The sequence below is a fragment of the Haloarchaeobius salinus genome (assembly GCF_024464185.1).
Lineage (GTDB): Archaea > Halobacteriota > Halobacteria > Halobacteriales > Natrialbaceae > Haloarchaeobius > Haloarchaeobius salinus.
In genome coordinates this window covers 386,790-607,110 of record NZ_JANHAU010000002.1, presented here as the reverse complement: position 1 = coordinate 607,110, position 220,321 = coordinate 386,790, and the positions used below count along the sequence as shown (strand labels likewise).

At 69.3% G+C, this 220,321-nt stretch carries 232 protein-coding genes (2 of these 232 only partly in view); 120 read left to right on the top strand and 112 right to left on the bottom strand.

Annotated elements, in window-relative coordinates; all coding sequences use genetic code 11:
* From NO345_RS09675 to NO345_RS09665, 3 genes are all read right to left on the bottom strand, one after another.
* Positions 1–471: the 5' portion of a trimeric intracellular cation channel family protein gene (locus NO345_RS09675; protein WP_256298697.1), read on the bottom strand. It extends 159 nt beyond the left edge of the window; 471 of the gene's 630 nt are visible here — the first part of the coding sequence; its start codon is at positions 469–471; its stop codon lies beyond the left edge, outside the window.
* Positions 465–1,262, bottom strand: a complete 798-nt coding sequence (locus tag NO345_RS09670; protein WP_256298695.1) for an SAM hydrolase/SAM-dependent halogenase family protein — start codon at positions 1,260–1,262, stop codon at positions 465–467. The genes NO345_RS09675 and NO345_RS09670 overlap by 7 nt, the downstream gene beginning before the upstream one ends.
* A gap of 73 nt (positions 1,263–1,335) precedes the next feature.
* Positions 1,336–1,854 (bottom strand): nicotinamide-nucleotide adenylyltransferase, encoded by a 519-nt coding sequence (locus tag NO345_RS09665; RefSeq protein WP_256298693.1) that lies wholly within the window; start codon positions 1,852–1,854, stop codon positions 1,336–1,338.
* Positions 1,855–2,020: 166 nt separating this feature from the next.
* Between NO345_RS09665 and lonB the strand changes: the two genes are divergently transcribed.
* On the top strand, positions 2,021–4,195 hold the full coding sequence (gene lonB, locus NO345_RS09660; protein ID WP_256298691.1) for an ATP-dependent protease LonB: 2,175 nt from the start codon (positions 2,021–2,023) through the stop codon (positions 4,193–4,195).
* A 6-nt stretch (positions 4,196–4,201) separates the two neighbouring features.
* Positions 4,202–5,152 (top strand): CPBP family intramembrane glutamic endopeptidase, encoded by a 951-nt coding sequence (locus NO345_RS09655; protein ID WP_256298689.1) that lies wholly within the window; start codon positions 4,202–4,204, stop codon positions 5,150–5,152.
* A gap of 67 nt (positions 5,153–5,219) precedes the next feature.
* Here the strand turns inward: NO345_RS09655 and NO345_RS09650 are convergent, their stop codons facing one another.
* The gene (locus NO345_RS09650) at positions 5,220–5,699 is read right to left on the bottom strand and encodes an MGMT family protein (RefSeq protein WP_256298687.1); all 480 of its coding nucleotides are present in this window, start codon (positions 5,697–5,699) and stop codon (positions 5,220–5,222) included.
* Between the two features lie 110 nt (positions 5,700–5,809).
* Between NO345_RS09650 and trpC the strand changes: the two genes are divergently transcribed.
* The 7 genes from trpC (at position 5,810) to NO345_RS09615 (ending at position 11,011) form a co-directional block, all read left to right on the top strand.
* Positions 5,810–6,562 (top strand): indole-3-glycerol phosphate synthase, encoded by a 753-nt coding sequence (trpC, locus tag NO345_RS09645; RefSeq protein ID WP_256299565.1) that lies wholly within the window; start codon positions 5,810–5,812, stop codon positions 6,560–6,562.
* Positions 6,563–6,660: 98 nt separating this feature from the next.
* Positions 6,661–7,860, top strand: a complete 1,200-nt coding sequence (gene trpB / locus NO345_RS09640; protein WP_438266768.1) for a tryptophan synthase subunit beta — start codon at positions 6,661–6,663, stop codon at positions 7,858–7,860.
* Positions 7,857–8,678 carry a tryptophan synthase subunit alpha gene (gene trpA / locus NO345_RS09635; RefSeq protein WP_256298685.1) on the top strand — a complete coding sequence of 274 codons (822 nt, stop codon included), beginning with the start codon at positions 7,857–7,859 and terminating at the stop codon, positions 8,676–8,678. The genes trpB and trpA overlap by 4 nt, the downstream gene beginning before the upstream one ends.
* A gap of 27 nt (positions 8,679–8,705) precedes the next feature.
* Entirely contained in the window at positions 8,706–9,503 is a 798-nt protein-coding gene (locus tag NO345_RS09630; protein ID WP_256298683.1) for a 2-amino-3,7-dideoxy-D-threo-hept-6-ulosonate synthase, read from the top strand.
* Positions 9,504–9,535: 32 nt separating this feature from the next.
* On the top strand, positions 9,536–10,105 hold the full coding sequence (locus tag NO345_RS09625) for a SprT family zinc-dependent metalloprotease (protein ID WP_256298681.1): 570 nt from the start codon (positions 9,536–9,538) through the stop codon (positions 10,103–10,105).
* A 39-nt stretch (positions 10,106–10,144) separates the two neighbouring features.
* Positions 10,145–10,648 (top strand): hypothetical protein, encoded by a 504-nt coding sequence (locus tag NO345_RS09620; protein ID WP_256298679.1) that lies wholly within the window; start codon positions 10,145–10,147, stop codon positions 10,646–10,648.
* A 60-nt stretch (positions 10,649–10,708) separates the two neighbouring features.
* A complete protein-coding gene (locus NO345_RS09615) occupies positions 10,709–11,011 on the top strand; it encodes a DUF7565 family protein (RefSeq protein WP_256298677.1) in 303 nt (100 codons plus the stop codon).
* 460 nt (positions 11,012–11,471) lie between these two features.
* Here the strand turns inward: NO345_RS09615 and NO345_RS09610 are convergent, their stop codons facing one another.
* The 5 genes from NO345_RS09610 to NO345_RS09590 all read right to left on the bottom strand — a co-directional run bounded on the left by NO345_RS09610 (position 11,472) and on the right by NO345_RS09590 (position 16,203).
* Positions 11,472–11,909 carry a transcription elongation factor Spt5 gene (locus tag NO345_RS09610; RefSeq protein WP_256298675.1) on the bottom strand — a complete coding sequence of 146 codons (438 nt, stop codon included), beginning with the start codon at positions 11,907–11,909 and terminating at the stop codon, positions 11,472–11,474.
* A 3-nt stretch (positions 11,910–11,912) separates the two neighbouring features.
* The gene (locus NO345_RS09605) at positions 11,913–12,080 is read right to left on the bottom strand and encodes a protein translocase SEC61 complex subunit gamma (RefSeq protein WP_089731485.1); all 168 of its coding nucleotides are present in this window, start codon (positions 12,078–12,080) and stop codon (positions 11,913–11,915) included.
* Between the two features lie 75 nt (positions 12,081–12,155).
* On the bottom strand, positions 12,156–13,310 hold the full coding sequence (gene ftsZ / locus NO345_RS09600) for a cell division protein FtsZ (protein WP_256298670.1): 1,155 nt from the start codon (positions 13,308–13,310) through the stop codon (positions 12,156–12,158).
* A gap of 118 nt (positions 13,311–13,428) precedes the next feature.
* Positions 13,429–14,748, bottom strand: a complete 1,320-nt coding sequence (locus tag NO345_RS09595; protein WP_256298668.1) for a D-aminoacyl-tRNA deacylase — start codon at positions 14,746–14,748, stop codon at positions 13,429–13,431.
* Positions 14,749–14,793: 45 nt separating this feature from the next.
* Positions 14,794–16,203 (bottom strand): sodium/calcium exchanger protein, encoded by a 1,410-nt coding sequence (locus NO345_RS09590; protein ID WP_438266762.1) that lies wholly within the window; start codon positions 16,201–16,203, stop codon positions 14,794–14,796.
* A 156-nt stretch (positions 16,204–16,359) separates the two neighbouring features.
* Here NO345_RS09590 and NO345_RS09585 point away from each other — a divergent pair, with 156 nt between their 5' ends.
* The 6 genes from NO345_RS09585 to NO345_RS09560 all read left to right on the top strand — a co-directional run bounded on the left by NO345_RS09585 (position 16,360) and on the right by NO345_RS09560 (position 21,654).
* Entirely contained in the window at positions 16,360–17,196 is an 837-nt protein-coding gene (locus NO345_RS09585; protein ID WP_256298666.1) for a universal stress protein, read from the top strand.
* Positions 17,197–17,269: 73 nt separating this feature from the next.
* A complete protein-coding gene (locus NO345_RS09580; protein ID WP_256298665.1) occupies positions 17,270–18,085 on the top strand; it encodes a shikimate dehydrogenase in 816 nt (271 codons plus the stop codon).
* A 35-nt stretch (positions 18,086–18,120) separates the two neighbouring features.
* Positions 18,121–18,564: a helix-hairpin-helix domain-containing protein gene (locus NO345_RS09575; RefSeq protein WP_256298663.1), complete on the top strand. Its 444-nt coding sequence runs from the start codon at positions 18,121–18,123 to the stop codon at positions 18,562–18,564.
* Positions 18,565–18,605: 41 nt separating this feature from the next.
* Positions 18,606–20,126, top strand: a complete 1,521-nt coding sequence (pabB, locus tag NO345_RS09570) for an aminodeoxychorismate synthase, component I (protein WP_256298662.1) — start codon at positions 18,606–18,608, stop codon at positions 20,124–20,126.
* The gene (locus NO345_RS09565; RefSeq protein WP_256298660.1) at positions 20,123–20,746 is read left to right on the top strand and encodes an anthranilate synthase component II; all 624 of its coding nucleotides are present in this window, start codon (positions 20,123–20,125) and stop codon (positions 20,744–20,746) included. The genes pabB and NO345_RS09565 overlap by 4 nt, the downstream gene beginning before the upstream one ends.
* Positions 20,731–21,654 (top strand): aminotransferase class IV, encoded by a 924-nt coding sequence (locus tag NO345_RS09560; RefSeq protein WP_256298658.1) that lies wholly within the window; start codon positions 20,731–20,733, stop codon positions 21,652–21,654. The genes NO345_RS09565 and NO345_RS09560 overlap by 16 nt, the downstream gene beginning before the upstream one ends.
* 106 nt (positions 21,655–21,760) lie before the next feature.
* On the opposite strand, the gene NO345_RS09555 is transcribed toward NO345_RS09560, so the two are convergent.
* Positions 21,761–22,816, bottom strand: coding sequence for a saccharopine dehydrogenase family protein (locus tag NO345_RS09555; RefSeq protein WP_256298656.1), 1,056 nt, complete (start codon positions 22,814–22,816; stop codon positions 21,761–21,763).
* A gap of 81 nt (positions 22,817–22,897) precedes the next feature.
* Here NO345_RS09555 and NO345_RS09550 point away from each other — a divergent pair, with 81 nt between their 5' ends.
* The gene (locus NO345_RS09550; RefSeq protein WP_256298654.1) at positions 22,898–23,320 is read left to right on the top strand and encodes a Rieske (2Fe-2S) protein; all 423 of its coding nucleotides are present in this window, start codon (positions 22,898–22,900) and stop codon (positions 23,318–23,320) included.
* Between the two features lie 141 nt (positions 23,321–23,461).
* Here NO345_RS09550 and NO345_RS09545 read toward each other — a convergent pair whose 3' ends face one another.
* Positions 23,462–23,752, bottom strand: coding sequence for a transcriptional regulator (locus NO345_RS09545; RefSeq protein WP_256298652.1), 291 nt, complete (start codon positions 23,750–23,752; stop codon positions 23,462–23,464).
* Positions 23,753–23,848: 96 nt separating this feature from the next.
* Between NO345_RS09545 and NO345_RS09540 the strand changes: the two genes are divergently transcribed.
* Positions 23,849–24,817: a nucleotidyltransferase family protein gene (locus NO345_RS09540; RefSeq protein ID WP_256298650.1), complete on the top strand. Its 969-nt coding sequence runs from the start codon at positions 23,849–23,851 to the stop codon at positions 24,815–24,817.
* A gap of 18 nt (positions 24,818–24,835) precedes the next feature.
* Here the strand turns inward: NO345_RS09540 and NO345_RS09535 are convergent, their stop codons facing one another.
* From NO345_RS09535 to NO345_RS09510, 6 genes are all read right to left on the bottom strand, one after another.
* Positions 24,836–25,159 (bottom strand): hypothetical protein, encoded by a 324-nt coding sequence (locus tag NO345_RS09535; RefSeq protein ID WP_256298648.1) that lies wholly within the window; start codon positions 25,157–25,159, stop codon positions 24,836–24,838.
* A 37-nt stretch (positions 25,160–25,196) separates the two neighbouring features.
* Entirely contained in the window at positions 25,197–25,919 is a 723-nt protein-coding gene (locus tag NO345_RS09530; protein ID WP_256298646.1) for a diphthine--ammonia ligase, read from the bottom strand.
* 31 nt (positions 25,920–25,950) lie between these two features.
* Positions 25,951–27,105 (bottom strand): DUF373 family protein, encoded by a 1,155-nt coding sequence (locus NO345_RS09525; protein WP_256298644.1) that lies wholly within the window; start codon positions 27,103–27,105, stop codon positions 25,951–25,953.
* Between the two features lie 42 nt (positions 27,106–27,147).
* On the bottom strand, positions 27,148–28,140 hold the full coding sequence (sppA, locus tag NO345_RS09520) for a signal peptide peptidase SppA (protein ID WP_256298642.1): 993 nt from the start codon (positions 28,138–28,140) through the stop codon (positions 27,148–27,150).
* Positions 28,141–28,393: 253 nt separating this feature from the next.
* Positions 28,394–29,284 carry a coiled-coil protein gene (locus NO345_RS09515; RefSeq protein WP_256298640.1) on the bottom strand — a complete coding sequence of 297 codons (891 nt, stop codon included), beginning with the start codon at positions 29,282–29,284 and terminating at the stop codon, positions 28,394–28,396.
* A 248-nt stretch (positions 29,285–29,532) separates the two neighbouring features.
* Positions 29,533–31,422, bottom strand: a complete 1,890-nt coding sequence (locus NO345_RS09510) for a glycosyl hydrolase 2 galactose-binding domain-containing protein (RefSeq protein WP_256298638.1) — start codon at positions 31,420–31,422, stop codon at positions 29,533–29,535.
* Positions 31,423–31,636: 214 nt separating this feature from the next.
* Between NO345_RS09510 and NO345_RS09505 the strand changes: the two genes are divergently transcribed.
* From NO345_RS09505 to NO345_RS09485, 5 genes are read left to right on the top strand one after another with little or no spacing between them, the layout of a single operon-like run.
* Positions 31,637–31,789 (top strand): hypothetical protein, encoded by a 153-nt coding sequence (locus NO345_RS09505; RefSeq protein WP_256298636.1) that lies wholly within the window; start codon positions 31,637–31,639, stop codon positions 31,787–31,789.
* Positions 31,790–31,814: 25 nt separating this feature from the next.
* Positions 31,815–32,228, top strand: coding sequence for a DUF371 domain-containing protein (locus NO345_RS09500; RefSeq protein WP_256298634.1), 414 nt, complete (start codon positions 31,815–31,817; stop codon positions 32,226–32,228).
* 50 nt (positions 32,229–32,278) lie between these two features.
* Positions 32,279–32,797: a zinc metalloprotease gene (locus tag NO345_RS09495; protein ID WP_256298632.1), complete on the top strand. Its 519-nt coding sequence runs from the start codon at positions 32,279–32,281 to the stop codon at positions 32,795–32,797.
* A gap of 60 nt (positions 32,798–32,857) precedes the next feature.
* Positions 32,858–33,670, top strand: coding sequence for an endonuclease III domain-containing protein (locus NO345_RS09490; protein WP_256298630.1), 813 nt, complete (start codon positions 32,858–32,860; stop codon positions 33,668–33,670).
* Positions 33,671–33,727: 57 nt separating this feature from the next.
* The gene (locus NO345_RS09485; protein ID WP_256298628.1) at positions 33,728–34,312 is read left to right on the top strand and encodes a GNAT family N-acetyltransferase; all 585 of its coding nucleotides are present in this window, start codon (positions 33,728–33,730) and stop codon (positions 34,310–34,312) included.
* Between the two features lie 12 nt (positions 34,313–34,324).
* Here the strand turns inward: NO345_RS09485 and NO345_RS09480 are convergent, their stop codons facing one another.
* The 3 genes from NO345_RS09480 to proS all read right to left on the bottom strand — a co-directional run bounded on the left by NO345_RS09480 (position 34,325) and on the right by proS (position 41,655).
* Positions 34,325–35,314, bottom strand: coding sequence for an NAD-dependent epimerase/dehydratase family protein (locus tag NO345_RS09480; protein WP_256298626.1), 990 nt, complete (start codon positions 35,312–35,314; stop codon positions 34,325–34,327).
* Between the two features lie 117 nt (positions 35,315–35,431).
* Entirely contained in the window at positions 35,432–39,979 is a 4,548-nt protein-coding gene (gene gltB, locus NO345_RS09475; protein ID WP_256298624.1) for a glutamate synthase large subunit, read from the bottom strand.
* A 185-nt stretch (positions 39,980–40,164) separates the two neighbouring features.
* On the bottom strand, positions 40,165–41,655 hold the full coding sequence (gene proS, locus NO345_RS09470) for a proline--tRNA ligase (RefSeq protein ID WP_256298622.1): 1,491 nt from the start codon (positions 41,653–41,655) through the stop codon (positions 40,165–40,167).
* Positions 41,656–42,172: 517 nt separating this feature from the next.
* Here proS and NO345_RS09465 point away from each other — a divergent pair.
* Entirely contained in the window at positions 42,173–42,862 is a 690-nt protein-coding gene (locus tag NO345_RS09465; protein ID WP_256298620.1) for a hypothetical protein, read from the top strand.
* A 2-nt stretch (positions 42,863–42,864) separates the two neighbouring features.
* Here NO345_RS09465 and NO345_RS09460 read toward each other — a convergent pair whose 3' ends face one another.
* The 4 genes from NO345_RS09460 to NO345_RS09445 are packed head-to-tail and all read right to left on the bottom strand — an operon-like array spanning position 42,865 to position 44,935.
* Positions 42,865–43,368, bottom strand: a complete 504-nt coding sequence (locus NO345_RS09460; protein ID WP_256298618.1) for an 8-oxo-dGTP diphosphatase — start codon at positions 43,366–43,368, stop codon at positions 42,865–42,867.
* A gap of 21 nt (positions 43,369–43,389) precedes the next feature.
* Positions 43,390–43,926, bottom strand: coding sequence for a hypothetical protein (locus NO345_RS09455; RefSeq protein ID WP_256298616.1), 537 nt, complete (start codon positions 43,924–43,926; stop codon positions 43,390–43,392).
* The gene (locus NO345_RS09450) at positions 43,923–44,408 is read right to left on the bottom strand and encodes an OB-like fold-containing membrane protein (RefSeq protein ID WP_256298614.1); all 486 of its coding nucleotides are present in this window, start codon (positions 44,406–44,408) and stop codon (positions 43,923–43,925) included. The genes NO345_RS09455 and NO345_RS09450 overlap by 4 nt, the downstream gene beginning before the upstream one ends.
* A 44-nt stretch (positions 44,409–44,452) precedes the next feature.
* The gene (locus tag NO345_RS09445; protein WP_256298612.1) at positions 44,453–44,935 is read right to left on the bottom strand and encodes a DUF7984 family protein; all 483 of its coding nucleotides are present in this window, start codon (positions 44,933–44,935) and stop codon (positions 44,453–44,455) included.
* Between the two features lie 308 nt (positions 44,936–45,243).
* Between NO345_RS09445 and NO345_RS09440 the strand changes: the two genes are divergently transcribed.
* From NO345_RS09440 to NO345_RS09420, 5 genes are all read left to right on the top strand, one after another.
* Entirely contained in the window at positions 45,244–47,172 is a 1,929-nt protein-coding gene (locus tag NO345_RS09440; protein ID WP_256298610.1) for a beta-CASP ribonuclease aCPSF1, read from the top strand.
* Between the two features lie 66 nt (positions 47,173–47,238).
* Positions 47,239–48,132 carry a DUF7979 domain-containing protein gene (locus NO345_RS09435; protein ID WP_256298608.1) on the top strand — a complete coding sequence of 298 codons (894 nt, stop codon included), beginning with the start codon at positions 47,239–47,241 and terminating at the stop codon, positions 48,130–48,132.
* Positions 48,133–48,318: 186 nt separating this feature from the next.
* Positions 48,319–48,957 (top strand): TVP38/TMEM64 family protein, encoded by a 639-nt coding sequence (locus NO345_RS09430; protein ID WP_256298606.1) that lies wholly within the window; start codon positions 48,319–48,321, stop codon positions 48,955–48,957.
* Between the two features lie 35 nt (positions 48,958–48,992).
* The gene (locus NO345_RS09425) at positions 48,993–49,913 is read left to right on the top strand and encodes a dihydrodipicolinate synthase family protein (RefSeq protein WP_256298604.1); all 921 of its coding nucleotides are present in this window, start codon (positions 48,993–48,995) and stop codon (positions 49,911–49,913) included.
* Between the two features lie 263 nt (positions 49,914–50,176).
* Positions 50,177–51,226, top strand: coding sequence for an NAD(P)-dependent glycerol-1-phosphate dehydrogenase (locus NO345_RS09420; RefSeq protein ID WP_256298602.1), 1,050 nt, complete (start codon positions 50,177–50,179; stop codon positions 51,224–51,226).
* Position 51,227: 1 nt separating this feature from the next.
* On the opposite strand, the gene NO345_RS09415 is transcribed toward NO345_RS09420, so the two are convergent.
* Positions 51,228–52,313 carry a lysylphosphatidylglycerol synthase transmembrane domain-containing protein gene (locus NO345_RS09415; protein WP_256298600.1) on the bottom strand — a complete coding sequence of 362 codons (1,086 nt, stop codon included), beginning with the start codon at positions 52,311–52,313 and terminating at the stop codon, positions 51,228–51,230.
* Positions 52,314–52,476: 163 nt separating this feature from the next.
* Between NO345_RS09415 and NO345_RS09410 the strand changes: the two genes are divergently transcribed.
* On the top strand, positions 52,477–52,701 hold the full coding sequence (locus NO345_RS09410) for a hypothetical protein (protein ID WP_256298598.1): 225 nt from the start codon (positions 52,477–52,479) through the stop codon (positions 52,699–52,701).
* A 69-nt stretch (positions 52,702–52,770) separates the two neighbouring features.
* Here NO345_RS09410 and NO345_RS09405 read toward each other — a convergent pair whose 3' ends face one another.
* The 3 genes from NO345_RS09405 to NO345_RS09395 form a co-directional block, all read right to left on the bottom strand.
* Entirely contained in the window at positions 52,771–53,361 is a 591-nt protein-coding gene (locus NO345_RS09405) for a hypothetical protein (RefSeq protein WP_256298597.1), read from the bottom strand.
* A 63-nt stretch (positions 53,362–53,424) separates the two neighbouring features.
* Positions 53,425–55,230: a S9 family peptidase gene (locus tag NO345_RS09400; RefSeq protein ID WP_256298595.1), complete on the bottom strand. Its 1,806-nt coding sequence runs from the start codon at positions 55,228–55,230 to the stop codon at positions 53,425–53,427.
* 195 nt (positions 55,231–55,425) lie between these two features.
* Entirely contained in the window at positions 55,426–55,899 is a 474-nt protein-coding gene (locus tag NO345_RS09395) for a hypothetical protein (protein ID WP_256298593.1), read from the bottom strand.
* Positions 55,900–56,059: 160 nt separating this feature from the next.
* Here NO345_RS09395 and NO345_RS09390 point away from each other — a divergent pair, with 160 nt between their 5' ends.
* On the top strand, positions 56,060–57,028 hold the full coding sequence (locus NO345_RS09390) for a phosphoadenosine phosphosulfate reductase family protein (protein ID WP_256298592.1): 969 nt from the start codon (positions 56,060–56,062) through the stop codon (positions 57,026–57,028).
* Positions 57,029–57,083: 55 nt separating this feature from the next.
* Here NO345_RS09390 and NO345_RS09385 read toward each other — a convergent pair whose 3' ends face one another.
* The 4 genes from NO345_RS09385 to NO345_RS09370 all read right to left on the bottom strand — a co-directional run bounded on the left by NO345_RS09385 (position 57,084) and on the right by NO345_RS09370 (position 61,704).
* Positions 57,084–58,076 (bottom strand): ribonucleotide-diphosphate reductase subunit beta, encoded by a 993-nt coding sequence (locus NO345_RS09385; RefSeq protein WP_256298590.1) that lies wholly within the window; start codon positions 58,074–58,076, stop codon positions 57,084–57,086.
* A gap of 24 nt (positions 58,077–58,100) precedes the next feature.
* Positions 58,101–60,569 (bottom strand): ribonucleoside-diphosphate reductase subunit alpha, encoded by a 2,469-nt coding sequence (locus NO345_RS09380; protein ID WP_256298588.1) that lies wholly within the window; start codon positions 60,567–60,569, stop codon positions 58,101–58,103.
* Positions 60,566–61,081 (bottom strand): transcriptional regulator NrdR, encoded by a 516-nt coding sequence (nrdR, locus tag NO345_RS09375; RefSeq protein ID WP_256299560.1) that lies wholly within the window; start codon positions 61,079–61,081, stop codon positions 60,566–60,568. Before nrdR ends, NO345_RS09380 begins: the two co-directional genes overlap by 4 nt.
* Before the next feature lie 110 nt (positions 61,082–61,191).
* Positions 61,192–61,704: an acyl-CoA thioesterase gene (locus NO345_RS09370; protein ID WP_256298587.1), complete on the bottom strand. Its 513-nt coding sequence runs from the start codon at positions 61,702–61,704 to the stop codon at positions 61,192–61,194.
* Between the two features lie 124 nt (positions 61,705–61,828).
* On the opposite strand from NO345_RS09370, the gene NO345_RS09365 reads away from it, so the two are divergent.
* Positions 61,829–62,032: a hypothetical protein gene (locus NO345_RS09365; protein WP_256298585.1), complete on the top strand. Its 204-nt coding sequence runs from the start codon at positions 61,829–61,831 to the stop codon at positions 62,030–62,032.
* Between the two features lie 33 nt (positions 62,033–62,065).
* On the opposite strand, the gene NO345_RS09360 is transcribed toward NO345_RS09365, so the two are convergent.
* The 3 genes from NO345_RS09360 to NO345_RS09350 all read right to left on the bottom strand — a co-directional run bounded on the left by NO345_RS09360 (position 62,066) and on the right by NO345_RS09350 (position 65,678).
* Positions 62,066–63,304 carry a mandelate racemase/muconate lactonizing enzyme family protein gene (locus NO345_RS09360; protein ID WP_256298583.1) on the bottom strand — a complete coding sequence of 413 codons (1,239 nt, stop codon included), beginning with the start codon at positions 63,302–63,304 and terminating at the stop codon, positions 62,066–62,068.
* A 194-nt stretch (positions 63,305–63,498) separates the two neighbouring features.
* Positions 63,499–63,753, bottom strand: a complete 255-nt coding sequence (locus tag NO345_RS09355; protein ID WP_256298581.1) for a hypothetical protein — start codon at positions 63,751–63,753, stop codon at positions 63,499–63,501.
* 674 nt (positions 63,754–64,427) lie between these two features.
* On the bottom strand, positions 64,428–65,678 hold the full coding sequence (locus tag NO345_RS09350; protein WP_256298579.1) for an HAD family hydrolase: 1,251 nt from the start codon (positions 65,676–65,678) through the stop codon (positions 64,428–64,430).
* Positions 65,679–65,885: 207 nt separating this feature from the next.
* On the opposite strand from NO345_RS09350, the gene NO345_RS09345 reads away from it, so the two are divergent.
* Positions 65,886–66,956: a glucose 1-dehydrogenase gene (locus tag NO345_RS09345; protein WP_256298577.1), complete on the top strand. Its 1,071-nt coding sequence runs from the start codon at positions 65,886–65,888 to the stop codon at positions 66,954–66,956.
* Positions 66,953–67,600 (top strand): transcriptional regulator GfcR, encoded by a 648-nt coding sequence (gene gfcR, locus NO345_RS09340; protein ID WP_256298575.1) that lies wholly within the window; start codon positions 66,953–66,955, stop codon positions 67,598–67,600. The genes NO345_RS09345 and gfcR overlap by 4 nt, the downstream gene beginning before the upstream one ends.
* A gap of 1 nt (position 67,601) precedes the next feature.
* On the opposite strand, the gene NO345_RS09335 is transcribed toward gfcR, so the two are convergent.
* Positions 67,602–68,534: an ArsA family ATPase gene (locus NO345_RS09335; protein WP_256298574.1), complete on the bottom strand. Its 933-nt coding sequence runs from the start codon at positions 68,532–68,534 to the stop codon at positions 67,602–67,604.
* Between the two features lie 252 nt (positions 68,535–68,786).
* Here NO345_RS09335 and NO345_RS09330 point away from each other — a divergent pair, with 252 nt between their 5' ends.
* From NO345_RS09330 to NO345_RS09305, 6 genes are all read left to right on the top strand, one after another.
* Positions 68,787–69,128 (top strand): glutaredoxin family protein, encoded by a 342-nt coding sequence (locus NO345_RS09330; RefSeq protein ID WP_256298572.1) that lies wholly within the window; start codon positions 68,787–68,789, stop codon positions 69,126–69,128.
* A 118-nt stretch (positions 69,129–69,246) separates the two neighbouring features.
* Entirely contained in the window at positions 69,247–69,834 is a 588-nt protein-coding gene (locus NO345_RS09325) for a DUF7110 family protein (RefSeq protein ID WP_256298571.1), read from the top strand.
* 143 nt (positions 69,835–69,977) lie between these two features.
* Positions 69,978–70,808 carry an aldo/keto reductase gene (locus tag NO345_RS09320; protein WP_368407860.1) on the top strand — a complete coding sequence of 277 codons (831 nt, stop codon included), beginning with the start codon at positions 69,978–69,980 and terminating at the stop codon, positions 70,806–70,808.
* Between the two features lie 63 nt (positions 70,809–70,871).
* A complete protein-coding gene (locus tag NO345_RS09315) occupies positions 70,872–71,594 on the top strand; it encodes a hypothetical protein (RefSeq protein WP_256298569.1) in 723 nt (240 codons plus the stop codon).
* A 227-nt stretch (positions 71,595–71,821) separates the two neighbouring features.
* Positions 71,822–72,013 carry a DUF7333 family protein gene (locus NO345_RS09310; RefSeq protein WP_256298568.1) on the top strand — a complete coding sequence of 64 codons (192 nt, stop codon included), beginning with the start codon at positions 71,822–71,824 and terminating at the stop codon, positions 72,011–72,013.
* Positions 72,014–72,083: 70 nt separating this feature from the next.
* Positions 72,084–72,473 (top strand): hypothetical protein, encoded by a 390-nt coding sequence (locus tag NO345_RS09305; RefSeq protein WP_256298567.1) that lies wholly within the window; start codon positions 72,084–72,086, stop codon positions 72,471–72,473.
* On the opposite strand, the gene NO345_RS09300 is transcribed toward NO345_RS09305, so the two are convergent.
* From NO345_RS09300 to NO345_RS09290, 3 genes are all read right to left on the bottom strand, one after another.
* The gene (locus NO345_RS09300) at positions 72,470–72,796 is read right to left on the bottom strand and encodes a transcription factor S (protein WP_256298566.1); all 327 of its coding nucleotides are present in this window, start codon (positions 72,794–72,796) and stop codon (positions 72,470–72,472) included. The genes NO345_RS09305 and NO345_RS09300 overlap by 4 nt on opposite strands.
* Before the next feature lie 70 nt (positions 72,797–72,866).
* Positions 72,867–73,499: a DsbA family oxidoreductase gene (locus NO345_RS09295; RefSeq protein ID WP_256298565.1), complete on the bottom strand. Its 633-nt coding sequence runs from the start codon at positions 73,497–73,499 to the stop codon at positions 72,867–72,869.
* Between the two features lie 110 nt (positions 73,500–73,609).
* Entirely contained in the window at positions 73,610–73,879 is a 270-nt protein-coding gene (locus NO345_RS09290) for a DUF5789 family protein (RefSeq protein ID WP_256298564.1), read from the bottom strand.
* Between the two features lie 91 nt (positions 73,880–73,970).
* Here NO345_RS09290 and NO345_RS09285 point away from each other — a divergent pair, with 91 nt between their 5' ends.
* Together NO345_RS09285 and NO345_RS09280 are read left to right on the top strand one after the other, a co-directional pair.
* Complete coding sequence (locus tag NO345_RS09285) at positions 73,971–74,477, top strand: DUF5797 family protein (RefSeq protein ID WP_256298563.1); 507 nt, start codon at positions 73,971–73,973, stop codon at positions 74,475–74,477.
* Positions 74,478–74,490: 13 nt separating this feature from the next.
* A complete protein-coding gene (locus NO345_RS09280; RefSeq protein WP_256298562.1) occupies positions 74,491–75,309 on the top strand; it encodes an Nmad3 family putative nucleotide modification protein in 819 nt (272 codons plus the stop codon).
* A gap of 1 nt (position 75,310) precedes the next feature.
* On the opposite strand, the gene NO345_RS09275 is transcribed toward NO345_RS09280, so the two are convergent.
* Positions 75,311–76,375: a DUF5787 family protein gene (locus tag NO345_RS09275; protein ID WP_256298561.1), complete on the bottom strand. Its 1,065-nt coding sequence runs from the start codon at positions 76,373–76,375 to the stop codon at positions 75,311–75,313.
* 101 nt (positions 76,376–76,476) lie between these two features.
* Here NO345_RS09275 and NO345_RS09270 point away from each other — a divergent pair, with 101 nt between their 5' ends.
* Positions 76,477–77,112, top strand: coding sequence for an HAD family hydrolase (locus NO345_RS09270; RefSeq protein ID WP_256298559.1), 636 nt, complete (start codon positions 76,477–76,479; stop codon positions 77,110–77,112).
* Positions 77,113–77,121: 9 nt separating this feature from the next.
* On the opposite strand, the gene NO345_RS09265 is transcribed toward NO345_RS09270, so the two are convergent.
* On the bottom strand, positions 77,122–77,778 hold the full coding sequence (locus tag NO345_RS09265; RefSeq protein ID WP_256298557.1) for a helix-turn-helix domain-containing protein: 657 nt from the start codon (positions 77,776–77,778) through the stop codon (positions 77,122–77,124).
* Between the two features lie 85 nt (positions 77,779–77,863).
* Here NO345_RS09265 and NO345_RS09260 point away from each other — a divergent pair, with 85 nt between their 5' ends.
* Positions 77,864–78,769, top strand: a complete 906-nt coding sequence (locus NO345_RS09260; protein WP_256298555.1) for an alpha/beta fold hydrolase — start codon at positions 77,864–77,866, stop codon at positions 78,767–78,769.
* A gap of 86 nt (positions 78,770–78,855) precedes the next feature.
* Here NO345_RS09260 and NO345_RS09255 read toward each other — a convergent pair whose 3' ends face one another.
* Complete coding sequence (locus tag NO345_RS09255; RefSeq protein WP_256298553.1) at positions 78,856–79,299, bottom strand: bis(5'-nucleosyl)-tetraphosphatase; 444 nt, start codon at positions 79,297–79,299, stop codon at positions 78,856–78,858.
* 102 nt (positions 79,300–79,401) lie between these two features.
* On the opposite strand from NO345_RS09255, the gene NO345_RS09250 reads away from it, so the two are divergent.
* The 4 genes from NO345_RS09250 (at position 79,402) to NO345_RS09235 (ending at position 82,281) form a co-directional block, all read left to right on the top strand.
* Entirely contained in the window at positions 79,402–79,734 is a 333-nt protein-coding gene (locus NO345_RS09250; RefSeq protein WP_256298552.1) for an uS10/mL48 family ribosomal protein, read from the top strand.
* Positions 79,735–79,993: 259 nt separating this feature from the next.
* Positions 79,994–81,265 carry an amidohydrolase gene (locus tag NO345_RS09245; protein ID WP_256298551.1) on the top strand — a complete coding sequence of 424 codons (1,272 nt, stop codon included), beginning with the start codon at positions 79,994–79,996 and terminating at the stop codon, positions 81,263–81,265.
* Between the two features lie 72 nt (positions 81,266–81,337).
* Positions 81,338–81,778, top strand: coding sequence for a hypothetical protein (locus tag NO345_RS09240; RefSeq protein WP_256298550.1), 441 nt, complete (start codon positions 81,338–81,340; stop codon positions 81,776–81,778).
* Between the two features lie 74 nt (positions 81,779–81,852).
* Positions 81,853–82,281 (top strand): hypothetical protein, encoded by a 429-nt coding sequence (locus NO345_RS09235; protein WP_256298548.1) that lies wholly within the window; start codon positions 81,853–81,855, stop codon positions 82,279–82,281.
* On the opposite strand, the gene NO345_RS09230 is transcribed toward NO345_RS09235, so the two are convergent.
* Positions 82,282–83,652, bottom strand: a complete 1,371-nt coding sequence (locus tag NO345_RS09230) for a geranylgeranyl reductase family protein (RefSeq protein ID WP_256298547.1) — start codon at positions 83,650–83,652, stop codon at positions 82,282–82,284.
* A gap of 110 nt (positions 83,653–83,762) precedes the next feature.
* Here NO345_RS09230 and NO345_RS09225 point away from each other — a divergent pair, with 110 nt between their 5' ends.
* The gene (locus tag NO345_RS09225) at positions 83,763–84,098 is read left to right on the top strand and encodes a 2Fe-2S iron-sulfur cluster-binding protein (protein WP_256298546.1); all 336 of its coding nucleotides are present in this window, start codon (positions 83,763–83,765) and stop codon (positions 84,096–84,098) included.
* Here the strand turns inward: NO345_RS09225 and NO345_RS09220 are convergent, their stop codons facing one another.
* A complete protein-coding gene (locus tag NO345_RS09220) occupies positions 84,099–84,953 on the bottom strand; it encodes an AAC(3) family N-acetyltransferase (protein ID WP_256298545.1) in 855 nt (284 codons plus the stop codon). It lies immediately after the preceding gene.
* A gap of 66 nt (positions 84,954–85,019) precedes the next feature.
* On the bottom strand, positions 85,020–86,180 hold the full coding sequence (locus NO345_RS09215) for an MBL fold metallo-hydrolase (RefSeq protein WP_256298544.1): 1,161 nt from the start codon (positions 86,178–86,180) through the stop codon (positions 85,020–85,022).
* Between the two features lie 110 nt (positions 86,181–86,290).
* Here NO345_RS09215 and NO345_RS09210 point away from each other — a divergent pair, with 110 nt between their 5' ends.
* Together NO345_RS09210 and NO345_RS09205 are read left to right on the top strand one after the other, a co-directional pair.
* Entirely contained in the window at positions 86,291–86,923 is a 633-nt protein-coding gene (locus NO345_RS09210; RefSeq protein WP_256298543.1) for a rubrerythrin family protein, read from the top strand.
* A 49-nt stretch (positions 86,924–86,972) separates the two neighbouring features.
* A complete protein-coding gene (locus tag NO345_RS09205) occupies positions 86,973–87,629 on the top strand; it encodes a DUF6517 family protein (RefSeq protein ID WP_256298542.1) in 657 nt (218 codons plus the stop codon).
* Between the two features lie 218 nt (positions 87,630–87,847).
* Here NO345_RS09205 and NO345_RS09200 read toward each other — a convergent pair whose 3' ends face one another.
* Positions 87,848–88,711, bottom strand: coding sequence for a 2-oxoacid:ferredoxin oxidoreductase subunit beta (locus NO345_RS09200; protein WP_256298540.1), 864 nt, complete (start codon positions 88,709–88,711; stop codon positions 87,848–87,850).
* Positions 88,708–90,462 (bottom strand): 2-oxoacid:acceptor oxidoreductase subunit alpha, encoded by a 1,755-nt coding sequence (locus NO345_RS09195; RefSeq protein ID WP_256298538.1) that lies wholly within the window; start codon positions 90,460–90,462, stop codon positions 88,708–88,710. The genes NO345_RS09200 and NO345_RS09195 overlap by 4 nt, the downstream gene beginning before the upstream one ends.
* 124 nt (positions 90,463–90,586) lie before the next feature.
* Between NO345_RS09195 and NO345_RS09190 the strand changes: the two genes are divergently transcribed.
* Positions 90,587–91,225 carry an FAD-dependent oxidoreductase gene (locus NO345_RS09190; RefSeq protein WP_256298536.1) on the top strand — a complete coding sequence of 213 codons (639 nt, stop codon included), beginning with the start codon at positions 90,587–90,589 and terminating at the stop codon, positions 91,223–91,225.
* 91 nt (positions 91,226–91,316) lie between these two features.
* Positions 91,317–91,901: an NUDIX domain-containing protein gene (locus NO345_RS09185; RefSeq protein WP_256298535.1), complete on the top strand. Its 585-nt coding sequence runs from the start codon at positions 91,317–91,319 to the stop codon at positions 91,899–91,901.
* 25 nt (positions 91,902–91,926) lie between these two features.
* Here NO345_RS09185 and mce read toward each other — a convergent pair whose 3' ends face one another.
* Entirely contained in the window at positions 91,927–92,313 is a 387-nt protein-coding gene (gene mce / locus NO345_RS09180; RefSeq protein WP_256298534.1) for a methylmalonyl-CoA epimerase, read from the bottom strand.
* Between the two features lie 117 nt (positions 92,314–92,430).
* Here mce and NO345_RS09175 point away from each other — a divergent pair, with 117 nt between their 5' ends.
* The 4 genes from NO345_RS09175 (at position 92,431) to NO345_RS09160 (ending at position 95,908) form a co-directional block, all read left to right on the top strand.
* Positions 92,431–92,670 (top strand): YgaP family membrane protein, encoded by a 240-nt coding sequence (locus NO345_RS09175; RefSeq protein ID WP_256298532.1) that lies wholly within the window; start codon positions 92,431–92,433, stop codon positions 92,668–92,670.
* A gap of 72 nt (positions 92,671–92,742) precedes the next feature.
* On the top strand, positions 92,743–93,855 hold the full coding sequence (locus tag NO345_RS09170) for an aminotransferase class V-fold PLP-dependent enzyme (protein ID WP_256298530.1): 1,113 nt from the start codon (positions 92,743–92,745) through the stop codon (positions 93,853–93,855).
* A gap of 89 nt (positions 93,856–93,944) precedes the next feature.
* Positions 93,945–94,910, top strand: coding sequence for a hypothetical protein (locus tag NO345_RS09165; RefSeq protein WP_256298528.1), 966 nt, complete (start codon positions 93,945–93,947; stop codon positions 94,908–94,910).
* Positions 94,911–94,990: 80 nt separating this feature from the next.
* Positions 94,991–95,908 carry a hypothetical protein gene (locus tag NO345_RS09160; RefSeq protein WP_256298526.1) on the top strand — a complete coding sequence of 306 codons (918 nt, stop codon included), beginning with the start codon at positions 94,991–94,993 and terminating at the stop codon, positions 95,906–95,908.
* A gap of 9 nt (positions 95,909–95,917) precedes the next feature.
* Here the strand turns inward: NO345_RS09160 and NO345_RS09155 are convergent, their stop codons facing one another.
* Positions 95,918–97,600: an acyl-CoA mutase large subunit family protein gene (locus NO345_RS09155; protein WP_256298524.1), complete on the bottom strand. Its 1,683-nt coding sequence runs from the start codon at positions 97,598–97,600 to the stop codon at positions 95,918–95,920.
* A gap of 67 nt (positions 97,601–97,667) precedes the next feature.
* Positions 97,668–97,976, bottom strand: coding sequence for a DUF7967 family protein (locus NO345_RS09150; protein ID WP_256298522.1), 309 nt, complete (start codon positions 97,974–97,976; stop codon positions 97,668–97,670).
* 86 nt (positions 97,977–98,062) lie between these two features.
* Between NO345_RS09150 and NO345_RS09145 the strand changes: the two genes are divergently transcribed.
* A complete protein-coding gene (locus tag NO345_RS09145) occupies positions 98,063–98,350 on the top strand; it encodes a DUF8142 family protein (RefSeq protein WP_256298521.1) in 288 nt (95 codons plus the stop codon).
* Between the two features lie 9 nt (positions 98,351–98,359).
* On the opposite strand, the gene NO345_RS09140 is transcribed toward NO345_RS09145, so the two are convergent.
* From NO345_RS09140 to NO345_RS09125, 4 genes are all read right to left on the bottom strand, one after another.
* Positions 98,360–98,977 (bottom strand): GNAT family N-acetyltransferase, encoded by a 618-nt coding sequence (locus tag NO345_RS09140; RefSeq protein ID WP_256298519.1) that lies wholly within the window; start codon positions 98,975–98,977, stop codon positions 98,360–98,362.
* Positions 98,978–99,053: 76 nt separating this feature from the next.
* Positions 99,054–99,374, bottom strand: coding sequence for a DUF7521 family protein (locus tag NO345_RS09135; protein WP_256298517.1), 321 nt, complete (start codon positions 99,372–99,374; stop codon positions 99,054–99,056).
* Positions 99,374–99,538 carry a hypothetical protein gene (locus NO345_RS09130; RefSeq protein WP_256298515.1) on the bottom strand — a complete coding sequence of 55 codons (165 nt, stop codon included), beginning with the start codon at positions 99,536–99,538 and terminating at the stop codon, positions 99,374–99,376. Before NO345_RS09130 ends, NO345_RS09135 begins: the two co-directional genes overlap by 1 nt.
* A complete protein-coding gene (locus NO345_RS09125; protein ID WP_256298514.1) occupies positions 99,535–99,681 on the bottom strand; it encodes a hypothetical protein in 147 nt (48 codons plus the stop codon). Before NO345_RS09125 ends, NO345_RS09130 begins: the two co-directional genes overlap by 4 nt.
* Before the next feature lie 124 nt (positions 99,682–99,805).
* Here NO345_RS09125 and NO345_RS09120 point away from each other — a divergent pair, with 124 nt between their 5' ends.
* The 3 genes from NO345_RS09120 (at position 99,806) to folP (ending at position 104,157) form a co-directional block, all read left to right on the top strand.
* Positions 99,806–100,237, top strand: coding sequence for a hypothetical protein (locus tag NO345_RS09120; RefSeq protein WP_256298513.1), 432 nt, complete (start codon positions 99,806–99,808; stop codon positions 100,235–100,237).
* Positions 100,238–100,363: 126 nt separating this feature from the next.
* Positions 100,364–101,230 carry a hypothetical protein gene (locus tag NO345_RS09115; RefSeq protein WP_256298511.1) on the top strand — a complete coding sequence of 289 codons (867 nt, stop codon included), beginning with the start codon at positions 100,364–100,366 and terminating at the stop codon, positions 101,228–101,230.
* 452 nt (positions 101,231–101,682) lie between these two features.
* Complete coding sequence (gene folP, locus NO345_RS09110) at positions 101,683–104,157, top strand: dihydropteroate synthase (protein WP_256298509.1); 2,475 nt, start codon at positions 101,683–101,685, stop codon at positions 104,155–104,157.
* Positions 104,158–104,160: 3 nt separating this feature from the next.
* Here the strand turns inward: folP and NO345_RS09105 are convergent, their stop codons facing one another.
* Positions 104,161–105,231, bottom strand: a complete 1,071-nt coding sequence (locus NO345_RS09105; protein ID WP_256298507.1) for a glycosyltransferase — start codon at positions 105,229–105,231, stop codon at positions 104,161–104,163.
* A gap of 288 nt (positions 105,232–105,519) precedes the next feature.
* On the opposite strand from NO345_RS09105, the gene NO345_RS09100 reads away from it, so the two are divergent.
* Positions 105,520–107,523 carry an AMP-binding protein gene (locus NO345_RS09100; protein ID WP_256298505.1) on the top strand — a complete coding sequence of 668 codons (2,004 nt, stop codon included), beginning with the start codon at positions 105,520–105,522 and terminating at the stop codon, positions 107,521–107,523.
* A 66-nt stretch (positions 107,524–107,589) separates the two neighbouring features.
* The gene (locus NO345_RS19795) at positions 107,590–108,309 is read left to right on the top strand and encodes a CPBP family intramembrane glutamic endopeptidase (RefSeq protein ID WP_256298503.1); all 720 of its coding nucleotides are present in this window, start codon (positions 107,590–107,592) and stop codon (positions 108,307–108,309) included.
* Between the two features lies 1 nt (position 108,310).
* Here the strand turns inward: NO345_RS19795 and NO345_RS09090 are convergent, their stop codons facing one another.
* The 5 genes from NO345_RS09090 to NO345_RS19790 form a co-directional block, all read right to left on the bottom strand.
* Positions 108,311–108,745 carry a spore germination protein GerW family protein gene (locus NO345_RS09090; RefSeq protein WP_256298501.1) on the bottom strand — a complete coding sequence of 145 codons (435 nt, stop codon included), beginning with the start codon at positions 108,743–108,745 and terminating at the stop codon, positions 108,311–108,313.
* A gap of 64 nt (positions 108,746–108,809) precedes the next feature.
* Positions 108,810–109,526: an acyl-CoA synthetase family protein gene (locus NO345_RS09085; protein WP_256298499.1), complete on the bottom strand. Its 717-nt coding sequence runs from the start codon at positions 109,524–109,526 to the stop codon at positions 108,810–108,812.
* 423 nt (positions 109,527–109,949) lie between these two features.
* Entirely contained in the window at positions 109,950–111,125 is a 1,176-nt protein-coding gene (dnaJ, locus tag NO345_RS09080) for a molecular chaperone DnaJ (RefSeq protein ID WP_256298497.1), read from the bottom strand.
* Between the two features lie 102 nt (positions 111,126–111,227).
* Entirely contained in the window at positions 111,228–113,132 is a 1,905-nt protein-coding gene (gene dnaK / locus NO345_RS09075; protein ID WP_256298495.1) for a molecular chaperone DnaK, read from the bottom strand.
* Between the two features lie 149 nt (positions 113,133–113,281).
* Positions 113,282–114,322, bottom strand: a complete 1,041-nt coding sequence (locus NO345_RS19790) for a nucleotide exchange factor GrpE (protein WP_368407858.1) — start codon at positions 114,320–114,322, stop codon at positions 113,282–113,284.
* A gap of 122 nt (positions 114,323–114,444) precedes the next feature.
* Here NO345_RS19790 and NO345_RS09065 point away from each other — a divergent pair, with 122 nt between their 5' ends.
* The gene (locus NO345_RS09065; RefSeq protein WP_256298493.1) at positions 114,445–115,824 is read left to right on the top strand and encodes a DEAD/DEAH box helicase family protein; all 1,380 of its coding nucleotides are present in this window, start codon (positions 114,445–114,447) and stop codon (positions 115,822–115,824) included.
* On the opposite strand, the gene NO345_RS09060 is transcribed toward NO345_RS09065, so the two are convergent.
* Positions 115,775–116,245, bottom strand: coding sequence for a hypothetical protein (locus NO345_RS09060; RefSeq protein ID WP_256298491.1), 471 nt, complete (start codon positions 116,243–116,245; stop codon positions 115,775–115,777). The genes NO345_RS09065 and NO345_RS09060 overlap by 50 nt on opposite strands.
* An 89-nt stretch (positions 116,246–116,334) precedes the next feature.
* Here NO345_RS09060 and NO345_RS09055 point away from each other — a divergent pair, with 89 nt between their 5' ends.
* Positions 116,335–117,858: a DUF790 family protein gene (locus NO345_RS09055; RefSeq protein ID WP_256298489.1), complete on the top strand. Its 1,524-nt coding sequence runs from the start codon at positions 116,335–116,337 to the stop codon at positions 117,856–117,858.
* Positions 117,859–118,020: 162 nt separating this feature from the next.
* Here NO345_RS09055 and NO345_RS09050 read toward each other — a convergent pair whose 3' ends face one another.
* Both NO345_RS09050 and NO345_RS09045 read right to left on the bottom strand, forming a co-directional pair.
* Positions 118,021–118,524: a DUF7122 family protein gene (locus tag NO345_RS09050; RefSeq protein WP_256298487.1), complete on the bottom strand. Its 504-nt coding sequence runs from the start codon at positions 118,522–118,524 to the stop codon at positions 118,021–118,023.
* A complete protein-coding gene (locus NO345_RS09045; protein ID WP_256298485.1) occupies positions 118,521–119,447 on the bottom strand; it encodes an RsmB/NOP family class I SAM-dependent RNA methyltransferase in 927 nt (308 codons plus the stop codon). The genes NO345_RS09050 and NO345_RS09045 overlap by 4 nt, the downstream gene beginning before the upstream one ends.
* Positions 119,448–119,541: 94 nt before the next feature.
* Here NO345_RS09045 and NO345_RS09040 point away from each other — a divergent pair, with 94 nt between their 5' ends.
* The 4 genes from NO345_RS09040 (at position 119,542) to NO345_RS09025 (ending at position 124,253) form a co-directional block, all read left to right on the top strand.
* The gene (locus NO345_RS09040) at positions 119,542–120,279 is read left to right on the top strand and encodes a proteasome assembly chaperone family protein (RefSeq protein WP_256298483.1); all 738 of its coding nucleotides are present in this window, start codon (positions 119,542–119,544) and stop codon (positions 120,277–120,279) included.
* A 75-nt stretch (positions 120,280–120,354) separates the two neighbouring features.
* Positions 120,355–121,476 carry a pyridoxal phosphate-dependent aminotransferase gene (locus NO345_RS09035; RefSeq protein WP_256298482.1) on the top strand — a complete coding sequence of 374 codons (1,122 nt, stop codon included), beginning with the start codon at positions 120,355–120,357 and terminating at the stop codon, positions 121,474–121,476.
* Positions 121,477–121,589: 113 nt separating this feature from the next.
* Positions 121,590–123,296, top strand: coding sequence for a bacterio-opsin activator domain-containing protein (locus NO345_RS09030; protein WP_256298480.1), 1,707 nt, complete (start codon positions 121,590–121,592; stop codon positions 123,294–123,296).
* A 105-nt stretch (positions 123,297–123,401) separates the two neighbouring features.
* Positions 123,402–124,253 carry a UbiA family prenyltransferase gene (locus NO345_RS09025; protein WP_256298478.1) on the top strand — a complete coding sequence of 284 codons (852 nt, stop codon included), beginning with the start codon at positions 123,402–123,404 and terminating at the stop codon, positions 124,251–124,253.
* A 1-nt stretch (position 124,254) separates the two neighbouring features.
* Here NO345_RS09025 and NO345_RS09020 read toward each other — a convergent pair whose 3' ends face one another.
* The 3 genes from NO345_RS09020 to NO345_RS09010 form a co-directional block, all read right to left on the bottom strand.
* Positions 124,255–124,911 carry a DUF7978 family protein gene (locus NO345_RS09020; RefSeq protein WP_256298476.1) on the bottom strand — a complete coding sequence of 219 codons (657 nt, stop codon included), beginning with the start codon at positions 124,909–124,911 and terminating at the stop codon, positions 124,255–124,257.
* 47 nt (positions 124,912–124,958) lie between these two features.
* A complete protein-coding gene (locus NO345_RS09015) occupies positions 124,959–125,345 on the bottom strand; it encodes a hypothetical protein (RefSeq protein ID WP_256298475.1) in 387 nt (128 codons plus the stop codon).
* A gap of 153 nt (positions 125,346–125,498) precedes the next feature.
* Positions 125,499–126,680, bottom strand: a complete 1,182-nt coding sequence (locus tag NO345_RS09010) for a redox-regulated ATPase YchF (protein WP_256298473.1) — start codon at positions 126,678–126,680, stop codon at positions 125,499–125,501.
* A gap of 189 nt (positions 126,681–126,869) precedes the next feature.
* Here NO345_RS09010 and NO345_RS09005 point away from each other — a divergent pair, with 189 nt between their 5' ends.
* A complete protein-coding gene (locus NO345_RS09005) occupies positions 126,870–127,400 on the top strand; it encodes a hypothetical protein (RefSeq protein WP_256298471.1) in 531 nt (176 codons plus the stop codon).
* 54 nt (positions 127,401–127,454) lie between these two features.
* Here NO345_RS09005 and NO345_RS09000 read toward each other — a convergent pair whose 3' ends face one another.
* Positions 127,455–128,309, bottom strand: coding sequence for a polymer-forming cytoskeletal protein (locus tag NO345_RS09000; RefSeq protein WP_368407857.1), 855 nt, complete (start codon positions 128,307–128,309; stop codon positions 127,455–127,457).
* 103 nt (positions 128,310–128,412) lie between these two features.
* On the opposite strand from NO345_RS09000, the gene NO345_RS08995 reads away from it, so the two are divergent.
* Both NO345_RS08995 and NO345_RS08990 read left to right on the top strand, forming a co-directional pair.
* On the top strand, positions 128,413–128,607 hold the full coding sequence (locus NO345_RS08995) for a DUF5800 family protein (protein WP_256298469.1): 195 nt from the start codon (positions 128,413–128,415) through the stop codon (positions 128,605–128,607).
* 104 nt (positions 128,608–128,711) lie between these two features.
* Positions 128,712–128,957 carry a UPF0058 family protein gene (locus NO345_RS08990; RefSeq protein ID WP_256298467.1) on the top strand — a complete coding sequence of 82 codons (246 nt, stop codon included), beginning with the start codon at positions 128,712–128,714 and terminating at the stop codon, positions 128,955–128,957.
* 68 nt (positions 128,958–129,025) lie between these two features.
* On the opposite strand, the gene NO345_RS08985 is transcribed toward NO345_RS08990, so the two are convergent.
* Positions 129,026–130,240 (bottom strand): glycosyltransferase family 87 protein, encoded by a 1,215-nt coding sequence (locus NO345_RS08985; RefSeq protein ID WP_256298465.1) that lies wholly within the window; start codon positions 130,238–130,240, stop codon positions 129,026–129,028.
* Between the two features lies 1 nt (position 130,241).
* A complete protein-coding gene (locus NO345_RS08980) occupies positions 130,242–130,784 on the bottom strand; it encodes a DUF7097 family protein (RefSeq protein ID WP_256298463.1) in 543 nt (180 codons plus the stop codon).
* A 106-nt stretch (positions 130,785–130,890) separates the two neighbouring features.
* On the opposite strand from NO345_RS08980, the gene NO345_RS08975 reads away from it, so the two are divergent.
* Positions 130,891–132,036, top strand: coding sequence for an XdhC family protein (locus tag NO345_RS08975; protein WP_256298461.1), 1,146 nt, complete (start codon positions 130,891–130,893; stop codon positions 132,034–132,036).
* 108 nt (positions 132,037–132,144) lie between these two features.
* Positions 132,145–133,146 (top strand): alcohol dehydrogenase catalytic domain-containing protein, encoded by a 1,002-nt coding sequence (locus tag NO345_RS08970; RefSeq protein WP_256299557.1) that lies wholly within the window; start codon positions 132,145–132,147, stop codon positions 133,144–133,146.
* Positions 133,147–133,151: 5 nt separating this feature from the next.
* Here the strand turns inward: NO345_RS08970 and NO345_RS08965 are convergent, their stop codons facing one another.
* Both NO345_RS08965 and NO345_RS08960 read right to left on the bottom strand, forming a co-directional pair.
* Complete coding sequence (locus NO345_RS08965) at positions 133,152–133,793, bottom strand: nucleotidyltransferase family protein (RefSeq protein ID WP_256298459.1); 642 nt, start codon at positions 133,791–133,793, stop codon at positions 133,152–133,154.
* A 6-nt stretch (positions 133,794–133,799) separates the two neighbouring features.
* Positions 133,800–135,224: a dihydroorotase gene (locus NO345_RS08960; protein WP_256298457.1), complete on the bottom strand. Its 1,425-nt coding sequence runs from the start codon at positions 135,222–135,224 to the stop codon at positions 133,800–133,802.
* A gap of 133 nt (positions 135,225–135,357) precedes the next feature.
* Here NO345_RS08960 and NO345_RS08955 point away from each other — a divergent pair, with 133 nt between their 5' ends.
* On the top strand, positions 135,358–135,915 hold the full coding sequence (locus NO345_RS08955; RefSeq protein ID WP_256298455.1) for a (2Fe-2S)-binding protein: 558 nt from the start codon (positions 135,358–135,360) through the stop codon (positions 135,913–135,915).
* Positions 135,916–138,366 carry a xanthine dehydrogenase family protein molybdopterin-binding subunit gene (locus NO345_RS08950; protein ID WP_256298453.1) on the top strand — a complete coding sequence of 817 codons (2,451 nt, stop codon included), beginning with the start codon at positions 135,916–135,918 and terminating at the stop codon, positions 138,364–138,366.
* Positions 138,367–138,391: 25 nt separating this feature from the next.
* Here NO345_RS08950 and NO345_RS08945 read toward each other — a convergent pair whose 3' ends face one another.
* Positions 138,392–139,744 carry an NAD(P)/FAD-dependent oxidoreductase gene (locus NO345_RS08945; RefSeq protein WP_256298452.1) on the bottom strand — a complete coding sequence of 451 codons (1,353 nt, stop codon included), beginning with the start codon at positions 139,742–139,744 and terminating at the stop codon, positions 138,392–138,394.
* A gap of 263 nt (positions 139,745–140,007) precedes the next feature.
* On the opposite strand from NO345_RS08945, the gene NO345_RS08940 reads away from it, so the two are divergent.
* Complete coding sequence (locus NO345_RS08940; protein WP_256298450.1) at positions 140,008–140,514, top strand: hypothetical protein; 507 nt, start codon at positions 140,008–140,010, stop codon at positions 140,512–140,514.
* 1 nt (position 140,515) lies between these two features.
* Here the strand turns inward: NO345_RS08940 and NO345_RS08935 are convergent, their stop codons facing one another.
* From NO345_RS08935 to NO345_RS08920, 4 genes are all read right to left on the bottom strand, one after another.
* Positions 140,516–141,232, bottom strand: a complete 717-nt coding sequence (locus NO345_RS08935; RefSeq protein ID WP_256298448.1) for a class I SAM-dependent methyltransferase — start codon at positions 141,230–141,232, stop codon at positions 140,516–140,518.
* Between the two features lie 54 nt (positions 141,233–141,286).
* Positions 141,287–141,934 carry a helix-turn-helix domain-containing protein gene (locus tag NO345_RS08930; RefSeq protein WP_256298447.1) on the bottom strand — a complete coding sequence of 216 codons (648 nt, stop codon included), beginning with the start codon at positions 141,932–141,934 and terminating at the stop codon, positions 141,287–141,289.
* 66 nt (positions 141,935–142,000) lie between these two features.
* A complete protein-coding gene (locus NO345_RS08925) occupies positions 142,001–142,516 on the bottom strand; it encodes an SRPBCC family protein (protein ID WP_256298446.1) in 516 nt (171 codons plus the stop codon).
* Positions 142,513–143,418 carry an FAD binding domain-containing protein gene (locus NO345_RS08920; protein WP_256298445.1) on the bottom strand — a complete coding sequence of 302 codons (906 nt, stop codon included), beginning with the start codon at positions 143,416–143,418 and terminating at the stop codon, positions 142,513–142,515. The genes NO345_RS08925 and NO345_RS08920 overlap by 4 nt, the downstream gene beginning before the upstream one ends.
* Positions 143,419–143,572: 154 nt before the next feature.
* Between NO345_RS08920 and NO345_RS08915 the strand changes: the two genes are divergently transcribed.
* Complete coding sequence (locus NO345_RS08915; protein WP_256298443.1) at positions 143,573–144,337, top strand: cyclase family protein; 765 nt, start codon at positions 143,573–143,575, stop codon at positions 144,335–144,337.
* 54 nt (positions 144,338–144,391) lie between these two features.
* Here NO345_RS08915 and NO345_RS08910 read toward each other — a convergent pair whose 3' ends face one another.
* Positions 144,392–145,810, bottom strand: a complete 1,419-nt coding sequence (locus NO345_RS08910; protein ID WP_256298441.1) for a uracil-xanthine permease family protein — start codon at positions 145,808–145,810, stop codon at positions 144,392–144,394.
* A gap of 115 nt (positions 145,811–145,925) precedes the next feature.
* Here NO345_RS08910 and NO345_RS08905 point away from each other — a divergent pair, with 115 nt between their 5' ends.
* The 4 genes from NO345_RS08905 (at position 145,926) to NO345_RS08890 (ending at position 151,567) form a co-directional block, all read left to right on the top strand.
* The gene (locus tag NO345_RS08905) at positions 145,926–146,969 is read left to right on the top strand and encodes an alcohol dehydrogenase catalytic domain-containing protein (RefSeq protein WP_256298439.1); all 1,044 of its coding nucleotides are present in this window, start codon (positions 145,926–145,928) and stop codon (positions 146,967–146,969) included.
* Between the two features lie 75 nt (positions 146,970–147,044).
* Entirely contained in the window at positions 147,045–147,539 is a 495-nt protein-coding gene (locus tag NO345_RS08900; protein WP_256298437.1) for a metallophosphoesterase family protein, read from the top strand.
* A 69-nt stretch (positions 147,540–147,608) separates the two neighbouring features.
* Entirely contained in the window at positions 147,609–148,808 is a 1,200-nt protein-coding gene (locus tag NO345_RS08895) for an MFS transporter (protein ID WP_256298435.1), read from the top strand.
* 68 nt (positions 148,809–148,876) lie between these two features.
* Entirely contained in the window at positions 148,877–151,567 is a 2,691-nt protein-coding gene (locus NO345_RS08890) for a cation-translocating P-type ATPase (protein ID WP_256298433.1), read from the top strand.
* Here the strand turns inward: NO345_RS08890 and NO345_RS08885 are convergent.
* The 3 genes from NO345_RS08885 to NO345_RS08875 form a co-directional block, all read right to left on the bottom strand.
* The gene (locus tag NO345_RS08885) at positions 151,545–152,126 is read right to left on the bottom strand and encodes a VIT1/CCC1 transporter family protein (protein ID WP_256298431.1); all 582 of its coding nucleotides are present in this window, start codon (positions 152,124–152,126) and stop codon (positions 151,545–151,547) included. The two genes, NO345_RS08890 and NO345_RS08885, sit on opposite strands and share 23 nt — an antisense overlap.
* A gap of 2 nt (positions 152,127–152,128) precedes the next feature.
* Positions 152,129–152,416, bottom strand: coding sequence for a DUF211 domain-containing protein (locus NO345_RS08880; RefSeq protein ID WP_256298429.1), 288 nt, complete (start codon positions 152,414–152,416; stop codon positions 152,129–152,131).
* Between the two features lie 92 nt (positions 152,417–152,508).
* Entirely contained in the window at positions 152,509–154,431 is a 1,923-nt protein-coding gene (locus tag NO345_RS08875; protein WP_256298427.1) for a CocE/NonD family hydrolase, read from the bottom strand.
* A gap of 277 nt (positions 154,432–154,708) precedes the next feature.
* Here NO345_RS08875 and NO345_RS08870 point away from each other — a divergent pair, with 277 nt between their 5' ends.
* From NO345_RS08870 to NO345_RS08860, 3 genes are all read left to right on the top strand, one after another.
* Positions 154,709–156,325 (top strand): uracil-xanthine permease family protein, encoded by a 1,617-nt coding sequence (locus NO345_RS08870; protein WP_438266761.1) that lies wholly within the window; start codon positions 154,709–154,711, stop codon positions 156,323–156,325.
* A 104-nt stretch (positions 156,326–156,429) separates the two neighbouring features.
* Positions 156,430–156,852, top strand: coding sequence for a hypothetical protein (locus NO345_RS08865; protein ID WP_256298425.1), 423 nt, complete (start codon positions 156,430–156,432; stop codon positions 156,850–156,852).
* A 53-nt stretch (positions 156,853–156,905) separates the two neighbouring features.
* Positions 156,906–158,147, top strand: a complete 1,242-nt coding sequence (locus tag NO345_RS08860) for a molybdopterin molybdotransferase MoeA (RefSeq protein WP_256298423.1) — start codon at positions 156,906–156,908, stop codon at positions 158,145–158,147.
* A gap of 35 nt (positions 158,148–158,182) precedes the next feature.
* Here the strand turns inward: NO345_RS08860 and NO345_RS08855 are convergent, their stop codons facing one another.
* On the bottom strand, positions 158,183–158,782 hold the full coding sequence (locus NO345_RS08855; RefSeq protein ID WP_256298421.1) for an NUDIX domain-containing protein: 600 nt from the start codon (positions 158,780–158,782) through the stop codon (positions 158,183–158,185).
* 119 nt (positions 158,783–158,901) lie between these two features.
* Between NO345_RS08855 and NO345_RS08850 the strand changes: the two genes are divergently transcribed.
* Positions 158,902–160,107 (top strand): CaiB/BaiF CoA transferase family protein, encoded by a 1,206-nt coding sequence (locus tag NO345_RS08850; protein ID WP_256298420.1) that lies wholly within the window; start codon positions 158,902–158,904, stop codon positions 160,105–160,107.
* 95 nt (positions 160,108–160,202) lie between these two features.
* On the top strand, positions 160,203–160,916 hold the full coding sequence (locus NO345_RS08845; protein ID WP_256298419.1) for a TIGR00266 family protein: 714 nt from the start codon (positions 160,203–160,205) through the stop codon (positions 160,914–160,916).
* A gap of 22 nt (positions 160,917–160,938) precedes the next feature.
* On the opposite strand, the gene NO345_RS08840 is transcribed toward NO345_RS08845, so the two are convergent.
* Positions 160,939–161,625, bottom strand: coding sequence for an alpha/beta hydrolase (locus NO345_RS08840; protein ID WP_256298417.1), 687 nt, complete (start codon positions 161,623–161,625; stop codon positions 160,939–160,941).
* 3 nt (positions 161,626–161,628) lie between these two features.
* A complete protein-coding gene (locus NO345_RS08835; RefSeq protein ID WP_256298415.1) occupies positions 161,629–162,582 on the bottom strand; it encodes a VOC family protein in 954 nt (317 codons plus the stop codon).
* A gap of 110 nt (positions 162,583–162,692) precedes the next feature.
* Between NO345_RS08835 and NO345_RS08830 the strand changes: the two genes are divergently transcribed.
* On the top strand, positions 162,693–163,286 hold the full coding sequence (locus NO345_RS08830) for a hypothetical protein (RefSeq protein ID WP_256298414.1): 594 nt from the start codon (positions 162,693–162,695) through the stop codon (positions 163,284–163,286).
* A 1-nt stretch (position 163,287) separates the two neighbouring features.
* Here the strand turns inward: NO345_RS08830 and NO345_RS08825 are convergent, their stop codons facing one another.
* From NO345_RS08825 to NO345_RS08790, 8 genes are all read right to left on the bottom strand, one after another.
* On the bottom strand, positions 163,288–164,514 hold the full coding sequence (locus NO345_RS08825) for an MFS transporter (protein ID WP_256298413.1): 1,227 nt from the start codon (positions 164,512–164,514) through the stop codon (positions 163,288–163,290).
* A 68-nt stretch (positions 164,515–164,582) separates the two neighbouring features.
* Positions 164,583–164,807, bottom strand: coding sequence for a DUF8119 family protein (locus NO345_RS08820; RefSeq protein WP_256298412.1), 225 nt, complete (start codon positions 164,805–164,807; stop codon positions 164,583–164,585).
* 1 nt (position 164,808) lies between these two features.
* Positions 164,809–165,273, bottom strand: coding sequence for a universal stress protein (locus NO345_RS08815; protein WP_256298410.1), 465 nt, complete (start codon positions 165,271–165,273; stop codon positions 164,809–164,811).
* A 2-nt stretch (positions 165,274–165,275) separates the two neighbouring features.
* Complete coding sequence (locus NO345_RS08810; RefSeq protein WP_438266767.1) at positions 165,276–166,958, bottom strand: VC_2705 family sodium/solute symporter; 1,683 nt, start codon at positions 166,956–166,958, stop codon at positions 165,276–165,278.
* A 107-nt stretch (positions 166,959–167,065) separates the two neighbouring features.
* Positions 167,066–167,488, bottom strand: coding sequence for a DUF4212 domain-containing protein (locus tag NO345_RS08805; RefSeq protein ID WP_256298407.1), 423 nt, complete (start codon positions 167,486–167,488; stop codon positions 167,066–167,068).
* 79 nt (positions 167,489–167,567) lie between these two features.
* A complete protein-coding gene (gene acs, locus NO345_RS08800) occupies positions 167,568–169,556 on the bottom strand; it encodes an acetate--CoA ligase (protein ID WP_256298405.1) in 1,989 nt (662 codons plus the stop codon).
* Between the two features lie 220 nt (positions 169,557–169,776).
* Positions 169,777–171,426, bottom strand: coding sequence for a bacterio-opsin activator domain-containing protein (locus NO345_RS08795; RefSeq protein ID WP_256298403.1), 1,650 nt, complete (start codon positions 171,424–171,426; stop codon positions 169,777–169,779).
* A 159-nt stretch (positions 171,427–171,585) separates the two neighbouring features.
* The gene (locus NO345_RS08790) at positions 171,586–173,520 is read right to left on the bottom strand and encodes an acetate--CoA ligase (protein ID WP_256298401.1); all 1,935 of its coding nucleotides are present in this window, start codon (positions 173,518–173,520) and stop codon (positions 171,586–171,588) included.
* 166 nt (positions 173,521–173,686) lie between these two features.
* Here NO345_RS08790 and NO345_RS08785 point away from each other — a divergent pair, with 166 nt between their 5' ends.
* From NO345_RS08785 to NO345_RS08760, 6 genes are all read left to right on the top strand, one after another.
* Positions 173,687–175,030, top strand: coding sequence for an ABC transporter substrate-binding protein (locus NO345_RS08785; RefSeq protein ID WP_256298399.1), 1,344 nt, complete (start codon positions 173,687–173,689; stop codon positions 175,028–175,030).
* A gap of 2 nt (positions 175,031–175,032) precedes the next feature.
* On the top strand, positions 175,033–175,896 hold the full coding sequence (locus NO345_RS08780) for a branched-chain amino acid ABC transporter permease (protein WP_256298398.1): 864 nt from the start codon (positions 175,033–175,035) through the stop codon (positions 175,894–175,896).
* On the top strand, positions 175,893–177,053 hold the full coding sequence (locus tag NO345_RS08775; RefSeq protein WP_256298396.1) for a branched-chain amino acid ABC transporter permease: 1,161 nt from the start codon (positions 175,893–175,895) through the stop codon (positions 177,051–177,053). Before NO345_RS08780 ends, NO345_RS08775 begins: the two co-directional genes overlap by 4 nt.
* Positions 177,050–177,862, top strand: a complete 813-nt coding sequence (locus NO345_RS08770) for an ABC transporter ATP-binding protein (RefSeq protein WP_256298394.1) — start codon at positions 177,050–177,052, stop codon at positions 177,860–177,862. The genes NO345_RS08775 and NO345_RS08770 overlap by 4 nt, the downstream gene beginning before the upstream one ends.
* On the top strand, positions 177,859–178,557 hold the full coding sequence (locus NO345_RS08765) for an ABC transporter ATP-binding protein (protein WP_256298393.1): 699 nt from the start codon (positions 177,859–177,861) through the stop codon (positions 178,555–178,557). The genes NO345_RS08770 and NO345_RS08765 overlap by 4 nt, the downstream gene beginning before the upstream one ends.
* Before the next feature lie 63 nt (positions 178,558–178,620).
* Entirely contained in the window at positions 178,621–179,760 is a 1,140-nt protein-coding gene (locus NO345_RS08760; protein ID WP_256298392.1) for an acyl-CoA dehydrogenase family protein, read from the top strand.
* 58 nt (positions 179,761–179,818) lie between these two features.
* On the opposite strand, the gene NO345_RS08755 is transcribed toward NO345_RS08760, so the two are convergent.
* Complete coding sequence (locus NO345_RS08755) at positions 179,819–180,943, bottom strand: murein hydrolase activator EnvC family protein (RefSeq protein WP_256298390.1); 1,125 nt, start codon at positions 180,941–180,943, stop codon at positions 179,819–179,821.
* A gap of 126 nt (positions 180,944–181,069) precedes the next feature.
* Here NO345_RS08755 and NO345_RS08750 point away from each other — a divergent pair, with 126 nt between their 5' ends.
* The gene (locus NO345_RS08750; protein ID WP_256298388.1) at positions 181,070–181,930 is read left to right on the top strand and encodes a DUF7351 domain-containing protein; all 861 of its coding nucleotides are present in this window, start codon (positions 181,070–181,072) and stop codon (positions 181,928–181,930) included.
* A gap of 44 nt (positions 181,931–181,974) precedes the next feature.
* Here NO345_RS08750 and NO345_RS08745 read toward each other — a convergent pair whose 3' ends face one another.
* Positions 181,975–183,405: a right-handed parallel beta-helix repeat-containing protein gene (locus NO345_RS08745; protein WP_256298386.1), complete on the bottom strand. Its 1,431-nt coding sequence runs from the start codon at positions 183,403–183,405 to the stop codon at positions 181,975–181,977.
* Positions 183,406–183,486: 81 nt separating this feature from the next.
* On the opposite strand from NO345_RS08745, the gene NO345_RS08740 reads away from it, so the two are divergent.
* The 4 genes from NO345_RS08740 (at position 183,487) to NO345_RS08725 (ending at position 184,957) form a co-directional block, all read left to right on the top strand.
* Positions 183,487–183,879, top strand: a complete 393-nt coding sequence (locus tag NO345_RS08740; RefSeq protein ID WP_256298384.1) for a methylglyoxal synthase — start codon at positions 183,487–183,489, stop codon at positions 183,877–183,879.
* A gap of 74 nt (positions 183,880–183,953) precedes the next feature.
* Positions 183,954–184,190 carry a hypothetical protein gene (locus NO345_RS08735; RefSeq protein WP_256298382.1) on the top strand — a complete coding sequence of 79 codons (237 nt, stop codon included), beginning with the start codon at positions 183,954–183,956 and terminating at the stop codon, positions 184,188–184,190.
* A 53-nt stretch (positions 184,191–184,243) separates the two neighbouring features.
* Positions 184,244–184,369, top strand: coding sequence for a hypothetical protein (locus NO345_RS08730; RefSeq protein ID WP_256298380.1), 126 nt, complete (start codon positions 184,244–184,246; stop codon positions 184,367–184,369).
* Between the two features lie 102 nt (positions 184,370–184,471).
* Positions 184,472–184,957 carry a cupin domain-containing protein gene (locus NO345_RS08725; protein WP_256298379.1) on the top strand — a complete coding sequence of 162 codons (486 nt, stop codon included), beginning with the start codon at positions 184,472–184,474 and terminating at the stop codon, positions 184,955–184,957.
* 161 nt (positions 184,958–185,118) lie between these two features.
* Here NO345_RS08725 and NO345_RS08720 read toward each other — a convergent pair whose 3' ends face one another.
* Positions 185,119–185,433, bottom strand: coding sequence for a DUF4234 domain-containing protein (locus tag NO345_RS08720; protein ID WP_256298377.1), 315 nt, complete (start codon positions 185,431–185,433; stop codon positions 185,119–185,121).
* Between the two features lie 147 nt (positions 185,434–185,580).
* Between NO345_RS08720 and NO345_RS08715 the strand changes: the two genes are divergently transcribed.
* From NO345_RS08715 to NO345_RS08685, 7 genes are all read left to right on the top strand, one after another.
* On the top strand, positions 185,581–185,862 hold the full coding sequence (locus tag NO345_RS08715; protein ID WP_256299554.1) for a winged helix-turn-helix domain-containing protein: 282 nt from the start codon (positions 185,581–185,583) through the stop codon (positions 185,860–185,862).
* A 54-nt stretch (positions 185,863–185,916) separates the two neighbouring features.
* Positions 185,917–186,219 carry a DUF8036 family membrane protein gene (locus tag NO345_RS08710; protein ID WP_256298375.1) on the top strand — a complete coding sequence of 101 codons (303 nt, stop codon included), beginning with the start codon at positions 185,917–185,919 and terminating at the stop codon, positions 186,217–186,219.
* Positions 186,220–186,317: 98 nt separating this feature from the next.
* On the top strand, positions 186,318–186,908 hold the full coding sequence (locus NO345_RS08705) for a COG4315 family predicted lipoprotein (RefSeq protein ID WP_256298373.1): 591 nt from the start codon (positions 186,318–186,320) through the stop codon (positions 186,906–186,908).
* Positions 186,909–187,057: 149 nt separating this feature from the next.
* Entirely contained in the window at positions 187,058–187,252 is a 195-nt protein-coding gene (locus NO345_RS08700; RefSeq protein WP_256298372.1) for a cold-shock protein, read from the top strand.
* 617 nt (positions 187,253–187,869) lie between these two features.
* Complete coding sequence (locus tag NO345_RS08695; protein WP_256298371.1) at positions 187,870–188,100, top strand: helix-turn-helix domain-containing protein; 231 nt, start codon at positions 187,870–187,872, stop codon at positions 188,098–188,100.
* An 89-nt stretch (positions 188,101–188,189) separates the two neighbouring features.
* Positions 188,190–188,720, top strand: coding sequence for a 50S ribosomal protein L16 (locus NO345_RS08690; protein WP_256298369.1), 531 nt, complete (start codon positions 188,190–188,192; stop codon positions 188,718–188,720).
* Between the two features lie 30 nt (positions 188,721–188,750).
* On the top strand, positions 188,751–189,626 hold the full coding sequence (locus NO345_RS08685; RefSeq protein ID WP_256298367.1) for an ATP-grasp domain-containing protein: 876 nt from the start codon (positions 188,751–188,753) through the stop codon (positions 189,624–189,626).
* Positions 189,627–189,665: 39 nt separating this feature from the next.
* Here the strand turns inward: NO345_RS08685 and NO345_RS08680 are convergent, their stop codons facing one another.
* Both NO345_RS08680 and NO345_RS08675 read right to left on the bottom strand, forming a co-directional pair.
* Positions 189,666–190,055, bottom strand: coding sequence for an Hsp20/alpha crystallin family protein (locus tag NO345_RS08680; RefSeq protein ID WP_089732030.1), 390 nt, complete (start codon positions 190,053–190,055; stop codon positions 189,666–189,668).
* Between the two features lie 105 nt (positions 190,056–190,160).
* Positions 190,161–191,174 (bottom strand): type II glyceraldehyde-3-phosphate dehydrogenase, encoded by a 1,014-nt coding sequence (locus NO345_RS08675; RefSeq protein WP_256298362.1) that lies wholly within the window; start codon positions 191,172–191,174, stop codon positions 190,161–190,163.
* Positions 191,175–191,391: 217 nt separating this feature from the next.
* Here NO345_RS08675 and NO345_RS08670 point away from each other — a divergent pair, with 217 nt between their 5' ends.
* From NO345_RS08670 to NO345_RS08660, 3 genes are all read left to right on the top strand, one after another.
* Positions 191,392–191,610 (top strand): hypothetical protein, encoded by a 219-nt coding sequence (locus tag NO345_RS08670; RefSeq protein ID WP_256298360.1) that lies wholly within the window; start codon positions 191,392–191,394, stop codon positions 191,608–191,610.
* 45 nt (positions 191,611–191,655) lie between these two features.
* The gene (locus NO345_RS08665; protein ID WP_256298358.1) at positions 191,656–192,606 is read left to right on the top strand and encodes an aminopeptidase; all 951 of its coding nucleotides are present in this window, start codon (positions 191,656–191,658) and stop codon (positions 192,604–192,606) included.
* A 631-nt stretch (positions 192,607–193,237) separates the two neighbouring features.
* A complete protein-coding gene (locus NO345_RS08660; RefSeq protein WP_256298356.1) occupies positions 193,238–194,614 on the top strand; it encodes an NAD-dependent succinate-semialdehyde dehydrogenase in 1,377 nt (458 codons plus the stop codon).
* 9 nt (positions 194,615–194,623) lie between these two features.
* On the opposite strand, the gene NO345_RS08655 is transcribed toward NO345_RS08660, so the two are convergent.
* Entirely contained in the window at positions 194,624–195,268 is a 645-nt protein-coding gene (locus NO345_RS08655; RefSeq protein WP_256298354.1) for a hypothetical protein, read from the bottom strand.
* 129 nt (positions 195,269–195,397) lie between these two features.
* On the opposite strand from NO345_RS08655, the gene NO345_RS08650 reads away from it, so the two are divergent.
* Genes NO345_RS08650 through NO345_RS08640 form a run of 3 tightly spaced genes read left to right on the top strand, consistent with a single transcriptional unit; the run spans position 195,398 to position 197,546 of the window.
* Positions 195,398–195,745 carry a hypothetical protein gene (locus NO345_RS08650; protein ID WP_256298352.1) on the top strand — a complete coding sequence of 116 codons (348 nt, stop codon included), beginning with the start codon at positions 195,398–195,400 and terminating at the stop codon, positions 195,743–195,745.
* 48 nt (positions 195,746–195,793) lie between these two features.
* Positions 195,794–196,705, top strand: a complete 912-nt coding sequence (locus tag NO345_RS08645; RefSeq protein WP_256298350.1) for a cobalamin-binding protein — start codon at positions 195,794–195,796, stop codon at positions 196,703–196,705.
* Positions 196,706–196,745: 40 nt separating this feature from the next.
* Entirely contained in the window at positions 196,746–197,546 is an 801-nt protein-coding gene (locus NO345_RS08640; protein WP_256298348.1) for an HAD-IIA family hydrolase, read from the top strand.
* A 1-nt stretch (position 197,547) separates the two neighbouring features.
* On the opposite strand, the gene NO345_RS08635 is transcribed toward NO345_RS08640, so the two are convergent.
* The 4 genes from NO345_RS08635 to NO345_RS08620 all read right to left on the bottom strand — a co-directional run bounded on the left by NO345_RS08635 (position 197,548) and on the right by NO345_RS08620 (position 200,007).
* Positions 197,548–197,781, bottom strand: coding sequence for a DUF7385 family protein (locus NO345_RS08635; protein ID WP_256298346.1), 234 nt, complete (start codon positions 197,779–197,781; stop codon positions 197,548–197,550).
* 65 nt (positions 197,782–197,846) lie between these two features.
* Complete coding sequence (locus NO345_RS08630; protein ID WP_256298344.1) at positions 197,847–198,500, bottom strand: lactate utilization protein; 654 nt, start codon at positions 198,498–198,500, stop codon at positions 197,847–197,849.
* 144 nt (positions 198,501–198,644) lie between these two features.
* A complete protein-coding gene (locus NO345_RS08625) occupies positions 198,645–198,992 on the bottom strand; it encodes a thioredoxin family protein (protein ID WP_256298342.1) in 348 nt (115 codons plus the stop codon).
* Between the two features lie 85 nt (positions 198,993–199,077).
* A complete protein-coding gene (locus NO345_RS08620; RefSeq protein WP_256298340.1) occupies positions 199,078–200,007 on the bottom strand; it encodes an alpha/beta hydrolase in 930 nt (309 codons plus the stop codon).
* Positions 200,008–200,271: 264 nt separating this feature from the next.
* Here NO345_RS08620 and pdhA point away from each other — a divergent pair, with 264 nt between their 5' ends.
* Positions 200,272–201,378 carry a pyruvate dehydrogenase (acetyl-transferring) E1 component subunit alpha gene (pdhA, locus tag NO345_RS08615; protein WP_256298339.1) on the top strand — a complete coding sequence of 369 codons (1,107 nt, stop codon included), beginning with the start codon at positions 200,272–200,274 and terminating at the stop codon, positions 201,376–201,378.
* 6 nt (positions 201,379–201,384) lie between these two features.
* On the opposite strand, the gene NO345_RS08610 is transcribed toward pdhA, so the two are convergent.
* Positions 201,385–202,410, bottom strand: a complete 1,026-nt coding sequence (locus NO345_RS08610) for a deoxyhypusine synthase (RefSeq protein ID WP_256298337.1) — start codon at positions 202,408–202,410, stop codon at positions 201,385–201,387.
* Between the two features lie 51 nt (positions 202,411–202,461).
* Between NO345_RS08610 and NO345_RS08605 the strand changes: the two genes are divergently transcribed.
* Entirely contained in the window at positions 202,462–203,040 is a 579-nt protein-coding gene (locus tag NO345_RS08605; RefSeq protein ID WP_256298335.1) for a DJ-1/PfpI family protein, read from the top strand.
* 27 nt (positions 203,041–203,067) lie between these two features.
* On the opposite strand, the gene NO345_RS08600 is transcribed toward NO345_RS08605, so the two are convergent.
* The 8 genes from NO345_RS08600 to NO345_RS08565 form a co-directional block, all read right to left on the bottom strand.
* A complete protein-coding gene (locus tag NO345_RS08600) occupies positions 203,068–204,354 on the bottom strand; it encodes an MFS transporter (RefSeq protein ID WP_256298333.1) in 1,287 nt (428 codons plus the stop codon).
* 39 nt (positions 204,355–204,393) lie between these two features.
* Positions 204,394–205,059 carry a helix-turn-helix domain-containing protein gene (locus tag NO345_RS08595; RefSeq protein ID WP_256298331.1) on the bottom strand — a complete coding sequence of 222 codons (666 nt, stop codon included), beginning with the start codon at positions 205,057–205,059 and terminating at the stop codon, positions 204,394–204,396.
* A gap of 125 nt (positions 205,060–205,184) precedes the next feature.
* Complete coding sequence (locus NO345_RS08590; protein ID WP_256298329.1) at positions 205,185–206,420, bottom strand: trans-sulfuration enzyme family protein; 1,236 nt, start codon at positions 206,418–206,420, stop codon at positions 205,185–205,187.
* Positions 206,421–206,510: 90 nt separating this feature from the next.
* Positions 206,511–206,837, bottom strand: a complete 327-nt coding sequence (locus tag NO345_RS08585; protein WP_368407856.1) for a DUF7521 family protein — start codon at positions 206,835–206,837, stop codon at positions 206,511–206,513.
* Positions 206,827–207,177, bottom strand: a complete 351-nt coding sequence (locus NO345_RS08580) for a winged helix-turn-helix domain-containing protein (protein ID WP_256298328.1) — start codon at positions 207,175–207,177, stop codon at positions 206,827–206,829. The genes NO345_RS08585 and NO345_RS08580 overlap by 11 nt, the downstream gene beginning before the upstream one ends.
* Before the next feature lie 81 nt (positions 207,178–207,258).
* The gene (locus NO345_RS08575) at positions 207,259–208,497 is read right to left on the bottom strand and encodes a hypothetical protein (protein ID WP_256298326.1); all 1,239 of its coding nucleotides are present in this window, start codon (positions 208,495–208,497) and stop codon (positions 207,259–207,261) included.
* A 277-nt stretch (positions 208,498–208,774) separates the two neighbouring features.
* Positions 208,775–209,683, bottom strand: coding sequence for a serine/threonine-protein kinase RIO2 (locus NO345_RS08570; RefSeq protein WP_256298324.1), 909 nt, complete (start codon positions 209,681–209,683; stop codon positions 208,775–208,777).
* 253 nt (positions 209,684–209,936) lie between these two features.
* Positions 209,937–210,689, bottom strand: a complete 753-nt coding sequence (locus NO345_RS08565; RefSeq protein WP_256298322.1) for a DUF2071 domain-containing protein — start codon at positions 210,687–210,689, stop codon at positions 209,937–209,939.
* Between the two features lie 124 nt (positions 210,690–210,813).
* On the opposite strand from NO345_RS08565, the gene NO345_RS08560 reads away from it, so the two are divergent.
* The 7 genes from NO345_RS08560 (at position 210,814) to NO345_RS08530 (ending at position 217,559) form a co-directional block, all read left to right on the top strand.
* A complete protein-coding gene (locus NO345_RS08560) occupies positions 210,814–211,017 on the top strand; it encodes a hypothetical protein (RefSeq protein WP_256298320.1) in 204 nt (67 codons plus the stop codon).
* Positions 211,018–211,081: 64 nt separating this feature from the next.
* Positions 211,082–211,897, top strand: a complete 816-nt coding sequence (locus NO345_RS08555; protein WP_256298318.1) for a lipoate--protein ligase family protein — start codon at positions 211,082–211,084, stop codon at positions 211,895–211,897.
* Positions 211,898–212,286: 389 nt separating this feature from the next.
* Positions 212,287–213,123 carry a deoxyribonuclease IV gene (locus NO345_RS08550; RefSeq protein WP_256298316.1) on the top strand — a complete coding sequence of 279 codons (837 nt, stop codon included), beginning with the start codon at positions 212,287–212,289 and terminating at the stop codon, positions 213,121–213,123.
* Between the two features lie 175 nt (positions 213,124–213,298).
* On the top strand, positions 213,299–214,102 hold the full coding sequence (locus NO345_RS08545; RefSeq protein WP_256298314.1) for a class I SAM-dependent methyltransferase: 804 nt from the start codon (positions 213,299–213,301) through the stop codon (positions 214,100–214,102).
* A gap of 65 nt (positions 214,103–214,167) precedes the next feature.
* Positions 214,168–215,058: an ArsR/SmtB family transcription factor gene (locus NO345_RS08540; protein WP_256298312.1), complete on the top strand. Its 891-nt coding sequence runs from the start codon at positions 214,168–214,170 to the stop codon at positions 215,056–215,058.
* A gap of 75 nt (positions 215,059–215,133) precedes the next feature.
* Positions 215,134–216,213 (top strand): aminopeptidase, encoded by a 1,080-nt coding sequence (locus NO345_RS08535; RefSeq protein WP_256298310.1) that lies wholly within the window; start codon positions 215,134–215,136, stop codon positions 216,211–216,213.
* Between the two features lie 245 nt (positions 216,214–216,458).
* Complete coding sequence (locus NO345_RS08530) at positions 216,459–217,559, top strand: aminopeptidase (protein ID WP_256298308.1); 1,101 nt, start codon at positions 216,459–216,461, stop codon at positions 217,557–217,559.
* 199 nt (positions 217,560–217,758) lie between these two features.
* On the opposite strand, the gene NO345_RS08525 is transcribed toward NO345_RS08530, so the two are convergent.
* Both NO345_RS08525 and NO345_RS08520 read right to left on the bottom strand, forming a co-directional pair.
* Positions 217,759–218,412, bottom strand: a complete 654-nt coding sequence (locus NO345_RS08525) for a DUF7095 family protein (protein ID WP_256298306.1) — start codon at positions 218,410–218,412, stop codon at positions 217,759–217,761.
* A gap of 8 nt (positions 218,413–218,420) precedes the next feature.
* Positions 218,421–220,321, bottom strand: the 3' portion of a protein-coding gene (locus NO345_RS08520) for a histidine kinase N-terminal 7TM domain-containing protein (RefSeq protein ID WP_256298304.1). 232 nt of this gene lie beyond the right edge of the window; 1,901 of the gene's 2,133 nt are visible here — the last part of the coding sequence; the start codon falls outside the window, past its right edge — the gene reads right to left on this strand; the stop codon is at positions 218,421–218,423.

Genomic DNA, 220,321 nt, shown 5'->3' with positions numbered 1-220,321 from the left:
GTCCTCGTGGAGGACGAACGGTACCTCCTGTGCGAGCACGTCCCGGATGGCACCGCCGCCGACCCCGGTCAGCGTCGCACAGACGACGACGCCGAACGGCGAGAGGCCGGCCTCGACGCCGACGATGGCCCCGGTGGCGGTGAACGCCGCCAGCCCGATGGCGTCCGGGATCGTCAGCAGCGGTGAGTCCGCGATGCTGCCCCGTTCGGCCCTGACGAGCGCGATGGCGAGCGCGACGCCCGCGAGCGCGAGCAGCACGTCCGTCTCGGCGGTCAGGGCCGACGGGACGCGCCCGACGAGCAGGTCGCGGGTGATGCCGCCGCCGAGCGCCGTCACGACGCCGAGGACGGTCACGCCGAGGTAGTCGAGGTCGGCGTCGACGCCCTTCGACGCGCCGGCGACGCCGAACGCGACCGTGCCGATGGCGTTCATCGCCGCGAAGGGGGTCAGCGCAGCGAGGGCGTTCAGCATCGCTCGATGGTCACCTCATCGCCCGGTGCCAGCCCGAACGCCTCGTCGCCGCGGCCCCGGTTCACGTCGCACTCGACGTTGCCGTGACTGCCGACCGTGACCAGCTGCTCGCCCTCGGGCACCGCCGCGAACGTCTCGCCGGCGGGAACGCGCTCGCCGTTCACCGTCACGGCGTCCGTGTCCGCGAGGAAGCCGCCCGGCACGTTCGTCACCGCGTTGCCGAAGTCGTCGACGACCAGCACCTCACCGACGGCACGGTCGCCATCGACGGACGCCGGCGGGAGCGTGCAGTCCACGAGGTCGGCCACGTCGGTCGCCTCGACGCCCTCCATGCCGCCGACGGCGGCGACGCCGACCTCGTGGACGCGCGCTGCGGCAGGTGCGAACACGTCCCGGCCGTGGAACGTGCTGGAGGCCGCGCTCTCGTCGTCGACGATGTACGCCGCGACCGTCTGGTGGGTCGCGTCGGCGAGCGGCTCACCCGGGTCGAGGCCGGCCAGCGCCCGCGCCACGGGAATGACGACCCCGTTGTCCGGCGCGACGAGCGCGTGCCGGCCCACCCGGACGACGACGGCGTCCCGGTCGGTGCCGACGCCCGGGTCGACGACGACGCAGTGGACCGCCGGCGGGAAGTAGGGCAGCGTCTCGCGCAGCCAGAACGCCGTCGCCCGCACGTCGTGCCGGGGGAACTCGTGGCTCACGTCGACCAGCCGCGCGTCGCAGCGGTCGAGGATGACGCCGCGCATCGCCGCGGGGTACGGCGAGCCGAAATCCGACGAGAGCGTTATCATGGGTGGGTACTGCCGGACGCGGGAGAATAACTGTGGTGGTGTCTGCGCCGTCGGCCCGACGCCCGACCGGGACTCACGCCCCGTTCGTGTCCGTATCGGCGACCATCTGGATGCGCTCGACGCCGTCGATCTCGCGGACGACCTCGGCGCAGGCGTCGGGAACCAGCGACTCCCAGTCACCACCCTCGACCATGCGCTCGCGGACCTCCGAGCCCTCCAGCACCTCGCGGTTGAACATCGGCGACTGCCGGACCTCGATGCCGGCCTCCTCGAACAGCCGGATGACGAGCGGGTTGTTCGAGTACGCCACGTCGAAGGTGGGGCACATGCTCTGGACGTGGCTCACCCAGACGGAGTTGCGGTCGAGGTCCTCGATGGGGACGGCGTAGGTGACGAGGTCGGAGTCGACGAGCGACTTCGTGAGCATCATGATGCGCTCGCCGGCGGTGAAGGGGTCGTGCTCGGAGTGGGAGTCGCCCGCGCTCCCGATACCGAGGACGAGTTCGTCGACCTCCTCCGCGATGGTCTCGACCATGCTGTGGTGGCCGTTGTGGTACGGCTGGAACCGGCCGATGTAGAATCCCCGCGTCATGGCGAACCCGTCGGCCCGTTCGTTTATAAGGATGGCGAGACGCCCGCATCGGCGTATCCGGGCGCTCCAGCACCTGAGTCTGCCGTTTTCGGTCGTGCGCCGGCGGCTTCAGAAGGGAGAAAGTATATCAGTACAAAACACCAGAATTCAGGTAGCAACCCGTTTCATGAGTAACGATAGTGACCCCAACGACGGCCCCCCGCCGACGGTCGAGGAGACGGTCGACGAGCGGGAGCCCGAAAGTGACGACACCCCCAACCCCGACCGCGAGGAGGGGTTCGAGCCGGTGATCCCCGAGGACGATGGGTCCCCGGACGACGGTGGCCTCCACGACGCGACCGTCGAGGAGGGTACCGACGACGAGGGCACCATCGACGACGAGGGGCCCGACATCGACCGCCTGGGCAGCGACGTCGAGGTGGACATCGGGGCCGAGATCGACGAGGAGATCGAGGAGGACGACCTCCTCGGCGGCCTGAAGGTCGACTCCACGTCGGAGATCGAGGTGCCAGACCGTCTCGTCGACCAGGTTATCGGGCAGGACGACGCCCGCGACATCGTCAAGAAGGCGGCCAAGCAGCGCCGCCACGTGATGATGATCGGCTCCCCGGGTACCGGGAAGTCGATGCTCGCGAAGGCCATGTCCCAGCTCCTCCCGAAGGAGGACCTCCAGGACATCCTCGTCTACCACAACCCGGACGACGGCAACGAGCCGAAGGTCCGCACGGTCCCCGCCGGCAAGGGCGACCAGATCATCGAGGCGTACAAGGACGAGGCCAGGAAGCGCAACCAGATGCGCTCGTTCCTGATGCTCATCATCATGGCCGTGGTCCTCGTCTACGCCGTGGTCACTCGCAGCCTGCTGCTGGGTATCCTCGCGGCCGGTGTCGTCTACCTCGCGTTCCGCTACTCCGGCCGCTCGACGGACTCGATGATCCCGAACCTCGTCGTGAACAACGCCGAACAGCAGACCGCGCCGTTCGAGGACGCGACGGGCGCACACGCCGGCGCGCTGCTGGGCGACGTCCGCCACGACCCGTTCCAGTCCGGCGGCATGGAGACGCCGAGCCACGACCGCGTCGAGCCCGGTGCCATCCACAAGGCCAACAAGGGCGTGCTGTTCGTCGACGAGATCAACACGCTCGACATCCGCAGCCAGCAGAAGCTGATGACGGCCATCCAGGAGGGCGAGTTCGGCATCACCGGCCAGTCCGAGCGCTCCTCGGGCGCGATGGTCCAGACCGAGCCCGTGCCCTGTGACTTCGTCATGGTCGCGGCCGGGAACCTCGACGCGATGGAGAACATGCACCCCGCGCTCCGCAGCCGTATCAAGGGCTACGGGTACGAGGTGTACATGGACGACACCATCGAGGACACCCCCGAGATGCGCCGGAAGTACGCCCGCTTCATCGCCCAGGAGGTCGAGAACGACGGGCGGCTCCCGCACTTCACCCGCGACGCCGCCGAGGAGGTCATCCTCGAGGCGAAGCGCCGCTCGGGCCGGAAGGGCCACCTGACGCTCGAACTGCGGAACCTGGGTGGACTTGTCCGCGTCGCCGGCGACATCGCCCGCGGCGAGGACCGCGACGAGACCACGCGCGACGACGTCATCCAGGCCAAGCGCCGCTCGCGTGGCATCGAACAGCAGCTCGCGGACAACTACATCGAGCGCCGCAAGGACTACGAGATGACGGTCTCCGAGGGCGACGTGGTCGGCCGCGTCAACGGCCTCGCGGTCATGGGCGAGGACTCCGGTATCGTCCTCCCCGTCATGGCCGAGGTCGCCCCCTCGCAGGGCCCCGGGAAGGTCATCGCCACCGGGAAGCTGCAGGAGATGGCCGAGGAGGCGGTGCAGAACGTCTCCGCCATCATCAAGAAGTTCTCCGACGAGGACATCTCGGAGAAGGACATCCACATCCAGTTCGTGCAGGCGGGCCAGCAGGGCGTCGACGGCGACTCCGCGTCCATCACGGTCGCGACCGCCGTCATCAGCGCGCTGGAGGACATGCCCGTCGCGCAGGACCTCGCCATGACCGGCTCCCTCTCCGTGCGGGGCGACGTGCTGCCCGTCGGCGGCGTGACCCACAAGATCGAGGCGGCCGCGAAGGCCGGGCTCGACCGGGTCATCATCCCGAAGGCGAACGAGCAGGACGTGATGATCGAGGACGAGTACAAGGACCAGATCGAGATCATCCCGGTCAGCCACATCAGCGAGGTGCTGGACGTGGCGCTCGCCGGCGAGCCCGACAAGGACTCGCTGGTCGACCGGCTGAAGTCCATCACGGGCTCCGCGCTGGAGCACGACATCGGCCGCAGCGGCGGCTCCCCGAGCCCGCAGTAAGCGGCGATGTCCGGGACGACGGCAGCCGCCGTCGGCCTTCTTCCGTTCTTCCAGTCCCCAGCCGTGGGCTCGTCGTTCGACGCGGTGTCGTTCGCGGCCGCCCTCGCGATCATCACGGCGCTGATGCTCGTGCTCTCGTACTCGACGACGCGGGCGGTGACCGGTTCATCGGGGGGGCACGACCCGAGCGGTCCCCGCGACGGCACCGGGCCCGACGGCTCCGGGGGGTCGACCGACCAGTTCGACACGCACGGGTCGGCACCGGAACCCGGTCCGTCGACGACGCCCGACCCGTCCGCCCCCGAGCCACCCGAGGACCCTCCGGCGTGGCTCGACGAACGCGAGACGGACCCGCTCGCCGCGATGTCGACCGGGATGCTGCTCGCGAACGTCGCCGTCACGCAGGGCGTGTTCCTCGTCGCCGTCGTCGCTGCGGCGTACTTCACCAGCGTCCCGGCGGCCGCGACGGGCCTGTCGCCGGCCGCGTTCGGGCCGATACCCCTGCTCGCCGGCGTGGGTCTCGGAATCGGGCTCTACGTCGCGAACGAGGTCGGCGCGGCCGTCGCCGAAGGTGCGGGCATCGAGTACGACGAGCACCTCCGCGAGAGCCTCGCGCCAGGGAGCGTCGGTGGCTGGGCGGTGCTGTTCGGATTCGTGCTCCCGCTCGTGGCCGTCTTCGAGGAGGTCCTCTTTCGGGCGGCGATGGTCGGCGTGCTCGCTGCGGGCTTCGGCGTCTCGCCGTGGCTGCTCGCCGTCGGCTCCTCGCTCCTGTTCGCGGCCGGCCACGGCCTCCAGGGACCGGCGGGCATCGTCGTCACCGGCGGGCTCGGGTTCGTGCTCGCCGCCGCGTTCGTGCTGACGGGCAGTCTCGCCACCGTCGTCGTCGCACACTACCTCGTGAACGCGCTGGAGTTCGGGGTACACGAGGGGCTGGGCGTGGAGTGGGCACCGGAGTAATCGACCGCGTCGTCCCGGGGTTCTCGGGCGAGCGAACCGAGCAGGGGAAGCCGGGCGTTTCGCCCGGCTAGAGCCCCTCTATCGACCTGAGTTTCTGTTCGACGTGCGGCTCGGCGGCGCTCGGACCGTCGCGTACCCGGTGGTCCGGAACGAGCAACGGCACCGGGTTGGCGTCGAGCGCGGTGCGGACGAGGATGAGGTCGTCGTCGTCCTCGGCGTCGAGGCCGGGGGTCATGCGAGCGAGCTGTGCCACGGAGACGTCCTCGCCGTAGGGAACCTGTTCGCGGAGCGTCTCGAGGACGGCGCGCTGGTCGGACGGCATCGTCAGCGCGACCTCCACGTCGTCGAAGTCGACCGCCTGGAGCCCGTCGAGATACTCGTCGATCCGGTCGAGGACGGGGTGGTCTGCACCGGCGTCGGCGTCGGCCTCCTGCGGGAACGAGACGGAGATGATCCGCCCGCTCGCGAATCCGATCTGTACGGCGCGCTCGAGGAACGGCGAGTGCCGCGCGTAGATTCCAGCGACGCCGTCGTCGTCAGCGTCCATACGGGCTTCAGGATGGAGACGGCCTTGAAGGTTCCCGTGACGATGGTGACCCGCGTCGGCCCGCCGATGACGCAAACCTTATGTACAGATTAGAACATTGATGTACGATGATGAACGCTACAGAGGAGTTCGCGCCCGCCGTCCGCTCCATCCTGGACGCCGCGGCGCGACGGACGGTGCCCGCCGACCGGGTCAGCGTCGACGGTGCGTCGCTCTCCGACGCCCTGACGACGGCCGACGCGGACGAACGGGTACCACTCATCGCGGAGGTGAAACCGACGAGCCCGACGACCGAGGGCACGCGGACCGAGGACCCGGTCGACCTCGCGCGGGCGATGGTCGACGGCGGCGCGGCCGCGCTCTCGGTGCTGACCGAGCCCGAGCACTTCGGCGGCAGCGTCGAGAACCTCGAACGGGTACGCGAGGCCGTCGACGTCCCAGTGCTGCGCAAGGACTTCCTGCTCGAACCGGGCCACCTCGACGCCGTCGAGGCCGACGCCGCGCTGGTCATCGCCCGCTTCGTCGACGACGTGGGCGAGATGGTGGCGGCGGCCCGCGAGCGTGGCTTCGAGCCGCTCGTCGAGGTCCACAGCGTGGCCGAACTGGAGACCGCGCTCGACGCCGACGCGACGCTCGTCGGCGTGAACAACCGCGACCTCGCCAGCCTGACGGTGGACCTGGGGACGTTCGAGCGCGTCGCGGCGGAGGCACCCGACGACGTGACGCTCGTCGCCGAATCCGGCATCTCGACGCCCGCGGACGTACGGCGGATGCGCGCGGCCGGTGCGGACGGCCTGCTGGTCGGCAGTGCGATTATGGCCGGCGAGCCCCGAGAGTCGACAGAGGAGCTGGTGTACGCGTGAGCCTGAACGACGAGACACGACGAGACGGACCCGACGAGAGCGGCGACCGCCCCGGCACGTTCGGCCGCTACGGCGGCCAGTACGTGCCGGAGGCGTTGATGCCCGCGGTACAGGAGCTCGAGGACGCCTACGAGCGCTACGTGCTCGGGAACGAGGACGGCTTCGTCGACGAGTTCCGTCGTCGCCTGCGTGACTTCGGCGGCCGGCCGACGCCGCTCCAGCGCGCGGACCGCCTGAGCGAACGACTCGGGTGCGAGGTGTACCTCAAGCGCGAGGACCTCGTCCACGGCGGCGCGCACAAGCTGAACAACGCGCTCGGGCAGGTGCTCCTCGCGAAGTACATGGGCAAGGAGCGCATCGTCGCCGAGACCGGCGCGGGCCAGCACGGCACCGCGACGGCGATGGCGGCCGCGCACCTCGACATGCCCTGCGAGGTGTACATGGGCACCCGCGACATCCAGCGCCAGCGGCCCAACGTCTTCCGGATGCGGCTGAACGGGAGCGAGGTCAACCCCGTCTCCGCGGGCCGCGGCACGCTGAAGGAGGCGATCAACGAGACGATGCGCGACTGGGCGACGAACGTCGAGGACACCCACTACGTCATCGGCAGCGTCGTCGGGCCGCACCCGTTCCCCGAGATGGTCCGCACCTTCCAATCGGTCATCAGCGAGGAGGCTCGCGAACAGGTACGGGAGAAGGCCGGCCGACTGCCGGACTCGGTCGTCGCCTGCGCCGGGGGCGGCTCGAACACCATGGGCGCGTTCCACGAGTTCGTCGGCGACGACGAGGTGTCGCTGTTCGCCGTCGAGGCGGGCGGCTCCTCGCTCGCGGTCGACGAGGAGATCGGGGTCGCGCCGAACTCCGCGAGCCTGTCGACGGGCACCGAGGGCGTGCTCCACGGCGCGCGGACGAAGCTGCTGCAGGACTCGGACGGCAACGTCGTCGAGAGCCACAGCGTCTCCTCCGGGCTGGACTACGCCGGCGTCGGGCCGGAGCTGGCCCACCTCGTCGACACCGCCCGGGTGACACCCGTGAACGTCGACGACGACGCGGCGCTTTCGGCGTTCCACCTGCTCTCCCAGGAGGAGGGCATCATCCCGGCGCTGGAGTCGGCCCACGCGGTCGCGTTCGCGCGGGCGAACCCGGAGCAGCTCGGCGAGCTGACGGTGATAAACGTCTCCGGGCGCGGGGACAAGGACCTCGAATCCGTCATCGAGGAGACGGAGAAGCGCGAGCTCGAAAACGCGCCCTCGATGGACGTGTTCGGGCGTGCAGCCGGCGACGGAGGTGGCATATGAGCCTCGAAGACGCCTTCGACGAGCCGGCGTTCGTCCCGTACCTCTGTGTCGGCGACCCGAGCGTCGAGCGCACCAGGGAGTACGTGGAGGCGCTCGTGCGCGGCGGCGCGGACGTGCTCGAACTCGGGCTGCCGTTCTCCGAACCCATCGCGGAGGGGCCGACCATCCAGGGCTCGGTCGTTCGCGCGCTGGAGGCGGGGGTCACGCCCGAGGTGTACCTCGACTTCGTGTCGTCGCTCGACGTGGACGTGCCAATCGTCTGCATGACCTACTACAACCTGCTGTACCAGTACGGGGACAGCGACGGGCCGGAGGCGTTCGTCGCACGCGCCGCCGAGGTCGGCATCTCCGGGTTCGTCATCCCGGACCTGCCCGCCGAGGAGGCCGGGCCGCTCCGGGATGCGTGCGACGAGCACGGGCTGGACCTCGTGTTCATCGTCGCGCCGACGACCGAGGGCGAGCGCCTCGAGCGCATGGTCGAGCTGTCCTCGGGCTACCTCTACGTGCAGGCGAGGATGGGCGTCACGGGTGCGAAGGCCGACGTGAGCGACCAGACCGGTGAGTCGCTGGCGAAGGTCAGTCAGTACGACATCCCTAAGGCGGTCGGCTTCGGCGTGTCGAGTGGTGACCAGGCGCGACGCATCGTCGAGGCCGGCGCGGACGGCGTCATCGTCGGCAGCGCGCTCGTCGACATCGTCGCCGAACACGGCGACGCCGACGGCGACGACGTCCCGGAGCGGCTCGAGGCGATGGCTCGCGAACTCAGCGAGGGCGTCGCGGCCGGCGCGGAAAATATGGCGAAACCGGAAGGCCAATAAATGCGATATGCTAACTACTGACAACCAATGACGACACCAGGAACACGTGCACGCCTCGGTCGCGTCGGGACAGACGGGAACTACCTCGTCGTCCCGATGGACCACGGCATCACACTCGGTGCGGTACAGGGACTGAAGGACATCGAATCGACCATCGACGCGGTCACGCGGGCCGGAGCCGACGCCGTCCTCACGCAGAAGGGCATCGCGCCGCGCGTCCACGACCACAGGAACGACGCGGGCTACATCGTCCACCTCAACGCGTCGACGACCATCGGCCCGGACACGAACGACAAACGGCTCACCGGCACCGTCGAGGAGGCCATCCGGGCCGGGGCCGACGCCGTCTCCTTCCACATCAACGTCGGCAGCGACCACGAGCCCGAGCAGATCGAGGACCTCGCGGGAATCACCGACACCGCCGCACGCTTCGGCATCCCCGTCCTCGCGATGGCGTACGCCCGCGGCCCCGGCGTCGACAGCACCGACCCGGAGTCGCTCGGGCACGCGGTCCGCCTCGCCGAGGAACTGGGCGCGGACCTCGTGAAGACCGGCTACTCCGGCGACGGCGCGTCCTTCGAACACGTCTGCGAGTCCACCCGGCTCCCCGTCCTCATCGCCGGCGGCGCGCGCGGCAGCGACCGCGACACCGTCGAGATGGTCCGCGGCGCGATGGACGGCGGCGCGGCCGGTGTCTCCATGGGCCGCTCCATCTTCCAGCACGAGGACCCGGCAGCCATCACGACGGCGGTCTCGGCCATCGTCCACGACGACGCGAGCGTCGACGAGGCGCTCGAACGCGGCGGCTTCGTCGTCGAAGCCTGAACGCTTTTGCACCCATCCCCCGAGCATCCACCGTGGCCAGCGACAGCATCGGCGCACCGGACCCCGACACACCCGAGGACCTGCTCGCGTGGGCCCGTACCTACGCCGGCACCGTCGACATCGACGTGGACCTCGACGCGGTCGACTGGGACATCTCGAAGCACGCGCGCCGCCGGGCCGGAGCCTGCCGGTACGACCCCGACCACGGTGTCACCATCGTCCTCTCCTGGCACTCGTACCGGACCCACGGCTGGGCCGAGGTCGCCGACACTGTCCGGCACGAGCTCGTCCACGCCTGGGAGTTCCAGCGCTTCGGCGAGTCGGGCCACGGGCCCCGCTTCAGGGAGCAGGCCGACGCGGTGGACGCACCGCGGCACTGCGAGCCGTTCGCCGACCCGCGGTACCTGCTGCACTGTCGGGACGACGACTGCGACTGGAGCGCCCGCCGGTACCGCGCCTCGAAGACCGTCACCGAGCCCGGGCGCTACCGCTGTGGCGACTGCGGGGACCGCTACGTCGTCGAGCACGCGGACTCCGGTCGGACGTGGAGCGACGGCGCGGGCTACGAGCAGGTCAGGGCCGCACTCGGCGACGACTGGTGACGTGACAACCGACAAGGTATCTGCATTCGTACACCAGGTATGCGCCGCAGAACGGTCCTCGCGGGCGGCAGTGTCGCCCTCACCTCCCTCCTCGGTGGCTGTTCCGCCGTCAGCACGGTCGTCGACGACTCGCCGTCGCTCCCGCCGGGGATGTCGGTGAGGGCGGAACACGTCGGACACGACGTGTTCGAATCACGTGAACGGGCACAGCCCGGATACAAAGAGATGGCCCATCGAGTGTTCACCGAGAGGGACGACGCGATGGCGTCGATTGCTTCGGGCGAACTTCCACCGAATTTCCTCGGCGACACCGACTTCGAGGCGTCGTTCCTCGTGGTCGTCCAGTACGGCAGACAGAGCGCGACGTGGCTCGACCTCGACCGCATCGAGCGCACCGACGGCGGCCTCCACGTCGTCGCCCGCGTCGAGGAGCCCTCGGGCGGGTACGGCGACGACCTCGCCATCCACTCGCTGCTGCTACGGATCACCGACTCACGGGACGGTGTCCCCGACAGGATCTCCGTCACCGTCGACGACCGATGAGCCAGCCCGGCCACCATGGACAACAGTGAAATAGCGGACTCGCGTACTTCCGCGCAACCGATGCCCTGGGAATGCGGAATCGACGGCTGCGGCGAGCGGTTCGGCACGCCCGAGGACCTCGTGGTCCACCAGAGCACCGACCACGAGCGCCGCGAGTGCAAGGTCTGTGGCGTCGTCGTCCCCGACGGCTACCTCGCCATCCGTCACGCCTTCAACGAGCACTCCCGCGCCGAGTACGTCCGCGCCTACGGCGCGAGCTCCGAGGAGGTGCGCGAACGCGAGGAGATCAAGGAGCTCGTCGAGGACGAGGCCGACCTCCAGACCGTCGTCGAACGCCTCGGCGGCGAGGCCGTCCAGTCCTGACGGCGGTTGCTCCGTGAGCGCCCTCCAGAGCGACAGCCCCGTGCCGAGCAGCACCCGGGCCTAACTAGTAGGGCATTCGGTCTTTTTCCGCCCGCGCGCTCCATCCCGGTACCTGAGTCGTGGTTGGGGGGAGACGCGACTCAGGAGGGTTCGGACCCTTTGCACTGCAGCGCCGCTTCGCGCGGCCCCCGACCAGTCCGTCACACCCGTACTGGGTACGCCATTCCCGTATCATCGCCACCGCGTCTCACGAGGACGTCGGCTCGGAGCGATGGCTCTCCCGGTCTCGTGTCGTCCTCCGGCAGAAGCATCATGAGCCCGTCAGCGCTCTTCGGCGTCTCGCGGGTCACTCCGTTCCCCGCTCGACTATCCGAGGAACGCTTCGCTGGCGCTCAGCGTTCCTCGCTGCTCACGGGTCGCAGGCTCCCCGTTCGCGTATCGAGGAGCGGTTCGCTGGCGCTCACCGCTCCTCGCTGTCCAGGACCCGGATCTGGTCGCCACGCACGGTGACGGGGATCGGAACCGTCGCTTCGTACAGCTCGACGGTGACCTGGTCCTTGCCCTCGTCGATGCGCTGGACCTGCGCCTTCTCGCCCTTGAACGGGCCGGCGATGAGCTCGACGATGTCGCCCTCCGCGATGCCCTCCACGTCCGGCTTCGGGGAGAGGAAGTGCTCGACCTCCGTGATGTCGGACTCCCCCGGGATGACGCTGCGGGCGTGCGGGATGTCCTCGAGCACGCGCTCGATGATGTTGTAGTCGTCCGCCTCGACCATCACGTAGCTCGTCAGCGAGTCGGGTGCGAGCGCGGCGTGGATGGTCTCCTCCTCGCGGTTCATGATCATGTCGGCGACCGTTCGCTCCTGGCTCGCGGTCGTCTTGACTGCGTAGATAGGCATGGTTCAGGCCGGGAGGAACCCCATGACGAGTGCGATGATGAAGCCCATGACGCCGACGAGCAGAATCCCTGCACCGGCGATCTTGGCGATCTGTGAGAACTCCTCGCGCGAGGGTGTGCTCGCCATCTTGAGCACACGCACGTAGGAGTTGAGGTCCTTTGGAACGTTCATGGGCGTCGCTTCGGTATCAGCGCTTTTCTATCTATTGATGCGAGCTAACCGACGGCGAGCGACGAGAACGGGAGATTACTCGACGAAATCGATGTCCTGCTGGACCGAGGGGTCGGGCTCGGCGGTGTCGTCGCCGGGCTGACCGTAGATCTGCGGCGAGTCCACACCGGTGACGACGATCATCGTGCGCATGCTGCCCTCCAGCGTCTCGTCGATGGACGTCCCCCAGATGATGCGGGCGTCGGGGTCGATGCGGTCGTATATCTCCTCGACGACGCCCTCTGCCTCCTCGATGCTCATGTCCGAGCCGCCGGTGACGTTCACCAGCGCCGAGGACGCACCGGAGATGTCCACGTCGAGCAGCGGCGACCGGAGTGCCGCCTTCACCGAGTCCGTGGACTTGGCATCCGAGTCGGACTCGCCGAGGCCGATCATCGCGACGCCGCCGCGCTCCATGACGGTGCGGACGTCGGCGAAGTCGAGGTTGACGAGGCCGGGCTTCGTGATGAGCTCGGTGATGCCCTTCACCGAGCGCATGAGCACCTCGTCGCTGACCTTGAACGCCTGCCGGACGGGGAGCTTGCCCACCGAATCGAGCAGCCGGTCGTTCGGGACGACGATGACCGTGTCGCTCACGTCGCGGAGCCGTTCGAGGCCGGCTTCGGCGTTCGTGCGACGGACCTCCCCCTCGGCGGTGAACGGCGTCGTGACGATGGCGATGGTGAGCGCGCCCGACTCGCGGGCGGCCTTCGCGACGACCGGCGCGGAGCCGGTGCCCGTGCCGCCGCCGAGCCCCGCCGTGACGAACACCATGTCCGAGCCCTCGATGGACTCGTAGATCTCTTCCTGGGACTCGAGGGCGGCCTCCTCGCCGACCTGCGGAAGCGAGCCAGCCCCGCGCCCGCCGGTCTTCTGCTCGCCCATCAGTATCTTCTCGTCGGACTCGATCTCGACGAGGTGCTGGACGTCGGTGTTCGCGGCGACGAGCTTCGCGCCGTGGATGCCCTCCTCGTGCATCCGGTTGATGGTGTTCCCGCCGGCACCACCACAGCCGACGACGGTGATGTTCGTCTGCAGGTCCTGCAGTACGTCCTCCAGCTCGTCGTCGGTCATCTTGCCGGTTCGGTGCGCCGGTTCGTCCTGCGGGGTGGTCCCCCGGCGACCACCCTCGTCGGGGTCCTCGGCCTCCCCCTCGGCCTCGTCGATAGCGTTTTCGACAATGGAGTCCATCCTTAGCCCTCTTTTATACTATGCAGGTTAATTACCTTTCCCCTGGTGTCTGACGACCGTCTGACGAAATTTGCGGGCTGTCTAACGAGCGATTAAGTGGGCGGAGAGTACGGTGGAATTATCCAAGCTCGAACCGGTCGGTCCGCTCGGTCCGGACCGACGCCGGGTCGACCGTCCGTCCCCCGACCTCGACCGGCTTTCCGCCGGCGAGCTTCCCGAACTTCGGGCCCTCGGGGACGCCGGCCTCGTGTGCGAGGTCGGGGTCGAACGCGCGCTCTACGGCGACGACCACGCCGTCCTCGCGGCGGACCGTCTCGTACCCCTCGGCCAGCAGGTCACAGATGTCGTCGACGAGCGCGTCGAACTCGCCGGGGACGAACGCCGCGCGGTCGCCGACCCGGCTGCCGGCGTTCTCCGTCTGGAGGGCGACCGCGTGTGCCTCGACGGCGTCGTAGGTCCGTTCGCGGTCGATGGCCTGCGTCGCCGCGAGCAGGTCGTCGGGGAGGCCGCGGACGACCCACTCGTCGGCGTCGAAGCGGTCCCCGAACCGGAGGCCGTCGTCGACGCTCGCGATGGCGTCCTCCAGCTCGGCGACGCGGTCGAGGTCCCGGCCGTCGACGGCCCGGAGCCACGTCTCGCTCACGACGCGGAATCCGAGCTCCTCGATGGTGTCGACGAGCGCCGGATGGTCGCCCTCGACGAGCGCGAGCGACGCGCCGCTGGCGTCGAAGCTCCGGGCGAGCACGTCGCGGTGCTCATCCGGGTGGCCCATCGCGTCGAGCGACCAGTCGCCCGCGACGTGCCCGACCGCCCAGTCGGTCTCGCGGCCGACGCGCTCGAACCGCGGGACGTAGTGGCCGCCGCCGAAGCCGACGACGGTGCGCTCGCGGTGGGGCTCGACGCCCTCGATGTCGAGAATCGCCCGCGCCACGGCGCGGGCCCCCTCGGGGTCGGCCCACTCGTCCTCGCCGCTGCCGAGCTCGACGAACATCGACGGCACGCCCACGTCGCTCGGCCCGTGGTGGGTGCACTCCATGCCGACCTCGTAGCCGTCGGGCGCGTGCCGGTCGAACGCCGACAGCAGTGCCGCCTGCGCGTTCGGACACGCGGCGGCGAGCGCGTCGTCCTCGCCGCCGTACTCCGCCGGACCGAAGTTGCCAGTGAAGTGCGCCGTCAGCAGCGGGCCGGTGTTCCCGGAGTGCCGCGATGCGAACAGCAACAGCTCCGCGTCGTCGAACGCCGTCGCGACGCCGTCGAGGTGGAGGTGCAGCTCGTCGAAGGTGCGGAGCTCGAACCCGTCGGTCCGATGGACCGTCCCGCCGCCGTCGGCGTCGGGGCGGCCCTCGTCGACCGTCGCCTCCCAGTCGGCGAGGTCGAGCAGGTGCTCACCGATGTGCTCCGAGGCCGAGTCCGCACGGCTGACGACGATTGCTATCACGGCTCGGCGTTGACGGGGCGAGAACAAGTCGGTGTCGGGTCGCGGTCAGTCCGAGTGCTCGGCCGCGCTCGTACCGGTCACCGACTCCCGGGCGGTGGCCGCCGTCGTCTGGAAGATGTCGACGAGGGCCTCGCGCCGCCGGAAGAACAGGACGATGGAGATGGCGACGTACAGCACCGTGTAGGCGTGGAGGACGAAGATGCTGAACTCCCCGGCCGCGCTGTCGGTCATCGTCACGATGGCACCGAACTCGATGATCACCTGCGAGGCGAACAGCGCGAGCAGCACCAGCGACTCACGCACCGAGATGTCGAAGTTCGTGATGATGGCGATGGCGAACAGGCTCTGGGCCGCCGTGATCCAGATCTCGGCGGTCTGCTTCTCGTCGAACGGGAGCGTGCCGACGCTGCCGAGTGCGAGGCTGTAGACGACCGCGAGCGTCCCGATGAGCAGCGTCCACTGGTTGAGCTTCGAGGAGATGAGCGCGTTGAAGCCGGCCGTCGAGCGCGCCTTGTTCACGAGGTAGGCGACGACGATCAGCTCGGGGCTCTCGGAGGCCAGCGGAGCGATCCACTGGATCATGAAGAACTCGGGGATGCCGAACGACAGGCCGATCTCCTCCAGCCCGTGTGCGAACGGGTGGACGGCGGTGTAGATCATGAGGCCGGAGTAGACGAACAGCGTGATCGAGGAGAGCGTACGGTAGGCGAAGGGGAGTCGCTGCAGGTACGCCGGCACACCGACCTGCTCCTCGTGCTCCTCGACGTCACCGCGGATGATGATGGCGATGTAGGCGATGTAGATGCCGACGAGGACGAGCGTGTCGGCGACGCCGATGCCACCGTTCAGCGGGACGAAGAACGCGACGAGCGTCGCCGCGAGCAGGAAGACGATCTCCAGTCCGAGGTCGCGGTCGAGGCTGACACTGCTACCGAGGAACCCGTCGCCGTCGTTGACGGACGGGTCGCTGGAGCTCCCGGCCCGGTAGACGGTGAACAGCGCGATGCCCGACCAGCCGAGTCCGATGAGGATGCGGTTCGCGCCGGTCATGTTCGCGACGGCGAGGTTCGCGTCGTGACAGGCGGCGGCGACGGTCCCGTCCGCGGCGTTCTCTATCTCCCGGGTCGTGAAATCCGCGCAAGCCTGGGCCGTCGCACCGCCGTCACCGGCACCGAAGGCGTACAGTGCGTCGACCGCGTACTCGGGTGCGACCGCGAGCACCGCGAGCACCGCGATGGCGAACGCCCGGGGGACGTCCTTCTCGGCGGTCTCGGCACCCCACGCGAGCATGAACGACGCACCGAGTACCGAGAGTCCACTCACCGCGACTGTGCCGATGTGCGAAAGTCCAACCGCCCCTGGCCCCCCGAGTAGCTCCACACCGACCCACGGAGCCGTGAGCAGAGCGGCGAAGACGAGGGCGGCCAGCGGGTGCTGGAGCCGGTCCTTCAACATACCCCAACCGTTCGCTATAGCGCAAGTAACGCTTGTGGTTTCGGGAGCGCGACACCCCTGTCAGGCAGTTTCACGCGCGACGGTCCCACGGTGGCCGACCGACGAGACGGCGACGCATCACTTTTGTACCGAGTCGACGAACCCCCGGCCAGAGACATGTTCGAGCGACTTCTCATCGCGGTCGACGGAAGCGACTGTGCCACACGAGCGGCCCGCGCGGGCGTGGCGATGGCGGCGACGTACGGGGCGACGGTCGACGCCGTCACCGCGGTGCACGACGAACTCGACGAGGACGACGCGGGTCGCGTCCTCGAGGACGTCGAATCCATCGCCGAGGAGGCCGGCGTCACGGTCACGTCCCACGTCGTGCACGGCCGTCCCGCCAGGTCGGTCGTCTCCCTCGCCGACGAGATCGACGCCGACGCCGTCGTGGTCGGCCGCCACGGGCGGAGCGGCTTCCGGGAACGGCTCCTCGGGAGCGTCACCGAGCGCGTGCTCCGCCGCACCGAGCGGCCCGTCCTGACCGTCCCCACCGGTGACGGCCCGGTCGACGACTACACCGACGTCCTCCTCCCGACCGACGGGAGCGAGGCCGCCGCCGCGGCCGGCGCACCTGCGACCGACCTCGCCGGGACGTACGACGCGACGCTGCACGTCCTCGGCGTCGTCGACGTGGTCCGCGAGTCCGGCCCGTTCAGTGCCGGCGGCGTCGACCAGGCGTACATCGACCGTCTCCTCGATGCCGAACGCGAGGGCGTCGACGCGCTCGCCGACGACTGTGCCGACCTCGCCGGAGACGACCTGCCCATCGAGCGCGCGACCGTGACTGGTACCCCGAGCAAGGCCATCGTCGAGTACGTCGAGGACGAGGGGGTCGACCTCGTCGTCATGAGCTCCAGCGGCGAGTCGAGCCTCGCCGGCCAGCTGCTCGGGAGCACGACCGACCGTGTCCTGCGGACCATCGACGAGCCCGTGCTCGTCGTCCGTCCCTGAGGCCGACGGGACCGAGACGCGAACGCTGCCGCCCCCGGACGACTTTTCACCCACCGCCGCCTCGCACCGACCAATGCAGGTGTTCGGACTCGTCGGCAACCCGGTCGGTCACTCGCTCTCCCCGCCGATGCACGAGGCCGCGTACGCTGCCCGCGACATCGACGCCCGGTACGTCACCTTCGAGCCCACGCCGGCCGACCTGCCAGCCGCCATCGAGGGCGCGCGGGCACTCGGCGTCAGCGGGCTGAACGTCACCGTCCCGTACAAGGAACGCGTCCACGACCTCGTCGCCGTCGACGACCTCGCCGCACGCATCGGCGCGGTCAACACCGTCGACCTCTCCGGCGACGAGCCGACCGGCCACAACACCGACGCGGCCGGTGCCCGTCGCGCACTCGAAGCACAGGGCGAGGCCGATCTCGACGGGGCCGACGCCGTCGTCGTCGGCGCGGGCGGTGCCGGGCGTGCCGTCGCCCACGGCCTCGCCGACGCGGGCGCGACAGTCGCCATCGCGAACCGGACCGAGGAACGGGCCGTCGATCTCGCGAGCGACGTGGCCCACGCGACGGGCCACGGGCTCGACGCCCTCCACGACCTGCTCGCCGACGCGGCCATTCTCGTGAACGCGACCAGCGTCGGCATGGAGGAAGACGAGACACCGGTCCCCGCAGCCGCGCTCCACGCCGACCTCGTCGTCCTCGACGCGGTGTACGCACCGCTCGAGACACGGCTCCTCCGTGACGCCGCCACTGCCGGCGCGACGACGGTCGACGGTGCGTGGATGCTCCTGTATCAGGGAGCAGAGGCGTTCGAGCTGTGGACGGGGATGGCGGCACCCGTTGCCGCCATGGACGACGCGCTGCGGACACACCTCCGAGACGACAGGTAGCGGGTTTAAGTGGCACCGACAGCTACGTACCGCCAATGCCACTGCTCAAGAAGTTGAAGTCGCTCTTCGGACTCGACGACGGGTCGCAGCCGGAGTCCTCCCGTGACGTCGGCGTCACGGTCGAGAAGGAACGGCAGGCCGGTGCCACAGCCGAGTCGACCTCCAACGGTGACGACGACGGTTCGACCACGGCGCACGCGACCGACGAGCCGTCGGCCGAAGTGGCCGACGAACCGACCGAGGAGACGACCGAGTCGGAACCCGAGTCCGACGCGGACGACGGCGAGGACGAGGAGGAGTCAGCGCCCGTCAAGGAGATCAAGGGTATCGGTCCGGCCTACGCCGACCGCCTCGGCAGCGTCGGTATCGAGACCATCGCCGACCTCGCCGACGCCGACCCCGAGTCGGTCGCCGCGGAGACCGAGATCTCCGAGACCCGCGTCACCGAGTGGGTCAAGCGCGCGAAGGCGCGCAGCTAGGGACCGGAAGACGATTAGGCCCCCGCCGCTATCCTCATCGCATGACCACGCCCCACGTCGTGACGGACCGGAGTTCGTTCGTCGCGACTGCCGCCGACGCACCCGCCGACGTTCGGGTGCCCGTCGAGGTGACCGTCACCGTGGCAGACCCGTTCGACGCCTACCGGCGGGCGCGGACGGGGGAGTGGGACGCCTACCTCGAGACCACCGGTGGGCAGTCCGGCTGGGGCCACTTCGCGGTCGAGCCGGTCGACCGACTCACCGTCGCTCCCGACGCCCACGCGCTCGACGGTCCGTCGCCGTCGCTCGCCGCACTCGACGGCCTGCTCGACGGTGAGTCGCTCCGCCGTGGCGACTGCGACGTGCCGTACCCGTGTGGTGCCGTCGGCTGGCTCTCCTACGACATCGCCCGGGAGCTCGAGTCGCTCCCCGGTGATGCCACCGACGACCGGGGGCTCCCGCGGCTCCAGGTCGGCGTCTACGACCGGCTCGTTTCCTGGCGCGAGCCAGGCGACGGCGAGGACGAGACCACGCTCCGGATCACCGCCTGCCCCCGAAGCGGCGACGACCCCGACGCCGCCTTCGAGCGCGGCCGCCAGCGAGCCCTCGAACTCGCCAGGCGCGCGACCGACGGGGAACCCGTGTTCCCGGACCCACCGGTCGACACCGACCACGTGACCTTCCAGAGCGACTGTGGCCGGGACGCCTACGCCGACCGCGTCAGGACCGTCCAGCGATACGTCCACGACGGCGACACCTTCCAGGCGAACATCTCCCAGCGCCTCGTCGCCCCCGCGGCGGTCCACCCCGTCAGGGCGTACGACGCGGTCCGTCGGGTGAACCCCGCGCCGTACTCCGGACTCGTCGAGTTCCCGGGCGTCGACCTCGTCAGTGCGAGCCCCGAGCTGCTACTGGAACGCGACGGCGACCACGTCAGGACCGAACCCATCGCCGGGACCCGACCGCGCGGTGCGACCGCCGACGAGGACGCCGACCTCGAAGCCGACCTGACCGCGGACGAGAAGGAGCGCGCCGAGCACGCGATGCTGGTCGACCTCGAACGGAACGACCTCGGGAAGGTGTGCCGCTACGGCAGCGTCGACGTCGCCGAGTACCGCCGCGTCGACCGCTACGCGGAGGTCATGCACCTCGTCTCGAACGTCGTGGGGGAGCTCCGGCCGGACGCATCGCTCGCCGACGCCGTCGCCGCCGTCTTCCCCGGCGGCACCATCACCGGCGCGCCGAAGCCACGGACGATGGCCATCATCGACGAACTCGAGTCGACCCGTCGCGGGCCGTACACTGGTAGCATGGGCCTCTTCGGCTTCGACGGCCGCGCGACGCTCAACATCGTCATCCGGACGCTCGTCCGCCACGGCGACGAGTACCACCTTCGAGTCGGGGCCGGCATCGTCCACGACTCCGTGCCGGAGCGCGAGTACGCCGAGACGCTCGACAAGGCACGGGCACTCGTGACCGCCGTCGACGACGCGCTCGGCGACCGGGCCGCGATGACCGTCGCAGGCGAAGAGACGGCTGTGGGCGAGGAGGTGGACAGATGACGAGAGTGCTCGTGGTCGACAACTACGACTCGTTCGCCTACAACCTCGTGCAGTACGTCGGCGAACTCGCCGACGACGTTGTCGTCCGTCGGAACGACGCGATCGACGTCGACGGAATCCGCGAACTCGACCCCGACGGTGTCGTCGTCTCGCCGGGGCCGGGAACGCCGGCCGAGGCGGGCGTCTCAATCCCGATCTTCGCGGAGCTCGCGTACCCGACGCTCGGCGTCTGTCTGGGTCACCAGGCGCTCTGTGCGGCCAACGGCGCTCCGGTGGTGAACGCACCCGATGTCGTCCACGGGAAACCGTCCGTCATCCAGCACGACGGGACCGGCATCTTCACCGACCTGCCGGAGCGAATCCGGGTGGGGCGCTACCACTCGCTGGCGGTCGAGCGGGACGACCTCCCCGACGGTCTGGTCGAGACGGCGGCCACCGACGACGAGCGCGACGTGCTGATGGCGGTCCGGCACCGCGAACGGCCACACGTCGGCGTGCAGTTCCACCCGGAGAGCATCCTCACCGGCGAGGCGACCGAACGCGAGACGGGGCAGGCGCTCTCGCTCCGGATCGGGAGACAGCTCGTTGCCAACTTCCTCGACAGATGCAGTACCACGTAGACGGCGACCTCGTACCGGCCGGATCGGCGACCGTGGACGTCCGCGACCGCGGCTTCCAGTACGGCGACGCCGCGTTCGAGACGATGCGGGCCTACGGCGGCTCCGTCTTCGAACTCGACGCACACCTCGACCGGCTGGAGACGACCTGCGACGCGCTCTCGCTGGACCACGGGCTCGGGGCGGACGACCTCCGCGAGCGGATCGACGAGACACTCGCGGCCAACGACCTCGACGACGCCTACGTCAAGCTCTCCGTGACGCGGGGCGTCCAGCCCGGGACCCTGACGGCCCAGTCGGAGGTGGACCCGACGGTGGTCATCATCGTCAAGCCGCTGCCGCGGGGCGGCGTCGGCAGCACCCCTGTCTGGGACGACCACGCCGTCGTCCAGACCACGAAGACGCGCAAGCCGCCGGCGAGCGCACTGCCACCGGGCGCGAAGACCCACAACTACCTCAACGGCATCCTCGCCCGGAACGAACTCCTCTCCGAGTCGGACGAGGCACTGCTCCGGGACAGCGACGGCTTCGTCGCGGAGGGCGCGGCGAGCAACCTGTTCTTCGTCACCGACAGCGGGCTGCACACGCCGACGGCGGAGCTGCCGCTGCTGCCGGGCATCACGCGCTCGGTCGTCGTCGATCTCGCACGGGAGGAGGGCATCCCGGTGCTGCAGGGCCGGTACGAACCGAGCGAGGTCCGTGAGGCCGACGAGGTGTTCCTCACGAACACGACGTGGGAGCTGCGGCCGGTCGCGACCGTCGACGGCATCGACGTGGGTAGCGGGCCGGTGACGACGCTGCTGGGGCGGCGGTTCGACGCGCTGGTCGAGCGTCGCCACTACGGCGACGAACGGCTCTCATCCGTGGAGGGCGAGGACGATGCGCCGTCCAGCGACTCGTCCGCGGAGTAGGGCAAGCAGGCGACGCGGTCGTTCGCGCGGCGGTGCGTCACGCACCCGCCTCGGCCGCCGCGCGTCGCGTGGTCAGGGCACGCCGCCACTGGCCCCGTCTTCGTACTTAAACACCGCCGACGTCGGTGCGCTCGACCCCCGATACCTCGAGGACGAGGTCCGCGCCGTAGGCGGTCGAGGGTGTCTGGAATCCCGCCGGCGCATCGCCGTCGAGTGCGCGTTTCGCGGTGAGCAGTGCCGTGTCGCGGGTCAGTGCGTACGGGTTCGGCGTCCGGAGTCGTGAGACGACACGGTCCGTGCCGTCGGTCGCCTCGCCCCAGATCTCGCCGGAACCCTGGTCGAGCTGCTGCTCGTCGGGACCGTCGACGCGGCGGTCGACGAGCCACTTGAGGAGTTTCTGGACGGGACCAGTCGCAAGGAGCGGGAGCAGTTTGCGGAACCGACGGAGGCGAGCGACCGTCTTCGGGTGCGTCTCGGAGTAGACCGTGACGTTCGGGATGCCCGTCGAGTGGTACGCGGTCACCACGTCGCCCCAGGGGATGGCCATCGCAGTGCGCTCGCCGTAGCTGAACGGTATCTCGCGGTCGTCGTGGGCGGTCGGTACGCGGACGAGCTCGCCGTCGTGGCGGACGACGCCGTCCTCGCCGATGTTCTCGACCATCGTCATCGCCGTCCCCCGGGAGGTCCCACCCATCCCCCCGAGGGCGAGCGATAGGTCCGTCGCCGATGGGAGCCGGTCGTGGAGGTGCGCGGCGAGGCAGTCGGAGGGGACCACGTCGAATCCGACGCCGGGGAGGAGCATGACCCCCGCGTCGGTCGCGTGTCCGTCGCGCTCGGCGATCTCACGGAACACCTGCCACTCGCCCGTGATGTCGAGGTAGTGGACCCCGGTCGTGAGACAGGCCTCGACGAACGGCTCGGCGGTGTGAACGAACGGGCCGGCGCAGTTCAACACCACGTCGACGCCCTCCAGGTAGTCCGCGACCGTCGCGGGGTTCTCGGCTTCGAAGACGCGCTCTCGGCAGTCGAGCGCCTCGGCCTGTTCCTCGACCCGCTCTCGCGACCGGCCGGCGAGAATCGGGTCCAGTCCCTCCGCGACCGCCGTCTCGGCGACGAGTGCGCCGGTGTAGCCGTACGAGCCGTAGACGAGGAGTTCGCTCATAGATACCACGGCGCGCGCCGGGAGCATAAAGTCCGGCGGAGACCGTGGCGTTCAAACCGGCCGCGGGGGAACTGAAGTGCGATGGACGAAGCACGCCGCATCGCGCCGGTCGAGGAGGTGCCGACCGAGTCGACACTGCTGTTCACCGTCAGAGCGCGGGACGACGGCGAGGAGCGCGAGGCCATCCTCCACCACCGCGACGACGGTGTCGTCGCCTGGCTCAACTACTGCCAGCACCTCACCCACATCAAGATCGACAAGGGCTCGGGTGCGCCGATGCGAGGCGACGAGCTCGTCTGTGCGAACCACGGCGCGATGTTCGAGTCGGACACCGGCCTGTGCACCTACGGACCGTGCGAGGGTGCGTACCTCAACGCGCTCGACGTGACCGTCGCCGACGGGGCGGTGTACCTCACCGATGGGGACCACGAACTCGTCGGCCTCGGCGGCGTCGAGGCGGACGGACCCGCCGACCTGACCTCGACCTCGAACGTCGAGTTCTGACCGGTCTGACCGCCGGTTCTCGTCGGTTCGGGGCGGCCACAAGAAACTTTACTGGTACCCGATACCGTACTGGTGCGGTCGTGGTCTCGACCATTCCAACTCCCCCCTTTCCCCCCTTTCTGACCGTTCCCGACCGATTCGCTAGCGGACGGTGAACGTCGGCTCTGCGACGGACTCGCTCTTGCACTCCGGGCAGCGCGACGGTCTGTTGAGCAGGTCGTCGAAGTCGGTGAACCCGCAGTCCCGACACTCCGGCGGCGCGACGAGCAGCTCCTCGTCGGTCGGCCCGAGCGACTGGGAGATGTGCTCGACGTGGCGGAGCGCCGCGCCCGCTGTCACGTCGAACTCCGTCGCCAGCACGCTCGGCGTGGCCGCGTCCGCACGGAGTCGGTCGGTGATGCGCTGTCGCGTCGTCTCGTCTGCTTCACGCATACCGTGCACTCGGCACCGCCCGGATAAACGTCTTTTCGGGCGCACCCCTCACCGAGAAAGACAAAGGACTTACTGCCGGCTACAGAAACCGGGGGTATGAAAGCAGTCGTCCTTGCTGGCGGGTACGCGACGCGTCTCTGGCCGATCACGAAGCATCGGCCGAAGATGTTCCTCCCGGTCGGTGACTCGACGGTCATCGACCAGATCTTCGAGGAGCTCGAACGGGACGACCGCGTCGACGAGGTGTTCGTCAGCACGAACGAGCGCTTCGCCGGCGAGTTCGAGACACACCTCGCCGAGAGCGAGTTCGAGAAGCCGACGCTCTCGGTCGAGGAGACCACGGAGGAGGACGAGAAGTTCGGCGTCATCGGCGCGCTCGCCCAGCTCGTCGACCGCGAGGGCGTCGACGACGACCTGCTCGTCATCGCCGGGGACAACCTCATCAGCTTCGACGTGAGCGAGTTCGTCGACTTCTTCCAGTCGAAGGACGCCCCGACCATCGCCGCCTACGACGTCGGCTCGAAGGAGCGCGCGAAGTCCTACGGCCTCGTCGACCTCGAGGGCGACCGCGTCGTCGACTTCCAGGAGAAACCCGACGACCCCAAGAGCACGCTCGTCTCCATCGCCTGCTACGGCTTCACCGCCGAGTCCGTCGGCCTGCTGGAGGAGTACCTGGCGGGGGACAACAACCCCGACGAGCCGGGCTGGTTCGTCCAGTGGCTCCAGGCCCGCCAGCCGACCTACGCCTTCACCTTCGAGGGCGCGTGGTTCGACATCGGCACACCGGAGTCGTACCTCGACGCCGTCGCGTGGTACCTCGACGGCGAGAACCACGTCGCCGAGTCCGCGACCCTCTCCGGTACCACCCTCGGCAAGAACGTCCACATCATGGGCGACGCCGAACTCGTCGACAGTCACGTCGACAGCTCCGTCGTCTTCCCGGATGCGACCATCGTCGAGTCGGACATCCGCAACTCCATTATCGACGAGGAGACCCACCTCGACAACCTCGACCTCGCCGGCGCGCTCATCGGCGCGCACACGAAGATCACGAACGGGCACTGAGTCGCGCCGGGCGAACGCCTATCCCCTGTCGGCCCCCTCGAGTTCGAAACCGAACGGTGGTTCGGGAACGTGCTCGAAGTCCGACCAGTCGTAATGGTTCGAGGTCTGTGTGATGACCGACGCGGTCGACCCGTCGACGTCGAAAATAATCACGACTCGTTTGAAATTCTCGGCCTGTCCGGACTGTACCGTCCGAAGGTAGTACTGGCCGTCGCTGTTTCGAAATAACTCTCCCTCGAGCGCGCTGAGCTTCGTCCGAATCGCGTCGACGCCGTAGTAACGGCCGACTTTCGACCGGGCCTGAAGCGATACTTCGACCTTCTCGATCACGACTGGGCCCACGTAACCAGGCCCGCCAGCGACAAAACCTCTTAGGCCACTACGCCAGCCGTGCGTCCGTAATCTCGATGTGCCCTCTCGTCCCCTCCCACACCGTCTCGTACGCCAGTTCGATGGCGCGGTCCATGTGCGGGCCGTCCGTCACGAACGTCTCGAACTCGCCACCTTCGCCGAGGACGTGCACGCCGTATTCGTCGTTGAGTTCCTGTAGCTCCGCGAACGCCTCGGCGTCGAGCGTACGCCCGAGCCAGGACTCGTCGAGCCCCCCCGCCGCGACCTGCAGGATGGTGATCTCGAAGCCGGCGTCGAGCATCGCCTCGGCGAGTTCGACGGGGGCCTCCTGCCAGAGCGGCGCGAACACGTCGCAGCCGAGCCGGTCGGCCATCGCCTGGATGCGCGAGGTCTGGAACTCGCTCTCGACCGCACCTGCGGTGACGCCGGCGAGGCCGCCGTCGAGGTCGTCGGCGAGGTCGGTCAGTGCGACCTCGAGCGGTTCGAGCTCGGCATCACCCTGCTCGCCGGCGTCCTCGGCACTGGCGGCGTCGAAGTCCTCGGGCGAGACGTTCACGTGCTCGATGCCGATGCTCTCGGCGGCCAGCGCGGTGAGCTCGGTCGCCGGGACGTGGTACATGTAGGAGTCGCCCTCGGGGTGGACCGTCAGCAGGTGCGAGACGGGCAGGTCCACCTCGAGCGCGCGGTAGACCGCCCACGAGGAGTCCTTCCCGCCGGAGAACAGCCCCACCCACGAGCCGGTGTCGGTCATACCCACCGTAGCGGCCGGGTGGGTAAACCAGCTACGAACCGTGTTCGAGCTCGGCCTCGGCCTCGTCGACGGCGTTGCTCGAAAGCACCGAGGCGACGCGCACGCCGACGAGCGCGAGGAGGACCGCGGCGACGACGTACACGGCGAGGCGCTCGCCCGCACTGAGGACGAACGGCCCCAGCGAACTCGCGCCGACAGCCAGTTCGGGGAGCCGGACGGAGCCGATGTACGCCGCGCGCTCGAGGAAGTACGCCGCGAAGCCGCGGACGACCAGCCCGACCGACACGAGGAGGAACGGGATGTTGATGGTCGCCCGCGGCACCTCCTCGGAGCCGATGGCCTCGTCGAGCAGCCGGCCGACGCTCGCGGTGACGCCCGCCCCCGCTAGCCACGGGACGGCGTCGAAGACGAACTGCATGGTCGGGATGACGACGCCCTCGGCGTTCTCCAGGTCCGAGACGGCGAGCGCGCCGACGAACAACCCGACCATCGTCAGTCCCGCCGCGACGACGTAGGTGACGACGGAGACGTTGCCGGAGTAGAGCGCGGTCTGGGTGCGCTGGGCGATGTCCTTCGTCACGTCGTCGACGGCGAACCCCTTGTACAGCAGGAACAGCCCGACGACGGCGGTGATGGTCGCCGCGCCGACGGCGGGCCCCCGCCAGAGCGCGAGCACCGGGAACGCGACGAGCGCGACGCCCAGCGGCACGAGCACGGTCTGTCTGAGCTCCTCGTCGGCGAGGAACTGCTTCAGCAGGTAGTACGTCGATTCGATGTCCCGGGCCTGCCTGACGACGACGCGGTCGACGCTGTCGACGCGGAGTCGCGACTCGACGACCGGGACGAGCCGTTCGTCCTCCGCGCTGTCGATGACGACGATCGCGGACTCGATGTCGTGGGTCTCCAGCAGTCCGTCGAGCTGCTGGCCGACGGCGCGGTCGGCACCGACGACCGACTCGCTCGCCCCCGAGACGACCGCCACGACCGTCTCCTCGTCGGCGTCACGGAGGTCACGGGCGACGCGGAGGGTCTCCAGCAGCGTGTTGACGCTCGAGTCCTCGGGGTCGGCGAGCCCGACGTCGGTGACCAGCGACCGAACGGCCTCCCAGCCAACGACCGGCGTCTTCAGCCCCGTCTTCCGCCCGATATCGTCGGTGCGGTCGACGCAGACGACCAGGGTAGCCACTACGTGTAGCGACACACGATGGGAATAAAAATCTGCCTCCCGTTACAGCTTCAGTTCGACCTCGTCGTCGCCGCCGAGGACGCTCGCGACGCCCGCGCCAGCGGCGTACGCGACCCGCGTGGCACCGAGCATCGTCCGGGCCCGGAGGCGGCGGTGCGGCCGGAACTCCTCGACGCTGACCGACTCTCCGAGCAGCGACTCGACGTGGGCCTCCACGTCGTCTCTCGTGCCGAGGTCGTCGACGAGCCCGAGTTCGTGTGCGTCCCTGCCGAGGTACACCCGCGCCTCGGTGTCCCGCACCAGCTCGTCGTCGAGGTCCCGACCCTCGGCGACCACGTCCACGAACTCGTCGTACCAGCTGTCGACGAGCCCCTGGAGGTACTCGCGGTCGTCGGCGGTGAACTCCTCGAACGGCGAGCCCGCGTTCTTGTACTCGCCGGCGGTCAGCTCGTTGTAGTCGACGCCGACCCGGTCGCCCAGCTCCTTGAGGTTCAGGTTGCCCATACGAACCCCGATGCTCCCGACGAGCGTCCCGTCGCGCGCCCACAGCTCGTCGCAGCCGCTCGCGATCCAGTAGCCGCCGCTGGCACAGAGGTCGTTCGAGTACGCCACGGTCGGCCCGTCGAAGCGCTCGGCCGCGAGCCGGATGTCGTCGCTCGGGATCACCTCGCCGCCGGGCGTGTTCAGCTTCACGAGCAGCGCGTCGACCGCGCTGTCGTCGTCCGCGCGGTCGATCTGCTCGACGATCTCGTCGGCGGTCGCCCCGCCCGGCGGGCTGACCAGCGAGCCGCCGCCGTCGCGGGTTATCGGTCCCTCGACGGCGACCTCGGCGACGTTGTACGCCGGGAACGCGTTCCGGGCGAAGCGCCCCGAGACGACCGCGAACGCCAGCGCCGTCGCCAGCGTCAGCAGTACCTCCACGGTCCCGAACCCCGTGTCCGGGAGGACCTGGAACAGGAACAGGCCGACCAGCACGCCGAACACCGTCCCGAGGACCGTCACGACCAGCCGTCCGAGCCGCGTCGTTGCACTCATGGGCCTCACTTGGGCCAATCGGGTCAAAGCCGTTGTGCCGTCTCCGGCCCGTCGGCTCCCGGCTGGCTTCCCACCACCGGTGACGGCGAGAACGCGGGAGCTTTCTGGGCGGTATCGGCTCCAGCGACCCCCACGACCGGCGGGGGTCCCTGGCTGTTCTCCTCCGTAGTCCCGTCGCTCGAAATAGAACGAAGCAGCAGCTACGGACTCGAAAAATAACGCGAAAGTAGACCGCAGAACTACGAAACCGACCTCAGAGACGGCCCGCCTTCTGCAGCTTCATGAGGTCCTCGGTGTCGAGGGTCTCGCCCTCCTTGAAGCGCTGGTAGATCTCCTCGGCCTCCTCCTCGGCCTCCTTGCGCTTCTGGTCGCGGCTGGACTGCTTCTGCTCTTCCTCCTGCTTGTCGAGCTCGCGCAGGCGCTTCTGGACGCGGACGAAGTCCTCGTGGTGGCGGTCGGCCGCCTCCTGGGCCTCGACGAACTTCTCGTGCATCTCGTCGGCCTCGTCACGGATGTCGTCGGCCTCGCGGTAGGCCTCGATCATCTGGTTGTGGTGCTCCTGGGCCTTGTCCGCGAGCTCCGTGACCTTCTGGTGATGGGTCGACGCCTCGGAGCGGACCTCCTCGGCCTCCTCGACGAGGTCGTCGAGGTCGTCGTTGTCGCCCATCTTCTCCTTGCGCGACTGGTACTCCTCGCGCTTGGCCTCGATCTTCTCGATGAGCTCCTTCTCCTCCTCGGACGAGAGCACCTCGGTCTGCTGCTTGAACTCGAGGTCCTCGATCTCGGACTCGAGCTGCTCAAGGTCCTTGCCGTCGTCGAGCTCGAGGTCGGACTTCATCTCCTCGACCTTGTCGAAGAGCTCGTTGGCCTCGGCGTTCAGCTCGTTGCGCTTCTGCTTGTGCTCCTGGACCAGCTCGTTGAGCTCGTCGCGCTTCTCGCGGTGCTCCTGTGCTTCGTCGACCTTCTCGCGAGTCTTCGCGTTGAGGTCGTCGCGCTCGGAGGCGCGCTCAGAAGCCATCTGGTTGAGGTCGTTACGTCGGTCCCGAAGCTGCCCTGCGAGCTTGATCAGCTGTCCTTTGGATTTGTTCTGCAGGTCGTCTTCGGTGAGTTCTACGTTCTTGGATGTCTCTATCGATTCTGCCATGGTTGTATTCGTACCTCGATTCCGTCCCGCACCGGAGGGTAGGCATCGCTGTCGACTGCTGACGTCGCGGTGATAAGGTTCCGTGTCATTCTGGTCGGCGTGCGATGCTACCGGAACACCGGTGGCGTTCTGGTATCAACTACTACCACCTTGTGTAATTTAAATCTGCCGATTGAGAGAACTGCCGAAATCGGGGGACGGAGCCGAGAACGACCGTGTAAACGACTACCAAACCAGTCGTTCACAGGTTATAAACGGTATCGATTTACTACGGCCGTAGTTCCAGTTTCGAGCGTCAGCTCGACGGCCGTCGCGTCGGCGGGCACTGCAACCTCGCCCGCACCGACGCTGTCGAACGCCGGTGCCGCGACCGACACCGCGTCACCTGCCTCGGACCCACCCGCCTCCAGGCCGTCGAACGACCAGCGGACGGTCCCCTCGACCTGCGCCGGCGCGTCGTTGAGCAGCCGAACCTCCACCCGACTCCCGGGGGCGGGAACCTCGCAGAGCACCGGCACCACCGGCCGGAGGGAGGTCGCCAGCGCGTCGAAGGCCGGCTTCGCCTCCCCGTCGACGCCCAGCACGCCCATCCCACCGCCGGCGTCGGTGTCGCGCAGGCAGAAGCCGGCGAGCACGTCGGCCCCCTGAAGCCGGAGCGTCTCGGCCACGCGCTTGAGAATCCGCGCCTGGGTCACCTGCGAGGCAGCTGTATCGGCGCTCCCGACGACGGTGTCGTGGACCCCGCGGTCGAGCCCCGCCGGCTCCGCTCCCGACGCCGTCAGGGAGCCAGCGCCGAACTCGGTGACAACGCGGGTCAGCTCGGGCACGGTCGCACAGAGCCAGTCCACCGCGTCCGCGTCGCCGAACGTCCACCCCGGGTAGAGGTGCGCCGCATCGGGACCGATGCCGGGCTGACCACACACCGGGAACACCGGCCGGTCGGCGGGCAGCGCGTGGGCGATCCCCTCGGCCGTCGGCCGTGCATCGGTCTCCCCGCCGACGCGCCGCCGGAACCGCAGGCGGTCCATGCGACCCCCGCCCATCCGGGCGTCGAACGGTGTCTCCGGGTCGTCGTGGACGCCGAACAGTGCCACCGACGGGTGGTGGTCCACCGTGCTCGCGAGCGTTCGCGCGACCGCCCGCCCACGCTCCGGGTCCACGCGCACGTCGCCGGACAGCGGGCAGTCCTGCCAGACCAGCACGCCCGCCTCGTCCGCCGCATCGTACAGCTCCGGCGGCGCGACGTGGGCGTGCAGCCGCGCGAGCGTGAACCCCGCCTCGTCGACCCGCTCGAAGTCCGCCAGCAGGTCGTCGCTCGGGAGCAGGTTCACCCCGCGTGCCCGCACCCGCTCGCCGTTCACGCGGAGGCCATCGTCGGTACCGAAATCCACCGTCCGAAGCGCCGTCGTCGTCGTGATCTCGTGGTCGCGGAACTTCGCCCGCACGACGTACCGGTGCTGGTCGCCGTGGTTCCGCGGCCACCACAGCGACGGCTCCCGGAGCGCCAGCGTCCGCGTCACCGTGATCCGCTCGCCGGCCCCGGCCGCGACCTGCTCGCGCTCCATCGCCCCGCCGCCGCGGAACCCCTCCGGCCGCAGCGACAGCGTCACCGGCTCCGCGACCGGCTCCGCCGCGTCCACCGACACCGCCACGTCGATGGCCCCGCCGTCGTCCGTGAGCCGCGGGTTCACCACGAGGTCGCGCAGGAACGCCGGCGGTCGCAGCCGCAGGTGGATGCCCCACCAGATGCCGGGCACCGCCAGCGCGTCGCGCACGTGGTCGGTCTCGTACACCCCGCCGAAGCCGTCCGCGGGTCGGTGACACTCCACCACGAGTTCGTTCTCCGCCGCCGGCTCGAACTCGAACCTGGCCGGGACGAAGTACTCGCGATGGCTCCCGAGCAGCTCGCCGTTCAACCACACGCGAGCGTGGCCGTACAGCCCTTGGAACTCGAGCAGCGCGCGCTGCGCCGCCGTCGACCGTGGATCCGCGAACGTGAGCCGGTAGGCGACCGCGTCCGCGCCCGCGAACCGCGCCGGCCGCCCCGGCATCGACACAGACTCCCACGACTGCACCTCGGGCGGCCCGTCGCCGACCGTGTCGGCGAGCACGCGACCGCCTTCCCACTGGCTCGACATACGAGCGCAATCACCGACCGCGACGAGGAAAGGTCTTCGGCCGGTTCCGTCGGCGTCCGGTGTGTTTCCACCTCCCTCGAACTGGAGCGGGAGCCGCAGCTCCGAGAGCAAACCTGAAACGACCCCACCCCGCTCCCGTCCGGCATCCGTTTCACTTTCACTTTCACCGAGGGGTTGGCTGCGGTTCATAAGGGATGCCGACGCAGTAGGAGGTATGCTCGACCAGCTCACGGCCGCCTGCGAAGGCTGCAACCGCCCGCTCGATGGAGACCGGTTGATGCTCACCATGCGGACCGACGCGGGCACCCGTCGCGCCTACGAGTGCGGCTGCGGGGCGGTCACCGTCACCGTCGTCCGCGAGGATTAAGGCCACCCGTCGGATACGGCGGCCCATGGAGGAGGTCATCCACGCCCGCGGCCACGCGAACGTCACCGCCGAGCACGCCAGCACGTTCGAGGTGACGACCGACGACTACCTCACGCCGGCGGGCGACTGCATCCTCGCCGTGGACGCCGACCGCGCCCCCGCCGACTTCGACGACGCGTTCGTCGCGGCCTGCCGCGAACCCGGCGCGACCATCACCTGCACCGTCGAGGCCGGTGGCCACGCGGACACCGCCATCGGCGTCGGCCACCCCGACCTCGCGTTCGACAGCGGGCGCAGCATGGTCGGACGCACCTCCGACTACGTCGACGACCGGACCGTCATGCTCGCGAGCAGCATCTCCGCGGCCGGCTTCGACCGCGATCTCGTCGCCGCGCTGGCAGCGGGTGCCGACGTGACCGTGACGCTGGCCGTGGAGTGACGCAGTCTCCCGACCGAACCTTTATTTCGAGGAGAGATACAGTAATATACATGCTCACGGGGTCGTCCGCCGTGCTCGTGGTGAACGTCCTCGCACTCGTCCTCTTCGGGCCGTTTCTGACGTTGGCGCACGAACTCGGGCACGCGATCACGGGCCTCCTCGTCACCGACCGGGGCTGGACGGCCGTGGTCGGCGACACCGCCGGGTACCGACTCTCCGTCGGCTCGCGGTTGACGGTCGTCTTCGCACCGGGCGCGTTCCGGACGCCGTGGTTCGGATTCGTCCGGTGTGACGGCGACACCGCGCTGTCCAGACGGGCGACCGTGGCGGTCAACCTCGCCGGGCCGCTGGTGAGCGCCGTCGCCGCCGTCGGACTGTTCGCCGCGGCGTCGGCCACCGACTGGTGGGTCGGGGACGCCGTGTTCGTCCCGCTGGTGCTGTGGCAGGCGTTCACCGTCGCCGCGACGCTCGCCCCCGTTCGCTACCCCGCCGGCTGGGGTGGCTACGGCGGGATGGAGAGCGACGGCCGCCGCATCGTCCGCGCCATCCGAAGGGAGCCCGGGGACTGAGGTCTCCGCTCTCGTTCCCGCGTCGAATCCTACTTGCCCCCGTCGTCCCAACGTCGAGCCATGTCAGACGACGAACCCGACGTCAACATCTCCGGCGGCGACGACGGCGGTGGCGTGGCCGCCGAGTTCACCCCCGGAGAGGCCGCGACCCGCGCCGAGACCGTGGTCGACCGCCTCGGCGAGCTGTACTGGCAGAAGACCTACGGCGGCAAGGACGGCTTCGAGTGCCTCGTCCGCACCATCCTCAGCCAGAACACGAGCGACGTCGCGAGCCAGCCCGCCCACGACGACCTGATGGCCAGCTACGGCCCGGTCGAGGACCTCGCGGCCAACCTCGCCGACGCGACCCACGACGAGCTCGCCGAGACCATCTCCTCGGCCGGCCTCTACAACCAGAAGAGCGAGGTCATCCGCGACGCCGCCGCGTGGGTGCTCTCGGAGTTCGGCTCCACCGAATCGTTCGACGAGTTCGTCGCGGCGGGCGACCCCGACGAGGTGCGCGAGACGCTGCTGTCGGTCTCCGGCGTCGGCCCGAAGACGGCGGACTGCGTGCTGCTGTTCGCGGGCGGACAGGGCGGCGTCTTTCCCGTCGACACGCACGTCCACCGCATCGCACGTCGGATGGGTCTCGCACCCGCCGACGCCGACCACGAGGGGGTCCGGGAGGCGCTGGAGGCCGCCGTCCCGGCCGAGAAGTGTGGATTCGGGCATACTGCGATGATCCAGTTCGGCCGCGAGTACTGCACTGCGCGCAAGCCGGCGTGTCTGGACGACCCCGAGGCCTGCCCGCTCGCGGACCAGTGCGAACAGGTCGGCGTGTATCCCGAGACGGGCGAGGTCGTCGACCCGGCGGACGCGGCCGAAGCCGACTGAACGGGCGCGAGCGTCGCTGGCACCAACAGTTTTCCCCATCCCCAGAGAAGCAGGGGCGTGAACGTCGAACCAGTCACGCTGGAGGGGGAGTACGTGCGGCTGGAGCCCCTGTCCGCCGACGAGCACCTCGACGACCTGATCGCCGCCGGGAACGACGAGGCCATCTTTCGGTGGTTCGGAACGCAACACGCCGGACCCGAGGTGATGCGGAAGTTCGTCGCCGACGCCGTGGAAGCGCAGGCGAAGGGCGACCAGCTCCCGTTCGCGACCGTGCGACAGGACACCGGCGAGGCCATCGGCTCGACCCGCTTCGGCAACATCCGGCACGAGAACCGCTCCGTCGAGATCGGCTGGACGTGGCTCACCCCCGACGAGCAGCGGACGCCGGCCAACACCGAGGCGAAGCTCCTGCAACTCCGGCACGCGTTCGAGCAGTGGGGCTGCGTCCGCGTCGAATTCGAGACGGCGGCCGCGAACGAACCGGCGCGAGCGGCGCTCGAACGAATCGGGGCCGTCGAGGAGGGCATCCTCCGCAAGCACATGCTCGTCCAGGGCGAGCCGCAGGACAGCGCCTTCTTCAGCATCGTCGATTCGGAGTGGCCCGACGTGGAGCGCGACCTGACGGCGAAGCTGGACCGGTGAGAGCCGCGGCTGCTACAGCGTGTCCAGCACGCCGAGCACGCGCTCCTCGTTCTCGCGCCCGGGGTCGTGCTCGCTGCCGTCGCGGTCCGACTCCAGGTGGTCGTCGACGGCGGCCTGCATCGCCTCGTCCACGGGCGTCGACTCCCAGCCCAGCGCGGCCAGCTTGTTCGTGTCGAGCACGTGCGGGTAGTCGCGGTAGAGGATGTAGTCGTCGAGCGAGAGGTCGCCGATTCCCAGCTCGCGCTCGGAGGCGTGGACGACCTCCACGTCGGTGTCGAGACTGTCCGCGATGAGCTCGACCATCTCCTCCAGCGTGACCATCCGGCGGTCGCCGACGTTGTACGCCTCGCCGGCCGCGCCCTCCTCGGCGACGACCCGGAGGGCACTCGCGACGTCCTCGACGTACGCCCGGTGCCAGACGTTCGTGCCGTCGCCGGGGACGACGACGCGGTCGTCGTTCCGCACGCGGTCGATCCAGAAGTCCAGGCGCTCCGTGTAGTCGTGCGGCCCGTAGACGATGCAGGGCCGGACGGCCATCGCGTTCACACCGTCCTCGGCAGCCGCGAACACCGCCCGGTCGCCCTCGGCCTTCCGCGGGCCGTAGCTCTCCTGGGAGTCGTCTTTCGCCTGCGCCTCGGTGCAGTCACAGAGCGCGGTCTCGTCCTCCCGCTTCGGCATGACCTCCGCACCGTAGGCCGAGCCCGAGGAGATGTAGACGTAGGCGTCCACGTCGTCGAAGATTCGACAGGCGGTGCGAACGTCGCGCGGGTGGTACGCCACGCAGTCGACGACGACGTCGGGCTCGACCTCGCGCGCCGCGCCGGCGAGCTCGGCGTCGTCGGTCCGGTCGCCCTGCACGTGGGCGACGCGGTCGTCGTCCGCGAACGGGTTCTCGTGGTTCCCGCGGTTGAAGGTCGTGACCTCGTAGCCGTGGTCGATGAACTCCTCGACCGCGTGGCGACCGATGAACCGCGTCCCGCCGATGATGAGTGCCGTCTCCATGTGCTGTGGGTGGGTCGGTCCGGGGATGAACGTGATGATTCCGGGTCCGAGTTACGGGGTGCTCCGCTGGTCGCGTCACGAACAGCACGAAGGGACGGAGACGAGTCGCCTCGACCGCTAGTCGTCGCTCGACGCGAACCCGGTCTGTCCCACACCCACGTCGACGGACGCGCTCTCGGGCAGCTCCTCGCGCACGTCGGCGGCGTCCTCCTCGGTGAGCACGCGCTCGTAGGCGTCGGGCATGACCTTCACGAACGAGTCGAGCGCGGCGTCCCAGTTCGCCAGGAGCTCGCGGCCGCGCTCGGAGTCGGTGTAGGCGACGTGGTTCTCGACGAGGCGGCGGAGCATCGCGCGGTCGCGCTCGTCGAGATCGCGCTCGAGGTGGACCATCCCGGTGTTCAGGTCGCCCTCGAGCGAGTCGTCCTCGTCGAGCACGTAGGCGATGCCGCCGGACATCCCGGCGGCGAAGTTCTTCCCGGTGCCGCCGAGGACGGCGACGACGCCGCCGGTCATGTACTCGCAGCCGTGGTCGCCGACGCCCTCGACGACGGCGGTCGCGCCGGAGTTGCGCACCGCGAAGCGCTCGCCGGCCATGCCGTTGACGTAGCACTCGCCGTCGGTCGAGCCGTACAGCGCGACGTTGCCGACCGCGACGTTCTCGGCGGGGTCGAAGCCGGCGTCTGCGGGCGTCTCGACGGCGATACGCCCGCCGGAGAGCCCCTTGCCGACGTGGTCGTTCGCGCCGCCGACGAGGTGGAGCGCGACGCCCGAGGCGAGGAACGCGCCGAAGGACTGCCCGGCGGTGCCCCGGAGCGAGACGTTGACCGTGCCGTCGGGCAGGCCGGCCTCGCCGTACTCGCTGGCGATGGCGTTCGAGAGGATGGCCCCGACGGTCCGGTCGGTGTTCGACACCTCGGTGGCGATGCCGACGGGCTGACCGCGGTCGAGCGCGGGTTCGGCCCCTTCGAGCAGCTCGTAGTCGAGGTGGCCGTCGAGCTCGTGGTCCTGCTCGCGGACCTTCCGGCGCGGGCCGTCGCCCACGTCGGCGAGGACGGCGGAGAGGTCGACCTTCCCGGCCTTCGGGTGGTCGGAGTCGCGCTGGCGCAGGCAGTCGACCCGGCCGACCATCTCGTCGACGGTCTCGAAGCCGAGCTCGGCCATGATCTCGCGGAGCTCCTGGACGACGAACGTGACGTAGTTGATGACGTGGTCGGGCGTGCCCGGGAACCGTGCTCGGAGGTCCTCGCGCTGGGTGGCGACGCCGACCGGGCAGGTGTTCTTGTGGCACTGGCGGGCCATCACGCAGCCGCCGGTGACGAGTGCCGCGGTGCCGAAGATGTACTCCTCGGCACCGAGGAGGGCGGCGACGGCGACGTCGCGACCCGTCTTCAGGCCGCCGTCGGCGGAGAGCCGGACGCGGTCGCGCAGGCCGGTCCGCCGGAGCGTCTGGTTCGCCTCGGCGAGCCCGAGCTCCCACGGCAGGCCGGCGTTCTTGATGGACGTGCGCGGCGACGCGCCGGTCCCGCCGGAGTGACCGGAGATGTGGACGACGTCGGCGTTCGCCTTGGCGACGCCGGCGGCGATGGTGCCGATGCCGGCCTCGGAGACGAGCTTGACGTTGATGTCCGCGTCGGGACTCGACGCCTTCAGGTCGTAGATGAGCTGCTTGAGGTCCTCGATGGAGTAGATGTCGTGCAGCGGCGGCGGCGAGATGAGCCCGACGCCGGCGGTCGACTTGCGGACGTGGGCGATCATCTCGTTGACCTTCTCGCCGGGGAGGTGCCCGCCCTCGCCCGGCTTCGAACCCTGGGCCATCTTGATCTGCAGCTCGTCGGCGCTGGCGAGGTACGTCGCGGTGACGCCGAAGCGCCCCGAGGCGACCTGCTTCACCGAGCACTCCTTCTCGGTGTCGAAGCGCTCCGGGGGCTCGCCGCCCTCGCCGGTGTTGGCCTTGCCGCCGATGCGGTTCATCGCGACGGCGTTGTTCTCGTGGGCTTCCGGGGAGAGGCTCCCGAGGCTCATCGCGGCCGTCGAGATGCGCCCGACGATGTCCGAGACCGGCTCCACGTCCTCGATGGGGATGGACTCGCGGTCGCTGTCGAACTCGAGCAGCCCGCGCAGGGTCTGGAGCTGCTCGTTCTGGTCGTTGATGAGCTCGGCGAACTCGCCGTAGTGCTCGTAGTCGCCGGCCCGCACCGACTGCTGGAGCGCGCCGACGGTGTTCGGGTTCCACTGGTGATGCAGCCCGCCCGAGCGGTTCTCGTACTCGCCGGAGCGTTCGAGATCGGGCGCGCCCTCGGCGTCGTAGGCGGTCGCGTGGCGGTCCCGCAGGTCGCTCTCGATGTCCGCGATGCCGATGCCCTCGGTGCGGTTCTCGGTGCCCTCGAAGTACTCGGCGACGAAGTCCGAGTCGAGGCCCACTGCCTCGAAGATCTGTGCGCCCTGGTAGCTCTCGACCGTCGAGATGCCCATCTTCGCCATCGTCTTCAGCAGCCCACCCTCCACGGCTTCGACGTAGGCGTCGATGGCCGCGGCGAGGTCAGCGCCGTCGGGACCCTTCGTCACGTCGGCGATGGTGCGGAACGCGAGGTACGGGTTGATGGCGTCCGCGCCGTAGCCGACGAGCGTCGCGGTGTGGTGGACGGTGCGGGGGTCGCCCGACTCGACGACGAGCCCGGCGTGGTTCCGCAGGCCGTTGCGCACGAGGTGGTGGTGGACCGCGCCCGTCGCGAGCAGGCTCGGGACCGGCAGGCGGCCGTCGCCCACGGCGCGGTCAGAGAGGACGACCACGTCCGCGCCGTCGCGGATGGCCCCGGCGGCGTCGGCCCGGACGCGCTCGACGGCCGACTCGAGGTCGCCGTCGAGCGGGAACGTGATGTCGACGACGCGGCTCTCGACGTTGCCGCTCCCGTCACCGCCGTCGAACCCCCGGATCGCGCCGAGCTCGGTGTCGGTGAGGACGGGCGAGTCGGCGACCAGCTGGCGGGCGTGAGCGGGCGACTCGCCGAGCAGGTTGCGCTGGTAGCCCATCCGCGTCTCCAGCGAGGTGACGAGCTCCTCGCGGATGTAGTCCAGCGGCGGGTTCGTCACCTGCGCGAACAGCTGCTTGAAGTACGAGAAGAGCGGTCGGTTGTAGTCCGACAGCACCGACAGCGGCGTGTCGTCGCCCATCGAGCCGACGGGGTCCTTCCCCTTCTTGCTCATCGGTTCGATGAGGTTGTCCAGCTCGTCGCGGGTGTAGCCGTAGACGGTCTGCCGGGCCCGCAGCTCGGTCGCGGCGTCGTCGTCGGGGGGCGTCGGGCGCGGGTCGTCGTCCGCGTGGTCGGCGAGGCTGACCTGCTCCTGGGCGACCCACTCGCCGTACTTCCCGTCGGCGAGCTCGTCGAACACCTCGTCGTCGGGGACGACGCGCCCCTGCTCGGGGTCGGCGAGGAACAGCTGGCCGGGCTGGAGGCGGCCCCGTTCAGCGACATCGTGCTCGTCGAGGGCGAGCGCGCCGGCCTCGCTGGCCATCACGAGCCGGTCGTCGGTCGTCACGTCGTATCGGCAGGGCCGGAGCCCGTTCCGGTCGAGCACCGCGCCGACGCGGTCGCCGTCGGTCGCACAGACCAGCGCGGGGCCGTCCCACGGCTCGACGAGGGAGGCGTGGTAGTCGTAGAAGTCCCTGCGGGCGGGGTCCATCGAGTCGTCGCCGCGCCACGCCTCGGGGACGAGCATCCGCAGCGCGTGGGGCAGGTCGCGCTCCTGCGTGAGCAGTTCGAGCGCGTTGTCGACGCTCGCGGTGTCGGACTGGTCGGGGTCCTGGATGATGGGTCGGACCGCGTCGAGGTCCAACTCGTCCGATTCGAGGTCCGTCTCCCGGGCCCGCATCCAGTTGACGTTGCCCTGGATGGTGTTGAACTCGCCGTTGTGGACGATGCCGCGGTACGGGTGTGCGAGGTGCCACGCCCCGAGCGTGTTCGTCGAGAAGCGCTCGTGGACCATGACGAACGTCGAGTCGACGCGCTCGTCGCGCAGGTCCGGGTAGTAGTTCGGGAGCTGTTCGCCCGTCAGGAGCCCCTTGTAGACGAGCGTCTTCCGGTCGAGCGAGCAGACGTAGAACCGCTCTGCACCCTCGAACTCGGCCTCGTCGACGGTCTTCTCGACGACGCGCCGGGCCTCGTACAGCGACCGGTCGAACGTCTCGGTGTCGACCCCGTCGTCCGCGGGGGCGACGACCGCGTGCCAGACGTCCGGCTCGGAGTCGAGCGCGGTCTGGCCGAGTCCGTCGTTGTCCGTCGGCACGTCGCGCCAGTGGATCACCTCGAGATCGCGGTCGTCGAGCGCGGACTCGACGAGCTCCTGCATCGGCTCGCGGTCGGCGGCGGCCTGCGGGAAGAAGAAGGAGCCGACGGCGTACGTCTCCGGCAGGTCGACCGGGAGCTCGTCGGCGAGGAACGCCTGCGGCGTCTGGAGCAGGATACCCGCCCCGTCGCCAGTGTTCGGCTCCGCGCCGGTCGTCCCGCGATGCTCGAGGTTCTCGAGGAGTTCGAGCCCGTCGGCGACGACCGAGTGGTCGCTGCCGCCGCCCAGATCCATCACCATCCCGACCCCGCAGTTGGACCGCTCGTCGTCCGCGTCCGCGAGCCCCCGGCTGGCAGGGGTGACCCGCTGTGGCTGATTCATGTGTACACGGCACACTGACTGGTATAAGAGGCTACTCCTGAATGGCTAAGTGTATTAATAACACATATAAGGACACATTGATTGTGGATATCTCGTCTCGGTGATGGGCCACAGAACGGACGAGTACGGGCCGGTGGGGCCTCGATTCGACTGCGGGCTGAAACGAGCCGGCGCGGTCCGGCCGGTCAGTACGTCTTCGCGAAGTACGCGACCTCCTCGGCCGGCTCGCCGCACATCGTGCACTCGTCGTGCTCGAGTTCGAGCGCCTCGCCGTCGTCGAGCTGGGCCTCCGGCACGTCCTCGTCGTCCATCGGCACGAGCACGATCTCGGCGTGGACCTTCTCCTTCACCGCCTCCTCGCAGGCCTCGTCACCGCACCACGGCGTCTTCACGTAGCCACCGTGCTGGCCGATGGTACCGAGGATCTCGTTGACGTCCTCGACCGCGCGGACGTTCTCGACGAGGTTCTCCTCCGCCGCGGCGTACAGCTTGTCGAACACCGCATCGAGGTGGTCGTCGACGGCCTCGGCGATGTCTGCACGGTCCTCGACGACCTCCTCGCCGTCCGGTCGGTGGACCACCGTCACCTCCTCGTCCTCGACCTCGTACCCGCCGATCTCGAACCGGACGGGCACGCCGTTGAGCTCCCACTCGTTGAACTTGAAGCCGGGGTTGCGCTCGTCCCGGTCGTCGAGGTGGACCCGGACGCCCGCCTCCTGCAGCTCCGCGGCGATCTCCGAGGAGTACTGCATGACCTCCTCCTCGTTGTCCTCGTTGTAGATGGGGACGATGACGACCTGCTCGGGGGCGAGTTTGGGCGGCAGCACGAGCCCCTGGTCGTCCGAGTGCGTCATGATGAGCGCGCCGAGCGCCCGCCACGACAGCCCCCACGAGGTCGTGTACGCGGTCTGCTCGTCCTCGTCCTCGTCGGTGAACGTCACGTCGTACGCCTTCGCGAACGACTGGCCGAGGTGGTGGCTGGTGCCGCCCTGCACCGACTTCCCGTCGGGCATCAGCGCCTCGACCGACGTGGTCGTGTCCGCGCCGGGGAACTTGTCGTGGTCGGGCTTGCAGCCACGCAGCACCGGAATCGCCAGCACGTCCTCGTACAGCTTCGCGTACTGGTCGAGACGGGTCATCACCTCGTCCCACGCACCCTCGTCCGTCGCGTGGGCGGTGTGGCCCTCCTGCCAGAGGAACTCCTTCGTCCGGAAGAACGGCTTCGTCTCCGTCGCCTCCCAGCGCACGACGCTCGCCCACTGGTTCAGCCGCATCGGCAGGTCGCGGTGGCTGCGCACCCAGTCACTGATGAAGGGCGTGATGATGGACTCGCTCGTCGGGCGGACGGCGAGGCGCTCCTCCAGCTCCTCGTGCCCGCCGTGGGTCACCCACGCGACCTCCGGGTCGAACCCCTCGACGATGTCCTTCTCCTGCTCCAGGTAGCTCTCCGGGATGAACAGCGGGAAGTAGGCGTTCGTGACGCCCGTCTCCTTGAACCAGCCGTCGAGGTGGTCCTGCAGCCGCTCCCACAGCTCGTAGCCCCGCGGTCGGGTGACGATGAAGCCGCCCATCGGCGCGTAGTCCGCCAGCTTCGCCTTCTGGACGACCTCCGCGTACCACTCGCCCGTGTTGTACTCCTTGGACTCGGTGATGCCGAGCTCCTGTTCTCCACTCATTGTCTGTACGGACTCCTGTCTGGATTATAAACCCCTTGAAGGTGTGCGACCGCGTCTGTGAGTGATTGTGGCTGTGAGTGCGGACACATGGAGAGACCCTGCAGGCGTGGGACTCGCTGGTGCCGACAACCGCCAGAAAGCCCCGAGGTTCTCGGCTCCCGAGCCTCGCTGCGCTCCTCGTCCCTGCGGTGCTTGCTTCGGCCGGGTTCGCCGAGAACCTCGCCCCTTTCAGCCCCACCCGACCGCCACCGCACCTCGTACCTCCCCAGCCGACTGCGCTCCTCGGTCGCTAGCGCTCCCTCCGGTGCTCATCCCTCGCGCGCTGGCGGCTCGACGTGCTCGCTGCGCTCGCACAGTCTCGCCAGCGCGCGCCGGTGGTGGGATGGCCAGCCGCGCGCCGCTTTCTGGCGTGGTAGGCTCACCTATCCGGCCCGTCCCGGTGACCATACCCAAGCCGGTTGCGGACGTGTAGGTGTACGATGACATCAGGGGGAACGATGACAGGGGAGGTATCGACATGAAGGTGCTCACCGGTGAGTGGCGCGTCCTCGGCACGCGCTCGGACGGGAGGACGATGCTCGTCCACCCGCTGTTCGAGACCGATATTCCGGCGGCTGTCCGCGTGGGGGAGGCCGTCGCAGTCTCGACAGGGAACTACGGCGGCGAGATGCAGGACGTTGTCGACGAGCTGGAGCCAGGAAACCGGGTGCAGGCGGGAGTCTACCCCGGCACGCCGGGACGGTTCACGACCGTCGAGCGCACCGACGACCAGCGCCTCGTCGTCGGCTTCCGGCCGACCCGAACACCCGACTTCGCGGCGACGCTCTGGAACGAGGCCGCCGCGGGCCACACCGGCGACGGTCCCATCGCGGCGAGCCGGTCGCTCGCGATTCCGGAGGGCATCGCCGAGGTGTACGTCGCGCAGTCGACCGCACGGAGCGAGGACGACCTCTGGTGGGCGTTCGTCGGCGGCGGCGGTGACGAGTCGTTCTTCGAGTCCTTCGACACCGCGCCCGGGCGACCGGCCGAGTTCGTCGCGGGAAACCCGCAGGGGTCACCGTACTTCTGGGTCGTGAAGTTCGCGGCGCACGACACGGAGACGGCCCGGCAGCTCGCCACCGCCGCCGGCCTGGTCGGGGGAGACGTCGACATCGACGCCGAGCTGACCGAACTGGCCGACGGACTCGGCGGGAGAATCGTCGCGTAGCCCTACGTCCCCTCGAACTCGACGTTCTCCGTGAGCTCGTGGTCCAGTAGCTCGTCGCCGTCGTCGTCGAAGTAGAACGTCGCGCGGACGGTACCACCGTCGAGGACCTGTGGGAGCCACAGCTCGTCGTCAGGCCACATCTCGTCGTAGGGCACCGACTCGCGGGGACGCCACTCGGGGATGGCTTCCGGCGTGGTCTGGGGCGTGCCGGCCACCTCGCGGGCGACGTAGACGTGACAGAGGAAGATGTGCTCCTCGCCGAAGAAGAAGTCGAACTCCGCGCGCTTCGTGAGGTCGCCGACGTCGAGTCCGGTCTCCTCGCGGGTCTCCCGGATGGCGCTCTCTCGCGGCGTCTCGCCGGGCTCGACCTTCCCGCCGGGGCCGTTGTAGCGGTCGGCCCCGAGCCCGCGTCGCTTGCGGATCATCAGGAGCTCGTCGTCGGGCGCGAGCGGGAGGTCGCTTCGGACGGGGTAGCAGACGGTCGCCTCGTCGCGGTCGTCGGCCATACCTGCCTGACGGCGCGTCGCTCAGTTAGCTCTGTCGCCGTCGGCACGTTCGGACGCCGTCGTGTCGGCCCCGGGAGCCAGCCCCCGGCGGTCCACGTACCAGACGAGCGCGGCGACGGGGAGAGCCACCAGCGACGGCCAGATGCTCGAACTCAGATAGACGTCGAGCGACGGGAGTCCCGCCCACGTCAGCGGGTAGAGGTACGGCGGGGCGACGCCGCCCGCACGGATCACGAGGGAGTCCATGGCGACGTGGAGGCACATCCCGCCGAGGAGCGCGGCCAGTGCGACCCGGCGCTCCGCGCGCTCGACCAGCATCACCCCCGCGACGACGAGACAGGTGACGACGCCGACGGTCTGGAGCGCGTCCCACGAGCCGGTGACCCCGGCAACCGTCACCAGCACGTCGCCGGTCACGAAGTGGCCCTTCGCCAGGTCGGGGGCGAGGGCACCCGCGGTCGCGAGCGGAACGTGTCGCCGGGCGAACCAGGGCAGGGACCACGACGCGACCGTGGCGACGACGAACGCCGCGAGCACGTGGGTCAGCAGGTCGCTCACGGCTCACCACCCCCGCCCGTTCTCGGCGTGAGCACGCCCCTCGCGACGTCGGGTCGCCAGTACAGCAGCAGGAACCCGAGCGCCCACACCGCCGCGAGCGCGGAGGCGACGAACATGTACATCCGGTTCTCGCCGTGGGAGACGACGACCCGGTCGGCGACGATGCGGTGGTCGGGCCGGGCGACGCCGTACACCTGCACCTGGTCGTTCGCCCCGACGTCGCCCCCGGCGTCAGCACCTGTCACGGTGACTGCGGTGTCGTCCGGCCCGAACGTGCCGACGAGGCCGTCGTCGGTCACCCTGGTCACGTCGAGCCAGAGGAACACCTGTTCACCGGTGTACGAATCGAAATCGGCCGCCAGCTCCCGGTCGCTCGGGTACGTGCCCCGGTCGTCGGCGTGGGCAGCGTAGTCGACGGCCAGCCCGCCGGCGGCGACGAGACAGCAGACGATCACGAGCAGTCGGACCACCGGACGTTCCATCTGTCGGACGCCTTCTCGACGGGAACTGGTAGGCCGTTCGGTTGTCACTCCACCGCGAACGGGCTCTCGCGCTCGTTCCAGCCCCAGCCCGGGATGCGCTCCTGCGTGCCGGCGGCGAGCGCGGCGTCCAGGTCGTCCGCCCCGGCCGCGTCGTCGGCGTCGCCGTGTGTCACGATGTCGGCGTAGTGGAACGTCGCCTCGCCGAGGGTCCGGAGCGGCTGGCTGCCGGCGATGGTCGCGGCCAGCTCCCGACCGAGCACCTCGTCGACGACGAAGCCCGGGTAGTCGTCCTCGACGTCGAGGTCCCGGAGGAGCCCGACCAGGGCGGCGACGTTCACCGCCCGGTCACCGTCGGCGAACGTCTCGTCGACGACCGCGACGTACTGCTGTTCGGTCACCGGGTCGACGTCGATACCGAACGTCTCGCCGAGGTCCGCGCGCACCCGGTTCGACAGCGGAACGACGACGTCGGCCCGGTCGCGGACCCACTCGTGCTCGCGCTCGACGACCGCCTTCGTCACCTGCATGGCAGTCGGTACGGACGGCCCTGCCCTCAGTATTGCGAAGGCTTTTATAACATCGGTGGCATACGACCGAGTAAGCGGGTTCTCCCCGAGACCTCCCGACGAGCAAGCGTCCGGGACGGGCTCGAACCGCAGTTTCCACCGACAATGTCTCGACACGACACGCGCGACAACGCACGTCACCAGTCCGACAGCAGTGCGGACGCTGGGGGGTGTGGCGGTCCCGTCCGGGACGGACGGAACGGGTCGCGCCGACGGTCGGCCGGAACGGGCGGAACACGCCGTCCGGACGCGACTGAATTTCTCGACATATGAGTTCCGTAGATCGACAACTCGAAGAACTGGAAGCAGAGATAAAGAGCGAGATACCGAGCGACATCTCGGTGTCCGCCGTCAAGTACGAGGGGCCCGAGCTGGTGGTGTACACACGCGACCCCAAGAAGTTCGCCCAGCAGGGCGACCTCATCCGCCGGCTCGCCTCGAAGCTCAGAAAGCGCATCACGGTCCGGCCCGACCCCGACGTCCTCTCCCGGCCGGAGACCGCACGCGAGCAGATCATGGAGGTCATCCCCGAGGACGCGGGCGTGACCGACCTCGACTTCCACGCCGACACCGGCGAGGTCGTCATCGAGGCCGCGAAGCCGGGCATGGTCATCGGCCGCCACGGCTCGACCCTGCGCGAGATCACGAAGAAGGTCGGCTGGACGCCCGAGGTCGTCCGCACGCCGCCAATCGAGTCCTCGACGGTCTCGAACGTCCGCAACTTCCTCAAGCAGGAGCGCGACGAGCGCCGCGACATCCTCGAACGCGTCGGCCGGCAGATCCACCGCGAGGAGATGTCCGACGACGAGTACGTCCGCATCACGACGCTGGGCTGCTGTCGCGAGGTCGGCCGCGCCTCGTTCATCCTCTCGACGCCCGAGACGCGCATCCTCATCGACTGCGGCGACAAGCCCGGCGCGGAGGGCGAGGTGCCCTACCTGCAGGTGCCCGAGGCGCTCGGGGCGGGCGCGACCAACATCGACGCCGTCGTGCTGACCCACGCCCACCTCGACCACTCCGCGCTGCTCCCGCTGCTGTTCAAGTACGGCTACGACGGCCCCATCTACACGACCGAGCCGACCCGCGACCTCATGGGCCTGCTCACGCTCGACTACCTCGACGTGGCCGCCAAGGAGGGTCGCGCGCCGCCGTACGAGTCCGAGATGGTGCGCGAGGCGATCAAGCACACCATCCCGCTGGAGTACGGCGACGTGACCGACATCGCGCCGGACGTGAAGCTCACGTTCCACAACGCCGGCCACATCCTCGGCTCCGCGGTGTCGCACTTCCACATCGGCGACGGCCTCTACAACGTCGCCTTCTCCGGCGACATCCACTACAAGGACACCCGCCTGTTCAACGGCGCGGTGAACGACTTCCCGCGCGTCGAGACGCTGGTGCTCGAGTCCACCTACGGCGGCCGGAACGACTACCAGACCGACCAGGAGGACTCGGAACGGAAGCTCATCGAGGTCATCAACGAGACCCACGAGAAGGGCGGGAAGGTGCTCATCCCGGCGTTCGCCGTCGGGCGCTCCCAGGAGATCATGCTCGTCCTTGAGGAGGCCATGCGGAAGGGGAAGATACCCGAGATGCCGGTCCACCTCGACGGGATGATCTGGGAGGCGACCGCCATCCACTCCACCTACCCCGAGTACCTGCGCGACGACCTCCGCGACCGCATCTTCCACGAGGACGAGAACCCGTTCCTCGCCGAGGAGTTCAACCACATCGACGGCGGCGAGGAGGAGCGCCAGGAGGTCGCCGACGGCGGCCCCTGCATCATCCTCTCGACCTCCGGGATGGTCGAGGGCGGCCCCATCATGTCCTGGCTCCGCCACGTCGGCAGCCAGGCGGACTCGAAGATGGTGTTCGTCGGCTACCAGGCCCAGGGAACCCTCGGTCGTCGTATCCAGAACGGCTGGGACGAGATCCCCATCAACGACCGCGGCGGCAACGGCGGCCGCTCGAACACGCTGAAGCTGAAGATGGACATCGAGACGGTCGACGGCTTCTCCGGCCACGCCGACCGGCAGGGGCTGGAGGACTTCGTCCGCACCATGAACCCCCGCCCCGAGAAGGTGCTCTGCGTCCACGGCGACGAGTCCTCCGTGCAGGACCTCTCCTCCGCGCTCTACCACGAGTTCAACATGCGGACGTTCGCGCCGAAGAACCTGGAGACGTTCCGGTTCAAGTAGCGCGACCGCACACCGACCGTCGCTGGCGACAGAAGACACTTACCGGTTCTCGCGGACCTTCGACGTATGCCCTCCAGACGCACGTTCGTCGCGAGCGTCGCCGCAGCGTCGGCCGCCCTCGGTGGGTGTGCGGGCATCGGCGACGACGACGACCAGCCGGCCGTCGACGGCTCGACGTCGACGGACCCCACGACGAGCGCGGCACCGACGACGGGACCGACGACCGTCGACGACCCCGCCGTCCGGGCGACGATCGTGGACGAGTTCGGCGCGTACGACTCCATCCGGGTCCTGCCCGAGGGACTGCGGAGCCTGCTCGTCGACGCCGCGCGTGACGACGAGGCGGTCCGCGGTCACTACCCGATGCTCGTGAACCAGCCGCCGTCGCCCGACCTCGCGGCCTTCGAAACCGTCGCACTCCGCGGCACCGACGGCGTCGACGGTACCTACTCGGTCGACGTGCAGGCGGGCGGCCGCTACCGGATGCAGTTCGAGGCCGCCCCGGCGGAGTCGGTACCCGACGACGCGACGGTCGTCGACGGGAGCGACCTCACGGGCGCACAGCGCGAGTTCGTCCGCAACGCGACCGGGAGCGACCCCGCCGAGGTGTACCCCGAGACCGAACTCGGGACGTGGGCCCGGACCCTCCTCGCGGAGGGCTACGTCCGCCTCGACGGCGAGGTGTACCAGGGTCGCGAACTGCAACAGACCGACGCCGAGTTCTTCTCGCGCCGGGTCTGGTACGTCCTCTCGCTGGAGCCGACCGACGCCGACGACCCGGTGGTGCTCGACTGTGCGCCAGTCGAGCCGGGGATGGCAGATGCCGTCGCCGGGGTCGTGGAGGACGACGAGGGCGAGCCGCGACTCGTCGAGGGCCCGTCGGAGGGGCTCGTCCGCCTCGCCCGTGAGACGGACGCGGTCCTGCTCCACAACGTGACGGTCCGGCTCTCCATCGAGTAGGGCGGGACAGCGACGTAGCCGCCCCATCTCGCACCGTTTTCGACGACGAAGCGTCTCGCGGAGCGTCTGTCACCCGTCGTCTTCGCGGTGTTGGCGAACTGAGCCCACTGCACGGACTCGTCAGTACGGCGTCGGTTCCGACCTGCTCCCGAAACCCACAAGTGCGGACTCCACCACGCTCAGATAGTGCGACGAAGATACCGGCAGGTCGCGGTCGTGCTCGCGGCGCTCTCGCTCCTCGTGCTCGCGCGCCTCACCGTCGGGGGCGACGTGCCGGGGCTCCTCGCGGCCGTCGAGAACGACGTGCTGTTCGTCGGAATCCTCGCGGTTGGCTACCTGGTCCGCCCGTTCCTCGCGGTGCCGGTGACCGCCTTCACCCTCGTCGTCGGCTACCGGTTCGGCTGGCCCGGGCTCCCCATCGCGCTGGCCGGCGGCGTGCTCACCGCGCTCCCGGCGTACTACGCGGGCCGGTGGTACAAGCGCGACGACGGCATCCTCGGCTGGCTGCGGCGCTCCGGCGACGAGATCTTCGACGCGACGGGCGACCTCCGGGGCACCATCGCCGGCCGCCTCTCGCCCGCACCCGCCGACGCGGTGGCCTACGGCACCGGGCTGGCGGACGTCCCCCTCGGAACGTTCCTCCTCGGGACGTTCATCGGCGAGCTCCCGTGGATACTCACCATCATGGCCATCGGTGTCTCCGCGCGGAACGTCACCACCGGCAGCTCCGTCAACCCGCTCGTGCTCGTCGGTGCCGGCGTGCTCGCGCTCGCGCTGGTCGCCCGGCCGCTGTACCGACGGTTCGTCGAGCGCCGCGCGTCGTAGGAACTATTAACTCGAATCCGCGTTAGTACGTCAACATGGCTTCGAACGCTCCCGCGCCCGGCACCGACGACCCACTCGGCATCCACGGCGTCGTCCCGCCGACGGTGACGGCGTTCCACGACGACGAGACGGTCGACTACGAGGCGACGGCGGCCCACGCCCGGTTCGTCGTCGAGGGCGGCGCACACGGCGTCTTCCCGCTCGGCACCAACGGCGAGTTCGCGCTGCTCTCCGGCGAGGAACGCGACCGCGTCGTCCGTGCGGTCGTCGAGGAGGTCGGCGACGACGTGCCCGTCATCGCGGGCGTCGGCGCACCCAGCACCCGCCGGACCGTCGCCCGCGCCGAGGCCGCCGCCGACGCCGGCGCGGACGGCATCGTCGTCGTGACACCGTTCTACTACCCGCTCGACGGGGCGGGTGCCGTCGAGCACTACCGCCGCGTCTGCGACGCCGTCGACCTCCCGACCTACGTCTACCACATCCCCTCGAAGACCGGCAACTCCCTCGCACTCGACACCGTGGCCGAGCTGGCCGAGATCCCCGGCCTCGTCGGCGTCAAGGACTCCAGCAAGGACGTGCCGTGGCTCGGCCAGGCCATCGACGACCACCCCGCGCTGACGTTCCTCTCCGGCTCCGACTCGCTGCTGTTCCCCGGGCTCGAGGTCGGCTGTGCGGGCATGGTCTCGGCCGTCGCCAACGCCTTCCCCGAGCTCGTCGTCGACCTGTTCGAGGCGTACGACGCAGGCGACGAGGACCGGGCGCAGGAGCTGCAGAGCCAGGTGTACGACGTGCGGTCGGCGCTGAAGCGCGGGCCGTACATGGCCGGCGTGAAGGCCGCGCTCTCGCTGCAGGGGTTCGACGCCGGACCACTTCGCTCGCCGCTGCGACGGATGGACGCTGCCGACGAAGCGGCGTTGGAGCTGGAGCTTCGCGAGCTCGGGCTGCTGGACGGCTGAGTCGGGGCTGCTGTCTCGGGTCGGAGCACGAGACCGGGGTTCCTCGTGTCAGTCGTTGGGATCGCCGACGACGGCACCAGCCAGACCGTCCCTGACGGCTCGACCCCCCACCTCGTTGCGGCCCTCACGTCGTTCCGGCCCTCGCCACAGCACCAGGCGACAGGTTCGGGACCGATTCGCCGACCTGAGCGCCGCTCCCCCTGCTCTACACCACCGACACACGTCGCGTAACTCCTTTCCCGCCGGCCGGTGACCGTAGGGGTATGTTCACCAAATCGACGTGGATCCGGCTGCCGCGGAACGTGGTGGTCGGCCACGGCGTCGTCGACCGCACCGCGGAGGTCGTCGAGGACCTGCACCTGCAGGGGCGACCGCTCGTCGTGACGAGCCCGACGCCCCGGAAGCTGGTCGGCGAGGCCATCGAGGCACAGTTCGCGGGGTCGGAGGTCGTCGTGGTCGAAGAGGCCACGTTCGAGTCGGTCGAGCGGGTCATCGAACGGGCGGAGGCGACGGAGCCCGGGTTCCTGCTCGGCGTCGGCGGCGGGAAGGCCATCGACATCGCGAAGATGGCCGCCGACCACGTCGGACTCGGCTTCGTGTCGGTCCCGACGGCCGCGAGCCACGACGGCATCGTCTCCGGCCGCGGCTCGGTGCCGGAGGGCGACACCCGACACAGCGTCGCGGCGGACCCACCGCTGGCCGTCGTCGCGGACACGGAGGTGCTCGCGGAGGCCCCCTGGGAGCTGACGACCGCGGGCTGTGCGGACATCATCTCGAACTACACCGCGGTGATGGACTGGCGGCTCGCGAACCGGCTGAAGGACGTGCCGTACTCCGAGTACGCGGCGGCGCTCTCGGAGATGACCGCCGAGATACTCGTCGACAACGCGGACTCGGTGCGGCCGGGGCTGGAGGAGTCCTCGTGGGTCGTGACGAAGGCGCTGGTCTCCTCGGGTGTCGCGATGTCCATCGCGGGCTCGTCCCGGCCCGCCTCGGGTGCAGAACACCTGTTCTCGCACCAGCTCGACCGCATCGCGCCGGAGCCCGCACTGCACGGTCACCAGGTCGGCGTCGGCTCCATCCTGACGGCGTACCTCCACGGCGGCGACCGCGGCTTCTGGACGGACATCCGCGACGCGCTCCGGAGCATCGACGCACCGACGACCGCCGACGAACTCGGCATCGCGCCGGAGACGGTGGTCGAGGCGCTGACGACCTGCCACGAGATCCGCGACCGATACACCATCCTCGGCGACGGCATGAGCGAGGAGGCCGCGTGGGAGACCGCCCGGAAGACCGGCGTCATCGAGTAGGCTACTCGCTCGCCTGGCTCGCGTCGCCGACGCCCTCCTCTATCTCGTCGAGTTCGTCAAGCGCCCGGGAGCCGGAGCCGTAGCGCCCGAGCACCGTCAGCCCGGCGGGGCCGCCGACGACCAGGCGGAGCCAGAACGTCGCGAGCCGAAAGACGACGATTCCGGCGCTCACCGTGGCCACCCGGTCACCGGTCAGCACGGTGACGATCGCCGACAGCGTGGCCTCGACGCCGCCGAGACCACCCGGGAGCGGGACGGCCGTCGCGACCCCGGAGACCGTGACCGCGAACGCGGAGACCGACAGCGGTCCCGGGCTGCCGACCGCCGCCAGCGAGAAGCTCAATGCGGCCGCGGTGAACACCCACGCGAGCACCGCCGCGGCGAACGACCCCACGACGGCCCGGGGGTCCCGTGCGATGACCTCGCCAGTTTCGATGAACCGGTCCAGCCGCGCGCGGACCTGCGTGGGCTCGATGAGCCTCCCGACGCGCGCCGACAGCCACGAGACCGTCGGGTGGATCGTCCCCGCGAACCGGACCGTCGACCGCCGGAGGATGACGGGCCAGATCGCGAAGGCCGTCACGACGACGATGAGCATCAGCAGTCCGATCGCCAGCGCCACGGTCAGCTGGAGTATCCACTGCGGGATGGGACGGGTGAGCAGGACGAACAGCAACCCGAGTCCGGCGACGAGTGCCGAGGCGACCGTGCTGAGGAAGCCGGCGACCGTCGTCGCGAGCAGCGTCCGCTCGATGGTGGTGTCGGAGTACCGGGAGATGACGTACGCGAGGACCGCCGCACCGCCCGCGACGCCGAAGGGAATCGCCTGTTTGACGAAGACCGCTGCGAGGTAGAGGTGGCCGAACCGCCGGAGCCCCGGCGCGTCCGGGACCGGACGCACGAGCGCGTAGACGGAGAGCCCCCAGGCGACGATGGAGCCGAAGCCGGCGAGCAGTGCCAGCCCGAACAGGGGCTTGTCGGCGGCGAGCACCCCGTCGAGCACCTGCTCCCAGCCGACGCCGACGGCCAGCAGGGCGACGACCACGATCCCGGCCACCACACCTGCGATGATCTCGCGCGATCCCATATCGGGCCAGTCGAGCGTGGCACACAAGAGCGCATCGGGTGTTCGACGGGTGGCCTGCTGGGTGAGGTGGACGGCTCGACCGGAAACCGCTTTTCAGCATCGACCCGTCGCGATCCTCCACGGGCAAGGGGTGTTTTGTCCCTACAGCTCGCTACCGGTGCATATGTCCAGCGATGCAACCGGGGAACCGTCGTATCTCGGGAATCTGCTGTTCCTCGTCGGGAGCTTCTTCGCCTCGGCACTGGTCGCCGCAGCAGTCACGGAGGTGGTGGTGTCCGGGACTGGCCTCGGCCGAGGCATCCCGGTGGCCATCCTCACGGGCGTCGTGTTCGTCATCGCGTTCCTCGGGCTGTTGCTGTTCTACGACCGGTACTATCTCGGGGAGTAGTGGCCCGGCTGGCGCGGGTGTTGTTCGAGTCGGGATCGGTGACCGTCCGGCACACCCCCGCTGGAACACTCAGGGACAGTCGCCCGCCTCGAACGAACGTGGCTCCGAACTCTGGTCGACCTGTCGAGTCGCGCCCGACTCGAGGCTCACCAGCATCGCCACGCCGCCGTAGCCGTGGGTCTGGTCGTGACCACGGACGACGACGCAGTTCACGTCGGCAGGAATCTCGACGGTATCGGACCGGGTGAACGGCTGCTGGGAGTGTGCGTGCAGCAGCTCGCGACGGCCGAGCTGGGTGCCGTCCAGCCGCTCGACCTGCCACCAGTTCGCGTAGCCGTCCTCGCCGTCGTCGTCGTGGTGGAGCGTCACGTCGAAGGTGTACGTCCCGTCCCCGCCCTCGAACGAGACGCCGACGACGTTCGCCTCGCGGAGGTCGAGTTCGTCGGTACCGGAACCGTCGGTCGTCCCGGGGCCGGCCGTCCCGTCGACGTCGCCGTTCGCGGTCGTGTCCGACCCGCCACCCGGTGCCGTCGTCCCCACGTCCGGGGTCTCCGGCCCGGCGTCCTCGCCCTCCGTGCAGCCGGCCAGGGCGGCCAGTGCGCCGACGGTCGACGTGCTGGCAAGCAGGCGGCGGCGGGAGAGCGTCTCCGGCGGGTCCATGTCGAGTTCTTCGGAGGCCGGTCGGAAAACATCACCCGTCCGTTGCAGTAGTGCACCGCCGCCTCAGACGTGCTCGGCGAGGAACTCCGCGACCGCGGTGTGGGCTTCCACCCTGTTCTCCAGCTTCGTCAGCCCGTGGCCCTCGTCCTCGAAGACGAGCTCGCGGACGGTGACGCCCTGCTCGCGTGCGCCCTCGACGATCTGGTGGGCCTCGCCGACGGGCACGCGCGGGTCGTTCTCGCCGTGGATGACGAACAGGGGCGACCGGATGGCCTCGACGTTCGCCGTCGGCGAGATGGACTGGAGGAACTCGCGGTCGTCTTCGAGCGAGCCGTACTCGGCCTCGCGGAGCTCGCGCCGCCACTCGCCGGTGTTCTCCAGGAACGTGACGAAGTTGGCGATGCCGACGATGTCGACGCCGGCCGCCCACCGCTCGGGCGACTCGACGAGACTCGCGAGGACCATGAAGCCGCCGTAGGAGCCCCCCATGGCGACGAGCCGGTCCGCGTCGACGGCGTCGTGGGCCGCCAGCCAGTCCACGCAGGCGTCGATGTCCGCGACGGAGTCCATCCGGTTGCGGACGTCGTCGAGGTGGCTGTACGCCTTCCCGTAGCCGGCCGAGCCGCGCACGTTCGGCTCGAAGTAGCCGTAGCCGCGGTTCAGGTAGTACTGCTTGACGGGGTTGAACGACGGGCGGCGCTGGGCCTCTGGGCCGCCGTGGATAGAGACGATGACGGGGACCGGGTCGTCCGCGGACGCGCCGTCGGGGAGCGTGAGGAACCCCGGCACGTCGAGCCCGTCGAAGCTCTCGACGTGGACGAGTTCGGGCTCGCGGAACGACGACTCGGGGATGCCCGCCGTCGCGGCGTAGGTCCAGCGTTCGGTCTCGCCCGTCTCCGTCTCGACGACGTAGACGTTCGTGTTCACCGCAGCGCCCGTCGCGGTGAGTGCGAACTTCTCGGCGTCGGGACCCCAGGAGACACCGCCGGCGACACCTCCCGGGAGGTCCGGCGACGGGAGCTCCTCGATGTCCGTCTCGCCCGCGAGCTCGCCGACCGTCAGCTCGGTGTAGCCGTCGACGTTGCGCGAGTAGACCAGTCTACCCGTCTCGTCGTCGAGCGCGACGCCGTCGATGCTCCAGTCGCCGCCGTCGACGACCGTCTCGAGGTCGCCGGTGTCGAGGTCCAGCCGGGCGAGAGACAGCGTGTCCGAGTCCTCGTCGGTGCAGCAGTAGAGCGCGTCGCCGTCGGGCCCCCACGACGCGCTGGTGTAGCGGACGTTGCCATCGTGGGGAGTCAGGTGGTCCAGTTCGCCCGATTCGATGTCGAGCACGTACAGGTCCTGGTCGTAGTTCGAGTACGCCTGCGAGACGATGAGCCGGTCGTCGTCCGGGCTCCAGCCGCCGACGCTCAGCCAGCCGTCGCCCTCGTGGACGAGCGTCGCGTCGTTGCCCGTCTCGTCGCGGCCCTGCACGTAGATGTCGAAGACGCGCTCGTCGCGACGGTTCGACGCGAACGCGAACCGTTCGCCGTCGTGGCTCCAGCCGCCCCAGCGGTGCTTGGCGTCCGGATGTGCGGTGAGTGCGACCTCCTCGCTACCGTCGCCCGAGAGCCGGAAGAACTGCATCCGTTCGTTGCCGCCCTGGTCCATCCCGTAGACCAGTTCGTCGCGCTCCGGCGACCACGACGCGAAGCCGACGCGCTCGTCCTCGAACGTGCGCTGGTGTGGCCACTCACCCGCGCCGTCGACCGACCAGACCTGTGGCGTGCCCGTGGTGTCCATCAGGAAGGAGACGCGCTCGCCTTCGGGCCCGAACGACGCCCCGTAGGCGCTCCGGACGTTGAGATAGCGCTCGATGTCGTATGGCATACGACGGACGTGGCGGCGACGAGGCTAATGGGTTCTGGTGGCGGAACTGCGGGCGATGGATGACCTGCCGATCCAGTGACAAACCGAGTGGATTCGGTCAGCCCGATACCCGGGGGAACCGTGATCCATCTCTCAGACGAGGACGTTTCAGGCGGTGTTACTGGCTATGGGGGAGGTGAAATCGCTGAACAAGAATCAGTAGCAGTTCGGATTGTAGTCCTCACCTGGGTCGGCGTGATGGTCCCGAACGGTCATTCCAGAATCGCTCAGGATGACGCGTACACTGTGCAGGGATGGTTCCGCTGCGACCGAGCGTACGTCCATGGACTGCGCCTCGTCCCCCGAACTGATTTCGGCCCGGTACGTGTCGAACGGACCCTCGTTCTCTTTGAATATCCGTCCCGACTCCTCTGCAACGGTGTCCGGCGGTACCTGATACGTGTTCGAGAACAGTACGTCACTCTCGTCCTCCGATTCACCACGAATTTCGACGTGTACCGTCTCCTCCGTGTTGGTCTGGTTCTCTATCTGGATGTCTGGAACGATGTACTGTTCACGACAGGTGTTGGTGTCGATACCAGTCGTACCCCGGCTATCACCGGCTTCGGTACATCCGGAAATCGTCGGAAGACCGATCAAGGACAGACGTAACACCGTTCTCCTGTTCATGCGTTACCCGTCGCGCTCTTCGATTTTCATCTAGCGCACGACTGGTGGTCAGCATATACTTTGTGTGAGATCGTTCGTTTTGCTGTTAGATACTGTCGCGACCGACTGTCGACTCGAACCCAAAAGACACTTTTGCGAGTCTGTAATTACATCTAATTACATGAGCGAGTTCCCCGACTACCTCGACGTCGACTACACGGACGGCGAAGGTGAGACACCCGCGACCTACCCGTCCATCGAGCACAAGATCGAGAAGGCGCTCGAAGTCACCCAGAAGGGCCTCGAACAGTACGAGAACCCCGCCGTGATGTGGACGGGCGGGAAGGACTCGACGCTCACGCTGTACTTCGTCAAGGAGGTCGCCGAGAAGCACGGCTACGACCTGCCGACGACGGTCTTCATCGACCACTTCCAGCACTTCGACGAGCTGATGCAGTTCGTCGAGCGGTGGGCCGACGAGTGGGACCTCGAAGTGGTGTACGCCCGCAACACCGACGTGGGCGACTACGTCGACGAGAACGGCCTCACCCCGGGCGACGACATCCCGGTCGACGCGCTCAGCGAGCACAACCAGCACCACATCCGGAACATCCTGGAGTACGAGGAGGACACGTTCCCGTTCCTGCTCGACACCTACGTCGGCAACCACCTGCTGAAGACGGTGGCGCTGAACGACACGCTCGAATCGGAGAACATCGACGGCATCATCTCGGGCATCCGCTGGGACGAGCAGGAGGCCCGCGCGGACGAGACGTTCTTCAGCCCGCGCCACGACCCCGACATCTACCCGCCGCACGACCGCATCCAGCCCATCCTCCAGTTCGCCGAGGCGGACGTCTGGGACGCCTTCTGGCACTTCGTCGTGCCGGAGACGGTCGAGGGCTACCCCGACGAGGGCTACGTCCCGCAGGACTACGACGACCTGCCGAACGGGCTGACCCACGAGGACATCCCCGTCTCGCCGAAGTACTTCGAGGGCTTCCGCAGCCTCGGCAGCGAGGTCTCCACGGAGAAGGCGGAACAGGAGCCCGCGTGGCTGCAGGACCTGGAGAACACGACCGAGCGCGCCGGTCGCGCCCAGGACAAGGAGGACCTGATGGAGCGCCTGCGCGACCTCGGCTACATGTGACAGCGTCGGCATGACACGCGTCCCCGGTTCGATACGCACCCCGTAGAGTGACGGCCTACCAGTCGAGGTTGCCGCCGCTCTGGTACTCCGTCACCTGCGTCTCGAAGAAGTTCTTCTCCCTGTTGAGGTCGACCTGCTCGGACAGCCACGGGAACGGGTTGTCGGTGCCGTACTGCTCGGGCAGGTCGAGCTGGCCGAGCCGCCGGTCCGCGACGTGCTCGACGTACTCGGCGAACTGTTCGGGGCCCATGCCGAGTATCTCGTCGGGGCACGCCTCGCGGGCGTATATCTGCTCCAGCTCGACGGCCCGGGTGACGAGGTCGACGACCTCCTCGCCGAACGCGTCGGTCCAGACGTCCGGATGTTCGGTCCGGATCTGCTGGACGAGGTCCACCCCGAAACCGACGTGCAGCGACTCGTCGCGCATGATGTACTCGAACTGCTGGCCGATGCCGACCATCTTCCCCTGGCGCTTCAGCCCGAGCATCATCGCGAAGCCGGCGTAGAAGAAGATGCCCTCCATGATGACGTAGAAGCCGACGAGGTCGCGCAGCAGTGCGCGCACGTCCTCGTCGCTCTCGATGGTGAACCCGGGGTCGTCGAGCACCTGCGTGAGGTCGACGACGAACTCGTCCTTCTCCCGGATGGCGGGCACCCGGTCGTACATCCCGTAGAGGTAGTCGGGGTCGAAGCCGAGCGTGTCACAGCAGTAGATGAACGTGTCCGTGTGGATGGCCTCCTCGTAGGCCTGCCGGAGCAGGTACTGGCGGCACTCCGGCGCGGTGACGTACTCGTACAGCGCGAGGACGATGTTGTTCGCGGTGAGCGACTCCGCCGTCGAGAAGAAGCCGAGGTTCCACTCGACGAGCTGGCGCTCGGCGTCGGTGAGCCCGTCGCCGTTCCACTGGGAGACGTCGTCCTGCATCGGTATCTCGGCGGGCACCCAGTTGTTGGCGACGCCCGCGGTGTAGTACTCGCGGGCCCAGTCGTAGTCGATGGGCAGTATCTTGTTCGGGTCGTGTTCGGCGTCGGTGTCGATGAGTGGCATTTGTCGGTGTTGGTGGGTGCGAAATCACTGGCAGGCGTCGCAGGTCGGGTCCTCGACGCGACAGAGCTCGTCGTCGGTTGCGTTGCCGGCGTCGTCGGCCACGTCGCGGCCGCCGTCGGCGGCGGGCCCGTCGCGGTCGGCCTCGCCCGGGCCGTCATCGCGGTACTGCGTGCGACCGTACTCGCCCATGTCGAGCGTCGACTTCTCTATCTGGGAGGCTCCGAGGGTGCGGAGGTAGTACGTCGTCTTCAGGCCGAGCTCCCACGCGGTGCGGTAGACGTCGCCGAGCAGCGAGCCGTCGGTCGACGGGAAGAAGACGTTGTGCGAGACGGACTGGTCGATCCACGTCCCCCGGTGGGCGGTGAGCCGGAGCTGGTGCCGGGGGTCGATCTCGAACGCGCCGCGGTACAGTTCGCGGGTCTCGGCCGGTATCTCGGGAATCTCCTGGATGGAGCCGTCGTGGAACTTGATTCGGTCGACCAGCTCGTCGTCCCAGAGCCCCTGCGCCTGCAGGTCGGCGACGAGCTGGTCGTTGACGACCGTGAAGTCGCCGGACATGTTGGACTTCACGTAGAGGTTGGAGTAAATCGGCTCGATAGACGGGGTCGTCCCGTTGATGGTCGAGATGGTCGCAGTCGGCGCGATGGCCATCGTGTTCGAGTTGCGCATCCCGTGGGTGTCGACGTGCTCGCGGACGACCGACCAGTCCAGCGTCTCCGTGCGGTCGGTCGGGATGTCGCGGCCGCGCTCCGCCTCGAGCAGGTCGACGGTGTCCTGTGGGAGCAGCCCGCGGTCCCACTTCGACCCCTCGTAGCTCGGGTACGGCCCGCGCTCTCTCGCCAGCCGGGAGCTGTTGAGGATGGTGTGGTAGGAGACGAACTCCTGCCAGCGGTTCGCGAGCTCGACCGCCTTCTCGCCTGCCATCGGAACCTCCAGTTGCATGAGCGCGTCGTGGAAGCCCATCACGCCGAGCCCGACCGGTCGATGTTGCATGTTCGCGTGCTCGGCCTGTTCGGTCGGGTAGAAACAGAGGTCGACGACGTTGTCGAGCATCCGCATCCCCGTCTCGACGGTGTCGGCGAGGCGGTCGCGGTCCAGCGCCCCGTCCTCGACGTGCGTCGCGAGGTTCACCGAACCGAGGTTGCAGACGGCGTGCTCGTCGGCGCTCGTGTTCAGCGTGATCTCGGTGCAGAGGTTCGAGGAGTGGACGGTGCCGACGTGGTCCTGCGGCGACCGGACGTTGCAGGGGTCCTTGAACGTCAGCCACGGGTGGCCCGTCTCGAACAGCCGGGTGAGCATCGTGCGCCAGAGCTCCGCGGCGTCGACGCGCTCGAACTGCCGGAGCTCGCCGGCGTCCGCGGCGGCCTCGTACTCGCGGTACCGCTCGGCGAACTCGTTGCCGTATAGCCCGTGGAGTTCGGGCACCTCGTCTGGGCTGAACAGCGTCCACTCCTCGTCGGCCGCCACGCGCTCCATGAACAGGTCGGGGATCCACGCCGCGGTGTTCATGTCGTGGGTGCGCCGGCGTTCGTCGCCCGTGTTCCGCCGGAGGTCACAGAACGCAGGGAAGTCGAGGTGCCAGCACTCCAGGTAGGCACAGGCCGCGCCGCGGCGCTTGCCCGAGCGGTTGATGGCCGCGGTCACGTCGTTCGATATCTTGAGGAACGGGACGGTGCCGGTGGACTCGACGCCCGTGCTCTCGATGAGCGCGCCGGCCGCACGGAGGTTCGTCCAGTCGTTGCCGAGGCCGCCGCTCCACTTCGAGAGCTGTGCGTGGTGCTTGTACGAGTCGAAGATGTGTTCGAGGTCGTCCTCGACCGTCGTCAGGTAGCACGAGGAGAGTTGCGGGTGGGTCGTCCCGCTGTGAAAGAGCGTCGGCGAGGAGGGCGTGAACTCCAGTTTCGAGAGCACCTCGTAGAACTCCAGCGCGCGGGCCTGTGGATCGTCCTCCTCGACGGCCAGCCCCATCGCCACGCGCATCCAGAACGCCTGCGGGAGCTCGAGGTGCTCACCGCCCTCCTCCGTCCTGAGGAAGTAGCGCTGGGCGAGCGTGTCCATCGCCATGTACTCGAACCGTTCGTCGCGTTCGAGGACGAGCGCGTCCGCCAGCGCGTCGAGGTCGAACCGGTCCAGGAGTCGCTCGTCGAGCAGATCCAGTTCGACCCCTCGCTCGACGTTCTCGACGAAGGTCCGCCGGTACGCCCGGTCGAGTTCGAAGCCCGTCTCGTCGGTGCCGACGAGCTCGCGGTAGTACCGCTGTCGGAACACGTCGGCCGCGACCCGTTTGAACCCCGGTTCGCGCTCGATTCGCGCCGTCAGCGACTGGATGGTCGCCTCGTACACCTCGTCGGTCCCGGCCCCGTCGTAGAGGTTCCGTTCGATCTCCTCGACGAGCGTCTCGACGGTCTCGTCGGTCGGTAGCTGTGCGTCGTCGTCTCGCGCCCGGTCGAGGATCGACCGGACCGTCGTCGTCTGTGTCTGTTGCTGACTCATGTGTCGAAATCGGTCTGTCCGTGTGACTGCCCGCCCCCGTCGTACGCTACGTCGCCCGCGTCGTCGCCCAGCACTGCGTCGAGTGCCCGTCGGAACGCCGCCGGGTCCGAGAACGCCCGGTAGACCGAGACGAAACGGACGTAGGCAACCTGGTCGACCGATCGCAGGCGCTCGGAGACGAGTGCGCCGACCCGTTCGGACGTGACGACGCGGCCGTCCTCGTCCAGCAGGTCCGCCTCGACCTCGTCGACGAGGGTGGCAACGTCACCGGCGTCGACCGGGCGCTTCTCGACGGCGCGCTCGATACCGGTCCGGAGCTTCTCGCGGTCGAACGGCTCGACGCTGCCGTCGCGCTTCTCGACGCGGAGCGATTCCCACTCGGTCCGCTCGTAGGTCGTGAACCGGAACGAGCAGGCGGCACACTCGCGGCGTCGCCGAACGGCGGTTCCATCGGTGGTCGTGCCCGTGTCGACGACGTTCGTCGGGTCGTGGTCGCAGTTCGGGCAGTCCATGGTTGTCACTACGGGTCGCTTCGAACCCCCACATCTGGGGGACGGGGCGGGGCAGTCGCAATATGTGGTGTCAGGGGCGGCCGGTATAAGCCTTCCCCAATAGATTTGAACTATTGAAAGCCAGTTTGTTCTACGGCCCCCTCCACCGCGAGTTCACGTCGCCGCTGTCGCCGCGCCGCCAGCGCGTCGTCGCGGAGTCCGCGCTGCTCGTCCGTGGGGCACCTGAGCGCCGGGATCTCTGTCGGCCGTTCGCCGGCGTCGAGTGCGACGAAGCTGAAGAACGAACTCGCGGTCTCCGCCCGCTCGCCCTGGCTCGGGCGCTCGGCCAGCACGTCGACCTTCACGTCCATGCTGGTCCGACCGGTGTCGAAGACGTAGGCCGTGACGGTGACGATGTCGCCGAGTTCGATGGGTGCGATGAAGTCGACGTGGTCCATCGACGCCGTGACGACTTGTCGCCGTGAGAACCGCCGCGCGGCGATGGCCCCGCAGATGTCCATCCAGTGCAGGACCGCCCCACCGAGGGCGCGCCCGAGGTTGTTCGTGCTGTTCGGCATCAGAATCTCGCTCATCTCGGTGAACGACTCCCGGAGCGTCGTCTCGTGGCCGCGCTGCTGTGGCATAGAGGGGACTCCGCGTGAACGGTACAAAACGCTAACTAAGTTGAATTATCGAAAACCAGTTTGTTTTACGAGGGCCGACGGAGGTTCCGAAATACTGACCTGTCGCCTGTGGATACGGTCACACATGCACCGAAGCTGTCCGGACTGCAACATCTCGATGGACCCGGTGGAGTTCGGCATGAATGACGCATGGAACCCGCACGTTCGTACCGGCGAGAAACGCGAGGGCTTGCTCGGGAAGATCGGCGTCGAGGAACAGACGACCGTCGAGACGTTCTTGTGCCCGAACTGCGGCCTTGTCCGACAGTACGCCGACGTCGACGAGTGAGGCGGGTCGCAGGCCCGACGAAACGTAGCTCTCCTACGCCACGTCGAACAACGTCTCGCCCTCGACCATGTGCGCCGCGACGGCGTCCATGTCGAGCGTGAGACCGAGGCCGGGCTCCTCGGGGATCTCGATGTAGCCGTCCTCGATGACGTCCTCCTCGACCAGGTCCTCCCACCAGCCGAGCTCGTAGGAGTGGTACTCGACGGCGAGCGCGTTCGGGATGGCCGCGCCGACCTGTGCGCTGGCCATCGTCGCCACGGGCGAGGAGACGTTGTGCATCGCGACGGGGACGTAGTACTGGTTCGCCACGTCCGCGATCTTGCGGGTCTCGCGCATCCCGCCGACCTTCGGGAGGTCGGGCGCGACGATGTCGACGGCCTGCTCCTCGATGAGGCGGCGTTCCTCGGTCACGCGGTACCGGTTCTCCCCGACCGTGATGGGGGTGATGGTCGACCCCGTGACCTCCTTCTGTACGCCGAGGTTCTCCGGCGGCACGGGGTCCTCCAGCCACCAGACGTCGTACTCCTCGATGGCGCTGGCGAGGCGCTTCGCCGACCCACCGGAGAACGTCCAGTGGCAGTCGAACGCCACGTCGGCGCGGTCCTTCACGCGCTCGGTGACCTGCTCGACGATCTCCGCCTTGTGGCGGATCTCACCGGGACGGAGGTGCCGGTTCGCGCGGTCCTTCTCCAGCCCCGACGGCACGTCGAGGTCGAACTTCAGCGCGTCGTAGCCGAGCTCCTCGACGACGCGCTCTGCCTCGTCGGCACAGGCCTCCGGGTCGGCCTCTTCCTCGGTGTGGCAGTCGCAGTAGACGCGCACCTCGTCGCGGTACTTCCCGCCGAGGAGCTGGTACGCCGGCACCTCGAGTATCTTCCCGGCGAGGTCGTGCAGCGCGACCTCGATGCCGGCGATGGCGGTGACGGTGATGCCCTCGACCGACCCCTCGCCGGACATCTTCTGGATGAGATGCTCGTAGAGGCGGTCGATGTCCAGCGGGTTCTCCCCGACGACGAACGGCTTCATCCGCTCGATGAGTTCGGGGACGCCAGCACCCCAGTACGCCTCGCCGGTGCCGACGACGCCGGCGTCGGTGTAGATTCGCACGAGCGTCCACGGGAAGTTCCCGTCGACCATCGTCGTCTGTACGTCCGTTATCTCGACGTCGCGGTCGCCGCCGCGCTCGCGTGTCACGCCCATCGTCCCCGCGGAGAGCTCCCGCATCGTGTACTCCGCGTTCGGGTCGTGAAGCTGCGTGTAATCGATACCCATGGAAGATGTGTTTACTCGCTGCTTAGTAAAACTTTGCTCCGTGCGCGGTTCGGAGTGAGCGCTAGCGAGCGAGAACCGCGATTGCGAACGGGGGAGCCTGTGGCCCGTGCGCACGGCGAGAACCGCTCTACTGCTCGCGCGTCGTCCCTCCCCGCTCGCTCTCCAGCGGTTCCTCACTCGCGCTCGGAACCGCTCTACTCCTTCGGCTCGCGTCGCTCCCACTCCTCCGGCGGCGTCCGGATCTCCGAACTCTCCTTCGAGAGCACCCGGAGGTACACGACGGCGATGCCCGCCAGCAACAGCACGCCGGAGATGACGAGGTAGATGGCGACCGTCGCGGTCCGCCCCTCGACGACCAGTGCGAGCAGCGCCAGCAGGAGCAGCCCGAGCCCCGCGATGGTCGCGAGCAGCCGCCTGAACCCCAGTACGTACTCGAAGAGGTCGCTCATGGACGGCTGTTTCGTCCGGGCCGGCTTTGACTGTTCGGGTGCTGGACTGGCCATCAGTTCGTTTCGACGACCGACCAACCGGGTGGCGCGCGGTCTGGCGAGACCGCGAGCGGTGCGCGGGGCGAGCGCCAGCGAGACCCGCGATGCGAACGGGGAGCCTGCGACCCGTAAGCGCAGCGAGCGTGTCTCGCCGACGCTCGCGCGAGGTCTTCGGGAGCGTGCGACCGAAGGCTTGCGAGAGCTTGCTCTCGCAGTGGACGAGGAGCGCAGCTTGCGAGCATCGGTCACGAAACGCTTGCGTTTCGTGAGCACGCCGGAAATCTCTGATTTCCGGAGATGCAGGAGGCTGGGGAGGTATGAGGTGCGGTGCTGTGCGGTCGGGTGTCCCCGTGAGCGAGCTTGCGAGCGAACGGGGGCTCGTCGGAGCTTGCTCCGACGGTGGGACTGAATGGGGCCGACCGCTCGGCGAACCCGGAGCCCGCAAGGACCGCAGGCACGAGGACCGCAGCGCGGTCTCCGTGAGCGCAGCGAACGGAGGACAGCGAGACGACGGAGGAGTCTCGCACGGCTCCCGGGAGCCGAACGGTCGGGGGCTGTCTGGCTGTTCGAATCACCTGCAGCTCCAGACCAGGTGGTACGGCCCGACGATCGAGACGTAGAAACAGAAATGAATCTCAGTCCAGGCTCGCGAGACAGTTCATCGCGTACGCGGTGCCCAGCAACTCCGCCGACTTGCCGCGGTCGAACACCAGCTCGTCAGTGGAGAGCACGTGCTCCAGCACGTCGGAGGAGGCGTGGTCGGGCGCAGCGGCGATGCCGGCATCGTGCTCCTCGGCCCAGCGCATCACGCGCAGGTCGGTCTTGGAGTCGCCCATGACGAGCGCGAACGGGTCGTCGACGCCGAGCACCGAGAGGGCGGCCTCGACGCCGGCGACCTTGTTGAGTTCGAGACTCGATATCTCGGCGGCGTCGGCCTCGTAGTAGGCCACGTCGACGCGGTCGAACGCGTCGGCCAGCACGTCGGGGATCGAATCGAGGTCGCGAGCCTCGTACTCGCCCTCGCGTTCGAGCACTCCGCGGATCTCGGGGTCGGCGTCGGCGTAGTAGGTCCGCGCCCAGCCGACGGCGTCGTCCTCGTCGAGGTCGGCGTCGGCGGCGCGGGCGACCGCGGTGCCGAGCAGGTGGAGCTGGTAGCCGAGCGCGGTGTCGATGATCTCCCGGGCGCGCTCGCTGCCGGTCTCGTAGTTGGGCTTGAGCGTGACGTTGAACTCGTTGCCCTGGAGGTGACAGCCATGGCGGACGTCCTCGGGGGCCTCGGTCAGGGCGCGGGCTCGCACGTCGTCGAACACTGCTCGGACGAACTCGTCGAGGCCCTCGTACAGCAGGCGCTTGGTCTCGGCACCGTGGCCGGGCGTGAAGACGCCGTTGCCGGACTCGTAGACGATGCTGAGGTCGCCCGAGTGGACGACCTCGCTTCCGAGTCCCTGGATCATGAACCCCTTGACGTTCTCCAGGGTCTGGCCGGTGCAGATGACGATGGGGACGCCGCTCTCGTGGAACTCGGTGAGCCGGTGGAGCGTGTCCCGGGGTATCTCGTTGTCGGTGTTGCCGGCGGAGCGAAGCGTCTCGTCCACGTCGAGCACGAGGACGTTGATGGCGCGGTCGTAGGTGGAGAGGAGGTCGAGCGCGGTGAACGCCTGGTCGCGGGTGGCGTGTGCGGCGACCTCGGCGAACGTCTCGCCGGGGACGAACGCGTCGCGGATCTCGCCCTTGCGTGCGTCGAGTTCCTCGCTGGCGTCCTGCCAGTGCTCGAGGGCGACGCGGGAGTCGACGGCCGGGAAGAGGTCGACGAACTCCTGGTACTCCCGGAGCGTCTCCGTGTCGAACTCGTCGTACAGTCTGTACAGCAGGTCGTATCGTTCCATGGGAGTGTGATCGAGTGGAAGCGGTATGAAAGGGAGTGGGGGAGAGGGGGAAAACGGTGGCCGGTCGAGATGGCACGGACCGTGACTGGAGTGACTGTGGGTGCTGCCGGTGTCGTCCTCGCGTCACAGGTGGCGACCGCCCACCGTGGCCAATACTTTACTCGCGACAGAATAAATCTTTTGTCTCGGGGGGTCGTTGGGGCTGACATGCACGCAGTCGCAGTGCGTCGTGACGGAAGGGAACCCGAGGTCGTGGAGAAGCCACGCCCGGAGCCGGGACCGGGCGAGGCGCTCGTCCGCACGCTCCGGGTCGGCATCGACGGCACCGACCACGAAGTCATCGAGGGCAGCCACGGCGGCTACCCCGACGGCGAGGACCACCTCGTACTGGGCCACGAGGCGGTGGGCGTCGTCGACGACCCGAACGGAACCGAACTCGAGGCGGGTGACGTGGTGGTCCCGACGGTCCGGCGAGCTCCACCGAGCGGCACGAACGGGTACTTCGAGCGCGGCGAGCCCGACATGGCACCCGACGGCGAGTACGTCGAGCGCGGCATCGTCGGCGCGCACGGCTTCATGAGCGAGTACTTCACCAGCCCCGCGGACTGTCTCGTCTCGCTCCCCCGCGAGCTGGCCGACCTCGGATTCCTGGCGGAACCCATCAGCATCTCGGAGAAGGCGTTCGAGCACGCCTTCGCAGCCCGCTCCGCCTTCGACTGGGAGCCCGACTCCGCGCTCGTGCTGGGCAACGGCAGCCTCGGCCTGCTGACGCTCGCGATGCTCGACGGCAGCGACGGGTTCGACCAGCTCTACTGTCTCGGCCGGCGCGACCGCCCCGACCCCAGCATCGACATCATCGAGGACCTCGGCGCGACGTACGTCGACTCGCGGGAGACGCCCGTCTCCGAGTTCGCGTCGGTCCACGAGCCCGTCGACTTCGTCTACGAGGCCACCGGCTACGCGAAGCACGCCTTCGACACCATCGACGCGCTCGCGCCCAACGGCGTCGGCGCGCTGCTGGGTGTCCCCACCGACTGGACGTTCGAGGTCGACGGCGGCCGGCTCCACCGCGAGTTCGTGCTCCACAACAAGGCGCTCGTCGGCAGCGTCAACTCCCACGTCGGCCACTTCCGGGCGGCCATCGACCGACTCGACTCGTTCCCGGCGTCGTTCGTCGACGACCTCGTCACCGGCGTCTACGGTCTCGACGAACTCGACGCCGCATTTGCGACCGACGACAGCACTATAAAAACCGCGGTCGAACTCGGTGCTATATGAAGAACGTCGACGACCTCATCGAGAGCGCCGCGGAGCTGGCCGAGCACGGCCACTCCAAGGGCGAGATCGCGGACGAGCTGAACGTCTCCCGCGAGACCGCCTCCTGGCTGGTCGAGCGCGCCGGCGGCTCCGCGACCCCGGCCACGAACGACATCGCCGCCCCGACCGGTGGCCCGCAGGACATCCACGTCGACTGGTCCGCCGTCGGCCGCGACAGCTACCGGCTCGAAGCCGTCACGAGCGCGATGGCCGACCTCCTCGCGAAACAGGGAGACGACGTCGACCTCACCGTCGGCATCGAGAAGGCGGGCGCGCCCATCGCCACGCACATCGCCAGCGAGCTCGACACCGACCTCTCGAGCTACGCCCCCAGCAAGCACCAGTGGGACGAGGGCGAGCTCGACACCGACGTCGGCGGCTCCTTCTCGCGCAACTTCGCGCAGATCCGCGACCGCGACTGCTACGTCGTCGACGACACCATCACCTCGGGGACGACGATGACCGAGACCATCGAAGCCATCCAGGACGAGGGCGGCAACCCCGTCGCGGCCTGCGTCCTCGTCGACAAGCAGGGGCTCGACGAGGTCGAGGGCGTACCCGTCTACTCGCTGTTCCAGGTCATCTCCGTCGGCAGCGAGGAGTAGCTCAGATATCGATCCGCTCGGCCAGCCGGTCGAGCGCGTCCGCTCCGTACGCTTCTGGACCCAGGTCGGGCAGTACCTGAATCTCCATCCCGTCGAACCGATCGCGTATCTCGTCGAGGTGCCGCTCGTGGCTCTCCGCACGCGCCCGACAGCGCTCGCAGTCCTCGTCGGCCGACTCGAGCACCCGGTTCACGACCAGCGTCTCCACGGGCACCTCGAACCGGTGCAGGCGCTCGACCAGCCGGTCGCTCTCCTCGATTGCCAGCGTCTCGGGCAGCAGCACCACCCTGAACTCGGTGCGTGCCGGGTCACGCAGGAGCTCCGAGACCGCCTGCAGGTCCGCACGGAACGACTCGATGTCCTCGGCGTCGTCGTCGCTCCCCCAGAACGCCGCCGGGCCGAAGACGACGCTGCGCGCACGGTCGACCAGCTGGCGCACCTCCCCGCGGATCTGCATCGCCGTCGAGAGCCCTTCGCCGAGCACGTCCGGGAGCGTCAGCAGCCGCAGGGTGTGTCCGGTCGGGGCCGTGTCGAACACCACCCGGTCCCACCGGTCCGCGTCGTAGTCGAGGAAGAACGAGAGCGACGCCACCTCGTCGCTCCCCGGGACGAACCCCGCCTCGAACAGCCGGTCCACGTCGGCCTCCGAGAGGTCGAGCCCCGCCCGTCTGAACTCGGCGGCCAGCGCGCGGACGACCCGCTCGTACTGCGCCTGTCCCGCCTCCGGGTCGGCCTCGACGGCCCAGAGGTTCTCCGTGACCTCGGTCGGCTCGCCGCCGAGTTCGACACCGAGCGCGTCTCCCAGTGAGTGCGCCGGGTCCGTCGAGACCACCAGCGTGCGCTCGCCCGCCCGGGCGAGGGCGAGGCCCGTCGCGGCCGCACAGGATGTCTTCCCGACGCCGCCCTTCCCACCGTACAGCACGAACTTCGGCATGGGCACACGTACGGCACTCAGCTACAAGTAGGCTGGATTCGCGACCGGCCGTCGGGCGCGACCGTTCCGCGCGACGGACGAGCGACGCGAGAGCGAAACTCCCGCGAGTCTGAGCGCGTCGCGCTCGGGCACCGTGGTCTCTGTCGACCAGCCGACCGACCGGATGTCCACCGCCAGTGAACGACACGACCCGCAATCCACCTCTCACCGACTGACGTAACTTCTTTCCGCGCGCCACCCCTACGAGCAGTCATGACCTTCGACCCGAACCAGAGCCTCCCGCAGGAGGAGGTCGACGAGCGCGTGCGGACGGCCATCGAGGAGAACGAGGTCGTCCTGTTCATGAAGGGCACCGAGATGATGCCCCAGTGCGGCTACTCGGACCGGGCGCTCGGGCTCATCGGCCAGTACCGCGAGGAGTTCGAGACCGTCGACACCCTGGAGTCCCTCGAGGAGTTCCGGGCCGCGCTCTCGGAGCACTCCGGCTGGGAGACCATCCCGCAGACGTTCGTCGACGGTGAGTTCGTCGGCGGCAGCGACGTGCTGGCGGAACTGGACGAACGCGGCGAACTCCGGTCGACCCTCGACGCCTGAACGGCGGGGTTTTACCGAGAAATGGTCGGAAATAAACAGCAGGTCATTTAAGCGCAACGCCCCTAGTAGAGACCGAACGAACGGCCAGCGGACACGTCGTCACACCCCCCCATTTACCATGTCAGCAGAAAACTCCGGTCAGGTATTCAGGCTCCATTCGACACTGGAACTTCCCCTCGAAGACGTTCGAGAGTTCCTCTCGGACGACCCGGAGCTTCCAGACGGCATCGAATCGGTAGACATCACACGACGCAACAACACCCTCATTCTCAAGGCGATCTCGGCGGACAAGTCGGTGAGCAAGTACACGCCCACCGCGCAGCTGAAGGCCAGTGTCGTCGAGAACCGGGTGTACGAGGAGGAACCCGAGGACCAGCATCGCGGTCCGCGCTGGGGCGACGAGGAAGAGGAGGAGGAAATCCCCTCCGAACTCGTCGAGTTCGCGGCGTTCAAGGGCGACCGCGAGACGGTGCTCCAGAACTCGCTGCTCCAGTACGAGATGTTCCTCGTGCTGTGTGCCATCGCCCGCGAGGCCGAGAAGGGCACGCTGACCGCCATCACGGCCCACGACGGCGACCTCGACGCGACCCGCATCGTCGACGGCGAGGACCGCCCGGCCTCCATCGAGGTCGTCGAGGGTCGCTCCGAGGGCCAGGCCGCCAACAGCGGCGTGAACTGGCGGGACAACAAGTTCATCAGCGACTGAGGCTCGTGTTCTTCTGATCCGTCGGTATCCACCGGACAGCGGCAGCCCTGTGACGCGCGCCACGTTGGTGGGCTGGCGACCGCCGCGACACCCTCGCCGAATCCACAACCCCTTTCCACGTCAGACGCCTGGTTTCGGGTACGATGTCTCAGGATACACTCACCCCGGATAGCGTCCCAACCGCCGACGGGATGCCGGTGCTCGGCCTCGGCACCTGGCAGAACGAGGACCACGACCAGTGCGCCGACAGCGTCGCGACCGCACTGGAGATGGGCTACCGCCACATCGACACCGCACAGGCATACGGCAACGAGGCCGCCGTCGGCGACGGCATCGCGCAGGCCGACGTCGACCGCGAGGACGTGTTCCTGGCGACGAAGGTGTGGATCAGCAACCTCGCACACGACGACGTGCTCTCGAGCACCGAGGCGAGCCTGGAGAAGCTCGGCGTCGACTACGTGGACCTGCTGTACGTCCACTGGCCGTCGGGCGAGTACGACCCGGAGGGCACGCTGTCGGCGCTCGACCAGCTCGTCGACGGGGGCAAGGTGAAGAACGTCGGCGTCTCGAACTTCGAGCCCGAGCACGTCGACGAGGCCATCGAGACGCTGGACGCGGACGTGTTCGCGAACCAGTTCGAGTGCCACCCGCTGCTCCCGCAGGAGGAGCTGCGCGCGCACTGCGACGACGCCGGCGTGAACGTGGTCGCGTACTCGCCGCTGGCCCGCGGGAGGGTGTTCGACGTGCCCGAGGTACAGCGCGTCGCCGAGAAGCACGACGCCAGTGCGGCCGCGGTCAGCCTCGCGTGGCTCCGCGAGAAGGGCGTCACCGTCATCCCGAAGGCGACGAGCGAGGACCACATCCGCGACAACTGGACGTCGCTGTCGGTCGACCTCGACGCGGACGACGTGGCGGCCATCGACGCCATCGACGAGCGCGAGCGGGCGGTCGACCCCGACTTCGCGCCCTGGTAGGAGCGGACTACCCTGCCGGTACCAGCCGAAAAGTAAAACGCCACGGGGGCGAACCGAACTGATATGGCCGGGTTCGTCGGAGCAGTGGGCGTCGACCTGAAGCGACTGCACGAGACCTGGATGGAGCTGTTCTTCCCGCGACAGCGCGGTGCCGACGAGTCCGTCCTCGGCAAGTGGAAACCCGAGACGACGAGCGGCAAGCTCGCGTACAACGGCTGGGCGGCCGTCGGCGCGGTCGCCGTCGCACTCGTCTACCCGTTCGCGCTCGCCGGCGTCGTCGCCCGGTACAACGCCTACCGGCTGGACGACCTCACCTCGGCACTCGGGCTCGTCGGCACCGTGCTCCTCGTCGCGCTGCTCTGGGGCGCGCTGTCGGCCGCGGCCTGGGTCCGGTTCACCTTCACGGGCTTCCTCGCCGTCGTCGCCGCCGCCAGCGTCGCGACCCTCTCCGCGGGACTCGCGCTCGGCTTCTCACGCGTCGGCGGGCGTGTGACGACGGTCGTCCTCGCCTACCCGTTCGCGACGACCGCCGTGTTCCTCCCGCCGGTCGTCGCGGCGTTCTACTCGCCCGCACTCGGCGAGCTCGTGTTCACCGAGAGCGAGTCGCTCGCCATCTGGTTCCTCGACAACGTCTTCGCCGTCGGCGGCATCAACGAGTACCTCCGCACCGAGTACGACCTCACCGGCGTCGCCTACGTGCTGCTCTGGCTCGGCGTCTCCGTGCCGGTCGGCTGGGCACTCGGCGTGCTCGTGACGCTCGCGAACCTGGTTCGGCCGACCGATTAGGAGGGACTCGTCGGACCGGTCCGGGTGTCTCCGGTGTGAACTCCCCGGACCGGAGTGGGACCGGCGAGACTGCGCGACCACGAGGAGGCGCGTCGGAACGGTCCCAGCGCCTCGCGCTCAGACACCGCAGGCACGACGAGCCCAGCGGGGCTCATGAGGGCGCAGCACTCACAGCAAACACCACTCGCTCCGCACCGATTATCTACCTCCAGCCCTCAGACCCGGGTATGGAACTCGACCAGACGAAGACCGCCGCGGTCTTCATCGCGCTCGTCGCAGTCGGCACGCTCGCGCTCGTGGTCGCACCGATGATGACGACGGAGACGGTCCTGATGATGGTCACCCCGTCGATGGTCGTCTTCGGGCTCGTCTGCCTGGCCATCGGTGTGGCCCACGGACAGTACCGGGCGACGCACTGAGCCGTAACACGTCAGTCGAACCGGCACGCGTAACGAAACGCATTCCTCGCACCCGGCCGACACTCCAGCCATGAGCGACGCCACCGAAGCCACGGGACTCCCCGTCGATCCCGAACTCGTCGGGCGAGCGTTCGCGGCCCTGTCGGGACTGCTCGGACTGGTCTTCCTCGGGCTGCCGGTCACGTCGGACCTCGGGTCGCAGCTGGACCCCGCGGGGGTCGTCCCGGTGGTGTACGGGCTGGTGGTCGCCTTCGGGCTGTGCCTCGTCGCCGTCGGCTGGCTGGGGCGTGACGGGCGGCGACCGCTGGCGACCGTCGCGCCGGCGCTGCTGGCGGTTGCGCTCCTCGTCCTCGGTCCGGGGCTCGACTACCCGTTGAGCGCGTTCAACTGGGCGGGGCTGGTGCTCGCGTCGGTGGTGTTCGGCGGCCTCGGGTCGCTGTGGACGCTCGTGTACGGTTAGTGGTCGTCCTCGCGCCACTTGTGCTCGCACTCGGTGCAGATGAAAAAGCGGGTCTCGGACTCGTCGGCCGAGCGGATCTGCTGCATGTACCAGTAGGCCTCGTCGTTGTCACACTTCGGGCAGTGGGATTCCGTCGTCGGCAGGCCCTTGTTCTCGGCGTCGGAGACGTCGACGACCTCGGACTCCTCCTGGCCCTGTGTGGTGACCATCGCCTGTTCCGACTGGGCGTCGCGGGGCTTCGAGAAGCCACACTCCTCGTTCCCGCAGACCCACTCGTCGCCCTCCGTCTTCATCATTGAACCGCATTCGTCACAGAACTCCATCGTACCCCTTCGTTCGCCGTCGAACGGACTTAAGCGACCCGCTTGTCCGGCCGGCTGTCCAGTCGCCGGCTCAGACGCCCTCGACGAGTCGCTCGAGCTGCTCGGGCGGGACCGCGCCACGGGCCTGGTGGCCGTCGTGGACGAACGTCGGGACGCCGGTGACGCCGGCGGCCTTCGCGGCGGCGAAGTCCTCGGCGAGCGCGTCGCGGTTCGCGTCGTCCGAGAGCGCCGTCTCGACCATCTGCTCGTCGATGCCGACCGCGCGTGCGACGTCGACGAGCACGTCGGCGTCGCCGATGTCGCGGCCGTCGCGCCAGAGCGCCGCCAGCAGTGCCTCGTCGAGCGCGCGCCAGGTGTCGTAGGGCTCGCGCTCCTGGACGTACCGCGAGAGCAGCTGAGCCTGCAGCGAGTCCACGTCGCGGGAGACGTCGACGGTCATCTCGACGCCGTACTTCTCGCGGAGGCGCTCGACGCCCTGTCTGGCCCGCTCGTAGTACGCCTCGTCCTTCCCGTCGTCGACGCTCAGGTCGAGTTCGCCGTCGGGGCCGCGCTGTGCGGCCCGGAGGTCGAACGGGTGCCACTCGATCCGCAGCGGCTCCTCGCGGGTGTCCTGGTAGAGCGACAGCGCGTGACGCCCGAGGTAGCAGAACGGACAGACGTAGTCGGCGTAGACCGTCACGGAATCGACGTGCTCGCGTGTCATGGACCCGGCTACGGGCCCGACAGTGAAAAACGAGAGCCAACCGTGCGTGGCTTGCGGACGACCGCATCCCGGCACCCGATTCGGTCGTTCGTCCGGGGGCGTTGCCGAACTCACTCCCCGTCGCCGTCGGTGTCGGCGGCGGGGGCGCGGGCATCCTCGAGCGCCACGCCGACCGCGTCCTCCAGTTCGAACAGCAGGTCCTGTGGGGTCCGGAACGCGTCGCTGTCCGTCTCCGAGACGAGCACCCCGAGGTTGGCCTCGTCCTCGGCGACCACGAGCGTCACGTTCTCGAGGTCCGCCGCGGCGTCGTCCCGGAGCACCGGGTAGGTGAGGTCGTCGAGCGCGGACTCGATGTGTGCGTACTCCACACGCCGTGTCATGTGTGCCCGTTTGACTCGCGTCCCCTTGAGCGTGGTGTCGAACCGTCTGGAGACAGAACGCCCAAATACCGGCTGACCGTAGCGACGCGCAATGACCCTCTCGGAGGAGGCGCGCGAGCGTCTGGCCGACATCGTCGAGCTCCAGCCGACGAAGAACGCCGAGCTGCAGGAGCGGTGGGCGATGGAGAGCGGGAGCGAGGTCCACGGCTTCCTCGAACGCGAGCTGAAGGAGTACTACTTCCGGGACGACAACAGTCTCATCCGCGCGACCGAGGAGGCCGCCGAGCTCGTCGACGTGGAGCCCGGCGTCACCGCGGGCGACGAGCCCGGCGGCACGCCGAGTGCCGTCCGCGTGCCGGCGCTCCAGGCCGCCATCCTCGACAACCTCGCCGGTCCGGACGAGGACGGCCAGAGCGTCGTCAGCGTCCTCCGGACCCTGCGCGAGCACGCCGACCTCGACCCCGACGTGGACGAGGTGCGCGACGCGCTCCAGTCGCTCCGCCGCAAGGACGTCGTCGAGGTCGTCTACACGACGGTCCCGACGTTCCGCCTCGCCGTCGCGCGCGACGAGTTCGAGGTCACGGTGAACGACTCGTGACCCAGCGCCCGCGATGACCGTCGTCTGCTGTGGCATCGGTGCCGACACGACCAACGTCGAGCTGCGGGACTCCCGCGTCCCGACGGTCGGTTCGAATGGAGAGTTCGAGTACGTCCCCATCCCGGAGAAGACCCGCGAGACGAGCGAAGGTCGGCCCTACGGCGACCGCCCGCTCCGCCACGGCGACGGCACCATGGCCGACCTGCTCGCCAGACTGGTGCCCGACCCCGGCAGCGACGGCGAACCGGTGACCGAAGCCGACGCCATCGCCAACTACCCGCCCCACGACGACCCGAACCTCGACGCGCTGACCTACGGCGAGCACCGCCCCGGCTACGTGAACCGCCTCGCCGCGCTGGAGTCGGACGGGGACGATGCGGTCGGCTTCTACGCCGGACTGGAGGACGCGGACGGGCGGCTGCACCGCTACCTCGTCGGCTGGTTCCGCGTCTCCCGGGTGACCGTCGTCGAGGCCGACGATTCTCGGGCAACGAAGCGCGAGAAGCTGGCTCGACATCCCGAGAACGCCCACACGAAGCGCGCCGTCGACGGGCGACCGTACCGCGACGACCGCCGGGTCGTCCTCCTCGACGGCGACGAGGGCGGGCTGTTCGAGCGCGTCGGGAGGTCCATGAGCACGTTCTCGGCGTTCGACGGCGAGCGGCGGGGCTACTTCCTCGACGACGAGTTCGCCGGAGAGTTCGCGGTGACGAAGCCCGCGCACGATCCCGATTCTGCGAAACGGGCGGAGAAAGCCGGCGTGATTCGGAAGCCGGCCATCGTCTGCGACCTGGACGCCGAGACGTTCCGCGAGCGGGCGATGGACTGGTGACCTACTCCTCCGCCAGCCCGGGCCGCCGTCCCCGCCGCCGACGCGACAGCAGTCGCTTCGTCGCCGCGCCCGGCCCACCCTCGATGGGCCAGCCCCTCGTCCGCCAGGCGGGCGGTTCGGGCTCGAACTCGGCGCAGCGACCGGCGCACTCGCCGGCGGTCTGACAGCGCCCCTTCGCGTCGCACCAAGGCAGCAGCGTGCCGTCTTCCCGGGCCTGGAAGTGGCGGCAGTCGGGCCGCATCGTGTCGACGTAGGAGCGCCAGCCGCGGGCGTAGGCCCGTTCGGCGATCTCGCGGCGCTTGTCGGCCTTCCACTCGGGGTCGGCGTACTCGAACCGGGCGGCGGAGGCGTCGAACTCGCTCCCGTCGGGCCGCTCCAGAATCCGGGTTCCGGGGTCGTCGACGGCGAGCGAACGCGCGTGCCAGGCGACGCTGGCCTCGGACGCCGGGGTTCCATCGCCGTCGCCCACGTCGACGGTGAGGATGCCGGCCTGCACGGGCAGGCTCTCGAGCAGTACGGGTTCGACGGCACCGCCGGTCGCGCGCGTCGCCACCCATGCCTCGTCGGCGAGCGAGAGCGCCACGTCGTATTCGAGTTGCGAGACGAGCGCGTCGGCGGCGCTGGCGTCGAGGTCCGGCTTGTTCTCGACGGCGACGATTCGCCGGCACCAGTCGGGGTATTCCCACTTCCGGCGGCACTCGATTCGGCCACCCGACTTTCTGGTCTCGACGATACCCCGGTCGGCGGCGTTGTGTACGGCCTCGCGGACGTACCGCCACGGGTAGCCCGGGTAGGGGAGCGCATCGCGGTAGTACGTCCACTCCGCGGGCGCGTGGCGGACGACGTGCAGGAGGTCGGAATCGAGCGCGTCCAGCCCGAAGTTCGCCCGCTGGCGCAGGCCGTCGGGGTCGCACTCCAGAACCAGGGTGTCCCAGCGTCGGTCACGGGTTCCCAGTTGACGCGCGACGAGCACGACGGAGTCCTCGCGTGCGGGCTCCCACGCGCGCTCGGCCCAGCGACAGACCCGGAGCTCGAACGCGAACTCGGTGTCCTCGCCGGGGAGCATGCTCACCCCTGTGCGTTCGAGCGCCGAAGCCGTTACGGGTCGACCGCGAATGGACGGCGGTTCGACAGATTGAACACCGCCCGGCAAGTCCGACGAACTCCATGCATCTCGTCCTCGACTACGGCGGCGTCATCGTCCAGCACGGCGACGAGCGCGAGCACGCGCACCTGCTGGGTGCCGACCCCGAAGCCGACCCCTACCCCGGCTGGCTCGCCTACTTCGCGTTCCGCGACGGCTTCGTCCAGACCACGGACGGGTACGTCGACCTCCTCGCGACGCTCACGGGCGCGTCCGAGGACGCGTGTCGTGAGTACCTCGACCGGACGTGGCTCGACCCCGAGTTCCCCGCGGAGCACGGAGACGTCCTCCGGGACCTCGCGGCCGAGCACACGCTCGTCCTCTTCGGCAACATGGCGCGCCCGTGGATCGAGACGGTGCTCTCCGAACACGGCGTCCTCGACTGCTTCGACGACCTCGTCGTCTCCTCCGACATCCAGCGTCCGAAGCCCCATCCGAGGGGCTACTTTGAGTGCCTCCCCGAGGGCGACGAACCGGTCGCCTTCGTGAGCGACGAGTACAACGAGGACCTCATGATGGGCGAGTGTCTCGGGATGACGTCGGTGTGGGTCGAGAACGAAGACGACGAGACGCCGTACCGGGAGCCCGACGTCCGGATCTCGTCGCTCGCCGACCTGCCGGAGGTTCTCGCTTCGGACGACGGGACGCTCGGACGGTGACCCGGCGGCCTACCCGCTCCCGCCGTCACTCCCGACGAACCCCCGGACAAGCGCGGCCTCCCCCCTCCTGAGCAGTTCGCCCGCGGTGCTCGCCGCGCAGTCGAGTTCGGCCGCCACGTCGGCGACGCTCCCCGTTCTCGGCACGTCGTAGTAGCCGACCGCGACGGCGGCCGCGAGCGCCTCGTGCTGCCGGGTTGTCACGTCGACCGCGGGCGTGGACCAGCGCCGGAAGTCGGCGACGCGCTCGACGGTGGCGTCGACGTGCTCGCGCAGGTCGGCGTGGAACGCGGCGAGGAGCTCGGGCTCCCCGACGGCGTCGACGCGAGCCCGGCACCCCTGCTCGAAGGTGACCGGCGGGAGGAAGACGACGCCCGAGTCGGCGACGAGGTCGAGCACCGGCGCGCCGAGTTCGTACCCGGTCTGGTGGACGAACGCGTAGGTGCCGCCGTCGCCCGCCACGAGGTCCACGGCGGTGCTGCTCTCGACCGCGTCGAGCAGTGACCGGACCGCGTCCGGCGCGCCGTCGTACCACGCGAGCGTCGTCACGGTGTCCATCGGGCCCCACATCAGCAACTCGGCGCGGGAGACGTTGCTGTCGTCGAGCCGCCGGTGCATCGGATGCGCCAGCGACGGCGGGTAGTCGACGGCGAAGGTGACGCGTCGCACTGACCGAGGCTGCGTGACGACGGTATTTAAAACGCCGCATCAATACGGCCCAAGCTCCTCTCCGGTTCGGTGGGAACGTGTTCGTATGCGCCCGTCGCCCGACCTGCAGGACGCGCCACCCGACGATGTCGGGAGCACAGCCGCGCGACCGGACGGCCCCGCCGTGGCCACCATCGCGGACGACCGCAGAGTCGCCTACGCCGAGTACGGAGCCGCCGACGGTGCACCCGTGCTGTTCCTCCACGGCACGCCCGGCTCACGCGTGCTGGGACGGCTGCTCGACGAGGCGGCACGCGGGCGCGATCTGCGTGTCCTCGCGCCGGACCGCCCCGGCTACGGCCGGTCCGACCCCGCACCCGACGCCGGACTCGCCGACATCGCGGACGGTCTCGTCGCGGTCCTCGACCACGCCGACGTCGAGAGTGCTCCCGTCGTCGGTTTCTCCGGCGGTGCAGCCGTCGCGGTCGCGCTGGCCGGCCGCCACCCCGACCGCGTCGACGCCGTCCACAGCGTCTCCGGGGTCGCCCCGCCGTCGCTCCGGAGCGACCAGCCGGCCGTCCAGCGGCTCCTCGGGACGCTGGCGGGGCGGGCCCCGCGGCTGCTCTCGGGGCTCGTCCGCGCACAGGCGTGGATCGCCGACCGCGGCTCCCCGTCGGCCGTCGTCTCGCAGTACACCGACAGCGAGGGTGCGGCCGCGCTGTCGGAGCCGCAGGCCGAGACGTTCCGGCGTGACTTCGTCGCGGGCGTAGGTCCGCAGCGGGCCGGCTTCGTCCGCGAGACGCGGCTGCTCGGTGAGCCGTGGCCCGTCGAGCCGTCGGTCGTCGACGTCCCGGTCCACTGCTGGCACGGCGAGCGCGACGCGAACGTCCCCGTCGCCGACGCCCGGCGGGTCGCCGACGCCGCCCGCGCCGAGCTGACCGTCGTCGACGCCGACCACGCCACCGCCCTTGTGGAGCACCGCGAGGCGGTGCTCGATGCCTGCATCGAGTGAGAACGGGCCGAGCCGGGGGCTGGGCCGTCGCTGGAGGGGTAGAATGGGAGAGACGATTGCGAGACGGCTCGCGGAGCCGGTGGCGACTAGTCGTCGCCTTCGCTCGTCGTTTCGAGTTCGTTCAGGAACTCGTGTGCGTCCTCGAGGATGTCGCGTGGGCCGTCCTGCGTGACGGTGTTGACCGCCTGTTCGTAGTCCCGCCACTGGAGGTCGCGGTGCTCCGTCGAGAGCTCCGCACTGGCCTCGAACGACCGGGCGATGAACAGGTGGACCGTCTTGTGGATGGTGTCCCCACCCGCCTCGAAGACGTAGTCGTACTCTTCTCTGAATCCGTCGATGAGACGGAAGTCGTGGATGCCTGCTTCCTCTTTCACTTCTCGAATAGCCGTCTGCTGGAGTTCTTCGTCTCCCTCGACACCGCCCTTCGGGAACTCCCAGTCACCAGGGCGGCTCTTTAGCAGTAGGTACTCGCGCCGGCCCCGCGTGTCGCGAAAGAGGATGGCACCTGCGCTCGTAGCTTCGACTGCCATTACCCCTTTGTAAAGGGTCACCAGTTAAGAGAATATCGGACCGGTTGCCGACGCGTCTCAATGGGTTTTTGACCTTCAGCCGCGACCAGTACCAATACGACCATGAGCTTCGTCACACGCCTCACACTCCAGAGCGGGGACCGTGCCGCCCTCGACAGCGTCGTCGAGGACATCCGCGAGCGCGTCTCCCGCAAGGGTGCGGAGATGAAGGGCCCGCACTCCGCCCCACCCGAACGACTCCGTGTCCCGACGTACAAACGCCCCACCAGCGACGACGGGTCCCAGTTCGACGCCTGGGACTACACCGTCTACAAGCGCGAGATAGAGATCGTCGGCCACGACGAGCTCGCCCACACCATCGCCGCCGGTTCGGCGTTCCCCGACTCCGTCCACGTCGCCGCCGAGGTCGAGCAGGTCCGGTCGCAGGGCTCGTAATCGGTCTTCTCTGCCCGGTTTTCTCCCGGTCGTTCTCTGCTGACGTCTCCAGTTGTAAACAGTGGCACCTCGGACAGCCAGAAAGCTCCCTCCCGCTCGGCTCGCAGGAGCCCGTCACGCGCCACTTGGCCGATCCGGCGCTATCGCCCATCGAGGTTCACAAACATTGTAAACTCCAGGGCCGCCACACGCGACACCACACCCGGAAACACGCGGCGGCAACTCCGCGGTTAAGTGCCTCGGGCGCGTCGGCCCGGACATGGCAGACAGAGACAGGCTCGTCGCCTTGCGGCGGGAGTTCCACCGCCAGCCGGAGCCGGCCTGGCGCGAGTACTGGACGACGGCGCGCATCGTCACGGAGCTGGAACGCATCGGCGTCGACGAGCTGTACGTCGGTCCGGAGGCGCTGAACAGCGACGAACGGATGGCCGTGCCGCCGGAGGAGGAGCTCGAATCGTGGTACGACCGGGCCGTCGAGGCGGGCGCTGACGAGGGCGTCCTCGAGCAGCTCCGGGGCGGCCACACGGGCGTGGTCGCGGTCGTCGAACAGGGCGCGGGTCCGACGGTCGGCCTGCGCGTGGACATCGACGGCCTGCCCCGCGAGGAGTCGACCGACGAGGACCACGTCCCGGCGGCGGAGGGCTTCCGCTCGGAGACGGGCGCGATGCACGCCTGCGGGCACGACGGCCACGCGACCATCGGGCTGGGGGTGCTGGAGGCCGTGAAGGGGAGCGACTTCTCCGGCACGCTGAAGGTGTTCTTCCAGCCGGCCGAGGAGCTCGTCGGCGGCGGGAAGGCGATGGCGAAGTCGGGCCACCTCGACGACGTGGACTACCTCTTCGCGCTGCACCTCGGGCTCGACCACCCGACCGGCGAGGTCGTCTGCGGCATCGACGAGTTCCTCGCGGTGAAACACATCGACGTGCGGTTCACCGGCGAGCCCGCCCACGCCGGCGCGAAGCCCGAGGAGGGCGAGAACGCGGTGCAGGCCGCGGCGGCTGCCGTCCAGAACCTCTACGCCATCCCGCGGCACTCCGACGGCGCGACGCGGGTGAACGTCGGCCACCTCGAGGCCGCGAACGCGACGAACATCGTCGCCGAGGAGGCCACCATGGAGTGCGAGGTCCGCGGCGTGACGACGAAGCTGAAGGACTACATGGACGAGCGTGCTCATCGCGTCATCGAGAACGCGGCGGCGATGCACGGCTGCGAGTCCGAGACCAGCGTCGGCGGCGAGGCACCCTCCGCGCGGAGCGACGAGGAGCTCGTGGACATCGTGGGCCGCCTCGCGGGCGGCAACGCCGACGTGGAGCGCGTGGTCGACCGCGACGCCCTCGGGGGGAGCGAGGACGCGACGTTCCTCATGCAGGCAGTACAGAAACGTGGCGGCCTCGCGGCGTACGTCTGCGTCGGCACGGACCACCCCGGCGGCCACCACACCGCGACGTTCGACGTGGACGAGGACAGCCTGCCCATCGGCGTCGACGTGCTCGCAGGGGCCATCCAGACGGTCGCCGAAGAGCGTCCCTGACCGCGCGCAGCGATTCTTTCACGGGGAGCGGTTCGAAAGTATTATTTGATTGTAGCTCGCTGTACAAAATTAATGCCAGAAGAAGCTGTTCGAACCATCGGTCTCTCCACGGCCGTCCTCGTCGGCGGGCTCACGGCCTCGGTCCTGGTGGTCGTGGGGCTCGCACTCGGCCCGTTCGCGGTGGACCCCGGACTGGATGTCGTCGCCGAGTACGGGTCGTGGACGGTCGCCCTCGGGGTGCTGGCCGCCGGGTTCGTGCAGACGTTCGTCACGACCGCCGTCCACCAGCACTACGGCTGGGCGCGCACACCGGGTGTCCTGCTCCACCTCGCATGGACGCTCGCCTTCGGCTACGCGCTCGTCACGGTCGGCGTGCGCATCGTCCCGCTGGTGCTCTGTCTCGCCAACGCCTTCGCCACCGTCGGCCTGCTCACCGCCGGCGAGGCGTTCGACACCGGCAGAACCGACACCTCCGAGATGCACGCCACCGACATCGGCACGGGCTACCGCTGAACCGGCATCCTGTCGCGGCCGAGACCGATAATTTTAGGCCCGACCTTTTTGTTTCATCCGTCCAACTGGTTCGTATGGGGAGACCGACGTACCGGCCGACGACGGTCACGTTCGCGGCGTTCGTCGCGGCCATCGGGGGATTCTGGACGCTCATCGACAGCGGTCTGCTGTTCGTCCTCGGCGCATCGCTCGACTCGCCACTCGTCGTCGCGTTCGGCGGGACGATGATCGTCTTCGGACTGCTCCGGATGCTCGTCGCGGGCGCGCTGTTCCAGATGCGGACGTGGTCCCGCCCGGTCGGAATGCTGCTGTTCGCGCTCGCGGCCACGCTGAACGCCTGGGCCATCGTCACCGCCGGTGGCGGCGGGAACATCGTCGCGTTCGTCGCCAACGGCGGTGCGCTCGTCGCGCTGGCGATGAGCGGTGACGCGTTCAGGCCGGACGTCGAGAGCGCCGACATCAGCGACAAGCCGGCGACGAAGATCGGGACCGGGTCGCGATAATCAGTACTTCGGCTCCGCGCCGGTCGTCTCGTACACCGCCTCCATCAGCGTGTCGCGCTTCGACTGCCACATCTCGAACTCGTCGGGGCTGCTGGGGTAGTGCTCGTAGTGGTCCATCAGGTCGTCGGCGCACTGCTTCGTGCGGTAGAACTGGAGGATGTTCCGCCAGTAGCCGAAGCTCTTGACCGCGAGCTTGGCCTTGAACAGCGTGCTCATCTCGGTGCTGCCCTCGTACAGCGCCTCGGCGAGCTTCTCGCCCGGCAGCGACGCGAGCAGGCCCATCAGGTCGTCGACGTCGACCGCCGTCGAGAGGATGTTGTACACGTCGAGCGCGGCGTAGCGCGCGCCGAAGTGGTCCATGACGCGCTCGTTGTACTCCCAGAGCGTCTCCTCGCTCACGTCGCCCTGCTCGATGGCCTCGATGGCCTGCTCGCCGGCGTACTTGCCCGCGTAGGCCGCCCCGGCGATGCCGCCGCCGGTGGTCGGGTTGACGTGCCCCGCGGCGTCGCCGACGGCCATGTAGCCCGGCGCGACGGCGGAGTCGTAGGGTCGTCGCGTCGGGAGCGCGGCACCGAGCTTGTCCTCGACCTCCGCGCCCGCGAACTCCTCGCGGTTGCGGAGGTCCCGCTTGAGGTCGTCGACGAGCTCCATCGGCTCCTCGGTCATCTGGAAGCCGAGACCGGCGTTGATCTCCGTCTCGGTGCGCGGGAAGTACCAGAGGTAGCCCGCGGCGCGCTCGGTCGGCTTGAACACGAGCGCGTCGTCCCACTCGACGGGCTCCTCGACGTGGACGATCTCGCGGTAGGCCGAGCAGAACTGCGAGTAGTTGACGTTGGTGTCGAACGTCGCGTCGGAGAAGTCGACCGTGTCCTGCAGCAGCGAGAGCGAGCCCGCGCCGTCGATGACGATGTCCGCGTCGTACTCGACTGGGTCACCCTTCTTCTTGGCCTGGAGTCCGGTGACGACGCCGTCGTCGTCCTGTGTCACCTCCTGGATGACGGTGTCGTAGTGGAACGTCGCGCCGGCATCCTTCGCGCCCTGGATGATGCAGCGGCCGTACTCCCAGCGGTCGATCACCGCCAGCTCGCCGGGGACCGGGATCTCGAGCACCGTGTCCTCCTGGGGGATCTCGAAGCGCCCGTGGTCCACGCCGGTGTTCGTGAACGCCGGTTCGAGCTGCTCCTTCGGGATGGCCTCGGGGAACGCGTCCGCGCCCTTGAGTGCGTCCCCGCAGGCGATGTGTCCGGCCTCCTCTGCGTCCTTGCGCTCGACGACGACGACGTCGTAGCCCTCGCGGGCGATGGTCGCCGCCGCGTAGCACCCCGACGTCCCCGCGCCGGCGACGACGACGTCGAACTCGTGGCTGGTCATGCTCACCCGTCGAGGCCGCAGGGAAAAAACGTTTTACTCCCGTTTCTGTCGTCCGGGCGAACCCAGAAAAGGGATAAAGAGTTTAGTCCGGAACCGCTGTAGCCGAAGCCATGACCGACTACACCGTCGAGTTCGTGGGGACCGGTGAGTCCATCACCGTCTCCGACAAGCAGACCATCCTGAAGCGATGCATCGAGGAGGGCATCGCCCAGGAGTACTCCTGCCGGGTCGGGATGTGTCTCGCGTGCTCCGCCGAGATCGTCGAGGGCGACGTGGTCCAGCCCGCCGCGCGCGGGCTCACCGAGGAGGAGCGCGAGGGGTTCGCGCTGACCTGCATGGCACGGCCCGCCTCGGACCTGAAGCTCGACCGCGGGAAGTACCCGCCGAGCATCGAGGACGACGCCGCGGTGAGCGCAGAGCCCGGCGCGGCCGCGGGCGACGACTAGTCACTCCCCGCCGTCGTCCTCGCGCGCCCGTTCGAGCGATTCCGGCCTGTTCTCCCCGAACCAGACCGTCGCGAAGTCCACGAGCGCCCGCTGGTCGACGAGCCGCGACTCGGCCTCGCCGACCCGTCCGACGGTCACGGCCTCCGGGCACTCGTGCTCGAAGGCCTCGCCGACCATCGGGAAGTCGGCGGTGTCGAGCGCAACGTCGTCGAACTCGAGCCAGATACGCTCGCCGTCGCGGATGGCCGGGCCGCCACCCGTCTCGCGCTCCTTCGGGAACGCGCCGCGGTACTCCGCGAGATGGCAGGAGGTGGCCGTCTCGTAGTCGGTGCCGAGCATCAGCACCGTCGCGTCCTGCTCGTACAGGCGCGCCAGCGGCGACCCCTCGCCGAGCGGTTCGTCGTCGGGATGCGGGACCACGATGTCCTCGGCGTCGGCACCCCACGCGGCGAAGGAGACGACGGGGTGGTCGCTCCGGACGACGCCGGGGTACGCCCGGAACGTGTTCGGGATGGCCCCGATCCGGGGACAGGGCGTCGACTCGGGCCGGAACGCCGGCATCGTCTCGCGTATCGTCGGCTCCCAGTCGTCGGGTACCGGCGGGTTCTGCCAGCCACCCGGGTCCGAGTAGTCGCCCGTGAACGTCGGCAGCACCAGCGTCCCGTCCGCGGTGACGACCTCCTGCAACGCGTCGACGACGGCGGCCGGGCCGCCACAGACCCAGCCCAGCGCCGACAGCGAACTGTGCACGAAGACGGTGTCGCCCGCCGACAGGCCGAGCTCGCGCAGGTCCGTGACGAGTCGCTCGACGGTGATCGGTTCCTCGCTCATCGCTTCCGGCAGCACGTCGCTCATCTGAGTGGCGTTGAGTCGCCGGGCGTCGGGTAAAAGTCTTCAGCCCCCATGGGAACTGTTCACAGGCTACCGCGCCGCGCAGTTGTTCGGCCCGAGTTCGACCTCGAACGCCGTGTCGTCGTCCAGCGTCTCGCGGCCGAGGTTCGTCTCGATGATGCGCTCGTACTCGTTGGGCTGCGGGGGAAGGTCGGCGAGCACGGAATCCACGAACTCGTCGCGGGTGAGCGAGAGCGCGTCGACCCGCTCGCGCACCGTCCCGAGCGTCGCGGTGACGGTGCCGTCGTCGGCTCGCGGCGTCTCGTCGTCGCGGTGACCCGGCGCGACGACCATCCCGTCCGGGTAGGTGAGCAGTCGTTTCTGGATGGTGTCGTACAGCTCGCCCGCCAGCTCGGCCGCGCCCTCGTCGCCCTCCTCGAGGTCGGGCCGAGCGACCCCGTCGACGAACAGCCCGTCGCCGGTGAACAGGGTGTCGGCGGCGACGAGCGTCGTCATCTCGGTGGTGTGCCCGGGCGTCGCGACGGCCTCGATGGTCGTGTCGCCGAGTTCGAGGGACTCACCGTCGGCCAGCGGGCGCGCGTCGTACGCGAGGCCGCGCTCTCTCGCCCGTTCGGGGAGGACGGGCTCGGCGTCGCTCGCGGCCGCGACGGCCCGCACGCCGGAGACGTGGTCGGCGTGGACGTGCGTGTCGATGGCGTAGCGGAGGTCCACGCCGCGCTCGCTGGCGTCGGCGACGTACCGTTCGGCAAAGGCCCGGAGCGGGTCGACGACCGCCGCCTCGTTGCCGTCGACGATCATGTAGGAGAGACAGCCGCTCGACGGCCGGTCGTACTGGACGACGGTGCCCGACGCCCCCTCGACCTCGCGGGCGACGAGCAGGCGGGCCCAGGCGTCCATCCCACCCGCCAGGTTCCGGGCGTCGTAGCCCGCGTCCACGAGAATTTCGGCGGCGTGCGCGCTCGCCTCGCCGTGGCCACAGACCGCGACGATGGGCTCGACCGGGTCGTCGCCGACGAGGGAGTCCACGTCGCCGGTGACCTGCGCCTGTACGAACTTCACGTGGGGCACCTGGCTCGCGCTGACGCCGGGACCGTCGACGTGCCACGCCTCGAACTCGTCGCGGTCGCGGACGTCGAGCAGGGTGAACGGCTCGCCGGAGCGGACCAGCTCGTCGAGCTCGCGGGCGTCGACCGACGGGGGCTCGCCGTCGGCCTCGGATGGGACACTCATACCCTGCAGTACGCCCGGCGGGAGGATAAAAACCGTGCGTGGACACCTCGGACCACAGAAACGACGCGTGTGGGACAACGTTGAAGCCGCCGCCGGCCGACACCTCCGGCATGGACGCGACCGCCTTCCGCGAGTCGGTCGAGTCGGCAACGGCCACAGAGCTCGACCGACTCGGCTCCTCGAAGCTGCTCGTCGCGCTGACCGATGCGGACCTCTCCGAGACGGCCATCCTCCGGGCCGCCGCGTTCAGCGAGTACCTCGCCCACGGGACGTTCGAGTCGTGGGCGGCCGACGAGGCCAACCCCGCCGCCAGCGAGGTGTTCGCCGACGTGGCCGCACAGGAGGCCGACCACTACGAACGCGTCGTCGGTGCTCTCGGCGAACCCGTCGAACCCGACGGCGTCGGCCCGATGCACGCCTACCTGCGCGACCGCGACGACACCGTCGAACGCGCCGCCGCGGGGCTCGTCGGCCGGGGGCTCGTCAGCCTCCGCACCCACCTCCAGATTGTCAGCTTCTTCGTCAACGAGGCCGACGCGGCGAAGGCCGACCTGTTCCGCGACCTCCGGAGCGAGACGGAGGCGTCCCTGTCCGCCGGGCTCGACCTCCTCGACGCGACCTGCGAGGACGACGCGGACTGGGAGCGCGCCCAGGCCGTCGCCGAGTACGTCGTCCAGCTCGCCTACGACGACTACGCGGACTCCCTGACCGAGCTCGGCGTGGACCCGAAACCCGTCTGCTGAGCCGGGGAAGGCCGGAACCTTGATTGCCGGAGGTGGCGAGGGACGAACCATGACTTCGAGACGTCTCGCTATGGTTCTCGCGGTGGCTCTCCTGCTGACCGGTGCGGGCTGCATCGGGTTCATCTCCGGCGAAGAGGCGCTGACCTACAGCGCCGAACGGGCGACGGTCGCCGACAGCGCGCTCGGCGACGGCGGGACGGGCTACACGGAGCGCTCCGTCGAGCAGGAGGTCATCGAACAGTCGAGCGAGGACCTGGGCAATCGGACCGTCGTCATCGAGAACTGGGTCGCACAGTACGAGAAGGACGACGAGTTCATCGGCGAGACCGTCGGCGTGTTCGCGGTCGTCTCGACCCACGAGGTCGACGTGGTGGGCGAACCGCAGAACCCCATCGCCAACATGAGCGAGGGCGAAGTGCTCACCGAACTCGTCGGCCAGTACGAGACGGCCTACGGCGACCTCTCGGGTGCCGAGCGCACCGACACCCTGCAGGCCACGATGCTCGGCGAGCAGACCGACGTCGCCGTGTTCACGACGACGACGAACTTCGCCGGCCGCGAGGTCGAGGTGAACGTCTACGTCTCCGTGGTCAAACACGGCGACGACTACGTCGTGGCCATCGGCGGCCACCCGACCCAGCTGCCCGACGAGCGCGACGACATCCTCGAACTCATCGAGAACATCCAGCACGAAGACGAGGAGTGACGGCGTTGCACCGGTTCGATTCGAGAGTTTTCGAAGCAGGACGATAGGCATCCGACCGGGAGCGACGCTAGCCGGACAGGAGTAATCGAGACCGTCCGCGCGAGCGCAGCGAGTACGGTTCACCGGCGACGAGCGGAGCGAGTCGCCGGCCTTTTTGGCCGAGCTTTTTCGAGGCGTGGTCGCGAGCGCAGCGAGCGACCCAACGAAGAAAACGGTCGTTAGTAGAACTCCCGGACCAGGTCCATCGTCCCGTCGGCGGCGCCGTCGGGGATGTCGGCCATGTTCTCGGTGACGCCGTGGGTCTCGTGGTACGGGACGCTCTCCTCGTCCTGCCAGATGACGCCCATGTACTCCTTGTCGCCCTCGAGGATCTTCTCCTTCGCGGACTGGTAGTCGGTCGGGTCGTGGTCCTCCTCCTGGAGGTCGACCAGCGAGTCGCGGAAGTAGTCGTAGGTGTCGACGTCGTTGAACGTCACGCAGGGCGAGAACACGTTGACGAAGCCGAAGCCGTCGTGCTCGATGGCCTGCTCGATGATCTCGGCGTGACGGAGCGCGTCGCTGGAGAACGACTGCGCGATGAACGTCGCGCCGGAGGCGAGCGCGAGCGCGAGCGGGTTGACCGGGGGCTGTTTGGGGCCCTCGGGCGTGGTGCTCGTCTCGAAGTCCTGGCGGCTCGTCGGCGAGGCCTGCCCCTTCGTCAGCCCGTAGATACGGTTGTCCATGACGACGTAGGTGATGTCGGGGTTCCGGCGGACGGCGTGGACGAAGTGGCCCGCGCCGATGGAGTAGCCGTCGCCGTCGCCACCCGCGACCATCACTTCGAGGTCGGGGTTGGCGAACTTGACGCCGGTGCCGACGGGGAGTGCGCGCCCGTGGACGCCGTGGAGCGCGTAGCTGTGCATGTAGGTGCCGATCTTGCCGGAACAGCCGATGCCGGCGACGACGAACGTGTTGTCGGGGTCGTTGCCCGTGTTCGCCAGCGCCTTCATCATGCCGTTCATGGTGCCGAAGTCACCGCATCCCGGACACCAGGTCGGCTGCTTGTCGGACTTGAAGTCGGTGAATTTGACGTCTGAGCTCATTGTGCGTTCGCCTCCGTTGCGAGGGTCGCCTCGATGTCGTCGGCCAGCTCGTCCGCCTTGAAGCGGACGCCGTCGTACTTGTTGATGCGCTGTACCCGCTGGAGCACGTCGTGCTCGATGAGGTCCGCGAACTGTCCCGTCGCGTTGCACTCGACGACGATGACGTCCTCGGCGGCCTCGATGTCGTCGGTCAGGTCGGGGCGCGGGAAGATGTAGGGCACCGAGAGGAACCGCACGTCGACGCCGCGCTCCTCGAGGAGGTCGATGGCTTCGCGCATCGCGCCCTCGTTCGAACCCCAGGAGATGACGAGGCTGTCCGCGTCGGGGTCGCCGAACTCGCGGTAGTCCCAGTCCTCCTGCTCGCGGGCCGTCTCGACCTTGCGGTTGCGCTTGTCGACCTGCTCGATGCGGACGTTCGTGTCCTCGGTCCGGCGGCCGAGCTCGTCGTGCTCGAGGCCGGTGGACATGTGCGCGCCGTCGATGGTGCCGGGGAACGCGCGCGGCGAGACGCCGTCCTCGGTGTTGGCGTGGGCCCGGAAGCGACCCTCCTCGTCGAGCCACTCGCCGACGGTGTCGTCGTCGACGACCTTGCCGCGGTCGACCTCGACCTCGTCCATGTCGAACGTCTCCGGCGGGAACGTCTGCTCGGTGACGGCGAGTGCGAGGTCGGCGACGAGGTAGACCGGCGTCTGGTACTTCTCGGCGTAGTTGAACGCCTCGACGGTCTTCCAGAAGCACTCGTCGATGCTCGTCGGGGCGACGACGAAGCGCGGAATCTCGCCGTGGCCGCCGTACAGCGTCATGTTGAGGTCGCCCTGCTCCTGCTTCGTCGGCATCCCGGTCGAGGGACCGGAGCGCATCACGTCGACGATGACCAGCGGCGTCTCGCTGGTCGCGACGAGGCCGAACGTCTCCGTCATCAGGTCGATGCCCGGCCCGGAGGTCGCGGTCATCGAGCGTGCCCCGGCGCGGGCCGCGCCGAGCGCCATGTTGATGGCGGAGAGCTCGTCCTCGGCCTGCACGACGTGCCCGCCGAACTCGTCGATGCGACCGGTGAGGTACTCCATCACGTCCGTCGCGGGTGTGATGGGGTAGCCGGCGTAGAAGCGACAGCCGGCGGCGATTGCGCCCATGCCGATGGCCTCGTCGCCGTTGAGCAGGACGTAGTCGTTGTCCGTCTCGTCGAGGTCGTAGTCGACGTCGAGGTCGTAGTTCTCGGCGACGTACTCCTGCCCGAGCCGGGCGGCCTTCTTGTTGTTCTCGACGATCTTCTCGCCCTTCGAGCCGAAGCGCTTCTCGAGGGCCTCGTCGAGGTTCTCGATGGAGAAGTTCGTGATCTCGCAGGCGGCCCCGAGCGCGACGATGTTGCGCATGATCGCGCCGCCGGCCTCCTCGGCGAGCGATTTGAGGGGCACATCGACACCGGTGATGTGGTCGGGGTACTCCGCCTCCCAGGAGCGCTCGCCGTCGTAGATGACGGCGGACTGGTCGTGGAGTTCGTCGAGGTTCTCGTCGATGGTCCGCTGGGTCAGTGCGACCAGGATGTCCAGTCTGTCGACGACGCTCTGGACCTGTTCGGTCGACGTGCGGATCTTGTAGGCGGTGTAACCGCCGCGGATGCGCGACGCGAAGTCCTTCGAGGTGAATACGTGCCGTCCGGCCCGTGAGAGGGCCTGGGCGAATATCTTACCGGTGGAGTCGATACCGTCTCCGGCCTCGCCACCGATAGCCCAGTTCAAGTCCTCGGCCATGTTGTGATGTGGCTACCGAGCGTGGGAGCAAAAGGCTTCTGAAACACCCGACGACGGGCCGAGGGCGCTTTTGCCGCGAGTGGGGAGAGGAACGCCTTTACGGGTGCCACGGGTACCGCCGACCATGGACGAGCAGGTCCTTACGGTCGCAGCGGTCGAGACGGTCGGACCCGACACCGTCGCGATAGACGTAGAGACACCGGACGGGTTCGAGGCGCTCCCGGGCCAGTTCGTGCTCGTGCGTGCCACCGTGGATGGCGAGGAGCTGTCGCGGTACTACACGCTCTCCTCCCCCGACGTGGACGGGACGTTCGAGCTGACCGTCGGCGTGGACCCCGACGGCGACATCTCCCCGTGGCTGGCCGACCTCGACGCCGGCGACGAGCTCACCATCGAGGGGCCGTTCGGGAACGTCAAGTACGACGACGAGGGCGACGTGGTCGTCGTCGCGGGCGGTCCGGGCATCGGCCCCGCGGTGGCCATCGCCGAGCGCGCCGTCGAGGGCGGCCACGACGCCGTCGTGCTGTACCAGGACGACGGTCCGGCCCACACGGACCGCCTCGACGCCCTCGAGACCGCGGGCGCGGCGGTCGACGTCTTCGGCGACGACGCGGACGACGCGCTCGGCGACGCAATCGGCGAGTACGGCGACGACGGCACGGTGTACGTGTTCGGCTTCGCCGACTTCTGCGAGCTCGCGACCGACGCGCTCGACGACGCCGGCCTCGATTCGGACGAGGCGCACGTCGAGAGCTTCGGCTGATCCGCCGCGCCGTCGCGGCACCCTCCCGTCGCCGCGGCGACGACGGGATTTCGAAGCCTATTACTCCGTAGTCCGTTTTCGTACCCAGTCCATGCCGCCCGAGTACATCAACGAGGCGGCGGTCGACCGCCGGCTCGAACGCCTCCGCGAGCGATACGGCGAGTTCCCCGTCGAAGTCGACCGCCGGGAGCTCACTGGGGAGGAGTTCGAAGAGTGGACCACAGACACCGACGAGTACGACTACGTCGGCGGGGCGTACTGCTGGATCCGCCGCAGCCCGGCCGAAGCCGCCGAACTGTCCGAGTCGATGCCCGAGGACGCGGCCGACGACGGCGAGCGCGTCCTGCTCATCATGGGGCGGGGTGTGAGCCACTGGGGCGTCCCCGGTGGCGGCATCGAGGACGGCGAGACGGCCGAGGCGGCCGCCGAACGCGAGGTCCGCGAGGAGGTCGCCCTCGACTGCGAGGTGACCGACGCCCTGTTCGCCGAGCGCGTCGTCGGGACCCACGAGGAGACCGGCAGCGAGGTCCACCTGTGCTACACCTTCTTCGAGGCGGACTACCTCGGTGGCACGGTGGCCATCCAGCCGGGCGAGCTCAACGGCGCGTGCTGGTTCCGCGACCTGCCCGAGGACCTCCACCCTGCCATCGAGGACCGGGCGCACGACTGGCCGTGACCGGCGTTGGTGCCCGCACCCGCGCTCAGTGCTGGACGAACTCGACGAGCACGCCGCCGGTGTCCTTCGGGTGGAGGAACGCCACCTCGTGTCCCCACGCGCCCGGCCGGGGCTCCTCGTCGACGAGGCGGACGTCGTACTCCCGGACCCTGTCGAGGGCAGCGTCGATGTCCTCCGTCGCGAGCCCGACGTGGTGGATTCCCGGCCCCCGGTTCGCGAGGAAGCGAGCGATAGCGCCCCCCTCCTCGATGGGTTCGAGGAGTTCGAAGTAGCCGTCGCCCACGTCGAGGAAGACGACGTGCATCCCGTCGAACTCCTCCTCGTGGGCGACGTCGAGGCCGAAGAGGTCCCCGTACAGCTCTGCCATCCCCATCGCGTCGTCGGTCGCGACGCCAGCGTGATCGAACTGCATACTCCGCCCGACACGGCGCACCGACATGAAGGTACAGACTCCACCGCACCGGGCGGGACTCCCACGGATCGGGAGCGAGGTTGTACATTTATGGGCATACAACACAATACTGAACGTATGGAACTCAACGTCGGCTCCACGGACCGCCTCGTCCGCCTCGGCCTCGGCTCGGTGCTGCTCGTCGTCGCCATCGTCGTCGGTTCGGGCGTCGTGAGCGTCGGCAACGGCACCGTCGCCACCGTCGGCGCGCCGCTCGTACTCGCAATCGTCGGGCTCGTCCTGCTCGTCACCGGGTACACGCGGACCTGCCCCGCGTACAGCCTGCTCGGCGTCCGCACCCTGCGCCGCGGGAACTGACCCCGCGGCCATCGCACCAGTTTTGCCTCCGGCACAGAAACCGACTCGTAGCCTCGACACACACCACCGACCATGAACCCATCCCAGCTTCGTGACGACATGCCAGTCCTCGACGAGACCATCTACCTGAACACCGGCGCGAGTGGCCCCAGTCCCCGCCACGTCGTCGACGCCACCGAGTCGTGGTACGAGTTCCACGAGTTCGAGTCCGGTGCGGGCCCGGGGATGTACGAGCCGGCGTTCGAGCTGTTCGACGACGCCCGCGCGACGGTGGCCTCGCACATCGGCACCGAACCCAACAACGTCGCGCTCACGGCGAGTACGACCGACGGTATCAGCCGCCTCCCGCTCGCGATGGACTGGGATGCCGACGACGTGGTCGTCCGGACGGACGTCGAGCACGCCGCCGGCATCCTCCCCTGGCGACGCCTCCGCGACGAGTACGGCGTCGAGGTGCGCGTCGTCGAGACCGACCAGGGCTGGATCGACCCCGACGACTGGGAGGACGCGGTGCAGGGTGCGACGCTCGCGACGTTCAGCTCCGTCTGCTGGACCTCCGGGGTGCGCGCCCCGGTCCGCGAACTCACCGAGCGGGCACACGACGCCGGTGCCCGCGTGGTCGTCGACGCCGTCCAGTCGCCCGGCCAGCACCCCGTCGATGTCGCGGAGTGGGGTGCCGACGCGGTCGCCGCCTCGGGTCACAAGTGGCTGCTCGGTCCCTGGGGCGCGGGCTTCCTCTACGTCGACCCCAAGTTCGCCGAGACGCTCGCGCCGGCACAGCTGGGCTACCGGAACACCGTCGACCCGTACGCCGACCCCTACGAGTACGCCGAGGGTGCGCGCCGCTTCGAGTTCGGCACCGTCGCGCCCGCACCCTACGCCGGGCTCCGGACAGCCATCGAGACCATCGAGGAGATCGGCCTCGACACCGTCCAGTCCCGCGTCGAGCGCCTGACGGACCGGCTGAAGGACGGCCTCGGCGATGACCGCCTCGTCTCGCCCCGCGAGTACCACACCGGGCTGGTCTCGTTCGCCGACGACGACCCCGAGGCGACGGTCGAACGGGTGGCCGAACGGGGCATCAAAGTTCGCTCCATCCCGACGACCGGCGTCGTCCGCGCCTCGCTCCACGTGTTCAACACCGCGGACGACGTGGACGCCCTCCTCGACGCCCTCGATGGGTGAACGGTCGATTTGAGCCGGGTCGGGGGCGTGGTGAAACGCTGTTTTCAGCTTGGACAGCGGTTTACTTATCGGGGAGACAACGGTCGCACATGAGACGACGCACCCTCCTGAGTTCGGTCGCGAGCATCGGCGCACTCTCCGTCGCGGGCTGTATCGACGACGCCGGCCCCGGCAACGGCGATCCGGCCACCGACGACCCGACGACGACGCCCGGTGAGGGAACCGACGACGGGACCGACACCGACGACGGCGACGACGACACCGAGTTCGGCCCGGACGAGCGCGAGGAGGTCGAGCGGTTCGCGATCGGCGACCGCGAGGCAGTCGCCTTCCCGGACAACAACAACCCGGTGCCCGTCCACGTCTGGAACGACGCGGAGAGCGAGCGCGAGTTCGGACTGACCGCCTCGACGGGCGCGCGGGGGCGCGACCTCGGCACGGTCGCCGTCGCCGGTGACGCCTACGTCACCGTGCTGTTCAACGTGCCCGCCGAGTACACGCTGACCGTCACGGGCGACGGCCGAACCCTCCACGAGCACGCGCTCGACCACACCGACTTCGACTGCAACAGCGGCTTCCACTCCGTCTCCGTCCACGAGGACTGGTCGGTCGACACCGGCGGTATCAGCACGATGATCGCCTGTTCCGGCCCCGAGAACCGCTCCGGCGGGATAGGCGTCAGCGAGGGCGAGTGTACGGACCGCGACGCGAGCGAGGCGACCGTCGACTACTACGACGACAGCGTCGGTGCCGAGGGCGTCTTCGTGACGCCGAACCCGTGCTACGAGCTCGACCTCGCCGACACGTCGTACGACGAGGAGACCGACACGTTCCGCGCCGTCGTCGAGGCCACCGACGCGACCGGCACGGACGAGGCCTGCCAGGAGTGCCTCGGGCAGGTCGACTACACCCTCGACTTCGGCTTCGCGAACGACCTCCCCGGTCACGTCGTGCTCGTCCACCGGCGCGACGGCGAGGAGACGGAGGTCGCCCGTGCGACCTGGAACGCGGACGTGAACCTCGGCGACGGCGACGAGGTCGGCACGTTCCTGTAGGACAGCCGCCCCCGCCGTCCGTCGGCAAAGCCGAGTGAAACATTACCTGGTTTTAGGTTCTCTCCGGACGACGGACGGGTATGCAGCGGCGAGCCCTCCTGTACACGGTCGGCAGCCTCAGCGTCGGGTCCCTCGCGGGCTGTCTCGAAGGAACCGGTGTCGGCAGCATCGGTACCGAATCCACCCGTACCCGCGACCCGCGCCGAACCCACGAAGACCCCCGGTTCGGCCGCGACCGGTACGACGCCATCGGCCAGTACGAGGTCGGACACGTCGACGACGACGCGTTCCCGCAGCAGGACATCGACCAGGACGTCCCCGTCGACTGCGTCGTCTGGAACCACGCCGAGGTCGCACGCGACGTCCGAATCCGCGTCACGACCGAGTGGGACGAGCGCGACCTCGGCGGCCACTCGTTCGAGCCATGGGAGTACGTGCGGCTCCGGTTCCTGGCCCCGATGGAGTACACGTTGACGGTCGGCGGTGACGGACGGCGGCTCTACGAGTACCGCCTCGACCACCAGGAGTTCGACTGCAACGCGAAGGGCCGGGTGATACGAGTCCACGACGACTGGTCCGTCGACATGACTCAGGGTAGCACACTGGCTGGCTGTCCCGGGGTCACGGTCGGCGATGTCGCGGTCGACCGGAGCGAGGGTGACTGCGCCGAGAGCTCCACCCACCGGGCGCGCATCGAGTACGGCGAGACCGACGTGACCGTCGACGGCAGGTTCTTCACACCCGACCCGTGCCACTCGGTCGAGGTGGTCCAGTCCGGCTACAGTCGCGACGAGGACCTGTTCCGGGTCGTCCTTCACGCCACCGAGGACGACGGGCCGTGTGCGGACTGCGTCGGAGCGGTCGACTACGAACTGACGGCGGGCTTCGAGTACAGCTTCCCCGGACAGTTCGCCGTCGTCCACCGCGAGGCCGACGGCGACACCGAGGTCGCCCGTGCGACCTGGAACGCCGACGTCGACCTGGGCGGCGAGGAGTAGTCCCCGCCGTCAGAGCGCGCTGCCGGGGTGGTACTCCCCGAACTCGTCGCGCAGCACGTCACAGATCTCGCCGACCGTCGCGTACGCCTTCACGCAGTCGACGATGTACGGCATGAGGTTGTCGTCGCTCCGTGCTGCGGCCCGCAGCGCCTCGAGCGTCGCCTCGACGTCCTCGTCGTCGCGGTCAGCTTTCACCGCGGCGAGGCTCTCCTTCTGTCGGCGCTCGTCCTCCTCGGTGACCTCCTCGAGGTCCATCTCGGGCTCCTCGTCGACCTGGTACTCGTTGACGCCGACGATGACGCGCTCGCCGTCCTCGATCTCCTCCTGCCGGTCGAACGCGGTGTCCTGGATCTGTCGCTGGACCCACTGGCTCTCGACGGCTTCGAGCATCCCGCCCTTCTCGTCGATACGGCCGATGAGCTCGCGGGCCTCGGCCTCCAGTTCGTCGGTCAGGTTCTCGACGTAGTAGCTGCCGGCGAGCGGGTCGACGGTGTCGGCCGCGCCCGACTCGTGGGCGAGTATCTGCTGGGTGCGCAGCGCGGTCCGCACGGACTCCTCGGTCGGCAGCGCGAGCGCCTCGTCCTTCCCGTTGGTGTGCAGGCTCTGCGTGCCACCGAGGACGGCCGCGAGTGCCTGGTACGCGACCCGGACGATGTTGTTCTCGATCTGCTGGGCCGTGAGGGTGGAGCCGGCGGTCTGGGTGTGGAACTTCAGCTGTTTGGACTTCGGGTCCTCCGGGTCGAAGCGTTCCTCCATCAGCTTCGCCCAGAGCCGGCGGGCCGCGCGGAACTTCGCGACCTCCTCCAGGATGTTGTTGTACGAGGCGAAGAAGAACGACAGCTGGGGGGCGAACTCGTCGACGTCCAGCCCGGCCTCGAGCGCGGTCTCCACGTACTCGATGCCGTCCGCGAGGGTGAAGGCTATCTCCTGGGCCGCCGTCGAGCCGGCCTCGCGGATGTGGTAGCCCGAGATGGAGATGGTGTTGAACTTCGGCGTCTCGTCGGCGCAGAACTCGAAGATGTCCGTGATGATGCGCATCGACGGCTCCGGCGGGTAGATGTACGTGTTCCGGGCGATGTACTCCTTCAGCACGTCGTTCTGGATGGTGCCCCGGAGCTCCTCGCGGTCGACGCCCTGCCGGTCACCGACGGCGATGTACATCGCGAGCAGGACCGACGCGGGCGCGTTGATGGTCATCGACGTGGACACCTCGTCGAGCGGGATGCCGTCGAACACCGTCTCCATGTCGGCGAGCGTGTCGATGGCGACGCCCGACTTCCCGACCTCGCCGGCGGCCATCGCGGCGTCGGAGGCGTAGCCCATCTGCGTGGGCAGGTCGAACGCCATCGAGAGCCCGGTCTGGCCCTGGTCGAGCAGGTAGTTGAACCGCTCGTTCGTCTCCTCGGGCGTGCCCATCCCGGCGTACTGGCGCATCGTCCACAGCCGGCCCCGATAGCCCGTGGAGTAGACCCCGCGGGTGTACGGCTCCTGCCCGGGGTAGCCGAGGTCGTCCTCGTAGTCGAGGTCCGCCACGTCGTCCGGCGTGTACAGCCGGTCGACCTCGTGGCCACCCGTGTCGGTCGTGAACGTCTCCTTGCGTTCGCCGAACCGGTCGACGACCGGCTCGACCTCGTCCGCCTCCCACTCCTCTTTCGCGGAGCGGATTGCGTCGAGGTCGTCTTCGTCGAACATTACTCGAAGCCACGACGGCCTCCGCATTAACCTTTGACGAACCGTCAGTGGTGGTGCGCCGCGTTCCTCACACCGCGTCGTCCGGGTCGTGCTCGGCCTGCATCCGCGAGGCCTCCGTCCGGAACCACTCGCGCTCGTCGTCGTCCTCGACCCGCCCCAGGTTCGAGACCGGCACGTCGAGCGCCGCCAGCGTCTCCCGCTGGTCGCCCGTGAAGCTCGTCAACGCGCGCTCTCGCCGGTGGTAGAACTGACCGTCCGGCGTCGCGTACGTGAGGATGACGATGTTCAGCTCGTCGTCGGAGTACGTGCGCTCGACGAGCCACACCCGCCGTGTCTCGGCCTCGTCACCGGCGCTCGAATCTGCGTCGGACTCCATACGAGGGCTACGGCTCGGCCCGCCGAGAAACTACCGCCGCGCCGTCGACCGCGTCACTTTTCGTCGTCCACAACCGAGTTCGGAGCATGGACAGTACCGACGACACCACGGCGGACGGGACACCCGTCCGCGACGGCGCACCCATCCCCGACGACGACACCGAGGTGTCGCGCAAGCAGGCTGCACTGTTCATCTCGCCGTTCCTCGCGCTCGGGCTCGCCGACGTGGTGCTGCTGCTCGGCTGGGGGCTCGACCCCCTCTGGGGGTTCATGATCCTCCCGCCGATCCTCTTCATCAGCTTCCTCGGCTGGATCGCGTTCAAGTACGGCTTCGTCGGCGACCGTACCGACGAAGAGGTCCACGGCGCGGAGTGAGGCGTCGGTTCAGCGCCCCGTGTCGTACTTGTAGGTCGCCTTCTCCGGGTCGATACCGAAGTCCTCCGGGGTCTCCTCGGGCTCCGGGCTCTCCTCCTCGCCGGCCTCCTTGAACCGTTCGCGGAACCGGCCCGGCATGGAGAAGTCGGTGACGCGGAGCCGCATCGGGCGCGCGTCGGGCGTCGTCGACTCGCGCTTCTCCGACAGCCGCTCCTGCAGCACCGGCGGTAGGTCGTCGACCTCCATGGCCTCGAAGCCGAACTGCGCGAGGTAGCCGCCCGCGTCGGTGAGCGCGTACACCGTCTCGAAGCCCGCGTCGCCCGCGTACTCGACCAGCCGCTCGATGATGTGAGCGCCGACGCCCTGGTCGCGCCACCCCTCGAGCACGCCGATGCTCGTCAGCTCACAGATGTCGTCCTCGTCGGGGTCGCGCCGCCCGCTCTTCGTGCGCTCGCCGTCGCCCGCGATGTGGACACGGATGCGCCCGAAGCCCGCCTTCGCGCCCGCCTCCTCGTCGATGGCCACGACGTAATCGCGCGACCGGAACGCCGTGTCGTCCAGTCCCATGGCCTCGATGTGGTCGAGCAACCACACTTCCTCCCTGTTTTTCGCGTCCCGGACGTACATGATACCTCCTAGCAGGCCGAACACAATATGAGTTGTCCCAATCCCGTCTGTCGGTCGTCTCGTCGGGTCGTCCGGTTCAGCCGCCGCGAGGGGTCCACAGCCCGTAGAGGATGGCCGTCATCCCCACGAGCTCGCTCGCCTGACCGACGCTGTTGACGATCTCGATGGGGACGTCCAGCAGGAAGTAGAGGAGTACCGTCAGGACCGCGGGGATGCCGATGATGAGGACGAACCCCGCCGCGACGAACAGCATCGCACGGCTCTGGTTCCGCCGATAGCCGCGGTAGGCGATGTAGCTGATCGCCAGTCCGAGCACGATGGTGACTACTTCGCTGAGCTGGCGGGCGAGACTGAGCGTTTCCAGGTCGAACGACTGGAGTGGGAGTTCGAGCATCATCACATATCCTCTACGAGCTGCGTGAACCGGTCGGACATCCGTTCGCGGCGCGAGACGCTGACCTCGAACCCGTCCTCGGTGAGGTCGAACTCGACGCCGTCGAGCTGTGCACGGTAGACGCTGAAGTTCTTCCCATCGGTGACCACCTGCACCTCCTCGATCACGAGGTCGACCGCTCGGACACCCCGATCCGCTCGCTGAGCACGGCCGCCGAGCACGCCTGGTCCTTCGTCTCGACGAGTATCTGTCGGGCACAATCGTCGGCGAGCAGGTCCGTGAGGGCGGCGACGTCTGGCGAGTCCGACACGGCAAATCTGACATCTCCACAGCACACAATAACTGTTCGGCCATCCTCCACGTTTCGGCTGGCTTCAGCGGCTGAAGCCAGCCGGCCGAGACGATGTACGTCCCCCGCATCTATCCGGACACAGATGACGAGCCCGAAGCGGTCCCTCACGACGCGAATCGCACGAGTACTGCTCGGCAGCCTCGCCGTGCTGCTGACCGCGCCCACTGGCGTCGGCCCCGCCCTCGGCGGCTGGCTCGCCGGCCGCGGAACGACCGACCCCCTGCGCGGTGCGGTCGCCGGCGGGATCGCCGGTCTCCTCGGGGCGCTCCCGTGGGCCACCCTGGTCTACCTCGCCAGCGCCGGCGCGTTCGCGCCAGTCGGCTACCACGAGAACGGCGTCCACGTCGGCATCAACACCGCCGCACCGGAACTCCTCACGTTCTGGCAGGAGGTCGCCATCGCCACCCTCGTCGCCGGGACGTTCGTCGGGTTCGCGGTCCTCGGCGGCATCGTCGCCGGGCTCTCCACCACGATTCTGGACGAACTGCGGGCCGACGTGTCGAACGCGGTCTGACACCAGCAGTCTGCCCCCCTCTGTCACCACCGCCTGCCCCCACCCCCGCTGACGCCATCCACCCCCGCTGACGTCACCCGCCCCCACGACGGAAAAACCTTCAGGCACCGCCACGGAGTCGAAGCCATGGGACTGTTCGACCGCGTCCGTGGCATCTTCGGCGACGACGAGCCCGAGCCACAGCCGGCGACCGGACACGACGACGCCCCGGCCGCACCGGAGCCGACGGCCGACCCCGAGGGTCGCGGCCGCGGCGGCGTCAACGAGGCTGCCGCGGGCGAGAAGAGCGGCAGCCACGGCAGCCACTGGGACACCGTGACGACCGACCAGATGGGCGTCATCAGCACCATCCGCGGCGCGGTCGAGTCCGGGATGCCGACCGAGTGGACCGCGGACGACGGCGAGACGGTCGTCGGCTACCGCGCCGGTGCCGGCCCCGTCTCGACGCTCGTCGTCACCGGCCCCGACGGCGAGCTGTGGACAGCGTACCCCGTCGCCGAGGGCGTCACGCACGAGCTCACCGTCGAGCAGGTCGTCCCCTGGGCGAACGGCGCGGAGGCCCAGCTGGCCGGCACGCTCGGCGACGCCACCGTCTCGCTGTTCGCCACGAACTACGTCACCATCGACGGGCCCATCGAGGGCACCCGACAGGTCGAACTCGCCGCGCTCTGCTACGACCTCAACCCGGCCGACGACGAGACCCTCACCGTCGACGAGGGCCACGAGTTCTCCACCGCCGGGATGGCCGGCTTCGTCCCGTTCGACGGCGGCGACGTCGACGACTACGTGTTCCAGACCCGCATCGAGTCGGTCCGCGAGTGCGAGTTCGGCGACACGACGCTTTACCGCTGTCGCGCGCCCCTGTTCCGCGACGCCCACGGCACCGACTACGAGATCTCGCTCTACGCCGCCGACCACGTCTGCGACGGCTACGTGCCCGAAGCCGGCGACGACGTCGAGGGCGTGTTCTGGCTGCAGGGCTGGCTGTCCTGACCACCGGTCGTTTCCAGTTGTTGTAAATCTCCCAAACACTTCGACGACCGACCAGCCGGATGGCGCGCGACTGGCGAGCCTGCCGAACGAAGTGAGGTCTCCGCGAACGCAGTGAGTGGAGGGCGGCGAGACGACGAAGGAGTCTCGCAAGGCCGCGAGCCATTCCGCGCGAGGGACGAGACGCGCAGGGAGCGGTCACGAGACGCTCGCGTCTCGTGGGCCCACCGGAAATCTCCGATTTCCGGGGACGCTAGCGACTGAGCATCGCAGGAGGCTGGGGAGGTTCGCGGGCTGTTTCGGGGCGGGGTGGGGCTTTCTGGCGGTTCGGGAAGGAGACTGTTCCCACGACTGACGGGGCTTTCTGGCTGTACGAACCACCGCGATACCCTCCCCCAAGCGAGACGACATTCAGACTCCGACACGCTAAAGCGCCCGCCGAGAAATGCTCGCGTATGCAGTATCACGAGGCCGCGAGCCTGCTGTTCGACCTCCGACGCTACGGTGCGAGGCCGGGCACGGAGTCGACGGCGGACCTGCTCGCGACCGTCGGCGACCCCCACGTGGGGCTGGCGTGCGTGCAGGTCGCGGGGTCGAACGGCAAGGGCAGCACCAGCCGGATGGTGGAGTCGGTGCTCCGCGACGCCGGGCTGACGGTGGGGCTGTACACGTCGCCGCACTTCGAGGACGTCCGGGAGCGGATCCGGGTGGACGGCCGGAAGGTGCCCCGCTCGGCGATGTGCGAGTTCGTGGAGACCATCCAGCCGCACGTGGTGGACCGGGCCGCCGACGGTGAGTCGCCGACGTTCTTCGAGGCGATGACGGCGCTGGCGCTGTGGCAGTTCGACCGCGAGGACGTGGACGTGGCGGTGCTCGAGGTCGGCATCGGCGGGAAGCTGGACGCGACGAGCGTCGTGGACCCGGTGGCGAGCGCGGTGACGAACGTCTCGCTGGAGCACACGAAACTGCTCGGCGACACGGTCGCGGAGATCGCCACGGACAAGGCCCACGTCGCGCCGTCGGAGCGCCCCCTCGTCACGGGCACGACGGGCGACGCGCTGGCCGCAGTGCGGGAGCAGGCAGGTGACGTGCTCACGGTGGGCGACGACGACGCGGACGTGACGACGAGCTACGGCGGCCGGGAGAACCACGTGGAGGCGGCGGTGTCGGTCGTGGGCGCGGACGCGGACGGGACGGAGTGGCGGGTCGACACCCGGGTTCCGACGCTGGGCGCGCACCAGGCGACGAACGCGGGCATCGCCTGCGCGCTGGCCCGGCAGGCGGGCGAGGCGCTGGGCGCGGCCGTGAGCGAGGAGACGCTCGCCCGCGGGCTCCGGAACGCCCACTGGCCGGGGCGGTTCGAGGTGCTCGCCGACGCACCCCTGACGATACTCGACGGGGCGCACAACCCGGCCGCCTGCGAGCGCGCCGGGGAGACGCTGGCGGAGTTCGACTACGACGAGCTACACGTGGTCTTCGGCGCGATGCACGACAAGCCCCACCGCGAGATGGCGGCCGGCCTCCCCGCAGCAGACGCCGTCTACACCTGTGAGCCGGACCTCCAGCGCGCAGAGGACGATGCGGTGCTCGTGCGGGTGTTCGAGGATGCGGGTGTCGCCGACCCGCAGCCCTGCGGCGCGGTGGACTCCGCACTCGACCGGGCGCTCGACGCCGCCGGTCCAGAGGACTGCGTGCTCGTGACGGGCTCGCTGTTCACCGTCGCGGAGGCCCGCACGCGCTGGACCCGGGTGCAGGTACCCACGCGGGTCCGGAGCGTCGACGACGCGACCGAGGTGCTGGCCGACGCGGCGGTCACCGACGACGAGATCACGGAGCTGCGCGACGACGGCGTCCACCGCGTGCTCCGCACCCGGCTGCAGGGCCGGCAGGCGACGAAGATCCGCGACTCGCTGCTGACCCACGGCGGGGAGTGCGCCGTCTCCGGACTGGAGACCGAAGGCGAGCACCTCGACGTGGTGCTCATGGGTACCCTCGCCGAGTTCGCGGCGCTCGCGGACGACATCGCCGACGGGCCCCACGGGCTCGCGCAGTTCGCCCGGGAGCTCCGGGCGACGCTGGAGCTCGATACCGACGACGGGGCCGCCCCCGACTACCCCTGGACCGACGGCACCGCCGTCATGGGCATCCTGAACGTCACGCCGGACTCGTTCCACGACGGCGGCGAGTACGACGCCGTGGACGACGCGCTCGAACGGGTCCGGAAGATGGTCGACGCGGGCGTCGACATCGTCGACATCGGCGGCGAGTCGACCCGGCCGGGTGCGGCACCCGTATCGGCCGCACAGGAGCGCGACCGCGTCGTCCCCGTCGTCGAGGCCATCCGCGACGCCGGCATCGACGTCCCCATCTCGGTGGACACGCGCCGGGCCGACGTCGCCCGGGCCGCGCTCGACGCCGGAGCGGACATCTGCAACGACGTCTCCGGGCTGGGCGACCCAGAGATGCGCTTCGTCGCCGCCGAGCACGACGCGCCGCTGGTCGTGATGCACAGCATCGACACGCCGGTCGACCCCGAGACCGACATCGCCTACGACGACGTGGTGGCGGACGTGCTCGACCAGCTCCGCGAGCGCGTCCTGCTGGCGGAGAAGGCCGGGCTCGACCGCGAGCAGATCGTCGTCGACCCCGGCCTCGGCTTCGGGAAGACCGCTGCCGAGTCGTTCGAGCTACTCGACCGGGTCGACGAGTTCGCGTCGCTGGGCTGTCCCGTGCTCGTCGGGCACTCCCACAAGTCGATGTTCGGGGCCATCGGGCGCGCGGACGGCGAGCGGCTCCCGGCGACGGTCGCCGGGACGGCCATCGCGGCGGACCGCGGCGCGGACGTGATCCGCGTCCACGACGTGCGCGAGAACGTCGACGCCGTCCGTGTCGCAGACGGTGCGCGCGACCCGGAGACGCTCGACGACTGACCGTCAGAACAGCCCCACCGACTCCATCTCCTCGCGGTAGCACTGCAGATAGCGTTCGAGGATCTCCCGCCTGTCGAACTCCGCGAACCGGTCGTCGACGGTCAGGCGCTCCATCCCCGCGGCCTCGCTGATCGCGGCTGCGAGCTCCTGCTCGCTCGTGGTTCGGAACCCCCGGTCGAAGTCGGCGTCCCGCCGCACGAGCAGCTCGTGGGCCGACGAGTCGGCGTGGTACTCCACGATGCCGATGCAGCCACACGCCAGCGCCCAGAGCAGCTCCGTCGCGAACAGGCACTCCTTGGCCGTCTGGGCGAACACGTGCGCGCCCCGGTAGACGGCGACCCGCTGCTCGCGGTCGCACTCGCCCAGCCACGTGATGCGGTCGTCGATCCGCAGGTCGCGTGCCTGTCGCTCGTACGCCTCGCGCTCCGGCCCGTCGCCGATGACCACCGCCGACCAGTCCACCTGCCGGAGCTCGGCGAGCGCCAGCAGCAGCGATTCGAGGTTCGCGCCCTCGTCCAGCCGCCGGGCGTACACCACGTCGGCCACCTCGCGGGGTTCGACCGACTGCAGCAGGTCGAAGTCGATGCCGTTCGGGATCACGTCGACCGAGTCCTCGCTCGCGCCGTGCTCCCATGCGTGCGTCTGCACCATCTCCGAGGGCGTGATGACCCGGTCGGACTTCTTCAGCGCCTTCCGGTGCGCCCGGCCGTACTCCGCGACGTCGCCGTACCAGTCCGTGACGAGCGGGGCCCGAGCCACCCGCGCCGCCTTCTTCGCCGCGGACACCTGCTTCGGCGGACGCCCCGCGGCGTGGACGACCTCCGCCCCGAACTTCCGCACCGCCATCGGGAGCGCGTACCGGAACTTCCGCTCCGAATCGACCTCGTCGACCACCCCGCGGTAGACGACGTCCTCGTGCTCCCACTCGCCCTTCTCACCGGTCCACCACTTCGCACAGAACACGCAGACGTCGTGGCCCCGGTTCGCGAGGTCCTCCGCGATCCCCTTCAATCGTCGGTTCGCCTCGCTGTCGACGTGGAGTGCCGTCTCCAGCGCGACGAACGCGACACGCATCGTCTATGCCAAGTAGGCTCCCGGTTCGGTAATAAAGACCCCGGCTCTCGTACGATGGGTGAGTGTGTCTGGTATGTGGATTCTGTGACCAGGAGCGTTGAGTCGATACCAGGCAGAAGGGGCCGAGAACCGCGGGGCTCTTTGGCCGTTCGCGGTTCCAGAGCGTCCCACGACGGACGAGCCCCCAAACCCGAATCCGGGACGGACACCGGACGCACGCGGACACAGGAACCGCACGAACGTTGAGGGCAATTTCTATGACCCACCCACGGAAACACGTAGGACGACATGGAATCCCTGGAAGACGTATCCGAGGTGGCGTTCGAACCGTCACAGGAGTTCGTCGAGTCGACGAACGTCTGGCAGTTCATGCAGGAGTACGACATCGCGGACTACGACGAACTCGTCGAGCGGACGACGTCGGAGGCCGACGGCTTCGACCAGTCCGGCGTCGACTGGTTCTGGGACGAGCTCGTCGACTACCTCGGAATCGAGTTCTACGAGGAGTACGACACGATCCGGGACGACAGCGAGGGGCCGCAGTTCACGGACTGGTACCCCGGTGGCGAGATAAACATCGCGCACAACGTCGTGGACCGACACGCGGCCGCCGACAACGAGACGCGAAACAAGGTCGCGACCATCTGGGAGGGCGAGGACGGCGAGGTGCGCGAGGTCACGTACCACGAGCTGGCCCGGCAGTCCAACCAGGTGGCGAACTACCTGGAGTCGGTCGGCGTGGGGACTGGCGACACGGTCGGGCTGTACATGCCGATGGTGCCGGAGGTCGTCTCCATCCTCTACGGCTGTTTCAAGGTGGGCGCAATCGCGGTGCCCATCTTCTCGGGCTTCGGCGTGGACGCGACGGCGACGCGCATCTCGGACTCGGAGTGCTCGGTGCTCTTCACGGGCGACGGCTTCTACCGCCGCGGCGGCGAGGTCCGGCTGAAGGGTGCGGCCGACGACGCCATCGAGGAGGCGGGCCACGTCGAGCACACGGTCGTCTACGAGCGTCTCGGCCTCGTCAGCAGCGAGGAGGAGTCCATCGAGTGGAAGCGCCGGGACGACACCTGGGCGGAGGCCATCGAGGGCCAGTCCGACGAGTACGACTCGAAGTCGCTCGATTCGAGCCAGGAGTCGATGCTGCTGTACTCCTCGGGGACGACGGGCAAGCCGAAGGGCATCGTCCACACCCACGCGGGCGTCCAGCTGCAGTGTGCCAAGGAGCTGTACTTCGGCTTCGACCTCAAACCCAGCGACCGCTTCTTCTGGGTGAGCGACATCGGTTGGATGATGGGGCCGTGGACGCTCATCGGCAACCACACGTTCGGCAACACGGTCTTCATGTACGAGGGCGCGCCGGACCACCCCGAGCCCGACCGCTTCTGGGAGATGATAGACCGCCACGGACTCACCCAGTTCGGCATCTCGCCGACGGCCATCCGCGCCCTGCGCAAGCACGGCGACGAGTGGGTGGAGAAGCACGACCTCTCCAGCCTGCGCATCCTCGGCTCCACCGGCGAGCCGTGGGACCCCGAGTCCTGGCAGTGGTTCCTCGAGACGGTCGGCGGCGGTGAGGCACCCATCATCAACATCTCCGGCGGCACCGAGATCTGTGGCTGCTTCCTCATGCCGATGCCCATCAACGACCTCAAGCCCTGCACGCTCGGCGGGCCGGGCCTGGGCATGGACATCGACATCGTGGACTCGTCGGGTGAGTCCATCAGAGACACCCACGAACGCGGCTTCCTCGTCGCGCGCGACTCCTGTCCCAGCATGACGAAGAGCCTCTGGTCGGGCGACGAACGCTACCTCGAGGAGTACTGGTCCTCGTGGGAGGACCTCTGGGACCACGGCGACTGGGCGCAGAAGGACGAGGACGGCTTCTGGTTCCTCCACGGCCGCGCCGACGACGCGCTCAACGTGGCGGGCCGGAAGGTCGGCCCCGCCGAGGTCGAGGGCGCGCTGATGGACCACGACGCGGTGAACCAGGCCGCCGCCGTCGGTGCTCCCGACGACACCACCGGCACGGCCGTCGTCACCTACGTCATCCTCGAGGACGGCTACGAGGAGACCGACGAGCTCCGCGACGAACTCCGCGCGCAGGTCGGCGAGGAGCTCGGCAAGCCGTTCCGCCCGCGCGAGGTGCTGTTCGTCGACGAGTTCCCGAAGACCCAGTCCGGGAAGATCATCCGCCGGGCCATCGAGGCGACGTACCAGGGCGAGGACCTCGGCGACATGAGCAGCATCGAGAACCCGGCGGCGCTGGAGCGACTCGAGGACGCGCGGTAACCGGCGCGGAGACGTCCTGGCGGTGCGCCACGTCCGTTTTTGTCGGGTGACGACGTACTGTGACCCGTGACAGAAACACCTCCCGCAACCGGCCCGGTACGCACCGTCCTCGCGGCGACGGGGCTGACGGTGCTCGCCATCGTCGTCTCGACGCTCGTCGGCGTCGTCTTCCTCGTCCCGTCGCTCGCACTCGGCCTCGACGTGGAGACGACGCTCGGACTGCTCCTGCTGACGGCCGCGGGGCAGATCGGCTTCCTCGCCTTCGCCGTGCTGTACGCCCGGCAGCGTGGTCTCCCGGTTCCGGTCCGCGTGCCCACCGCCCGCGAGGCGGGCCTCGCGCTGGGCGGCACGCTCGTCGCGCTCGTACTCGCGACCGGGCTCTCGGTGCTGCTCGCCGCCCTCGACCTCGTGCCGGGCTCGGTCATCGAGGAGAGCGGGACCATCGACCCGAACTTCTTCCTCGGCGTCGCCGTCCTGTCGGTCCTCATCGTCGCACCCGCCGAGGAGTACCTGTTCCGTGGTGTCGTCCAGGGCCGGCTCCGCGAGACGTTCGGCCCGGTCGGCGCGGTCGTCGGGTCCAGCCTGCTGTTCGGCTCGGTCCACCTCGCGAACTACACCGGCTCCGTCGAGCAGGTCGTCGCTGGCGCGCTGCTCATCGCCGGCACCGGGGCCGTCCTCGGCGCGCTGTACGAGTGGACCGACAACCTCACCGTCCCCATCGTCACCCACGCGCTCTACAACGTCGTCCTCGCCGGGACGGCCTACGTGACTGCCACCGCCGCGTAGCTCAGTCGCCGCCGCGCCGTCGCCGCCCGAGCAGGTAGCCCAGCGCGAGTCCGAGGACGGCACCGACCGCGAGCTTTCGGCGGTCGTCGAACCGCACGAACCGCGTGCCGTCCTCCGTCACCTCGACCACGCCGACGGGGCTGGCCGCCGCGCCACCGCCGCCACCGCTCTCGCTGGCTTCCGGGTCCTCGTCGTCACCCTCTGCTTCCCCGGAACTCCCGGTCCCACTCCCCGCGCCGAAGCCGTAGGCCACCTTCGCGACCGAGATCACCGTCCGGCCCTGCGCCTCGACGGGCTCGCCGTACACCGCGTCGACCGCGGCGGACTCGGTCACCCGGTCCAGCAACCCCGTGATGATGCCGCCCGCCGACCGCAACGTCTCGGGGGGCGCGCCCCCGTCGGTCGATGCCTCGTGCTCGCTGGAGTGCTCGCTCATACCTGTACAGACGGCGTTCTCCCCGATAAGCCCCGGTCCAAGCTGTTGGCCACCAGTCCCCGCGCTACCGCGACGCCTCGACGCGCTCGAAGAACCCGTCCGACACGTCGATGCTCGCCCCGTCCACGACCCCCGCGGTGTCCCCGTCGCCGCCGTCGAGCCTGGTGGACGCCCCCGCCACCAGCGGCGCGATGACGCCGGCCGCGAGCACCGCCGGCGAGGCCACCCGTCCGCCGACCGACACCGTGTCCTCGGCTGTCAGCGCCAGCTCGTCGACGGCCCACTCGGCCCCGGCGAGCAGGTCCGCGTGGGTGTACCGCCGGTCGCCGTCGTCGAGGATGGGGTCCGACGGCGTCGCGGGTTCGGGCGGCATCGTCGGGTTCTCGCTCCAGACGCCGCCCTCCCAGTAGTCGTGTGCCGGGTTCTCCGGGTCCGCGCCGTAGCCTATCGTCGCCGTCCCCGGCGCGATGTCGTACTCTCCGAGCCGGTCGGTCGGCGCGACGAACGCCCGCGCTTCGACCTCCCGGGACGGGTCGAACGTCGTCACCGCGCCCAGCAACGACGCCCCGAGAAACGTGAGCACGGGCTGGGCGCGCGCCGACGGCACGATGGCGACTTCAGCGCCCGTCCGCACGCCCAGCTTGTGCAGGAGGTTGCCCGTCTTCCACGCCGTCGTCAGGAAGCGCCGGTAGTCGTACCGCTGGGTCGTCGGCCCCTCGGCGAACAGGGCGGGCGCGTCGCTCCGGCGGTCCCGTGCCAGCACGTCGGCGAGCGTCTGCATGGCTCAGTGTTAGGTGCATGTCGGGAAAAGTGCGTGGAGTTCCACGTGGCGATGCCCGGGAACCTTCCGGCTGGCGCGCGCTGGCTCGCGTGGCGAAGCCCGCGAGCCATTCCGCGCGCGAGGGATGAGCGAGGGAGCCTGCGACCGAGCGAATAGGCTGGGGAGGTGTGAGGTGCAGTCTGGTGGGACTGAAAGGGGCGAGGCGCTGGAGGAAGGCGGACGAAGCAAGCGACACGAGAGCGAAGCTCTCGTTAGTCTGAGCGCGAAGCGCTCAGGCACCGCAGGTACGAGGAGCGCAGCGAGTCCCCCCGCTCCAGCGCCTCGGGGCTTTCTGGCAGTAATCGACACCAGCAGTTCTCACGCCAGTCAAGACTCACCACTCAGGAACGCGATCAACAGCCGAAACAAATCAACCCGAATCTTTCAGAAGAAGCTCTCGATCTTCTCGAAGAACCCCTTCTTGACCTCGATATCCTCGCCGCCGGCCTCGGCGAACGCCTCGAGCGCCTCGCGCTGCTCCTCGTTCAGGTCCGAGGGCGTCACCACGTGGGCCTGGACGAACAGGTCGCCCTCGCCCCGCCGCCGCAGGTGGGGCATGCCCTTGCCGCGCAGGCGGAAGGTCTCGCCGCTCTGGGTGCCCTCGGGGATGTCGAGCTCGACGCGGCCGCCGAGGGTCTCGATCTCGACGGTGTCGCCGAAGACGGCCTGCGGGAAGGAGATGGCCAGCCGGTAGTAGAGGTCGTCGCCCTCGCGCTCGAAGTCCTCGTGGTCGGCGACGCTGACCTCGATGATGAGGTCGCCACGCGGCGCGCCGGGGTCCCCGACCGCACCCTCGCCACCCATGCGGATGGTCTGGCCGTTCTGCACGCCGGGGGGGATCTCGACTGAGAGGGAGGCCTCCTCGGCGACGACGCCGTCGCCGCCGCAGTCCGCGCACTGCTCGTCGTACAGTTCTCCCTCGCCCTCGCACCGGTGGCAGGTCTGGGTCTGCTGCACGCGCCCGAGCGGCGTCTGCTGGACGCGGGTGACCCGGCCCTGGCCGTTGCACTCGGGGCAGGTCTCGACGTCGGCGTCCGGCGGGTGGCCCTCGCCCTCGCACGTGTCGCAGTGCGCGGGCCGTGAGATGGTCACCTGCTTCTCGACGCCCTCGTACACCTCCTCGAGGTCGAGGGTGATCTGCGTGCGGAGGTCGCGGCCGGGCTGTGGACCGCGGTCGCGTCCGCGCTGGCCGCCCTGGCCGCCGCCGAAGAACTGCTCGAAGATGTCGTTGATGCCGCCCATGCCGCCCTGGCCGCCGAAGGGGTCCCCACCGCGACCGCCGCCGAAGCCGCCAGCGCCACCGCCAGCACCCTGGTCGAAGCCGCCGCGCTTCTCGGCCTGCTCGAAGCGCTCGTGGCCGAGGCGGTCGTACGCCTGGCGCTTCTGGTCGTCGGTGAGGACCTCCTTCGCCTTCTTCACCTGCTTGAACTTCTCCTCTGCGTCCTCCGCGTCGGACACGTCCGGGTGGTACTCGGCGGCCTTCTTCCGGTAGGCCTGCTTGATCTCGTCCTCGGACGCGTCCCTGCCGACACCGAGAACGTCGTAGAAGTCCTCACTCATTGGTTATCACACTGTAGCGGATTGGAACACTTGAAAAGAACGGGTTCGGCTGGCGAGCGTGTCCCGCTCGACGACGGGGCTGCCGTCGTCGGATTCGACTACCTACTCCTCGTCGTCTTCGGCCGGCTCGTCCTCCACGTCCTCGAAGTCGGCGTCGACGTACTCCTCGTCGTCCTCGGCCGCGTCACCGCCGGGGGCCGCACCGCCGGCCGCGCCGCCCGGCCCTGCTCCGGCCGCGCCAGCGCCGCCGTTGGCGGCCGCCGCGCCCTCGTACATCTGCTTGCCGATCTCCTGCAACTCCTTCGAGAGCGACTCCGCGGCGGCCTCGATCTCGTCCTTGCTGGCGTCGTCGTCGGAGATGACCGCCTCGACCTCGTCCATCTCGGCCTCGATGGTCTCGCGGAGGTCGTCGTCGACGGCGTCCTCGTTCTCCTCGAGCAGCGTCTCGGCGCGCTGGAGCGTCGCCTCGGCGTTGTTCTTCGCCTCGATGCGCTCGCGGCGCTTGCGGTCCTCCTCGGCGTGCTCCTCGGCCTCGGCCTGCATCTGGTCGATCTCGGCGTCCGAGAGGCCCGCACCACCCTCGATGGTGATGTCCTCGCGGTTGCCCGAGCCCTTGTCCTCGGCGGAGACGTTGACGATGCCGTTCTCGTCGATGCTGAACGTGACCTCGATCTGCGGCGTTCCGGCCGGTGCCGGCGGGATGCCGGTCAGGTGGAACTCGCCGAGCAGCTCGTTGTCCTCGGCCATCTCGCGCTCACCCTGGAACACGCGGACCTGCACGGACGTCTGGTTGTCCGCGGCCGTGGTGAAGATCTTCGACTCCTCGGTCGGGATGGTCGTGTTCTTCTCGATGAGACGCTCGAACAGGCCGCCCTTGACCTCGATACCGAGGCTGAGCGGCGTCACGTCGAGCAGGACGATGTCGTCGACCTCGCCGCCGAGCACGCCGCCCTGGATGGCCGCGCCCAGCGCGACCGCCTCGTCGGGGTTGACGTTCTTCTTCGGCTCCTGGCCGATGAGCTCCGCGACCTTCTCCTTGACCTGGGGCATCCGGGTGGAGCCGCCGACGAGCAGCACCTCGTCGATGTCGTCCTTGTCGTAGCTCGCGTCCTCGAGCGCCTGCTCGGTCGGCTCGACCGTGCGGTCGATGAGGTCGCCCGTGAGGTTCTCGAACTTCGCCCGCGTCATCGACTTCTCCAGGTGGATGGGGCCGTCGTCGGTCGCCGTGATGAAGGGGAGGTTGATCTCCGTCTCCTTCCGGCTGGAGAGCTCGATCTTCGCCTCCTCGGCGGCGTCCTTGAGCCGCTGGAGCGCCTGGCGGTCCTCGCGGAGGTCGATGCCGTGGTCGTTCTCGAACTCGTCGGCGAGCCAGTCGATGATGGCCTCGTCCCAGTCGTCGCCACCGAGGTCGTTGTCACCGTTCGTCGCGACGACCTCGTAGACGCCGCCACCGAGGTCGAGGATGGAGACGTCGAACGTGCCCCCACCGAGGTCGTAGACGAGCACGGTCTGGTCGGAGTCGTCGTCGAGCCCGTACGCCATCGCGGCGGCGGTCGGCTCGTTGATGATGCGCTCGACCTCGAAGCCGGCGATCTCGCCGGCGTCCTTGGTCGCCTGGCGCTGGCGGTCGCTGAAGTACGCCGGCACCGTGATGACCGCCTTCTCGACCTCCTCGCCGAGGTACTCCTCGGCGTCGCGCTTGAGCTTCCCGAGGATCATCGCCGAGATCTCCTCGGGCGTGTAGTCCTCGCCGTCGATCTCGACGGTGTAGTCGTCCTCGCCCATGTGCCGCTTGATGGACGCGATGGTGCGCTCGGGGTTCTGGATGGCCTGGTTCTTCGCCGGTTTCCCGACGAGTCGCTCGCCGTCGTCGGTGAACGCGACGACGGAGGGCGTCGTCCGGTTGCCCTCGCTGTTGACGATGATCTCGGGGTCGCCACCTTCCATCACCGCGAACGCGGAGTTGGTCGTCCCAAGGTCGATTCCGATTATCTTGTTGCTCGCCATGTTGTGGTCTACTAACTCGCTTGAGGTTTTAAAACTTGCTTTACTCGACTATCCAACGAATTAAAGCCGTTACTCGCCGACATACCGCCAGCAGAGTTAATTTTCGCGTTCGTGGAGATTGGCTTTACGCTTGCGGCCACTGACCGCCGTCAGTGTCGGTTGTCACCGGTGGTGGCTTCCTCTTCCGCCACCGTGTCGTCCTCACCCTCGGCCGACTCCGCGTCGTCGTCCGCCGCCACCTCCGAGACCTCCGCCGCCGCGCCGTCCGCGGCCGACCCGTCGTCGTCCGCCTCGACCTCACCGCCGAGTGCGACGGCCTCCTCCTCGGGCTCGTGGTCGGCCCCGTTGCTCACCGTGACCTGCGCGGTCTGGATGACCTTCTCGGCCATCTCGTAGCCCGGTCGGTAGACGTCGACGATGTCGCCCTCGGGGAGCTCGCTGTCGACACGCACCATCACCTCGTGGCGCTGCGGGTCGACGTCGTCGCCCGCCGCCGGGACGATCTCCTCGACGTTCTCCTCCTCCAGCACGCGGTCGAAGTCGCGCAGCGTCGCCTCGACACCCTCGCGGATGTCCGCGTCCTCGCCCTCCTGTTCCAGCGCCCGGGTGAGGTTGTCCCGGACCGGAAGGAGGCGCTCGACGAGGTCCTCGGTGGCGCGCTCTCGGATCTGGTCCTGCTTCTTCTTCGCGCGCTCCTTGTAGTTCTTGAAGTCGGCCTGCTTCCGCACGAGGCGCTGTTTCAGGTCCTCGCGCTCGTCCTCGAGCTCGTCCACCTCCGCCTCCAGTTCGTCGACGCGGCGTCGGAGGTCGTCCGTGTCGTCCTTCAGCTCGAACGCGCGCTCGACGAGCGCGGCGACCTCCGCACCGAGGTCCTCGTCGTACTGACTGGCGCGGCCGACGAGGTCCTCGCCCACCGGGGAGCCGACGGACTCGGCGTCCGTCCCCGCCGCTTCGGTGTCCGCGTCCTCGTCCGTCGCAGAGTCACCCTCGGTAGCCGTCGCCTGCGCGGCCTCGGACGTGCCGGCGTCCGGCGCGTCTGCCTCGGCCGACGCCTCGGCGGTCTGCTCCTCGTCGACCGCCGCGTCATCGGTGGGTTCCTCGGCCTCCTCCGGTGGCGACTCCGGTGGCTCGTCTGCGGCTGTCGACCCCTGATCAGGGGGCGACTGCTCCGTATCCTCGTCTTCGTCCATGTGCGAAACAAAACCCGTGGGTGAACAAAAGGGTTCAGGTACGCGGCGAGGGAGACACCCGAAGCCAACGGTCACCCGCACACCCGGAACACGTAACTCGCCCGGGTGGCAACCACCGGCCCGTGACGGTCTCGCTCCGCTACGAAGACGGTACGCTCCGGGTGGACGGCGACGGACTCGACGAGATCCCGCACGTCGAGTACGACGACCGGAGCGACTCCGGCCGCGCGCCAGCGCACCGCTACGCCGCGGTTCGCGACTGGCTCGACCGCCACGGCCGCACGGTCGACGACGGCGTGCTCTCCCTCGACCCCGTCCCCGACCTCCACTCCGACTACGAGCTCCGCAGCTACCAGCAGGACGCCCTCGACGCCTGGAGCGAGGGGGGAGTGACGGACGGCACGAACGGCGACGGTCCGCTCCCGAACCGTGGCTGCATCGAGCTCCCGACGGGCAGCGGCAAGACCGTCGTCGCCATCGGTGCCATCGAGCGACTCCGGACGCCGACGCTCGTCGTCGTGCCGACGCTCGACCTCGTCCACCAGTGGCGGACCGAGCTCGAACGCGAGTTCGACCTCCCCGTCGGCCAGTTCGGCGGCGGCGAACAGCGCGAGGAGGTGCTGACGGTCTCCACCTACGACTCGGCGTACCTCAAGGCCGAGGACATCGGCGACCGTTTCGGGCTCGTGGTCTTCGACGAGGTCCACCACCTCGGCGGCGAGGGCTACCGCGACATCGGTCGACTGCTCGCCGCGCCCGCCCGGATGGGCCTCACCGCGACGTTCGAGCGGCCGGACGACGCCCACGAGGCGGTCGCGGGGCTCGCCGGTCCGCTCGTCTACCGACTCTCCGCCGACGATCTCGCCGGCGACCACCTCGCCAGCTACGACGTGAAGCGTCTCACCGTCGAACTCACCGCCGAAGAGCGCGAGCGCTACGAGGAGCACCAGTCCACGTTCACCGACTACCTCGCCCGCAGCAACATCCGGTTCACCAGCGGGAGCGACTACCAGGAGCTCGTCAAGCGTTCCGGCACGGACCCCGAGGCTCGCGAGGCGCTGCTGGCGAAACAGCGCGCCCGGCGCATCATGATGGGCAGCCAGGCGAAGGTCGACGCGCTCGCCGACATCCTCGACGACCACCGCGACGACCGCGTCATCGTCTTCACCGCACACAACGCCCTGGCCTACGACATCTCGGAGCGGTTCCTCGTTCCGACCATCACGCACGAGACCGGGACGCACGAGCGCCGCGACGTGCTCGAGAAGTTCCGTGACGGCACCTACTCCCGTGTGGTCACCTCGAACGTCCTCGACGAGGGCGTCGACGTGCCCGACGCGAACGTCGCCGTCATCCTCTCGGGCAGCGGGAGCGAGCGGGAGTTCACCCAGCGGCTCGGGCGCATCCTGCGACCGAAATCCGACGGCGGTCGCGCGCTACTCTACGAACTCGTCAGCGCCGAGACCGCGGAGGAGCGCGTCGCGAGCCGCCGTCGAAGCTAGCCGACGCGCCGGGGTCGCGCCACTCGAAGGAGATGGAGCCGACCCGGTCGAACGTGTACTCGAAGCGTCCCGTCGCCCCGGCGGCGAGTCGCACCCGACGCGCCCGTTCCAGTCGCTCATCGTCCCGTGTCCAGACCGCCACGAGCGTCAGGTCGACCATCGACTCCCGGTTGTTGGCGACGACCGCCGTCACGACGAACTCGTCGTCGGTCTCGTCCGTCTCCAGCCCGATCGAGATGTTCTCCCCGAGGCTGGTCGTCGGTGTCGAACTGGCGGGCTCCGAGCCGTCCGTCGTCGGCACCGCTGGCTCCGTCTGGGGCGGTCGCTGGTCGGCCCCGGGCTGGTCGCCGGGCCGCCGGCTACAGCCCGCGAACAGCACGGCCCCGGTGACGAGGCTCCGACAGAGAGCACGCCGTCGCATCGACCGCGGCTTCGGTGGGTCGGTACGAAACCTTTGTGACTCGCCGCGGGGAGTGGCGCTTTTCACCCCACGCCGCCCATGGGCAGACGATGCTGACGAAGGACCTGCTCCGGGTGTCACGCGCCGGCGGCGGCTACCACCCGCAGTTCGCCGGCCCGGAGCACGAGGCGCTCGCGGCACGCACCCTCGGCGTGTTCCAGGGCCACGTCGACGAGCAGTGGGGCGACCTGCAGGACGCACTCGCCGAGCTGGAGGCCGACGCACCCGACTTCAAGCTCGTCCGCGGGTTCGCGAAGCTCCTCGAACGGGAGACGACGCTGGAGACGCGCGCGCCGGTCGAACCGCCGCAGGCCCGGCGGGCCGCGTTCGAGGCCGCCGAGGAGGTGGGCGTCGTCACCACCGCCGAGCGCGACGACGCACTCGCACGGGCGGCGGCCGACCGTGGCGTCGCTCCCGACGAGCTCGCCGCGTCGCTGTACGCCGACCTCGAGGACCGGCAGGTGCTCGCGAGCGTCGACGCGCCGTGGTCTCCGGCCGAACTCGTCGCCCAGTACAACCTCTCGCTCGCGCAGACGGCGCTGTTCGATGCGACCGAGATCAGGGTGCGCTCGTCGGACCCGAAGGCACTCGTCTCGGCGGTCAAGCGCCTCCGGCTCATGTACGAGATCCACCGGACCGACGGCGGCCGCGAGGTCGTCGTCACCGGCCCCGACGCGCTCTTTCGCCGGTCGCGCCGCTACGGCACCCGCTTCGCCCGGCTGCTCCGGACCGTCGCGAAGACCGACGACTGGCGGCTGGCCGCGACCATCGACGACCGCGGCACCGAGCGGGAGCTGGTGCTCACCGACGAGGACCCCGTTCGAGTGCCCGGCACGGAGCCGGTCACCGAGGTCGAGTTCGACAGCGAGGTCGAGCGCGACGTGGCGACGCGGTTCGAGTCGCTCGGGCTGGACTGGGATATCGTCCGGGAGCCCGAGCCGCTCGCGACCGGCTCGCGGGTGATGATCCCGGACTTCGCGTTCGACTGGCTCCCGGGCGACGACGAGTTCCGCGTGTACTTCGAGGTGATGGGGTTCTGGACGCCCGAGTACGTCGCGAAGAAGCTCTCACAGCTCGACGATCTGGAGGATGTGGAGATGCTCGTCGCGGTCGACGAGTCGCTCGGCGTCGGCGAGGAGATCGCCGCGATGGACCACCGCGTCATCACCTACTCGGGATCCATCCGGGTGAAGGACGTCCGCGACGCGCTTCGACGCTACGAGGGCGAACTGGTGGCGGCCGCGGCCGGGGAGCTACCGGACGCACTCGTCCCGGACGACGACGTGGTGACGCTGTCGGCACTCGCGGACCGCCACGGCGTCAGCGAGAGTGCCGTCGAGGGGAAGTCCTTCCCCGAGCACGAGCGCGTCGGACGGACGCTCGTGCGGCAGGCGGTGCTCGACGCGGTGGGCGAGCGCGTCGAGGCCGGGATGGGGCTCGACGAGGCGGAGACGGTGCTCGACGAGTTCGGGCTGGACGACGCGGGTGCGACGCTCTCGCGGCTCGGCTATCGAGTCGAGTGGGCCGGGCTCGACGGGGGGACGGTTCGGGTGGCCGACGCCGACGAGGAGTGAACGGGTGAGAGCCGAGCCGTCGCTGGCAGGATTGGCGAACAGGCGACGCGGTCGTTCGCGCGACGGTGCGTCACGCACCCGCCTCGGCCGTCGCACGTCGGTTGGTCAGGACACGCCGCATCTGGGTCCGGGTTCGAATAAAAAGGGTTGGAGGGTGGGAGTTCAGACCGAGCGCTGCCGACCCTTCGGCACCGTCGACTTGAGTTCGCCGTAGACGTAGAGCCCGACGCCGATCGGCTCGCGTTCGCCGGCGATCTCGTGGGCGGCGATGACGTAGCCCCAGTCGCCGTCGTACGGTATCTCCTGGTCCTCGCCGGCGACGAAGCGTTCCGCCTGCTCGTCGGTGAGCTCGAACACGTTCGTCGTGGCGAGCCGGCCGAATCGCTGGACCGCGTCGGTCGTCGGCTTCCAGTGCTCTTGACGGGTGCGGAGGAACGTCATCCCGAGGCCCTCGACCGAGATCGGGGTGGGTACGTCGCCCCCGAAGATCCATATCTTGCCCGCGCCCTTCTCCCAGAACGTGTGGTTCTCGAAAGTGTCGGCGGGGATGTCGAACCGATTCTCCCACCAGTCGAGGACCTCCTCGCGGGTGGCCCGTCCGTCGACCTCGCGGTCGTCCTCGGTGGCGGGGAGACGGTCGAACCGCTGGCCGTCGTTCCCGGTCATGCGCCCACCTCCAGCTTCGCGGTGAAGAAGCCGCCCGTGTCGTTCTGGTGCGGGTAGACGCGCTTTGCCTTCGTCACCTGCGGGTCGAACTCGGTTCCCTCCCACTCGGTGAGCCCGTCGTCGTGCTCGAGCGCGAGGTCGTAGTCGACGAGGCGGCAGTCCTCCTGCCGGAGGACGTGGTCGAGCACGGCCTCGTTCTCCTCGGGCGCGAACGTGCAGGTGGAGTAGACGACGGTGCCGCCGTCGCGGGTGACCTGGACGGCTCGCCGGAGGATGCCCTTCTGGACGCCCGCGATGCCGGCGACGTGGTCCTCGCTCCAGCCGTCGAGTGCGTCCGGGTTCTTCCGGATGGTCCCCTCGCACGAGCAGGGGGCGTCGACGAGTACGCGGTCGAACTTCGGCCCCTCGCGCTCGCCGTCGGCGGCGAACGGCTTCAGCGAGAAGTTCCTGGCATCGCGGTTCGTGACCGCGACGTTGGTGACGCCGAGGCGCTCGCAGTTGAACCGCAGCGCGGAGAGTCGGCCGAGGTTGTTGTCGTTGGCGACGAGCGTCCCCTCGTCGTCCATCTCGGCGGCGAGCTGGGTCGCCTTGCTCCCGGGCGCGGCGCAGGCGTCGAGGACGCGCTCGCCCGGCTCCGGTGCGAGGACGGTAGCCGGGATCGCCGACACCTCCTCCTGCCCGTGGACCCAGCCGTGGAAGCTCGGCCACGTGGCTCCGGGCGTGTCCGTCTCGACGCGCATCACGTGGGGGTGCCAGCCGGCGCGCTCGTAGCCGACCCCGGCCTCGTCGAACGCGTGCTCGACCTGCTCTGGCGTCGCCTTCAGCGTGTTCACGCGGACCGCCATCGGGAGCGAGCGACCGCAGGCGTCGATGAACGCCTCGAAGTCGTCGACAACGTCCCGGTACCGCTCGAATGGCTCCATCGAGCGCGGTTTCGCGGGGGAGCGGTTTGTCGGTTTCGAACGGCCGGCGCACCCGTGGGGAGCTTTTACCTCGCGTCGGTGTGTCGGTTCGAGCATGGGACACATCCAGCAGCACGCGGAGATGGACATCGACGGCGCGATGCTCGTCGAGGGGATGCCCGGCGTCGGCCTCGTCGGGAAGATCGCGACGGATCACCTCGTCGAGGAGTTCGACATGGAGCTGTACGGGACGGTCCACTGCGAGAGCCTCGCACCCATCGGGGTCTACCACGAGGGCGAGCGCGAGCTGCTCCCGCCGGTCCGGCTCTACGCCGCCCCCGACGAGGACCTCGTGGCGCTCCAGAGCGACATCCCGGTGAACTCGGCCGCGGTCGCCGAGTTCGCGGACTGCCTCGTCGGCTGGCTCGAAAACGAGAACGTCACGCCCGTCTTCCTCAGCGGCCTCCCCGCCGAGAAGTCGGGGGTCCCCGAGCTGTTCGGCATCTCGACGGGTGGCGCGGGGGACCTGCTCGACGACATCGACATCGACCTGCCACCCGAGAACGGCGTCGTCAGTGGTCCGACCGGGGCGTTCCTCAACGAGGCCGGGGAGGCCGGGCTCGACGGCGTGGGACTCGTCGTGCAGTCGAACGAGCGGTTCCCCGACCCCGAGGCCGCGCGGGTCCTCATCGAGCACGGGATCGGCCCGCTGACCGACATCGAGGTCGACATCTCCGAGCTGGTCGACCACGCCGAGGAGATCCGCAAGCAGAAGGAGAAGCTCGCCGAGAAGATGCGCCAGGCGAAAGACGAGGAGAGTTCGAAGGCACAGCCGCTCCGGATGTACCAGTAGCCCGGTTCGGTTCGGTGTGATTCGATACCACGAATCACATCAAGAGTTATCCGCAATCGCTACGCTGGTTGGTGTATGACCGAGTTCTCGAACCGGGTCGAACGGGTCAGTATCAGTGGCATCCGCGAGGTATTCGAGGCGGCGGGCGAGGACGCCATCAACCTCGGCCTCGGACAGCCCGACTTCCCGACGCCCGAGCACGCGCGCTCGGCCGCCGTCGAGGCGATCCAGGCGGGCAAGACCGACGCCTACACCTCGAACAAGGGCACCGAATCGCTCCGCGAGAGCATCTCGGCGAAGTTCGAGCGCGACCGCGGACTCGCGGTCGACCCCGAAGACATCATCGCGACGGCCGGCGGTTCGGAGGCGCTGCACCTCGTCATGGAGGCCCACGTCGACCAGGGCGACGAGGTCATCTACCCCGACCCCGGCTTCGTGGCGTACGAGGCGCTCACCCACGTCGCCGGCGGCGACCCGACGCCGGTGCCGCTCCGCGAGGACCTCACGCTCGACCCCGCGACGGTCGAGGAGCACATCACCGAGGACACCGCGGCGTTCATCGTCAACAGCCCCGGCAACCCGACCGGTGCGGTCCAGTCCGAGGAGGACATGAAGGAGTTCGCCCGCATCGCCGAGGAGCACGACGTGCTCTGCGTCTCCGACGAGGTGTACGAGCACATCGTCTTCGACGGCGCGCACCACTCCCCGATGGAGTTCACCGACTCCGGCAACGTCGTCGTCGTCTCCGCCTGCTCCAAGACCTACTCGATGACCGGCTGGCGGCTCGGCTGGGTGGTCGGCTCGAACGAGCGCATCGAGCGCATGCTCCGCGTCCACCAGTACGTGCAGGCGTGTGCCTCCGCCCCGGCGCAGTACGCCGCCGAGGGGGCCATCGACGGCCCGCAGGACGTCGTCGACGAGATGGTCGCCACGTTCGAGGAGCGCCGCGACCTCGTCGTCGACGGCCTCACCGACATGGGTCTCGAGGTGCCCGAGCCGAAGGGCGCGTTCTACGTCATGCCGAAGGTCCCCGACGGCTGGGTCGACGAGGTGCTCGACCGTGGGGTCGTCGTCGTCCCCGGCGAGGCGTTCGGCGAACACGGCGAGGGCTACGCCCGCATCTCCTACGCCACCAGCACCGAGGAGCTGGAGGAGGCCCTCGACGTGATGCGCGAGGCGACGGACGCAGTTCGGTGAGGCCCACCGTCGCCACGGACCGGGTGTGATCGGCCGATTCTCTCCTCGACGGCCGGGGAGCCAAACTGTTTAGGTCCGACTCCATTTGCTCGTCGACCCCGTACCCATCGCCAATGGCAACGAACCTGTCGCGGGACGCCGAGGTCGGCAGTTCCCGACCCACGGTCCTCGTGGTGGACGACGACGAGGACCTCGCGGACACGTGCCGCTACTGGCTGGAGGACGACGACTACCGCGTCCGGACCGCCTACAGCGGCGAGGACGCACTGGAGGCGGTCGACGACCAGGTCGACCTCGTCCTGCTCGACCGTCGGATGCCCCGCAAGTCGGGCGACGAGACGCTCGACGTCCTCCGCGAGGAGGGCTACGAGTTCCCGGTCGCGATGATGACCGCCGTCGCGCCCGACACCGACATCGTCGACATGCCGTTCGACGAGTACCTCGTGAAGCCGGTCGACCGCGACGACGTGGTCGACACCGCGGACGAACTGCTCGCCCGCTCCGACTTCTCCGAGACCGTCCGCGAGTACTTCGCGCTGGAGGCGACCGAGGCCGCGCTCTCGAGCCGGGAACGGGAAGCACTCCGTGACGAGGACCAGCTCGTCGAACTCGAGAGCGAGCTCGACGAGACGTACGAGGCGAACGAGGAGGCCATCGCCCGGCGCGAGCAGCAGCTAGAGCGCCTCACGAACGTCAACCGCGTCATCCGGCGCGTGGACCGCGCGCTCGTCGACGCGGACACACGGGACGCCATCGACACCGCCGTCTGCGAGGCCGTCGTCGGGACCGAGCCGTACCGCGCCGCACTGGTCGCCGAGTACACCGACCACAGCAGGGGTGTCCGGCTCCGCGAGACCGCCGGGGCGGTCGACGAGGCGGCCGACATCACCGGCAGCGGGCTCGCAGACGGCGTCGAGTCCGCGGTCGACGACGGCGAGGTCCAGCTGCTGACCGACCTCGACGCTGACGCGGCCGGGGTCGACGACGGGGTCGCGCTCGTGACGCCGCTGTCGTACCGCGAGAAGTCCTACGGCGCGCTCGTCGTCGGGACGACGACGGACCACACGGTCAGCGACCACGAGCTCGACGTGTTCGCCCAGCTCGGCGCACGCATCGGCAACGGCATCACGGCCGTCGAACAGCGCCGCCTCCTGCTCGCTGACACCGTCGCCGAACTGGAGTTCCGCCACAGCGACCGGGCCGACCCGCTCGTCCGCATCGCGGCGGAGACCGGCGGCGACCTCTCGCTGCGGGGCATCGCCTCGAACGACGAGTCCGGACTGACCTGCTTCGTCGACCTCGTCGGCGGCGACGGCGAGACGGCGCTCGAACTCGCCGCCGAGCTGTCGGGCATCGGGAACGCGCGTCTCGCCGCCGATGGCGAGGAGTCGCTGCTCGAGCTCTCCGTCACCGATGCCGCCATCGAGACGCTCTCGGGCGTCGGCGCGACCGTCCGCTCGTTCGACGTGACCGACGGCGAGGGGAGCGTCGTCGTCGAGGCCGCACCGGACGCCGACCTGAAGGCCATCGCCAGCGCCGTCCAGTCCACGTACGACGACATCGACCTCGTCTCGAAGCGGGAGGTCGAACGCTCCGTCCAGTCGACGGAGTCGTTCCGGCAGGACCTCGGCGACCGGCTGACCGACCGCCAGCGCGCCGCCCTCGAGACGGCGTACTCGGCGGGCTACTACGAGTGGCCCCGCGACTCCACCGCCGAGGAGGTCGCAGACGCGATGGACATCGCCGCGCCGACGCTCCACGAGCACCTCCGCGCCGCCGAACGCAAGCTGCTCGAGTCGTTCGTCGACGAGACGGTCTGAAGCGTCGGTCCGTCCTGCCGTCCCGACTCCCGTTCTCACGTGTGCACTCCGGCAGTCCAGTCGCCGACCCCCGCAGTTATTGGCGTCCGTGACGAACGATAGCACATGACGTTCTCCCGGCACGGCTCCGGAGTCGTCGCCGACGCCCGCGCGCTCTCCTCGCAGGTCCATCCCGTGTTCATGCTCCCACCGCTCGCCGCCTCGTGGTTCGGGAGCGTCCTCGCCGGGGAGTTCGACGTGGCCCTCGGCGCGCTCCACATGGTCGCCGTCTTCCTCGCGGTCTACACCGCCCACGTGAAAGACGGCTACGTCGACTTCTACGTCCGCGACGAGGACGACGACCACCCCCTGACCGAGCGGGGCTGTCGCCTCGCCCTCGCGCTCTCCACGACCGGCTTCTTCCTCTGCCTCGGCGCGCTCTGGCTGCTCGTCGACCCGGTCGCGGCGCTCGTGACGCTGCCCTGCTGGCTCATCGCCTACCACCACGCCCCCCAGCTCGACACGAACCCCGTGACCACCACGACGGGCTACCCGCTCGGCATCGCGGTCGCCATCGTCGGCGGCTACTACGTCCAGACCGCGAGCCTCGCGGCCGTTCCCGTCGCCTTCGCCCTCGTCTTCCTCGTCCTGCTCTCGGGCGTGAAGGTCATCGACGACGCGAAGGACTACGAGTACGACCGCTCCATCCGCAAGCGCACCGTCGCCGTCGTCGTCGGGCGCGAGCGCGCCCGCACCGTCGCCTTCGGGCTGATGGCCGTCGGGCTCCTCGTCGTGCTCGCGTTCGCCGCCGTCAGCGTGTTCCCGCCGTCGGCCGCGGCCGCGGTCCTCGTGTTCGTCCCGGTCGCCGCGTTCGCCCACCGCGGGACCGACGAGCTGGCGACGATGCTGCTCGTGCGGGGCTGCTACCTGTTCCTCGCTGTGTTGCTCGTCGCGGTGTACTACGAGCCCCTGGCCTGACTCACGGCCGTCGCTTCCCCTGCCTGCTCGGTCGGTTCCAGGCCGTCCGCCGACCCAGCATCGCGCCGACGAGCGCGAACACCGCCGGGTAGGCGACGGCCGCCAGCCCGATGGCGTACCACGGGTTCGGCCGGAACTCCGAGTCCGTCGGGACGCCCTGGACCGCCCCCTCGGGCTGGATGGAGGCGACCAGCATGAACACCACGGCGACGAAGAAGTAGCCGACGAACGTCGCCAGCCCGGCCCGGAGCCAGTGGACGTTCCTCGGCCGGCGCTTGGCCACCGCGTAGCCCGTGACCACGAGCAGCGCGGGCGGGAGCAGGAACGCCACGAACAGCGACGAGTCGGCCGCTGCGAGCCGTGCGAGCGAGTTCCCGGACTCGGCGACGACGGCCGCCCGCTCGAAGGTGATACCCTCCGTCGGGACGAGGTGGGCGTTGTAGTAGATCCACGCCGAGACCCGCCAGCGACCGACCGACGACGCCGCGACCGCGGCCTCGCCGACGAAGCGCGTCCGGACGAGGAAGTGGATCAGACCGAGGCCGACGAGGAAGGCGAGCCCGCCGACCGCGCTCCCCTTCACCCAGAGGAACAGCGACGCGACTGCGTCCACCTCCGTCTCGCGTTTGAGCTCCGCGGGGTTCCGACGGTCAGACATTCGACCTACGTACCCGACGGGGGCTCAAAGACGTGCCGGTCGGGGCGCTACCCGCCCTCCAGCGCCCGGGCCGCCCGCGTACACCGGTCGACCCACAGCCGCTCGTACGCCGCCTCGCTCACGAGCCGTCCGTGGAGCTCCGCCACCTCGGTGATGCCCGCCTCCCGGCACCACGCTACGCAGCGCCCGTACAGCTCGCGCGGGTGGTCGTCGGTGTCGTGGACGACGCGCAGTTCGTCGGCCCCCGCGAGGCTCGCGACGAACGCCCGGGTGTGCCCGTCGACGAGGACCCACTCGGCGTCGAGTTCGATGACCGGCAGCGGCTCGTACGCCGGCTCGTCGGGGTCGAACCACGAGACGACGCCGTCCAGCTTCGCCCTGCTCAGGTAGCACTGGCTCGGCTGGGGCTCGTCGATGGGGAGCCAGTCGACCATGTGGCGTGCGTCGTGGGAGGTGGAGAAAAGCGATCGGGTGGTATGTGAACCGGTTCCGTGCAGGCGGCGACCGAGGACGCCAGGCCGAGGGTACCGTCGGATTGCAGGTTCGTCGCCGCGAAAGGGTACGTGGAGTGCGAACCCGGATCCGGCTCACTTCGCCGTCGAGACGATCTTCACGACGTCGCCCTCCGCCAGTTCGTACGAATCCGAGATCTCGCGCGAGGACCGCGCATCGACGGCGTGCAGGTAGGCATCGCCGATGTCAGAGTGGACCGCGTAGGCCAGGTCCACGGGCGTCGACCCCCGCGGCAGCAGGAAGGCGTCGGGCAGCACGTTCCCCTTCGCGTCCGTCCACTTCGAGGCGTCCTGTACCGGGTACGCGGTCAGGTGGTCGAGCAGGTCGTAGACGGCGTAGTCCAGCGCGGCCTGCACGCCGGTGCCGCCGTACTCCGCCATCGTGTCGCGCAGGCCCTCGAGGAGGTCGCGCTGGGCGTCGGACACCTCGCCGACGACGTCGAAGGACTCGTCGCCGGGGTCGTAGTCGACGGCACCGGCTTCGGCTCCCTTCCGGAGCGCGAGCTCGCCCTGGGCCGTCGCGGGGATGACGGGCTTGTCGAGGGCGAGCAGGCGCTCGACGTTCTCCGGCGGGGCCACGTCGGCCTTGTTGGCGACGACGACGATCGGCTTCGTGCGCTGGCGCACGTCGCGGGCGAGGGCCTCGCGGTCCGCGTCGTCCCAGGCCATCGGGTCCGGCGAGTAGTCCAGCCCCCGCAGCACCGCCTGCACGTCGGCCTGGGTCGCACCGAAGCCGGTGAGCATGTCCGCGAGCGCCTCGTCCATGTCGAAATCCGGGGAGCGGGACTTGCGCTCGACGGACTCCCAGTTGCGGTCGACGATGCCCGCCAGCCAGAGGTCCATCTCCGCCTCGATGAAGTCCACGTCGTCGAGCGGGTCGTGGCTGCCGGGCTCGACCGGCTCGCCCTTCTCGTCGGTCGCGCCGGAGGCGTCGACGACGTTGACGATGACGTCCGCGTTCGTCAGCTCGTCGAGGAACTGGTTGCCGAGGCCCTTCCCCTCGTGTGCGCCGGGGACGAGGCCTGCCACGTCGAGGAGCTCGACGGGGACGTAGCGCTTGCCGTCGTGGCAGTTGTCGTTGCCGCAGCGCTCGTCGCGGTCGAGACAGGGACAGTCGGTGCGGACGTGGGTGACCCCTCGATTCGCGTCGATGGTCGTGAAGGGGTAGTTCGCCACGTCGACCTCCGCCCGCGTCGCCGCCGAGTAGAACGTGGACTTGCCCGCGTTGGGCTTGCCCGCCAGCGCGATAGAGAGCATACCGGTCGGCTACTCGCGCCGTGGGAAACTGCCTTTCGGTCGGTGGCACGGGTTCGTATCGGTCGGCGACCGCCGCTCACATCAGTCCCGTGATAGTACGGCACACGATGACACGGACCGAGAGACCGCAACACGAAGCGGCGATAACCCGAAACGTCCTAAACCCCGTTCCGATGAAGAGTTACACGTATGAAACGACGCGACCTCCTCGCCGCCACCACGGCGACGCTGTCGACGCTCGGCCTCGCCGGCTGTGTCTCGACGCTGGGCACGGGCAGTCCCGGCGGCCAGCCGACCGACCCGACCGAGACGGCGACGACACGCACCGACCCGCGCGCCGCCCCCGAACTGCGCATGGCCGTCGAGACCGTCGAGGCGACCTGGCGGAAGGTCGTCCACATGGACGGCGACGAGATAACCTCCGGCGCGACCGCCTCCGTCGAGGTCCGCGTCGACGGCGAGCGCGTCCCCGTCGTCCCCGACGCCACCTCGACCAGCAGCTTCGCGGGCACGAGCAGCCTCGACGAGCGTGACACGTTCGCCTACTGGGCCGCCGACGAGGACCAGCTGGGCCAGGGCGAGGCCGCCGCCGTCGACTACCCCATCTCGGTCGGGAACAAGGTGTACTTCGAGGCGGAAGCCGGCCAGACCGTCACCGTCGTCTGGAACGGCGAGTTCGTCGAGCAAAGGGTGCTGCTGGAGACGACGCTCGACGGGTAAGCCTCGCTTTCTGGGTCCCTAGCCCGCAGTAGTTCCGGAAGAACAGCGACCGCGCTACTCCACGTCGCGCCGCGCGATGCCCTGCATCGTGATGTTGCCGCGGGCGCGCATCGTCCCGTCGACCTCGGCACCCTTCGAGAGTTCGAGGTCCGAACAGGAGACGTCGCCGAGGACGAGCGCGCCGGGGGCGATACGGACCTCGCCCTTGCGGGTGGTCACGTCGCCGTGGACGCGGGTGCCCTCGCCGATGTAGATGTCGTGCTTGGCGCGCAGGCTGCCGAAGATGTTGCAGTCCTCGCCGACCTCGATGGACTCGGCGCGGATGTTGCCGTGGAGCCGGCACTCGTCGCCGATGGACGCCGGCGTCGAGACCCGCCAGGCGTCGTCGCTCACCGTCGCACCGCGCGGGACGATGAGCGGCGGCTCGTCGGGGTCCTCCTCGTCGGACAGTTCGTTCACCAGGTTCTCCGCGGCCTCCTCCTCCCCGAGCAGCATCAGCTGCTTGAGGTAGACGAACAGGAAGACGATGGTCGGCATCGGGTTCCGGATGACGATCCAGCCGTTGGCCTCGAAGCCGTCCTCGATGTCCACGTCGTCGCCGACGTCGAGGTCGCCCGAGACCATGAGCTGGCCGCCGATGTGGGTCCGCTCGCCGATGAACGCGTCGCGGCCGACGAGGACGTTCCCGGCCACGTCGGACCACATGTCGAGGCGGCAGTCCGCCTCTGCTTCGACGCCACCGCCGATGCGGACCCCCTCGCCCGCGAGGACGTTCCGTCCCCGGATACCGAACTCGACGGTCGACCGCCCGCCCATGAGCACGTCGCCGTCGGTCACGAGGTCGTGCTCCTCCACCGTCGTCCCGTCGGGAATGGAGAGTTCGTCGAGTGGGTCCGTACTCAGCGACACACAGCGCAATCGGCTCTACGGCCTCTTAAACCCCGTGTCCGCGTCTGACGCCCGTCAGACGCGCTTCTGTGGGTTTTTAACTGCGCGTCACATCTGCCCCGGTATGACGACCCTCTCGTTCGACGACGACGGCTGCGACGTGGTGTACGAAGGCACCGAGTTCCGACTCGAGCGCGCGCTCATCGAGGAGGCCATAGAGAAGGACTACCGCGACGTCACCGACCACGAGGTGCTGCAGATGGTCGAGGAGAACCCCGACCTGAAGGGCGAACCCCGGCGCATCGGCGACATCATCTGAGCGGCGCGCGGCGAAAACGACGAGTAACCCCCTTACAATCCAGGGATTCAGGCACCGAACGATGCCACACTTTTACACGGGTCGGAGGGCTACAACGTCTCGCGATGCGTAAACAAGAGCTCCTCCACGTACACCAGCTGTTGAGCGTGGTGCGTCGGAATCTAGAGACGGAGGAGTCGGTTCCATCGGACGCGTTCGCGGCCTACGACGAACTCGGCGTCGCCCCGAACGCGTGCAACCGGAACAAACGAGACCACGAAGTCGCCATCCACCGCCTGCTCGCCGGCATCGACACCGTCACCGAGGCGCGCACCGGAGACGACCCCGCGGACCCACCGCTGGTGCACTAGTCCGCTGTCGCTCTCCTCCACGACCCGACTCCCGGTAGCCGCTGCTCCGTCATTTTCGGCAATCGCGTTCAGGGCGCACCGCCGGTGGACCCGTCCCCGAGGTGGAACGCCACGCATGCCGCGAGGCAGCACAGCAGGCCGTACGTCGCCGGCGCGGCGAGCGTCAGCACCGGCCGGAGCACGCCCGCGAGCAGTCCCCCGGCGACCGGCACGGCCGCCGCCGCCGCGACGAACTCCCCGCCGGCGTACACCGTCGTCGACAGCGCCGCCCCACCGAGGAACAGCAGCCGAGCGCGGCCCGGGGGGAACAGGTACAGCAGCGCGAACAGCGGGAACAGCAGGAGGCCGACGTACACCTGGTAGGACGGGAAGCCGAGCAGCATCGCGACGAGCGTCGCGAACCACGCCGTGAGCCGTCGGTCCGGCATCGAGGTGTCCCGGTAGCAGACCGCCAGCGCCGGGAGCAGTATCGCGGCGGCGACGCCGTACCGTGCCAGGCTCCCCCCGCCGACGAGGTGCGAGCCGGCACGGTGCAGCGTCAGGTACGTCTCGGTCGGCGCGAGCCCACCCGCGAACACCCCGACGCCGGTCCGCTCCGACAGGACGACCTCGACGTACGCCGCGACGAGGTCCGGCCCGAACACCAGCGCCCCGAGCAGGTGCAGGCCGAGGCCGACGGCGACCGCCGCACCGACACCGCGCCACGCTCTCCGGCGGAGCAGCCACGCACCGACGACGGCGGGGAAGAGCTTCAGGAACGCCGGGAGCGCCAGTGCCGCGCCGGCCAGCGCCTCCCGCTCGCGTTCCAGTGCGACGAACCCGACAGCCAGCGCCAGCGCGAGGAACACGTTCACCTGCGAGAAGAACAGCGACGCGCCCCGGTAGCCCGACACCGTACACGCCGCCGCGAGCAGCGCCACGTCGGCTCGTGCGAGGTCGACACCCCGGCCCCGGAGATAGCGGACGAGTACCCACGCCAGCGCCAGCCCCGTCGCGACGTTCAGCGCCGAGAAGGCGACGAGGGCGACGGCCTCTGGTACCACCGCGAACGGGACGAACGCGAGCACCGCGACCGGCGGGTAGAGGAACGTGAACTCGGGCGCACGGGCCGGCGAGACATCGTACAGCGGCCCGCCCGAGAGCCACGCGTCGGCCGCGACCCGGTACACCGCGAGGTCGAGCCCGAGGTCGCCCGGGCGCTTCAGCCGGAGCGAGCCGAGCATGATGCAGCCGACGACGACCGCCGCCAGCAGCACCAGCCGCGGTGGCGTGCGCCGGTCCATCTCAGTGCCCGTCGTCCCCCGACCGCCGCTCCCGCGCCGTGTCGAACGACAGCTCGCGCTGCTCCCTGCTCCGGCGCTCCTCCAGTGCCGCGATGGCCTCCGGGTCCGGGTTCACGTCGTCGGTCACTCTCGCCCACGAGTTGTGCACCTTCGCGTGGCACCACCGGCAGAGGTACACCGTGATCTCGTGGCTCACCTCCCGCCCCGCGTCGGCGTAGGAGAGGTGGTGCTCCTCCAGCAGCGGCCGCTCGTCCGGGTCGAGCTGCATCGGCTTCGCCTCCAGTCCGCAGCGGGCGCACTCCCGGTTCGTCGCCGTCGCCCGGAAGTGCGGGCAGTCGCCCCAGTCCCAGTCCGCGCTCGCGTCGTCGCTGACGACCGGACACGCGAACTCGTCCGTGCGGCGCTCCCGGGCGAACTCGGGGTCGTGCTGCGGGTGCTCGAAGGCGTACCGACAGGTTCCCTCGCCCGTGAGGTGGTCACAGAGCGTGGCGTGCTCGTACGGGTCGTCCACCCCCACGGAGGTCCCGGTCGGCGTCTTCTCCATCGGGAGTGGGTTGGGCGGTGTGGGATTTGAAACGTCGGGTTGTCCTGCCATGTGACAGCGGTTCCGTGGGACAACGGCTAAACCACCTCGACCGCTAGATGATACCATGCACGAATCCACGGCGGACCCCTGGAGTGCGACCGCACTCGACGTCCAGCGGCGGCTGTCCGCGCTCCGCGAGTCCGGCGAACAGGGCGCGGTGGCGACGGTGGTCGGCGTCGAGGGGTCGGCGTACCGCCGGCCGGGGGCGAAGATGGTACTGACACCCGAGGGTGACCACCTCGGCGGCATCACGGCGGGCTGTCTGGAGGGGCCGGTCGTCGACCTCGCGGGCCGGGTGTTCGAGTCGGGCGAGCCGGTCAGCGAGACGTTCGACCTGATGGACGACGACGAATGGGGGCTGGGGCTGGGCTGCAACGGCGTCATCGACGTGCTGGTCGAACCCGTCGACGACTCGTGGGACCCGGTGCTCGACGCGCTCGAGGCCGGCGAGAGCGTCGCCACCGTCACCGCCGTCGAGGGCGACGCACCGCTCGGCGCGCGCGCCGTCGTCGAGACGGATGGGTCGGTCACCACGCCGTCGGACCGGGCGGGGCTGCCCGACGCGGTCGTCGAGGCGATCCGCGATGAGGCGGTCGACTGCGCCGAGACGGGCACCTGGATCGCCCGGACCGTCACGACCGACGCGGACGACGTGACGGTGTTCGTCGACGGCGTCGAGCCGGCACCGGAGATGCTCGTCTTCGGCGGCCAGCCCGACACCGGCCCGGTCTCGAGCCTCGCGCGCCACGTCGGCTTCGCGGTGACCGTCGCGACCGCCCGCGGCGGCCACGCCGACCCCGAGCGGTTCCCGGCAGCCGACGAGGTGCTGTCGCTCCGGCCCGCGAACCTTGGCGAGCACGCCGACGACCGCACCGCCGTGGTGCTGATGAGCCACAACAAGCTCGACGACGAGCTCGCGCTCGCCTCGGTGCTGGAGACCGACGCGCCCTACGTCGGGCTGATGGGCCCCCGGGAACGGTTCGAGCAGATCCGCGAGGAGCTCGCCACCGACGGCGTCGAGTTCACCGACGAACAGCTGGCCCGCGTCGCCACACCCGTCGGCCTCGACGTCGGCGGCGGCGAACCGGTCCAGATCGCACTGAGCATCGTCAGCGAGGCGCTCGCGGTGCTCAACGGCCGCGAGGGCGGTCGACTCCGGGACCGCGAGGGAGCGATCCACGGCGAGCGGGAGATCATCGTCGACGACTGAGGTGTCGGCGTTTCTACGTGAATTCGCGTCCGGAATCACTGACGTTGCTGGGGCTGTAACGTGCCGCCCATGTCGAACGATGGTTCCACAGCCGACACCGACGAGACGATGCGCGCGATGCAGGTGACCGAGGCCGGCGGGTTCGAACTCGTCGAGCGCCCCATCCCCGAGCCGGCCGACGACGAGGTCCGCATCGCGGTCGCGGCCTGCGGGGTCTGCCGCGGCGACGGCCACGTCTGCGAGGGCGGAGCCGAGCACGTGGACTACCCCAGAATCCCGGGCCACGAGTTCGTCGGCTACATCGACGCCGTCGGCGACCGCGTCACCGAATGGGCAGTGGGCGACCGCGTCGGCGTCGGCTGGCACGGCGGGCACTGCTTCACCTGCGAGCCCTGCCGCGACGGCGAGTTCGTCCTCTGCGAGGAGAAGCCGGTGACGGGAATGGACCGCGACGGCGGCTACGCCGAGTACGCGACGGCGCGCGCAGAGGCCCTCGCCGCCATCCCCGAGGGGTCCGACGCCGCGACGACCGCGCCGCTGCTCTGTGCCGGGTTGACCTCGTTCAACGCGCTCCGGAACGCCGACGTACGCCCGGGCGACCTCGTCGCCGTCGTCGGTATCGGCGGGCTCGGCCACCTCGCGCTCCAGTACGCACACGAGGCGGGCTTCGAGACGGTCGCGGTCTCGCGAGGCACCGAGAAACGCGAGGCTGCCCTCGACTACGGTGCGGCGCACTTCGTCGACAGCGAGGCACAGGACCCCGCCGAAGCCCTCACCGACCTCGGTGGGGTGGACCTCGTGCTCGCCACCGCGCCCGCCAGCGACGCTATCGCCGCCGCCATCGACGGGCTGGGTCCGAACGGCGAGGTCGTCGCGGTCGGCATCCCCGAGGAGCCCGTCCCGGTCGAGGTCGGGAGCCTCACCGCGACGCGGGGCAGTTTCTCCGGCTGGGCGTCGGGTACCCCGAGCGACGCCGAGGACACCGTCGCCTTCGGCGCGCGCCGGGACATCGAGACGACCGTCGAGACGTTCGACCTCGCCGACGCCGAGGCCGCCTACCGGGCGATGGACAGCGGGGACGTGCGGTATCGGGCGGTCGTCCTGCCGTAGCGGGACTACTCCCCGCAGCGGTCCGCCAGCTCGCGCAGGTCGTCGTCGGTGTCCACGTCGCGGTGGATGCCGGGGTCGTCGACGACCACGCGCTCGACGGGGAACTCGTCGAACAGCGCGCGACCGCCGGTATCGCCCGACACGTCCTGGAGCGCGTCGAAGTGGGTAGCGCCGAACAGTACCGGATTTCCGCGTCGGCCTCCGTACGTCGGGACGACGATGTCGGCGTCCGTACCGCGGCTCCGGCTGCGGTACGTTGCGACCAGCGCGTCGACCGTTGACGGGTCGACACAGGGCATGTCCCCGAGCGCGAAGACGGCCGCATCAGCACCGCGTTCCGCCGCGGCGCGGGCTCCACGGGCGACCGTCGTCGCCTGCCCGCCGGCGTAGTCGGGGTTGTGGACCGTCTCGATACCGTCCGGGAGCGCCGCCGCGACGCGCTCGCGTTCGTGGCCGAGCACCGCGACGACGCCGTCGAGGTTCGCGTCGAGCAGCGTCCGGGCGGCGTGGCGGACCAGCGGCTCGCCGTCGAGCTCCGCCAGCAGCTTCTGGTCGTCGCCGAAGCGCGAGGCGGTGCCGGCAGCGAGGAGGACGCCGACGACGGTGTCGGACGCGACCTCGCCGTCGGCGTCGTCGCTCTCGCTCACCACGCCCTACTCCAGTTCGACGCCGCTGTCGCCGCGGTGGAGGTAGTTCCGGCCGCCGGGCTCGACCTGCAGCTCGTCGTCCTCGACGACGACCTCGCCCCCGACGACGGTGTGGGTCGGCAGGCCCGTCAGCTCCATCCCGTGCATCGTCGAGTACCGGGGCTCCATCGTGTGGTAGAAGTCGTCGTCGACGACCTTCGACTTCCCCATGTCGACGACGACCATGTCGGCGTCGCTGCCCTCGACGAGCGCGCCCTTCCGGGGGTAGAGGCCCCAGCGCTTGGCGTTGTTCTCGGCGCAGACCTCGACGAGCCGCTCCATGCTGATGCGGTTCCGGTTCACGCCCTCGCTCATCATCACCGGCAGGAAGTACTCGATGCCGTTGTTGTCGCCCGGGATGGCGTCCCAGATGTCGCCGTGCTTGCCCGTGTCCTTCTCCTTGAACTCGATCTTGTGCGGGCAGTGGTCGGTCCCCATGTACTCGACGGTGCCCTCCCGGAGCCCCTGCCAGAGGCGGTCCTTGCTCCACTCGCCACGGAGCGGCGGCGAGATCTTCCCCCACACGCCCAGCTCCTCCTCGTCTTTCGTGTGGGTGAGGAAGGCCGGCAGCGTCTCCGCGTGGAGGTTCACGCCCCGCTCCTGGAAGCGCTTGCAGATGTCGACGCCCTCGCCCGTGGACATGTGGACGATGTACGCCCGGGAGTCGGTCAGCTCGGTCATGTGGCCGATCTGCTCGATCTGCATGAACTCGCAGATGTTCGGTGCCGACTCCGACCACGAGGGGAGGTCGTTGCGCCCCTCGTCCTGCAGCTCCTGGCGGCGCTCGTAGGCGATGTCCTCGTTCTCGGCGTGGAACATCACGACGCCCCCCGGGATGTCGGCCACCTGCGACAGCAGGTTGTACACCCGGCCCGCGTCGGAGTGTTCGATGCCCAGCTCGGGCGAGGCGTGCTTGTACCAGTTGAAGAATATCTTGAACGACCGGACGCCCTCCTCGGCGAGCCCGTCTATCTCATCGAAATGGTGGTCCTTGTGGATGATGGCGTGGTACGCGAAGTCGATGTAGGAGTTCTCCGCGCCGGCCTCCCGGAAGAACTCCATGTCGGGCAGGTAGGGCTCGGGCTGGAGCAGGAAGTTCACGACGGTCGTGACGCCGCCGTGGACCGCGCCCCGCGTCTCGGTCTCGAAGTCGTGCTCGAGCCCGTCGTGGTACTCGAACTCGTAGCGGGACAGCCCCCAGTGGACGTGCGGGTCGATGAAGCCGGGGATGAGGTAGTTCCCCTCGGCGTCGATGGTCCGGTCAGCATCGGGCAGCGACGCGTCGCCGCCGACCGCCGTGATGGTGCCGTCGGTCGACGCGACGCCACCGTGGATGGTACCCGAGGGGGTGACGACGCGAGCGTTGTGGATGCAGAGCTCTGCTCGTGGCATGGTACCAAAAGACAGAGGCGGGGGACTTAGAGCTATCCCAATCACGGTCCCCCCGGGGCTGGTCGAGTGATTGTCCCCCGCGACTCACGGCAACGCTTAAGGTCGAATCGCCGAAAGTACGGTGGTATCTACCATGAGCATCGAGGACATGCCCCATTCTGGGGACCGCCCGACGCGCGAGATCTCGGTCACCGTCAATGGTGAAGAAGTGACCAGGGAGGTCGAGCCACGGCTGAAGCTCTCCGACTTCCTCCGGAACGAGTGCGACCTCCAGGGGGTCCGCGTCGGCTGCGAGCACGGTGTCTGCGGTGCCTGCACCGTCTCGCTCGACGGCGACACGGTCAAGAGCTGTCTGCTGTACGCGGTCCAGGCCGAGGGCCTCGCGGTCGAGACGGTCGAGGGACTGGCCGATGACGGCCAGCTCCACCCCGTCCAGGAGGCGTTCCACGAGGAGCACGCGCTCCAGTGTGGCTTCTGCACCAGCGGGTTCGTCATGGCCACCAAATCCCTGCTCGAGGAGAACCCCGACCCCGACCGCGACGAGGTGAAGGAGGGGCTCGCGGACAACATCTGTCGCTGCACCGGCTACCAGAACATCTACCGCGCCGTCGACCGCGCCGCCGACAAGCTGGACGCCGTCGAGACCGACGGCGGGGCGGACGACACCGCGACCGACGGGGGCGAGCGGTAGATGTCGGAGTCCGAACCGCAGGCCGGCCACGAGACGACCGGCGAGCTGGAGGACCGGTCGTTCACCGGCCAGAGCGTCCGCCGGTTCGAGGACCGGCGCATCCTCACCGGCGAGGCCGAGTACATCCACGACGTGACGCCGCCGAACTGCCTCGAGATGGCCATCGTCCGGAGCGTCCACGCCCACGCGGACATCGTCGACGTGGACACGAGCGCCGCCGAGGAGCACCCGGACTGCGAGCTCGTCATGACCGTCGAGGACCTCAAGGAGTCGTACAATCCACAGCCCTGCGGGCTGGAAGGGTTCGAGGAGTGGTCGCTCGCGGACGGGAAGGCCCGCTTCGTCGGGGAACCCATCGCCGTCGTCGTCGCCGAGGACCGCTACCTCGCCGAGGATATGGCCGACCTCGTGAACGTCGAGTACGAGACGCTCGACCCGGTCGTCGACGGGATGACCGCCCGCGAGGGCGAGGTGCTCGTCCACGAGGAGTACGGGTCGAACGTCGCCGACAACGAGCGCATCGCGTTCGGCGACCCCGACGGCGCGTTCGAGGACGCCGACCACGTCGTCGAGGGGACCTACGAGTGGGGCCGCGTCTCCGGGGTCCCCCTGGAGACGGCGGGCGTCGTCGCCCAGTACGACGAGAACGGCGACAGCTTCCACATCGACTGCAACATCCAGCTGCACACCCTCGTCGACGACACCGTCTACGAGACGCTCGGCCGACCAGCCGACCGCGTCGAGCTGAACGTCCCCGCCGACGTCGGCGGGAGCTTCGGGACGAAGATCGCCATCCACCGGTACTGCAACCTCGCCGCGATGGCCGCCGAACAGCTCGGCCAGCCCGTCAAGTTCGTCGAGGACCGCATCGAGAACCTGCAGGGCGGGGACATGCACTGCTCGGAGCGCCGGTACGAGATGCGGCTGGCCGTCGACGACGACGGCACCATGCGCGGGCTGGACGTCTGGTTCGTCGATGACTTCGGCGCGTGGCCGCACTACCCGGTCAACCAGGTGCTCAAGCCCCTGTCCGTGCTGACCAACTCGTACGACGTCGAGGACGTCGTCTACGAGTACGACCTCGTGCTGACGAACAAGACCGCACAGACCGCCTACCGCGGCTTCGGCGTCGACCCGCACCAGTACGCGCTGGAGATGCTGGTCGACGACGCCGCGCGCGAGCTCGACATCGACCCGACCGAGTTCCGCCGCCGGAACCTCATCACGCCCGACCAGCTGCCGTACCGCATCCCCTCGGGGAACATCTACGACTCCGGCGACTACCCCGGCGCGATGGACCGGATGGACGAGATACTGGACGAGAACGAGCGCTGCGAGGGCGGCCTACTCGACCCGGACATCGTCGAACAGCGTCGCGAGGAGGGCTACTACCGGGGCACCCAGACCGCGGTCCTCATCGAGCCCGGCGTCTCCGGGTCGGACTGGACCGACCGCCAGCGCACCGACGACGAGACCATCGAGAACCGTACCCGCGAGGACGTCGCGGAGCTCCCCGAACACCTCCGCGCGGAGGTGAAACCCGACGGCACGGTGCTCGCGTGGCTCGCCACCGACAGCTCCGGGCAGGGCCACCAGACGCTCGTCGCCCAGCTGCTCGCCGACGAGCTCGGACTCCTGCCGAGCGACATCGAGGTCGACTACCTCGACAGCGTCGAGGCCCCGACCGAGTACGGCAGCGCCGCCTCCCGCATGGCCGTGATGCTCTCGGGCGCGAGCGTCGGCGTCGGCGAGCAGTTGCGCGAGAACCTCGCCGAACTCGCGGCCGACCACTGGGGCGTCGAACGCGAGGCCGTCTCCTACCGCGACGGTCGCGTCGAACGGGGCGGCACCGACGAGTCGCTCTCGCTCGCGAAGCTCGCCGAGCTCGACGACGAGGGACGCACCCGCGTCAGCTACGACTACGAGCATCCCGCGACCGGCATCTCCGAGTTCGACGACGCCCTGACAAGCAAGTATCCGGTGTACCCGACCGCGGCCTACGCCGTCGACGCGCCCATCGTCGAGGTGGACGTCGAGACGGGCGAGGTCGAGGTGCTGAAGTTCTACACGCTCCGGGACTGCGGGACGATGCTCAACCCGATGATCGTCGAGGGGCAGGCCCACGGCGGTATCGCGCAGGGCCTCGGCGCGGCGCTCATGGAGGAGTTCGGCTACGACCAGGGCTCCGGCCAGCCGCAGGCAATCACGATGTTCGACTACCTGCTGCCGTCGACGAAGAACATGCCCGACATCGAGATGGAGCACACGAGCCACCCGTCGCCGTTCACCGAGACCGGCGCGAAGGGCGTCGGCGAGGGCGGGATGATAGACGCGCCCGCGGCCATCGCTTGCTCCATCAACGACGCGCTGGAACCGCTGGGCGTGACCGCCGACCGCCTTCCCTTTACGGCGCACCGGGCACGGAAGCGGCTTCGGGAGGCGGAGGAATAGCGGTGACGAGCTGTCGACGTCCCCGTTACCGCGGCGACAGCACACGCGCCGCGAGCCCCGGCCTGAGCAGCGACGACGGCGGCTCCGCCATCGTCACGACCCGGCCGTAGGCGTCGGCGACCGCCCCGTCGTCCTGTGCGGTCCTGACCAGTCGCGCGAGGTAGCGCGTGAACAGCCACTCGACCGCCGACTGCGAGCCCTCGGTCGCCTCGTAGCCGAGGTCCGAGCCGACCGCCATCGTCCAGGCCACGTCGACCACCTCGCTCGCCCGGTCGAAGAAGCGAGGGCCGAGTCCGTCGACCCCGCCGTCTGCGAGCGCGTGGTGCAGGACGAGCGCCTCAAGCGCCGCAACCGAGATCCCCTGCCCGTACACCGGGTTGAAGCTCGCGACGGCGTCGCCGACGACGACCAGCCCGTCGGGGAACCGGTCCAACCGCTCGTAGTAGCGACGCCTGTTCGACGGGAACGGGTAGCTCTGGACGCCATCGCCCACCCACTCGCGCTCGTCGAGCAGCCGCGCGAGGTGGTCGACCGGCAGACTCGCCGCGAACGCCTGCAGCCCCGCCGGGTCCGTCGGCGGGTCGTCGCCGTGGACGCCCTGGAGCGTGACGAGCCAGCGGTCGCCCTCGACGGGGAACGCGCCACCCCCGCGGGTCCGGGGCGCGGTCGGCGGCACGAAGAAGGCGCGGCGGTCCCCGGGCGGTCGGTCGACGACCGCCGTCGCGTAGCGGACGTCCACCATCACCTCCTCCTCCGGCGGGCGCTCGTAGCCGTGTTCGGCGAGCCACGCGGGCGTCCGGGAGGTCCGCCCCGTCGCGTCGACGACGAGGTCAGCAGGGAGGGTAGCGGTGTCCGCGTCGTCGCCGGAGTCGACGACCACACCGTCGACCCGTCTCCCGTCGTCGGCGAGGTGGTAGTCGACGAACCGGCACGAAGGACGGAGCCGCACGCCGTCGACCGTCGCCAGACAGCGTCGGCTGACCGCCTCGAACAGCGGCCGGCTCGCCGCGTACATCGGCCGTCGTGTCGGTCCGGGTTCGAGATAGTCGCCCGCCTCGTAGTGGACGAGGTCGTGCGTCCAGTCGATGACCAGCCCGCCGCTCGCCAGCAGCTCCTCCGCGAAGCCCGGGAACAGGTCCGCGAGCGTCGCCCGTCCCGCCTCCAGCAGCACGTGCGGCTGGTGGCCCTGCGGCACGCCCCGTCGGGTGACCGGGTCGTCCGGGAGCGAATCGCGGTCGAGCACGGTCACGCGGTCGAACGCGTCCGCGAGCACCCTGGCCGCGACCAGCCCGGCCATGCTCGCCCCGACGACGACGGCGTGCTCGCCCTGCCGGGAGACCACCGACTCGGCGTAGCGGGGGACGTTCGCCAGCGTCATCTGGTCGTGGCGAGGGTCGGCTCCGGGTATAGTGTTACGGAACGTGACCCGCCAGCCGGGTGCAGGTGCCCCGTGAACGGCCGGGTGGACGCGGGACAAAGCACTTGCCACGACGTGTCACAGAACACGATATGCCCCTCCACAGGCGGCGGTTCCTCCAGTCGGCGGCCGTCGCGACCGTCGGCGGCCTCGCGGGCTGTGGTTGACTGCCGACCGACCAGGGCGACGGTCACGACGAACCGCCCCTGCAGTTCGACGGTGCCGTGGTCGAACAGCCGTCCGCCGACGCCCCCGGCCGGACCGAGATTCGGATCGAGAACGCGGGCGGCGCAGTTCTCGGTGTCAAGCACGCGAATCTCGGTGCCAGCCCGTTCGAGTTCGTCTCCGAGCTGGCCGGCGAGCACGGCGAGGTGATCCTGCTCCCGGAGCAGTCGAGCCAGGTCGACGTCCGCCGGGGCGAGCGGCAACGGGAGGCCGGTTGCTGGCGGGTCGTTGACGGCGACGACGGCGAGGCCTACGTTTCCTTCATCTCCATGGCACCCGCCGTCCACATCCCCGGCGGTGAGACGTACACGGCTCGGCAGCAGGTGTACTACCACGGCCCTGCGGACCGCTGTTTGCCGACTGGCGAGTATCGGACGGAGGTCGCCATCGAGATCGGCCAGCCCCGGGGTGACCAACACATGGAGTCGGGCTCGTCAATCGAACAGAACGTGATGTGTACACTTCGAGTCGGTCGGGACGGGAGACTCTCGCTCTCGCTGTCCTGAGTCACTCGTCGCCGTCGACCTCGGCGGCAGCAGCACGACCCGACTCCAGTCCTGCCTTCCTCGCCACGGCGACGTAGTTCGTCCCGAGCGCGAACGTCTCGACCAGCTCTACGTCCGCGAACGCCCGCTCCAGCTCGTCGAGAACGCTCTCCTCCCGGTTCCAGTTCCCGATGAGTCGGTACCCGGCGTAGACCAGCGGGTTCAGGAGTCTGGCGGCTCCCGACGGTGCCAGCCGGATGTCGTACACCGCGAAGCTCGCACCCGGCGCGAGCGCGTCGTGGACGTTCTCGACGACGGCCCGCACGTCGGGCATGGCGCTCACGGCGGTCGTCGCCAGCGCGCCGTCGAACCGCTCGGTGGCGACCGGGAGCGCGGTCGCGTCGGCGCGAAGCGTCTCGACGTTCTCCCAGCCGTGCTCCTCGATGCGCTCGGCCGCGCCGGCCAGCATCCCCGGGCTGTAGTCGACGCCGAGGACGGAGCCGTCCGGACCGACCGCCTCCCGGAGCAGCTCGAAGTTCGCGCCCCGGCCGCAGCCGATGTCGATGACGGCGTCGCCCGGCTCCAGGTCGAGCTGTGCGACGGCGTCGCGTCGCACCTCGACGGTGTCCCGCTCGTAGACCGACCACAGCCGCTCGCACGAGCTCCAGAAGTCCCACTTGCGACGGCTGCGTTCCACACGGCTCCGGTGCTCGCCCGACGGCATCGTGGTCTCGGCCATACGATAGCTCGGTGCGCCGGGGGCACCGGCCTTCCCCCGATAGCTATCGTGGCTTTATACGTCGCCGCCGAGCACCTCACCGACTGCGTGGGCCTCGGCCCGCCGGAGGAGCTCCGAGGCGGTCGAGACGGCGCAGTCGAGTTCGTCGGCGACGGCCTCGATGCCGTTGCGCCGGGGTATCTCGTAGTAGCCCAGGTCCCACGCCGCCCGGAGCGCGTCCTGCTGGCGCGCCGAGACGGCCGTGTCGTGGGCGGTCACGCCGTCGCTCACCCGTCGGACGTCGACCGTGACCGCCTCGGGGAACGAGTCGAGGACGGCCCTGAGGTCGTCGCCGTGGCCGACGAGCGTGAGCGCCATCGTCCGGTCGGAACGGAACTCGATGGGCGGGACGACGACCACGGTGTCCTGTGCGAGCGAGTCCAGGAGCGAGAGTCCCTCCGGGCCGAGCTCCTGCCGGACGTAGACGAAGCAGCCGTCCTCGGTTGGCGTGATGTCGTACTCCAGTACCGCCTCTCGGTCGGTCAGCAGCGCCTCGTACGCGTCCGGCTCGCCGTAGACGAACGAGCTGACCGTCTCGACACCGTCGACGGACTGCCCGCCGAGGACGACCTCGCGGTCGAGGTCGGACGACTCACAGAGCCCGCGGTGCATCGGCGCGAGCGCCGACTCGGCGTAGCGGAGCTCGACGGACATCGACTTCATCGACCGAGAGACGGACCGCGAGGGTCGAAAAGACATCGGCTGGGAGCGGTCGGTCTCCCAGTCGGCTCACTCGTCGGTGTCGACCTCGACCACCGGTTCGGCGTCCTCGGCCCCCTCCAGCTTCGACTCGGCGGGCTCGCCCTCCTCGGCGGCCGCCTGCAGGTCGTCGAAGAAGTTGTTGACGAGCCGGGTGGTGACGCCGCCGAGCGCGCGCTGGCCGAGGCTGGCGATGAGGCCCGACACCTCGGCGCTCGCGTGCCAGGTCGCAAGCGTCCCACCCTCGTCGGTCGGCTGGAGGTCCATGTGCGCGGCCGTCTCGAACGCGTTCCGGCTGGAGTTCCCGACCGCACTCATCCGCAGGGTCGACGGCTCCGTCGCTTCGACGACCGTCACGTCCACGTCGAAGGTGGGGCTGACGCTGCCGACCTTCACGGACATCACGGCCTCGAGGTCCGACGGCGAGTTCAGCTTCAGCTCCTTCATCCCCGGCGCGCAGTCCGCGATGACGTCGGGGTCGGTGAAGTACGGCCACAGCTCCTCCGGGGGCATGTCCAGTTCGAACTCGCCGTCGAACTCGATCATGCGGCCCCACCTCCCGTGCCGCAGGCCCGGCCGTACGCCGTCTCGAGCGCCCGCCGGCTGTACTCCGCGGCGACGTCGAGCTTGAACTCGCGGTCGGCGTGCATCTCCTCGGACGGGTCGGCGGCCTCGCGGGCCGCCGCGCCCACCTCGTCGAGCGTCGCCTCCGAGAGCGGCTCGCCCTCGACGGCGGCCTCGGCGTCGGGCACGTGCAGCGGGACGTCCGCCGCGTTCGCCAGCGCGAGCCGGGCGTCCTCGATCGTCGGCTCGTCGGCGTCGGGGTCGTCGACGCGGACCGACGCCCCGGCCGAGATGGTCGGCCACGTCTGGGCGGCGCGCTTCAGCTCGTCGAACGCCATCCCCGTCCGGTCGGGCGGGAACGGCTCCCGTGGCACCGAGACGGACTCGATGAGCTCCGCCTCGGTCATGTCGGTGAACATGTACGCGATGAAGAAGTCGCGGGCGCTGGTGGTCCGGGTTCCGTCCGGTCCACGGAGCGTGATGTCGCCGTCGAGGGCGACCAGCGCGGCCGGGTAGTTGCCCGCCGGGTCGGCCTCGCCGAGGCTCCCGCCGAGGGTGCCGCGGTTGCGGACGCTCGGGCCGGCGATCTGCTCGGCCGCCGCGGGTAGCATCGGGACGTGCTCGGCGAGCGCGTCCGACTGCGAGATGCTGCGGTGTGTCGTGAGCGCGCCGACGCGAACCGTGTCCTCGTCGACCTCGACGAAGTCGAGCTCGTCGACGCGGCTCAGATCGACGATGTTCGCAGGCGTCGCCAGCCGGTTCGACATCACGATGCCGAGCGACTGGTTACCTGCCATGAACTCTGCCTCCTCCAATTCGGCCGCGAGTTCGACTGCTTCGGCGGCCGAGGTGGGACGGTGGTACTGGAACTGGGCTGGTTTCATTGTGACTGTTGTGACTGACCGACTCGGGCGGTGTTGGGCGAACGATACCCAATAACACGGGAGGACGGTGTATTAAATCTTGGCGTGTGTGAGCACTTGTCCCGCCCCGATCTGCGGCGAACTTTCATTACCCCTCCCCGTGTGTTTCAATGCCATGCTCGACGGCTACGAGATGCACGACCTGACACAGCCCTGGTCCCAGGACACGCCCGCCTGGCCCACGTACGACAACCCGAAGATCTGGTACGAGAAGAGCCTCGACACGGAGAAGGTCAACGGCCAGAAGATCGAGTTCATGAACCACACGGGGACCCACCTCGACGGCGAGAAGCACTTCATCGCCCACGGGCGGGACATCGAGTCGATGCCGCTCGACGAACTCGTGAGCGACGCCGTCGTCGCCGACATCTCCGACAAGGTCGGGGACTACGACGTCTACACCAGCGAGATGATAGAGGACGTCTGCGACGTGCGCGAGGGCGACATCCTGTTCGTCCACACCGGCTACCAGAAGTACGCCTGGCACCGCGAGGAGGCCGACCCGCACGCGTTCTTCTGCAAGCACCCCGGCCCGAACATGGAGTTCGCGGAGTGGTGCCGCGACATGGACCTGAACTACCTGATACTCGACTGCGGGAGCGCGGACCACCCGATGAACACGGTCATCCGCGACGTGCGCCCCGAACTCGCCCGCGAGGCCCGCGAGAAGCACGGCGTCGACGACCTCGACGAGATATTCCCGCCGGAGGGCTACCAGCTCATGCACACCGAGCTGTTCCCCGAGGGAATCGTCCACGTCGAGAACGCGCAGGTCCCCGAGGAGCTGCTGAACGAGCGCTGCCAGATCGGGACGTTCCCGTGGCGGTTCCGCGGCGGCGAGTCCTCGGTGTCCCGCGTCGTCGCCTTCACCGAGGCCTGAGCGGCGCGCGGTCGGTTTTTGGTCGACTACGACACGCTCGCTACCGCCTGGTCCTCAGTTGCCCGTCGCGGCCTCCTCGTCGGTGTCCGTGATGTCCTCGTCGACGCTGTCGACGGCCGGGTCGGGGTCGGACTCGGGGCCGCGTGCGGCGTCGTCACCCTCGGGGAGTACGGCGTTCAGCACCAGCGCGGTGACGCCGCCCGAGATGAGCCCCGAGCCGACCAGCACCTGGATATCGGAGGGGACGTTCACGAGGATGTCCGACTGGACCTCGACCCCGACGCCGAGGACGAGGGAGACGGCGATGATGGTGAGGTTGCGCTGGGTGAGCGCCGCCCCGCGGGAGATGATGCGCAGGCCGATGGAGATGATCATCCCGAAGAGGACGACCGCCGCCCCGCCGAGGACCGGTGCCGGCATCGCGGAGACGACCGCTGCGACCTTCGGGATGAACCCGAGCACGACGAGGAACACGCCGGTGATGGCGACGACGAACCGGCTGGCGACGCCGGTGAAGCCGATGAGGCCGACGTTCTGGGAGAACGACGTGTTCGGGAAGGCGTTGAACACGGCGGCGAACGCGCTCATCACGCCGTCGGCGACGAGGCCGCCTTTCACCTCCTCCGAGGTGGGATCACGCCCGACCGACTCGGTCGTCCCGGAGATGTCGCCGATGGTCTCCATCGACGTGATGACGTAGGCGAAGGCGACGACGATGATCGCGCTGGGCTCGAACGCGAGGCCGTACGAGAGTGGCACGGGAACCGACACCCAGCCGGCCGACGCGACCCCGGAGAGGTCCAGCAGGCCGAGGGGGATGGCCGCCAGGTAGCCGACCACGACCGCCACGAGGACGGCACCGGCCCTGAGGAAGCCGCTGAAGAACTGGTTCAGGACGACCGCGACGACGAAGACCAGCCCGGCCAGTCCGAGGTTGGCCAGGTTCCCGTACGTATCGGCTCCGGGGCCACCGGCCGAGTACTGCATCGCGATGGGAATCAGCGTCAGCCCGACCAGCATGACGACGATGCCGGTGACGAGCGGCGGGAACAGTCGCTTCACGTCGTCGAAGAAGTACCCGATGATCACCTCGATGGGTGCAGCGACCAGCACCGCGCCGAAGATGGCGGCCAACCCGAACTCGCTGCCGATGCTGATGAGCGGTGCGACGAAGATGGCGCTCGTCCCCATCACGATGGGGAGCTTCGCCCCTACGGGTCCGAGTGGGTAGACCTGGACGATGGTCGCCACCCCGGCGACCAGCAGCGCCATCTGGACGATGAACTGCGTGTCCGCCGACGAGAGGCCGATGGCCCCGGCGATGACGAGTGGCAGCGCCACCGTGGAGAGGAACATCGCCAGGAGGTGCTGTATCCCGAGCGGGATGGCCTTCTCCAGGTCTGGTTTGTCCTCGATGCCGTACTCGGCGAGTCGCGTTCCGGAACGCCCTTGTGATTCGGTAGCATCAGACATGCAAACGTCCACGATGGCATTCTATTTATAATTTCAGACGGAATCGGGCTAAATCCGGCGCGAGAAGGGAGAAAACGGCAGTACGACTAACTTACTCGGGGGCGAGGGAGCAGGTATGTCGACGATACACGCGGCCATCCTCGACGAGTGGGGTGGGGAACTCACGGTACGGGAAGTCGACAGACCGGAGCCCGGCCCCGGCGAGGCCCGCGTCGAGGTGCGCGCCTGCGGCGTCACGCGCACCATCGAGAACGCGATCCAGGGCGGGCTCTCCGACGACCCCGACCTCACCCCACGAATCCCGGGACACGAGTTCGCCGGCGTCGTCGACGCGGTCGGCGAGGGAGTCGACCCCGACCGCGTCGGCGAGCGCGTGCTGGCGTACTTCTACCTGACCTGCGGCGAGTGCGACGCCTGCCGCCGCGGCGACACCGCCCAGTGCACCGACTTCGGCGGCTGGTTCGGCGTGAACTCCGACGGCGCGTACGCCGAGAGCACGGTGCTCCCGGCCGAGAACGCGCTCCCGCTGCCCGACGCCGCGAGCTTCGCCGAGGGCGCGGTTGCGGCCGACGGGGTCGCCACGCCCATCCACGTCTGCGAGCGCGCCGACGTGACCGACGCCGACACCGTGCTCGTCGTCGGCGCGGCCGGACGGATCGGCTACCACCTCGCACAGGTCGCCGGGCTCCGTGGGGCACAGGTCCTCGCCGCAGACGTGACCGACGAGCGCCTGGCCCACGCCGAGACGGCCGGCGAGCACGTCACCGCGGTCGACGCCCGGCGGGACGACCTCTCGGCGGCCCTCACCGACGCGACGCCCCACGGCGACGGCCCGACCGTCGTCGTCGACACCGTCGGCGACCGCGACACCCTGCACGACGCCTGGGACGCGCTGGCGATGGGCGGCCGCGTCGTCTCGCTGACCACCCACCACGACCGGGTGTTCGATGTGCCGATGAAGGAGTACGTCGTCAAGGAGGCCTCCTTCATCGGGTCCAGGTACGCGACCCGAGACGAGGTCGTCCGCGCCGCTCGGCTCGTGGCCGACGGACGCGTCGACGCCGACGTTGGCGAGTCCCTCTCGCTCGACGAGGTGCCCGACTACCACCGACGGCTCCGTACCGGCGAGACGAGCGGGATGGGCGTGCTGGAGCCGTAGGGCGACACGGGACGACACCGCATCGCGACCCACACCGACCGAACCCTTTTGAGGCAGACCGACACGAGAGAGGATATGCAGGTCGCCATCATCTCGGATTCGCACATCCCCGACCGCGAGGAGTCGATTCCGGCGGCGCTCCGCGAGCGAATCGCCACCGCCGACCACGTGCTCCACGCCGGCGACTTCACGAGCACCGACACGCTGGCCACGGTCCGCGAACTCGCGAGCGAGCTGACCGCCGTCCACGGGAACGTAGACGGCGACGACATCGACCTCCCCTCCGTCGCATCGGTCGAGCTCGGCGGCGTCACGTTCGTCGTGACCCACGGGACGGTGCGGTCGCTCGAGGACTGGTACGACACCATCGCCGAGACGGCACGGGAACACGCCGACGAGCCCCGCGTCGGCGTCGGCGGCCACACCCACCGGCTGGAGGACCTGGTCCACGACGGCGTTCGCCTGCTGAACCCCGGCTCGGTGACCGGCGCGGACCCCGCGACGGCCGCGACGATGCTCACCGCCGAGGTCGAGGCCGGCGAGGTCGAGGTGACGGTACACGAGCGATGAGCGAAGTCGGCTCCCGTGACCGACCGCCAACGCCGGAACGCCCTTGTCCCTCCCCGAGCAACGGAGGGCGTGAGCGACGCATCGGCCGCTGGTGAAACCGCAACCGAGCCCGCCGACACGGTCCGCGAGGGTCTCCCCCGTCGCGCCATCCTCGTCCTCGGCACGGGCCTGTTCGGGCTCGGGCTCACCGTCGGCGGCTACGGCGCGGTGGTCCCGGTGCTCGTCGAGCGCGGCGTCCCAGCCGACGTTGCGGGGGCCGGCACCAGCGCGTTCCTGCTCGGACAGGCCCTCGCCGTGCTCCCGGCCGACCGGCTCACCCGGCGGTACGCGCCGCGGAGCGTCGCCGCCGGTGGGTTCGTCCTCGCTGCCGTCGGCGCGGCGCTGCTCGCGAGCACGACCGTCGCAGCCGTGCTGGCCTCCCGGGCCCTCGTCGGCCTCGGCCAGGGTGCCGCGTTCGTCGCGGCGATGATCCACGTCGGGCGGCTGACGACCGGGGACGACACCGCGACCGCCCAGGGACTGCTCGGCGCGGGCTTCACGCTCGGCTTCGCGGTCGGGCTCGCCGCGGGGCCCGGCGTCATCGCCCGACTCGGAACCGTTGCACCGGCGCTCGTCTCCGCGGCCGTCGTCGCAGTCGGCGGCGTCGGCGCACTCGCCCTCGGTCGGGCCACCTCGTCGTGGGGCGTGCCGTCGGTCGAGGGCTACCTCCGGGCGCTCCGGGAGCCGGTCGCCGCGACGCTCGCACTGGGCAACGCCGCGACGTTCGGCTTCCTCATCGTCGCCGGCACGTGGTACGCCGACCTGCTCGCGGGGGCCGCTGTCCCGGCGACGGCGGTGCTGGTCGGCTTCGCGCTCGCGACCGTCGCCGGACGCGCGGCCGGCGGCGTGCTCGCGGCCCGGGTGGGCGAGGCCGCCACGGTCGGCTGGTCGCTCGTCGGGCAGACCGTCGTCCTCGGCGGGACCGCGGCGGCCGTCGCGGCGGACCGACCGTCGCTCGTCGCCGTCGGCGTCGTGCTGACGGGGCTCGGGTTCGGCGTCCCGTTCGGCCCGCTTTTCGCGCTGGCGTTCACGGAGATCGCGCCCGACCCGGGCGTCACGCTCGTCGGGATGCTCGTCGTCGGCAACCTCGCCGCGCTCGCGTACCCGTGGCTCGTCGGGCGCGCGCTGGTCGCCACGGGGACGTTCGCGGTCGGCCTCGGCGCGATGGCAGTGACGGTCGGTGGCGTCGCGCTGCTGTGGACACGGACCGTCGGGCTGGCGCGCCACTGACGAACGGTCGGCGGTGCCGGCGACACTAACGCTAACTTCCCGGGCCCCGTCATCCCATCCGACACGAGATGCCCTGGCACACCGAGGACGTCGAGGCGGTGTTCGAGTCGGTCGACTCGTCGCCCGAGGGGCTCGACACCGACGAGGCGGCCCGCCGGCTCGAGGAGCACGGGGCGAACGAGATCCACACCGGGGCGGCCCGCGGCCCGCTCCGGGTGTTCCTCGCGCAGTTCACCAGCGCGCTCATCTGGGTGCTGATCGCGGCCGCCGCGCTCTCGCTCGTCGTCGGCCACGCCGTCGACGCGATCCTCATCGGCATCATCCTGCTCGCGAACGGGGTGTTCGGCTTCGTCCAGGAGTACCGCGCGGAGCAGAGCCTCGAGGCACTGCGGGAGCTGTCGGCACCCGAGGTCGTGGTCCGGCGCGGCGGGGAGGAGCGGAGCGTCCCGGCGACCGAGCTCGTGCCGGGCGACGTGCTCGTCCTCGGCGAGGGCGACGTGGTGCCCGCCGACGCGCGCCTCGTCGAGACACACTCCATCGAGGTCGACGAGGCCGCGCTCACCGGCGAGAGCGTCCCCGTCTCGAAGTCGACCGGGACGCTGCCGGCGGAGACGGCGCTCGCGGAGCGGTCGAACACCGTCTACCGGGGGACGAGCGTCACCCGCGGCCGCGCCGATGCGGTCGTCGTCGGCACCGGCATGGAGACCGAGATGGGTGCCATCGCGACCGAGCTGCTCGGTGCGGAGGAGACCCAGACACCGCTCCAGCGCAGCCTCGACGCGCTCGGCCGCCGGCTCGGCGTCGCCGTCATCGTGCTCGCCGCCATCGTCATCCCCGTGCTCGTCTACGGCGGCACGTCGTGGGTGCAGGCCGGGCTGACCGGCGTCTCGCTCGCCGTCGCCGCCATCCCCGAGGGGCTACCCGCCATCGTCACGCTGACGCTCGCGCTCGGGGTCAGGAAGATGGCCGACGAGAACGCGCTCGTCCGCACCCTCCCGGCGGTCGAGGCGCTCGGTGCCGTCGACGTCGTCTGCACCGACAAGACCGGCACGCTCACCGAGGGCGAGATGCGCGTCCAGGCCGGCTGGGTGTACGACGAGACGGTCGACCTGGAGGAGGGGTCGGGCGATGGTGACGCCGACCCCGGCGCGCCCGCCAGCGACGGTGGCGAGATGCCCGAAACCGCCGAATCGGTCGCGGCCGCCGGGACGGGCGACCGGGTGGGTCTCCTGCTGGAGATCGGCGCGCTCTGCAACGACGCGACGGCCGAGGACGGCGACCCCACCGAGCGGGCGCTCGTCGCGGCCGCCGCCGACCACGGTATCGACGTCGCGGCGCTCCGGGACGAACGCGAGCGCGTCGACGAACTGCCGTTCTCCGCGGAGCGCAAGCGCATGGCGACCGTCCACGACGACGTGGTGTACGTCAAGGGCGCACCCGAGGTCGTCCTCGAACGCTCGACCCGCATCCTCGGCGACGACGGCCCGGTCGAACTCGACGACGCCGGCAGGGACCGGATCCGCGAGCAGGTGGAGACGTTCGCCGCCGACGCCCTTCGGGTGCTCGCGTTCGCGTACAAACCACGAGACGACGACGGGGATATCGACGAGAACCTCGTCTTCGTCGGCCTCCAGGGGCTGATGGACCCGCCACGGAGGGAGGTCCGTGACGCCATCGCCGACACCCACCGCGCCGGCATCGGCGTGAAGATGATCACCGGCGACAACGCGGTCACTGCGGCCGCGGTCGCCCGCGAGGTCGGCATCGAGTCCGACGTGATGACCGGGAGCGAGGTCGCCGAGCTCTCCGAGTCCGAGCTGCAGGACCGCGTCGAGGAGATCGACGTGTTCGCCCGCGCCGAGCCCGTCCACAAGGTGCGCATCCTGCAGGCGCTGCAGGCGCTCGGCTACTCCGTGGCGATGACCGGCGACGGCGTCAACGACGCGCCGGCGCTGAAGAACGCCGACGTGGGCATCGCCATGGGCATCCGGGGCACCGACGTGGCCAAGCAGGCCAGCGACATCGTCCTGCTCGACGACAACTACGCGACCATCCGCACCGCCATCAGCCGCGGGCGGAAGATATTCGACAACGTCTGGAAGTTCGTCGCGTACCTGCTCAGCGCGAACGCCGCCGAGGTCGCGCTGGTGTTCATCGCCTCCCTGTTCGGCTACCTCGTCCTCCCGGCGGTCCAGCTGCTCTGGATCAACCTGCTCACCGACGGCCTGCCCGCGCTCGCGCTCGGGACCGACCCCGCCGGCGACGTGATGGAACGCGAGCCGCGCAGCCGCGACGCCGGCATCATCGACCGCGAGATGCTCACGTTCATCGGCGGCGCGGGCCTCGTCGTCACCGTCGTCATGCTCGGCCTGCTCGTCTACGTCCTCGACGGTGCGGCCAGCGTGACGCCGTACGCGATGACGATGGTGTTCACCGGCTTCGTCGTCTTCGAGTTCCTGAAGCTGTACGTCGTCCGCTGGTCGCGGGACACGCCGCTCGTCTCGAACCGGTGGCTCGGGCTCGCCGTCGCCGCGTCGCTCGCGCTGCACCTGTCGGTGCTGTACACGCCGCTCTCGGAGTACTTCGGCACCGTCCCGCTCGGCCTCGCCGACTGGGGCGTCCTCGGCGCGGCGCTGCTCGTCGGGCTCGGCCCGTTGCTGGGTGTCGGCTGGCTGGTGAAACGCCACACCGGCCACCACGACGACGGGGCCGGCAGCGATGGCGACGACGCCGACCTCAGCCCGGGAGCAGCAGGTTGATACCGGCGACGACGAGCCCCGCCAGCCCCATCCGGGCCGCCGAGACGTACCAGGGGTGCCCCGAGATGGAGCCCATGTACGCGCCGAACGTCGAGAGCACGCCGACGCCGAGGGCGACGCCGACGATGGCGGCCTCGACCATGCTGAACAGCGAGCCCTCGAACAGGAACGGCGAGAGCGGGACGAGGACCCCGAGCAGTGGTCCGAGCCCGCTCGCGATGGCGTGGAACAGTCGCGCGCCACTCTGCTCGCGCTGGATGCGCGTGTCGTCGAGGTCGGTGAGCATCGCCCGCTCCAGCCGTCTGATCTCGGCGCTCGTCTCGGCGCGCTCGATCTCCCAGACGCTCCAGACGGCCGACGTGGTGAGCCCGACGGCCGCGCCGAGTCCGATCTTCACGACCGTGATACCGTCGGGGACGCCGGTCAGCACCGCGCCGACGACGATGCCGACGCTCGTCAGCGTGCCGTCGAAGCCGTTCGAGATGAAGTACCGTCGGGCGATAGAGCGGACGTCCTCCTTGCCGAGCAGGCGCAGGAGGCGCTGGTATATCGAGGGCACGGTCAGTCCTGCGGGGTCCGGCGGTCCTCGACGACCCGTTCCCCGCAGGCGACCTCGTCGACCGAGTGGACCGTCGCGCCGATGGTCTCCACCCGCTCCTCGACCGCGTCGTAGTCGACGGCCGCGCCCTCGAAGGTGAGCTTGACGTTCTGGACCTCCCTGTCGAGTTCGACGAGCGACGACGTGACGCCGTCGACGCCGCCCAGGTCGGACAGCTGTTCGGTGAACTCGACGAGCGGCGGGTCGTGCGGTTTCAGGACGTCGATGACGAGGCGACGGACGGGAGCCATACGGGCACGTACTGGGGCCGAGGGCAAAAGCGTGGCCTCGGTTCCGGCCGGGCGGGAGTCGCCGACGACGGCCGGTCTCCTCGCCGACGGCCTCACTCCGTCGGCTGCACCGGCAGTTCGATGTGTGTCGGGTTGTCGGCCTCGTGGAAGACGGTGTTCTCGGCGACGCGCGTCTCGTCGCCGCCGTACAGCGGCCCGCCGGTGTTGTGGTTCACGTCGAAGCGCGGCCAGTTCGAGGAGGAGATGTCGAGCCGGATGCGGTGGCCGGCGTCGAAGCGGTTCGCGGTGTCGTAGGGCTCCATGTAGAACTCGTACACATCGCCGGCCTCGAGCAGGTCGGGCTCGTCGCGGTAGCCCCGGTAGCGCCCCCGGCAGATGGAGTCCGAGAGGTTGAGCGCGTAGCCGTCGGGGTAGTCCTCGCTCTCGGGATACTCGTCGATCAGCTTCGCGGTGAAGTCCGTGTCGGGGCCGTCGGTCGCGCCGTAGACGCGGACGCGGATGGGGCCGGCGATCTCGACCGGCTCGTCGAGCGGCGGCGTCCGGAACACCTGGACGTCGTCGCGGTCGGCGAGGGGACCGTAGGGCTCGCTCGCGCCGAACGTGTCCGCGTCGGTGCGCTGGTCGTAGCCCCCGCGTCCGGCGAAGTCGATGATGTTCCGGTCGCCGAGCGGGTACGCGCCGACGGGCTCGTCGCGGGGCTCGTAGGTCAGATAGGAGGAGGTGTTGCCGCCGATGGTCGGGACGGGGTCGTCCGGGTCGAACTCGTAGGTGGTCGCCGAATCGGCCGCGGTCGGTTCCTCGGTCGAGAGCGTGCCGTCCCCGTGGGCGTAGAACTTCGTCATCGCCGTGCCGGCTGGCGGCCACTCCTCGGCGCTGCGCCACTCGCCGCCGTGGAACAGGTTGCCGTCCTCCGTCCGGTGCCCGTCGCCGGTGCCCATCAGGAAGTACTCGACGCGGGGGTGGTCCCACGACTCCTCGCCGCGGAGGTAGTGGTCGAAGAAGCGCTTGCGCGTCTCGCGGTACTTCCTGGTGGCGTTCTCGCCGAACGCGAGGTCGCCGGCGGTCGGGTGCTCCCACGTCAGCGGCGGGAAGAGGAGCTGCTCGCTGTGGTCGTGGCCGCCGGGGAGCCGGGCGAGGTGGGTCCACGGCCCCATCAGCAGGTAGTGGTCCGCGTCCTTCCGGTCGGCGAGGCCGACGAAGTTGTCGCAGGTCGCGCCGGTGTAGGAGTCGTACCAGCCGCCCGAGTAGACGGTGGGAACGTCGGCGCTCTCGTCGTAGTGGCGTTCGAAGTTCACGCCGGGGTTCTGCCAGCGGTCGTCGCTCGCGCTGCCCGTCTCCATGATGTCGAACGCCCACTCCTCGTAGCCGGGGAGAGTGGCGAGTGCGGTCTCGCCGCGCTCGACCGGGCCATCTCTCAGCACCTCGCGGAAGTCCACGTCCGCGAAGGCCTGCTGCACGTCGGGGTCGGCGAGGCTCTCGTGGGCGAACCCGGCACCGAGGGTGAACGCCCAGGAGAGCCAGCGCTGCTCGAACGCGCCGTTGTGGCGGAACGTCTTCGTCCGGCCGTTGGCCGCGCCCATGTTGACGAACATCGCACCGAGTCCGTCGGGGTCCTGCGTGGCGAGCGCGCTCTGGACCCACGCGCCGTAGGAGGTGCCGAGCGTGGCGACCTGCCCGTCGCAGTAGTCGCGCTCGGCGAGCCACTCGACGGTATCCGCGCCGTCCGTGGCCTCGTTGACGTGGATGTCGAACTCGCCTTCGCTGTCGAAGCGCCCGCGTACGTCCTGGATGGCGATGACGTAGCCGCGGGAGGCGTACCACTCGCCGTGGCGGGTCCGGCCGCCGGTCTTGTCGTACGGCGTGCGGTCGAGGATGACGGGTCGCGGCTCGTCGATTGGCTCGTGGGTGTCAGGGTCCGCCGGCCGGTAGATGTCCGTCGCGAGTCCGGTGCCGTCCCGCGTCTCGATCATGACGTTCAGGTCGGCGTGCACGGCGTATCTCGGTTCGACTGTCATACACCCACACACCGCCACGGACTGCAAATAGCTTGCCCCCATATCGTTCCTGCCGGCCGGACATCGGGGCCGCGAGGGCCGACCGTACCTGCCCGCGGGACGCAACTAGTTCGGTCTGGACGGGCCCGGGAGGCCGGACTAACCCACCGATACTGCCTGTCACCCCCACCGAACGGCCGATTCCACCGACGAAACGACGACAGTTTTAATTATGATGTTTTTGATTGAAGGGGTATAGTGTGGCAGGTGGACACGTGACACACTATCGGAGGCACGTATGAGTAACGAAGACAACACTGACGATATGGACGAGCCGCCGATTCCCGAGGAGGCGCGAGCCGCCGCGGGCGGGGCGGAACAGTCCGATTTCGTAGAATACGGTATCGAAGACAAACCACCCTTGCTGGAGTCGATCTTCCTCGGGTTCCAACACTACCTCACCATGGTCGGCGCGACCATCGCCATCCCGCTCGTACTCGCGGGTGCGATGGGAATGCCGGCCGACGTGACCGCGAAACTCATCGGGACGTTCTTCGTGGTCTCCGGCATCGCAACCCTGGCACAGACCACACTCGGAAACCGCTACCCACTCGTACAGGGCGGGACGTTCTCGATGCTCGCACCCGCACTCGCCATCATCGGCGTCATCGCCAGCAGCGGCGGCGGGTGGGAGACGATGATACTGGAGCTACAGGGCGCGGTCATCGTGGCCGGTATCGCCGAGATATTCATCGGCTACCTCGGCGTCATGGGCTGGCTCAAGCGGCACATGGGCCCCATCGTCATCGCCCCGGTCATCGCGCTCATCGGGCTGGCGCTGTTCAGCACGCCGCAGATCACCACGGCCACGCAGAACTGGTGGCTGCTGGGCCTGACGGTGCTGCTCATCGTCCTGTTCTCGCAGTACCTCAACAACTACAACCGGGCGTTCCGGCTGTTCCCGGTCCTGCTCGCGCTCGTCGCGGCGTGGCTCGTCGCGGCCGTGCTGTCGGTCACCGGCGTCTACGCGGCCGGGACGTCCGGCTACATCAACTTCGACACGGTGACCAACGCAGAGCCCATCCTCGCCATCTACCCGCTGCAGTGGGGGATGCCGCAGTTCACCGGCTCGTTCATCATCGGCATGTTCGCCGGGATGCTCGCGTCGGTCATCGAGAGCTTCGGTGACTACCACTCCGTCGCCCGCATGGCCGGCAAGGGTGCACCGAACGCCCGCCGCGTCAACCACGGCATCGGCATGGAGGGTATCGGCAACACGTTCGCCGGGCTCATGGGGACCGGCAACGGCTCGACCTCGTACACGGAGAACGTCGGCGCGATCGGTATCACCGGCGTCGCCTCCCGGTACGTCGTCCAGATCGGTGCCATCGTGATGCTCTTCGTCGGCTTCGTCGGCTACTTCGGCCAGCTGGTCGCGACCATCCCGAACCCCATCGTCGGGGGGCTGTTCCTGGCGATGTTCGGGCAGATCGCGGCGGTCGGCCTCTCGCAGCTGAAGTTCGTCGACCTCGACAAGAACCGGAACGTGTTCATCATCGGCATCGCGCTGTTCGCCGGCCTCGCCATCCCGGCGTACATGGGTAACGTCGGCGGCGCGACCGCGTTCCAGACCGGGCTGGCGGGCGAGTTCCCGTTCACCCTGCTCGAGGGCGTCGAGGTGGCCGGCGTCTCGCCGCTCGGCATCATCGCGACGACGACGTTCGTCATCGGCAGCACCGGCATGGCCGTCGGTGGCATCGTCGCGTTCGTCCTCGACAACACCATCCCCGGCACCCGCGAGGAGCGCGGGCTGACGACCTGGGAGGACATCACCGAGGACGCGGACGACTTCAAGCCGTTCTGGGAGCGCATGGGCGGCGGCGACGACGAGAGCCCCGCACCCGGCGGCGACTGACCGCGACCGTTCGCACAGCCACACCCCTTCTTTCGACATCGTCCCGCCAGCGACAGCCCGCCCCACCGCAACAGTCACGGGCCTGGGGGTCGCGAGAGGGGAACGTGCAAGCGTCGGAGATAGAGGCGAACCTCGAATACAGGGGACAGCTGCGCGACGGCGGCTGGGTCGGCGTCACGCCGGACAGGCTCGCCGTCGTCCACCGGAACGAGAACCCGGTGTACGTCGAGTTCGACCAGATCGAGACCATCCACGTCGAACCGCTGGACTGGTTCCTCGTCATCATGAGCCTCGCGCTCGTCGGCTTCGGCCTCTTCTCCATCCCGCGGAACCTCATCGCCGGGGTCGGCTTCTGCGTCGCCGGCGGCGTCAGCCTCTACATCACCTACGGCCGCCGCGACCGCGTCCGCGTCAGCGCCGAGGGTGAGACCGACGACCTCACCATCTACCCCGAGGACGTGGAGGCGCTGAAAGGTGCGCTCGACCCCTACGTCGAGGGCTCTGCTGGCTGGGAGCGGACGAGCTGAGCCGCACGCCCGTCGCGCCAACCGTTAACACGAACGCCGGCGAACCAACCGGCATGACCGACGACCTCCCCACTCGCGACCGCGCCGCCGAGCAGGTGCTCTCGCTGCGCGCAGACGCGCTGGCCGCCCGTGCGACGGAGCCCGTCAGTCCCGACGCCGTCGCGGGCCGGACCCTCGCCGAACCCGTCGACGCGCCCGCCGACGTGCCGCCGCAGGACTACGCGACGATGGACGGCTTCGCGTTCGACGCCGCCGACGACTACCCGCTCACCGTCGTCGGTAGCGAGGTGACACCCGACGACGACCCGCCCGAACTCGACCCCGGCGAGGCCGTCCGCATCGCCACCGGCGCGCCGCTGCCCGAACGGGCGACCGTCGTCGTCAAGCGCGAGGACACGACCGTCGCCGACGGTGAACTCACCGGACCGGACCTCGCGCCGGGCACGCACGTCTACGGGCGCGGGAGCACCGTCCAGGCGGGCGAGCAGGTGTTCGAAGCCGGCGAGCGGCTCTCGCCGAAGGACGCCGTGCTGCTGGACGACCTCGGCGTCGAGTCCGTCACGGTCCGCGAGCGCGGCTCCGTCGGCGTCGTCGCCACCGGCACGGAGATCCACGAGGGGAGCCAGCCCGACCGCGACTCGAACATGCTGCTCGGACTGGCGCGCTCCTGGGGCCACGGGGCGACGTTCGCCGGCACGGCACCAGACGACCCCGACGCGGTACGGACGCTCCTGACGGACGCGGCCGAGCGCCACGACGTCGTCGTCTCGACGGGCGGGACGAGCGTCGGCCACGGCGACCACGTCGTCGACGCCCTCGCCGACCTCGGCGAGCTCGTCGTCCACGGCGTCGCGCTCCGACCCGGCAAGCCCGTGACGGTCGCTCGCCTTCCGGAACAGGGTGCCGTGGCGGTCGCACTGCCTGGAAAACCGGTCGCCGCCCACACCGCCGCCTGCCTCGTCGCGCGGCCGCTGTTCACCGGCTCGGCGTCGCTCCCGACGCTCCCGGCGGCGGCGACCGTCGACCTCGACGTGTCCGAGGCCGACGCCATCGGTGGCGAGGGAGTGGTGTACGCCGTACCCGTCGTACTCGACGAAGGACAGACGGCGACGACCCGGAACGCGACGCCGCTCGGGCACCCCGACTCCGGATTCGCCATCTACGATCGGACGTTCGACCCGAGCGTGCTGGCCTCGTCCACGCGGGCGACACGGGCCGATGGGGTGGTCCTCACGCAGGACGGGTTCGCGGCCGACGAGACGGTCGACGTGGTGCCGTACGGGGCGCTGGAGTAGCGGCGCTGGCGTAGTGGCGACCGCACAGACGGCTATCAGTACGTGCGGCCGGGCGGCGTCGACGGCGGTCGACACGCCGCCAGCGCACTCTTCGCCTCCGCGACCAGCCACTCCAGACTGTCGCCGAAGCGCTGGACGTGCGTGAACTTCAGCTCGTGCGCCGGGGCCGCCAGTTCGTCGGGCGTGAAGAAGCGCGCGTCGGTGGCGTCCGAGGCCGCCGCGACGTTGCCCGTGGTGTCGCCCCGGTGGATTGCGTAGTCGATCCCGACCATGTACTGCTCGTCGGCGGGCTCGCCCGCCTCGTCGAAGAAGTAGACGAGTTCGGCCGGGTCGACTGACAGCCCGGTCTCCTCCGCGAGTTCGCGGGCGACGCCCTCGCGCGGCGTCTCCCCGAGTTCGATGCGGCCGGAGGGCAGCTTCCACTCGCCGGGCGATCGGAAGTCCTCGACGAGCAGCACGCCGTCGCCGTCGATCACCGCCACGCTCCCGCCGGGCGTCGGGTTGTAGAACACGTAGTCGTCGCACGACTCGCAGCGGTAGACCGCCGCCGTCTCCGCGGCATCGCTGGCCACCGGCGAATCGACGGGGGCGACGGCGGTGCCACAGTACGGGCAGTGCGTTGGTGGCTGGTTCATCGCTAGCGTGGCACATGGTACGAGAACATGTAGCTCTGCCGTCGAATCGTTCGTGAGGGATATACCGAGTACGGGACCGAAACGAACCTTTTTGCGCGTTCCCCTCGCGCATTGGTAGCATGAACCCGGACGGCCAGATACTCGACGGCATCACCGTGGTCGACCTGACGACGTTCGTCACGGGCGGCTTCGCGTCGCTGATGCTCGCGAACCAGGGTGCAGAGGTCATCAAGGTCGAACGCCCCGGCGTGGGAGACGACAACCGCCACTCGGGGCCACCGTTCATCGACGGCGAGTCGCCGTACTTCTGGACCATCAACTACGACAAGCGCAGCGTCGAACTGAACCTCAAGAGCGAGGAGGGCCTCGCGGCGCTGTACGACATCGTCGCCGAGGCCGACGTGTTCGTCCAGAACTACCGTCCCGGCACCGCCACGAAGCTCCACGTCGACGAGGACTCCATCCGCGAGGTGAACGACGACGTGGTGTACTGCGCCATCTCGGCGTTCGGCCAGACCGGACCGTGGAGCCAGCGGCCGGGCTACGACCTGCTCGTGCAGGGGATGAGCGGCATCATGAGCGTCACCGGCGAACCAGACGGCCGGCCCGTGAAAGTGGGGCTCCCGCAGACGGACCTCATCACGGCGATGTGGGCCGCCTTCGGCATCGTCACCGCGCTCTACCGGCGCGAGGTGACGGGCGAGGGCGAGTACATCGACCTCGCGATGCTCGACGCGACGCTGCCCTGGCTCACGAAGCAGGCCGGGAAGGTGTTCGCGGGCGAGCAGCCCCGCCGGATGGGCACGAAGGACCCCGTGCTCGCGCCGTACCAGACGTTCGAGACGGCCGACGGCCACCTCAACGTCGCCTGCCTCAACCAGAAGCTCTGGCGCGGGCTCTGTGACGCCATCGGCCGCCCGGACCTGGCCGACGACGAGCGGTTCGAGACGAACGCCGACCGCGTCGAGCACATGGACGAACTGGAGGCCGAACTCGCACCGGCGTTCGGCGAACGGACGACCGACGAGTGGATGGACGTGCTGGTCGAGGACGCGGGCATCCCCGCCGGTCCCGTGAACGAGCCCGAGGACGCGCTGTACAACGAGCAGACCGAGGCGCGGGGCGTGATGACGGAGCTCTCCGACGGCGAGCGCACGGTGCCGGTCATCGAGCACCCGCTGAACTACGGGCGGTCGGAGAGCGGCTTCGACCACCTCCCGCCGAAGCTCGGCGAGCACACCCGCGAGGTGCTCCGCGAGGTCGGCTACGACGAGGAGACGCTGGACGAGCTCGCCGCGACGGGCGCGTTCGGCGAGGTCGAGTGACCATCGCTCCTCGAATCCGGTATCGGTATTAAAAACCAGACCGATTGGCATCGGTATGAAAACATATTAGTGGAGTGCCACACGACTACGGGTGTATGGAGTTCGACATCCAGAAGCGACCCAGCAACGCGATCTTGCGGGTCACGATGGAGCAGGGGGAGTCGATCAGGGCCAAGACCGGCGCGATGGTCAGCCGGAGCGACACGATGGACACCGAGGCCAACGTCGGCGGTGACGGCGGGCTCGGTGGCATGGTCAAGAGCGCGGTCAGCAGCAGCAAGGATCTCATCACGAACGAGTTCACGGCGCGTGAGTCCGGCGCGAACGTCGTGCTCGCGCCCGACCACCCCGGCGACATCGTCGCGTTCGACCTCGGCGAGACCGGGCGCATCAAGTCCCAGTCGGGCTCGACGCTCGCGTGGGGGCCCGACGTGAACAAGTCCTCGGCGATGAACGAGACGGGGAACCTGTTCTCCTCGGGCCAGCTGAAGGTGCTCGCGCTCGACGGCACGGGCATGGCGTTCCTCTCGGCGTACGGCTCGGTGTACGAGGTCGACGTCTCGCCGGGCGAGCCGGCCATCGTCGACGAGGACCACCTCGTCGCCTGGACCGACGGCCTGAACCTCGACCGACAGAAGGACGGCGGCATCAAGTCCACGATGCTCGGCGGCGAGGGCTACGTCTCGAAGTTCTCCGGCGACGGCCGCGTCTGGCTCCAGACCCGGGACCCCATCGTCTTCCAGAGCATGGGCGGCGGCGAGGAGGGTGGCGGCGAGGACGACGGCCCGAGCGTCTCCGACTTCATCTGACCGGCGTCGCCGGCGGTCCGCCTCAGTCCGCCAGCAGGTCGTCCAGCAGTTCCCGGACGACCTCGAACTCGGCCTCCGAGATACCGTGCTCCAGCCCCGGCTCCACCCGGACGGTCACGTCGCCGTCGAGCGCACGGAGGCGGTCGGCCGTCGCCCGGACGCGCTCGACCGGGACGGACTCGTCGGCGTCGCCGGACCCGACGAACACCGGCGTCCCGGCGAGCGAGCCGCCCGGGTCGGCGAACCGCCTGTCGTCCGGTCCGGCGAAGCCGCCGGAGAGGACGACCACGCCGCCGAGCCGTCGCGGCTTCCGGCACAGGAGCTCCGTGACGACGGCCGCACCCTGCGAGAAGCCGAACAGTACCGTCCTCTCGGGCGGGATACCGGCGTCCGCGACCGCGACCAGCACGCGCTCGACGGCCCCGACCGCCGAGGAGAGGTGTGGCTCGTTGCGGTCGACATCGCCCCGGCCGTCGTACGGGAACCACCGGCTGCGCGACGCCTGCGGCGCGAAGAAGGCGACGCCGTGGCGGTAGAACGACCCGGCGAGGTTGACGACGCCGTCGGCGGTCGCGCCCCGCCCGTGGACGAGCACGACCGCGACCTCGGCCGCCATGCTGGGCGCGCCGGCGGTGACGACGGGCTGGTCGGCGTGCGGGTCCGGTCCCTCCTCACCGGCAGCAGCCGTGTCCTCCGCCTCGTCCGCCATGGCTCAGTTCAGCCCCGGTACGGAAAGCGGGGGGAGCTGGGACTCGATGAGCTCGCGGTCCTCCTCGAACCAGTCCGGCAGGACGAGCGACTCGCCGAGCGTCGCGACGTCCTCGTCGACCGTCAGGCCGGGCTCCTCGGTCGCCAGTTCGAACAGGACGCCGCCGGGCTCGCGGACGTACAGCGAGTGGAAGTAGTTCCGGTCGCGGACCCGCGAGACGTCGAAGTCGCGCTCGCGGAACAGCTCGTGCCACTCGTACAGCTCGTCGACGCCCCCGACGCGGACCGCGACGTGCTGGATGGTGCCGATGCCCTCGCGGCCGTAGTCGGCGGAGCGGTCGAGCACGTCGACGACGCTGGCGTGGTCGCCGCCGGCGCGGTAGCGGACGCGGGTGCCCTCGGACCCGGTATCCGGTTCCTCCCCGACCATCTCGAAGCCGAGCGTGTCGAGCATGCCGGCGGTGGCGTACGGGTTCGCCGACAGCGCGGTGACGCCGTGGACCCCCCGGATGGCGTGCTCGGTGGGCACGGAGCCGTCGCTCCACGGGGCGACCGGGCTGTCGCGCTCGACGAGTTCGATGCGGGTATCGGCCGGGTCCGAAAAGTGGAGCAGGCGCTCGTCGAAGCGCTCGACCGGCCCCGAGAACTCGACGGCGTGGTCGTCGAGGCGGTCGGCCCAGTACGCCAGCGAGTCCGGCGGGACGGCGAAGCCGACGGACTCCCACTGCGGCTTGCCGAGGCGTGCAGGCACGTCGTTCGGGTACGGGAAGCAGGTGAGGACGGTGCCCGGTTCGGCCGTCCCGTTGCCGTAGTAGAGGTGGTAGGCGAGCATGTTCTCGTAGTTCACCGTCCGCTTGACGAGCCGCAGGCCGAGCACCCCGACGTGGAACTCGACGTTCGTCTGGGCCTCGCCGACGATGGCGGTCACGTGGTGGATGCCGGGCGAGTCTGTGAGCATCGCGATGGTCGTGGTTCGCGGGCCGGCCGGATGTAGGTAGCGCCGGGTGTGGCACCACCCACCACGGCCCCGGGACAGCTTTTGGTACTCCCGCGAAACCGACGCCCACCATGGAGTACATCCCGACACTCCGCGAGTACTGCGAGTTCGGCCCGGAGCGTGTCTACCTGCTGCTCGCGCTGGCGCGGTCGAAGGAGAACGAGGCGCACGAGGGCCCGTCGGCCATCCGCAAGGTCGTCCGTGACGCCGACGACCTCGAACCCGCGGCTGCGGAGCTCGACCACGCCGTCTCGCGGTTCGACGCGACCTACCGGCTCTACCTCACGGCGAACGCCCGCAACACCCAGCAGGCGCTGTTCGCGCTCCGCCGGTCGATGGACGACTGGCTGGAGGCGCGGCTGAACGGCTCCACGGACGTGCTGCGGAAGTTCGGGCGGGTCGACGGCGAGTTCACGTCGACGCTGCAGTCCGACGGCTGCCGCGACGAGACCAACTTCGTCTTCGACCTGGACGACGCGACGGCGGTCGACGCCGACGCGCTCGAATCCGAGCTCCGCGAGCGGACCACGATTCGCCTCCGCAGGGAGACCCCGAACGGCTTCCACCTCGTCACCGACCCGTTCGACTACACCGGGCTGGTGACCGACGTCGAGTACGAGCTGAAGACGGACGGACTCGTGTTCGTCGCCTACCTCGACGGCTGAGTCAGTCCGCCGGCGCGTCGTCGACCTGCGGGTTCAGACTCCCGGTGTGGCTGTAGACGCCGACGAGGAGAACGAGCCCGGCCGCGAGCGGGAGGACGGCACAGGCCGCGTACACCGGGACGAAGCCGAACGTCTCGACGGCGGGGAGGCCGACGAGCGGGCCGAGCCCACCGCCGACGTCGCCGAGGACGTTGTTCGTCCCCGTCGCCCGGCCCATCCGGTCGCCGGGGGTTAGGTCCGCCAGCAGCGCGAGCAGCGGGCCGCCGACACCGCCCTGGCCCGCGCCGATGAGCAGACAGCCGACGAGCAGTCCGGCTGCGGTGTCGGCGACCGAGAGGGCGAGGAAGCCGGCGCAGGCGGCGACGAGGAACACGAGCACGATGGGGACCCGCGCACCGAGACGGTCGCTGAGGCTCCCGCCGACGAGCATGAACACGGAGCCGGCGAGCACCGTCCCCGCCATGAGGAAGCCCGAGGTGCCCTGTGCGGTGTAGCCGAGGACGGCGATGCCGCGCTCGCCGAGGAAGACGACGAGCGTCGAGAACAGCACGCCGACGTAGGAGAAGTAGAGCCCGAAGTTGACGAGTCCCGTCGTCAGCGCGGGGACGCTCGGGTCGATCTCCCAGGGCTTCACCGAGGACTGCACCTCGCTCGCGTGGGTCTCGGGGACGATGGCGTACGCGAGGCCGCTGGCGACGAGCGCGAACGCGGCGGCGACGGAGAACGCGACCGGGACGCTGTAGAGGTCGCTGACGACGCCGCCGAGGACGAGCCCCGCGGGGAAGCCGAAGGTGATGCCCGCCCGGACGAACCCCATGCTCGTGCCCCGCGACTTGGCCTCGCTCACGTCCGCGGTGATGGTGTACGCCGTCGCGAACACGAGCGCGCTGCCGAGCCCCCAGGCGATCCTGGCGAGCAGGAACCACGCCTCCGGGGCCGCAGACTCGATGGCGACGTTGTAGCCGAGCGTCGCCACCCCCTCGATGGCCAGCCCCGCGATGAACGGCTTCCGGGTACCGATCCGGTCGACGAGCGCACCGGCCGGTGCGTTCGCGAACAGCCGGACGAACCGGTTGGCGCTCAGGATGAGCCCGACCATGAACGACGAGATGCCGAGCACCGCGCCGAGGTTCGGCAGGATGGGGAAGACGACGCCGCCGCCGAAGCCGACGAAGAACGTACAGGCGATGACGGCGGCGACGACGGTGTGCGGTCGGGTGGCCCGCATGGTTCGGAGGTGTACGGGATGGCACAACTGTCCGTCGGTCCCGGCGAGCCGGGTGGAGCGGGTGCCCGCTACGACTCGCGGTCGCGCCCCCGGACAGCGTCCAGCGAGCCGAAGAAGCCGTAGTAGGCGACGACGCCACCGGCGAGCGCGAGGTGGTACGCCCACCGCGGGCTGCCGAGCCAACCGAACAGCGCGGTCACGACGGCGACCCAGACGACCGCGAACGCGAGGTCTGCGGCCATCCCGAACCGGTGCTCGCGGACGTGGTCGGCGAGGGCGGCGGTGTCGACCATCTCAGTCGTCCTCCCCGCGCTCGTCGACGACCATGACGGGGCGGTGCGTCGACCGCAGCACGTTCTCGGTCACGCTGCCGAGCAGTACCCGCCGGACGCCCGAGCGCCCGTGGCTGCCCATCACGACGAGGTCGACGTCGTGGTCCTCGGCGAAGTCGGCGATGACCCTGTGGGGCTGGCCCGCCCGGAAGTGCGCGGTCACGTCGACGCCGCGCTCGCGGCCGGCCTCGACGACGTGGTCGGTCGCCTCGCGGGCACGGGCCTCCAGTTCGTCCATCTCGCCGAAGCGGCCCGACCGGATGCGGTCGACCTGCTCGGTGCCGAGGCTCAGCTCCATCGCGTCGGTGTCGACGACGAACAGTGTGTGGACGGTCGAGTCGAACGCCTCCGCGATGGCGAGCGCGCGGTCGACCGCCAGCTCCGCCGTCGGGCTGCCGTCCGTGGGGATGAGGATGCTGTCGTACATGGTCACTCCTCCGTGGTGCCGCCGGTCTCCTCGGGCGTACCGGCCTCCGCGTCGGTCGCCGTCGCCGACGGGTCGGCGGAACGGCCGCCGTCGGTGACGGTCGTCCCGCCGTCGGTCGCGGCGACCTCCTCGGCGGACTGCTGCTGGCCCATCGGTTCGGGACTGTGGCACTGCCGGACGATGCGCTTTATCTCCTCGTCGGGCTCCTCCGTCGCCATCGAGACGAGGATGGTCACGGCGAAGACGATGGGCGTGCCCGCCAGCGCGGCCCCGATGGCCGGGAAGATGTCCGCATAGATCGGGACGATGGCCCCGCTCTCACCGGCCGCGTCGGCGAGGAAGCCGACGTACGCCGGGAGCACCTCGTTGACGATGGCGGCGGTCCAGATGAGCAGACCGGTCGTCATGCCGGCGAGTGCGCCCTGCCGGTTGGCGTTCTCCCACCAGAGCCCGAGGAAGAACATCGGGAACAGGACGAGCCCCGCGAGGGAGAAGGCGTAGGAGACGAGTTCGCCGACGAGTGCCGGCGGGTCGAGCGCGAACAGGGTGACGATGGCCCCGAGCGCGATGATGGTCGCGCGGCCCACGAGGAGCTGCTGACGCTGGGTCGCCTCGGGGTTGATGATGTTCGTGTAGATGTCGTGGGCGGCCGCCGAGGAGGCGGCGATGAACAGCCCGGCCGTGGTCGCGATGGCGGCAGCGATACCGCCGGCGGCGACGAGACCGACGAACCACGTCGGGAGGTTCGCGAGCTGGCTCGCCAGGACGACGATGACGTCGCCCTCCGCGCCGGACATCCCGTTCGCGCCGTACACCTCGCCGACCTGGTTCGCGTAGAGATCGGTGCCGAAGGCGGCGAACGCGGGTGCCGAGAGGTAGAGCAGGCAGATGAAGAACAGACCCCAGACCGTCGACCAGCGCGCGGTGCGCTCGCTCTCGACCGTGTAGAACCGGACGAGCACGTGCGGGAGCCCGCAGGTGCCGACGATGAGGCTGAACGCCGTGGCGATCCAGATGTAGACGCCGCCGGTCGCGAACGGCTCGGTGAACTCGGTGTCGAGCTGGGACAGCAGTGCGCCGTACTCCACCTGCGGGAGCACGGTCGAGTAGCCCTGGGTGAAGCCGACGGCGTAGAGGCCGGCGAGGAACGCGACGATGAGGATGACGTACTGCACCGCCATGTTCTTCGTCGCCCCGAGCATGCCGGAGAGGGCGAGGTAGCCGACCGTGATGCCCATCATCAGGATCACCATGGTGACGTAATCACCGCCGAAGACGTAGATGCCGACGAGCCCCATCCCGCGGGCCTGCCCGACCGAGTAGACGAAGCCGATGAGGATGGTCGTCAGTGCGGCGATGGCGCGGGCGGCGTCGGAGTCGAAGCGGTCGCCGACGAAGTCCGGCGCGGTGTACTTCCCGAACCGGCGCATCTGCGCGGCCAGGAAGATGAGCAGGATGAAGTAGCCCGTCGACCAGCCGACGACGAACGCCAGTCCGTAGTAGCCCGAGAGGGCGATGAGCGCGGCCATCCCGAGGTACGACGCGGCCGACATCCAGTTCGCGCCGATCGCCATGCCGTTCTCGACGTTGCCGATGGAGCGCCCGGCGACCCACAGGTCTTCCGTGTCGGCGACCCGGAACGCGTAGCCGATGCCGAGGAACAGCAGGAGCATCAGCGAGACCATGATCGCCGGGACGAGCTTGAACGAGGCGTTCAGCGCGTCCGGCAGGAGCTGGAGCGGTGCGAGCGTCGCGTCGCCGGCCGCGAGCGCCGGCTGTCCGGCCGCAACCGTCATTCGTCGACCCCTCCGTCGGTCGCGGCGACGGTGTCCGCGTCGCTACCGGGCTCCTCGTCGGTCGAGTGGTCGATGCCGTACTTCGCGTCCAGCTTGTCGCGCTGCCGTGCGTAGACGAACGAGAGCACCAGTGCGCCGCCCGGCGCACCGATGGCCGTCAGCAGGTAGTGCAACGGGAAGCCGATGAGCGTGGTGCTCGTCATGAGGTCCGTCGCGAAGTAGGTCGCGAGCACCGGCCCGAAGACGAACAGCGCCCAGGCGACGAACATCGCCCAGATGATCCTGAGGTGGTCGCGCATGAACGGCGTCGCGGGTTTGAACATGTGTACCTCCACGTCGAGGTAGTCGGCGGTGTCGTGACCGCCGTCGGTCTCGACGGGTGCGTGCGAATCTGTATCGTGAGTGTCGGTGTCTGCCATGGTTCGTGTCGTGGTGGTGTGTCGTGCGGTCGTGTGCGATGCAACAGCAAATGGCGAGTGGTGGTGGTGGAGCCCGCGCTTAGTCGTCGGCCACGCTCGCGGCGATGTCGTCGACGATGCCCGGGTTCCGCAGGGTCGAGGTGTCGCCGAGCTCCTCGCCGTTCGCGATGTCCTCCAGGAGCCTGCGCATGATCTTGCCCGAGCGGGTCTTCGGCAGTTCGGGCGTGAAGACGACGGCCTCGGGACGGGCGATGGGGCCGATGGCCTCCTCGACGCCCTCGACGATGGCGTCGCGGAGCTCTTCGTCGCCGTCGTGGGCGTCCTCGGTGATGACGTAGGCGTAGACGGCCTCGCCCTTCAGCTCGTGGTCGGCACCGACGACGGCGGCCTCGGCGACACCCGGGACGCCGACGATGGCGCTCTCGATCTCCATCGTCCCGAGCCGGTGGCCGGAGACGTTGACGACGTCGTCGACGCGACCGAGCACGGTGATGTAGCCGTCCTCGTCGACCTTCGCGCCGTCCTCCGGGAAGTACACCCAGTCGTCGGGGTCGTCGCTGTCGGTGTCCGAGTACTCCGCCCAGTACTCGCTGATGAACCGCTCGTCGTTGTTGTACAGCGTGCGGAGCATCCCCGGCCAGGGTTTGTTCACCGTGAGGTAGCCCGCCTGCCCCTCGTCGACCGGGTCGCCGTCGACGTCGACGATGCGGACGTCGAGGCCCGGGAGCGGCGGCCCGGCGGAACCGGGCTTCATCTCGCCGACGCCGGGCAGGGTGGTGACCATCATGCCGCCGGTCTCGGTCTGCCACCAGGTGTCGACGACCGGACAGGACTCGTCGCCGATGTGCTTGTAGTACCACTTCCACGCCCGGGGGTTGATGGGTTCGCCGACGGTGCCGAGCAGCCGCAGGCTCGACAGGTCGTGCCGGTCCGGGTACTCGCCGCCCCACTTCATGAACGCCCGGATGGCCGTCGGCGCGGTGTACAGCTGGGTGCAGTCGTACTCGTCGACGATCTCCCAGAGGCGGTCCTTCGCCGGGTAGTCCGGTGTCCCCTCGTACATGACCGACGTGGTGCCGAGCGAGAGCGGCCCGTAGACGATGTAGCTGTGACCGGTGATCCAGCCGATGTCGGCCGAACACCAGTACGTGTCCTCGGGCTCGATGTCGAGGACGGCCTGGCTGGTCCAGGTCACCCACGAGAGGTAGCCGCCGGTCGTGTGCTTCACCCCCTTCGGCTGGCCCGTCGTCCCCGAGGTGTACATCAGGAACAGCATGTCCTCGGCGTCACGGGAGACGGGTTCGACCGTCGCACCCTCGTTGGCCGCCACCAGGTCGGCGTACGCGTGGCCGTGCTCGCCCGTCGGGTGGTCGTAGGCGTCGCCGAGGCGGTCCACGACGACCGTCTCGACGTCGTGCTCGACGCCGGCGAGCCCGTCGTCGGCCTTCGCCTTGTGTTCGAGGGCGTCGCCGCGCCGGTAGTAGCCGTCGCAGGTGACGAGGTACTCCGAGTCGGCGGCGTTCATCCGCGTCGCGAGCGCGTCCGCCGAGAACCCGGCGAAGACGACCGAGTGCGGCGCGCCGATGCGTGCGCAGGCGAGCATGGCGATGGGCAGCTCCGGCACCATCGGCATGTACATCGTCACGACGTCGTCCTCCTCGACGCCGAGGTCGCGCAGCCCCGCCGCGAACTCGTTCACCTCGCGGTGGAGCTCTTCGTAGGTGTAGCTGCGGTCGGCCTCGTCGGTCGGCTCGCCGATCCACTCGATGGCGACCTCGTCGCCGCGCTCGTCGAGGTGCCGGTCGAGCGCGTTGTACGAGGCGTTCAGTTCGCCGCCCGTGAACCACTCGAAGAAGGGCGGGTTCGAATCGTCGAGCACCTGGTCGTAGGGCTCGTTCCAGTCGAGCAGGTCGGCCGCCGCCTCCCAGCAGTCGGGCCAGTTCGCCTCGAACTCGTCGTAGATACCCGGGTCCGAGACGTTGGCCTGCTCCACGAACGGTTCCGGTGGCTGAAACGCTGCCGTCTCCTCGAGCCGCGCCTCGAGGTCGACGTCGGGGTCGTCCGACATATGCCATCAGCCACCATGCCACGTAAAAAGCGGGGGCGCTAATCGGGGCGACCGGCAGTCGGGAACCGGGTGAACGCCCGTTCTCGGGCGCGCTGGCGTCTCAAACGCCCGTTCGGCCGGAGAGGGGATCTCCCGCGGCAGTAACCGTTGGTTGCGGCTCGACGACGGTGGTCTCTAGACAGTTAGCCGCCGGATGCGCTCGCCGGACACCGACCGCAGGTCAGCCCTCGAAGTACGCGTCGAGCAGCTTCGCCTGGGCCACCCGCAGGTGGTTGTGCAGCGTCGGCGAGGCCACGTCCAGCGAGTCAGCGAGCTCCTCGGCGGTCGACTCGCGGGGCCACTGGAAGTAGCCACCGTGGTACGCCGCCCGGAGGACCGCGGCCTGCCGTTCGGTGAGGTCGTCCCGCAGCGACGCCGAGAAGCCCGCGCCGGGGTCGACCGTGCGTTCGACGGTCTCCTTCGCGCCGAGGCCCGAATCCGGGTACCGCTCGGTCAGCCCGTCGACCACCGCGCGCACGTCGGCGTCGGTCGCGACCGTGGCGACGAGCGACCCGACGCCGTCCTCGGCGACGTAGGACTCGACGCGGGCGTCGAACTCGACGAGTCTCGACGCCGGCGAGTTCGACAGCGCGAGCTCGACGACGGGGCCGTCGACGGTGTCGTCGACGTAGCGCACCCGTTCGACGCGCTCGTCGTCGGCGAGGGAGTCGGAGACGGCGTCCGGCGTCGCCCCCGCGACGACGGCGTACAGCACCAGTCCGGGGCCGCCGGGGACGACGCCGGTCACCTCGACGCGGTCGGCCGGGCCGGTCGAGAGGTCGACGACGACGGCATCGCTGTCGCGGACGGTGAACCGGAGTTCCGTCACCACGTCGGCGACGAGCCGGCGACGGCGGCGGAGCGCGTCGAGCGCCCGGCCGGCCAGCCCGCCGAGCGCGACGAGTGCGTCCGTCTCGGCGTCGGCGACCGGACCCGCGACGCCCACGCCGAGCACGCGGTCCGCGCCCTCCGTCGCGCCGAAGGGCAGGCAGACCGCAACGTCGTCGCCAGCGAGGTCGAGGACGCGGTGTGTGCCGGAGCGCAGGACCGCGTCGAGGTCGTCCGCGTAGTCCGCGAGGAGGGTGTCGACGACGGCCCCGTCGAAGCCCGCGTGTGCCCGCCGTTCCAGCCCGTCGTCGGTCGCCCGCGCGACCCAGGCCGACTCGTAGCCCGCGACGCTCACGACCCGGTCGCAGAGCCGGGCGTACAGCTCCTCCGTCGTCGTCACGGCTCCGAGATCGCCTGCGAGCGTCGCGAGGAGGTCGACGGCGGCGCGCGACCGGGCCGACAGCTCGTCGTCGTCGTGGCCGTCGCCCCCGGAGAGCGCGGCCGCGAGCTCCACGCCCGAGGGCTCGTCGAGGTACGGTGCGAGCCCGGCCACGCCCTCGAACCCGGCCGCGGCGGCGACCACCCGTGGGTCGACGCCGGCCTGGAGGTGCCGGAGGACGAACTGCTCACGGAGGTCCCGACTCGACACGTCGGCGAAGCGCGCCTCGCCGGTCACGTCGGCGGCGCGGTCGGCGACCTCGCGGACGAGCATCTGTACCCGGCGCGGCGACACGTCGACGACGGGCTCGTCGGGCGCGCAGTCCGTCGCGTCGGCGTACAGCCGCAGGTCGTGCGCCACGTCGGCCGGCAGGAACGCCGTCCGGTCCGGGAGGTCGAGCAGGAACGCGTCGTCGACCGCGACGACCGAGTCCGGCGTCACCTGCGTCACCTCCGCTGGACGGAGTCCGGCCTCGGCACAGAGCCGGCAGACGAGGTCCTCGCGGTGGCTCTCGGCGTGCCGTCGGAGGCGGTCGTAGCCCGCGTCAGTGAGCGGTCGACCCATGTGTTTCGGCTATCCACAGCCAGCGAAATAGTTGTATCGCCGCTTCAGTTCCGTCCAGCTCGGGGACTGGACGCTGGCCGGAGTCCGTTCGACTACAATCGACCATCTCTATTTCGGCTCTCTGTCAGCAGCGAACTCGTGTTGGCCTGGCGAGACGAGCTACTCGCGCTGGCGCGCCTCCAGCTCGCCGACGACCTCCGGGTTGCGCAGCGCGCTCGTGTCGCCGTAGTCCTCGCCGTTGGCGATGTCGCCGAGCAGTCTGCGCATGATCTTCCCGGAGCGGGTCTTCGGCAGGTCGGGCGTGAACACGACCTCGTCGGGCGTCGAGCCCGCGCCGATGGCAGCCGAGACCGCCGCGTCGACGTCGTCGTGCGAGACGGTCGCGCCGGCCGGACCGTCCTCGGTGGTGACGTAGGCGACGATGGCGGTCCCGACGTCTGGATCGTCGCGACCGATGACGGCCGCCTCGGCGACGCCGTCGACCTCGACGATGGCGTGCTCTATCTCGGCGGTGCTGAACCGCCGGCCACCCACGTTCAGCACGTCGTCGACCCGACCGAGCACGGTGACGTAGCCGTCCGCGTCGGTCACCGCCTCGTCGCCGACGCGGTAGCGCCAGCGCCCGGCCGCGTCGGCCGCCGCGCCCCACTCGCTGGCGGTGGCGAGCTCGCGCGCCATCGCGGGCCAGGGCCGGTCGACCGAGAGCCAGCCCCGCTCGCCCGGGGGACAGACCGCGTCGGCGTCGTCGCGGACGGTGGCGTCGATACCGGCCAGTGGCCGGCCGACCGAGCCGGGCTTCATCGCGTCGACCCCCGGCAGCGTCGTCAGCAGCACCGCACCCGTCTCGGTCTGCCACCAGGTGTCGACCACGGGGCAGTCGCCGCCGCCGACGTGCTCGTGGTACCAGTGCCACGTCTCCGCGTCGAGCGGCTCGCCGACGCTGCCGAGGAGCCGGAGGCTGGAGAGGTCGTGCGCATCGGGCGACGCCGTCCCCCACTTCATGAACGAGCGGACGACGGTCGGGGCGGTGTAGAGGACGTTCACGCCGTTCCGCTCGACGACCTCCCACGGCCGGTCGCGGTCGGCCGCGTCGGGGCTCCCCTCGCTCAGGACGGTCGTCGCGCCGAGCGAGAGCGGGCCGTAGACGACGTAGCTGTGGCCGGTGATCCAGCCGAGGTCGGCGGTGCTCCAGACCGTCGTCCCGGGGTCGACGTCGAGCACGCGCTCGCTCGTCCAGACGACCTGCGCGAGGTAGCCGCCGGTGGTGTGGGTGACGGCTTTGGGCTCGCCGGTCGTGCCCGAGGTGTACATCCGGAAGAGCGGGGCCGAGGCCTCGCGCGGGACGGGGTCGACGGTCGCACCCTCGTTCGCCGCGAGGATGTCGTCGTAGCGGGCGGTGTCGTCGCCGCCGTCGCGCCCGCTGCCGGCGGCGAGCCGGTCGACGACGACCGTCGCCTCGAGCTCGTACGGGAGCGCCATCCGCGCGTTGTCCGCCCGGCGGCGCTGGTTCACCGCCTCGCCGCGACGGTAGTAGCCGTCGCAGGTGACGAGGTAGCGCGACTCCGCACGCTCCATCCGGGTGGCGAGCGCGTCCGCCGAGAAGCCCGCGAAGACGACGTTGTGAACGGCACCGATACGGGCGCAGGCGAGCATCACCGCGACCGCCTCCGGGATCGAGGGCAGGTACGTCGTCACCACGTCGTCGGCCCCGACGCCGAGGTCGCGCAGGCCGGCCGCGACGGCGTTCACCTCGTCGAACAGCTCGCGGTAGGTGTACGTGACGTGCTCGTCGAGGTGGCCCTCCCAGACGAGCGCGACGTCGTCGCCACGCTCGTCGAGGTGCCGGTCGAGGCAGTTGACGGAGGCGTTCAGCTCGCCGTCCGCGAACCAGCGGAACGGCGGTCGGCCGTCGGCCGACTCGAGGACCGCCCCGTACTCGCGGTGCCAGTCGAGCCGGTCGGCCGCCGCCGCCCAGCAGTCCGGCCACGGCGCGTCGAACGCCGTCGAACCGGCCGACCCGACGGCGGCCTGCGCGACGAACGCCGCCGGCGGGTCCACCACCTCACCCACCTGCGGTTCGTCCGACCCGGTCATCGCTTGGACATACGCGTTCGGTCGCATAAGGCTTCGGCCACCATCGAGGCGAGTCCGGCGGCAAGACGCCACCTAATACGTCCTTCGAGTCATCGAACTCCTTCCATGTCATATGGCAACAGACCCCGTGTATTAAGTACCATTGGGGTAAAGCAGACAGTCGAGTATGGTTAACGATGGTAACCAAAATACGGTCAGAGACTCACAGGGCAAAGAAACTGCGGGGCGGGGTGGGACTCGCGAGGCCATCCTCCGCCGCCGACCGCTGCTGAAGGCGGCCGGTGCCGGCACCGGACTGGCGCTGTCGGCGGGCTGTCTCGACAGCTTCGCCGGAGGCGGTGGCGGCGGACGGGAGGAGCTCGACGGCCCGCTGAAGATCGGCGTGCTCGCGCCCGAGCCGGCGAACAATCCCATCGGCGCGTCCATCGCGAACGGGGCACGCCTCGCGGCACAGCAGCTCACCGAGAACGGCGGGGTCGACGGCAACGACGTGGAGGTCGTCGTCAAGGACACGAAGGAGGACCCCGGCACTGGCAAGCAGAAGTACCAGGAGTTCATCCTCGACGACGAGGTCCACGCGACCACGGGCATCTTCACCAGCGAGGTGCTCCTGAACATCCTCGACGACATCGCCGACCAGCAGAAGGTCCACCTGACGACCGGCGCGGCGACGCCCGAGGCGAGCGCCCGGGTCAACGAGGACTACGACGAGTACAAGTACCACTTCCGGACCGGCCCCATCAACGCCTACCACCTCGGCACGAACCTCGTCGACTTCGGCGAGGAGATGTTCGACGAGATGGGCTGGGAGCAGATCGCGGTCCTCGTCGAGGACTACGAGTGGACCCGCCCCGTCTCGCGGGCGCTCGACGACCAGCTGGGCGACACCGGCGTCGAGGTCGTGATGCGCGAGCGCTACGCCAGCGGCACGGAGAACTTCACGCCAATCTACGACGAGGTCGAGTCGTCCGGGGCGGACGCGGTGCTGACGGCGATGGCCCACACCGGGACGCCCGCCATCGTCCAGTGGGCACGACAGCAGCGCGGCTTCGAGTTCGGCGGCATCCACGTGCCGATGCAGCTCCCCTCCTACTCGGCGGCGACCGAGGGGGCCTGCCAGTTCGGCATCACCCAGAACTCGGCGACGCCCACCTCGGAGGTGACCGAGAAGACGGTGCCGTTCGCGAACGCCTACCAGTCCGAGTTCGGGAGCTATCCCGTCTACACCGGCTACATCACGTTCGACGCGGTCAAGCAGTACGCACAGGCCGTCTCGACTGCTGGCTACGTCAGCTCCGACGAGGTCGTCACGGCGCTCGAGGACAGCTCCTACCGGGGCACGGCGGGCACCATCGAGTACTACGCCTCGGACCACGAGTACGCCCACGACGTGAAGTACGGGCAGGACACGGTCTGGCCGCTGTTCCAGCAGTGGCAGGACGGCAGCCAGGAGGTCATCTACCCCGAGAGCCTCGCCACCGCCGACTACGCCAGCCCACCCTGGATCTGAGCATGGTCGACGTGGCTACACTGGCCGTGAACTCGGTCATCATCAGTGCGCTGTACGCGCTGGTCGCCATCGGGTTCACGCTCATCTTCGGCGTCGGCGGCGTCCTCAACCTCTCCCACGGTGCGACCATCACGCTCGGAGCCTTCGCAGCCTACTACGCCAGCGGCGGCATCGTCGAGGCGGGCGTCGGCGGGGCCGTCCTCGCCGCCATCGTCGTCCCGGCGCTGTTCAGCGCGGTCGTCTACAAGGGGCTCATCGAGCGCATCCAGGACCAGCCCATCATGGTGATGATACTGACGCTGGTCGTCGCCATCGCCGTCGAACAGGTGTTCCTCGTCGCCGAGGGCACACAGCCGAAGTCCATCCCGTCGCTGCTCGACGGGACGGTCGCACTCGGCGGGAGCAAGTTCCAGACGAACCTGCTGGTCGTGTTCGCGCTCTCGTGGCTCATCATCGCCGCGCTGTTCTACACCATCAACAACACCGAGACGGGCAAGGCCATCCTCGCGACGAGCATGACGACGAAGGGGGCCGCGCTGGTCGGCATCGAGAGCGACCGCGTCAACCTCTACACCTGGGTCGTCGCGGGCGCGCTCGCCGGGGTCGCCGGGCTGTTCCTCGGCTCGTTCCAGACCGCGAACTTCGCGATGGGCCGCGGGCCGCTGATGCTCTCCTTCGCCATCGTCGTCATCGGCGGCATCGGGAGCGTCAAGGGCAGCCTCGTCGGGGCGTACGTCATCGGCACGGCTGAGGTCCTGACCGGGGCGGTGAGCACACGGCTGACCGGGCTCGTCCCGCTCCTGTTGCTCATCCTCGTCCTGCTCGTCAAACCTGAAGGCCTGTTCGGGAGGGAGCTCGCCGAATGAGCGCCGACGCGACCGCTACCCGCGGACTGACCGGGTGGCTCGACCCGCGGCGCTACGGGATCCGCCACCAGGTCGGCGCGGTCGGCCTCGTGCTGCTCGCGTTCGCACCCTACCTCGTGCCGACGGTCTGGGTCCGGAACCTCACCATCGCACTGTTCTTCGCGATGTTCGCGATGAGCTGGGACGTGGTGTCGGGCTACACCGGGCAAATCAGCTTCGGGCACGCCTTCTTCTTCGCCATCGGGGGCTACTCGTCGGCGCTGCTCAACCTGGAACTCGGCCTGCCGCCGGTCGTGACGGTGCCCATCGCCGTCGTCGTCACCGTCGTCGCCGGCCTGCTCGTCGGCGTCCCCGCACTGCGACTGCGCGGGCCGTACTTCTCGCTGGTGACGTTGGTCGCGCCGACCATCCTGCTGAACGTCTTCATCCTGTTCAGCGGCACGTTCGGCGGCGAGCTCGGGCTGGACTCGCCGGCCCCCATCCTCAGCTTCGACGATCTCGTCGTCACGCTGGTGGCGAACTACTACCTCGCGTTCGCGCTGTTCGTCGGCATCCTCGCCGTGCTGCTCGCGGTGACCCGGTCCGACGCCGGCGCGGTGTTCACCGCAATCCGCGAGGACGAGGACGCCGTCGCCGCCTCCGGGCTCAACCCGGCGAAGTTCAAGGTGTTCGCGTTCGCGCTGAGCGCCGCCGTCGGCGGCCTCGCCGGCGCGGTGTTCGTCCACACGCCCGTCGGCAACCCGAACCCCTCGCAGCTGCTCGCGCTGACGGTGAGTATCGAGGTCATCATCGCCGCCATCCTCGGCGGGATGGGCACCATCGTCGGCGCGGCCGTCGCGGGCATCTTCCTGCGGCTGTTCCAGCTCTACCTCGGCACCGTCGAGTACGTCGTCCCCGTCCTCGACACTGCCGTCGCGGACGTGGACCTGCTGCTGTTCTCGCTGGTGACGCTCGTCCTGCTGTTCGCGCTGCCCGGCGGCATCGTCCGCTGGGCCGTCCACGGCGGCGGCACGGCGCTCGACAACATCAGGGGGCGCGACGCGGCGACCGACGGCGGGCGCGATCCGCCCGACCGCGACGTCCTCGATGCGGTGCAGGAACGCTGGCGCGAAGACGTCGCCGATCTCCAGGCCAGGGTCGGAGGTGGGCGCCGATGAGCACCGACGCCGACGAGCGGCCCGCGGACTGGGACGCCGAGTCGGGCGACGACGCGGACAGCCTCGACCCTGACGACGGCCTGCTCGTCATCCGGAACCTGACGAAACGGTTCGGCGGCCTGACCGCCGTCGACGACCTCTCCCTCGCGGTCGAGGAGGGCGAGATACTGGGCTTTATCGGCCCCAACGGTGCGGGGAAGTCGACGACGTTCAACTGCGTCACCGGCACGTATCGCCCGACTTCGGGGACCGTCTGGTACCGCGGCGAGGACGTGACCGGCGTCGCGACCCACGAGATGGTCGGCCGGGGACTGGCGCGGACCTTCCAGTCGTTCCGGCCGCTCCACGACCGCTCGGTCGTCGACAACGTGCGGCTCGCGCTGACGCCCGACCGGCTGTTCTCGCTGTCGGGACTGCGCGGGACGACCCACCAGCGGGCCGTCGAGATGTGCGAGCGCGTCGGCCTCGGCGACCGGTTACACCAGACCCCGGACGAGCTCCCTCACGCCGGGATGCTCCGGCTGGAGCTGGCCCGGGCGCTGGCGACCGACCCCGACCTGCTGCTCGTCGACGAGCCGTTCGCCGGGCTCGCCGGGAACGAGGTCGCGGAGCTGTCCGAACTGTTCGAGTCGCTCCGCGAGGAGGGCATCACGCTCGTCGTCGTCGACCACAACATGCGCGGGCTGCTCTCGCTCATCGACCGCGCCGTCGTCATCCAGTTCGGCGCGAAGATAGCGGAGGGGACGCCGGAGGAGATCCGCGACGACCCGACCGTGCAGGAGGCGTACCTCGGGGGTGACACGCTGTGACGACGCTCGCCGTCGAGGACCTCGAAGTCCGGTACGGACAGATAACCGCGCTCCGCGACGTGGATCTCACCGTCAGCGACGACGAGATGGTCGCCGTCGTCGGCCCGAACGGAGCCGGGAAGTCCACACTCGCTAACACGGTCTCGGGCTTCCTGCCCTACTCGGGGCGCATCAGCTACCGGGAGGCGGACATCGCCGGGCTGTCGACCCAGGAGCTCGTGCAGCGTGGGCTCATCCACTGCACCGAGTCGCGCGACCTGTTCGGCTACCTCTCCGTCGAGGACAACCTCACGCTGGGAGCCTACGCGAAGTCCGACGCACGGGCGGGGCTCGACGCCGTCTACGACCTGTTCCCGCGCCTCGAGGAGCGCCGGAACCAGCCCGCCCGGACGATGAGCGGCGGCGAACAGCAGATGCTCGCCATCGGCCGCGCGCTGATGGGCGACCCGTCGCTGCTCGTGCTCGACGAGCCGACGCTCGGGCTCGCGCCGGTCGTCCTCGACGACATCAGCGACGGGCTCGACCGCATCCGCGACGACGGCGTCTCCGTGCTGCTCTGCGAGCAGAACGTCACGTTCGCGCTCCAGCACGCCGACCGCGTCTACCTGCTGGAGAACGGCCAGATTCAGCGCGACGGCGACCCGGATCTGCTCCGCGACGACGAGTACGTCCGCGAGGTGTACCTCGGGACCTGACCGGAGGTTAACAGTAGTAACACTCTGGAACACATTCTTTACGATGGAATCCGTGGTTGGGGTATGTCGTTCCAGCTGTCCGCCGAACAGCGGGCCATCCGCGACGCGGTCCGCGAGTTCGGCGACAACGAGATCAGACCGGTGGCCCGCGAGCACGACGAGGCGAAGCAGTACCCGCACGACCTCGTCCAGCAGGCCGCCGAGTACGACCTCGTCGCGCCGACCATCGACCCCGAGTACGGCGGCGCGGGGATGGACCTGCTAGAGAGCGTACTCGTCACCGAGGAGCTCTGGCGGGCCGACCCGGGCATCGGGAGCGCCATCGGCTCCCGCGGGTTCGGTTCGACGATGATACAGGAGTTCGGCGACGACTGGATGAAGGAGGAGTGGCTGCCCCGGGTCGCGAGCGGCGAGTCCGCGACCTGCTCCTGCATCTCCGAGCCGGCCCACGGCTCGAACGTCGCCGGCATCGAGACGCGCGCCGAGAAGGACGGCGACGGGTGGGTCCTGAACGGGAACAAGATGTGGATAACGAACGGGACGGTCGCCGACGTCGCCGTCGTCATGGCCAAGACCGACCCCGGTGCCGGCCACCGGGGCATCACCGCGTTCCTCGTCCCTACTGACCTCGACGGCTTCGAGACGACGAAGATCGACAACAAGCTCGGCATCCGCGCCTCCGACCTCGCCGAGATCGTCCTGGACGACGTATGCATCCCCGCGGAGAACGTCATCGGCGAGGAGAACCGGGGGTTCTACCAGCTCATGGCGTTCTTCGCGGACGGTCGGACGAACGTCGCCGCGCAGGCCATCGGGACGGCCCAGGCCGCCCTCGACGCCGCGGTCGACTACGCCGGCGAGCGCGAGCAGGGCGGCCAGCCCATCGCCGAGTACCAGGCCATCCGGCACAAGATCAGCGAGATGGCGACGAACGTCGAGGCCGCGCGGTCGCTGGCGTATCGGGCCGCCACCCACGTCGAGTCGGGCGACGACGACGTCGCCGCGAAGTTCGCCAGCATGGCGAAGCTGTTCGCCAGCGAGCACGCCGTCGACGTCGCCGACGAGGCGATCCAGGTCCACGGGGGCGCGGGCTACGTCACCGACCACCCCGTCGAGCGGTTCTACCGCGACGCCCGCATCACGAAGATCTACGAGGGCACCAGCGAGATCCAGAAGAACATCATCGCCGACCGGCTGCTCTGAGCGGTCCGCCACGCTCTTCGGCAGTGCGGGACAGGCACAGCCGGAGCGCGAGGTGCGGTCAGTCCTCGGGCGCGACGGCCGCCGATTCCGTGTCGTCCTCGCCGGCCGATGCCGGGTCCGTCGTCGGCTCGTAGCTGACCCGCTGGCCGCTGTGGACGTAGCCGCGCTCGTAGTGCGTCCGCCCGGCGTCCGGGTGGTCGGTCGTCACGTCGTCGAACTGCACCGGCAGTCCCGCACCGAGGTACAGCCTCGGGTGGTCCTGTACCTGGAAGTGCAGGTGTGGCTCGCTGGAGTTGCCCGAGTGTCCACAGCGGCCCACCGGCTCGCCGCGCTCGACCCGGTCCCCGGGCGAGACGGCGACGCTCCCCTCCCGCAGGTGCGCCAGGACGCTGTACTCGTCGCCGTGGTCGACGACGACGTAGTTCCCGAAGATGCGGTACTGGAGCGGGTCGAGCCAGCCCGTCGTGTGGGGGCTGTCCCGGTGGCCGTCCTTCGCCGCGACGACCGTCCCGTCGGCGGGGGCGAGCATCGGTTCGTCGAAGCAGTAGAACGACTCGACGCCGCCGCTCCCGTCGTGGCTCCGGCCGTCCGCGTCGGTGACGACGAAGTCGTACGCGTACCGCTGCTGGATGGGGAACCACGAGTGGGAGTACCAGCGGTCGGGGCTCCCGTTGACGGTCGTCCACTCCCCGTCGAAGGGGAGGCGGTAGTCCACGTCGCTCTCGTGCGTGGCCGGCGACGGCGGCGAACCCCGGTGGCGCACGACCGCGAGGACCGTCCCGACGATCTGGAACATGCCCTGGACCACGATGGCCGGGTGCACCATCACCAGCAGGATCTGGAGCGCCTTGAGCGGGCTCGACTCGTAGCCCGACTCGATCCAGTCGCCCGGGCCGTCGACCGCCGTACCGTCCGCCGGGTCCGACCCGTCACCGAAGCGCGACAGGAGCCCGTCGACCGCGTAGCGCACGAGGGCGAGTGCCGGCGGCACGAGGAAGAAGAGCCAGAACAGCATGAACAGCTCCATGATCGCGAGCGCGGGGACCGCGGACTCCAGATAGCCCAGCAGTCCGACGGGACCGAGCAGTCCGAGGCGGAAGCTCCACGTGTTGATCCACTCGAACCACCGGTCGGTCCGGGTTCGCCCCTCGCCGACCGGGTGGGAGACCGAATCCGTCGTCATCACTCCATCCTGCTGTCGACCGCGTCTTAGTGGTTTTGCGAGTTCGAGTTCACAAGCCCTGTTGACACATCACGCGACACCAGGACGACCAGCAGCCTGATTGTGCACTCGGGCCAACAGACAGCCATGACGGACGGCGATGGCGAACCGACCGCGGACCCACGCGAGGCGTTCTCCCTGCTCGCACACGACACCCGACTCGACATCGTCCTCGCGTCGCTGTCGAACTGGCGTGGCTCCCGGACCGAACCGCAGTCGTACTCCGAGCTGATGGCCGCCGTCGGGCTGGCGGACAGCGGGAAGTTCAACTACCACCTCCAGTCGCTCCTCGGGACCTACCTCCGCGACGTGGAGGGCGGCTACGTGCCGACCGCCAGCGCGACCGCGCTCTACCGGACCGCCCTGGCGATGCGCCCGACGGCGAGCCCCGACCGGACCGAGGTCGACGTGGACTCGACCTGTTCGGACTGCGGGAGCGAGCTGACCGGCCGGTACGAGCACGGCTTCTTCACCGTCCACTGTCCCGCTTGCGAGGCCACCCCCGAGCGGTTCACCATCACGTTCCCGGCCCGGGGACTCGACGGTCGCGACGGCCCGGCGCTGGTCGAGGCGGTCCACCGACGCACCCGCCACCACGTCTCGCTCGCCCGGAGCGGGCAGTGCCCGGCCTGCGCCGGGACGGTCAGCCCGAGTCTGCTGGAGGACGACATCCCGGGCTACGGACGTCTCGCCTGCGACGCCTGCTCGTGGCTCGTCGTCGTCCCGGTCCTGTTCGCGCTCAGCCTCGACTTCCGGGTCGTAGCCGCCCTGACCGCGCTCGACGTGCCCATCGACGACCTGTACATGTGGGAGTATCCCGAGCCGAGCGTCGCGAGCGACGGGGACGTGTACGAACTCGAGCTCGAGGAGGACGGCCGGACCGCGACGGTCAGGCTCGACGAGGCGCTCGACGTGCTGTCCGTGACGGTGGACGGTGACCCCCTGTAGCCGTCCGCCCCGGGGGCGACCGCGGCCGCCCGCTCGCCGGCCCCTCAGAACTCGTAGTTCCGCTCGACGACGAGGTCAGCCTGCACGTCGAGACTGGCGTCGTAGCTGACGTTGCCGGAGACGACGCCGGTCGAGCACTCCTTGATCTCGAGTCGGCCACCACCAGAACAGTCGAACAGGTTGTCGCGCACGAGGAGGCGTTCGGCGCTGGCGAGCAGGCCCACGTCGTTCGGGATCCGTTCGAACGTGTTGTGCTCGACGACGAGCGTCCGGAGGCGACGACCGGTCTCGGTGAACCAGGTGAGCGCGTTGGGCCCGCCGCCCTCGAAGTGGTTGTTCCGGATGCGGACGCTCCCGAGCGACTCGTCGGAGTCGAAGAGGATGTGCGCCGACGTCTCGCTGGCGTCGATGTCGGGGAGGACGAACGTGTTGTCCGAGATGTGGACCGAGTCGACGGTGGTGTCCGCGAACTCGATCTGCCCGGAGGCGATGTCGGGCAGGTAGTTGTCCACGAACACGTTTCCCGTGATGACGATGTTGCCGCCCGCCCTGTCGGAGTCGTCTATCTTGATCCCGTGCCCGTTGTTCTCGAAGTGGTTGTTCGCGATGACGGCGTCCGTGGCGGCGAGGTCGAACACGTCGCCCGTCTCGAGCCCGTTGTTCAGGAACGTCGAGTCGACGATGCGGAGGTGGGGCGCGGAGGTGTGGTAGCCGTGGCGGTCGCTGTCGCGAATTATGCAGTTGTCGATGGTGACGTGGTCGGCGTCGTTGTCCTCGCCGATACCGTAGCCGCCGTTGCCGTCGACGCTCTTCCCGCCGAAGACGACGCAGTCGCGGAACGTCACGTGGCGGACGTTGGCCCGAACGTCGGCCGTTCTGGTCCGTGTCGTCCGTGCGTCCTTGTTGCCGTCGAGGACGAGCCCCTGGAGTGTGACGTGCTCTGTCGACCCGTCATCGGATTCGATGGCGAAGTCGGTCTGGGACTCGCCGTCGTCACGGGGGTGGTCTTGGAACGTCAACCGCGCGAAGTCAGAACGGACCTCGGTGTGGCTGCTGGTCATGTCCAGCTGGCGGTCCGGCGTGTACTCCGCGCGGCGGATGAACACGCGGCCGCCCTCGACGTGGCCGTCCGCCAGCGCGTCGAACGTTGCCTGCAGGACGCGGCCGTCGTCGGAGCCGGCCGCGCCGCTGAACTCGACTTCGAGCGTCTGGCCGTTGTAGGCGCGTATCTCGTCGTCCTCCTTCGTGACGACGTAGGCCGCCGGAAGCAGGCCGGAGCCGTCGGCGACCGGCTCCTGCCCCTCGGTCGTCGTCTCCGTCCCCTCGGTCGGCTCTGCGGTCGTCTCCACGGTGGTCGCCCCGTCGGTCTCGGTCGCCGTCCCCGGGTCGTCGCTGCCGGAGCAGCCCGCGATGCTCCCCATGCCGATGGTCGCGCCCGCACCGAGCACCCGGCGTCGCGTGACGTCTCTGCCCATGAACTGTCGTGTCACGTCGGGAACATAGGTGTTTCCGCCGACGCAGGAACGCTCTTGCCGCCGGCGACCGACACGGTGTACATGACACGCATCGCGCTCATCGCACACGACGACGAGAAGCCGGAGATGCTCGACTTCGCCGCCACGCACCGCTCGTACCTCGACGGCATCGACATCGTGACGACCGGCACGACCGGCACCCGCATCCAGGAGGAGGTCGGCATCGAGGTCGAACGCAAGGCCTCCGGCCCGATGGGTGGCGACCTCCAGATCGGTGCCGAGGTCGTCGACGAACGCCTCGACGGCATCGTCTTCCTTCGCGACCCGCTCACGGCCCAGCCCCACGAGCCCGACATCTCCGCGCTGTTGCGCATCTGCGACGTCCACGACACGCCGCTTGCGACGACCCGGTCGAGCGCCGAGTTCCTGCTCGCGGGCGTGGCGAGGGGCGACGGTGTCAGCCTCGACGGGTGAGAGAACCAACTAAAGGCGGCGTGGCTCACTGTGTAGGCCCGGCTTCGAATCGGTTCGCGCCCGTTCGTCCTCCCATGGGGGAAGACAAACACGGCATCGACATCGAGGAGGACACCGAGCTGGAGACGGCCGACGACGCCGACGAGGAGGACCGCGAGGAGGCCGAAGCCGAGGCCCGCGAGGCGGAACGTCGTGCGGAGCAGCGACAGACGGAACACGACATCGAACAGGAGTCCGAGCTCCGCGAGACGGAGGCCAGTGAACAGGAGAACCCGGACAACCACCGCGACGACGAGCCGTTCCAGTCGTAGCGGGCGGGTCGCATCGGGCCGCCAACCACGCCGTCGGCGCTCCAACCCACAGCATGAAAGCATCTACACTCGCCATCGCAGTTGGACTGGGCCTGTTCGTGCTCCCGATTCCCGGTACGTTCATCACCGGTGCACTCGTCGTGCTGGCAGGCGGATTCGCGAGCTGGCTCGGGTCCTAGCGACCCATGCTGTCGGACTTTCTACCGCAGATTTCCCACCGACGGAGCACCACGACCGCCCACGGGCGAACGCTTACGTCGCTCCTTTCGGAACAGCGAACCATGCCAATCGTCAACGCGGACGACCTGGAGTGGACGACGGTCGGCGACGGGGAGGACGCCCTCCGCCGCAGGAAGCTGGCCGACCCGGCCGGCGGCGAGGCGCTTGGTTGCAGCCTGTACGAGCTCCCGGCCGGCGGGAAGTCGTGGCCATATCACTACCACACGGCCAACGAGGAGGCGATGTACGTCCTCGACGGCGAGTGTACGCTCCGGCTCGACGGCGAGATGATCGCACTGACGGCGGGCGACTACGTGGCGCTGCCGGCGGACGAGCGCGGCGCACACCGGGTGGTCAACGACAGCGACGGCCCGGTCAGGTACCTCGCGATGTCGACCATGGCGGAGCCGGACGTGACGGTGTACCCCGACTCCGGGAAGATCGGCGTGTTCGTCGGCTCACCACCGGGCGGGTCGGGCGAGCGCAGCGTCCACGGCTACTACCGCATCGACGACGACGTGGACTACTGGGCGGGAGAGGAGGGATAGTCCCACTCGACCCGCGACAGCGATCGCGGCGACGACTGGGTGCGCTCGGTGAGAGACCGCTCCGTCAACGGCTGGGCGAGCCGGGTACCGGGACTGTAAAATATATCGCCGTCTGGCGGTTCCGAAGGACCCTTCAGTCTGGCTCTGGGGTCCGCACCCACTCAGTTAGCGGCTACGTCGTTGATGCCGGACTGGATCCAGTACCACGCCAGGACGCCGGTGAAGATCCAGCCGAGCAGGATGACCATTCGGTCCTTGTCCGTCACAGCCTCGGCGGCACCGGCCATCTGCCAGATCACGAGGAGGTTGACGAACGGGATGAAGACCAGAATCGGCGACAGACTCTGGTCGGTGCCCTGGTCGAGTTGTTCGGCGGTGGTGTAGTTCCAGTATAGCATATACAGGCCGAACGTTACGATCGAGAACAGGACCTGCTTTCCGAGTGATTTCTGTTCGAACGCTGTCGGGTCCGTCACCTGCGGTCTTCCTGACATACAGCCTATCAATTACAAGGCCCATATATAGTACTTTGGGAAGGGGAAACAGTGAGCTATCGCTATCCCGGGGCGGGCCCGGTGTCCACCGTGTACGTTTACAAGCACCTCCCGAGTACCGTCGGACGGATGGAGGGCGTGCTCTGGTACGTGCTGGCGAGTTCACGCGGGGGGCCGTCACGTGTCCGTATCGTGCGCGCGCTCGACGAGCGCCCGCGCAACGCCAACCAGCTCGCGACCGAGCTCGACCTCGACTACACCACGGTGCGCCACCACCTCGACGTGCTGCTCGAGAACAACGTCGTGGACCGGAGTGGCGACGAGTACGCGGCGGTGTACACGTTCACCGACGCCACACGGGCGAACTGGGACATCGTCGAGGAGATACTGGCGACGGTGGGAGAGGACTAAGTATGGACGAAATTTGGACAACACGGATTACGGTCCGCACACGAGGGGTGAACGATGACGGTCTGGCTTGAGGTGGCCCTGGCCGCCGCTGGAGTCAACGTGCTGTTGCTGCTCGCGCTGGGCTCGGTGTGGCTCCGGGGCTACCGACAGCACGGTGCCCAGCACACCCTCGGCCTGCTGGTGTTCGCGGGCTTCCTCCTCGTCGAGAACCTGCTGTGGGTGTACTTCTACCTGCTCCACCCCGCGTTCGTCGGCTGGTTCGAGGCGACCACCACCGAGGTGCAGGTGGGGATGACGATGCTCTGCGGGCTGGAGCTCGTCGCCCTGCTGTTCCTCGTGCGCATCACGTGGCGGTGAGACGGCCGGACCGAGCCCCCGTCGACGCGCGCGATGTCGGACGAATTTTGGACTGAGTTCGGAAAACCCTCTTCAGCAACTGTGCCAACAGTTCTCACATGGAACGTACACGACGGACGTTGCTCGGCGCGGTCGCGGGAACGCTCGCGGTCGCCGGCTGCCTCGGTGACGGCGGCGGCGGTGCCGGTGACGGGACGACGACCGCACCCCCGACGACCCAGCCCGCGGCGGCGGAGACCACCGCCGCCGAGACCACGGTGGCCGGGACGACCACAGATGACGCCGGCGGCGGTGGGACGGTCCAGGTTCGCGGCCATCCCGACCACGGCGACATCCTCGTCGGTCCCGACGGACTGACCCTGTACATGTTCGACCAGGACGAGCAGGGGTCGGGCGCGAGTAGCTGCACCGGTGGCTGTGCCGACGCGTGGCCCCCGCTGACGGTCGACGGCGACGCAGTGGCGGGCGACGGTGTCGACGCGATGTTGACGACGTTCGACCGTGACGACGGCTCGACGCAGGTCGCCGCGGACGGCTGGCCGCTGTACTACTACGCCAGCGACACCGAGGCGGGTGATGCGACGGGTCAGGGCGCGAACGACGTCTGGTGGGTGCTCGCACCCGATGGCTCGCCGGTCCGACCGACCGACACGACGACCGACGGTGGCGGCGGTCCTGGTCCCTACTGACACCTCCGAGCGATCACTCGCGGCCGAGCACCGCCGTGAAGTGCCAATCTGGCTCGAATTCGCCCGAGAGCGCCCGGATACACCCCCGATATCGGGCTCGAACCGAACGCGGAAGCCTTATCGGTCTCCCGCTCGTTAGTCCAGTTGCAATGGCGAAAGGCAAGGTTGATTTCTTCAACGACACTGGCGGCTACGGTTTCATCGACACTGAGGACGCGGACGAGGACGTTTTCTTCCACATGGAGGACGTTGGCGGACCGGACCTCGAAGAGGGACAGGAGATCGAATTCGAGATCGAGGACGCCCCGAAGGGCCCGCGCGCAAAGAACGTAACCCGTCTCTGAGCGTCGGCTCCTAACGGACGCCCACGATCCGATTCACGCTCGCGCCCCTTTCGGCGCGAGCCACAACTTCGACCACGAGGAGCACCGCTCCTCGCATCCATCCTGCGAACGGTCGCTCGCCGGTCAGTGACGACGCCGTCCGTGGCGATTACGGCGGGTGCGTACACGAACGGACAGTTTCCCGACTCCACACCCCTCCGAGACACACATTCAGGCAGATTCTGTCCAGATAACTATCTGAGACAGCACTATTATAGGAATATAAGTGTCCAAACTTGCGCTATTGGGCAAGATTTTAATACACCGGCACGTAGCCATGCTTGCAGCGGTGACCCGCTGTGCGCTGGAGTGCACCTGTCGACGCGAGTCTGCAGGATCTCCGTGTGCTGCCGTCACTCATGCTCTGACGGCGGCCGTGAGTGGCTGCACGGCCGCCGTCCCCGTGTCCTACACACCACGGAGCGACGGCTGTCCCCGTCGCCCCAGACGGCGAGCCGCACTGTGCGATACACACCCAGCCGAGGGAGCGTGTATCATTACATATCGAAGGCAATATTAGGTATTTTCATCGCATTGGGCATAGCTTTATATCTGATGCAGACGTCGTTTGAGATACAATGAGCACCCAACGCGCTGCCCTCAGACAGACCACCGAACCGATTCCCGCGGAGCTCACGTCGCCGACGGCGAAGCTGATCTACCTCTACCTCGACACCGCCGGTCAGTCGACCGTCGACGAGATGCAGCAGTCGCTCGACGTCCCGAAGCTCGCGCTGTTCTCGGTCCTCGGCTCGCTGACCGACTCCGGCCTCGTCGAGTGCGACGGCGACTGCTACGCCGCCAGCTGAGTCCGCCGTTCGACCGGCCGTTCTCTCTCCTGCCCGCTCCGCTTCGAAGCCTTTATTCGCGCGCTCGGCCTCAGTTGCCCGTAATAACCATGTCCGACAAACCGGCGTCGATGTACCGGGAGATCTCCAAGCCCGCGTACACACGACGCGAGTACATCACCGGCATCCCCGGCTCGAAGATCGCACAGCACAAGATGGGCGACACCGCCAGCGACCCCGACGACTGGCCCGTCCAGATCTCGCTGGTGCTCGAGGAGGAGTGCCAGCTGCGCCACGGCTCGCTCGAGGCCTCCCGGCTGTCGGCCAACCGCCACCTCATCAAGACCCTCGGCGAGGGCAACTACTACATGATCCTCCGGAAGTTCCCGCACCACGTCATCCGCGAGAACAAGCAGGCCACCGGCGCGGGTGCCGACCGTGTCTCCGACGGCATGCGCCAGTCCTTCGGGAAGATCGTCGGCACCGCCGCCCGCGTCCCGAACGGTGAGCGACTGTTCACCTGCTGGTGCACCGTCGAGCAGGCCCCCGAGGTCAAGGACGCCTTCCGCCGCGCCTACAACAAGATCTCCCCGCCCTGTCGCGTCGTCGTCGAGCGCGGCGAGGAGAAACTCATCGCGTAGGCTTTTTGTTCCGGGGTCGAACCCTGTCACATGGTCGACCTCGCAGTCGTCAACCGTGCCGAGACGTTCGAGCGGATGCGCGAGCCGCTCGCCGAGCGCGGCATCTCCGTCCACCACGCCCAGGTGAAAGAGCGCACCCTCGCGCTCTCACCCGATTCGGCACCGTTCTCCCGCGACCAGTTCGACGCCGGCTTCGTCTATCCGGGCCGGATGATGGAGGGTGGCGTCGCCGACGCGCTACTCGACGTGCCCTGGCTCAACGGCCGCGACGCGGTGCTCACCTCGCGCAACAAGGCGGGCATCCTCGCGCGGCTCGAACGCGCCGGAGTTCCCGTGCCGCGGTCGGTCTACGTCTCGAATCCGGCCGACGAGTCCGCCGTGGCCGATGCCGTCGCGTCGCTCGACCCGCCGGTCGTCCTCAAACCGAACTCCACGACGAGGGGCATCGGCGTCGCGAAGGTGCCCGACCTCGACTCGGCGCTCGGCGTCACGGACTACCTGAACCTCGTCCACGACTTCCGGGCGACCGGCGACCGCTCCTACCTCGTCCAGGAGTTCGTCCCCGACGCCCGCGACTACCGGGTGATGGTGCTCGACGGCGAGTACGTCGGCGCGGTCGAACGCCGGCTCTCGGATGCCGACCGCGAGGCCGGGCGCTGGAAGCACAACGTCCACCGGGGAGCCGAGGCGACGCCCGTCGACCTCGACCCCGGGTACCGGCGGCTCGCAGAACGGGTCGCCGACGAGCTCGGGGTCCGCTTCCTCGGCGTCGACCTGCTCGTCGGGACGGAAGACGTGCTGGTCAACGAGACGAACGCGCGCCCGACGATCGACGACGCCGCGAAGTACGAGGACGGGTTCTGGGACCGGCTCGCAGAGGCGATTCGGGAGACCGCGAGCGCGTAGCCGGCGGCTCGCGGCGGAAAGACGGAGGACGGCAGGTCGCTACTTCAGGTCGATGCCCGCGGAGGTGTCCAGTCGCTCGAAGACGACCTCGAGCACGCCGTTGTTGTAGGTCGCTGTCGCGTTGTGCTCGTCGACGCGGCTCGGAAGTTCGACGCGCTCGTGGTACTGTCGGTGCTCGCTCTCTGCACCGATGGTGAGTGCCTCGCCGTCGCACTCCAGCTTGATGTTCTCTTTCTCGACACCCGGGAGGTCCGCCACCACGCGGATCTCGTCGTCGGTCTCGTGGATGTCGACGTGCGTGTCCGAGCCGAAGCCTGCGTCGCCCTCGAACTGCATGTCGACCGACCGGTCTCCCATCATCTCGTTCATCATCCGCTCGATCTCCTTGAAGAAGTCGTCGAACGGCTCGTCACGGTCGTCACGACGCATGGCAGTTCCTTGCGGCCGTCACGTCAAAAGCCTTCTGTCCCGGTCAACGTCGCCGGTTCCGGGCCGTGCTAGCGTTCGAAATCTGCCGGAACGGGAGCGTCCACCCTACAGCCCCATCCCGAGGGCCTCGTTCGTCGTCTCGATGCTGTCGGCGGCGTCGCTCTCGCCGAGGATGGCCCGCACCGCGTCGACGTTCTCCGGCACCACGTCGGACTCCTGGTGGATGGCCTGGAACAGGTACAGGTCGTTGCCCTCCATCGTGATGGACTCGCCCCAGATGCAGTTCTCCCAGATGTCGGCGCGCGGCCGGCCCACGTCCTGGGCGTACTCCTTGAGCTTGCCCGCGCCGTCGATGGCCATGTGCTCGTCGATGACGAACGTTCGGGACTGGGACTCGAGCAGCTCGCGGACCTCGCCCGCGTCGGGCGTCGATTCGAGCTCGACGTTGACGCTGTGGGTGTGCATGAGCGTCGCGGGCACCTTCAGCCCGAGCGTGTCGATGGCGAGGTCGGGGAAGATGGTGTTCACGTCGGGGCCGTGGTGTGAGGGGAGGCTGACCGGGTTCGGCAGGATGTCGTTGATGGGGCCGCGGCCGGTCTGGGCGGGGTCGCCGCCGCGACGGACCAGCGTCGCGCGCACCTTCTCGATGCCGTACTCCTCCTGGAGCGGCGCGACCAGCCGGGAGAGCCCGGTCGTGTTGCAGGAGACGACGCGGGCGACGTCCGCGCCGGTGGTCTCGTCGAAGTTCGCTCGGGCGTTGAAGCTCACGTCGGCGGCGTCGGCGTCCTCGCCGCCCTGGAGGAGCGCGGGCGTGTCGTGCTCGCGGTACATGGAGACGTTGTCCGCGCCGATGCCCGAGGGACAGGCGTCGACGACCACGTCGGCGGCCGCGACGAGCTCGTCGACCGTGCCCGCGAGCTCGATATCGGCGTCGTCGAACAGTGGGATGCGGTCCTCGATGGCGGCGTAGAGGGGGTAGCCCTTGTCGACGGCCGTCTCGGCCTCGAAGTTGGGACGTGTCTTGGCGACGCCGACGACCTCCATGTCGGGCTGGGCTCGCACCGCGTCCGCGACGCGCTTGCCGATGGTACCGTAGCCGTTGATGGCCACCTGGATCATACCGGAACGTCGATAGCCCCGCGAGATAACCGTTTCGAGGCTCCGCCCTACTTCGTCGGCGAGTAAGTCCTCGCGCGACGGAACCGGCTCCCGTCCCGGACGGATCTAATCGGTCGTTAGGCGGTCAGCACCCGTCACCCGGCAGCGATAACACTTCATTTCTGGATATATACGATGAAAATTCTTTTAGTAGCTGTTCGCGTAGCCGGAATCAACCATGCTCTCCGCGGGGATGTTCGTCGCCGGGCTGGTGCTGTTCGTCGGCGGCGTGAGTGCCATCCGGACCACGCCGGGCGGGACAGAGCCCGCGGACACCTTCCTCACCGGCCGCGCCCGCCGCCACCACCGCGACGGCCCGATGGACTACGTGCAGGTCGACGGCGCGGTGCTCGGTATCCTCGGTCTGCTCGTGATGCTCGGGACGACGCTGCTCTGAGCGCAGACGGCAAACCCTAACAGGGCTCCGGCCGACCGGTCGGGTATGACCGACCTCCGCGAACCCGCCGAAACCGCAATCCGCCAGTGTCTGAACCTCGCCAGCGACGAGTCCTGCGCCGTCGTCACCGACGACAAGCGCCGCCCCATCGGCGAGGCATTGTACGAGGTCGCGAGCGAGATAACGGACGACGCCACCCTGCTCCGCTACCCGCCGGGGAACCAGCACGGCGAGGAACCGCCCGAACCCGTCGCCGCCGCGATGGCGGCCAGCGACGTGTTCCTCGCACCGACGACGAAGAGCATCAGCCACACCCGCGCCCGCGGCGACGCCTGCGAGGCCGGCGCGCGCGGCGCGACCCTCCCCGGCATCACCGAGGAGGTGTTCCTGACCGGGCTGGACGCCGACTACGCGAACATCGCCGCCGAGTGCGAGTCGATGCTCGAACAGGTCGCAGACGCCGACGAGATCCGCGTCACCACCGAACTGGGCACCGACATCACGTTCGAGCCGGGCGACCGCGACTGGCGCTCGGACACCGGCATGGTCCACGAGCCCGGCGAGTTCTCCAACCTCCCCGCCGGCGAGGTGTTCGTCTCCCCCGAGACCGCGAACGGCACCTACGTCGTCGACGGCACCATCGACCCCCACGGCCTGCTCGAGGCGGGCGAGACGGTGACCATCGAGGTCGAGGACGGCTACGTCACCGCCACCGACTCCGAGGAGATCGACGCGATGCTCGAGACTGCCGCCGAGGAAGTAGGCCAGGACGCCTACAACCTCGCCGAACTCGGCATCGGCACCAACGTCGCCGTCACCGAACTCGTCGGGAGCGTCCTGCTCGACGAGAAGGCCGGCGGCACCGTCCACATCGCCTTCGGCGACGACGCCGGCATCGGCGGCGACACCAGCGCACCCCTCCACCAGGACGGCATCATCCGCGACCCCACCGTCTACGCCGACGGGGAGGAAGTCGACCTGCCGACGGTGGAGTGAACCCGAGGACGTACCACTTCTGCCGATTTTCCACCACCGGCGCGCGCTGGCGAGCGTGCCGAAGGCCGCGAGCCATTCCGCGCGAGGGATGAGAAGCGTGGTTCGAGAGAGCTTGCTCTCTCGTCAGTGCCGGACTACGTCCGGCAGGCAGCCAGAAATCGTAGATTTCTGGCCACATCCCGAAAATCTCCGATTTTCGGGCGACAGCGCCAGCGAGCATCGCAATCGGTTGGGGAGGCGTGAGGTGCGGTGCGGTTGCGGTGGGGTGTCCCCGTGAGCGAGCTTGCGAGCGAACGGGGGCTCGTCGGTCCGCAGGTCCGACGGTGGGACTGAAAGGGGCGAGCGTCTCGACGAACCCCGGCGACGTTCCCGCGAGGGAGCCTGCGACCGAGCGGGAAGCAGCGAGACGACGGAGGAGTCTCGCCAGCCAAGCACCGCAGGAACGAGGAGCACAACGAGCCGCGGGAGTCGAGACGCTCGGGGCTTTCTGGCTGTTCGTGTTCGAGTGTATTCCCATGACAATCAGCGCATTCCACCGGGCCCGAATCGACACACTCCACCACGTCACTCACCCACAACTATCGGTTCCGGCGGCCAAAACTAGTAGTACCAAGTCCGCGAATCACGGGACATGGAGCGCATCAACCCAGCGACCGGTGAGCACGTCGAGACGGTCGAGGAGCACGACGACGCGGCGGTCGAGGAGCGCCTCGCCACGGCGGCGGACACCTACGAGTCCTGGCGCGAGGTGCCGATGAACGAGCGGCGACAGCTGCTGGAGGAGGCCGCCGACGTGCTTCGCGAGAACGAGGAGCACTACGCGGAGCTGATGACGGTGGAGATGGGCAAGCCCATCTCGCAGGCGAGAGGCGAGGTCCGCAAGTGCGCCTGGGTCTGCGAGCACTACGCGGAGAAGGCCCCCGAATATCTGCAGGACGAGGTCATCGGCGGGGCGAGCCACGCGAAGACGTACGTGCGCCACGAACCCATCGGGCCGGTGCTGGCCGTGATGCCCTGGAACTTCCCGTTCTGGCAGGTGTTCCGGTTCGCCGCACCGAGCCTGGCGGCGGGCAACGTCGGCCTCCTCAAGCACGCGTCGAACGTGCCGAAGTGCGCGCTGGCCATCGAGGAGGTGTTCCGGGAGGCGGGCTTCCCCGAGGGGGCGTTCCAGACGCTGCTCGTCGGCGGCTCGGAGGCGAACGAGGTCATCCGCGACGACCGGGTCCGGGCGGTGACGCTGACCGGGAGCGAGTTCGCGGGCAAGCAGGTCGCGAAGACGGCGGGCGAGGAGCTGAAGAAGACCGTCCTCGAACTCGGCGGCTCCGACCCGTTCGTCGTGCTCGACGACGCGAACGTCGATGCGGCCGTCGAGACGGCGGCGCTGGCCCGGCTCCAGAACAGCGGGCAGTCCTGCATCGCGGCGAAGCGGTTCATCGTCCACGACGAGGTCTACGACGAGTTCGTCGAGCAGTTCGTCGCTGAGCTGGACGCCTGGACCGTCGGCGACCCGATGGACGACGAGACGGAGGTCGGTCCGCAGGCCCGCGAGGACCTGATGCAGGACCTGCACGACCAGGTCGAGCGCAGCGTCGACGCCGGCGCGGACTGCCTGCTCGGCGGCGAGCCGATGGACCGCGACGGCTACTACTACCCGCCGACGGTGCTGGCCGACCTCGACCCCGACATGGCCGTCGCCTGCGAAGAGACGTTCGGGCCGGTCGCGGCGGTGTTCCGCGTCGAGAGCGAGGCCGAGGCCGTCGAACTCGCGAACGATTCGCCGTACGGGCTCGGGGCGTCGGTGTGGACCGACGACCTGGACCGCGGCGAGCGCGTCGCCCACGAGATCGACGCGGGCGCGACGTTCGTCAACGAGATGGTGAAGTCCGACCCGCGCCTGCCGTTCGGTGGCGTCGGCATCTCGGGCTACGGTCGCGAGCTGGCCGCCGACGGCATCCGCGAGTTCGTCAACCGGAAGACGGTGTGGGTGCAGGAAGCGGACGACGAGTAACCAGCTCCGTTACTCGCGTTCGACGCGGGTGAGTTCGAGCGAGAACCCCCAGTCGAAACCGCGGAACTCCTCAGAGTCCGACGACGCGGAGCGAACCGAGACGTCCTCGCCCCAACGGTACTCGCCGGGGTCGAGGTAGCCGTCGACCCGGCCGTCGTCCCACACCGCGAACGTGTTCCGGACCGACTCGCCCGGCTGGTACTCGACCCGGCGACAGCCGTAGCCGCCGAACCCCTGCTCACCAGTCGGGAGCCCCCGTCGCACCCAGCCCTCGCCGTCCGGCGTCGCGGTCCCACCGGCCCCGTCCGTGGATTCCAGCCACAGCCCGCGCGGGGCGCTCGAACAGGTCCGACGGTTGAGTATCGCGCACGACCCCTGCGTGACCGGCAGCACCGTGGTGTCGCCGACCACCGTCGTCTCGACCACGATTTCGGCCGTCTCCGAGACGGTGATGCGGTCGTCGAGGACCCGGACGTCGATCTGCAGGCCCGACTCGTCGGGGACCGAATCGACACCGAGCAGCGAGATGCGTCGCTCCTCGTCGTCGACAGGGTTCGCGGGACCGCTGGTCCCGATGCCGACCGACGCGAGGCAACCGCCGAGACCGGCCGCGCCCGCGGCGGCGACCGTCGAGAGGAGGGCTCGCCGATGCATACGTCCTGTAACCGTTGGCAACGGCAAAAGTCTGGGGTACGGGTCTCGACAGGCTCCGAGCCCACCGCCGTTCCCCGCCGTCGACCACGCTTCGGCAGGGCTAAACCGCCGGGGCGTCACGCCCCGAACATGAGCAGGGAACAGGCGCTCACCCGTGCGAAGTGGAGCCTCGCCGGCGTCATCGTCGGCTTCGGCGCGCTCGTCGTCGCCGTCGTCGCGACCGGCGCGTCGGTGTCCGCGCTGGGGCTCGACGCGACGGCGACGCGCACCGCGGTCATCGGGCTCTTTCTCGCCGCCGTCGGCGCGACGTACGTGGCCCACGCGGAGATACTCGCGGTCTGGCTGAGCGCCCGGATGGAAGGTGTCGCGGACCTCGACGCGGTCGCGGTGTCGGACGACGAGGTGTCCCAGCGACGCCGCGGCGCGCTGTTGATGGTCGCCGGCGGCCTGGTCGTGGTCGTCGTCGGGCTGCTGTAACGCGTTCCGGACCGGCGATTTATACTGCCACCGCCCCCAACCCCGGGTATGAACGTCGTGACGCTGCTCCCCTCCGCAACGGAGGTCGTCTTCGCGCTCGGTGTGGAGCCCGTCGGGGTGTCCCACGAGTGCGACTACCCGCCCGCGGCCGTCGACCTGCCCGCCGTCGAGTACAGCCGCATCGACGCCGACGCCTCGACCGCCGAGATCGACCGGCAGGTGCAGGAAGCCGAGGAATCGGGCGGCGTCTACGGCATCGACGTCGAGCTGCTGGACGAGCTCGACCCGGACCTCGTCGTCACGCAGGGCGTCTGCGACGTCTGCGCCGTCGACGAGGTGCTCGTCGAGGACGCGGTTCGGGAGATCGACGCGAACCCCGAGGTGCTGACGACGGACCCCCACAGCGTCGGCGACGTGTTCGACGACGTGCGGTCGGTGGGCGCGGCGCTCGGCCGCGAGGCCGAGGCCCGCGACCTCGTCGCCTCCCTCCGCGAGCGCGTCGAGGCGGTCCGCGACCGCGCAGCCGACTGCGAGCCGAAACGAGTGGCGGTGCTCGACTGGACCGACCCCGCCATGGTCGCGGGTCACTGGGTGCCCGAGCTCGTCGAGTGGGCGAACTGCGAGTACGGCATGGCCGACCCCGGCGACGCCTCCACGCCGCGGGAGTGGGCCGACGTGCGCGCGTACGACCCCGAGGGACTGGTCGTCGCGCCCTGTGGCTACGACCTCGACCAGACCCGCGAGAACCTGTCGGACCTGACAGACCGGCCCGGCTGGGGGGAGCTGACGGCCGTCCAGGACGGCGACGTCTGGGCCATCGACGGCAACCACTTCCTGAACCGTCCCGGGCCGCGCGTCGTCGACTCGCTGGAGCACCTCGCGGGCGTGCTCCACAGGGAGTTCGAGACGCCGTCGCGCGAGGTGGCCGCGCCGCTGTCGGAGCTGGCGACGGCGCGCTGACCGGGAAGCGTTACGTCCCCACCGCCACAAGTCCCACCCGATGACACGACGCGCGGCAATCGTCGACCTCGACGGGACCGTCTGGCGCGGCGAGGCGGTGATCCCGGGCGCGGCCGCGGGCATCGACGCCCTCGTCGACGCCGGGCTCGCCGTCCAGTTCGTCACGAACAGCACGGGTGTCGACCGCGAGACGTTCCCCGAGACGCTCGACTCGATGGGCATCCCGGGCGACGTGGGCGGGCTCTCGACCGCGGCCTCGGCGACGGCGACGTACCTCGCCGAGCACCACCCGGACGCCGACGTGTACGTCGTCGGCTCCGAGGTGCTCTACGACGAGATTCGGCGGGCGGGACTGACCGTCGTCTCCGAGCCGGACCCGGAATCGCGACCGACCAAGCGGGAGCCCGCGGACGTGGTCGCCGCCGGGAAGGCCTACGACATCGACTTCGACCTCCTCACCGAGACGCTCTGGGCGTTCGACCCGGGGACGCTGTTCGTCGCGACGAACACCGACCGGACGTTCCCCACGGAGGACGGACTGAAACCCGGTGCGGGCTGTACCATCGGGGCCATCGAGGGGATGACCGGGCGCGACCCGCTGGTCGTCGGCAAGCCGTCGGAGCACATGGCCGACGCCGTCACCGAACGCCTCGATGTCGCCCCCAGCGACTGTCTCGTCGTCGGGGACAACCTCCATACCGACATCCTGATGGGCGAACGCGCCGGGATGGAGACGGCGCTGGTGCTCACGGGTGCGACCCGACGCGAGGAGATCGGTGGCTCCGGCGTCGAGCCCGACCACGTCATCGACTCGCTCGGCGACGTGGCCACGATACTCTGAGCTACTGCTTGTGCGTGAAGATGACCGCCTGGTCGTCGACCGTGCCGACACAGAGGTCGAGCTGCTTCGAGAGGTTCAGGCTCGTCGGGTTCTCCTTGCAGACGACGAGGTCGTCGAACGGCTCCTCGCAGGCCGGACAGGCGACCGCGACCGTGTTCTGGTAGCTCTTCACCGACTGGTTCTCCTCCCGCAGCGTCAGCGACGCCACGAGCTCGTCGAAGTCCACGTCCTCCATACGCTCCCCTACCGAGGCACGACACATAAAATCAGACGCGTTGCCAGGTCGCGATGCGAGCCGGCTCAGTAGCCGAGGTCGTCGCGCACGAGCACGACCGTCGTCCGGCCCGCCTCGTTCTCCTGGCGGTAGATGAGCTGCTTGGCGACGACCGAGCCAGCGCCGTAGGCGTCCTGTGCACGGGCGTCCTCCAGCGGGAAGACGAACTCCTCGACGCGGTCGAGGGCGGCGTCGAGGTCGTCCACGATCTTGTTCACGCCCGAGACGAGCAGCAGGTTGCCGGCCGCGAACGGGTACGCACCGACCCGGCTGCCCGAGGCGTCGGCCGCGACGAGCTCGCCCGTCTCCGCGATGGCGTTGACGCTCCCGAGGAAGTAGTCGGCGGCCTGTGCCTCGCGGCGGAACTGGTGGCGCTCCGCGTCGTCGTCGATCTCCCAGACCTGCCCGGCGAGGTTCTCCCAGTCGTGGCCGTCGCCGTTCAGGTGGTCGACGAAGCCGATCTCCTCCAGCGTCGTCGAGTGGCCGTTCATCACCGACGCCCCGGCCGGGATGGCGTCGACGAGTTCGTCGCGCGCCTCCTCGGCGGTGTCGACGACGACGACGTCGAAGCCGCGGGCCTCGAGGCTCTCGACCGTCGCCTGCACCGTCTCCTCGTCGGGGAGCTGGTCGTACGATTCGTCCGCAGATACCGTCGTGAGATACTCCGCTTTTTCTGACATGGTGGGTGGTGGTCACGCGACGACCGGGGCCGCCGCGGTTCGACTCACACTCGGGGCGCGACGCCCATAACTGCTCTCGGACGGCGGTGTAAGCAGGTTACAGCGGTGTTACGACACGCGTTCACGCGGCACCCGACCCGCCGTTCACGTCTCGCTCTCCCCGCCCGACTCGACGAACGCGACCATCCGGTCGGTCTCGACGAAGCCGTCGGCCAGCGTCGCGACCTGCTCGCCGTCGGCGATGAGGACGAACGTCGGCGTGCTCCGGACCTCGAACCGGTCGAGCAGCGTCATGTCGTCGCCGGGGTTGACCATCGCGACGGTCGCGTCGGTGACCCGGGCGACCGTGCCGATGACCGGCTCCATCGCCTGGCACTTGCCACAGCCGTTCGTGTACAGCTCGAGGAGGACGAGTGGCTCCTCGGCGAGGAGCTCGTCGAGTTCGTCCCCGTCCGCGAGTCGGACGGGCTTGGCGTCGCTTCGTGTGCTCATACCACCAGTACCCGGTCGAGCACCGTAACGGCACCGCCGGGTGACGCGGCCCGCGCACCACCGCCGGACCACGAGACCGATTCAATCAGCGACGGGCCAGCACGGCCGCTGCGAGGTCGTCCCAGGCGTCGGCCGCCGCCGGCACCGCGTCCGCCAGCGAGAGGAACCCGTGGGGCGCACCCGGATAGTGGAGCCGTTCGACCGACACGTCCGTGTCCGCCAGCGCGTCGGCGTACCGCGCGCCGTCGTCCCGGAGCGGGTCGCAGCCGGCGGTAGCGACGACCGTCGGCGGCGAGTCGGCGAACGACGACGGTCCCTCGCCCACAGCCGGAAGCGGCGAGAGCCGCGGGTCGTCCACCGGTATCGCCCCGTCGTCGCGGTAGAGCCGCCAGAACCAGTCGAGGTCGTCCCGGGTGAGCAGCGGGGCGTCGGCGTGCTCCTCGTGGGACGGCGCGTCGAGCGTCGGGTCGAGCATCGGGTAGAACAGCACGGCAATCGAGACGGCCACGTCGGCCCGTCGGGCGCCCAGTGCGGCGAGGTTCGCGCCCGCACTGGAGCCCGCGACGCCGACACGTTCGGCGTCGACGCCGAGGTCGGCCGCCGACTCGACGGTCCACTCGAGGACGGCCGTCACGTCGTCCAGGCCGGCCGGACACGGGTGCTCCGGTGCCAGCCGGTAGTCGACCGAGACGACGACGCTCCCGGTGGTCGCCGCCAGCCGCCGTGCGAGGTCGTCCGCGGAGTCGAGCGTCCCGAGGACGAAGCCGCCGCCGTGGGCGAACACGAGCGCCGGTGCCGGGTCGTCGACCCCGGACGGCCGGTACACGCGGCTCGGAACCGTCCCCCCGCTCGCCGTATCGACGATTCGGTCGGTCGTCTCCACATCGCCGTCGGCCGACCGCGAGAACAGCTCCGCCTCCAGCTCCCTCGCCCGGTCGACGCCGAGCTCGTGCCACTCGGGGCTGTCGGGGAACGCCGCGATGGCGCGTTCGAACGCAGGGTCGAGCTCTGTCACTGCCACGACGTACGCGCCGCCGTGCGTTAACCGTCGGGGTTCCGGCCACCCGACCTTTATGAGCGATGCCGGGACCAGACCCGGCGTGCCCTGACCGCCACCGCACGCGGGCCAGCGGGTGTGCGACGCGTCCGTGTGCGACGACGCCGCCACCGAGGTCGTTCCACGGCGGCTCACGCGTCGCCTGCTCGCCACACGTCCACCAGCGACGCTGCCCGGCGGCAGTTTTATCGCAGATACTGCCATGGTTTCAGGTAGCTTCGCATGTCTCTGGGCATCACTACCGACGATGACGACGTTCACCGGGTGCTCGACGTCGACGGCTCCCTGGCCGACGGGGCATCCGTCCCGCTCTCCGACGACGCCCTCCGGGACCTCTACGAGGACCTCAAACTCGCCCGACAGTTCGACCGCAAGGCCGTCTCCCTCCAGCGGCAGGGCCGGATGGGCACCTACCCACCCATCTACGGGCAGGAGGGCGCACAGGTCGCGAGCGTCCACGCGCTCGACGACGAGGACTGGCTGTTCCCCTCCTACCGCGAGAACGGCGCGATGCTGGCCCGCGGCGCGCCCATGGCGGCGAACCTCGAGTACTGGATGGGCTCCGAGTCCGGCAACGCCAGCCTCCACGACCGGAACGTGTTCCCGGTCGCCAACCCCATCGCGACGCAGGTCCCCCACGCCGTCGGCCACGGCTGGGCCTCCCGGCTCGACGGCGACACGCGCGTCTCGCTCGTCCACTTCGGCGACGGCGCGACGAGCGAGGGCGACTTCCACGAGGGGATGAACTTCGCCGGCGTGTTCGACGCGCCCGTCGTCTTCTTCTGCAACAACAACCAGTGGGCCATCTCGGTCCCGCGGGAGAAGCAGACCGCCAGCGAGACCATCGCCCAGAAGGCCACCGCCTACGGCTTCGACGGCGTCCGCGTCGACGGGATGGACCCTCTCGCCGTCTACGAGGTGACCCGCGACGCCGTCGACGGCGCACGCGACCCCATCGACGGGGAGAAGCGCCCGACACTGATCGAGGCCATCCAGTACCGCCTCGGCGCACACTCGACCTCCGACGACCCCGGTGTCTACCGCGACGAGGCGCGAACCGAGGAGTGGAAGCAGTACGACCCGGTGCCGCGGCTGGAGTCGTTCATGCTCGAGAGCGGTCGCATCGACGAGGAGGGCGTCGACGCCCTCGAGGCCGACATCGACGAGCGCATCGAGGCCGCGGTGCAGGAGGCCGAGTCGTTCGAGCCGGACCCGGACGACATCTTCGAGGACACCTACGCGGAGCGACCGCCGAAGCTCGACCGGCAGCGCGAGTACCTCCGCCGGCTCCGCGAGGAGTTCGGGGACGACGAACTGCTGGAGGATTAGCGGGCGTCAGTCGTCGGCGGCGGTCGCCTCCGCTCCGTCTTCGACCGGCTCCGGCTCGTACTTCTTGAACGCTTCCGCGACCAGCAGCGGCGTGACGAGCGTCGCCTCCGCCTTCACCTCGACGTGGTTCGTCGCCTCCTCCTTGATCTTCCCCCACGAGACGGCCTCGTCCGGCGGCGCACCGGAGAGCGAGCCGTCGCCCTCGACGCCGGTCGAGATGTAGACCGCGTAGTCCGCGCCACCGCGGAACAGGTTCGTCATGATGGCGTGGTGCTTCGGGATGCCCCCGCCGATGACGACGAGGCCGGTCTTGTCCGCGAGCAGGCCCTCCTCGATGAGGTCGTCGTAGTCCTGGAGGATCTCGATGCCGACCTCGCTGTCGTAGCCCTGCTTGTAGTAGTAGAGGAAGTTGCCGACCTCGGCGTCGGTGAGCGCCGGACAGAAGATGGGGATGTCGTTGTCGGCGGCGTTGGCCAGGATGGAGTGCTCGTCGTCGATGGTCTCGCCGAGCTCCCGCGAGAACTCGACGGGCGTGCGGACCTTCTCCTCGGCGAAGAAGTCGGGGAAGAAGTCGTTGAGGTACTCCTCCAGCCAGACGTAGCGGTCCGAGGGGACGAAGATGTTCCCCAGCCTGTTGATGCCGCGCTCGCGCATCGCGGCCTCGTCGACGTCCCACTCGCCCATCTTGAACGGCCTCTCGGTCTTGATGACGTCCTCGGTGATGGAGCCGGAGGTGGTTATCATCACGTCGACGAGGTCCTCCCGGGCGAGGTACGCGAGCGTCTCGCGCAGGCCCGAGGAGACGATGTTCGAGGTGTAGGTGCAGTAGATCGTCGCGCCCTCGTCGCGCATCCGTTTCACGATGTCGATGGCCTCCGCGAGGTGGGTCGCCTGGAAGCCGGTGGTCTCGTAGCTCGCGAGCAGCTCGCCGAGGTCGAACTCGCCTGTGAAGTCGTAGCCGCGAACGTCGGGTGTGGCGAGCTCCTCCTCGGAGCCCGGAACCACGTTGTCCTTCGTGTCGTCGTCGGTCATGGCCGGAAAATCGTCCCCGACAGATAAGAGCGTTACACTCCTAGTCGAGCTATGAACGTCGCGATCGTGTTGTTCGAGGGGTTCGACGAACTGGATGCAGTGGGACCGTACGAGGTGTTCCAGACCGCCGGCGAGCTGGGCGGTGAGATGAGTGCGACGCTGGTGACCGTCGACGGTGCAGCGACGGTGACGGCCAGTCACGGGCTCCGTGTCGAGCCCGACGCCGCGCTGGAGGACGTGGACCCGGACCTGGTACTCGTCCCGGGCGGCGGCTGGAGCGACGGTGACGCCCCGGGTGCGCGCCGGGAGTTCGACGATGGCACCGTCCCCGACGTGCTCCGCACGCTCGCCCCGACGACACAGCTGGCGAGCGTCTGCACCGGCGCGATGCTGCTCGCGGCGGCGGGCGTGCTGACGAACCGCCCGGCGACGACACACCAGAGCGCGATGGACGACCTCTCGGTGTTCGCCGACGTGCGGGAGGAGCGCATCGTCGACGACGGCGACGTACTCACCTGCGGCGGCGTCACCGCGGGGCTGGACCTGGCGCTCTACATCGTCCGCCGGGAGTGCGGGGACGAGGTGGGTGACGCGGTCGCGACGGAGATGGAGTACGTCCCACGGGTGTAGGACCGGTGGCCCCGCGTTCGGGGGGCGCTACGGGTCGATAGCCGTCCCGTCGACACCGAAGTCGGTCATCGCGCCGTAGCCCTCGGTGTACCACGTCGCGCCGAGGAAGGCGACGACGCCGGTCAGTGCGAACCCGCCACCGACGAGGAACACCCAGTGCATGCCGGGGCCGGTCATGAGGAAGCCGCCGAGCATCGGCGCGAGCACGCTCCCGGGCCGCCAGACGAGCTCTCGCACCCCGAAGCTGGAGGCGACGCCCGCCCCGTCGCTGCCCTCGTCGGCGAACAGCGCCATGCTCGCGGGCTCGCGGAAGGAGTCGGCCACCCCGAGCAGCATGTTCAGGCCGACGACGACGGGGAACGCCGCCGACAGCGACCCGACGACCGGGTACGAGGTCGGGAGCCCGAGCCAGCCGCCGAGGAACGGCGAGAACGGCACGAGCACGGCGACCGTGGCGTACATCGCGCCGCCGAAGAAGACGAAGAAGGAGCGGTTGAACCGGTCGGAGAGCCGTCCGGTGTAGGGCTGGAGCAGCATGTTCGTCGTCTTCTCGGAGATGAGGACGACGCTGACGACGAACGCCGACTCGTAGCCGAGCCCGCCCTGTGCGACGGTGACGCCGGCGTAGATCGGCACCCACGTCCGGACGAGCGTCACCGCGAAGGCGTACTGCGCGCGGAAGCTCGAAAGCGTGAGGATGCGCTCGTTCAGCGCGAGGTCGGAGAACGGAAAGCCCTCGATGCGGGTGTCGTCGGGTTCGAGATCGAGCCAGAGCCACAGCGTCACCGCGGCGAGCAGCACGACGATGGTGGTGTAGATGGGCGTGAAGCCGAAGGCGTCGTAGACCACGCCCGCGGCGAGCCCGCCGACGATGGCCGCCGCGAACCGGGCGGCGTTGGCGGTGCCGATGCGGCTCGCGCGCTCGTCGTAGGCGGAGCGCTCGCCGACGAGCGAGAGCGTCATCAGCCCGGAGCCGGTGACGGCGATGCCCTGGACCGCGCGGGCCGCGATGAACTCGAGGCTCGCACCGTCGAACAGCGCGATGGCCCCGAAGCCGGCGTAGGCGACGATGCCGACGAGCAGGCTCGCGACGAGCACGGTACGCTTGTCGTACCGGTCGCCAGCCCACGCGAGCGGGACGACGGCGACGGTCTGGGCGAGGGTGAACGCCGTCGTGAACAGGCCGATGACGAACCCCGATGGGTCGAACAGGGTGATGTAGGTCGGTAGCAGGGTCGCCAGCGTGACGAAGCCGAAGCCGGTGGCGAAGCGGGCGAGGTAGAGCGCGTAGAACTGCCTGGCGTCGTCGGACACGACCGGGACTCGGAGGGTCGCCAGTGAAACCGTTTCGATTCAGAACGTCTCCGCGAGCAGCGAGCCGACGGCACGTCGGAGCCGCTCGGAGGCGGCCTGCCGGGAGATGTCGAGCTCGTCGGCGAGGTCCCGGAGCGTCATCTCGCGGGGGACGGCGAAGTAGCCGCCCTCGTTCGCGAGTCGGAGTGCCTCGGCCTGTGCGTCCGTGAGACTGCGCGGTGCCGGGTTGTCTGCCCCCGGAACCCGGTAGATGCGTTCGAGTTCGAAGCCGATTCCAACCGTCTGGCAGTAGTCGAAGAACGCCGTGAGGGCGGCCCGGTCCGGACCCTGTACCCGGTAGCACCAGTCGCCGTCGTCGCTGCTGACGTCGAGCACGCGGAAGCCGAGGTCGCCGAGGATGCCGGAGACGCGCAGGCCGTCGACGACACGGACCCGGTAGACGCAGTGGCTCTCCGTCACGGTGAGGGGGGTCGGGTCTGCGACGGTCGAGTCGGCATGGAGTGCCTCGTCGACCCGGGGTGCATCTGCCCCCGTCGCCGTGAGGAAGACCACCCAGTCGCCGTCGGGCGTCGGTGCCTGTGCGGTCAGCTCCACGTTCAGTCCGGGATGGCTCCCGATGGTCTCCCCGAGGAGGAACTCGTCGTGCGAGAGGCGGACCTCGGCGACGGTCTCCAGTCCGCCGGGCGCATCGGACGAGGATGGCATCGCTTGTCACAGTGAAGGACGAACAGGAGGACTATCGGTCTTCCGAAGGAGCGCCGGGGTGCTGGTCGGCCGTCAGTGCAGGCTTCGCCCTCCGCACCGAAGCCGAGTGCGACGGTGTGGCTGTCTCAGTCCGCGGTGGCGACCCGGTCTTCGAGCACCGCGAACCCGCGTTCGAGGTCGTCGACGAGGTCGTCGACGTGTTCGACGCCGACGGAGACGCGGATGAGCGTGTCGGTGATACCGAGCGCCTCTCGCTCCTCCCGTGGGACCGGTTCGTGGGTCATCGCGGCCGGGTGCTCGACGAGCGACTCGACTCCGCCGAGCGAGACGGCGAGCGTGAACGTCTCGAGGTGCTCTAAGAACGCCTTCGCGTCCTCCAGGCCGCCGGCCAGCTCGAAGCTGAGGACGCCGCCGTAGCCCGACATCTGCTCGCTCGCGAGCTCGTGCTGCGGGTGACTCGGGAGCCCCGGGTAGTACACCGACTCGACGAGCTCGTGGTCTTCGAGGTACTCGGCGATGGCGGTGGCGTTGGCCTCGTGCTGGCGCATCCGCATCGGGAGCGTCTTCGTCCCCCGGAGGACGAGGTAGCTGTCGAACGGCGAGAGCATGTCCCCGATGCCGACCTGCTGCAGGAAGACGACCTCGTCGGCGATGGCGTCGTCGTTCGTGACGACCGCACCGCCGATGGAGTCCGAGTGTCCGTTGATGAACTTCGTCGTCGAGTGCGCGACGAGGTCCGCGCCGAGAGCCAGCGGTGCCTGGAAGTACGGGCTCATGAACGTGTTGTCGACGCCGAGGACCGCGTCGTGGCGGTCGGCGACCTCGGCGATGGCCGCGAGGTCACAGAGCTTCATCCGGGGGTTCGTCGGCGTCTCCATCCAGACGAGTGCGGTCTCGTCGGTCATCGCGTCCGCGACGTTGTCGGTGTCGGTCGCGTCGACGAACGACACGTCGACGGCGAGACGGTCCCGGAAGGTGTTCTCGAACATCCGACGGGTGCCGGCGTAGAGGTCGTCGAAGGCGACGACGTGGTCGCCCGGCTCGACGACCGCGAGGACGCTCGTGAAGATGGCGGCCGTGCCCGAGGAGAACGCGTAGGCGTGCTCGCCGCCCTCGAGCGCCGCGAGCCGCTCCTCGAGGGCGTGCCGGGTCGGGTTCGAGAGCCGGGAGTACAGGAACTCGCCCTTCGACGGGTCCACGTCCTCGAGACTCATCTCCGTGTCCAGTCCCGGGAGCGCGAACGTCGAGGAGAGGTGGATCGGCGAGACCACGTCCCCGACGTCCGGCGCGCCGGGGGTGGCCTCCTCGCCGTGTGCGACTGCGAGCGTCTCGAACCGCTTCGGTGACCGTTCGTCGTCCATGCTTCACGAAAACGAGACGGCTGGGCTAATAACTTACCAATTCTTAGTAATTTGTCCGTGAGGATTTATTCCTCGGAGGTATCGTGGCCGTCATTCGCGGATGTGCAGCGAGTAGGCGATACAGAGGAGTCCGGCCAGCTGGAGCACCCGCACCCCGAGTCTGAAGTAGTCCTGGTACGGCAGCGGGAGCACGCGCCCCTGCAGCAGGACGGTCCCGACGAACGCGACGCTGTAGGTGACCGCGGTCAGGACGATGAGCCCGACGGAGAGGTACCACATCGGCCGGTTGTCGTACCGTCCGAGTGCGCGGAACGCCTGGTAGCCGATGTAGAGGCCGACCAGCGTCGACAGCGAGGCCGCCGCGATGACGGCGAGTTCGACGGTCGTGAACGCGAAGCCGACCATCTCAGAGGTCACCCCAGAGGTCCGCGAGTCGGCCGGCGGGGTCGTCGTCGCGCCGTTCGACCGTCAGCTGGAGCTGGCCGTCGCGGAGGCGGATGGCCACCTGGTCGAGCGTCGCGGCGTAGACGGTGTCGTGATGTCCGTCGGTCCGGGGGCGGGTCCGTTCGGCGACGAGGCCGGCGGCCTCCAGTCGTTCGAGGCGGCGGTACGCCGTCGGGAGCGAGCAGTCGCAGTGGTCGGCGAGTTCTGTTGCGGACATGTGTTCGGTGCTGACCGCGGTGAGGATGGTGCGTGCGTACTGGTCGTCGAGCAGGCCGACGACGGTCTCCAGAGTCGGTTCCTCACTCACGTCCATCCTGTCTTTCGGTGGGAAGCTATAGATTTCGGGACTGTGTCGACCTGTGAAAGGACCGCGACGCTCCGGACGACGACCGGTTCACCCGTCCGGACCATCCAGGTCGTAATCGACGAGCGTCATCATCGTGTCGCCGTCCGAACTCTCGAAGACGAGCCGGACGGACTCGTCCAGCCCGCCGACCTCGACGGTGAGCGAGTCGCCGGACGTGACCGTCGTGTACTCGTCGGCGAACTGTGACGGAGCCACGTCCTCGCCCCCGTTCGACCCGTCGACGTACACAGTCAGCAGCTCCGCACGCACGGCGTCGCCGGCGTCGTGGCGAATCGTCACGGTTCCGGCGTCGGTGTCGTGGTCGAGCCCCCACGTTATCTGGGGGTTGAGGCGGTTCACGTCGAGGTCCTGGAAGTAGCGTTCGAGCGGCTGGTGCATCTCGATGGTCGCGAGGGCCCCCTCCAGCGAGATGTCGACGGAGTGGGCGTCGATGGCTCGTTGCACATCCGCCATCTCCTCCTTGATGCGGCTCATGGTGGGCACGTCGTTCTCGGGGAACAGCAGGGTGTGGACGAAGTACGCCGCCGAGTCGTCGTACACAGTCGACATCGCCCACATGTCGAGCGACTCCCAGTCCTGGAACGGAACCGAGCCGGTCCACGTGAACGGGTGTGCACCCGCGGCCTCGGTCACCCTGGCGAACTGCTCGTCCCGCGTGTGACGCGGTCGAATGCGTCCCGAGCCGGTGTCGACGATACGTCGAACGTCCGTCTCGTGGTGGGACGAGCGGGAGAAGACGATGGCCTCGTCGCCGACGGCCACGGTCCGCGGGAGATCGGAGCGTCCGTACATCTCGAACGCTCCGTAGGACCCCTGTGCCTCGTAGCCGCTTCCGAGCAGCGTCTCGTCGACGGTCGCGCGGTCGACGTCGACCTCCGCGACCAGCGTCACGAGGTTCCCGATGATGCGGTCGTAGTTGTCGTAGCCGAGGCCGAAGTAGTCCATGCTCGACTTGAGGAAGCCGCGACCGACGTGGACACGGTCGACCGCGTCGCTCCCGGTCTGTCGTGGTGTCGTGACCATGAGGTCGTCCCAGAGCGGGCTGTTCCTGTCGGCACTCTCGTCGACAGGAGGGACCCAGCGGCGGTAGACGGGGTCACCGGCCGGGGGAACGTCGACCCGCCCGTACCGGATCTCCTGTCCGAGCGGGGGCATCGCCGCGGTACAGCCCGACAGCGACGCGGTGGCGGCCGTCGCCAGCGCCGCACCGCCGGCGGTCAGCAGCTCCCGCCTGCTGTGGCCGCCGGCGTCGTCTCGTCCTGTCATACCACTCCGAACAGGGGGCAGTGACATAATACCGGACCGTCCTCCCACCGGTTCGGAAAGCCGAGAGAAGTTATTTATACTACCTTCCATTCGACGGCTCGTCGGGCGGTCTACACGGAATACCGACCACGACGCTGGGGATGTCGACCGGAGCACTGGCCGGGTGACGTTCCGGACCCGAAACGAGCGCGTCGAATTGGTATCGTAGAATGGAGTGTATCACACGGTGCGCGGAGGGAGCCCCGAAACCGAGACCGGCAGCGAAAAACCGACCGACTCAGTCGCTGTGCTCCCGGACCGACTCGAACTCGCCCGACTCGATGGTGCCGACGACCGCCTCCTCGTCGATATCCGGTACCTGTGCCGGGTACTTCCGCGCGAAGTAGCCGACGATGTTCCGAACGTCACGCGCGAGGAACTCGGCGGCGTTCTCGTGGTCGCTCTCGACGGCCTGCGGCCAGTCGAACACCGTGACGCCGCTCTCGTCGACGAACACGTTGTACTCGCTCATGTCGGCGTGGACGAACCCCTGGTTGTAGGCCTCGCTCACCTCCGCGAGCACCAGATCGAGCACGCCGACGACCTGCGCGTCGTCGAGTTTCGCCCGCGAGAGCTCGACACCCTCCATCTTCTCCATCACGATGGCGTGGCGGTTCTGGTCGATGGGTCGGGGGACCGACACGTCGGGGTAGAGCGCCTCGAGGCGCTCGTACTCGCGTTCGGCGGCCTTGCGCGCGGTGTAGAGCCAGGAGACGTGCTCGCGGTCGGAGGTGTAGTCGCGCTCTTTCATCACCTCGCGGAAGTTGGTGAACCCCTCCCGGTGGTACTTCAGCGCCATCGGGCGGTAGGACTGCACCTCGTACACGTCGGACTCCTTGCCGACGCCCAGCGAGGAGCCGAAACCCGTGACGGTGTCCCGCTCCGCGAAGGTGTGCAGCGCGAGCGCGTCGTAGCCCTCGAACTGCAGCTTGTAGCCCTCGTACTGGATCGTCTTGCGTTCCAGCAGCCCCCGGTCGAGACAGCGGTCCAGCCGGTAGTCGACCTCCTCGGCGGTGAGTCGCGAGAACTTCGGGATCTTCGAGCGCTGGACCCACTCGGAAAAGCGCATCCCCTGCTCGACGCCCGAGAGCAGGTGGAAGTCCTCGGGCTCCAGCTCGGCGACGAGCGGGGCGACGTTCTGTACCATGGCGACCCGTAGCCGGTGGGGAGGTAAAAGCCCGATGTGTCCCCGTCCGCACGTGGTATAAATGATATACTGCGATATGAAATCGGTCTCTCGTGGGAAACGGTCGCTCGGCGTGTCGGCATCGGAACGACGTGCGAGTACTCGTCTCGCGACGGCGGTGGAACCCAAAATCCCGGCACCGGACCCATTCCGAGTGCGGATATCAGGACCTGGCGGTCCCGTCAGTCGACGCGAAACTCGACGAGGACACGCATCACCGTTCCGGAGGGGGCGACTGCTCGACCGTGAACGACCGTCGCGGACGCCACTCGTGGCCGATGTCGCGCATCAACAGCGCGTTGTCGAAGGCGACGGCATCGTCGGGGAGCTGCTCGAAGAAGCTGGCGCGGACAGAGGCCACCGAGAGCGGCTCGACGTGCCACTCGTCGGTGGCGAGTTCGACGCCCGCGAGCCGGTCGCCGCTCGGGGTCGGACAGTAGCCGACGGCCCCGCACTCGTGGTAGGCTGACGCCGCCGCCAGGTCGGGGAAGACACTCCCCTCGGGCAGTCCGTCCGTCGCCGTGGCGTCGACCTCGACGGTCACGTCGTGGGCGACGTTCGCCATCCGGAGCTGGTAGCGACCGTCGCCTTCGCTGACCGCGAAGTCGGCGTGGTGGTGCCGGCCGAAGCTCCGCGAGCCGAAGACGCTGACGAGGCGCGAGGAGGTGTCCCGACGGGGGACGTACACGCCCGATCGCGTCTCACCGTCGTCGCCCTCCCACTCGACGCCGATGCGGTGGGCCGCGTTCTCGGCGGTGACGCCAATCGCCGCCGGGAGTCCACGCGGCCGCATCGCCGTCAGACGGATACAGCAGACCCCACCGATGGCACGCTCGCCCGCCGGGCCGTCGACGGTTCGGGGACGGAAGCGGTCGGGGAGAACCGGGTCGAGTGCCGCGGGCTCGACGGCGAAGTTCACGAGGATGCGACGGTCGATGACCCCACGGAACGTCGGCACCCAGCGCATGCCGCTCGCTGGGACTTGCAGTGTGAAACACCTTTGGGGAGCACGGTGTCCAGCGCGGGCCAAACCAGGTAGGTAGGGTCCCCAAGCCCGTCCGTCCGTACCCGACGGTACGGAGGAACCACCGATGTCCAAATCACAGTCAGTTTCGGATTACAGCGCACTGTTCCAGAAGGTGACCGGCGAGACGGAGTTCGTCGACGAGCAGGACGAGAGTGCTGCCGAGACGGAGCGCCAGGTCGACGACGAGATCGAGTCGTACGTCGAGCGGACCGCCCGGGACGACGGGCTCGGTGAGGCCGTCGAGGCACCCGACACCGACGCCGGGTAGCGCCCTGCCGCATGGGGTGAGACGTCACGCAACGCCTTTGCCCCGACCCCACGAACCCGCAGGTATGCTTGCGGACAGGGAGTGGCGACTGATACGCGAGGAGTCACGCGACGGCCCGACGAACATGGCGCTGGACGAGGTCGCGGCAGCGTCGGCCACGACCGACGGCGTCCGCACGCTCCGCGTCTACCGGTGGGAGCCCAGCTGCCTCTCGATGGGCTACCAGCAGGCCGAAGAGAGCGTCGACTGGGCGTTCTGCGAGCGCGAGGGCATCGACGTGACGCGCCGGCAGACCGGCGGCGGCGGCATCTACCACGACAGCCACGCCGACGTCTCCTACAGCATCATCGCGCCCGCCGACGAGCTGCCGGGCTCGCTCATGGACTGCTACGAACTGCTCTGTGAACCCGTCCTCGACGCCATCCGGTCCGTGGGCGTGGACGCCGACTTCGCCGACGAGGAGTACCCCCGCATCCACCAGCCCGCCTGCTACCTCCGGGGCATCCACCCCGCCCACGACGTGCTCGCCTACGGCGACGACGAGCCCCGGAAGCTCTCCGGTAACGCCCAGTACCGCCAGCGAGACGCCGTCATCCAGCACGGCTCCATCTCCTTCGACCTCGCGCCCGACCGCCACCTCGGCGTGTTCGCCGACCACGACGTGACCCCCGAACAGTTCCGCGAGCGCGTCACCGGTGTCCGCCAGCAGGCCGACGTCGACCGCGAGACGTTCGTCGCCGCGCTGGAGGACTCGCTTGCGGACTGGGCGGCCGCGGACGAGGGAGCCTGGACCGAGGGCGAACTCGACGCCGCCGCGGAGCTGGCCGAGTCGAAGTACGCCGCCGACGCGTGGGTGCGCGACCGGGACGACTCGCGGTAGACCGTTTTCGGACGGGGGCAGCCGGATATTGGGAACTTTCGCCTGCAGCGACGACTGACCAGCCGGGTGGCGCGCGGACTGGCGAGACTGCGCGAGCGAAGCGAGCGCGTCTCGTCTAAGCTCGCGCGAGGGATGAGAAGCGCAGCGCAGCGAGCATCGCAATCGGCTGGGGAGGCGTGAGGTGCGGTTGCGGTCGGGTGGGGCTGAAAGGGGCCGTCAGCTCGCCAGCCGAGACGACGCAAGGACCGCAGGGACGAGGACCACAGCGAGTCGCAGGCGGCGAGCTGACGGGGGCTTTCTGACTGATGGGAATCCAAGCGCAGTTATCTACCAATCCTCTATTCAACCGCTTCCGAAGCCACTTTGAACGGGTACCACTACGGCAGAATATGGTCAAGGTAGGCGCACACGTCTCCATCGCGGGCGGTGTCGACAACGCGGTCGAGAACCAGCTCGAGATCGGCGGCAACTGCGGACAGATCTTCACCCACTCCCCGCAGGTGTGGGACCACGGCAGCATCGAGGACGACGAGGCCACAGCCTTCCGCGAGGGAACCGCTGAGTCGCTGGCGGGGCCGTGGGTCATCCACGCCTCCTACCTCGTGAACCTCTGTACGCCCAAGGACGGCCTGCGCGAGAAGTCCATCGACTCCATGCAGCAGGAGGTCGACGCCGCCGCCGAACTGGACATCGACTACGTGAACGTCCACCTCGGCGCGCACACCGGCGCGGGCGTCGAGGGCGGCATCGCGAACGCCGCGAGCGCGCTCGACGAACTCGACGTCCCCGACGGCGTCACCGTGCTCGTCGAGTCCGACGCCGGCTCGGGCACCAAGCTCGGCGGCCAGTTCGAGCACCTCACGAGCGTCCTCGAGCAGTCCGACCACGACCTCGAGGTGTGTCTCGACACCGCGCACATGTTCGCCGCGGGCTACGACCTCTCCACGCCCGAGGCCGTCGCGGAGACGATGGCCGAGTTCGACGACGTCGTCGGCGCGGAGAAACTGGCCTGCGTCCACCTCAACGACTCCAAGCACGAGTGCGGCACCAACAAGGACGAACACGCCCACATCGGCGACGGCTACATCGGCGACGACGGCATGCGCGCGTTCGTCAACCACGAGCAGGTTCGCGACGTGCCGCTCGTGCTGGAGACCCCGACCGAGGACGGCCGGAGCTTCGCCTGGAACGTCGACAAGGTCCGGGAGCTCCGGGACGACGTCTGAGACTGGTTCTTCGGCTCGGTTTCGGATGGTGACGAAGCCCGACGAACAGCCGGAGAGCCCCGAGGTTCTCGACTCCCGGGCCCGCGAGTCGCGTCTGCCGGCTGCTCCGCCACCATCGCTACCGGCTCCCGCCCCGCTTCCAATCGCTTTTCACCCGTGCTCTCCAAGCCCGTCCGTGCGACGATTCGACGCGGAGTACCTCGAACACACCCGCAGCGGGATGTGGGCGGACTCGCGGGCGGCGCTCGACCCACTCGAACTCGGGCGCGCCGACGACGTGCTCGACGTGGGCTGTGGCACGGGCGAGTTCTCGCGGGTGCTCGCCGAGGAGACGGCGGGGCGGGTCGTGGGCTGTGACGCCGACCCGGCGCTGCTGGCGGTGGCCCGCGAGTTCGTCCCGGTCGTGGCGGGGGACGCGACGCGGCTCCCGTTCCGCGACGGCGCGTTCGACCTCGTGACCTGCCAGGCGCTGCTGGTGAACCTCCCCGACCCGGCCGTCGCGGTGCGGGAGTTCGCCAGGGTCGCCGGGAAGCGGGTGGCGGTCGTGGAGCCGGACAACGCCGCCGTCACCGTGGAGTCGACGGTCGACCGCGAGGCCGGGCTGGCGCGGGCGGCGCGAGCGGCGTACATCGCCGGCAGCGAGGTGGACCCCGCACTCGGGAGCGACGCGGCTGGACTCCTCGAAACCGCCGGGCTGGTCGACGTGGAGACGCGGCGGTACGAGCACGTCCGGACGCTCGCACCGCCGTACGACGAGGCGGACCTCCGGGCCGTCGCGAAGAAGGCCAGCGGCGCGGGACTGGCGAGCGACGAGGCGAGCCTGCGGGCGACGCTGTCCGACGCCGAGTACGACGACCTCCGGGAGTCCTGGCGCGAGATGGGTCGCGAGGCCGCCGCGCAGGCCGCCGACGGCGACTACCGACGGGTCGAGACGGTGCCGTTCTACGTGACGGCCGGGCGCGTCGCCGGCGACGAGTAGGCCGCTCGTGCCGGGAGCTGCCGCCCGCCGGGACGCTTTTGATACGCCACGGCGACCGGTCCGACATGAGCGACGACACGGCAGAGGGGGTGGCAGCCGACGACGCGCCGGTGTCCGACGCCTTCGCCGCGCTGGGGGACGAGACGCGCGTGGCCATCCTGGAGGCGTTCGTCGAGGCACGACGCGAGGACCCCGAGAACCGCGCGATGACGTTCTCCGAACTCCGCGACCGCACCGGCGTCACCGACTCGGGACGGTTCAACTACCACCTCGGGAAGCTCCGCGGCCGGTTCGTCGAGGAGACCGACGAGGGCTACCTGCTCACCTACGCCGGGCGCGAGGTCGTCGGAGCGATCCTCGGGGGCACGTACGACACGGACGTCGAACTCGACCCGGAACCACTCGGCGATACGTGCACGAGGTGCGACGCCGAGCTCGTCGCCCGGTTCGACAGCGGCGACCTCGACGTCGGCTGCGAGAACGATCACACCATCCTCCGCACGACGGTGCCGCCGGGAGCCGCGACCGACCGGTCGATGCGCGAGCTCGTCGCGCTCGCGACGCGGACGACGTACGCCCGCATCGAACTGCTCGTCGGCGGTATCTGTCACGAGTGCACTGGACGGGTCGAGCGCGAGATCGTCGCGGCTCCCGACGACGCCGACATCGACTACACGTTCCGGACCAGCTGCGAGCGCTGCGGCGCGTTCACCCGCTCGTCGGCCGGCGTCGTGGTGCTCCGCGACCAGACGTTCATCGCGTTCTGCGACGACCACGGTATCGACGTGGCCGACCGGCTCCCGTGGACGCTCCCGTTCCTCACCGATGGCGAGACGGTCCAGACGGACGAGGGCCCGCCGCGGTACCGGGTGCGTGTCGAGGTCGACGACGAACGGCTCGACCTCATCCTCGACGAACGCGGCGTCGTCGTCGCCACCGAGCGAACCCCCATCTGAGCGCCGACCGGTTCGTTGCGTGACAGAACGTTCCTTCTGGAAACCCTTACCATCCCGACGCGATACCACTCGGACATGGACCCACGAGTCCGACAGCACGCAGAGATCATCGTCGAGCACTCCACGCAGGTCGAGGAAGACGACAACGTCATCGTCAGCGCACCGCCGGTCGCCGAGAACCTGGTCGTCGCCATCGCGGAGAAACTGGGCGAGAAGGGTGCGAACCCGACCTACAGCATGAGCAGTTCGCGAGCGAGCCGGGCGTTCATGCGCGCCTCGGACCCCGGGGAGTTCAGCCTGCCCGAGCACAAGCTCGCGGAGATGGAGGAGACCGACGTGGTCATCATCGTCCGCGCCGACGAGAACACGAGCGAGACGGGCGACGTGGACCCCGAGACCCGTGGCGCGCTGGCACAGGCCTGGAAGCCGGTCCAGGTGGAGCGCATGGGCAAGCGCTGGGTGGGGACGCAGTATCCTGCCCCGGGCAACGCACAGGACGCCGAGATGAGCACCGCCGCCTACGAGGAGTTCCTCTACGACGCCGTCAACAAGGACTGGGACGAACAGCGCGAGTTCCAGGCGAACATGGTCGAGATCCTGGACCCAGCCGACGAGGTCCGCATCGTCTCCGGCGAGACGACCGACATCCGGATGAGCGTCGACGGCATGGTCACCGCGAACGACTACGCCGAACTCAACCTGCCCGGCGGCGAGGTGTACACCGCGCCGGTGCCCGACAGCGTCGAGGGCGAGGTGCTGTTCGACAAGCCGCTGATGGCGCAGGGCCGCGAGATAGAGGACGCCTGGCTCCGCTTCGAGGGCGGCGAGGTCGTCGAGCACGCCGCCGAGAAGAACGAGGACGTGCTCGGTGCCGTACTGGACACGGACGAGGGTGCGCGTCGGCTGGGCGAGCTCGGTATCGGCATGAACCGCGACATCGACCGGTTCACCTACAACGTCCTGTTCGACGAGAAGATGGGCGACACCATCCACCTCGCCATCGGGCAGGCCATCGAGCACACCGTGCCCGACGGCCAGCCGTTCAACGAGAGCGCGATGCACATGGACATGATCGTCGACATGAGCGAGGACTCGTTCATCGAGGTCGACGGTGAAGTCGTCCAGCGCGACGGGACGTTCGTGTTCGAGGAGTAGGGAGATTCGGAGCGAGCGCTAGCGAGTGAGAATCTCCGAGACGCGAGCGGGGAGGAACGACCCGTGAGCAGTAGCGCGGTTCGGAGTGAGCGCTAGCGAGCGAGAACCGCGTACTGGAACGGCGAGCGCCAGCGAGCCGTGAAAGACGGGTTCGAGTAGTCGGGACGCCGGCGACAAACCATCAATTGCTATACAGAACAATCGTTCTGAAAACCATTATCCGCCGACGCGGCGACCACGGCTGTATGGACGACAGAGTCCGCGAACACGCACGCATCATCGTCGAGCACTCCATCGACCTGCAGGAGGGCGACGAGGTCCTCCTCTCCGGCGGCGAACTCGCCGAGGACCTGCTCATCGCGCTCCACGAGGAGATCGGCAAACGGGGCGCGTTCCCCGTCGTGTGGAGTCGGCCGTCGCGGGCGCATCGGGCGTTCATGCACGCGATGGACCCCGAGAACTACGACGACGTCCCGGACACGCTGGCGGCGATGGTCGAGCACGTCGACGCCACTGTGGGGATCCGGGCGGCGCGGAACACCCACGAGCAGGGCGACATCCCGCCGGAGAAGAACACGGCGATGGCGACGCTGTTCCAGCCCATCCAGTCCCAGATGATGGAGAAACGCTGGGTCGGCACGCAGTACCCCGCCCCGGGGAACGCACAGGACGCCGAGATGAGCACCGAAGCGTACGAGGAGTTCGTCTGGAACGCCATCAACAAGGACTGGGACGAACAGCGCGAGTTCCAGCAGCCGATGGCCGAAAGGCTCGACGAGGGCAGCGAGGTCCACATCGTCTCGGGTGACGCCACGGACATCGTGATGAGCATCGAGGGCACCGTCGGGAAGAACGACCACGCAGAGAACAACCTCCCCGGTGGCGAGGTGTTCACCGCACCGGTGCCCGACAGCGTCGAGGGCGAGGTGCTGTTCGACATGCCGCTGATGGCCCACGGGCGGGAGGTGCAGGACGTGCACCTGGAGTTCGAGGACGGCGAGGTCGTGGACTACAGCGCGGAGAAGAACGAGGAGGTGCTGGCCGCGGTGCTGGACACCGACGACGGCGCGAAGCGCATCGGCGAACTCGGCATCGGGATGAACCGCGACATCGACCGGTTCACCTACAACATGCTGTTCGACGAGAAGATGGGCGACACCGTCCACATGGCGCTCGGTCGCGCCTACGAGGAGAACGTCCCCGAGGACTGCGACGTCGAGCGCAACGAGTCCGCCATCCACATGGACATGATCGTCGACATGAGCGAGGATTCGAGCATCACCATCGACGGCGAACTCGTGCAGAAAGACGGGACGTTCTGGTTCGAAGACGGGTTCGAGGGATAGGGAGACGCCGAGCGCCAGCGAGGCGTCTCCGAAAGGCGAGCGGGGAGCGCGAGCGACCCGCGAGCAGTAGCGAGGGTTCGATCGCCAGCGAGAAACCTCGAACCGAAACGGCGAGCGCAGCGAGCCGTAGAGGAGTAGGGAGACGCCGAACGCAGGGAGGCGTCTCCGAGATGCGAGCGACCCGCGAGCGGGAGCGCGTCTACACCACGTCTCCCCGAACCGTCGCGCCCTCCTGCTGTTCGCGCCACTCGTGCAGTTCGCCGGCGGCCGCCTCCGCCTGCTCGTCCGCCAGTCCCAGCATCCCGAGCGCCCGGGAGAGCGTCGGCAGCGCCAGTTCGGACTCGCGGAGCTTGCGCATCGCCTCGTCGCTGCGCTGGCCGTCGACCCAGAGGCAGACGCCGCGGGGGTCGAGCAGCGTCGACCAGTCCTCGCGGCGCTTGGCTCCGGCGAGGCGCTGGGTGACGTTGTCCTCGAAGCTGGCGTTGCAGACCTCCAGGTGGACCGGCTCCTCCTCGTCGGGGAGCAGGTGCGCCCCCAGGCACTTCTCGGGGGCGGCGTGGCCGTTGGCGTTCGCACGCAGGTGCTCCGGGTGCTCGTCGGCCCACTCCGTCCGGACGGTCTGGCCGACGCCCTGGACGCCGTACTCGGCCTCGAACTCCTCGGCGCGGCTGGCGTCGCCACCGAGCAGGATGTCCTTCGTGAGGTAGACGTCGAGGCGGTCGACTGGGTCCAGCCCGAGCGCCACGTCACCGTACACCCAGACCTCGCGGACCGGCACGGGCATCTCCTCGTGCTCGACCGTGTCGAGGATGGCCGCGACGCGGTCGAGCGCGTCGTCGCGTGGGAGGCTCATACCCGCGGTTACTCGTCGGAGGTGGATAACGCCCTCGCTCCGTCGGTTGGTGCGTCGGACGCGCTGACACCGGTCGCCGCGTCGGCCCGGGGGAGCCGGAGGGTGACGGTCGTGCCGTCCTCGACGTCGAACTCGAGGTCGCCCCGGACCGAGCGGACGACCCAGATGACGAGCCAGAGGCCGACACCGCTGCCGTGCTCGAGCGCCGTCTCCTCGCGGTTCCGCAGCGGGTCGAGCTCGTCGACGGGGATGCCCGGACCGTCGTCGCTGATCCGCACGCGGACGTCTTCGGGCTCGGCCGTCGCCGTGACGGTGATCCCGGGCTCGCCGTCGCAGTGCTCGATGCTGTTCTCCACCAGCTCGGCGAACGCGACCTCGAAGGCGTCTCCGGCCCGCACCGGCGGGAGGTCGCCGAGGTCGGTCTCGACGGTCACCTCGGGGTGTGAGAGCCGGACGGAGTCGACGGTCTCCTCGATGACCGCGGTCGGGTCGACCAGTCGGCGTTCGTCGTCCCGTAGCTGGGTGGTGACACGCTGGAGCTTGTCGCTGCGCTCGACGACCTTCTCGACGCGCTCCTCGATGGCGTCGACGTACTCCGCGATTGGCTGATCGGCGGCTGAGCCGTCGCCGGGAGCCGTGTCCCCCTCGCTGTCGACCGCCGCCTCGGAGAGCAGGTCGGCGTAGCCCTCGACGACGGTCATGTCGTTGCGGAGGTTGTGCCGAAGCAGCCGGCGCATCACGTCGGTCTGCTGCTCGCGACGCTTGCGCTCGGTCACGTCCCGGGAGTTGACGATGATACCGTCGACGATGGGGTCGTCGGTCCGGTTGCGGGCGCGGGCCTCCAGCCAGCGCCAGGAGCCGTCGGCGTGCAGGAATCGGAACTCCAGCGTCGCCTCGGAGCCCGGTTCGGCGAGCTGCCCGGTCAGCGACTCCACGATGGCCCCGCGGTCGTCCGGGTGGACGTACTCCAGTGCCGACTCGCCGACGAGTTCGGGCTGTGCGTAGCCGAGCACCTCCTCGACCGACGGCGTCTCGTAGGTGATGGTGCCGTCCTCGTCGATGACGGTGACGATGTCGAGCGAGCGGTCGAGCAGCGTCTGGTAGCGCTCCTCCGTCTGCTTGCGGTCGGTGACGTCCCGGAGCGTGACGACACGGCCGGTGACGGTGCCGTAGCCCCGGTCGAGCCCCGACTCCCGCAGGTCGTAGTGTCTGGTCTCGTCGCCACGCTCGAGCGTGAGCATGTGCGTCCCGTCCGCGAGGGCATCGGCCAGCGGCGGTGCGACCGCCCCGAGCGGCTCGCCGACGATGTCGGGCGTCGTCGCGTCGAACACCTCCTGGGCGGCCGGGTTCGCGTCGACCACCTGGTCCGACTCGTTGAGGACGACGATGGCGTCGGGGAGCGTCGCGATGAGTTCGTCGCGGGCGAGCTCCCGCGTCGCCGGCGACACGTCGAGCAGGCGCTGACTGCGGATGGCCGCGAGCAGGAGCGCGCTACAGACCGCGAAGGCCATGTTCGTCGGGTCGAGCCCCGGCGGGGTGAGGCCGGAGACGTAGGCGACGTTCGCCACGAGGACGACGGCGACCCCGAGGACGAACGCAGTCCCCTGGACGAGGTACACCCCGCGGGAGAGCAGCGACGTCCGCACGATGAGGGCGATACCGAGGCCGATGACGAGGTAGGAGTAGGCGACGTGTGCGAAAAAGGCCGGGCCGAGCGACTCGGTGATGATCCAGTAGCCACCGTCGGCGAGCCGACGGCCGGTCACCCGTCTGACGAGACCGTGGCCCGACGTCCAGACGAGCAGGGAGAGCACCACGGGTTCGACGCCCAGCGCGCCGAGCAGTCGACGGTCCAGCCCATCGAGCCGGCCCGTGTACTCCAGCGCGAGCAGCAGGAACGCCGGCGGAA

Excerpts from the sequence above, each read along its gene's own strand:
- NO345_RS09670 (WP_256298695.1), bottom strand. The coding sequence starts at position 1,262 with ATGATAACGCTCTCGTCGGATTTCGGCTCGCCGTACCCCGCGGCGATG.
- NO345_RS09665 (WP_256298693.1), bottom strand. The coding sequence starts at position 1,854 with ATGACGCGGGGATTCTACATCGGCCGGTTCCAGCCGTACCACAACGGC.
- lonB (WP_256298691.1), top strand. The coding sequence starts at position 2,021 with ATGAGTAACGATAGTGACCCCAACGACGGCCCCCCGCCGACGGTCGAG.
- NO345_RS09655 (WP_256298689.1), top strand. The coding sequence starts at position 4,202 with ATGTCCGGGACGACGGCAGCCGCCGTCGGCCTTCTTCCGTTCTTCCAG.
- NO345_RS09650 (WP_256298687.1), bottom strand. The coding sequence starts at position 5,699 with ATGGACGCTGACGACGACGGCGTCGCTGGAATCTACGCGCGGCACTCG.
- trpC (WP_256299565.1), top strand. The coding sequence starts at position 5,810 with ATGAACGCTACAGAGGAGTTCGCGCCCGCCGTCCGCTCCATCCTGGAC.
- trpB (WP_438266768.1), top strand. The coding sequence starts at position 6,661 with ATGCCCGCGGTACAGGAGCTCGAGGACGCCTACGAGCGCTACGTGCTC.
- trpA (WP_256298685.1), top strand. The coding sequence starts at position 7,857 with ATGAGCCTCGAAGACGCCTTCGACGAGCCGGCGTTCGTCCCGTACCTC.
- NO345_RS09630 (WP_256298683.1), top strand. The coding sequence starts at position 8,706 with ATGACGACACCAGGAACACGTGCACGCCTCGGTCGCGTCGGGACAGAC.
- NO345_RS09620 (WP_256298679.1), top strand. The coding sequence starts at position 10,145 with ATGCGCCGCAGAACGGTCCTCGCGGGCGGCAGTGTCGCCCTCACCTCC.
- NO345_RS09615 (WP_256298677.1), top strand. The coding sequence starts at position 10,709 with ATGCCCTGGGAATGCGGAATCGACGGCTGCGGCGAGCGGTTCGGCACG.
- NO345_RS09610 (WP_256298675.1), bottom strand. The coding sequence starts at position 11,909 with ATGCCTATCTACGCAGTCAAGACGACCGCGAGCCAGGAGCGAACGGTC.
- NO345_RS09605 (WP_089731485.1), bottom strand. The coding sequence starts at position 12,080 with ATGAACGTTCCAAAGGACCTCAACTCCTACGTGCGTGTGCTCAAGATG.
- ftsZ (WP_256298670.1), bottom strand. The coding sequence starts at position 13,310 with ATGGACTCCATTGTCGAAAACGCTATCGACGAGGCCGAGGGGGAGGCC.
- NO345_RS09590 (WP_438266762.1), bottom strand. The coding sequence starts at position 16,203 with ATGTTGAAGGACCGGCTCCAGCACCCGCTGGCCGCCCTCGTCTTCGCC.
- NO345_RS09585 (WP_256298666.1), top strand. The coding sequence starts at position 16,360 with ATGTTCGAGCGACTTCTCATCGCGGTCGACGGAAGCGACTGTGCCACA.
- NO345_RS09580 (WP_256298665.1), top strand. The coding sequence starts at position 17,270 with ATGCAGGTGTTCGGACTCGTCGGCAACCCGGTCGGTCACTCGCTCTCC.
- NO345_RS09575 (WP_256298663.1), top strand. The coding sequence starts at position 18,121 with ATGCCACTGCTCAAGAAGTTGAAGTCGCTCTTCGGACTCGACGACGGG.
- pabB (WP_256298662.1), top strand. The coding sequence starts at position 18,606 with ATGACCACGCCCCACGTCGTGACGGACCGGAGTTCGTTCGTCGCGACT.
- NO345_RS09565 (WP_256298660.1), top strand. The coding sequence starts at position 20,123 with ATGACGAGAGTGCTCGTGGTCGACAACTACGACTCGTTCGCCTACAAC.
- NO345_RS09560 (WP_256298658.1), top strand. The coding sequence starts at position 20,731 with ATGCAGTACCACGTAGACGGCGACCTCGTACCGGCCGGATCGGCGACC.
- NO345_RS09555 (WP_256298656.1), bottom strand. The coding sequence starts at position 22,816 with ATGAGCGAACTCCTCGTCTACGGCTCGTACGGCTACACCGGCGCACTC.
- NO345_RS09550 (WP_256298654.1), top strand. The coding sequence starts at position 22,898 with ATGGACGAAGCACGCCGCATCGCGCCGGTCGAGGAGGTGCCGACCGAG.
- NO345_RS09545 (WP_256298652.1), bottom strand. The coding sequence starts at position 23,752 with ATGCGTGAAGCAGACGAGACGACGCGACAGCGCATCACCGACCGACTC.
- NO345_RS09540 (WP_256298650.1), top strand. The coding sequence starts at position 23,849 with ATGAAAGCAGTCGTCCTTGCTGGCGGGTACGCGACGCGTCTCTGGCCG.
- NO345_RS09530 (WP_256298646.1), bottom strand. The coding sequence starts at position 25,919 with ATGACCGACACCGGCTCGTGGGTGGGGCTGTTCTCCGGCGGGAAGGAC.
- sppA (WP_256298642.1), bottom strand. The coding sequence starts at position 28,140 with ATGAGTGCAACGACGCGGCTCGGACGGCTGGTCGTGACGGTCCTCGGG.
- NO345_RS09515 (WP_256298640.1), bottom strand. The coding sequence starts at position 29,284 with ATGGCAGAATCGATAGAGACATCCAAGAACGTAGAACTCACCGAAGAC.
- NO345_RS09510 (WP_256298638.1), bottom strand. The coding sequence starts at position 31,422 with ATGTCGAGCCAGTGGGAAGGCGGTCGCGTGCTCGCCGACACGGTCGGC.
- NO345_RS09505 (WP_256298636.1), top strand. The coding sequence starts at position 31,637 with ATGCTCGACCAGCTCACGGCCGCCTGCGAAGGCTGCAACCGCCCGCTC.
- NO345_RS09500 (WP_256298634.1), top strand. The coding sequence starts at position 31,815 with ATGGAGGAGGTCATCCACGCCCGCGGCCACGCGAACGTCACCGCCGAG.
- NO345_RS09495 (WP_256298632.1), top strand. The coding sequence starts at position 32,279 with ATGCTCACGGGGTCGTCCGCCGTGCTCGTGGTGAACGTCCTCGCACTC.
- NO345_RS09490 (WP_256298630.1), top strand. The coding sequence starts at position 32,858 with ATGTCAGACGACGAACCCGACGTCAACATCTCCGGCGGCGACGACGGC.
- NO345_RS09480 (WP_256298626.1), bottom strand. The coding sequence starts at position 35,314 with ATGGAGACGGCACTCATCATCGGCGGGACGCGGTTCATCGGTCGCCAC.
- gltB (WP_256298624.1), bottom strand. The coding sequence starts at position 39,979 with ATGAATCAGCCACAGCGGGTCACCCCTGCCAGCCGGGGGCTCGCGGAC.
- proS (WP_256298622.1), bottom strand. The coding sequence starts at position 41,655 with ATGAGTGGAGAACAGGAGCTCGGCATCACCGAGTCCAAGGAGTACAAC.
- NO345_RS09465 (WP_256298620.1), top strand. The coding sequence starts at position 42,173 with ATGAAGGTGCTCACCGGTGAGTGGCGCGTCCTCGGCACGCGCTCGGAC.
- NO345_RS09460 (WP_256298618.1), bottom strand. The coding sequence starts at position 43,368 with ATGGCCGACGACCGCGACGAGGCGACCGTCTGCTACCCCGTCCGAAGC.
- NO345_RS09450 (WP_256298614.1), bottom strand. The coding sequence starts at position 44,408 with ATGGAACGTCCGGTGGTCCGACTGCTCGTGATCGTCTGCTGTCTCGTC.
- NO345_RS09445 (WP_256298612.1), bottom strand. The coding sequence starts at position 44,935 with ATGCAGGTGACGAAGGCGGTCGTCGAGCGCGAGCACGAGTGGGTCCGC.
- NO345_RS09440 (WP_256298610.1), top strand. The coding sequence starts at position 45,244 with ATGAGTTCCGTAGATCGACAACTCGAAGAACTGGAAGCAGAGATAAAG.
- NO345_RS09435 (WP_256298608.1), top strand. The coding sequence starts at position 47,239 with ATGCCCTCCAGACGCACGTTCGTCGCGAGCGTCGCCGCAGCGTCGGCC.
- NO345_RS09425 (WP_256298604.1), top strand. The coding sequence starts at position 48,993 with ATGGCTTCGAACGCTCCCGCGCCCGGCACCGACGACCCACTCGGCATC.
- NO345_RS09420 (WP_256298602.1), top strand. The coding sequence starts at position 50,177 with ATGTTCACCAAATCGACGTGGATCCGGCTGCCGCGGAACGTGGTGGTC.
- NO345_RS09415 (WP_256298600.1), bottom strand. The coding sequence starts at position 52,313 with ATGGGATCGCGCGAGATCATCGCAGGTGTGGTGGCCGGGATCGTGGTC.
- NO345_RS09410 (WP_256298598.1), top strand. The coding sequence starts at position 52,477 with ATGTCCAGCGATGCAACCGGGGAACCGTCGTATCTCGGGAATCTGCTG.
- NO345_RS09405 (WP_256298597.1), bottom strand. The coding sequence starts at position 53,361 with ATGGACCCGCCGGAGACGCTCTCCCGCCGCCGCCTGCTTGCCAGCACG.
- NO345_RS09400 (WP_256298595.1), bottom strand. The coding sequence starts at position 55,230 with ATGCCATACGACATCGAGCGCTATCTCAACGTCCGGAGCGCCTACGGG.
- NO345_RS09395 (WP_256298593.1), bottom strand. The coding sequence starts at position 55,899 with ATGAACAGGAGAACGGTGTTACGTCTGTCCTTGATCGGTCTTCCGACG.
- NO345_RS09390 (WP_256298592.1), top strand. The coding sequence starts at position 56,060 with ATGAGCGAGTTCCCCGACTACCTCGACGTCGACTACACGGACGGCGAA.
- NO345_RS09385 (WP_256298590.1), bottom strand. The coding sequence starts at position 58,076 with ATGCCACTCATCGACACCGACGCCGAACACGACCCGAACAAGATACTG.
- NO345_RS09380 (WP_256298588.1), bottom strand. The coding sequence starts at position 60,569 with ATGAGTCAGCAACAGACACAGACGACGACGGTCCGGTCGATCCTCGAC.
- nrdR (WP_256299560.1), bottom strand. The coding sequence starts at position 61,081 with ATGGACTGCCCGAACTGCGACCACGACCCGACGAACGTCGTCGACACG.
- NO345_RS09370 (WP_256298587.1), bottom strand. The coding sequence starts at position 61,704 with ATGCCACAGCAGCGCGGCCACGAGACGACGCTCCGGGAGTCGTTCACC.
- NO345_RS09365 (WP_256298585.1), top strand. The coding sequence starts at position 61,829 with ATGCACCGAAGCTGTCCGGACTGCAACATCTCGATGGACCCGGTGGAG.
- NO345_RS09360 (WP_256298583.1), bottom strand. The coding sequence starts at position 63,304 with ATGGGTATCGATTACACGCAGCTTCACGACCCGAACGCGGAGTACACG.
- NO345_RS09355 (WP_256298581.1), bottom strand. The coding sequence starts at position 63,753 with ATGAGCGACCTCTTCGAGTACGTACTGGGGTTCAGGCGGCTGCTCGCG.
- NO345_RS09350 (WP_256298579.1), bottom strand. The coding sequence starts at position 65,678 with ATGGAACGATACGACCTGCTGTACAGACTGTACGACGAGTTCGACACG.
- NO345_RS09345 (WP_256298577.1), top strand. The coding sequence starts at position 65,886 with ATGCACGCAGTCGCAGTGCGTCGTGACGGAAGGGAACCCGAGGTCGTG.
- gfcR (WP_256298575.1), top strand. The coding sequence starts at position 66,953 with ATGAAGAACGTCGACGACCTCATCGAGAGCGCCGCGGAGCTGGCCGAG.
- NO345_RS09335 (WP_256298574.1), bottom strand. The coding sequence starts at position 68,534 with ATGCCGAAGTTCGTGCTGTACGGTGGGAAGGGCGGCGTCGGGAAGACA.
- NO345_RS09330 (WP_256298572.1), top strand. The coding sequence starts at position 68,787 with ATGACCTTCGACCCGAACCAGAGCCTCCCGCAGGAGGAGGTCGACGAG.
- NO345_RS09325 (WP_256298571.1), top strand. The coding sequence starts at position 69,247 with ATGTCAGCAGAAAACTCCGGTCAGGTATTCAGGCTCCATTCGACACTG.
- NO345_RS09320 (WP_368407860.1), top strand. The coding sequence starts at position 69,978 with ATGTCTCAGGATACACTCACCCCGGATAGCGTCCCAACCGCCGACGGG.
- NO345_RS09315 (WP_256298569.1), top strand. The coding sequence starts at position 70,872 with ATGGCCGGGTTCGTCGGAGCAGTGGGCGTCGACCTGAAGCGACTGCAC.
- NO345_RS09310 (WP_256298568.1), top strand. The coding sequence starts at position 71,822 with ATGGAACTCGACCAGACGAAGACCGCCGCGGTCTTCATCGCGCTCGTC.
- NO345_RS09305 (WP_256298567.1), top strand. The coding sequence starts at position 72,084 with ATGAGCGACGCCACCGAAGCCACGGGACTCCCCGTCGATCCCGAACTC.
- NO345_RS09300 (WP_256298566.1), bottom strand. The coding sequence starts at position 72,796 with ATGGAGTTCTGTGACGAATGCGGTTCAATGATGAAGACGGAGGGCGAC.
- NO345_RS09295 (WP_256298565.1), bottom strand. The coding sequence starts at position 73,499 with ATGACACGCGAGCACGTCGATTCCGTGACGGTCTACGCCGACTACGTC.
- NO345_RS09290 (WP_256298564.1), bottom strand. The coding sequence starts at position 73,879 with ATGACACGGCGTGTGGAGTACGCACACATCGAGTCCGCGCTCGACGAC.
- NO345_RS09285 (WP_256298563.1), top strand. The coding sequence starts at position 73,971 with ATGACCCTCTCGGAGGAGGCGCGCGAGCGTCTGGCCGACATCGTCGAG.
- NO345_RS09280 (WP_256298562.1), top strand. The coding sequence starts at position 74,491 with ATGACCGTCGTCTGCTGTGGCATCGGTGCCGACACGACCAACGTCGAG.
- NO345_RS09275 (WP_256298561.1), bottom strand. The coding sequence starts at position 76,375 with ATGCTCCCCGGCGAGGACACCGAGTTCGCGTTCGAGCTCCGGGTCTGT.
- NO345_RS09270 (WP_256298559.1), top strand. The coding sequence starts at position 76,477 with ATGCATCTCGTCCTCGACTACGGCGGCGTCATCGTCCAGCACGGCGAC.
- NO345_RS09260 (WP_256298555.1), top strand. The coding sequence starts at position 77,864 with ATGCGCCCGTCGCCCGACCTGCAGGACGCGCCACCCGACGATGTCGGG.
- NO345_RS09255 (WP_256298553.1), bottom strand. The coding sequence starts at position 79,299 with ATGGCAGTCGAAGCTACGAGCGCAGGTGCCATCCTCTTTCGCGACACG.
- NO345_RS09250 (WP_256298552.1), top strand. The coding sequence starts at position 79,402 with ATGAGCTTCGTCACACGCCTCACACTCCAGAGCGGGGACCGTGCCGCC.
- NO345_RS09245 (WP_256298551.1), top strand. The coding sequence starts at position 79,994 with ATGGCAGACAGAGACAGGCTCGTCGCCTTGCGGCGGGAGTTCCACCGC.
- NO345_RS09240 (WP_256298550.1), top strand. The coding sequence starts at position 81,338 with ATGCCAGAAGAAGCTGTTCGAACCATCGGTCTCTCCACGGCCGTCCTC.
- NO345_RS09235 (WP_256298548.1), top strand. The coding sequence starts at position 81,853 with ATGGGGAGACCGACGTACCGGCCGACGACGGTCACGTTCGCGGCGTTC.
- NO345_RS09230 (WP_256298547.1), bottom strand. The coding sequence starts at position 83,652 with ATGACCAGCCACGAGTTCGACGTCGTCGTCGCCGGCGCGGGGACGTCG.
- NO345_RS09225 (WP_256298546.1), top strand. The coding sequence starts at position 83,763 with ATGACCGACTACACCGTCGAGTTCGTGGGGACCGGTGAGTCCATCACC.
- NO345_RS09220 (WP_256298545.1), bottom strand. The coding sequence starts at position 84,953 with ATGAGCGACGTGCTGCCGGAAGCGATGAGCGAGGAACCGATCACCGTC.
- NO345_RS09215 (WP_256298544.1), bottom strand. The coding sequence starts at position 86,180 with ATGAGTGTCCCATCCGAGGCCGACGGCGAGCCCCCGTCGGTCGACGCC.
- NO345_RS09210 (WP_256298543.1), top strand. The coding sequence starts at position 86,291 with ATGGACGCGACCGCCTTCCGCGAGTCGGTCGAGTCGGCAACGGCCACA.
- NO345_RS09205 (WP_256298542.1), top strand. The coding sequence starts at position 86,973 with ATGACTTCGAGACGTCTCGCTATGGTTCTCGCGGTGGCTCTCCTGCTG.
- NO345_RS09200 (WP_256298540.1), bottom strand. The coding sequence starts at position 88,711 with ATGAGCTCAGACGTCAAATTCACCGACTTCAAGTCCGACAAGCAGCCG.
- NO345_RS09195 (WP_256298538.1), bottom strand. The coding sequence starts at position 90,462 with ATGGCCGAGGACTTGAACTGGGCTATCGGTGGCGAGGCCGGAGACGGT.
- NO345_RS09190 (WP_256298536.1), top strand. The coding sequence starts at position 90,587 with ATGGACGAGCAGGTCCTTACGGTCGCAGCGGTCGAGACGGTCGGACCC.
- NO345_RS09185 (WP_256298535.1), top strand. The coding sequence starts at position 91,317 with ATGCCGCCCGAGTACATCAACGAGGCGGCGGTCGACCGCCGGCTCGAA.
- mce (WP_256298534.1), bottom strand. The coding sequence starts at position 92,313 with ATGCAGTTCGATCACGCTGGCGTCGCGACCGACGACGCGATGGGGATG.
- NO345_RS09175 (WP_256298532.1), top strand. The coding sequence starts at position 92,431 with ATGGAACTCAACGTCGGCTCCACGGACCGCCTCGTCCGCCTCGGCCTC.
- NO345_RS09170 (WP_256298530.1), top strand. The coding sequence starts at position 92,743 with ATGAACCCATCCCAGCTTCGTGACGACATGCCAGTCCTCGACGAGACC.
- NO345_RS09165 (WP_256298528.1), top strand. The coding sequence starts at position 93,945 with ATGAGACGACGCACCCTCCTGAGTTCGGTCGCGAGCATCGGCGCACTC.
- NO345_RS09160 (WP_256298526.1), top strand. The coding sequence starts at position 94,991 with ATGCAGCGGCGAGCCCTCCTGTACACGGTCGGCAGCCTCAGCGTCGGG.
- NO345_RS09155 (WP_256298524.1), bottom strand. The coding sequence starts at position 97,600 with ATGTTCGACGAAGACGACCTCGACGCAATCCGCTCCGCGAAAGAGGAG.
- NO345_RS09150 (WP_256298522.1), bottom strand. The coding sequence starts at position 97,976 with ATGGAGTCCGACGCAGATTCGAGCGCCGGTGACGAGGCCGAGACACGG.
- NO345_RS09145 (WP_256298521.1), top strand. The coding sequence starts at position 98,063 with ATGGACAGTACCGACGACACCACGGCGGACGGGACACCCGTCCGCGAC.
- NO345_RS09140 (WP_256298519.1), bottom strand. The coding sequence starts at position 98,977 with ATGTACGTCCGGGACGCGAAAAACAGGGAGGAAGTGTGGTTGCTCGAC.
- NO345_RS09135 (WP_256298517.1), bottom strand. The coding sequence starts at position 99,374 with ATGATGCTCGAACTCCCACTCCAGTCGTTCGACCTGGAAACGCTCAGT.
- NO345_RS09120 (WP_256298513.1), top strand. The coding sequence starts at position 99,806 with ATGACGAGCCCGAAGCGGTCCCTCACGACGCGAATCGCACGAGTACTG.
- NO345_RS09115 (WP_256298511.1), top strand. The coding sequence starts at position 100,364 with ATGGGACTGTTCGACCGCGTCCGTGGCATCTTCGGCGACGACGAGCCC.
- folP (WP_256298509.1), top strand. The coding sequence starts at position 101,683 with ATGCAGTATCACGAGGCCGCGAGCCTGCTGTTCGACCTCCGACGCTAC.
- NO345_RS09105 (WP_256298507.1), bottom strand. The coding sequence starts at position 105,231 with ATGCGTGTCGCGTTCGTCGCGCTGGAGACGGCACTCCACGTCGACAGC.
- NO345_RS09100 (WP_256298505.1), top strand. The coding sequence starts at position 105,520 with ATGGAATCCCTGGAAGACGTATCCGAGGTGGCGTTCGAACCGTCACAG.
- NO345_RS09090 (WP_256298501.1), bottom strand. The coding sequence starts at position 108,745 with ATGAGCGAGCACTCCAGCGAGCACGAGGCATCGACCGACGGGGGCGCG.
- NO345_RS09085 (WP_256298499.1), bottom strand. The coding sequence starts at position 109,526 with ATGCAGACGCTCGCCGACGTGCTGGCACGGGACCGCCGGAGCGACGCG.
- dnaJ (WP_256298497.1), bottom strand. The coding sequence starts at position 111,125 with ATGAGTGAGGACTTCTACGACGTTCTCGGTGTCGGCAGGGACGCGTCC.
- dnaK (WP_256298495.1), bottom strand. The coding sequence starts at position 113,132 with ATGGCGAGCAACAAGATAATCGGAATCGACCTTGGGACGACCAACTCC.
- NO345_RS19790 (WP_368407858.1), bottom strand. The coding sequence starts at position 114,322 with ATGGACGAAGACGAGGATACGGAGCAGTCGCCCCCTGATCAGGGGTCG.
- NO345_RS09060 (WP_256298491.1), bottom strand. The coding sequence starts at position 116,245 with ATGCGACGGCGTGCTCTCTGTCGGAGCCTCGTCACCGGGGCCGTGCTG.
- NO345_RS09055 (WP_256298489.1), top strand. The coding sequence starts at position 116,335 with ATGCTGACGAAGGACCTGCTCCGGGTGTCACGCGCCGGCGGCGGCTAC.
- NO345_RS09050 (WP_256298487.1), bottom strand. The coding sequence starts at position 118,524 with ATGACCGGGAACGACGGCCAGCGGTTCGACCGTCTCCCCGCCACCGAG.
- NO345_RS09045 (WP_256298485.1), bottom strand. The coding sequence starts at position 119,447 with ATGGAGCCATTCGAGCGGTACCGGGACGTTGTCGACGACTTCGAGGCG.
- NO345_RS09040 (WP_256298483.1), top strand. The coding sequence starts at position 119,542 with ATGGGACACATCCAGCAGCACGCGGAGATGGACATCGACGGCGCGATG.
- NO345_RS09035 (WP_256298482.1), top strand. The coding sequence starts at position 120,355 with ATGACCGAGTTCTCGAACCGGGTCGAACGGGTCAGTATCAGTGGCATC.
- NO345_RS09030 (WP_256298480.1), top strand. The coding sequence starts at position 121,590 with ATGGCAACGAACCTGTCGCGGGACGCCGAGGTCGGCAGTTCCCGACCC.
- NO345_RS09025 (WP_256298478.1), top strand. The coding sequence starts at position 123,402 with ATGACGTTCTCCCGGCACGGCTCCGGAGTCGTCGCCGACGCCCGCGCG.
- NO345_RS09020 (WP_256298476.1), bottom strand. The coding sequence starts at position 124,911 with ATGTCTGACCGTCGGAACCCCGCGGAGCTCAAACGCGAGACGGAGGTG.
- NO345_RS09015 (WP_256298475.1), bottom strand. The coding sequence starts at position 125,345 with ATGGTCGACTGGCTCCCCATCGACGAGCCCCAGCCGAGCCAGTGCTAC.
- NO345_RS09010 (WP_256298473.1), bottom strand. The coding sequence starts at position 126,680 with ATGCTCTCTATCGCGCTGGCGGGCAAGCCCAACGCGGGCAAGTCCACG.
- NO345_RS09005 (WP_256298471.1), top strand. The coding sequence starts at position 126,870 with ATGAAACGACGCGACCTCCTCGCCGCCACCACGGCGACGCTGTCGACG.
- NO345_RS08995 (WP_256298469.1), top strand. The coding sequence starts at position 128,413 with ATGACGACCCTCTCGTTCGACGACGACGGCTGCGACGTGGTGTACGAA.
- NO345_RS08990 (WP_256298467.1), top strand. The coding sequence starts at position 128,712 with ATGCGTAAACAAGAGCTCCTCCACGTACACCAGCTGTTGAGCGTGGTG.
- NO345_RS08985 (WP_256298465.1), bottom strand. The coding sequence starts at position 130,240 with ATGGACCGGCGCACGCCACCGCGGCTGGTGCTGCTGGCGGCGGTCGTC.
- NO345_RS08980 (WP_256298463.1), bottom strand. The coding sequence starts at position 130,784 with ATGGAGAAGACGCCGACCGGGACCTCCGTGGGGGTGGACGACCCGTAC.
- NO345_RS08975 (WP_256298461.1), top strand. The coding sequence starts at position 130,891 with ATGCACGAATCCACGGCGGACCCCTGGAGTGCGACCGCACTCGACGTC.
- NO345_RS08970 (WP_256299557.1), top strand. The coding sequence starts at position 132,145 with ATGCGCGCGATGCAGGTGACCGAGGCCGGCGGGTTCGAACTCGTCGAG.
- NO345_RS08960 (WP_256298457.1), bottom strand. The coding sequence starts at position 135,224 with ATGCCACGAGCAGAGCTCTGCATCCACAACGCTCGCGTCGTCACCCCC.
- NO345_RS08955 (WP_256298455.1), top strand. The coding sequence starts at position 135,358 with ATGAGCATCGAGGACATGCCCCATTCTGGGGACCGCCCGACGCGCGAG.
- NO345_RS08950 (WP_256298453.1), top strand. The coding sequence starts at position 135,916 with ATGTCGGAGTCCGAACCGCAGGCCGGCCACGAGACGACCGGCGAGCTG.
- NO345_RS08945 (WP_256298452.1), bottom strand. The coding sequence starts at position 139,744 with ATGACGCTGGCGAACGTCCCCCGCTACGCCGAGTCGGTGGTCTCCCGG.
- NO345_RS08935 (WP_256298448.1), bottom strand. The coding sequence starts at position 141,232 with ATGGCCGAGACCACGATGCCGTCGGGCGAGCACCGGAGCCGTGTGGAA.
- NO345_RS08930 (WP_256298447.1), bottom strand. The coding sequence starts at position 141,934 with ATGAAGTCGATGTCCGTCGAGCTCCGCTACGCCGAGTCGGCGCTCGCG.
- NO345_RS08925 (WP_256298446.1), bottom strand. The coding sequence starts at position 142,516 with ATGATCGAGTTCGACGGCGAGTTCGAACTGGACATGCCCCCGGAGGAG.
- NO345_RS08920 (WP_256298445.1), bottom strand. The coding sequence starts at position 143,418 with ATGAAACCAGCCCAGTTCCAGTACCACCGTCCCACCTCGGCCGCCGAA.
- NO345_RS08915 (WP_256298443.1), top strand. The coding sequence starts at position 143,573 with ATGCTCGACGGCTACGAGATGCACGACCTGACACAGCCCTGGTCCCAG.
- NO345_RS08910 (WP_256298441.1), bottom strand. The coding sequence starts at position 145,810 with ATGTCTGATGCTACCGAATCACAAGGGCGTTCCGGAACGCGACTCGCC.
- NO345_RS08905 (WP_256298439.1), top strand. The coding sequence starts at position 145,926 with ATGTCGACGATACACGCGGCCATCCTCGACGAGTGGGGTGGGGAACTC.
- NO345_RS08900 (WP_256298437.1), top strand. The coding sequence starts at position 147,045 with ATGCAGGTCGCCATCATCTCGGATTCGCACATCCCCGACCGCGAGGAG.
- NO345_RS08890 (WP_256298433.1), top strand. The coding sequence starts at position 148,877 with ATGCCCTGGCACACCGAGGACGTCGAGGCGGTGTTCGAGTCGGTCGAC.
- NO345_RS08880 (WP_256298429.1), bottom strand. The coding sequence starts at position 152,416 with ATGGCTCCCGTCCGTCGCCTCGTCATCGACGTCCTGAAACCGCACGAC.
- NO345_RS08875 (WP_256298427.1), bottom strand. The coding sequence starts at position 154,431 with ATGACAGTCGAACCGAGATACGCCGTGCACGCCGACCTGAACGTCATG.
- NO345_RS08870 (WP_438266761.1), top strand. The coding sequence starts at position 154,709 with ATGAGTAACGAAGACAACACTGACGATATGGACGAGCCGCCGATTCCC.
- NO345_RS08860 (WP_256298423.1), top strand. The coding sequence starts at position 156,906 with ATGACCGACGACCTCCCCACTCGCGACCGCGCCGCCGAGCAGGTGCTC.
- NO345_RS08855 (WP_256298421.1), bottom strand. The coding sequence starts at position 158,782 with ATGAACCAGCCACCAACGCACTGCCCGTACTGTGGCACCGCCGTCGCC.
- NO345_RS08850 (WP_256298420.1), top strand. The coding sequence starts at position 158,902 with ATGAACCCGGACGGCCAGATACTCGACGGCATCACCGTGGTCGACCTG.
- NO345_RS08845 (WP_256298419.1), top strand. The coding sequence starts at position 160,203 with ATGGAGTTCGACATCCAGAAGCGACCCAGCAACGCGATCTTGCGGGTC.
- NO345_RS08840 (WP_256298417.1), bottom strand. The coding sequence starts at position 161,625 with ATGGCGGACGAGGCGGAGGACACGGCTGCTGCCGGTGAGGAGGGACCG.
- NO345_RS08835 (WP_256298415.1), bottom strand. The coding sequence starts at position 162,582 with ATGCTCACAGACTCGCCCGGCATCCACCACGTGACCGCCATCGTCGGC.
- NO345_RS08830 (WP_256298414.1), top strand. The coding sequence starts at position 162,693 with ATGGAGTACATCCCGACACTCCGCGAGTACTGCGAGTTCGGCCCGGAG.
- NO345_RS08825 (WP_256298413.1), bottom strand. The coding sequence starts at position 164,514 with ATGCGGGCCACCCGACCGCACACCGTCGTCGCCGCCGTCATCGCCTGT.
- NO345_RS08820 (WP_256298412.1), bottom strand. The coding sequence starts at position 164,807 with ATGGTCGACACCGCCGCCCTCGCCGACCACGTCCGCGAGCACCGGTTC.
- NO345_RS08815 (WP_256298410.1), bottom strand. The coding sequence starts at position 165,273 with ATGTACGACAGCATCCTCATCCCCACGGACGGCAGCCCGACGGCGGAG.
- NO345_RS08810 (WP_438266767.1), bottom strand. The coding sequence starts at position 166,958 with ATGGTCTCGCTGATGCTCCTGCTGTTCCTCGGCATCGGCTACGCGTTC.
- NO345_RS08805 (WP_256298407.1), bottom strand. The coding sequence starts at position 167,488 with ATGGCAGACACCGACACTCACGATACAGATTCGCACGCACCCGTCGAG.
- acs (WP_256298405.1), bottom strand. The coding sequence starts at position 169,556 with ATGTCGGACGACCCCGACGTCGACCTCGAGGCGCGGCTCGAGGAGACG.
- NO345_RS08795 (WP_256298403.1), bottom strand. The coding sequence starts at position 171,426 with ATGGGTCGACCGCTCACTGACGCGGGCTACGACCGCCTCCGACGGCAC.
- NO345_RS08790 (WP_256298401.1), bottom strand. The coding sequence starts at position 173,520 with ATGACCGGGTCGGACGAACCGCAGGTGGGTGAGGTGGTGGACCCGCCG.
- NO345_RS08785 (WP_256298399.1), top strand. The coding sequence starts at position 173,687 with ATGGTTAACGATGGTAACCAAAATACGGTCAGAGACTCACAGGGCAAA.
- NO345_RS08780 (WP_256298398.1), top strand. The coding sequence starts at position 175,033 with ATGGTCGACGTGGCTACACTGGCCGTGAACTCGGTCATCATCAGTGCG.
- NO345_RS08775 (WP_256298396.1), top strand. The coding sequence starts at position 175,893 with ATGAGCGCCGACGCGACCGCTACCCGCGGACTGACCGGGTGGCTCGAC.
- NO345_RS08770 (WP_256298394.1), top strand. The coding sequence starts at position 177,050 with ATGAGCACCGACGCCGACGAGCGGCCCGCGGACTGGGACGCCGAGTCG.
- NO345_RS08760 (WP_256298392.1), top strand. The coding sequence starts at position 178,621 with ATGTCGTTCCAGCTGTCCGCCGAACAGCGGGCCATCCGCGACGCGGTC.
- NO345_RS08755 (WP_256298390.1), bottom strand. The coding sequence starts at position 180,943 with ATGACGACGGATTCGGTCTCCCACCCGGTCGGCGAGGGGCGAACCCGG.
- NO345_RS08750 (WP_256298388.1), top strand. The coding sequence starts at position 181,070 with ATGACGGACGGCGATGGCGAACCGACCGCGGACCCACGCGAGGCGTTC.
- NO345_RS08745 (WP_256298386.1), bottom strand. The coding sequence starts at position 183,405 with ATGGGCAGAGACGTCACGCGACGCCGGGTGCTCGGTGCGGGCGCGACC.
- NO345_RS08740 (WP_256298384.1), top strand. The coding sequence starts at position 183,487 with ATGACACGCATCGCGCTCATCGCACACGACGACGAGAAGCCGGAGATG.
- NO345_RS08735 (WP_256298382.1), top strand. The coding sequence starts at position 183,954 with ATGGGGGAAGACAAACACGGCATCGACATCGAGGAGGACACCGAGCTG.
- NO345_RS08730 (WP_256298380.1), top strand. The coding sequence starts at position 184,244 with ATGAAAGCATCTACACTCGCCATCGCAGTTGGACTGGGCCTGTTCGTG.
- NO345_RS08725 (WP_256298379.1), top strand. The coding sequence starts at position 184,472 with ATGCCAATCGTCAACGCGGACGACCTGGAGTGGACGACGGTCGGCGAC.
- NO345_RS08715 (WP_256299554.1), top strand. The coding sequence starts at position 185,581 with ATGGAGGGCGTGCTCTGGTACGTGCTGGCGAGTTCACGCGGGGGGCCG.
- NO345_RS08710 (WP_256298375.1), top strand. The coding sequence starts at position 185,917 with ATGACGGTCTGGCTTGAGGTGGCCCTGGCCGCCGCTGGAGTCAACGTG.
- NO345_RS08705 (WP_256298373.1), top strand. The coding sequence starts at position 186,318 with ATGGAACGTACACGACGGACGTTGCTCGGCGCGGTCGCGGGAACGCTC.
- NO345_RS08700 (WP_256298372.1), top strand. The coding sequence starts at position 187,058 with ATGGCGAAAGGCAAGGTTGATTTCTTCAACGACACTGGCGGCTACGGT.
- NO345_RS08695 (WP_256298371.1), top strand. The coding sequence starts at position 187,870 with ATGAGCACCCAACGCGCTGCCCTCAGACAGACCACCGAACCGATTCCC.
- NO345_RS08690 (WP_256298369.1), top strand. The coding sequence starts at position 188,190 with ATGTCCGACAAACCGGCGTCGATGTACCGGGAGATCTCCAAGCCCGCG.
- NO345_RS08685 (WP_256298367.1), top strand. The coding sequence starts at position 188,751 with ATGGTCGACCTCGCAGTCGTCAACCGTGCCGAGACGTTCGAGCGGATG.
- NO345_RS08680 (WP_089732030.1), bottom strand. The coding sequence starts at position 190,055 with ATGCGTCGTGACGACCGTGACGAGCCGTTCGACGACTTCTTCAAGGAG.
- NO345_RS08675 (WP_256298362.1), bottom strand. The coding sequence starts at position 191,174 with ATGATCCAGGTGGCCATCAACGGCTACGGTACCATCGGCAAGCGCGTC.
- NO345_RS08670 (WP_256298360.1), top strand. The coding sequence starts at position 191,392 with ATGCTCTCCGCGGGGATGTTCGTCGCCGGGCTGGTGCTGTTCGTCGGC.
- NO345_RS08665 (WP_256298358.1), top strand. The coding sequence starts at position 191,656 with ATGACCGACCTCCGCGAACCCGCCGAAACCGCAATCCGCCAGTGTCTG.
- NO345_RS08660 (WP_256298356.1), top strand. The coding sequence starts at position 193,238 with ATGGAGCGCATCAACCCAGCGACCGGTGAGCACGTCGAGACGGTCGAG.
- NO345_RS08655 (WP_256298354.1), bottom strand. The coding sequence starts at position 195,268 with ATGCATCGGCGAGCCCTCCTCTCGACGGTCGCCGCCGCGGGCGCGGCC.
- NO345_RS08650 (WP_256298352.1), top strand. The coding sequence starts at position 195,398 with ATGAGCAGGGAACAGGCGCTCACCCGTGCGAAGTGGAGCCTCGCCGGC.
- NO345_RS08645 (WP_256298350.1), top strand. The coding sequence starts at position 195,794 with ATGAACGTCGTGACGCTGCTCCCCTCCGCAACGGAGGTCGTCTTCGCG.
- NO345_RS08640 (WP_256298348.1), top strand. The coding sequence starts at position 196,746 with ATGACACGACGCGCGGCAATCGTCGACCTCGACGGGACCGTCTGGCGC.
- NO345_RS08635 (WP_256298346.1), bottom strand. The coding sequence starts at position 197,781 with ATGGAGGACGTGGACTTCGACGAGCTCGTGGCGTCGCTGACGCTGCGG.
- NO345_RS08630 (WP_256298344.1), bottom strand. The coding sequence starts at position 198,500 with ATGTCAGAAAAAGCGGAGTATCTCACGACGGTATCTGCGGACGAATCG.
- NO345_RS08625 (WP_256298342.1), bottom strand. The coding sequence starts at position 198,992 with ATGAGCACACGAAGCGACGCCAAGCCCGTCCGACTCGCGGACGGGGAC.
- pdhA (WP_256298339.1), top strand. The coding sequence starts at position 200,272 with ATGTCTCTGGGCATCACTACCGACGATGACGACGTTCACCGGGTGCTC.
- NO345_RS08610 (WP_256298337.1), bottom strand. The coding sequence starts at position 202,410 with ATGACCGACGACGACACGAAGGACAACGTGGTTCCGGGCTCCGAGGAG.
- NO345_RS08605 (WP_256298335.1), top strand. The coding sequence starts at position 202,462 with ATGAACGTCGCGATCGTGTTGTTCGAGGGGTTCGACGAACTGGATGCA.
- NO345_RS08595 (WP_256298331.1), bottom strand. The coding sequence starts at position 205,059 with ATGCCATCCTCGTCCGATGCGCCCGGCGGACTGGAGACCGTCGCCGAG.
- NO345_RS08590 (WP_256298329.1), bottom strand. The coding sequence starts at position 206,420 with ATGGACGACGAACGGTCACCGAAGCGGTTCGAGACGCTCGCAGTCGCA.
- NO345_RS08580 (WP_256298328.1), bottom strand. The coding sequence starts at position 207,177 with ATGGACGTGAGTGAGGAACCGACTCTGGAGACCGTCGTCGGCCTGCTC.
- NO345_RS08575 (WP_256298326.1), bottom strand. The coding sequence starts at position 208,497 with ATGACAGGACGAGACGACGCCGGCGGCCACAGCAGGCGGGAGCTGCTG.
- NO345_RS08570 (WP_256298324.1), bottom strand. The coding sequence starts at position 209,683 with ATGGTACAGAACGTCGCCCCGCTCGTCGCCGAGCTGGAGCCCGAGGAC.
- NO345_RS08565 (WP_256298322.1), bottom strand. The coding sequence starts at position 210,689 with ATGCGCTGGGTGCCGACGTTCCGTGGGGTCATCGACCGTCGCATCCTC.
- NO345_RS08560 (WP_256298320.1), top strand. The coding sequence starts at position 210,814 with ATGTCCAAATCACAGTCAGTTTCGGATTACAGCGCACTGTTCCAGAAG.
- NO345_RS08555 (WP_256298318.1), top strand. The coding sequence starts at position 211,082 with ATGCTTGCGGACAGGGAGTGGCGACTGATACGCGAGGAGTCACGCGAC.
- NO345_RS08550 (WP_256298316.1), top strand. The coding sequence starts at position 212,287 with ATGGTCAAGGTAGGCGCACACGTCTCCATCGCGGGCGGTGTCGACAAC.
- NO345_RS08540 (WP_256298312.1), top strand. The coding sequence starts at position 214,168 with ATGAGCGACGACACGGCAGAGGGGGTGGCAGCCGACGACGCGCCGGTG.
- NO345_RS08535 (WP_256298310.1), top strand. The coding sequence starts at position 215,134 with ATGGACCCACGAGTCCGACAGCACGCAGAGATCATCGTCGAGCACTCC.
- NO345_RS08530 (WP_256298308.1), top strand. The coding sequence starts at position 216,459 with ATGGACGACAGAGTCCGCGAACACGCACGCATCATCGTCGAGCACTCC.
- NO345_RS08525 (WP_256298306.1), bottom strand. The coding sequence starts at position 218,412 with ATGAGCCTCCCACGCGACGACGCGCTCGACCGCGTCGCGGCCATCCTC.